The sequence below is a fragment of the Komagataeibacter xylinus NBRC 15237 genome (assembly GCF_001571345.1).
Lineage (GTDB): Bacteria > Pseudomonadota > Alphaproteobacteria > Acetobacterales > Acetobacteraceae > Komagataeibacter > Komagataeibacter xylinus.
In genome coordinates, this window is sequence record NZ_BCTP01000001.1 from 1 (window position 1) to 196,956 (window position 196,956).

Consider the following 196,956-nt stretch of genomic DNA (forward strand, 5'->3'; position numbering starts at 1 on the left):
GGCTGCCGCTTGCCCGACAGCACGCCACAGGCCAGCAGCAGCCCGCCAGCCAGCAGCACGGCACCGGCCTGTTCCTGCCGCGCGCCCCACCCGGCCTGCAGCACGAACAGCCCGCCCTGTGCCATGACCAGCCCCCCCAGCCCCACGCGCAGCGCGGCCCAGTCGCCCTGCCTGCCCAAAACGAGATGCAGGCCCAGCCCCAGCCCGATGAACATGACCAGCAGGTCGCACCGCCCGCATGCCATGGCCAGCGTCGCATTGGCTGACAGGATGAAAGGCTCAGGCCCCGCCATGCGCCCTTCTGCCCGCGCCGTAGCCTCGGGCATGAAAACGCGCACGCACAATGCCAGCGCCGGGCAGAGCAGCATCAGCGCCTGCGCCATGGGGTGAACAGACTGGCAGCCCACGGCGCACAGCCCCAGGAGCAGCACGGCCAGCAGGCCCCGCAAGGGCCTTGGCCCACCGGTGGCCAGCAGGGCCATGACCGCCAGCACCATCCAGCCCACCACCAGGCTGATGAAAAGCGCTGGAGGCATCATGGCGCCGCCCCGCCAGAGCGGCGCGCGCGCAGCAGCATGAGGTTCAGGGCGGCGACCGCAACGAGTGTTTCCGCCATGACCTGCGGGTTATTGGCAAGCCCCGCCAGCAGCATGACGCCATCGAGCCCGCAGGCCAGCCCCGCGCACAGGGCGGCCGCCGCCCGCGCAATGCACGCGCCCCACACGCCACACAGAATGGCGGATAATCCGGCCAGCCCCATAAGTCGTGCCGTCATGCCGCCGGGCATGCCCGGCACGATCACCTGCGCCAGCACCGCAACACAGACAAGCCCACCGGCAAGGCGCAGGCCACTGCGCTCACGCGGGCCTGCCTGCCCGTACAGCATCTGCAGACCCAGCAGCCCGACCAACCCTGCCTGCGCCACCGCCAGCAGGCACGACAGCCCCACACTGCCCTGCGCCCATTGCCACAGCCACACGCATGCCGCAGCGAGGCCCGCATGCCAGGCAAGCCCGATGCCCCGCCCCCCGGAGCCCGAAAGCGACACGATCACCATCATGCCCAGCAACAGCACCAGCATGTTCAATCCGCTCCCCGGCCCGCGAACAGCAGCACCCCGGCCATCAGCGCGCATAACAGGGCCAGCCCCGCCCGCCAGCCCGCATGCTGCCTGCCTGCAGAGACCACGAACACCCGCAGCCCCGCCACACACCCGCATGCCAGCAGCATATGCGCAGCCCAAAGCCCCATCGCCCCCAGCAACGATACGCCCCGCCATGAGCGGGCCACGAGATCGGGTTCCACGATCCCTTCTGGCCAGACCAGATCACGCGCCACCATCATCCACACCACTGCCAGCAGGTCACGCGCATACAGCGCCACCGCGCGGTCGGGGCCTGCAAGATCCTCCAGCATGGTGGCAAACAGGCGTAACGCCGCGCCATCGCTTTCCTCCACCCCCGCCAGCACCAGTGCGGCCGCCACCAGCGCCAGCGGCACGCGCACCACGTTCATATCCGCCACATGCGCCTGCCGCACCAGCCCCGCCAGCGTGCCATCGGGCAGGCACAGCCCCAGCACCACGCACACCAGCAGCAGCACGGGCTGGATCATGATGCCCATGCACGCCGCCTTCAGCCCCGCATGGCCGGGCCGGGCCAGCCCTGCCGCAAGCGCCGTGACCACAAGGGCCAGAAACGCCATCTCCAGCAGTCCGCCCACGATCAGCAGGTCCGACAGGTCGCTGCCGGGCAGGCCGATGCAAAATGACGGCACCAGCCCTGCCCCGGCCAGGCCTGCGGCAAGCCCCAGCCAGGGGGCCACCGCCGTAACCTGCGCCCCCGCCGCCGAACGCACCCCCGCCTGCCGCCAGGCATGGCGCAGCACGCGCCAGTGCGCCAGCGGATCAGGCAGGCGGCGCCCGCCCTGCATGCAGGTCGCCATCCAGCGCAGCAGGGCAATCCAGACCGGCGCCATCAGCGCAACCAGCGCCATGTGCCAGCCCGCCAACAACAGCGCCTGCATGCGTGCCGCAAGGAACGGTGCCACCATCCCTATCCCTGCCATGCAATGAACATGAGCGCCCCCACGCAGGCCGCCACCAGCGCCACCGGCCCCGGCACCCGCCGCCCGTGCCATGCGCCTGCCACCCGGCCCGCGCCAGCCCGCGCGAGCCTGCGTGCCAGCCGCAGGCCAAGGGCATAAGCGCGCATGGCATGCCGCCGCGTTGCTCCCGCCACGGCCATATCGAGCAGCATGCGCGCGGGGTTGCCCGGCCCGACCTGCGTGAGCGGATCACCAAACACCATCCACGGTGGCACCACGGGCGCACCCTGCTGCCACCCCGCTACCTGCCGCGTAGGCGTGCGGCAGGCCAGCCGCCGCACGACCGCCACCACTGCCCCCGCCAGGGCTACAAACAGGCACAGGCGGGCCGGATGCAGGACAGCACTCCCATCGGGCGATGTCAGGGCAACCGCCGCAAGGTCCGGCCATGTGCCAGCCGCCTGCGGGGCAGCACCCTGCATCAACGCCAGCCAGCAACCGGGCCAGATGGAAACCAGCATGACCGGCAGCCCCGCCGCCAGCACACCCCATTGCGCGCGCACGGGCGGGTCAGCCGCCCCCGCGCCACGCGGCGTGCGCGGCCTGCCGCACAGCATGACGGCCACAATGCGCACAAGGGCAAGCAGGCGCACCGCCCAGCCCACGCCCAGCACGGCCAGTGCCCCCAGCAGCGGCACCTCGCCCGCCAGCCCGGCCGCATGCGGCATGGAGGCCAGCAGGCGCAGCAGCATCCAGATAATGGAAAACCCCAGCAGCGGCGGCAGCCCGCTTTCGGCCAGCAGCGCCAGCGCAAACAGCGCGGAGAGGCGCGGCATGAGCACCCCCAGCCCACCCAGCCTGCCCAGCGACAGCGCACCGGCTTCGCGCTCCATTACATCAAGCGCCCGGGCGGCCAGCATGCCAGCGAGCAGCAGCCCCGCCACCAGCAGGTAGGTGCGCTGGGCACAACTGGCCATGCCCGGCAGGTCATCGGCCCGCGCCAGCAGCATGAGGCCCGCGAGCATGATGATGATGGCCCCCGTGCCCCCTGCCAGCCCGGTCAGGACCCGGCGCGCATCAGGCGCGCGCAGCGCCCGCCACGAGGCGGTCATGTAAAACAGGCACCCCGCCACGATCAGCGTGCCGCCCCAGCGCATGTCGGCCACCGCCGTGCCCGCGGGCAGGCGCGCCCACAGGCTCATGGCGGCAATCATCGCGGCGATATCGGCCATGTGGAAAGGCCGCAGGCCACGCGGGGCCACCCGCAGCGAAAGCGAAAGCCCCAGCAGCCCCCCCGTGCCCACCGCGCACAGCCCCGGCAGCAGCCACCCCGCCTGCGTGGGAAAGACGCAGCCCGCCGCCAGCAAAAGCAGGGCGATGTGCTCCGGCCCGTGGCGTGGCGCATCGCCGCGCGCCAGCAGCGCCCAGCCTGCCCCCATGCAGGCCAGAACCGGAGCGCCCGCAACCGCAACCGCTGCCGCCACACAGGCCGCAAGGTCGCGCAGGCTACGGGCAGCCGCGCCCACAAGGCCGAGCGGCAGCAGCAGGGCCAGGTCGGGCCGCGCGGCAAAAACGCCGGGCCATGCCACCATCCCGCCGGGCAGCCTGCCCCCCGCAAGTGCCAAACCCTGCAGCAGGCTTACCCCCAGCCAGCAGGCGACAAGCATGGGCCGCATCCGGGCCGCCTGCCCCGGCACGCAGGCCAGCAGGGCCGTGAGCAATGCTGCCGCAAGCAGGGCCGCAAGCACGATGACAGGAATGATGACAGCCCTCCCGCATGCGCCCGGGCAACCGGGCATGTCATGGCCCGCTCCATTGGGTGTTACGGTGCCGATGGCTTCATCAATCCGCGCCATATCCGCGCACGTCAAGATGGGGCCGCTCGCACTCCGGGCCGCGTGCCACGGTGGGGGCCTGATCCGGCAGCAGCGCATGACGGATAACCGCGCGGCGCGCCCCATATGCCGACCCAGGCCTGCAAGTAAATTACATTAAAACCTGTGCATAAAAATCTGCACATCAAATATTGTCGGCTTTCAGAAATATGTTACATTTAAGTATCAAAAACCATAATGTCTGGTTTGTACGAAAATGACAGCGTCGTAAAATCAGTATCCGATGGTAACAAGTGTAATGTACGCAATCCGCCAAACGGTAAGGAACATGGCGATATCTGCTTTTATATGAGATTTGTAGTCAAGAAACCAAAACATAACCCTGATGAAGAAGCAGTAGACTCATTGAGCGAGTGCCTGACAGACGAGAAGCTTTTTGAAGATCATATAGACAGCATAGAATCTCAGTTAAATCAGGCAGAAGAAAAAAATACACAGGCGCCAGAAATACAAAGTCAAAGCTGTAATTTTATAAGTAAAACATCAGGGCCATAGGGACACGACAGGCCACCCATGCCGCTGCGCCTGCTCGCCCTGTCCGCCCTGTCCGCCTGCGCTGACGACACACTCACACCCGAACAGCTCAAGCAGGATGACGAAAAGAAATGGAAGGTTGTGAAACCGAGAAACTGAACACCCGCATCCCGCCCGCGCGGGCGGGCGGGGTCATAAATGGAAGCTGCCGGGTGCCGCCTTTGATTGAAATCAAGGCGGCATTTTTTATTAAGACAGACCGCAAGGCCCGTCAGATCATGGCCAGCGGTTCCTTGCGGCGCGGCGGGGCGATGGCGGCGTCGATCTCGGCCAGGTCATCGCGCGTCAGGGTAATTTCGGTTGCTGCAAAGTTTTCGTGCTGGTGCTTCGGGCTGCCTGCCTTGGGTATGGCGAGCACGTTCTCCTGCCGCAGCACCCAGGCCAGCGCGATCTGGGCGGGCGAGGCCGGGCCGAGCGTAGTCTTGTGCCGGGCCGCCACCCGCGCGAGCACCGGCGCGCGCAGCAGGTCGCCGCCCTGCCCCAGTGGCGAATAGGCCATGGTCACGATGCCCGCTTCATGGTCACGCGCCAAAAGGTCGAATTCCGCGCCACGGTAGTCGAGGCTGTACAACACCTGATTGGCGGCACACGGCGTGGTGGCGGTGATGCGCTCCACCTCGCGCATGCCGTCAGTATCGAAATTGGACACGCCCCAACTCCGGATCAGGTCTGCTTCAACCAGATCATCAAAGCCTGCAATGGTCTCTTCCAGCGGTTCGCTGCCCTCCCAGTGCAGCAGGTAGAGGTCGAGATATTCGGTGCCGAGCCGTTTGAGCGAGGCCTCGCACGCGCGGCGCACGCCCTTGCGCGATGCGTTTGAGGGCAGCACCTTGCTGACCAGGAACACATCATCACGCCGCCCGCGTATTGCCTCGCCCACCAGTTTTTCCGATCGGCCGGAGCCATACATCTCGGCGGTGTCGACCACGCGGATACCGGCCTCAAGCCCTGCATGGATGCTTTTTATTTCATCCGCGCGGCGACTGTCGCTGTCCCCCATGTTCCAGGTGCCCATGCCAAGGGCCGGGACAATGGTGCCGTTGGGGAAAGTGACCGTTTTCATACGCAACCTGCCTTTCGTCCATGCCGCGCGGGCCTGCCCCGCGCGCTGGTGCCTATTTGCGACGCGCCCAGCCTTTTGGCTGCTGTTGCCAGTAGCTCAGTTCATGCCCGGCCTCGCGCCACGCCACCCAACGGGCGCGGGCGCTTGCCACGGCGGCCTCGTCATGGCCATCGAACAGGTCGAACACCCGCTCGAAGGGGGAAAGATCGGGCATCTCCACCCCATCGAGCAGGAAGGCGAAGGTCGCGCCATTGGGCACGTCCTCGCCCTCCGTCAGCCAGATGGGCTGCCATTGGCCATGCCCCATGGCTTTGGTGCCGTGGGGCAGCCACAGCGGGTCGGCGGAACGCCATAGCCCGTCATCGAGTTCAGTCACCCGCTCGGCCGTGCCACAGCGGATGACCGCGCGTTTGCTGGCCGCAAGCGTGCGGCCAAGCAGCGCGGGCAGTACTTCCACCGCCTTGGAACGCGTCAGGTGATAGAAGCCGATCTGCGCCATGGAGTTCCCTGTCCTGCCCTGTCCTGCCACGCGGGGCAGGCATTACCCCTCGTAATGCGTGCTGACCAGACGGTCGAGCAGGCGCACGCCAAAGCCGGTCGCACCCTTGGGCGCGTGCGACGTGGCGCGGGGGGAAAACACCGTGCCCGCGATGTCGAGATGCGCCCATGGCACCTCATTGACAAAGCATTCAAGGAATTTGGCTCCCGTGATCGACCCGCCGGGGCGGCCGCCAATGTTCTTGAGGTCGGCAATGTCCGAGCGCAGCAGTTCAAGGTAGGCGGCATCGAGCGGCATGCGCCACAGCTTCTCGCCCGTCGCCTCGCCCGTGCCGGACAGGTGGCCCGCCAGTTCATCATTGTTCGAGAACAGGCCCGCGCGTTCCACGCCAAGGCTGACCACGATCGCGCCGGTGAGGGTTGCAAGGTTGACCATGAAGCGCGGCTTGAAGCGGTCCTGCGTGTACCACAGCACATCGGCCAGCACGAGGCGGCCTTCGGCATCGGTGTTGAGCACTTCCACCGTCTGGCCCGCCGCCGTGCGCACCACGTCACCGGGGCGCTGGGCGTTGCCGGACAGCATGTTCTCAACAAGACCCACCACGCCCACGGCGTTGACCCTGGCCTTGCGCCCGGCCAGGGCCGCCATGGTGCCAACCACGGCGGCGGCACCGCCCATGTCGGTTTTCATCTCGTCCATGCCGGCGGCGGGCTTGATCGAGATGCCGCCGGAATCAAACGTGACACCCTTGCCCACGAAGGCCACCGGGGCTTCGCCTTGCGTGCCGCCATTCCAGCGCATGATGACCGTACGCGGGGGCGCATCGCTGCCCTGGGCCACGCCAAGCAGCGCGCCAAAGCCCAGCTTGTGCATGGCGTCGCGGTCGAGCACCTCCACTTCCACGCCAAGGTCGCGCAGGGCGAGGATGCGCTGCTCGAATTCGGGCGGACGCAGCATGTTGGCGGGCTCGGATACGAGGTCACGGCACAGGAACACGCCCCGCGCCACCGCCAGCAGCGGCTGCCATGCCGCCTGCGCCGCCGCCGGGTCGGCTGCCAGCACGCTTACCGTTGCCAGCTTGCCCGCCTCGCCCTTGCGCGGGGTGGTGCGATACGAATCGAAGCGGTAGCTGCCCAGCACGGCGCCAAGTGCTGCATGGGCGGCAAAACCGGGCGTAAGGCTGTCGGCCACGATCGTGCCCTGCTCGCCGCCCTGCGCCACGGCGCGTGCGGCGGCAACGCCCGCGCGTTCGACCTGCGTTGCGCACAGGCTGTCCATCGCACCCAGCCCGACAAGAATCACGCGGTCATAGCCTGCGCCGGGTGCCAGCACCACGCAGGTCTTGGCCAGCTCGAAGCCAAAGCGGGCGGCACGGGCCGCACGGGCCAGCGCCCCGCCGGTGGCCGCATCGACCTGGGCAAACAGGCCAGCGGGTGCCGTGCCAGAGGGCGCAAGGATGGCGATCGTGCCGCCGGCAGGCGCCGTGGCATCGGAAAAGGCAATATCGAGCATGGGGGTCACGGGGCTCCGCTTTGACAAAGGGTGGATGAACGGCGCGAAACCCTGCCCCCACATGCGTGAAAGGACCGGTTTTTCGCCGCCGGGCGCCATCAGGGCCGATAAAGGCATGACGGCGCGGCACGAGTAAGCTAATGCGAACAGCATGAATACGCCATCCATGCCAGCTTATGAGGACAGATTCCTTCTGGATCTGGCCCTGCGCCTTGCCGATGAAGCAGCCGACCTGATCCACGCCATCCGCGCGCGCGGCTTCGCCACTACGGTCAAGACCGACAGTTCCCCCGTAACCGAGGCCGACCACGCGGCGGAGGCGCATATTCTCAAGGGCCTGCGCGCCCATGCGCCCGCCATCCCCGTCGTGGCGGAGGAGGAAATGGCCGCGGGCATCCGCATTGATCCCGGCAGCGAGTTCTGGCTGGTTGACCCGCTTGACGGCACGCGGGAATTTGCCGCGGGCCGCGATGATTTTACCGTCAATATCGGCCTGATCCGCCATAACCGCCCGGTGCTTGGCGCCGTGGCCCTGCCCGCCTACCACCAGCTTTATGGCGCGGGTGCGGGACGCGGGGCCTTCCGCATTGATGCGCAGGGCGAGCAGGCGATCCATGTCCGCAAGCCCCCGGCGGAGGGGCTGACCGTGCTGGCCTCGCGCCATTATGCCGATGATCCGCGGCTCAAGGAATTCCTGGGCGGCCATCCCGTTGCCCATCTGGGCAATATCGGCTCGGCGGCCAAGTTCATCCGCGTGGCGGAAGGGCTGGCCGATCTCTACCCCCGCCTCGGCACCACCATGGAGTGGGACACCGCCGCCCCGCAGGCCGTGGTCGAGGCCGCCGGTGGCGCCATCCTCACGCCCGATGGCAAGCCACTGGCCTATGGCAAGCCGGAGTGGCGCAACCCGCACTTCGTGTGCCGTGGGGCGCGGTAGGCAGGCGCCCCCATGCAAACCCGCCTGCTCCCTGACACCCCCGCCGGGATAGAGACCGCAAGCACGATTTTACGCGCAGGCGGCCTTGTGGCCTTTGGCACCGAGACGGTCTATGGCCTCGGCGCGGATGCGGGCAATGACCGGGCGGTCGCTGCCATTTACACGGCCAAGGGCAGGCCGGGGCGCAACCCGCTCATCAGCCACTTCGCCAGCGCTGAGGCCGCCTTCGCGCAGGTCGCGGCAACGGAGCTGGCCCGCGCGCTGGCCGCGCGGTTCTGGCCTGGCCCGCTGACCATGGTGCTGCCCCAGAGCCCTGGCTGCGGCATTTCATCCATCGCCACGGCGGGGCTAAGCACCGCCGCCGTGCGGGTACCCGCGGGGGCCACCACGCTGGCGTTGCTGCGGGCATGTGGCTTTCCCGTCGTGGCCCCCTCGGCCAATCCCTCGGGCAGGGTCAGCCCTTCGGATGCGCAGCATGTCATGGCGGGGCTTGCGGGCCGGATTGACGCGGTGCTCGATTGCGGCCCCTGCCCCGTGGGCGTGGAAAGCACGATCATCGACCTCACAGGCCCCGTGCCCGTGCTGCTGCGCCCCGGCGGCATCACGCTCGAAGCGCTGGAGGAAGCCTGCGGCATGCCCGTAGCCCTGCCAGACACGGCCAGCAATGACGCCCGCCCTTCCGCCCCCGGCCAGCTTTCATCGCATTACGCGCCCGGCCTGCCCGTGCGGCTTGACGCAACCGGCGTGGGCGCGGATGAGGCGCTGCTGGCCTTTGGCGCGCCGCTTGCGGGCAGCCCGCTTGTGTGGAACCTGAGCGAAAGCGGTGATTTGCACGAAGCGGCAGCGCGCCTCTTCGCGGGGCTGCGGTTTCTTGATATGGAGGGGCAGCGCCGGGGGCTGGCCGGGATTGCCGTGCAGCCCGTGCCCCGGCATGCGCTGGGGCGGGCCATCCGCGACCGGCTGACCCGTGCGGCCTGTCCGCGTTCGTAATGACTTCAACCGCATGATCCGACCCTGGTGCAGCTGACATGAGCGATACACAGACAATCGACCCCAGGGAACTGAGAATCCTTTCGGATATTCTCGCCCTTGTGCTGGATGAAAACGCTGGCCAGTCGGAAACAGCGCTGGCGGCCATCCGCGCGCGCGCGGGCAAGAACCAGGTCACGGGCGGCGCGCTCAAGAACCTGTTCACGGCAATCGCGCCCAACCCGCCGCCCAAGGCAGCCCCCAAGCCCCGCGCCCCGCGCGCCACCAAGGCCAGCGCCGCCGCCAAGAAAGAGATCGAGGAGTCGCACGCCCGCATTGCCGAGATGGCGGAAAGCATCCGCACGCTCGATGCGACGCTGCGCGACACGCGGGTTGAACTGCGCACCTCCCTGGCCCGCAACGATGCCCTGACCGCCGAACTGCGCCAGACCCAGCAGGCCCGTGCCGAGACGCAGGCCGCCCTCTCGGCCGCGCAGAACACCGCCCGCCCGGCCGGCCGCCGCTCATCGGGCCTGATCGTGGCCGCCGCCGTGGGCGCGCTGACCGGCTTCGCGCTGACCGAGGCCTTTCACCTGCTGGCCCAGCCCAGCCCGGCGCAGGCCAGCGCCACCTACCCGCCGGTGCGCCACCATGGGCAGGCATGGCTCGTGCCCTCCTCCTTCCCCTCCCATACAGGACACATGCTGTCATGACCGTATCCCCCTCGCCCGCGCAGGCGGCCCCTGACCTGATCGCGCGCTTTACCGATCTGCTCGGCCCGGTTGGCGTGCTGGTGGATGCGACGGACACCGCCAGTTTCTGCACCGACTGGCGCGACCTGTACCATGGCCGCGCGCTGGCCGTGCTCCGGCCCGCCAATACGGCGGAACTCGCCGCCATCGTGCGCCTGTGCAACGAGCATGACGTGCCCATGGTGCCCCAGGGCGGCAATACCAGCATGGTCGGCGGCGCCACACCCGACGGGAGCGGGCGCGAGGTGGTGATCTGCCTGACGCGCATGAACCGCGTGCGCGCCATCGACCCCGCCGACCTGACCATGGAGGTCGAGGCGGGCGTGACGCTGAAGGCAGCACAGGACGCAGCACGTGAGGCGGGCTTCATGCTGCCGCTTTCCATCTCATCGGAAGGGTCGGCCCAGATGGGCGGCGTGCTGGCCACCAATGCGGGCGGCAACAACACGCTGCGCTATGGCAATGCGCGTGAACTCACGCTGGGCGTCGAGGCGGTCATGCCCGATGGCAGCGTGTTCCATGGCCTGCGCCGCCTGCGCAAGGACAATACCGGCTACGCGCTGCGCCAGTTGCTCATCGGCTCGGAAGGTACGCTGGGCATCATCACCACCGCCATCATCCAGCTTCACCCGCAGCCGCGCGCCATCGAGGCCGCCCTGTGCGCGGTGGACGACGCCGATGCGGCGCTGAAGCTGCTCGGCCTGCTGCGCGCGCGCGACCCGGCGCTGGTGCAGGCGTTCGAGTTCATGTCCGGCACCGGCATGGATCTCGTGACCAGCCTGATCGCAGGCACCACCGTGCCGCTTGGCGAGCGCGCGCCCGCCTATGTGCTGGTTGAACTCGCCACCCCCCGCCCCGATGCCGACCTGCGTGAATACACCGAGGAAGTGCTGGGCGAGGCCCTTGAGGAAGGCATCATCACCGATGCCGTGATTGCCGAGAGCGAAGGCCAGCGCGCGGGCCTGTGGAAGCTGCGCGAGGAACATGCCGAGGCCCAGCGCCGCGCGGGGGCGAGCGTGAAGAACGACGTATCGGTGCCGGTCACGCACGTGCCGGAACTGATCCGCCGCGCAACAGCGGCGTGCGCGGCGCTGATACCGGGCATCCGCCCCGCCCCGTTCGGCCACATGGGCGATGGCAACATCCACTTCAACCTTGTCCAGCCCGAGGGCATGGACCCCGCCGCCTTCCTGGCGCGCAGCCATGACATCATGGATACGGTAGCCGGTATCGTGAAGGATCTTGATGGCTCGTTCTCGGCCGAGCATGGGGTGGGCCAGCTCAAGCCCTACATGATGCCCGCCTGGCGCGGCGGCGCGGAGCTTGCGGCCATGCGCCACATCAAGGCCGCCCTCGACCCCAAAGACCTCATGAACCCCGGCAAGGTCCTGCCGCCCGCCCAGCCGGGCGCGTGAGCCCACGCCCCGCCGTGCTGCGCGTAACAGACTGTTCCAGCCCCTCATCCGGGCGGGGTTCACCCCTTTTGCCCCGGCGGGAACAGGGGTAGACAGGGGCATGCCCGCCCTCCGCCCTGGTCCCGACCGCCTCGCGCCGCGCCTGTCGATTCTGGATCGCTACATGCTGCGCCAGCTCCTGCTGGCGCTGGCAGCGAGCACGGGCGCACTGGCAATCCTGATCTGGTTGACCCAGTCACTGCATTTCGTCTCGCTGGTGGTGGGGCGCGGGCTGTCGCTGCGCGTGTTCCTGGAACTGACCGGCCTGCTCATCCCGTCCTTCGTGGCGGTGATCCTGCCCATCACCACCTTTGTCGTGGTGCAGTTCATCTACCAGCGCTTCGGCACCGACCGCGAACTGACCGTGATGCAGGCCGCTGGCCTTTCGCCCTTCATGATGGCCCGGCCGGGGCTGATGTGCGCGGCCATTGCCACGGGCGCGTGCCTGCTGCTCAATGTGTGGGTGGTGCCGGTCTCGTACCATGCCTTCAGGCAGTACGAATTCCAGATCCGCAACCGCATGGCCGCCTTCCTGATCCAGGATGGCGTGTTTACGCAGGTATCGGACAGCATGACGGTCTATATCCGCACGCGCGACAAGGATGGCACGCTGCATGGCATCATGGTGGAAGATGACCGCACGCCGGGCGCCGAGGCCACCATCCTGGCCGAGGAAGGCAACCTCGTGATTGTGGGCGACCAGCCGCGCGTGGTGCTGTTCAACGGCTCACGGCAGGAAATCGATGCCCATACCGGCCGGCTGAACGTACTGACCTTTGCGCGCAACACCATCGACCTGTCCAGCCCGCACGGCAACCACAGCCGCCAGCCCGATGCCAATGAGCTGCCCATAGCCCAGTTGCTGCACCCGGACATGCACCTCTATTCCCGCCGTGATGAGAGCAAGATGGTCATCGAGGCATGGCGCAGGCTCAGCACGCCGTTCTGCGCCTTCTCGTTCGCCATGATCGGGCTGCTTGGCGCGATGGGCGGCAATTATTCCCGCCAGGCCAGCATCATCCGCCCGGTGCTGGCCATACTTGGCGTGGTGGCCGTGCAGGCGCTCACGCTCGCGGTGCAGAACCTTGCCTCACGCAACCTGCAGCTCATGCCGCTGATGTGGATCTGCACGCTCACCCCCGGCCTGATCTGTGCCGCAATCCTGTTCTGGCCCGAAATCCGCACCGAGCGCGAAAAGCCCGCCCCGGCGGGCAGGCCCCGCCCATGAACATGGCCCTGACGCTCTCGCTCTACATCGCGCGGCAGTTCACCTATGCCACGCTGGCCGTGATCGCCTTCCTGACCGGGCTGATCACGATGTTCGACTTCATCGACCTGCTGCGACGGGTCTCGACGCGCCCAAACGTGCCGACATCGCTGGTCAGCGAGATCGCGTTCCTGCACATTCCCTTCGCCTGCCTCGAGATCCTGCCCTTTGGCGTGCTGCTTGGCGGCATCATCTGCTTCTGGCGGCTTGCCCGCACGTCGGAGCTGGTGGTGGCGCGGGCGGCGGGCATCTCGGCATGGCAGTTCCTGGCAGGCCCGGTCATCTGCGCCGTGCTGGTCGGCACGGTGGCCACGACCGCCATCTCGCCGCTTTCCTCCGTCATGTACCGCCGCGCGGAAGCGCTCGACCGGCAGTACCTGCGCGACAATAACGGCAAGACGCTCAACATGACCGGCGGCACGCTGTGGCTGCGCCAGAGCGATAACGGGCTGGTCAGCCACGGCACGGCCATCATCCATGCCCGCCGGGTCAGGCTCAGTGGCGGCATGCTGCATGTGGGGGGGATCACCGTCTTCCGCATGGGGCCTGATGATGACCTGATCACCCGCATCGAGGCCGAGAACGGCTATCTGGGCAAGGGGCGGTGGATCCTGACCACGGCCCGCCTGCTCCGCCCCGACGAGATGCCCGAGGGAGCGGGCGAGATCACGCTCCCCGCCGACCTGACCCTGGCCGGGGTGGAGGAAAGCTTCGCCTCGCCCGATACGCTGTCGGTCTGGGCGCTGCCGGGCTTTATCCGCCAGCTCAGGCGCTCGGGTTTTTCGACCATCCGCCACCGGCTGCATTTCCAGACCCTGCTCACGCTGCCGGTGCTGTCGGGCACCATGGCGCTGGTCGCCGCCGGTTTTTCCATGCGGCCCGCGCGGCGCGGCGGCGTGGTGCGCATGATCAGCTTTGGCGTGGCCGCCGGTTTCGCGCTGTTCGCCATCTCCAAGATCGCGGCGCAGTTTGGTGAAACGGGAACACTGCCGCCCCTTCTGGCCGCATGGGCGCCCACCGTGGCCGGGCTTTGTCTTGCAGTCACGCTACTTCTTCATCTAGAGGACGGTTAATGTCCCGTCCCGTTCCTTCCCCGCGCGCGCCGTCACCGCTACGGCCCCCCGTCGCCATGCGGCGGTTTTCGCGCGGGCTGCTGCTTGCGGCCACCACGCTGGGCGGACTCATGTTTGGAACGGATGCGCGGGCGGACGCGCCGGTGCGCGCCATGCCCATCCATGCACCCAAGAGCCAGCCCGAGGCCCCGGCCTCGTTTTCCGGCACGGTCTCGAATACCGACCCGATGACCTTCCAGGCCGACCACGTGGCCTATGACAGCAAGAACGGCATCGCCACATGGACCGGCAACGTGCAGCTGTGGCAGAATGACCAGATCATGCGCGCCGACAGGGTCGTATACGACCGCAACACCGGCGTTGCCGCGGCGCGGGGCAACGTGGCCCTTGTCGAGCCTGACGGCACCGTGCTGTTTACCGAATATGCCGAGCTGAGCAACGGCATGCGCGATGGCATCATGACGCGCATGTACGCCCAGATGTATGACAACGCCCGCCTTGCCGCCAACGGCCTGCGGCGCACCAACAGCAAGGTCAATGACCTGACGCGCGTGGTCTATACCGCCTGCGAGATCTGTGCGCGCCACCCCGAGCGCGCGCCGTTCTGGCAGTTCCGCTCCTTTGACGCAACGCATGACCTGCAGCACAAGCGGCTGGAATTCCGCGATGTGTTCTTTGATTTCTTTGGCGTGCCGGTTTTCTACCTGCCCGCCTTCTCCATGACCGACCCGTCCGTGCGGCGGCAGAGCGGGTTCCTCACCCCTGGCTTCACCCCACATGACCGCTACCTCGGCACCTATGTCACCATCCCGTATTACTGGGTAATCGACCGCTTCTCGGACCTGACGGCAACCGGGCTGTTCGCCACGCGCACCGACCCGGAACTCCTGATGAGTTTCCGCAAGTACTTCAATAACGCGCGCCTCTTCGTCAATGGCAACATCGCCTATGACACCCACCATGACAGCACCTACGTCAACACGTTCGGCAATACGGTGGACAGCTCGAACAACCACGGCATCCAGGGCTATATCTCGGCCAAGGGAGTGGTGAACATCAACAAGACCTGGCGCGCGGGCGGCAATATCCAGTGGGCCAGTTCACCCAACTACATGCGTGACTACCGTGTCAGTGGTTATGGCCAGGACACGCTCAATTCCAACCTCTACCTGGAAGGCTTTGCCACCGGCTCGTATTCGCGCATCGATGCCGAGGGCTATCAGGGCATGAACCAGGGCATCATCAACAACAAGGACCTGCCCTGGGTCCTGCCGCGCTACACCTACAGCTATTTTGGCCAGCCCGATGCGCTGGGCGGCCGTTTTGCGCTCGATACGACGGATTTCTATGTCTATCGCCAGAATGGCACATCCGACCAGCGCGGCCAGCTCTCGCTCAACTGGGATCGCCCCTTCCACAATTCGCTGGGGCAGATCTGGAACCTGACGCTGCATGTCGAATCCGCCGTCCATCGCGCGACCGACCTCAACGCCCAGCCCAATTTCGGCCGCACCGCGCGCGCGCAGGTGCAGGGCCAGGTGGAACCCACCGTGGCGCTGAAAATGAACTGGCCCTTCCTGCGCAGCTTCAACCACAATACCGGCACCCAGATCCTCGAGCCGATCGTGCAGTTCATCGCCGCCCCCAACACCGGCAACAGCGCCTCGCGCAACATCCCCAACGAGGACAGCCTGACCTACGAGTTCACCGATTCCACGCTGTTCGCAATCAACCGCTACGCGGGCACCGACCGGCTTGATGGCGGCCTGCGCGCCAATGTGGGGCTGCACAATAACTGGACATGGAACGGCCACCAGATCGACGTGCTGATCGGCGAGAGCTTCCAGGAGCATATCGACCACAACCGCATCCCCTATTCGGGGCTGAACCATCACCTGTCGGATGTGGTGATGGGCACGCACATGGTGCCCAACCAGTATTTCGATTTTGACGGCAAGATGCGGCTTGACCCCTATGCGGGCAAGGTGGACTTTGGCGATGCGCTGGGCAGCGCGGGATTCCGCCATTTTCGCGTAACGGGTGGCTACCTGTTCGAGCCGGTGACGCCGTATTACTATTACGCCCAGCGCTCATACGCCTCGGCCCCACCGGCCATTTACTACAAGCCGGTCAGCGAACTGACGCTTGGCGCCGCCTCCAACTGGGATAACTGGCACATCGCCGCCTATCTGCGCCGCAGCCTGTCGCGCAAGGAAAGCGTGGCGGTGGGTGGCGATGCGGGCTACCAGAATGACTGCTTCGGGCTCGATGTCATGTATCTCAAGCAGTACACCACGATTGGTGGCCAACAGAGCAATTCGACCGTAATGTTCTCCCTTACGTTCAAAACCATCGGCACGTTTGGTATAAATGGCTGACCTGATGCGCGAAAGACCGAGCCGGATGTTCCTCTTCCCTGCCCCCCTTGGCACAGCCTTCCCCCCTGCACCGTGCAGCCGTGGCCCGCGCCGCATGCTGGCTACGGCCCTGCTGGCCTGCGTGGCGCTGGTGGGGCACCAGCCCGTGGCCAATGCCCGCAGCGCCCATGCCATTGCCGAGCAGGCCCAGGCGGCGGAAGACCAGGACTCCATTGTCGCCACCGTCAATGGCGCGGTGCTGACCAAGCGCGACATCGACACGCGGGGGCGGCTTTTTGCGCTCTCCTCGGGGCTGGATGTAAGCGACGACGTGATGCAGCGCCTGCGCCCGCAGATCGTGCGCCAGCTGATCGATGAAAAGCTGCGCATGCAGGAAATGCTTGATCGCCACATCAACGTGCCCATCCAGCAGATCGCGGGGGCCATTTCCGGCATCGAGCAGCGCAATGGCATGCCCGAGAACGCCCTGCGCAACAAGCTGGCGGAAGATGGCGTGTCGCTTACCACGCTGATTGACCAGATCCGCGTGCAGCTTGGCTGGTCGCAGGTGTTGCGGCAGGAAACGGCGGAACACGGGCGCATCACCGCAGCCGAGATCGAGCAGCGCATGGCGGCGCTCAAGCGCGAGGACGGCAAGCCGGAATACATGATCAGCGAGATCTTCATTCCCGTCGAGGATCAGCGCCACCCCGAAGGCGAGCTGAAATTCACCGAAACCATCATTCAGGAACTGCGCGAGGGCGCGCCCTTCCCCATTGTCGCGGCCCAGTTCTCGCAGGGGCAGAGCGCGCTTGACGGCGGCATGATGGGCTGGACGCAGGAAGACGGGCTTGACCCGCAGGTGGTGTCCGTAGCCCGCCAGATGCCCGATGGCGCCATTTCCAACCCCATCCGGGTGGCGGGTGGTTACGTGATCGCCACCATTGCCGAGCGCCGCACGGTGGGCCACCAGATGGTGACCGTGCTGTCCATCCGGCAGACCTTCTTCCCCTTCGATGCGCCACTTGACCCCGAGAACCCGACGGACCAGCAGAAGCAGACGCTCGATGCCGCCAATGCCTTTTCCGCCAGCGCCAAAAACTGCGACCAGATGGAAGCGCAGAACAAGAAAAACGGCGAAAAGCACCCGTCTGACCCCGGCGACCTGATGCTGAACCACCTCAACCCGCAGATGCACGAAGTGCTCGAGCCGCTCCCGCCCGGCAAGCCCAGCCATCCGCTGGTTTCGGTAGATGGCATTCTGGTGCTGATGATCTGCTCGCGTGAAGAACGCAACATCGCCATCCAGACACCCAGCCAGATTGCCGACCACCTGCTGAGCGAGCGCGTGGAACAGACCTCACGCCAGCTCAACCGCGACCTGCAGCGCCGCGCGATCATCGACATGCGCTCCAAGACCTGAGTGCCGTCATGACCATGCCACAACGCTCCCACGGGCTTGAGCCGCTGCGTGACACCATTGCGCGGCATGGGCTGGATGCACGCAAGGCGCTTGGGCAGCACTTCCTGCTTGATCCGGGCATTACGGCACGGATCGCGGCCCTGGCGGGCGACCTTGCGGGGCAGCATGTGGTCGAAGTCGGCCCCGGCCCCGGCGGCCTGACCCGCGCGCTACTCGACACGGAGGCGGCCGGCATCATTGCCGTCGAGGTCGATCCACGCGCGGTGGCGGTCATTACCGAGCTTGCGGCACACGCGCCGGAGCGGTTGCAGATCATCGAGGCGGATGCCATGCGCCGGGATCTTGCAACCCTGTGCCCCGCCCCGCGCCAGATCATTGCCAACCTGCCCTACAATGTGGGTACACCGCTGCTCGTAGGCTGGCTGCGACAGGCCCATGCATGGTCGCGCCTCACGCTCATGTTCCAGCAGGAAGTAGCCGAACGCATCTGCGCTGCCCCCGGCTCCGACCATTATGGCCGGCTGGGCGTGCTGGCGCAGTGGACATGCCGGTGCGGGGTCATGATGCATATTCCCCCCGGCGCCTTCTCGCCGCCGCCCAAGGTCCATTCCGCCGTGGTAGGGCTGGTCCCGCATGCGGAGCAGCCCGATCCCGCCCTGTTCCGCGCCATGGAGCAGGTTACGGCCGCAGCCTTCGGGCAGCGGCGCAAGATGCTGCGCGGGGCACTGAAGTCGATTGGCGGCGAAGCCCTTCTGGCCGAAGCGGGAATTGAGGGCAGCCGCCGGGCGGAAACGCTCGAGATCGCGGATTTCGACCGCCTCGCCCGCCTGCATGCCCGCCGCAGCGCCGCCGTAACCTGAAGAGATAAAAGTTTTTGGTGAAGCTTTTTTCAAAAAGCTTCAAAAGAACGCCGCCTTTTTGAAAAAAGGCGGCACCCAAAAACTTTTATTCTTTATCTATTATTTCCCTGCTTATGCCGCACTTTCCACCCGCTGCCCCCGCGCCATCATGTAATCACGCGCCAGCGGCAGGGCATCGATTTCACGCGAGAGCGTGAGCTGGAAGTTCATGTGCCCCTGCACGCGAAACGCCAGTTCCGACACCACCAGATAGAACTCGAACATGCGGCAGAAACGCTCGTCATACAGCCGGGCGATCTGCGCGCGCCGCGCATTGAAGCGGGTGCGCCAGTGGGCAATGGTGCGGGCGTAATGCAGGCGCCATATCTCGCAATCAGCCAGCCACAGCCCGGCATGCTCAACCGCCCCCACCACCTCGCTCACGGCGGGGGAATAGCCACCGGGAAAGATGTAGCGGTCAATCCACGGGTTGGTCACGCCCGGCCCTTCCCTGCGGCCGATGGCGTGCAGCACCATCACGCCATCAGGCCGGAGCACGCGGCGCATGGTGGCAAAAAAGGCAGGGTAATGCGCCACCCCCACATGCTCGAACATGCCGACTGAAATGATCCGGTCATACTGCCGGGCAACAGCGCGGTAATCGAGCAGCTCGAAGCGCAGCCTGCCCTCCAGCCCGGCTGCATGCGCCCGGCCCCGGGCAATGTGCAACTGCTCGCGCGAGAGCGTGATGCCGGTGACATACGCGCCGTAATCACGCGCCAGCGTCAGCCCCAGGCCACCCCAGCCACAGCCTACATCCAGCACGCTCATGCCGGGGCGGTGCAGGTGCAGCTTGGCGGCGAGATGATGCTTCTTGGCGGCCTGCGCCTCGGCCAGCGTTTCGTGCCCGGTGGGGAAGTAGCCGCAGGAATACTGCATGTCCTCATCAAGGAAATGCCGGTACAGCTTGCTGTCCAGGTCATAATGGTGGGCGACATTGCGCCGGGCGCGGCCCCGGGTGTTATTTTGCAGCCATGACCGCGCCATGAAGCGCAGGGTGGAGAACACGCGCTCTCCCGCCGGGCTGCGCTCCATCACGTTGCGCATGAGCACATGCATCAGCTCATACAGCGTGCAACCCACGGGGTATAACGTGCCCGCCATGTAGGCCTCACCCACCTTCAGCGCGGGGTCGAGCAGCAGGGCACGCGCGGTCGCCGTATCGGCAAGGCGCATGGCAGCCTGCGGGCCGGGCCTGCCTGCGTAGCTGCGCCGGTCTCCATCAGGGTAATAGACCTCGAGCCGGCCTGATGTAATGAAATGGGCGAAAGCCCGGTCCAGCAGTACAGGCGCCATCGGTCTTCTCCCCGCATGCCTTTTGCTGCAACCCGAACGGCAAAAGCCCGGAAGAGTTTCCTCTTCCGGGCTTTCACAACCAGTCCAGTCCCCCGCGAAGCGGGCGACGGATCAGGTCAGTCAGACAGCCGGGGTTTCCTCGATGGCGGTCTCTTCCGAAACTTCGCCCTCGGTTACCACGCCTTCGTCAGCCAGTGTGGGTTCGTCGTCGATATCAACGCCGATTTCCTCGCCACGGGCCTGACGCTCTGCTTCTTCCTCAGAGCGGGCAACGTTCACGGTCACCTGCATGGACACTTCCGGGTGCAGGGCAACGCTGACGTCATACAGGCCAAGCTGCTTGATCGGCTCGGGCAGGATCACCTGGTTGCGGGTGATGGTCAGGCCGGCCTTGGTCGCCGCTTCAGCGATGTCGCGGGTCGTGACCGAACCATACAGGCTGCCGCTGTCGCCTGCCTGACGGATCAGGATGACCGACAGGCCGTGCATGCGCTCGGAAAGGCGCTCGGCCTCCTCGCGGTTCTTGAGGTTCTGGGCCTCAAGCTGCACGCGCTCACGCTCGAAGCGCTCGCGGTTATGCGCGTTGGCGCGGATCGCCTTGCCCTGGGGCAGCAGGAAGTTACGGGCATAGCCCGGCTTCACCGTGACGATCTCGCCCATCTGGCCCAGCTTCTCGACGCGCTGGAGCAGGATGAGTTCTACTGCGGACATGATTCTGCCTCCCTCAGCTTACAATGTAGGGCAGCAAAGCCAGGAAACGCGCACGCTTGATGGCCTGGGCCAGTTCACGCTGCTTCTTGGCGGAGACTGCCGTGATGCGGCTGGGAACGATCTTGCCACGCTCGGACAGGAAGCGGCTCAGCAGGCGCACGTCCTTGTAGTCGATCTTCGGCGCGTTGGGGCCGGAGAACGGGCAGGACTTGCGGCGACGGTAGAACGGACGGCGCGCGCCAACCGCAACGCGGCGGGCGGCGGGGTTGATCTCGGTGGTTTCAGACATCAGCTCTTACTCCGCTTCGGCGCTGGCAGTGGCGTTGGCGCGCTGCTGTTCTTCACGCTCGTTACGGGCGCGGAACTCCTCGCGGTCATCGAAATTGCGGCGCGTGCCACGACCGCTCTCGAAACGGCCGGTGGGCTTGGGCCCACGGAAGCCACGCTCACGCTCGTCACCCTTGCGCGACAGGATGACCGAGGGAGCCTCGTCGATCTCGTCGATGCGCAGGGTCAGGACGCGCAGGATATCTTCGTTCAGGCCGAGCTGGCGCTCGATTTCCTTGACCGCGGCAGAAGGCGCATCAAGGCCGAGGAGCATGTAATGGCCCTTGCGGTTCTTCTTGATACGGTAAGCCAGCGTGCGCAGGCCCCAGTATTCGCGCTTCTTGATGGAGCCGGATTCGGCTTCCAGATAGGTGGCGATGCCATCAGCAATGGCTTCGACCTGCTGCTGCGACACGTCATTACGTGCAATCAGCACGGTTTCATACAACGGCATTGGAACTCCCTTCGGATCGCTTCAACCCCCGCATGGACGGACACGGTCCGCCATGTTGCCCATAGGGCACGGGTATAGCCGGGGGCGATGCCACGCACCCGGCAGGGAAGGAGCGGGTTGAAACACAAACCCGCCCCACACACAAGGAAAAAGTACGGTTTACTTCGGATCTTTCGGCGCCAGCCACATGAAGACCGGCTCGGGCGAGACCAGTTGCGGCTCGTCATGGCGGAACCCCGTAACCGACTTGACCACCGCAAGCGGCACATCAAGCATCGGGCTACTGCCCTGCACCGTGCCCTGATCCATCATGGCGCGGGTGGCGGCAAAGGCCGCCTTGTGCAGCGCGGGCACGGCGGGCGGCGCCTCGCCACGTATCTCGAGCGCAAGCATCTCTCCCCCGCGCCCGTCATGCACCACGCTCCAGCGTTCCTCGCCCGCCTCATAGCCCTGGGCCTGGCTGACGGGGTCGACGCTCCCAACATCGCATGTGACCAGCCTGCCCTCGCGCACCAGGGTCTTGCGGTCATATTCGGCCAGAAGCCCGCTGTCGTTATCGACGCGGATGACAAACCACCCGTTGGGCAGGTCGGCTATGGCATAAGGCGCCTCACCAGCCGGGTCCGGCGTGCCGGTGTCACGCAGGCCAAGCGCATCGATCAGGGCAGCCCGATCAACGCCGTGGAATTTGTAATAGGATACGTCGAACTCCATTTCCCTCTCTCCAATTATGGGACAGGAGGGAAATGGTAACGGTTTCGTGTTATAACAATATCTGAGATACTATTTTTATGCGCATGCCTGCATTCAGGCCAGCCGCAGCCGCGCGGGCGGCACAAGGCCGAGCGCATGCGGGATGGTCCAGACCTCATGCAGGGTGCGCACCTTGCGAAAGCCCGCCCGCAGGTAATTGGGCAGGGCACGCGGATGATCGGCCGAGCAGGTATTGACCCTGAGCACGGCAGGCCGCAGCCCCCAGGCCCGCGCCACCATGTTGTGCAGGAAGGCCTGCCCCACCCCACGCCCGATCCATGCGGGCAGCAGGCCGAAATAGGCGATGTTCACGTCCGGCGCGTAGCGGCTGTCGAGTTCGCAGAAACCGGCAGGCTCGCTGCCATCATAAAGCACATGCACGGCAATGCCGGGGCCACAGAGCAGGCGGGCAAGCTCGGCATCGGGCATGACGCGGCGCAGCCACCAGCAATAATCCTGCCCGACCGCATCATACAGGGCGCGGTACCAGGCCACGCCGGGGCGGAAGGTCTGGTGGATGCTGTAGCCCGGCGGCAGCGCCGGGGGGATTCCCGGTGGCGGACGGTCCATGCACAGGAACGTCACATCCACCCCGATCCGTGTTCCGCCCCCCTCCGGCGCGTTGCGGCCGGGGGCATATGGAACCTCAGTTATCATCAAGGAACGAGCGCAGCTTGCGGCTCCGGCTCGGGTGCTTGAGCTTGCGCAGCGCCTTGGCCTCGATCTGGCGGATACGCTCGCGCGTCACGTTGAACTGCTGGCCCACTTCCTCAAGCGTGTGATCGGTGTTCATGCCGATGCCAAAGCGCATGCGCAGCACGCGCTCCTCACGCGGGGTGAGAGAGGACAGCACCCGCGTCGTCGCCTCGCGCAGGTTGGTCTGGATCGCGGCATCAAGCGGGATGACGGCGGCCTTGTCCTCGATGAAGTCACCAAGATGGCTGTCTTCCTCGTCACCGATCGGGGTTTCGAGCGAGATCGGCTCCTTGGCGATCTTGAGCACCTTGCGCACCTTTTCAAGCGGCATGCCCAGCTTCTCGGCCAGTTCCTCGGGCGCGGGTTCGCGACCGATCTCATGCAGCATCTGGCGCGAGGTGCGCACGAGCTTGTTGATCGTCTCGATCATGTGCACGGGAATACGGATGGTGCGCGCCTGATCGGCGATCGAGCGGGTGATGGCCTGCCGGATCCACCATGTCGCGTAGGTGGAGAACTTGTAGCCACGGCGGTATTCGAATTTGTCCACCGCCTTCATCAGGCCGATATTGCCTTCCTGGATCAGGTCAAGGAACTGCAGGCCGCGATTGGTATATTTCTTGGCAATCGAGATCACGAGACGCAGGTTGGCCTCGATCATTTCCTTCTTGGCGCGCGCCGAATCCCGCTCCCCGCGTGAGACGGTAGCGTAAACGCGGCGGAACTCGCCTACCGGCAGCCCGGTTTCCTGCGTAAGCTCGGCCACCTGGTTGCGCAGGCGGATCACCGTCTCGGCATGCTTGGCGAGGAAGTTCTTCCACGACTTGGCAGGCAGTCCCGCCACCATGTCCATCCAGCCCGGATCGAGTTCGCGGCCACGGTATTTGAGCAGGAAGTCATCACGCGAGACGCGCGTGCTCTCGGCCAGGCGCAGCATGCGGCCCTCAAGGCCGTTGAGGCGCTGGAAGATTTCCTTGAGGTGCTCGACCAGCACCTCGATGCGGGCATTGTGCAGGTGAACCTGCTGCACCTTGCCCACCAGTTCCAGGCGAAGCTGCTCGTAGCGGGCTTCCTCATCGGCGGAGATTTCGCTGCCCGCGGTGAATTTTTCCAGCCGCTCGGCCTGCACCTTGTGCAGCGCCTCGTACAGCGCCTCGACTTCCTGAAACTGCTCCAGGATCTCGGGCTTGAGCTTTTCCTCTAGCGCGGAAAGCGACAGGCCGGCCCCTTCGCCCTCACCCTCGCCTTCGCTCTCGCTTTCCTCGGCCTCTTCGGTCTCGTTGCCTTCGTTCTCGGCAAAGGCGTCGTCGCCCTCGGCGGCCTCGGCGGGGTCGTTGCCGCCCGCCTGCATGGCCTCGAGGTCAACAATGTCACGTAGCAGCATCTCGCCAGCCTTGAGCCGCTCATGCCACGAAATGATGGCGCGGAAGGTCAGCGGGCTTTCGCACAGGCCGCCGATCATCTCGTCGCGGCCCGCCTCGATGCGCTTGGCAATCGCAATCTCGCCCTCACGCGAGAGCAGCTCGACCGAGCCCATCTCGCGCAGGTACATGCGCACCGGGTCATCGGTGCGGCCAAGGCTTTCGGTATCGACGTTACCGGCGGCGGGTTCCTCGCTCTCGGTTTCTTCCTCGGCGGTGTCGTCGCTCTTGGTTTCAGCGGCGGGAGCGGCCTCGGTGTCGTCGTTATCCTCGTTCTCGACCACCTGCATGCCCATCTCGGACAGGGCGGCCATCACATCCTCGATCTGCTCGGAGGACATCTGGTCCTGCGGCAGGACGGCGTTGAGTTCGTCAAACGTGATGTAGCCGCGTTCCTTGCCGCGCGCGATCAGCTTCTTAACGGCGCCGGACCGGGTGTCCAGCAGGGTTGTATCGTTGTCCTGATCCCCTGAAGCCGTGTCCGTACCCGTGGCTGTCTTTGTCGCCATGCCCGATCAATCCCTACCCAGCAAATCCGTTTACAAGCGTGCGCCCAAACCGGCCCGCGCACAGGGGCCGCGCCCTTTGTCCTGCCCCCTTCATGCTCCGGGACAGGATACGGCCAATCATACCGTTTTCATCTGCATTTGTCTGGTGCAGGTGGTCGATAACATGGTCGAAGTCAAGGGCACGCGCCCCCCATTTCATTCAATCGGCCCATTTTCCGCCTCATTCCTCCTCCTCATCGCCGCCGCGGCGCAGGGCGTCGAGGGCCAGCAGGCGGGTGCGCAGGCTGTTCCATTGCGCTTCATCGGGCGTGCCCGCGCACAGGCGCTCGGTGTCGGCGCGCAGTTCGGCGGCGAAGCGCTCCACGTCAAGCAGCCCGTAGAAATGCCACCACTCCTGCACGGGGTCGGTGTCAAACAGGTCGGCATCCGCGGCCTGGCCCCGCCGCCCGCGCGTGGCATCCACGCGCTGGCGCACATCGGCAAGGCCCGCTTCGGCCAGCCGGGACGCGAGTTCATCCGCATCGGGCAGTTCGCCATTGCGGTCATACAGGTCGAGCAGTTCCTCGCGCAGGGCGGCGAGGTCGGGGGGCAGCGCAAGGCTGCAATAGGCGTCCTGCACCGCGTCAAGCACGCTGGGCTGCTCAAGCAGGATGGCGCTGAGAATGCACTGGCGCTGCAGGTCGGCGGCCATGGGGGCGACCGGAGCCGTGGCCACAGGCACCCGTTTCGCGCCGCCGCGCCCATCGCGGCGAAAGGTCTGGAAAAAGCTGTCGAGCAGGGTCGAGCGATATTCGGCGGCCAGCGTCTTGTCAGGGATGAGGGCCGCCACCGCCACGAGCCTGCGCCGCAGGGCCGCGCGCTGCTCGGGGCCGGGGTCGCGCACGCCCTCGCTCATCAGCCCGAACAGGACCTGCCCCATCGGGCGCGCGCCCTCGATCATGGTGGCCATGGCGGCGCTGCCATGGCGGCGCACGAGGCTGTCGGGGTCTTCACCTTCGGGCAGGGTGCAAAAGCGCAGCGTGCGCTCGACATTGAGCAGCGGCAGCGCGGTCTCCGCCGCCTTCACCGCCGCGCGCTGGCCCGCGCCATCGCCATCAAAGCACAGCACGGGGGCGGGCGCGACCAGCCACAGCGCCTCGAGCTGCTCGGTGGTGAGCGCCGTGCCCAGCGGGGCGACCGCGCCATGAAAGCCTGCCTGATGCAGCGCGATCACATCCATGTAGCCTTCAACCACCAGCAGCTCGGCCCCTGCCCCGCTGCCACGCACGCCCTCGCGCGCGCGGTCGAGGCCGAACAGCACCCGGCGCTTGGAGAAGATCGCGGTCTCCGGCCCGTTGAGGTATTTGGGCTGGCCATCGCCCAGAATGCGCCCGCCAAACGAGACCAGCCGCCCGCGCCGGTCACGGATGGGAAAGGTCACGCGGTTGAAGAACAGTTCGCGCTGGGGCGCGCCATTTTCATCGGCGCGCATCACCCCCGCATCACGCAGCATGGCGGGTGTTATGTCGAGCCTGGCCATTTCGGCCACCAGTTCGCCCCGCCCGGCGCCCGACCAGCCCAGGCCGAAGGCGGTTATGGTGTCATCGCTCAGGCCACGGCCCCGCAGGTAGGCCAGCCCCTCGCGCCCTTCGGGTTCATGCAGGCGGCGCTGCCATGACTGCTGCACGGCCTCGAGCACATCGCCAAGGGTGCGGGCCTGCTCGGCACGTTCGCGCTGCACCGGGTCGGGCTTTGGCATGTCCATGCCCGCCGCCGTGGCCAGTTCCTCCACCGCCTCGGGGAAGGAGCGGCCCTCGCTCTGCATGACAAACGTAATGACGTCGCCATGCGCCTGACAGCCAAAGCAGTGGTAGTGGTCGTCATAGACGTAGAACGATGGCGTCTTTTCCCCGTGGAAGGGGCAGCACGCCTTCCAGTGCTTCCCCGAGCGCACCAGCTTGGTGCGCCGCCCGATGACGGGGGCGATGGGCGTGCGGGCACGCAGTTCGTCAAGGAATGCGGGGTCAAGCGCCATCGTTACATGGACTCCGGCGTGATCAGGCCGAAAGCCGCGCGCGCACGACCGCCGATGCGCTGGCCGGGTTCAGTGCTGCGCCAAACTGCTCCTTGAGTGCTGCCATGACCTTGCCCATGTCCTTCATGGAGGTGGCATCGGTGCGCTCGATCGCTTCGCGCACGGCCGCCTCGATAGTGGCGTCATCCAGATCGGGGGGCAGGTAGTCGCGGATGATCGCGATCTCGGCCTCTTCCTTTTCGGCCAGTTCGGGGCGGCCGCCCTTGAGGTACATCGCCGCCGATTCCGTGCGGGACTTGATCATGCCACGCAGCATGGAAATCACTGCCTCATCGCTCACCTGGTCCTCGCCCTTGGCGCGGCCTGCGATATCGACATCCTTCAGCTTTGCCGTAATCATGCGGATGGCGCCGACCTTTTCGCTCTGACCAGCCTTCATGGCGGTTTTCAGGTCATCCATGAAACGTGCGCGCAGGGACATGCTGTCAACTCCTCTGCCCGGCGGGAGGGCACGATGCCCCCTTGCATGCCGGGAATAATTTTCCCAATGTCTCGGTATAAGGGTATGTGGGAATTTTCTTCCCAATTACCAGAGACGCTGTTAGGCAATACTCCCGGAAGGGACATCATCCAATGCCGATGACGATAGAAAACATTATCGAACGCCTTGGCGGGGCCGAACAGGCCGCGAAGCTGGCTGGCGTCAGCACCGAGGCCATTCGCAAATGGCGGCAGGCCCGCGCCATTCCGCCCAAGCACTGGACCACCGTGCTGCGCGCCACCGGCCTGTCACTGTCCGACCTGCAACCCGCTACAGAATCCGACCGACCGGAGCCCCCGATGAGCACGTCAAACCCGATCGCACCGGCCGACAGGCCCAAAGCTGCGACAGCCGCCCTGATCCTGGCCGATGGCACCATCCTGTGGGGGCGCGGATTCGGCGCGTACAGCACAGAGCGCGCGCTGGGCGAGATCTGCTTTTCCACCGGCATGACCGGCTACCAGGAAACGCTGACCGACCCCTCCTTTGCAGGCCAGATCATCACCTTCACCTTCCCCCATATCGGCAATACCGGCACCACGCCGGAGGATGATGAAGCCACCGCCATCAACGCCCGCGCGCTGGTGGTGAAGGAAGACCTGACCGCGCCCGCCAACTGGCGCGCGACCGAATCGCTCGATGCATGGCTCAAGGCGCAGAACGTGCCGGGCATCTGTGGCATCGACACCCGCGCCATCACGCGCCGCATCCGCGAAGGTGGCCCACAGACGGCCATCGTGGCCTACCCCGCCGATGGCCAGTTCGACATCGCGGCCCTGCAGGCGCAAGCCCGTGCGTGGCCGGGGCTGGAGGGCATGGATCTGGCGCGTGAAGTGACCTGCGCCAGGCCTTACGCGTGGAGCGAGGGCGTGTGGCAGTGGCCGCATGGCACCGCCCCCCTGCCCGCCAAGCGCCGCAAGGTGGTGGCCGTTGATTATGGCGCCAAGCGCAACATCCTGCGCTGCCTGGCCTCGGCTGGCTGCGACGTGACCGTGGTGCCCGCCACCGCCACGGCGGAGGAAATCCTCGCCCTCGACCCCGCAGGCGTGTTCCTGTCCAACGGGCCGGGCGACCCGGCGGCGACCGCCAGCTATGCCGTGCCTGCCATCAAAGGCGTGCTCGAGGCGGGCAAGCCGCTCTTTGGCATCTGCCTTGGCCACCAGCTCCTGGCCCTTGCGCTGGGTGCGAAAACCTACAAGCTGACGCGTGGCCACCGGGGTGCGAACCAGCCGGTGAAAGACCTTGAAACCGGCAAGGTGGAGATCACCAGCCAGAACCACGGCTTCGCGGTGGATGACAAGTCGCTGCCCGCTGACGTGCGCGCCACCCATACCAGCCTGTTTGATGGCTCGAACGAGGGCATCGCCACCAGCCGCTACCCGGCGTTCTCGGTGCAGTACCACCCCGAGGCCAGCCCCGGCCCGTCAGACAGCCACTACCTGTTCCGCCGTTTTGTCGACCTGATCGACACCACAACCAAGACCGCGTGAAAGCCGACCCGACATGCCCAAACGGACAGACATCAGCTCCATCCTGATTATTGGCGCCGGCCCGATCGTGATCGGCCAGGCGTGCGAATTCGACTATTCCGGCGCGCAGGCGTGCAAGGCCCTGAAGGAAGAGGGCTACCGCGTCATTCTGGTCAACTCCAACCCCGCCACGATCATGACCGATCCGGGGCTGGCGGATGCGACCTATATCGAGCCGATCACCCCGGAATTCGTCGAGCGCATCATCGAGCGTGAAAAGCCCGACGCGGTCCTGCCCACCATGGGCGGGCAGACGGCGCTCAACACGGCCATGGCGCTCGACAAGTCCGGCTTCCTCAAGAAGCACAATGTCGAACTGATCGGCGCCAATGCCGAGGTGATCGACCGCGCCGAGGACCGCCAGAAATTCCGCGTGGCGATGGACGAGATCGGCATCGAGAGCCCGCGCAGCCTGATCGCCCATACGCTGGATGAGGCCCGCGCGGCCCTTGCCACCGTGGGCCTGCCTTCGGTCATCCGCCCGTCCTTCACCATGGGCGGCTCGGGCGGCGGCATTGCCTATAACAGGGAAGAATTCGACCGCATCGTCACCTCCGGGCTTGACGCCTCCCCCACCACGGAAGTCCTGATCGAGGAATCCGTGCTGGGCTGGAAGGAGTATGAGATGGAGGTCGTGCGCGACACGGCTGACAACTGCATCATCATCTGCTCCATCGAGAACATCGACCCGATGGGCGTGCATACCGGTGATTCCATCACCGTCGCCCCCGCCCTGACCCTGACGGACAAGGAATACCAGCGCCTGCGCGACATGTCGCTGGCCTGCCTGCGCAAGATCGGGGTGGAGACCGGCGGCTCGAACGTGCAGTTCGGCATCAACCCCGTTGATGGCCGGGTCGTGGTGATCGAGATGAACCCGCGCGTGTCGCGCTCCTCCGCGCTGGCATCCAAGGCCACGGGCTTCCCCATTGCCAAGATCGCGGCCAAGCTGGCGGTGGGCTACACGCTCGATGAACTGACCAACGACATTACCGGCAGCACGCCTGCCTCGTTTGAACCCACGATCGACTACGTGGTGGTCAAGATCCCGCGCTTCACGTTCGAAAAGTTCCCGGGCACGCCGGCCCTGCTGTCAACGAGCATGAAATCGGTTGGCGAGGCGATGGCCATTGGCCGCTCCTTCCCCGAGGCGATGCAGAAGGGCCTGCGCTCGATGGAAATCGGGCTGGCGGGTCTGGACCCGGTCGAGGCGCCGGGCGATGGCGGGCCGGATGCCTTCCGCGCCGCCCTGTCGCAGCCGCGCCCCGAGCGCATTCTCATGGCGGCACAGGCCCTGCGCGCGGGGCTGAGCGTGGAAGACATCCACGATGCCTGCCGCTTCGAGCCGTGGTTCCTGCGTGAACTGGCCAAGATCGTGGCCGCCGAGCATGCGGTGGTGCGTGACGGCCTGCCCGAGGATGCCGACAGCCTGCGGGCGCTGAAGGCCATGGGCTTCTCCGACATCCAGCTTGCCCGCCTGTCGGGCACGCAGGCCGAGGAAGTGGCGAGGCTGCGCGAAGGCCGGGGTGTTACCCCGGTGTACAAGCGCATCGACACCTGTGCGGGTGAGTTCGCCTCCCCCACGCCCTACATGTATTCCACCTATGAAGGCGGGTATGGCGTGCCGGAATGCGAAAGCAGGCCGACGGACCGCAGGAAGATCGTCATCCTTGGTGGCGGGCCGAACCGCATCGGCCAGGGCATCGAGTTCGACTATTGCTGCGTCCATGCAGCCTACGCCCTGCGCGAGGCCGGTTTCGAGACCATCATGGTCAACTGCAACCCCGAGACCGTCTCGACCGACTATGACACGTCGGACCGCCTGTATTTCGAGCCGCTGACCGCCGAGGACGTGATCGCCCTGATCCGCCGCGAGCAGGAGAACGGCACGGTTCTGGGCTGCATCGTGCAGTATGGCGGGCAGACCCCGCTCAAGCTGTCGCACGCGCTTGAGGCTGCGGGCATTCCGCTGCTCGGCACGCCGGCCGATGCGATTGACCGGGCCGAGGATCGCGAGCGCTTCCAGACCATGCTGCACAAGCTTGGCCTGCGCCAGCCTGCCAACGGCATTGCCCGCAGCCCGGCGGAAGCCGAGGCCGTGGCCGAGAAGATCGGCTACCCGGTCGTGGTTCGCCCCTCCTACGTGCTGGGCGGGCGGGCGATGGAGATCGTGCATGACCGCGCCAGCCTGCAGCGCTACATGCGCGTGGCACTCCAGCTTGCGGGCGCGGAAGTGGCCAACGGCCCGGTGCTGATCGACCATTACCTGAACGATGCGATCGAAGCCGACGTGGACTGCATTGCCGATGGCGGGGAAGTCTATGTGGCCGGCGTGATGGAACACATCGAGGAGGCGGGCATCCATTCGGGTGACAGCGCCTGCTCGCTGCCGCCCTACACGCTCTCGCCCGCCATCGTGACCGAGCTCAAGGCCCAGACCGAGGCCATGGCGCGTGAACTGGGCATCGTGGGCCTGATGAACGTGCAGTACGCGATCAAGGGGCAGGAGATCTTCGTGCTCGAGGTCAATCCCCGCGCCTCGCGCACCGTGCCCTTCGTGGCCAAGGCGACCGGCGTGCCGGTGGCCAAGATCGGCGCGCGCGTCATGGCCGGTGCCAAGCTGGCCGAGTTCCGGCTTGATGACCGTGCCGTGGCCCCGCATGTGGCGGTGAAGGAGGCGGTATTCCCCTTCAACCGCTTCCCCGACGTGGATACGATCCTCGGCCCCGAAATGCGCTCGACGGGTGAGGTCATGGGGCTTGATGCCTCGTTTGAGCGCGCATTCGCCAAGTCGCAGCTTGCGGCGGGGGTGAAGCTGCCGCTTTCGGGCACGGTGTTCCTGTCGGTGCGTGACAGCGACAAGGCCGCGGTCAAGTCGATTGGCCGCCTGCTTGTCGAGATGGGCTTCAGGGTCGTGGCAACCCGCGGCACCGCCAAATACCTGCGTGAAGCCGGTGTTGCGGTGGACGTGATCAACAAGGTGCTCGAAGGCCGCCCAAACTGTGTCGATGCCATCCGCTCGGGCGAGATCCAGATGGTCATCAACACCGCCCAGGGCGCCCAGGCGGTGAGCGACAGCTTTGACATCCGCCGCTCGGCGCTGACCCACGGCATTCCGCACTACACCACCATTGCGGGCGCGCGGGCCGCGACGCATGCCATTTCGGCCATGCGCGAGGGGGTTCTTGAAGTCGCGCCGCTTCAATCCTATTTTAAGGGATCATTCTGAGCGCATCGCCACGACGCGGGCGGTCTGCTGGTCCCTGGGCTGGCAGGCTGCCCGCGTCGTATTACAGGCAATACGCCCGGACACAGCAACCAACCGTCAGTTGCGGAAACTGACCTTCACCTCGGGGACAAACCTTGCAGAAATTTCCGATGACAGCCCCCGGGCTCGAACGGCTTGAAGACGAACTGCGCAAGCTCAAGAGTGAAGAACGCCCCGCGATCATACGCGCCATTGCCGAAGCGCGGAGCCACGGCGACCTTTCGGAAAACGCGGAATACCATGCAGCCCGCGAGCGCCAGTCCTTTACCGAGGGCCGCATTCAGGAACTTGAGGAAATCGTCTCCTCCGTCGAGGTGATCGACCCGGCCTCGCTCTCGGGCGACCAGGTCAAATTCGGCGCGCGCGTGAAGCTGGTGGATGAGGAAACCGACAGGGAAGCCACCTACCAGATCGTGGGCGTGTACGAGGCCGACATCAAGCAGGGGCTTTTGTCCATCTCTTCCCCGCTGGCCAAGTCGCTGATTGGCAAGAGCGTGGGCGACAGCGTGTCCGTGCCCGCCCCCGGCGGCGACCGGACCTACGAAATCCTGGAAGTTACCTACGGCTAGGCCATAAACCCGTGATCACGCTTGAAGACATCACCGCCGCCGCAAAGCGGATAAAGGGGCGCGTACTCCACACGCCCACCATACCGTGCCAGACCCTCTCGCGCGCGACCGGCGCGGATATCGTGCTCAAGCTCGATAACCTGCAGGCGGTGGGCTCGTTCAAGGAGCGCGGGGCAGCCAACAAGCTCGCCCTGCTCACCCCACGCGAGCGCGAGCGCGGCGTGATTACCGTATCAGCGGGCAACCATGCCCAGGGCGTGGCCCGCCATGCTTCCCTGCTCGGTATTGACGCGGTCATTGTCATGCCGCGCTTCACGCCCGCCGCCAAGGTCACGCGCACGGCGGCGTGGGGGGCAACCGTGGTGCTTGAAGGCGATAACTTCGCCGAGGCCACGGCGCATGCCAACATGCTGTGCCAGCGCGAGGGGCGGGTATTCGTCCACCCTTATGACGACCCCGAGGTCATGGCCGGACAGGGCACGTTCGCACTCGAACTGTTCGAGGATGCTGGCCCGCTTGACACCTTCGTCTGCCCCATTGGCGGTGGCGGCCTGCTCTCGGGCTGTGCCGTGGCCGGGCGCGCACTCCAGCCGGGCATGGACATTATTGGCGTGCAGGTGGAGAACTTCTCCTCGCTCGCGGGCTTCCCCGGTGATGAGGTGATGCCGCCGGGTGGCGCCACCATTGCCGAGGGCATTGCGGTGCTGCAGATCGGTCGCCAGCCGCTCGAGGTCATTCGTGAACTCGTATCAAGCGTGCTGGTCGTGCCCGAAAGTGCGATCGAGACCGCCATCACCATGCTGGCCGAAGGGGCCAAGCAGGTGAGCGAGGGCGCAGGGGCCACGGCCCTTGCCGCCGTGCTGACCTACCCCGAACTGTTCCGGGGCAAGCGCGTGGCGCTGCCCATTACGGGTGGCAATATCGACAGCCGCATCCTGGCCAATACCCTGCTGCGCTCGCTGCTGCGCGACGGGCGGCTTTTGTGCCTGAAAATGGAAATACCCGACCGCCCCGGCGTGCTGGCCGATATTTCGCGCAAGATTGGCGATGAAGGTGGCAACATCATCGAGGTCTCGCACCAGCGCCTGTTCACCACGCCCAGCGTGCAGGCCGCCGAACTTGAGATCATGATCGAGGCCCGCGACCCCGAGCATGCCCGCGCACTCGAGGCCGAGCTGGCCAAGGCCTATATCGTGCGGCGGGCCTGACGCGGGCGCCCAAAAACAGAGGATAAAAGTTTTTGGTGAAGCTTTTTTCAAAAAGCTTCGAAGAACGTCGCCTTTTTGAAAAAAGGCGGCACCCAAAAACTTTTATCAATGGGTTGTTTTAAAACGGTTTCTTAAAATCACAGACCTGCGGGGCAGCATATAGCCGCCCCGTGGTGTTTTATTTCGTGCCGAACAGCCGGTCGCCCGCATCGCCAAGACCGGGGCGGATATAGCCGTGCTCATCAAGCCCGCGATCAATGGCGCAGGTCACGATCCGCACATCGGGGTGTGCGCGGCGCAGGCAGGCCACCCCTTCGGGCGAGGCGAGCAGACACACGAACACCATCCTGTTGCACCCGGCCTGCTTCAGCCGGTCAATGGCCGCCACGGCGCTGTGGCCGGTGGCCAGCATGGGATCAACCACAAGGCAGATACGGTTGCCGACATCATCGGGCAGCTTGAGGTAATACTCGACCGGCTCCAGCGTTTCGGGGTCGCGATACAGCCCCACATGGCCAATACGCGCCGAGGGCACAAGGTCGAGCAGCCCGTCAAGAATGCCATTGCCCGCGCGCAGGATGGAAACGAGGCACAGCTTCTTGCCCGCCAGCCGCCGGGCTTCCATGCGCTCCAGCGGGGTGTCGATTTCCACCGGCTCGAGCGGCAGGTCGCGCATCGCCTCATAGCCAAGCAGCATGCTGAGTTCACGCGCAAGCTGGCGAAACGCGCTGGTCGCGGTCTGGCGTTCGCGCATCAGCGTCAGTTTGTGCTGCACCAGCGGGTGATCGACAACAACAACACCCGCATCATGCGGGGTGGCAGGCTCGGTCATCTTCATTCCTTCTAAGGGTCATGAAAGTTTTCGGGTGCGGCCTTCTTCAAAGCTTCTTGAAAAAAGCTTCACCAAAAACGTTCTCCCGGTGCCCGCTTCAGCCAGCACCATCACGCGGCACGAATGTCAGGGCCAGCCCGTTCATGCAATAGCGCAGGCCGGTGGGTGGCGGCCCATCGGGAAAGACATGGCCCAGATGCCCCTGGCAGTGCGCGCAGTGCACCTCCGTGCGGGTCATGCCGTGGCTGGTATCGGTGGTGGTGCCCACCGCGCCGGGAATGGCATCGAAAAACGACGGCCAGCCGCTGCCGCTTTCATATTTCGTGCCGGAATAGAACAGTGGCGCGCCACAGCCCGCGCAACGATATTCCCCGGCACGCTTTTCGTTATTCAGCGGGCTGGAGCCGGGGCGCTCGGTGCCGTGTTCGCGCAATATGCGCAACTGCTCGGGGCTCAGGCAGCCGCATGCGGCCCCCTTGCTTGCGGGATCAGACATGGCTGCTTCCTTCCTTGGCTACAGAGACATTTGACGCTGAACGCTTTTAGGGCATCATGCCACACAAAATAAAACAGGGAGAAAATAACCCCATGAACGACCATGAATCGATGAACACCCCGCCCCGCCCCGTCATGCTGGTGGTGCTTGATGGATTCGGCTGGCGCGAGGATGAAGCCAACAACGCGGTCAGGGCCGCCCGTACCCCCGCTTTTGATCAGTTATGGGCAACCGGCCCCCGCGCCTTCCTCAAGACGTGTGGCGAGGATGTAGGCCTGCCGCGCGGGCAGATGGGCAATTCCGAGGTGGGTCACCTCAATATCGGCGCGGGCCGCGTGGTCATGCAGGAACTGCCGCGCATCACCACGGGCCTGGCCGATGGCACGGTGGCGAACAGCGACGTGATGCGTGATTTCATCGCCGCGCTGAAAAAAACCGGCGGCACCTGCCACCTCATGGGCCTTGTCTCGCCCGGCGGCGTGCATGCCCACCAGGACCATGCGGTAGCCCTTGCCCGCATCGTGCGCGCGGCAGGCGTGCCGGTAACCATGCACATCTTTACCGATGGCCGCGACACCGCCCCGCAATCCGGGCACGGCTATGTGTGCAAACTGCTCTCGGCCCTGCCCGAGGGCACGCGCATCGGCACGGTGTCGGGCCGCTATTACGCCATGGACCGCGACCGCCGATGGGACCGGGTGGAAAAGACCTACAACGCCATCGTGGCCGGTGAAGGCCCGCATGCGGGCGATGCGCTCGATGTGCTCGACAAGGCGTATGAGGCGGGCACCACCGATGAGTTCATCATTCCCACCGTCATTGGCGAATATGGCGGCATGCGCGATGGCGATGGGGTGCTGAGCTTCAACTTCCGCGCCGACCGCATCCGCCAGTTGCTCGATGCGCTGCTTGAACCCGGCTTCGAGGGCTTTGCGCGCATGAAGCTGGTCAACCTTGCTGCCGTAACCGGCATGACCCGCTACAGCGACCGGCTGGCCGAGCTGATGACCGTGCTCTTCCCGCCCGAGGCGCTGCATGACCTGCTGGGCGATGTGGTGAGTGCGGCAGGGCTGAAGCAGCTGCGCATGGCCGAGACCGAAAAATACCCGCATGTGACCTACTTCCTCAATGGCGGGCGCGAGGCGCAGCTTGCGGGCGAGGACCGGATCATGGTGCCCTCCCCCAAGGTCGCGACCTATGACCTCCAGCCCGAAATGTCGGCCCCCGAACTGACCGACCGCGCTGTCGAGGCGATCGGCAGCGGCAAATATGACCTGATCGTGCTCAACTTCGCCAATGCCGACATGGTGGGCCATACCGGCGTGCTCGCCGCCGCCATCAAGGCGGTCGAGGCGGTCGATACCGGGCTGGGCCGCATTGCCAAAGCCATCGAACACGCAGGCGGCGCATTGCTGGTCACCGCCGATCACGGTAATGCGGAAACCATGTTCGACCCCGAAACCAACGGCCCCCACACCGCGCATACACTCAACGTGGTGCCCGTGGTGCTGGCCGGTGGGCCGCAGGGCATGGGACTGCATGATGGCCGCCTGGCCGATCTGGCGCCCACGCTGCTGCAACTCATGCACCTGCCCCAGCCCGCCGCCATGACCGGGCACTCATTGCTGGACGGGTCCACGCCATCCTGACACCACGCCTGCATGCCACAGCCCGCTGGCCTGGCCGCCTGGCCAGCGGGTTCCTGCTTTTATGCGCAACACACGCACCTGCCGGGGCTGCCGCCACCCATGCGGGGGGTGGCACACCCCACGCCCGCGCGGGCCATGCCACGCACGCAACACCCCATGCCCCCACGGCCAGCGAGCAGCGCATCCGCGAACAGCTTGAGGCCGCGCGCAGCGCGCATGAAAACCTGCTGGCACGCGAGCAGCAGCAGGCCCACGACCTCGAGGCCCGCCGCAAGGAGCAGCAGGCGGCCCGCGAGCAGGCCCGTGCGGATGCTGAAAAAGCGGCCACCCTGTCCGCCGCCACGGTGGACGCCACGGCCCGGCTGCAACAGACCGAGCAGCAGGCCGCCGATATCGATACCCGCATGACCAACCTGCATGCCGAGCAGGCAGCACTGCGCCAGCAGCTTGCGGCCCAGGTCGCCCGCCTTGCTCCCCTGCTGCCACTCGCCGAGCGCCTGTCGCTCTACCCCGCCGATACATTGCTGGCCGTGCCGCTGCCTGCCGACCGCGCCGTAACCGGCCTGCTGGTGGTGCATGGCATGATGACCGACATCGCCCGGCAGGCCCGCGCCATACATGACCGGCGCGCCCGCCTGCTCGCCCTTGATGATGAACTCGGCCGCCAGCAGCAGCAGATGCGTCAGGTCGTAACCCAGCGCGAAAGCCAGCGCGATGCGGTCAACCGCGCGGCCCACGCCGCCCTTGAGGCGCAGCAGCGCTCGAATGCCGCAGCCCTCACCGCCACCCAGGCGGTGGAAGACGCCGCCCGCCGCGCCTCGAGCGTGCAGGATGCCATCGCCCGCATCGAGGAAACCGAGGAACAGGCCGAAAAAAACCTCGAGCAGGCCGCCCGCGCCGCCGAGCGCGCGCATAACATGCAGGCCGCCACCGCGGCCCGGCGCCAGGCGCATGAAATGGCCGATGGCGCAGGCCCCGGCATCAGCACCACCAATGCCAGCGCGGGCGCGCCCGTGGCGGGCACGGTACTGACCGCCTGGGGCCACACGACCGAAAGCGGGCCTGCCACCGGCATCACCTACGCGCCACCTTCACGCGCAAGCGTACGCGCGCCATGCACGGGGCGCATTGATTTTGCCGGGCCGTTCCGTACCTATGGTCAGATGATGATCCTTGACTGTGGCAAGCATTACCGCTTCGTGCTCGCGGGACTTGGCGAGATCGCGGTCGCCGCGGGCCAGCAGGTCAGCCGCGGGGCGGCGGTAGGCCAGATGCCGCAATGGAGCGGCGGCGGCTCAAGGCCGACCCTGTTCGTGCAACTGCGCCACGGGGGGAGCACGGTCAACCCCGCGCCATACCTGTAATGGCGCGCAAGGCGGTTTTATCCCTACGCGGGTTCGGTATATGCTACCGACCCGTGACGGATGGGCAAGACCACGTTACAACGCAACGCGAAGATTACGTGCAGGCCTGCCGGAGCATGGCGGCGGGCACCCAGGAGACAACGACGCATGAAATTCCGTAATGGCCTGCTGATCGGTTGCGCCTTTCTTGCAGGGATCGTGGTGGCCCCGCAGGTTGCCCACTATTCAGCCAGCAGGTGGGGCGGCTTCGCCCCCATGGCCCATGCGGCGGATGCGGTCTCGAAGGATGACAATTCCCCCCAGGAAATCGAACAGCTCATGTTCCTGTTCGGTTACGTGCTGGAGAAAGTGAAGGCCAATTACGTCGAGCCGGTCTCGACGCGCGACCTCATCACCAACGCGCTCAACGGCATGCTGAGCGGGCTCGACCCGCACTCCTCCTACATGACCGAGAAGCAGTTCTCTGACCTGCAGGTCCAGACCAAGGGCTCATTTGGCGGCCTCGGCCTTGAAGTGCAGGGCGAGGACGGGCATGTGCGCGTGGTCTCCCCCATTGATGACACGCCCGCGGCCCGCGCAGGCATCAAGCCCGGTGACTTCATCGTGGCGATCGATGGCAAGAACATTGATGGCCAGCCGCTCGATCAGGTCGTGACCCGCATGCGCGGCAAGCCCGATACGCGCATCACCCTGACCCTGATCCGCGAAAAGACGCCCAAGCCCATCATCGTCACCCTCACGCGCGCCATCATTCCGCTGCAGGTCATCAAGTCCGCGCTGTATGACAATGTCGGTTATATCCGAATCGCGCAGTTCAACGAGGAAACGCAGTCCGGCCTGATGGCGGCCTACAAGAAACTGCAGGCCCAGACCCATAACAGGATGGCGGGCCTGATCATCGACCTGCGCTCCGACCCCGGCGGGCTGCTGACACAGGCGATCGATGTGGGCTCTGACTTCGTCCGCAGTGGCGAGATCGTCTCCACCCGCGCCCGCCACCCGCAGGACAGCCAGCGCTGGGATGCGCATAATACCGACATTACCGGCGGCCTGCCCATTGTCGTGCTGATCAATGGCGGCTCGGCCTCGGCCAGTGAAATCGTGGCCGGTGCGCTACAGGACCACCAGCGCGCCGTGCTGCTGGGCGAGAAGACCTTTGGCAAGGGCTCGGTGCAGACCATCCTGCCCATTCCCGGCGAGGGCGCGATCCGCCTGACCACGGCACGCTACTACACGCCATCGGGCCGTTCCATCCAGGGCCTGGGCATCGTGCCCGACATTCCCGTGCGCGAGGCGCATGATGATAGCGGCTACAGCATTCACGAGGCCGATCTCGCGCATATCATCAAGAACCGGGGCGGCAATACGGCCCAGCCGCCCACGCGCACCGACCTGCCCGCCATAGCCAGGGCCATCCCGGCCCAGCCGCCTGCCAACTGGCCCGAATTCGACCCGACCAAGCCCACGACCGACTTCCAGCTTCAGGAAGGGCTGCGCGTCGTGCGCTCCATGGCCGGGCTGCCGGTACCGCCCGAGCCGCCCGCGCCCCCGGCTGGCAAGGCGCCTGCCACCGCTGCTGCCCCGTCGCCTGCGGCCCCCACCACCACGCCGGATGCAACGCCGCCCGCAACCCCTACCCCTGCGCCCGCACCGGCGGAAAAGCAGGCCCCCCCGGCCCCGGCAACGCCCGCGGTTCCCGCCGCACCGGCTCACCCCTGATCGTGCCGGAAGACCAGCCTTTGACCAGCAAGACCACCCTGCCCTATCGCCCCAATGTGGGCGCGCTCGTGTTCAACCCGCGCGGGCAGGTGCTTGTCGCCCGCCGCACCGACATGCCGGGCGCGGGCGGCCCACCGGATGAAGGCGTGTGGCAGTGTCCGCAGGGCGGCATTGATGAAGGCGAAACCCCGCAGGTTGCCGTATTGCGCGAACTGCATGAGGAAATCGGCACCGACAGGGCCGAGATCCTCGCCGCCTACCCCGAATGGCTCAGCTACGACCTGCCCGCCCACCTGATTGGCAAGGCGCTTGGCGGCCGCTACCGGGGGCAGACGCAGCAATGGTTCGCCCTGCGCTTTACCGGGCAGGACGGGGACATACGGCTGGATACCCACCAGCCCGCCGAATTCGATTTATGGAAGTGGGTGGAACTCGCGCAGTTGCCCCACCTCAATGTCGGCATAAAAAAAGATATTTACACGAAGCTTGCCGCCTATTTCGCGCCTTACGCCACCGCGAGCTGAGGCATGAGGCCCGCGTGGGCCAGGGCAGTCCACGTTTTGCCACTGAGCAGCGGCGCGAGGCACAATCTGGCTGCATCAGCGGCTGTAATCCAGCGCAGTTCCGCAATTTCAGCAGCAATAGCGGGCGTGCCTTCAAGCCGCCCGGTCCAGATGCGGGCCTGCACGGTATAGCCCGGCTCATTGGCGGCAGGCGCTGAAAAATCACCTGCCAGTTCCGCCCCCACCGTGAGGGCGCAGCCCAGTTCCTCATCAATTTCACGCCGTAGCGCCTGCTCCGGGCTTTCACCCGCCTCCGGCTTGCCGCCGGGCAGCATGAAGGCCGTGGTGCCACGCTTGCGCACGACCAGCAGGCGCTCGTGTTCAATTACTGCCGCACAGACAACCCGGATTATGCCTGTCATGATCCCTCTCACGCACAAACTGACAAAAGTTTTTGGGTGCTGCCTCTTTTCAAAGAGGCAGCGTCCTTCGAAGCTTTTTGAAAAAAGCTTCGCCAAAAAACTTTTATATATTACTTGTCCCCACCCTTGAGCGGCGACATGAGGAAGCAGAATGGCACGACCAGCATGCACCCGATACCGAGGATCATGAAGACCTCGTTATAGGCCAGGATCGCAACCTGACGCTGGAACTCCTTGTACAGCCGCCCCATCGCCACGTTATTGAGCGCGCCCTGCGCGTAGCCACGCATCACCGCAACACCCCGGCTCTGGGCCAGGTATTCGTTGAAGGGCTGATGGTAGGGCGTCATCCAGTGCACCATCTGGTTCTGGTGCGCCTGGCGCAGTTCCGTCACCATGGCCGTAGCGCCTGAAATGCTGAGTGATCCCAGCACGTTACGCGCCATGCTGAACAGCGCCGAGCCATCGGCGTTCAGGCTGCGGGGCAAGGTGGCGTAGGTAATGGTCGAGATCGGCACGAACAGGAAGGCCATCGTGCCCGTCTGGCTCATGCGGAACAGCACCAGATGGCGGAAATCAAGGTCAGGCACCAGTTGCGCCGACCAGATCATGGATACGCCCATGAGGAAGAAGCCCAGCGCGATGATATAGCGCAACTGCACATACTTCATCGCAATGCCCACCAGCGGGATCAGCATGATCACCACAATGCCGCCGGGCGAGAGGATCAGCCCCGATAGTGTTGCGGTATAGCCCATGATCTGCTGCGAGAACTGCGGCACGATAATGGCCGAGGAATAGAGCAGCGTCCCCACCGCCCCCATCAGCCCGGTGCCCACGGCAAAGTTGCGGTCCTTGAACACCCGCAGGTCCACCGCCGGGTTCTTGGCCCGCAACAGCCAGATGATGGCGCCGCCTATGCCAAGGAAGGCGAGGATGGCCATGGTGACGATAATGCGCGAGCCGAACCAGTCCTCGTCCTCACCACGGTCAACCGCCACTTCAAGGCAGCCAAAGCCGATGGTGATCAGCCCGATGCCCACGAAGTCAAGCGGTGCGTTCTGCTTGCGCGCCCATGGCGGGTCGTCGATCATGATCGAGACGGCGATGGTGGCCAGGATGCCCACCGGCACGTTGATGAAGAACACCCACCGCCACGAGTAGTTATCCGTAATCCACCCGCCAAGCGACGGGCCGAGCACGGGGGCCACCACGGTGGCGATCGCCGTCAGGCCAAAGGCCGCGGCGCGTTTGGCGGGCGGGAAGGTGTCAAGAATGATGGATTGCTGGTTGGGCTGGAGCCCACCACCAAAAAAGCCCTGCATCAGGCGGAAGATGATCAGTTCGGGCAGGCTCGTCGCGATGCCGCACAGGAACGACGAGAGCGAGAACATGGCAATGCAGATGAGGAAGTAACGCTTGCGCCCGAACAGCTTGCCCAGCCAGCCCGATATGGTGAGCACGATGCCGTTGGCCACCAGATAGGAGGTGAGCGTCCAGGTCGCATCATCATAGGTTGAGGACAGGCTGCCCGCGATATGCGGCAGCGCCACGTTGACGATGGTGGTGTCGAGAATTTCCATGAAGGCGGCCACCGTCACAACCACGGCGATCAGCCATGGGTTGTGCTTCGGTTTCCAGCCCGCGCCATCCGCCGGGGCCGCAGGCGCTGCCTGCGCGCTCATTCCGTATGGACCGTAGGTTCAACCGACAGCCCGATGGAAAGCGGCAGATCGGCGCGCAGCCCCTCGTCGATCAGGATCTTGACCGGCACGCGCTGCACGATCTTCACGTAGTTGCCCGTGGCGTTCTCCGGCGGGAAGGCGCTGAAGGTTGCGCCCGTGCCAAGCTGCAGCGAGTCAATATGGCCCCTGAGCTTGAGGAACGGGTAGGCATCAATGGCGATATCCACCTTCTGGCCGGGGCGCATGTGGGTGAGCTGCGTTTCCTTGTAGTTGGCCACGACCCAGATTTCGGGCTCGACCACGGACACAACCGTCTGGCCTGCGGTGACATACGTGCCACGCTCGATGTTGCGCTGCGAGATCCAGCCATCATGGGGCGCGCGGATGGTGGTCCATTCCACGTTCAGTTCCGCCTCACGCAGCTTCGCCTCGGCCTGGTTCAGGGTAGCCTGCTGCTCGCTCACGCGGGCCTCGGTGCTGGCAATGTTGGGGATGACAGGCAGCGCGGTTTCAAGGTTGCCCTGCGCTTCAAGCACCTGCGCCTTGGCCGCGTTCAGCGCCGCAGTGGCGTAATCGATGTTCTGCTGCGATGTCGCCTCGCGCGTTACGCCATGCTGGCGGCGGTAATCGGTCTCGGCCCTGAACTCCTGCGCCTGCGCCTGCTGCAACTGCCCTTGGGCGACCATGAGGTGACCGGGGAAGTTCTTTTTGGCCACTTCGGACAGCAGGGTATAATTCTGCACCTGCGCGCGCGCGATATCGACGGCAGCCGCCGCCTGGTCACGCTGTGCGCGCCAGTTGCGGTCATCGATACGGGCAATGACATCACCCTGATGGACGAACTGGTTGTCATTCACCAGCAGTTCGGTCACGTAGCCGGACACATGGGGGGCCACCGCCACGGCACGGCCGGCGGTGAAGGCATCATCGGTTTCCACCTCGTTGCGGTGCAGGAACCAGTAAAGTACGCCCAGCACCACGACCGCCACGACAATACCGATCAGGATCAGCTTGCGGCGCGGCGATACTTCCTTTTTCTTTTTATCCTGTCCGTCTTCAGGTGCGTTGCCTTCGTCCGCGGCCATCTGCTTTCCTCATCATCACTTGATTGCAGCCCCTGATCCTGTCATCTCGCGCATTGACCGAACGGGTCGGTCAATCCATTGCACGAAGCTTGCCACACTTCAACCGCCAACCCCGGCTCAAGTGCACATTCGCCCGGCCAGGTCAGAGCGTGAAGGCCTGATTGCGCACCATGCGGGCGTACAGGCCATCATGTTCCATCAGGGCATCATGCGTGCCGCATTCCACCGCCTGCCCCTGCGCAATCACCACCACCAGATCCGCCGAGCGCACGGTGGAAAGCCGATGCGCCACCACAATGGTCGTGCGCCCGTGGCGCAGATGCGTCAGGGCCTGCTGCACGATGGCCTCGCTCTCGCTATCAAGCGCGCTTGTCGCCTCATCAAGCAAAAGCACGCGCGGGTTACGCAGCAGGGCGCGGGCCAGCGCCACGCGCTGCCGCTGCCCGCCAGAAAGGCGCTGCCCGCCGGGGCCAACCACCGTGGCATAGCCCTGTGGCAGCGCCGAGATAAACGTATCGGCGGCGGCGGCGCGAGCGGCTTCGTGCACCTGTTCATCGCTGGCCCTGGGGTTGCCCATGCGGATGTTGTCGATGACCGGCAGGTCGAACAGGAGCGTATCCTGGCTGACATAGGCAATGGCATCGCGCAGGTCGGACAGGATAAGGCGGCGCAGGTCCACGCCATCAAGCGTGATGCGCCCGCCGGTGACATCATGCAGGCGCGGAATAAGGGAAAGCGCCGTGGACTTGCCGGCCCCCGATGGGCCGACAAGGGCCACGGTCAGGCCCGGCTCGGCCACAAAATCCAGTCCGGTCAGCCCCATGCGCCCGTCGGGGTATCGAAAGGCCACCTGCTCGAAGCACAGGTTGCCACCACCTGCGGGCAGGCTGATGGCATCGGGCGCCTGGGCCACGGCCACGGGCTCGTCAATCACGTCAAATACGCGCTGCAGGCCACCAAGCCCTTCCTGCAGGGCGATGTTGAGCGTGCCGAGCGCGCGCAGCGGGCGGGCGGCCAGCAGCAGGGCGGCCACAAAGCCGGAAAAATCGCCCAGCGTGGCGCCGCCCTGCGTGGCCCGCCAGCCCGCAAAGCCCAGCACGGCAGCCACCGCGATGCCACCGAGCACCTCAAGCATCGGGTCCACCCGCGCGCGCCCGTGCGCAATGCGCAGCAGGCGGTCATGCAGGATGTCGAGCACGCGGGCGGCGCGGCTTTCCTCCTCGGCTTCAAGGCGATAGACGCGGATGGTGCGCGACTGGCCAAAACTTTCGGCCAGCATGGCGCTGGTCTCGCCAATCTGTTCATGCACGCCGCCGGATTCCCGCCGCAGCCGCTTGCCCAGGCGGCGCACCGGCAGGGCGGCGATGGGGTAGAGCACGGCAGCGATCAGGCTGAGTTCCCAGTCCATGTACAGCATGGAGGCGATCAACCCCACCACGGTCACGGCATCGCCCAGCGCATTGGTGGCGCGGATCATGGCCTCGCGAATCGAGACGGCATCGGTGGTGAAGCGGGCCGCGATCTGGGCGGGGGCCTCGGTTTCGATGCGCGAGATATCGGCATTGACCAGATGGTGGAACATGCGCCCCTGCAGGCCACGGATCACCAGCAGCACCAGCGACTGCACCGCAATCGACTGCCCGTACTGCGAGATGGCCTTGGCCACCGTAATCACCACCACCAGAATGGGTACCTGGTACAGGATGCGCGGGTCATGATCGGCAAACATGTCGAGCGCGCGCTGGATCACCAGCGGGTAGAGCGCGCTGAATATGGCCATGAGCGCCGTCAGCACCATGACCGCCATGATACGCAGCTTGTGGCGGGCCAGTTCATCGCGCCACAGCCGCCGCATGAGGCGACGTGACGACACCAGTGCATCAGGCGCCGCCGCACGATCCGGCGCGGTCATTTTTATTGCGTTCATCAATCGGCCTATAGCCGCAAGCCAGCGCAAAACAAAGCGCCGCGACATGCGGTTACAAATTATGTGGCGCGCGCAACGCCTTCAGCCAGCACGGCGCGCAGGCGCGTGATGCAGGCGGCATGGTCCGGCGCGCAGCCCTTTTCCAGCCACCACTGCCGCACCTGCCCCAGCACCTGCCCCACCATGGCACCGGGCGGGCAGCCGGCATTCATGACATCGCCGCCATTGAGCGGGAAAACCGGCGGCGGCGTGCGCACAAGCTGGTCGCGCAGGCCCTCCCACCCCGCATCGGGGCGCCCCAGCGCATCAGCCTGCCGCAGCCATGCGCGCCAGATCAGGTCGCGCGGGTCATGGTCAGCCAGCAGGCGCAGGATGTCGGGACCATCAAGGCCGGGGCAGGGCACCGGCTCACCGCGCGTGCGGGCCAGCGCGCCACCCTCCGCGCGTGACAGTTTGAGCCGCCGCGCCACCGCGCGTTCGTCGCCCGCCACCAGGGCTGCCAGACGCAGCACCGGCGCATCCGGCGCACCACAGGCCAGCAGGCGCTCGAGGCGGGGGATGCTGCTGCCTTCGGGCAGGACATGGGCCAGCACGCCGCAATCATGCATCTGCCACAGCGTGCGCGTAACCTCGGGGCCGGTCAGGATGCGCCGCAGCTCCGACCAGATCCGCTCGACCGAGAGACGGTCGATCAGGGCGGCGAGAGCCGTTATGGCGTCGATCGCCTGCGGGTCAGGCCTGCCGCTGCCATACCGGGCCTGAAAGCGGAAAAACCTCAGGATCCGCAGCGCATCCTCGGTAATGCGCAGGCGGGCATCGCCCACAAAACGCACCCTTCCCGCCGCCAGGTCAGCCTGGCCGCCAAAATAATCATGCACCACGCCCGCGCTGTCGCATGACATGGCGTTGATGGTGAAGTCGCGCCGTGCCGCATCCTCGCGCCAGTCCTGCGTCCAGGCCACGGTGGCGTGGCGGCCATCGGTTTCCTCATCGCGCCGCAGGGTCGTGATCTCGAAGGGACGCCGGTCGATGACGGCGGTCACCGTGCCATGCGCAAGGCCCGTGGGCACCACCTTCATGCCCGCGGCCTTCAGCTTCGCCATCACCGCATCGGGGGCCTCGGCGCAGGCCAGGTCGATATCAGCGACCGCCTGCCCGCGCAGCAGGTCGCGCACGGCGCCCCCCACCAGCCTTGCATCGGGGAGGATGGTCCAGATCCGGCCAAGCTGTTCCAGCACGCCGGGCATGCCGTGGGCCAGCGTGGCAAGTGGGCTGGTCACGATGCCGCCTCCATGGCGGAAAGCGGGAAGAACACATTCTGGCTCCACACGCCAAGGCAGGGCACGCCCTGGCAGTGCCCCTCCACCGCAAGGGCGGCGAGTTCGTAATAGACCGGGCGGGCGATGCGGGCCTCGATGGGTAGCGCGCCATCACCGTCGCGCACATGCAGGTAGGGCACCGGGCCGGTGCCGCAGCCTTCGCACGGCACGTTCCAGTCACATCGAATCGGGTGGTCAGGCCCTGCGCAGATCACCTGATCGACATTGGTGCGAAACGAGAGCACCTGCCCCCGCCCGCAGCCATGCCATTCAAGGTGATTGGCCACGAAGGGGGCGTCCTCCACCTCGATCGTGCCCTGCTCCACCGGGGTCTGGAGCCTGAAGCCACCCAGGGCGTCGCGCCGCAGGGTGGAGGCGAACAGGCAGACCATCGGCTTGCGGCGGATGGGGGAGCCACGGTACAGCCACGTTCCGTCGCGCCTGATCACGAACGGCAGCGCGCCGCATGTTCCGCCCTGCCCCGGCGCGCGGGCGGGCGGGTTCTGTCCTGTCTCGAAATCGTCCATCAATTGCGTTAACCCGACACTATGGAAGCTGCTGGACTTGATATAGGGATCAACACTGCCTTGATGAAACCCCCGGACCTGTCAGACTGTTGGAATGATGACCATGGATGATACCTCACCCCTCCATGCGGCGCCGCAGGCGGGCATGACATCCCCCCCCACCCTGACCGGCGAGCAGATCGCGGCCCGGGCCGAGAGCATGGGCGCGCGCCTGCGGGCCGCGCGGGCGGAAATCGGCCGCGTCATACTCGGGCAGGACCGGGTGATCGACCTGGTACTGACCACCATCGTGGCGGGCGGGCACGCGCTTCTGGTCGGCGCGCCGGGCCTGGGCAAGACGCTGCTGGTCACAACGCTGGGTCACGTGATGGGCATGGACGCACGCCGCGTGCAGTTCACGCCCGACCTCATGCCAGCCGATATTCTGGGCAGCGAAATCCTTGATGAGGACGAGGCCGGCCGCCGCAGCTTCCGCTTCGTGGCGGGGCCGGTCTTCTGCCAGTTGCTCCTGGCGGACGAGATCAACCGCGCAAGCCCGCGCACGCAGTCAGCCCTTCTGCAGGCCATGCAGGAGCGCGAGGTGGCCATTGCGGGCACCAACCACCCGCTGCCCCGCCCCTTCCACGTGCTGGCAACCCAGAACCCCATCGAGCAGGAAGGCACCTACCCCCTGCCCGAGGCACAGCTTGACCGCTTCCTGATGCAGGTCACGCTCGACTTCCCCACAGCCGAGGCCGAGCGCGCCATGCTGCTGGCCACCACCGGCACCACCACCGCCACCGCCAGCCCCGTGCTCACGGCGGCTGACGTGATCGAGGCGCAGGCGCTGGTGCGCGCCCTGCCGGTGGGCGAGCAGGTGGTCGATGCGATCGTGCGCCTCGTGCGCGCGGCTCGCCCCGAGACCAGCGATGACCCCACCATCCGCGAGGCCGTGGCCTGGGGGCCTGGGCCCCGCGCGGCACAGGCGCTGATGCTGGCCACCCGTGCCCGCGCCCTGCTTGATGGCAGGCTTTCGCCCACCATCGAGGACGTGGTGGCGCTGGCCCAGCCCATCCTGGCCCACCGCATGGCGCTGTCCTTTACCGCGCGGGCGGAAAACCTGCGCCTGTCCGCGCTGATCGATACGCTGGCCGGACGGATCGGCTGACATTGGCCGTCCTTCCCTCCTTCCTGTCGCGGCTGATCCCCAATGCCGCCCGCGCGCCCGGCGCGTCACGCCCGGCGCCGGAGCCTGCGGGGGCCGGGTTCGCACCGCGCAACGCCATTACCGCCACCGCGCTGGCCGATGACCTGGCCAGCAGGCTGCCCGCCCTGCTCGTTGCCGCCGAGCGCCTTGCCCGCGCCACAGGCCAGGGCCGCCATGCGCGCCGCAGGGCAGGCCAGGGAGACGAGTTCTGGCAATACCGCCCCGCAACGCAGGGCGAGGCGGCCAGCGCCATTGACTGGCGGCAATCGGCGCGGGGCGACCGGGCTTTCGTACGCGAGCGCGAAGCCCAGACTCCCTACACCATCTGCATCTGGTGCGATAATAGCGCCTCCATGCGCTGGCATTCCGCCCCTGGCCTGCCGCCCAAGGCCGAGCGGGCCTTCGTGCTGGCGCTGGCCAGTGCGGCCATGCTGCTTGGGCAGGGCGAGCAGATCCGCCTGCTGGCCACCAACCCCACAACCCCGCCGCTGCGCCTGCACGGCCATCGCGCGCTTGAGCAGATGGCCCATGCCCTGCTTGCCGCCCTGCGCCATGCGCCCGATGCGCCGGACCTGCCGCTGACCACCGCCATCCCCGCCCGCAGCCGCGTGCTGCTGTTTGGCGACGGGCTGTACCCACCCGGACAGCTTGAAACCTTCCTGCACCAGCTTGCCACATGCCAGGCCACCGCCACGCTGGTGGAAACAATAGACCCGGCGGAGACCACCCTGCCCTATACCGGCCCAACCCGTTTCACCGCCGTGGAGGAGGACGCAGGCAGCCTGCTTTATGGCAGCCCCACGCTGCAACAGGATTATGCCGTGATCTGGCAACGCCACCAGGCGCGGCTTCGCACGCTGTGCATGGCGGCGGGCAGCCCGCCCGTTGTGCATATGACCGACCAGCCGCCGCTTGACGCCCTGATGGCATTGCACACCCTGCTCGGGGCGGGAGGGCGGCCATGATTCTGCTCGCCCCGTGGATGCTGCTCGGCCTGCTGGCCCTGCCCGCCGTGTGGTGGCTGCTGCATGCCCGCCCGCCCGCGCCGCGCACGCAGTCCTTCCCGCCCATGCGGCTGCTTGCAACGCTTGCCGCCCCACCCCCTGATGCGACCTCCGCCCCGCTGTGGCGCGTCCTGCTGCGCTGCCTGGCCATGCTGGGGCTGGTTCTGGGGCTGGCGCAGCCGGTCTTTCCACGCGGGCAGGGCGGCCTGCCCGATGCCGACTGCCTGATCGTGCTCGATAACGGCTGGGCTGCGGCGAACACATGGTCGCAGCGCGTCCACGCACTCGATGGCCTGCTCGACCATCTTGCCCGCACGGGCCACACCGCGCGCCTGCTGCTCACCGCCCGCAACGACGCACTCGACCCGATCACGGTCCAGCCCGCCCTGCAGGCCGACCTGCTGCGCAGCCAGATCGACCCGATGCTACCGCGCGCCTGGCCCACCGACCGCCTTGCAGCCACCCATGCGCTCACAACCCTTGCGGGCCAGGGCTGGCGCGGGCCGGTCATCTACATTGCCGACGGACTGGCCACGCAGGGCGACACGGGGTTTGCCGCAGCGCTTGCCGCCATTGGCTCCGTGCATGACATGCAGGTGCCGCAATCCGACATCATGCTGCTCGCCCCGCCCGCCAGCGGGCAGGGCAGCCTGGCCACGCAGCTGCGCACGGTGCCGCGCGACCATCCGCGCACCGGCCAGCTCCGCCTTGAAACCGCAACCGGCGGCACGCTCGGCCTGCTGCCGGTCAACCTGCCCGCGGGCGCCGACCATGCCGATCTCGCCCCCGACATGCCCGCCGAACTGCGCAATAAGGTCGATCACCTCGCCCTTGAGGGCATGACCGGGCCTGCGGGCATCCGCCTGCTTGACGAGCGCGAGCGCCAGCGCCCGGTGGGGCTGATCGCAACCGGCAGTTCCGACACGCCGCTGATGGGCAGCCTGTTCTACCTGCGCCGCGCGCTGCAACCCGCCGCCGAACTGCGCGAGGGCAACCTTGATACGCTGCTCGCCCGCCCGCTTTCGGTCATCATCGCGCCCGATGGTACATTGGGCAGCCCCGAAAGCCGCAAGAAAGTCGCGGCATGGGTGCGCGCAGGCGGCACGCTGATCCGCTTTGCCGGCCCGCTGCTCATTCAGGGAGCAGATACTACGGATGGCGGTGGCGATACGCCCCAGCCGCAGGCCGACCCACTCCTGCCCGTGCCGCTCATGGCGGGCGCGCGCGAACTGGGGGGCGCCATGTCATGGAGCAAGCCGGAACATCTGGCCCCCTTTCCCGCCACATCCCCATTCCATGATCTCGACATCCCCGCCGATGTCACGGTCTCGCGGCAGGTACTGGCCCAGCCTTCCACCGATCTGGACAGCCATAGCTGGGCACGGCTCGATGATGGCACGCCGCTTGTCACCCACGCCGCACTCGGCGCAGGGCAGGTGGTGCTGTTCCATGTAACCAGCACGGCGGAATGGTCGAACCTGCCGCTTTCGGGGCTGTTCGTGGGCATGCTCCAGCACCTGATCGACCAGGCCTCGGGCATTGAAACGCCCGCCGGCACCACCCTGCTGGCCCCCTACATGGCGCTTGATGGCGATGGCACGCTGGTCTCGCCGCCCGCGGGCGCGCAGGCGCTGCGGGCCGATGCGTTTGGCCACACCGCCCCCAGCCCGGAACACCCGCCGGGCCTGTATGGCCCGCGCAACAGCCGCCGCGCGCTCAATGTAGGCGATGACCCGGCAGCCCTTGCGGCCCAGCCCGCCATCGGCACCGTGTCCGACCTGCGCGGGCAGGTGGCCGACCTGTCCATCGGGCCGATGCTGCTCGTGCTGGCCACCGTGCTGCTCCTGGCCGACGGGCTGGTCAGCATCGTGCAACGCGGGCGGCAATGGCGTGGGCACGGGCTTGCGGCGCTGGCACTGTGCTGCGGCATGGGCATGGCGGGCGCCCACGCGCAGGCGGCTGACATACCGCCCGACGTGCCGCGTGCAGCCCTTGAAACCCGGCTGGCCTATATCGTAACCGATCACCCCGAGATCGATGATGTATCGAAAGAGGGGCTTCAGGGCCTGTCAGACTACGTCAATGCCCGCACCTCCGCCATGCTGGGCCACCCCGATGGCGTGACGCCGGAGCGTGATGACCTGTCCTATTACCCGCTCATCTACTGGCCGGTCACACCCGATGCCCCCTCCAGCCCGGCCCGCACGGCAGCACTCAACACCTATATGCGCCATGGCGGCATCCTGCTGATCGACACGCAGGGCCAGGACCCGGCCACGGCACCCGAAAATGCCAGCAGCTACACCGGCACGGCGCCCGGCACGGCCGCAGCGCTGAAGCGCATGACGGCAGGGCTGGACATTCCCCCGCTCACCCGGCTCGACAGCCACCATGTGCTCTCGCACACCTTCTACCTGTTGCATGATTTTCCCGGGCGGTACGATGGCATGCCCGTATGGGTGGCGCAGGAGGGCGACAGCACCAATGACGGGGTGAGCCCGGTCATCATCGGCAGCAATGACTGGGCGCATGCCTGGGCGGTTGATGCAACGGGCAACACGCCCTACGCCCCCGTGCCCGACGGGGCGGAACAGCGCGTCACGGCCTACCGTTTTGGCGTGAATGCCGTGATCTATGCCCTGACCGGCAACTACAAGGCGGACCAGGTGCATGTGCCTGCGCTGCTCAAACGGCTTGGGGAGTAAGCGGCATGCCTGACCTGTCGCGTCACATGATGGCGCTCAGCCCGCTTGTGCCGTCGTGGTGCATCAACCTGCTGCTGGCCGCCTGCGCAGCCCTTGCCCTGTGGGGCCTGGCCCGCCGGGTGCGCGGCAGCGTGTGGCGGCTGCTGGCCGGGCTGGGTGTTGCCCTGTGGCTGTACAACCCCCAGCGCATTACCGAGACATGGCACCCCCTGCCGGAAACGGCACTTGTGGTAGTGGACCAGTCGGCCTCGATGAACGAACGCAACCGGGGCGAGATGGCGCGCAATGCGGCAGCGAGCGTGCAGGCCGCCATGAACCGCGTGCCCGGCCTCGTGCCACGCATCGTGACCGTGCGCGAGGCACAGCATGGCGGCACGCGGCTGTTTGCGGCATTGCAGCAGGCGGCGGCTGACATTCCCCCTTCCCGCCTGGCGGGCGCGGTGCTGATTACCGATGGCGAGGACCATGACGTGCCCGCCGCCGTGCCCGACACGCTCAACCCCGATGATGGCCACGGCCACCGCACCCGCCTGCCGCTGCACGTGCTGCTGACCGGCAGGGGCGAGGAAACCGACCGCCACCTGCGCGTGCTCCAGGCCCCGCCCTTTGCCATCGTGGGCAAGGACGTGACCATTCGCGTGCAGATCGACGACCAGGGCGCGCCCGCCCAGCCGGGATCTGCCACGCAGCTCACGCTCACGCAGGGCAATGGCGCGACCTTTACCCGCCCCGTGAAGATTGGCGAGCCGCAGGACATTACCCTGCCCGTCACCCATCCGGGCGAGATGCTCATTGGCCTGTCAGCGCCCGAACTGCCCGGCGAGGTCTCGACGCGCAACAACCATGATGTCATCCGCATCAACGGCGTGCGCGACCGGCTGCGCGTGCTGCTGGTGTCCGGCACGCCCAACCAGGGCGAGCGCGTGTGGCGGCGACTGCTCAAGGCCGATCCTTCGGTGGACCTCGTGCACTTCACCATCCTGCGGCCACCCGACCGTGATGATGGCACGCCGCTTTCCGACCTGGCGCTGATCGCCTTCCCCGTCAATGAACTGTTCCAGCAGAAGGTGGGGCAGTTCGACCTCATCATTCTCGACGGGTTTGAAAACCGTGGCATCCTGCCCGAGGCCTATCTGCGCAACATCGTCAACCACATCCGTGAAGGCGGCGGGCTGCTGCTGATTGGCGGCCCGGAATTCCTCACCCCCGGTTCGCTGCAGGATACGCCGCTGGCCGATATCCTGCCCGCGCATGTGACCACGGCCGATGGCATGGCCATCCAGCGCTTCAAACCCGACCTGACCGAGACCGGCATGCGCCACCCGGTCACCTCCGGCCTGCCGGGCACGCCTGAGCATGCGGGGAGCAAGCCGGGCTGGGGGCCGTGGTATCGCAGCCTGCGCAGCGATTCCGCCCGGGGTGAGGTGCTGATGACGGGCCCCGACCACCAGCCCCTGCTGGTGCTCGACCATGCGGACAAGGGGCGCGTGGCCTTCCTGATGTCCGACCAGGCCTGGCTGTGGTCGCATGGCGAGGGGGGCGGCGGCCCGCAATCCGAACTGCTGCGCCGCATCTCGCACTGGCTGATGAAGGAGCCGGAGCTGGAGGAAAACCAGCTTGAGGCCAGCATTGCGGCTGGGCAGATGACCATCACCCGTCGCTCGGTCACCACCGGGCCTGCGCCGGTGGTGCATGTCACGGCGCCCGATGGCACCAGCCAGCAGGTCACACTCGACCCCGCGGGCAATACCGGCCTCGCCCGCGCCCGCCTGCCCGCGACACAGGACGGCATATGGACCGTGCGTGATGATGCCGGGCATGAAGCCTTCGCCGCCCCGCGCGCGGAAGACCCGCTGGAGTTTGCCGACCTGCGGGCCACGGCTTCCGTGCTTGGCCCCATGGCGGCCGCGACCGGCGGCGGCGTGCACTGGCTTGGCGCGGATGCGCAGGCTCCATCCCTGCCGGAGATGGCGATGGCGGACGGGAGCCACGCTTCATCGGCCAGCTGCTTCGCCTTCCCTGCCCGCAATGCCCACAGCGTGTCGGGGCAGCAGGCCAGTGCCGTGCTCCCGGCCTGGGCCATGGGGCTGTTCGTGCTGCTGATGGTGTTCATGGCATGGTGGCGGGAAAGCCGCCCCTGAAGGCAGCGCTTTCGGCCAAGAAACTGACAAAAAACAATAAAAGTTTGTGAATGCCGCCTTTTTTCAAAAAAGGCGACATTCTGGCCCAGGCTTCATCCACGACATATTCAGGGTTGCGCAATGGTGAGCAGGCTGGCTTTTGTGGCCGCCGTGGCGGGAAAGTGGATTAATCGTCGCATCAACCATCATTTTGCGGTAATCAGCAGAACCGGCAGGCGGCGTAGGGCTGTTGCGCGGCTGGCTGAACGCTCACTCTCGGGACAGGACATGATTTCCAGATCCGGTATATATCTTCTTGTCGCCGCCCTGTTCGCGGGCCTTCCTGCCGTGTGCATGCCGCTGCATGTGGCCCATGCGCAGGATGCCGAAGACCCTGAAGCCGAGGCCGAAGCCGCTGACGCCGCCAAGAAGGCCGAGGCCCGCCGCGCGGCCAAGGCGGCGGCACCGCCAGCCGCCCTGCCCGGCGCTGAATCGCGCGAGGAAGAGCACGGCCACGCCAATTCCGACATGAACCCGACCAATGCGCTGTTCGATGCCATCAACCGTGGCAGCCTTGGCGCGGCGAAGGAAGCCCTGAACCGCGGCGCTGACATGACGGCCCAGAACCAGCTTGGCCAGACGCCGCTCGACATGGCGATCGACCTGAACCGTAACGACATCACCTTCCTGCTGCTGTCGATGCGCACCTTCTCGGATGCGGACCCGCATTTCGCCTCCAACAACCTTGAAAGCGGCGAGGACGACACCCCGCCGCTCACCATGCCCAGGCATGCCTCGACCACCGCCTCGCCCGACCGGCGCTATGACGCATCAGGCGGCCATGCCGACCCGTCGATCGGGTTCCTCGGCTTTGGCGGCAGCTAGGCCGGTTACGGCGGCCTTTCTGAGAACCTGCCTGAAAACAAATCATTGATAAAAAATGATAAAGGTTTTTGGGCGCTGCCTTTTTTTCAAAAAGGCGGCGTTCTTCGACGCTTTCTGAAAAAAGCTTCACCAAAAACGTCCTTATGATTTCTGGATGTTGTTCAGGTTACCTTTTCAGGCAGTCCCTGAAGCTTCTGGAAATAAAAACGCCACCAGACCCTGCTTTGTTCAGGATACACCGTTCAGACAGGCCTCAAGGGTCGTGATCTCGTGCCAGATCTCATCGGCCGTGCGTTGTGGCGGGCGACGGGTATTGGTCAGCACGACGAATTCCAGCGTCATGGGGCGGGCGGAATAGCGCTGGCGGCTGACGCGGTAGCGCTTGTAGGGGCGGGTAAAGACCTGCACCGCGCCCCGCTCGCAATTGGCCCGCAGCATGTCCTTGAGCGCAATGAAGCCATCGGTGCTGTAGCTCGTGGCGATCCAGCGCGTATCGAGCACCGACAGGAGCTGTCGGTAGGCCGCAAGCGCCTGCCTGCGGTGGTTGTAGGGGCTACGCCGCTCGGTGCGCCAGTCCTGGCGTATGGCCGCCTTGTCGCGCCCGGTAATCTTGGGGGCAAGGGACGGGCTGTCCCACAGGGCAATGGTGTTGAGCACGTGGTAATTGGCGCCGTAGGGGTGCTGGTTGTAGGGCGGATCGATATAGGCGATGGCCGCCTCCCCCACCTCTCCGGCCAGACTGGCGGCCAGAACGTGGGCATCCATGCGCAGCACCCTGTGCGCATGCCCGTTATCAATAAACCGCGCCGGGCGTAGCGCAAGATCGGCGGCAATGCGGTACAGCGCCGTGCCCGTGCGCCCGCCCCAGCCGTGATGAAACCCCTTGAACAGCCCGCTGGTATTGCTGTTGTAGCTGGCGCTGTACAGCAGCGGGGCCAGCAGGCAGGCTTTCTGCCCTTCATCAAGCAGGCCGTCATGCTCCCACCGGGCAATCTGCGTGCGGATGGCATCGATGCGCATGCCGTTCTTGCGCATGTAAAACATCCGGTCGCGCGCGGTGTCATAATGCACGTCATCATCGGGGCACAGGTGGCGGGTGATCCAGCCCTCAAGCGGCGGCAGGGCGTTGAGTTCCGCCATGACCTGCCCGTAATCGCGCCTGCCATGAAAGACCGGCGCGCGCGACTGGGCCACATAGCAGCGGTTGATCTGCTCGCTATAGGGCTCCCAGTCATTGCACAGCACGCGAAAGCCAAGCTGCTTGGCCAGCCTTGAAACCACGCCGGTGCCTGCAAACAGGTCGATGAAATCGGTGTGCTGCGGCGCCTCGCCCGTGGCCGCGATGGCCTGCGCGATCAGGCCGAGCAGCTTGCGCTTGTTGCCGATATAGGGAATGAGCTGGCTGAACAGGTATTCCCCGGTCAGCAGCGCCGCATGGCGGGCCGGGCTCCATTCCATGCCGGTCAGGCCATGCGGTCCGTCAGGATCGGGGTGCCGGTTCATGCCACCCTGCCTTGCCCCGCCATCAGGACGCGACGGCTGCCTGCTCCGCCCGGATCTCGCTGCGCAGCGTATCGAGTTGCACCAGTTCGCCTTCGTGCTCGAAATACCAGAACGTCCAGCCATTGCACGAGGGCGCATTGGTCAGCGTCGCCCCCATCTTGTGGATGGAACCCCGGTGCCGCCCGCTGACCAGCGTGCCATCGGGCGAGACTGTGGCGCGCACGCGCTTCTGGCGGTCCATGAGCACGGTGCCCGCGGGCACCATCCCGCGCTCGACCAGCACGCCAAAGGGCACGCGCGGGCTTTCACGCCGGGCGGGGGTGGTCAGCACGCTGTCGAGCGGCACGGGTTTTTCGCGCCGGGCGCGGCCAATCGCGGCCTCGGCATAATCGGGGTGGCGCTCGATGCCAATAAAGCGGCGGCGCAGCCTGCGCGCCATGGCCGTGGTGGTGCCGGTGCCGGTAAAGGGATCGAGCACCACGTCATCCACATTGGTCGAGGCCACGAGCACGCGATGCAGCAGGCTTTCGGGCTTCTGGGTGGGGTGCAGTTTCAGGCCGTGTTCGTTGCGCAGCCGCTCGCCGCCGGTGCATAGCGGCAGGTACCAGTCCGAGCGCATCTGCACATCATCATTGAGCGCCTTCATGGCCTGGTAGTTGAAGCGGTAGCGGCTGTCCGGCCCGCGCGCCGCCCAGATCAGCGTTTCATGCGCATTGGTGAAGCGCCGCCCACGAAAGTTGGGCATGGGGTTGGACTTGCGCCAGATCACATCGTTCAGGATCCAGAACCCGAGATCCTGCAGGATCGCGCCGATGCGGAAGATGTTGTGATACGAGCCGATGACCCAGATCGTGCCATCCTTGCGCAGCACGCGCCGCGCCTCGGTCAGCCAGGCGCGGGTGAATTCGTCATAGGCCCGCAGGTCGGCGAATTTGTCCCAGTCGTCATCCACGCCATCGACCACGCTGTCATCGGGGCGGCGCAACTCGCCCTTGAGCTGGAGGTTATATGGCGGATCGGCAAACACGCAGTCGATCGAGCCTGCGGGCAGGGTCTGCATCATCTCCACGCAGTCGCCGCGCAGCACCTGGTCAAGGGGCAATTCCATCATTACCGCACCGCTCATGAATTGTTCAGCATGATGGCTGCTCCGCGCTTGAATGTAAGGAAGAAGGACCGGAAGCCTGCATGATGCGGCGCACCGTGCCGAATGCCGCCCGGTGATGGGGGCTGACGCCGTGAGCCATCAGCCCCGCGCGGTGGATGGGGGTGCCATAACCGGCATTGCGCTCCCAGCCATAGGCGGGCCAGCGCTGTGCCAGCCGCTCCATGGCCCGGTCGCGCACGACCTTGGCCACGACCGAAGCCGCGGCAATGGACAGGCTGATCGCATCGCCACCCACGACGCATTGCGCCGGACACCCGAAATCGGGCGCGGCGTTACCATCGACCAGAACGAGTTCAGGCCATTGCGGCAGGCGGCCGACCGCACGCTGCATGGCGATCCATGAGGCGCGCAGGATGTTGTGCTGTTCGATTTCGGCCACGGAGGCCGCCCCCACCCCGATCAGGACATCGGGGGTCTGGTGCAGCGTATCGTAAAGCTGCTGCCGGACCTTTGGCCTGAGCTTTTTTGAGTCATCAAGCGTGTCAGCCAGATGGCCCGGCACGCCCGAGAGGAACATGACCGCCGCCGCCACGACCGGACCGGCCAGCGGGCCGCGACCGACTTCATCGACACCGGCGACCCGTCCCCCATGGGCGTGCTCAAGCGTGTAATCCGGCATCCAGTCCTTCCCGTCATGGTGCGAATCGGGGGTTCAGGCCCGATTCGCATCAGATTCATGTTCTGGAAGGATGGAAACCATTTTTATGCACGGTTGTGCAAGATGCTGTGGACTCATCGAGTCCCTTAAAATGAAAAAAAACGACTCGACCCGTGATCAGCCCTTGCGGCGGGGGATAAAAATCAGTCCCATGATGGTGCCGAGCACCGCCGCGATACCGAGGGAAAACAGCGGGCGTTCGCGCACGAAGGTCACGGCGCGCTCGAGCTTGCCTTCGCCTTCATCATACAGATCGGCAAATTCCTGCCGCGCCATGCCCGAAAGCTGGTCAATCTTGCCCTCGGCCTGCATTCCCACATTGCCCGTAAGGCCACCGGCGGCGTCCTTCAGGCGGCCAACGCCTTCATCAACCATGCCTTCGGCCTTGGTCTCGATGTTTTTTGCCTTGTCTTCCGACATCATTCACACTCCGTAATATCGCTGTTTTGTAGCGTGGACCCATAACGCCACGATGGCGCTTGCAGTTCCGTACCCCTACTATCATGCATGACGATGCCGCCCTTGACGACAGCCCGAACCGAACAGTCCGCGCCCGCCACCCCCATGCCTTCCCTTTCGCCCCGGCGCAAAAGGCTCATGGTGCTGATCGTGTCGAGCCTGATGATGATGGAACAGATCGATGGCACGGCGCTGACCACGGCGCTGCCTGCCATGGCAGCGGACTTCCATGTCGACATTCCCCAGACCAGCATCACGCTTACGGTCTACATGCTGGGGCTTGCGGCCCTGATCCCGGCCTCGGGCCGCATTGCCGAGCGGTTTGGCAACCGCGTCACGCTGCGCTGGGCCATCATCGTGTTCCTTGGCGGCTCGCTGCTTGGCGGGCTTGCGCCCAACCTGCCCGTGCTGGCGCTGGCACGGCTGGTGCAGGGGGTGGGCGGGGCGATGATGGTGCCGGTGGGCCGGCTCGTGATCCTGCAGAACGTGCCCAAGTCGGAGCTGATGTCGGTCATGGGGTGGGTCATGCTCACCGCCACCATCGGCCCCATGGCGGGCCCGGTGCTGGGTGGCGTGCTGACTTCTGCACTGTCATGGCGGTGGATCTTCTACATCAACATCCCGCTCGGGCTGCTGGCCATCGGGCTGATCGGGCGGTTCATTCCGCAGGGGCGCATGCGCCATCCCCCGCCGTTTGACCTCAAAGGCAACGTATGGTGCGCGCTGGCGCTGGCGGGGCTGATCTTCGGGCTGGAACTGCTGACCCATTCCGGCACGACCCGCATCGTGGCCTGTGCCCTGCTTGCCGCGGTGCCGGTGTGCAGCGTGGCGTATATCCGCCATGCCAGCCGGGTTGCCCACCCGCTGCTTGACCTGTCACTGCTGCGGGTGAGCACCTTCCGCATCTCGGTCGTTGCGGGCGCATGCACGCGCATCGCCACCGGGGGCATCATCTTTCTCCTGCCCTCCCTGCTCCAGACCCGCTTTGGCGCGAGCGCCGCGCAGAGCGGCCTGATCACCTTCATCGCCCCGCTGGGCGCGCTGGTCATGCGCTTTGGCGCCCCCGCGCTGTACCGCGCCCGGGGCTACCGTAGCGTCATGTGCGCAAGCAGCCTGGCCCTGCCTTTCGTGTGCCTGCTGCTGGCGCTGTACAACCCCGGCATGGGCATGGCCGTGCTGCTCGCACTGCTGGCCGTGCATGGCATGGGGCAGACTGCGGTCTATACGGGCTACAACACCATCGCCTATGCCGACATGCCGCCTGCGCGCATGGGGGCGGCAACGAGCCTGTATTCAACCGCCCAGCAGGTCATGCTCACGCTGGGCATATGCTTTGCGGCAGGCGTGCTGACCTCCGCGCGGCTGGTGCTCCCGCCATCGCTCCAGATGCACGACTACCGCCTGACCTTTATCCTGTGCGGCCTTGTCGCCACGATCGCGCTGCCCGTGCTGCTGCGGCTTTCGCCCAATGCCGGGGCCGCGGTGAGTGGTCATGACCACACCGCCGCACAAAAGAACCGGTTATGAAACACGGGAAGGTTTTGGCCCTTCCACCCACCGCGCAGGATGTTACATTCCCTAACTTATTCCATTCACGCGCCATGTTAATACTGGGGCACTCCCCGGTTCGACCTTACGCTTTTTTCATAACGGCCCGGTTATTCACACTGGCCCCCATTCGACAGCAAGCAGGCAGAAACCCGACCGCATGGATACAACGCCCCTCCCGCCCCGCGCCAGCGCCACCCCCACGCCCCCGACCGACCGACCGCGCCGTGGGCGGCGCGTGCTCTACCTGGCGGGCGGAGCGCTGGCGGTCGTCCTCGCGGTCGCTTTCCTGCGCCCTCATGCCAGCACCAACAGGAAGCACGCCACAAGCGGCGACCAGCCCGTGGCGGTCACCGCCGTAAGCAGGGGCGACATGCCCGTGGTGCTGACGGAGCTGGGCACGGTGGTGCCCATCACCAACGTCACGGTGCAGTCGCGCATTGATGGCTACCTGATGCAGGTGCTCTTTACCGAAGGGCAGCACGTGCACAAGGGCGACCTGCTGGCCCTGATCGACACCCGCCCCTATGAGGTGCTGCTGGCGCAGTACGAAGGCCAGCTCGCGCAGGACGTGGCCCAGCTCAGGGCCGCCCAGGTGGATAACGCGCGCTACCAGCGCCTGATCCAGCAGAACAGCGTTGCCGCCATGACGGCCAAGGACCAGCAGTACAAGGTCGAGCAGCTCGAGGGCACGGTCAAGGCCGACCAGGCGCTTGTCGATAACGAGAAACTCCAGATCACCTACTGCCATATCATTGCCCCCGTTGACGGGCGCGTGGGCATCCGTGAAGTGGACATGGGCAACTACATCACCGCCGGCCAGACCAATGGCCTCGTGATCCTGACGCAGATGCAGCCGATCTCGGTCATCTTCACCCTGCCCGAAAACGATATCGGCCCCGTGGCCACCCGCCTGCGCGAAGGCACGCCGCTCGAGGTCGATGCCTGGGACAGCGCCAACCTCAACAAGATCGCGACCGGCCAGGCCAGCGTGCTCGACAGCCAGATCGATACCTCGACCGGCACGGTGCGCATGCGCGCGATCTTCCCCAACTCGCAGGAAGAACTGTTCCCCAACCAGTTCGTCAATGCCCGCATGCTGGTCAGCACCGACCATGATGCCCTGCTCGTGCCTACCAATGCCCTGCAAAATGGCCCCAACGGCCAGTTCGTGTACGTCGTCAAGGCAGACAGCACGGTGGAGGTGCGCAACGTCAGGACCGGTCATGCCAACAACACCATGACCGTGGTGACGGACGGCGTGAAGGAAGGCGAACGCGTGGTGACCGATGGCGTGGACCACCTGCGTGATGGCGTGAAGGTCAGCATTCCCCAGGCCACCGACAGCGCCACTGCCCCGCAGAAGGGCAAGGAATAGGGTGCGCGCCCGCCTGCCCGCCTCCTTGCCTGACCTGCCCTGTGCGTTGCCGGAGATTGCCGCGTGAATCCCTCCCGCCTTTTCATACACCGTCCGGTCGCGACCACGCTGCTCATGCTGGCCATCCTGCTGGCGGGGCTGCTGGGCTATCACTTCCTGCCCGTATCGGCCCTGCCGGATGTGGAATACCCCACCATCACGGTGCAGACCTTCTACCCCGGCGCCAGCCCCGATGTGATGGCCACCTCCGTCACCGCCCCGCTTGAAACGCAGCTCGGCGAAATGTCGGGGCTGGAGCAGATGACATCGCGCTCATCGGGTGGCTCATCGGTCATTACCCTGCGCTTTGGCCTGACCATGACCATGGACATTGCCGAGCAGGAAGTGCAGGCCGCGATCAACCAGGCCAATTCCCTGCTGCCCACCGACCTGCCCGCGCCGCCGGTCTATGCCAAGGTCAACCCCGCCGATACGCCGGTCGTGACCCTTGGCATCTCGTCGAAGACCATGCCGCTGACGGAGGTGGAGGATTACGTTGATACCCGCCTGGCCGAGAAGATCAGCCAGATCTCGGGCGTGGGGCTGGTGACGCTCTCGGGCGGCAACCGCAAGGCGCTGCGGGTGCGCGTGAACATCCCCAAGCTGACCTCGTTCGGCATCGATCTCGATACGCTGCGCACCACCATCGGCAACGTGAACATCAACTCCCCCACCGGCACGTTCGATGGCCCCAAGCGCGCGACCACGCTGCGCATCGATGGCCAGATCACCGGGGTGCAGCAACTGCTTGACCAGGTCATCGCCTACCAGAACAACGGCCCCGTGCGCATCCGCGACGTGGCCAGCGTGGTGATCGGCCCCGAGAACACCGAGCTTGCCGCCTGGGCCAACCGCACGCCAGCCCTGGTCATGAACGTGCAGCGCCAGCCGGGTGCGAACGTGATCGCGGTGGTGGACAACATCAAATACGCCCTGCCCCGCCTGCAGGAATCCCTGCCACCAGGCATCACCATCACGCCGCTCACCGACCGGACCACCACCATCCGCGCCTCGGTGGAGGATGTGGAGTTTGAACTGGGCCTGGCGCTGGTGCTGGTCGTGTGCGTGATCTTCGTGTTCCTGCGCAACGTGCCGGCCACGCTGATCCCCAGCCTGTCGGTGCCGCTGTCACTGGTGGGCACGCTGGCGGTGATGTACCTGTTCGGCTTCTCGCTCGACAACCTCTCGCTCATGTCGCTCACCATCGCCACGGGCTTCGTGGTGGATGACGCCATCGTCATGATCGAGAACATCGCCCGCTACATCGAGATGGGCGATACCCGCATGGAAGCTGCGCTGAAGGGCGCGGGCGAGATCGGGTTCACCATCATCTCGCTCACCGTATCGCTGATCGCGGTGCTGATCCCGCTGCTGTTCATGGGTGACGTGGTGGGCCGCCTGTTCCATGAATTCGCCATGACGCTGGCGGTCACGATCATCCTCTCCGCCGTGGTCTCGCTCACGCTGGTGCCCATGATGTGCGCCCGCCTGCTGCATGAGCACGACACCAAACATGCCGAACCGGCATGGTCGGCCGCCATCGAGCGCTGGACGGTCGCCACGATCGAGGGCTATGGCCGCGCGCTCGATGTGGTGCTGCGCCACCGCAGGCTGACACTGGGCGTGTTTGGCGCAACACTGATGCTGACCGGCGTGCTGGCGGTGATCATTCCCAAGGGGTTCTTCCCCGTGCAGGATACGGGCGTGATCCAGGGCATATCGGTCATGGCGCAATCCACCTCGTTCAGCGCCATGAAGCGCCACCAGCAGGAACTTGCCGACCGCATCCTGCACGATGAGGACGTGGCCAGCCTGTCCTCCTTCGTGGGGGTGGACGGGCAGAACGTCACCCTCAACCAGGGGCGCTTCCTCATCAACCTCAAGCCGGTGGGCAAGCGCTCGGCTACCGCGCAGCAGGTGGCGACCCGGCTGCGGGCGGAGACTGCCGACATACCGGGGGCTGAACTATACGTGCAGCCGGTGCAGGATCTCTCGCTCGATACCTCGGTCGCCGCCACGCAGTACCAGTTCCTGCTCGAGAACCCCGACTACAGCCAGTTCACCACCTGGGTGCCGAAGTTCATCGCCCGCCTGCAGCAGGAAAAAGCGCTGTCCGACGTGACATCGGACCTGCAGGCGGCGGGGCTCGTGGCGCATGTCGATCTCGACCGCACCACCGGCGCGCGCTACTCGATCACGCCACAGACCATCGACAACGTGCTGTATGACAGTTTTGGCCAGCGCCAGATCTCGACCATCTTCACCCAGTCCAACCAGTACCGCGTGATCCTTGAGGCCACGCCGAGCTTCCAGCAGGACATGGGCGCGCTGAGCCAGATCTACCTGCCGGGCATCAGCGGCAATGCGGGCGAGAGCACGTCCGGCCCCACCCGCTCGCCCACCTCCGGGCTGGTGCCGCTCGCCTCCGTCACCACGGTTACGCAGGATACCGCGCCGCTGCTGATCACGCATGTGGGGCAGTTCCCGGCCACCACCGTCTCGTTCAACGTCAGGCCCGGCTATGCGCTGGGGGATGCGACGGATGCGATCGAGCGCGCGGCGAAGGACATCCACCTGCCATCAAGCTTCCAGACATCGTTCCAGGGCACGGCGGCGGCCTTCCGCAGTTCGCTGTCAAACGAAGCGTGGCTGGTGCTGGCGGCGCTGGTTGCGGTCTATATCGTGCTGGGCATCCTGTATGAGAGCTTTGTCCATCCCATCACCATTCTCTCCACCCTGCCCTCGGCTGGCATTGGCGCCCTGCTGGCGCTGTGGCTGACGGGATCGGGGCTGGACGTGATGGGCATCATCGGGCTGGTGCTGCTGATCGGCATTGTCAAGAAAAACGCCATCATGATGATCGACTTCGCGCTTGAGGCCGAGCGGGTGGAGGGCATGACGCCGCTGCACTCCATTCGCCACGCCGCGCTGCTGCGCTTTCGTCCCATCCTCATGACCACGCTGGCGGCCATGCTGGGCGCCGTGCCGATGATGCTGGGCACCGGCACCGGCTCGGAACTGCGCCGCCCGCTGGGCATCGCCATCGTGGGCGGGCTTGCGGTGAGCCAGTTGCTCACGCTCTTCACCACCCCGGTCATCTACCTGCTCATGGACGGGATCAGCCAGAAGCTGGCCCGTCGCTTTGGCACAACGGACCAGGCCAGACCTGATGGTGGCCAGCCCGGTCCGCAGGCTTCTGCATGAACCCGCTTGCCATCTTCGTACGCAGGCCGGTCGCTACCGTATTGCTGACGGTAGCGCTGATCCTCGGCGGCATTATCGGCTATACCACCCTTCCGGTGGCCGACATGCCCAATGTGGACTTTCCGGTCATACAGGTGCAGGCGCAGCAGGCCGGCGGCTCGCCGGAGGAAATTGCAAGCTCGGTGGCCGCCCCGCTCGAGCGGCATCTTGGCGCCATTGCCGACCTGACGGAAATGACCTCGCAGTCATCCGCCAATCAGGCGCGCATCACACTACAGTTCTCGCTTGACCGCGACATCAACGGCGCCGCCCGCGATGTGGAGGCCGCCCTTCAGGCCGCCCATGCCGACCTGCCCTCCTCGCTGCGGCAGAACCCGAGCTACTTCAAGGCCAACCCCAACGGCGCGCCGGTCATGATCCTGGCGCTGACCTCGCGCACGCGCACGCCGCCGCAGCTTTACGACCTGGCCTCGAACGTGCTGCAGCAGCACCTCTCGCAGATTCAGGGCGTGGGCCAGGTCGAGATTGGCGGCAGTTCGCTGCCCGCCGTGCGGGTGGAGATGAACCCGCTGGCGTTGTACAAATTCGGCATCGGGTTTGAAGATATTCGCGCAGCCCTCGCCTCGGCCAACGCGCATACGCCCAAGGGCTTCATCGACCAGGGCGACAGCCGCTTCGTGCTGTCCACCAACGACCAGGCGCATAACGCCCAGGCCTATCGCGACCTGATCGTGGCCTACCATGACAGCCGCCCCGTGCGCCTCGAGGACGTGGCGTACGTGCATGACAGCGTGGAAGACGTGCGCAACGCGGGCTATGTGGATGGCAAGTCCGGCGTGCTGGCCATCATCTTCGCGCAGGCCGGGGCCAACATCATCAACACCAACGACCAGATCCGCGCGCAGTTGCCCATGCTGCGGGCGGCATTGCCTGCCGATGTGGACCTTGGCAACTTCATGGACCGCTCCACCACCATCCGCGCGGCCCTGGCCGATACGCAGTTCACGCTGGTGCTGTCGGTCGTGCTGGTGGTGCTGGTGGTGCTTCTGTTCCTGCGCTCGCCGCGCATCACCATCATTCCCGCCATTGTCGTGCCCACCTCCATCATCACCACCTTCGGCGCGATGAAGCTGATGGGCTATTCGATCGACAACCTCTCGCTCATGGCGCTGACCATTTCCACCGGCTTTGTCGTGGATGACGCCATCGTGGTGGTAGAGAACATCAGCCGCCACATGGAGGCGGGCATGGACCGGCTGCAGGCCACCCTGCTCGGCACGCGCGAGGTGGCGTTCACGGTCCTGTCGATCACGGTGTCGCTGATAGCGGTGTTCCTGCCCATCCTGCTGCTCAGCGGGGTGGCGGGGCGCCTGTTCCATGAATTCGCCATGACGATGTCACTCACCATCGTCATTTCCATGGTGCTCTCGCTCTCGCTCACCCCCATGATGACCTCGCGCCTGCTCAGGCAGTATGAAAAGCCCACCTCGGGCGGCGGCGTGTTCGGGCGCGTTGGCCTGTGGCTGGAAAGCGGGCTGAATGCGGCCCAGCAGGGCTATGCCCACTCGCTGGAATGGGCGATCACGCACCGGCGCATCACCATACTGTCGCTGCCCGTCACCATTGCCATCATGGTTGGCCTGTTCATCAAGATGCCCAAGAGCCTGTTCCCTGAATCGGATACCGGCATGCTGATGGGCCACCTGATGGGCGACCAGTCGATTTCGTTCCAGGCCATGCAGTCGCAGGTGCATACCGTGCAGTCCGCCATCATGGCGGATCGGGACGTGTCGCATGTCATGGGCTTCATGGGCGGGCGCGGCAGTTCCAACCAGGCCAACATGTTCGTAACCCTCAAGGACAAGTCGGAGCGTAACGACACCCCCGCCCAGACCATTGCCCGCATCTCGCGCCGGCTGCGCAACATGGTGGGGGCGACATTCTATGCCTCGGCCCCCGGGCAGCTACGCATTGGCGGGCGGCAGAGCAATGCGGCCTACCAGTATTCGCTGCATTCCGATTCCTCGAAGGATCTGTACAAATGGACGCCGCTGCTGGTCTCGGCACTGCAGAAGCATCATGAGCTGTCCGACATTTCATCGGATGTGCTGCAGGGCGGCTCGGCGCTTGACGTGCAGATCGACCGCGATACCGCGAGCCGCCTCAACATCACGCCCCAGCTTGTATCGAACACGCTGTATGATGCGTATGGCCAGCGTTCGGCCTCGGTCATCTATAACGCGCTGAACCAGTACCGCGTGGTGATGGAGGTCGAGCCCCGCTTCTGGGCGGACCCGACCACGCTCAAGCAGGTCTGGGTCAGTGTCGCGGGCGGCACGGCGGGGGGCGGCACGCAGTCCAACACCATCCGCGTCAAGGCCGATACCGGCAATACCGCCTCGCAGCTCAGTGCCGAATCCTTCCGCAACCAGGTGGCCAACACACTTGCGGGCGGCAACAGCGCCTCGACCGGTTCGGCGGTTTCCACCAGTTCGGAATCCATGGTGCCACTCACGCTGGTCTCGACCCTCAAGCCCACCAAGACCGCGCTCAGCATCAATCATGACGGGCAGACGGTCTCGAGCACGGTCTCGTTCAACCTGAGCAATGGCGTCTCGCTCAGCCAGGCGGTGCAGATCATCAATGAGGAAATGGTGCGCCTGCACATGCCCGACAACATACAGGGCGCGTTCGCGGGCAATGCCGCGCAGTTCCAGAAATCGGTCAATAACGAGCCGCTGCTCATCCTTGCCGCCCTGGCTGCGGTGTACATGGTGCTGGGCATCCTGTATGAAAGCTACGTGCACCCGCTGACCATTCTCTCCACCCTTCCCTCCGCCGGGGTGGGCGCGCTGCTGGCGCTACAGGTGTTCGGGGAGGCGTTCTCGCTGATTGCCATGATCGGGGTGATCCTGCTGATCGGCATCGTGAAGAAGAACGCCATCATGCTGGTCGATTTTGCCATCACCGCCGAGCGTGATGAAGGCCATACCGCGCTCGAGGCCATCCGCACCGCCTGCCTGCTGCGCTTCCGCCCGATCATGATGACCACGTTCGCCGCGGCCCTTGGCGCGCTGCCGCTCATCTTCGGGCATGGCTACGGCTCGGAGTTGCGCCGCCCGCTGGGCATCGCCATCGTGGGGGGGCTACTCGTCAGCCAGGCGCTCACGCTTTATACCACGCCGGTTGTCTATCTCTATCTCGACCATATGGGGGTAGCCTGCCGCAACCTTTTCAACCGGCTGTATGGACGGCTGTCCCGACGCCATCGTCTTTCCCACCAGCAGGATTCCTGAACCGGATGACACGTCCCTCGCCATCCCCCATCCGTGCCAGCCATGTGCCGGGCCGCCGCCTGCGTCTTGCCCTGGCCCTTGTGCCGCTCGCAGCCCTGAGCGGGTGCATGATCGGGCCGAAATACCATCGCCCCGCCGCCATCGTCTCGGCCCACTTCAAGGAATTGCGGCCCGAACCCGGTTGGGAAGCCGCCAACCCCAAGCTTGCGGAACTGCCCAAGCATGACTGGTGGACAATCTATAACGAGCCCGTGCTGAACGGCCTGGAGGCGCAGGTTGCGATCTCGAACCAGAACGTGAAGCAGTACGAGGCCAATTACCGTAACGCGCGCGCCATGATCGACAGCGTGCGCGCCCAGCTGTTCCCCACCATCAGCGGCAGCCTTGGCTTCAACCGCGCGGGACATGGGGCGGGGTCGCTTTCATCTTCGGGCAGCAATTACGCCAACGAGGGCTCGACCTATAACACCTATGATATCGGGCCGAGTGCCAGTTGGGATCTCGACATCTGGGGCAAGATCCGCCGGCAGGTGCAGGAGCAGGTGACGGCGGCGCAGGCGAGTGCGGCCGACCTTGCCAATGCCACGCTGTCCTATCAGGCGCAACTGGCCACGGCCTATTTCAACCTGCGCTACCAGGACAGCCTGACCGACCTTCTGCAACGCTATGTCCGCTTCAATGAACAGGCGTTGCAGATTACCCAGAACCAGTTCGAGGCGGGCACGGCAGACCCCACCGCCGTGCTGCAGGCCCGCACCACGCTGGAGCAGAACCGGGCATCGCTGGTGCAGGCGGGCATCAACCGCGCGCAGTATGAGCACGCCATCGCGGTGCTGGTGGGCAAGCCGCCCGCCGATGTCACGATCGCCCCGGCGGAGCTGTCGCGCACCGTGCCGCCCATTCCGGTCAGCGTGCCAGCCGACCTGCTGCAACGCCGCCCCGACATTGCCGCCGCCGAGCGCACGATGGAGGAATACAACGCCATGATCGGCGCGGACATGGCGGCCTTCTTCCCCGACATCACCATCAATGCCAGCTATTCACAAAGTGGCGGCGACCCGGTGACCTCGCTGATGCAGGCCATGAACCGGGTGTGGTCGCTTGGCGCGTCCGCCACCGAAGTGCTGTTTGAAGGTGGCTCGCGCACGGCGGTCGTGCATGAGGCCAACGCCCAGTATGACAGCGCGGTGGCCACCTACCGCCAGACCGTGCTGACCGCCCTGCAGAACACGGAAGATCAGCTCTCGAACCTGCGCATCCTGGCCGAGCAGAGCCGCCAGCAGCAGAAGGCGCTCGACTTTGCCAACCGCACGGTCGAGGTCTCGCTCAACCAGTACCAGGCCGGAACCGCGATCTATACCACCGTCATCACCAACGAGAACTCGGCCCTGAGCGATGCCGAGACGCTGCTTGGCATCCAGCAGCAGCGCATGGTTGATAGCGTAAGCCTGGTGCAGGCGCTTGGCGGCGGGTGGGATGCCTCACGCCTGCCCACCAAGAACTCGCTGCAGAAGGATAATCCCCTCCTGCCCTCCTTCATCCAGAAGGACACGAACAAATAGGCATGAAAAAACCCCCTGGCCGCATGGCGCAGGGGGTTTTTCGATAAAGCCGGGCCGGTTGCTACCGGAATAATGTATTGGCCGAGAACAGCACCAGCAGCACCACGACCACAAAGCAGAGAATGGCGATGAAGAACAGGATCTTCGCCATTCCGGCCGAAACGGCGGAAATGCCGCTGAAGCCGAACACGCCGGCCACCAGCGAGACAATAAGAAAAAACAGCGCCAGTTTCAGCATGGCTTATTCCCTTGCAAATCAGTCATGCCCCGTTCAACGCGGCAGCACGGCATATGTTGCCTCAGCCGCGCCTGCGGCGCAGGAACACGGTCACGATAAAGCCCAGAAAAGAGGCACCGAGCAGTGCCATGAGCGGGCGGTCGGCGGTCACGTCACGCAGGCTGTCGCAGATCTCGCCCATGCCCTGCTGGGCTGCACCGCCTGCGCCCTGCATGCGGGCTGACAGCGGCATGCCGGAATCACCGACAAAACCATCCAGCCCATCCTGAAGGCGGCCAATGCCTTCCTCGAGATGCGCTTCAAGATTGGGGGGATTTGTCATGTTCTGTCTTCCCTGTGCTTGCCGGGAGCGCAGGCCTGACCGCCCTGCCCCCATGCCTTCATGCCCACCTGCGCCAGGCAGGGTGAGTGCCGAGACTTATCATATCTCCGATGCCTGCCAATAGGCCGCATCCGCGCCGGGGTCGGCTTCACCGGCAATGAGCCGCTTCATCCGCTCGGCCATGGCCTGCACGGCAGCCCCCTCATGCGGGCGTGGCCCCACCATGAAGTCGCCCTTCACGCCCGCCGGGTGGCCGTGCAGGATGATGATCCGGTCAGCGAGCAGCAGGGCCTCGTCAAGGTCATGGGTCACGAACAGCACCGTGCCCTGCCTGCGGGCATGAATGTCGAGCAGTTCGCGTTGCAGGCTGGCGCGCGTAATCGCATCAAGCGCGCCAAAGGGTTCATCCATGAGCAGCAGGTCAGGCTCCACCGTCAGGGCACGTGCAACCCCCACGCGCTGGCGCTGCCCGCCCGAAAGCTGGCGTGGCCAGCGCTGCGCCCTGTCGGCCAGTCCCACCAGTTCAAGGGCGGCCGTGGCGCGGGCATGGCGCTCGGCGCGGTTCAGCCCCAGCCCCTCAAGCCCGAGTTCCACATTGCGCCGCACGCTGCGCCACGGCATGAGCTTGGCATCCTGAAACACCATGGCGGCGGGCCGATGCGCCTGCGCGGGGCGCGACTGCAGGGCCACCTGCCCCTCGCTGGGCTGCACAAGCCCCATGATGACGCGCAGCAGCGTGGACTTGCCCACGCCCGAAGGGCCGAGCAGCGCCACGAATTCGCCTGCCCTGATTTCAAGATCGACATGGCGGAGAATGAAACTGTGCGCGTGATCGTGCGACAGGCCGATATTCTCCAGCCTCACCACGACTTCCCCAGCGCTGGCGGAGCCCGTTTCGCGTATTGCCATCGTGTTCATCCCTGCCAGCCCAGCAGCCTGCGCCGCACCAGCATGAACAGCATGTCGGTCACGGCATAGAGCAGCGCCATGGTCAGCATGTAGACCACCACCAGATCGGTTGCGAGCAGGCTTGACGCCTGCATCATCCGCGCGCCAATGCCCGGCACGCCAAACAGTTCCGCCGCCACGACCGACATCCAGGCCTGCCCGATGCCCGTGCGCAGCCCATCGAGCACGCCGGGGCTTGCAGCAGGCAGCACTACCGTGCGCAACCGCGCCCGGAAGCCGCCATGGCCGAAGGCGGCGGCAACCTCATACAGATCCGGGTCGATGGCACGCACCGCGCCGTAGGCGGCGTAAAAATTGATCCAGAAGACCGAGATGGCGATGATGAACGTGGCCCCCGCCGTGTTCAGCCCGAACCACAATATGGCGAACGGGACCCACGCCAGACCCGGAATGGGGCGCAGCACCCGCACGATGCCCGACAGCAGGCCATCAAGCACCGGCAGCGCCCCACACAGCAGCCCCACCAGCGTGCCCGTGACCGAGCCAGCCACGAGGCCCGTCAGGTAATGGGTCAGGCTGTCGCGGATTGCCTGCACCCATGCCCCGCTACGCACCTCATCCAGCCATGCCGGGCCGAGGCTCGAGGGCGCTGGCAGGAAGCCGGACTGTATCCACCCCCCGCGCACCGCCACTTCCCACACGCCAAACAGCACGACCAGCCCCGCCAGCCCGAGAGCCGGGCGCAGAAGGCGACCGCGGGCCTGACTCATTGCCGGGCCTGCCGGTAGGTTTCAAGATCGAACAGATCGCCCACCGGCTCCGCCTTGCGCAGCAGGCCGCTTTCAACCTCGAAATCCTGCAATTTGCTCACGGCCGCCATAATCCGCTCGGGATCGGACACATAGCCGCCTGCCGAGGCCTTCAGCGCCTCGACAACGATCGCCTTGGGCAGCATGCCGCCGCCAAGCGCCTGCTGCACGTAAGGTGCGACCTGCTCGGGGTCGGTTGCCAGAAGCTGCGTGGCCTTGACGAAAGCGCTGACAAACGCCGTCTTCCACGCAGTCCGGTCGGGTGCGTTTGCATTGACGATGGCCAGCACCGATCCCGGCTGGCCGGGCATGAGGTCATGACCCGAGGCCAGCACCCGTGTTGCAGGCAGGCGATGGCGGATGATGGTCAGGGCCGGTTCACGCAGGATGGCACCATCAACAGCACCCGCCAGAAAGGCCTGCTGGGCGGCATCGATATCAATGCCCACAATATCGGCCACCTGCGCCGGGTCGAGCCCATTGCCCACCTTCAGCCAGTAGCGCAGCAGCGTGTCAGGCACCGAACCGAGCGGCTGGGCGGCAATCTTGGGCTTGTGGCCATCCCTGGCCGCAAAGTCAGCCAGGCGCTGGCGCAGCGCCTCGGGCGTGAGCGTTGCAGGCTGCTCGGGCAGGCCCGTTGCCAGATCCCCGCGCGCGACAACTTCAAGTTCCTCCGTCGCCGCACTGGCCACCACCTTGACATCCGCCCCATGCGCACGCGCCTGCAACAGCGGCAACACGCCCGCCACATAGGCATCAATCTTGCCCGATATCAGCGCCTGTATGGCCTGCGGCCCGGACTGGAAGCGCACAAGCTGCAAATCCATGCCCGCATCATGCCCCCAGTTCGTGCCCTGCATGACAAAAAGCGGTGCCGAACCGATGACAGGAATATAGCCCACCCGCACGGAGGCCGCCTGCGCCGCGCCGCACAGCACCATCACGCTGGCCATGGCATAAAGCCCGCACCGTAACAAATGCCTCCAAACCTTTGCTGCCATGTTCTACGCCCCATCCTGCCGCACGGGTGAAACCCGGCTGGTAAGAGATTTTTTAAAAACACCCGATTGATAAAAAGTGCCGCCCGTTTTCAAACTGGACGACGTTCTTCAAGGCTTTTCAAACAGAACCCAAGTGTATTAATCAATAATATACGTCACTCTGCCTGTATATCTATATAACGATGGAAACGATCAATTAAGCCCGGAGCACAAAAAAAACCCGGCATAAAGCCGGGTTTTCTTGAAGGAACAAGGTTCCTCAGGCTGCCAGGTTTTCTTCCGTGGCGGCCTCGGGGCGCGGACCGCTGTCCTGGCCCTTGGCCGACACATCGCGGTCAACCAGTTCGATCACGGCCATATCGGCCGCATCGCCATGGCGCATGCCCGCACGCAGCACGCGGGTGTAACCACCCGAGCGTGCCTTGTAGCGGTCAGCCACGGCAGCAAACAGCTTGGACACGATCTTGTCGTCACGCAGCTGGGCGAAAGCCTGGCGGCGGGCGTGCAGATCGCCGCGCTTGCCAAGGGTGATCAGCTTTTCCACAACCGGGCGGAGTTCCTTCGCCTTGGGCAGCGTGGTGGTGATCTGTTCGTGCTTGATCAGGGCGACAGCCATGTTGCGAAACATGGCCTGTCGATGGGACGAGGTAACGCCGAGCTTACGGCCGGCAACACCGTGACGCATGATGTAATTTCCTGTTTTATCCGGTTCGGAGGATCAGAACGGCTCGTCGAGCCTCTTGGCCAGATCTTCGATATTTTCCGGCGGCCATGCCGGCACATTCATACCCAGTGAAAGCCCCATGGCGGTTAGGACTTCCTTGATTTCGTTGAGCGACTTGCGACCGAAATTCGGGGTACGCAGCATCTCCTGCTCGGTCTTCTGAACCAGATCACCGATATAGACGATGTTGTCGTTCTTCAGGCAGTTGGCGCTACGGACCGACAGCTCAAGCTCATCAACCTTGCGCAGCAGGTTACGGTTGAACGGCAGGTCATCCTGCGGCTCTTCCGTACGCACCGTGCGCGGCTCATCGAAGTTGATGAACAGCTGGAGCTGATCCTGCAGGATACGCGCGGCCAGGGCCACGGCATCTTCCGGGGTCACGGCGCCGTTGGTTTCCACCGTCAGCAGCAGGCGGTCATAATCGGTGACCTGACCCACGCGGGTCTGCTCAACCTTGTACGACACGCGACGGACCGGCGAGTAGATGGCATCAACCGGGATCAGGCCAATCGGCGCATCTTCCGGGCGGTTTGCCGCTGCCGGAACATAGCCCTTGCCCATGTTCACGGTGAATTCCATCCCGAACTTCACCCCTTCATCAAGGGTGCAGATCACGAGATCGGGGTTCATGACTTCAATGTCATGCCCGGTCTGGATCTGGCCGGCACGCACTTCGCCGGGGCCGGTGGCCGTCAGCACCATGCGCTTGGGGCCTTCGCCATGCATCCGCAGCGCGAGCTGCTTGATGTTCAGCACGATGTCGGTCACGTCTTCACGAACGCCCGCCACCGACGAGAATTCATGCAGCACGCCGTCAATCTGGATTGCCGTAACCGCAGCCCCCTGCAGGGACGACAGCAGAACCCGACGGATCGCGTTGCCCAGCGTCATGCCGAAGCCGCGTTCCAGCGGTTCGGCTACGACAGTAGCAATGCGTGAAGGTTCCGCCCCCGGTTCGACTTCCAGTTTTTCCGGCTTGATCAGGGATTGCCAGTTTTTCTGGAGGACCAAGGTAATGGCCTTTCAAGACTGATCTGCCACCCGAAGGTGGCAGATGGTACCCTTTGGCAGGATACCGGAATGACAATCTTCCCCTGCATGCAGGGGAAATACGACTAAGGCAGACGGCGTATCAGACGCGACGGCGCTTGCGGGGACGGCAGCCGTTATGCGGCACCGGCGTCATGTCACGGATGGCCGTGATCGAGAAACCGACAGCCTGCAGCGCGCGCAGGGCGCTCTCACGCCCCGAACCCGGACCGGAAACCTCGATCTCCAGCGTTTCCATGCCGTGCTCGCGGGCCTTGCGGCCTGCATCTTCAGCAGCAACCTGCGCCGCATACGGCGTGGACTTGCGCGAGCCCTTGAAACCCTGGGCACCAGCGGAAGACCAGGCAATCGCATTGCCCTGCGCATCCGAGATGGTGATCATGGTGTTGTTGAAGGTGGACAGCACATGCGCCACACCGGAGATGATGTTTTTCCGCTCTTTCTTACGAATACGCGGAGCCGCAGCTTTCGCCATAATTTTCTCGATCCTGTCAGTTCAAACGGTGCACGGAACCCGCAGGCTCCATGCACTCATACCAGGCAATCCGCTGATTAGCGGGTCGCCTTCTTCTTGCCCGCAATAGCCACGGCCTTACCCTTGCGGGTACGGGCGTTGGTATGAGTCCGCTGACCATGGACAGGCAGGCCACGACGGTGGCGCAGGCCACGGTAGCAGCCGAGGTCCATCAGGCGCTTGATGTTCATCGCCACTTCACGGCGAAGGTCACCTTCAACGCGGTAATCGCTGTCGATCAGTTCACGGATCTTGCCGATCTCGTCGTCAGACAGTTCGTTGACGCGCCGCTCAGCCGGAATTTCCAGCTTGTCGCAGATCGCCTGGGCCTTGGTGGCCCCGATACCATAGATATAACGAAGGCCAATTGTGACCCGCTTGTTGCTAGGGATGTTCACGCCGGCAATACGTGCCACGCCACTTACTCCTCGTCCGCCCCTGATTCAGGGCACTAACTATCAGGCAGGGCTGCGTCACACCACCCGCCCTGTCTGGCGGGAGCATCGTGAACATACCGGTTACGGACCGGCCAACCCCATCATCATACATTCTGGCCCTACGAGCCGCCCCTCATGGACGACTCACACGACGCTCATACCTTGAGGGCGCGCGATATACTGCTGCCCCCCATTGAGTCAATTATTTTGCATCACTTTTTAGTGATACGATCGATAACACCAAAGACCTGTTTGGTCACGTCATCGATATCCGCCATGCCATCCACACGGTAAAGCCGCGTTTCAGCCTCGTAATAAGGCAGGATCGGCGCCGTGAGTTCCCGATAGGTCTTCAGGCGCGCAGCCACGGTCTCCCGCCGGTCATCTTCGCGGCGAATGAACTCATGGCCGCCACACACATCGCATGTGCCTTCCACCTTCGGCCGCTTGGACACGTCGTTATACCCCGCACCGCACTTGGCGCAGGTGTAACGGCCCGCGATCCGGTCGGCCAGGGCATCCTCGTCCACATCAAGCAGCAGCACCGCATCGATGTGCTGCCCGCTGCGGGCCAGCATGGCATCAAGTGCTTCCGCCTGTGCCCGCGTGCGCGGGAAGCCATCAAGGATGAACCCCCTGGCGCAGTCCGGCTGGCGGATACGGTTTTCAATCATGGCAATGATCAGGTCATCGGACACAAGCTGTCCGTTCGCCATGACCGCCTTGACCTTCAGCCCGAGCGGGCTGCCCGTCGCGACTTCAGCCCGCAGCATGTCGCCGGTTGAAATCTGGGCGATTCCGTAGCGTTCTTCCAGCCGCTTTGACTGGGTGCCTTTTCCAGCACCCGGCGGCCCGAGAAAAATAATATTCACCGCATTTTGCCCTTTCGGCCCCGTCCGCGACGCATGAGGCCCTGATACTGATGCGCCACCAGATGCGACTGCACCTGTGTCACGGTATCGATCGTCACGGTCACGATAATGATCAGACTCGTGCCACCAAAATAGAACGGCACGTTGTAATGGCTGATCAGGATCTGCGGCAACAGGCAGACAGCGACAAGATAGAGCGCGCCAATAGTCGTGATGCGCGTCAGGATCCTGTCAAAGAACGCCGCCGTGTTGGCGCCAGGCCGGATGCCGGGCACAAAGCCGCCCTGCTTGCGCAGGTTCTCCGCCGTCTCCTGCGGGTTGAACGTCACCGCCGCATAGAAATACGAGAAGAACACGATCATCGCCGCGTAGAACAGCATGTAGAGCGGCTGCCCCTGCCCCAGCGATTGCCCCAGGAAGGACAACCAGCCAGGCATCGAGCTGTTGTTGACGAATCCCGCAATGGTCACGGGAATCAACAGCACCGATGAGGCGAAGATCGGCGGAATCGAGCCTGCGGTGTTCACCTTGAGCGGCATGTGCGTCGAGTCACCGCCAAACATGCGCTGGCCGACCTGCCGCTTGGGGTACTGGATCACCACGCGCCGCTGCGCGAGTTCCATGAACACGATGAACGCGATGGTCACCGCGGCCAGTACCAGGAAGACCAGCACGAAGAACGGCGAAAGCGCCCCGGTATAGCCAAGCTGGAACAGGCTTGCGAGCGCATTGGGCAGGTTTGCCACAATACCCGCGAAGATAATCAGCGAGATGCCGTTCCCGACCCCCCGCGACGTTATCTGCTCGCCCAGCCACATCAGGAACATGGTGCCGCCCACCAGCGTCAGCACGCACGAGACGATAAAGAACAGCCCCGGCGAGACAACGGCCGAGCCCGCCTCCGTATGCATGTTCTCCAGCCCGATGGCGATGCCGTAGGCCTGGAACAGCGCGATGACCACTGTCAGGTAGCGGGTATATTCATTCAGCTTGCGCCGCCCGCCCTCGCCTTCCTTCTTCAGGGCTTCAAGGGAGGGAATGGCCGCTGACATGAGCTGCACGATGATCGAGGCACTGATATAGGGCATGATGTTGAGTGCGAACACGGTCATGCGCCCCAGCGCACCACCCGTGAACATATCGAACATACCCAGGATACCGCCCTGATGCCGGGCCAGAAGCTGCCCCATCACCGTCGCATCGACGCCAGGGACGGGGATATAGGTGCCAATCCGGTAGACGATCAGCGCACCGAGGGTAAACCAGATACGCTTCTTCAGTTCCGTTGCGTTGGCAAAGGAGCTGAAATTCAGATTGGCAGCCAACTGTTCGGCCGCGGAGGCCATGCGCCCATCCTTTCACAAGAACAGCGCCACCGCCGAAAACGGGACGCTGTCATGATAAAAAAAACCGCAGAAAGTAATAAAGCGATGCGCCCGCCGAGTGCAAGCAGCATCGCTTTTATCATGCTTCGGGTACAGAACGTGCCTGTGCCCCCAGCCGGTCATTCGGCGGCAGGAGCCTGCTGCTTCTGGACCTTGACCTGCACCTTGCCGCCAGCCTTTTCAACTGCGGCAATGGCACCGGCCGAAGCACCGGACACTTCAATGGTCACGGCGTGGTTCAGCGCGCCATCGGCCAGCAGGCGGATGCCATCAAAGCGGCCCGACCCGGCCAGACCGGCAGTGGTCAGAATTTCTCACGTCACCACGGCCTTGGCGTCGATCTTGCCAGCAGCAATCGCCTTGTCGAGCACGCCCAGGTTCACCACCGCATAATCCTTGCGGAAGATGTTCTTGAAGCCGCGCTTGGGCAGACGACGGTAGATGGGCAGCTGACCGCCTTCAAAACCGTTCAGCGACACACCGGAGCGCGCCTTCTGACCCTTAACACCCTTGCCCGACGTCTTGCCCTTGCCAGAGCCGATGCCGCGACCAAGGCGCTTCTTGCGATAGCGTGCGCCCTCGTTGTCACGAAGTTCGTTCAGGTTCATCTCAATCCTCCACCTTGATCAGGTGGGACACCTTGCGGATCATGCCACGAACTGAAGGGGTATCCTCCAGTTCGCGGGTACGACCGATCTTGTTCAGGCCCAGGCCCACCAGCGTAGCCTGCTGGCCCGGCTTCTGGCCATTGCCAGAATGCACCTGGGTAACGCGAATGGTTGCCTTGGTATCAGACATCGGCCGCAGCCTCCGTCGCTACCGCAGCCTCGCGGCGCCCCAGAATGTCCGAAACCTTCTTGCCACGGCGGTTGGCAACCGAACGCGGGCTGGCGCAACGCTCCAGCGCGGCAAACGTCGCCTTGACCATGTTGTGCGGGTTGCGGGTGCCGAGCGACTTGGCCACCACGTCATTGATGCCCAGGCTCTCGAACACAGCGCGCATCGGACCACCGGCAATGATGCCCGTGCCCGCATCAGCGGAGCGCAGGACAACCTTGCCCGCCCCGAAGTGACCGGCCACATCGTGATGCAGCGTACGGCCTTCCTTCATCGGAACGCGGATCATCGTCCGCTTGGCGCGGTCGGTTGCCTTGCGGATCGCCTCGGGAACCTCACGGGCCTTGCCCGCGCCGAACCCTACGCGACCCTTCTGGTCACCAACAACAACCAGTGCCGCGAATGCAAAGCGGCGACCGCCCTTTACAACCTTGGCAACACGATTGATCGTGACCAGCTTGTCGACCAGATCGTCGCCTTCGCGGTCACGATCGCGACCACCCCGGCCGCCTTCTCTCGGTTCACGTGCCATTATGCGTGACCCTTTCGTCAGAACGAGAGACCGCCCTCACGGGCAGCCTCCGCCAGGGCCTTGATACGCCCATGATACAGATACGCGCCGCGGTCGAAAACGACCTTCGACACACCAGCAGCTACCGCGCGCTCGGCAAGAAGCTTGCCGACTGCACCGGCTGCCTTCACGTCCGTACCACCCTTGAGGGTGGAACGCAGATCCTTGTCGAGGGTCGAAGCTGCGGCCAGCGTGCGGCCAGCGGCATCGTCGATCACCTGCGCGTAGATATTCTTGCCCGAACGGAACACCGACAGACGCGGACGGCCACCACTCTTGAGGCGAAGCTGGAAACGGAGACGCTGGCGCCGCCGCTCCCGCAGATCCTTCTGCGTGCTCATTATTTCTTCTTGCCTTCCTTGCGACGGATGGTTTCCGTTTCATAACGGACACCCTTGCCCTTGTAGGGCTCAGGCTTGCGGAAGCTACGGATATCAAGCGCAACCTGACCAACCCGCTGCTTGTCGATCCCCTCGACAGTCACGGCCGTCGGCCGCGGGGTGGTGATCTTGATCCCTTCGGGAATCGCATAGACGATGTCATGCGAATAACCGAGGTTCATGACCAGGTTCTTGCCCTGCACCGCAGCACGGTAACCGGTCCCGGAGATTTCCAGTGTCTTGGAAAACCCTTCCGACACACCCTTGACCATGCTCGCGATCAGGGAACGCGTGGTCCCCCACATCATGCGGGCCTGGGCTTCGGTGCCAACCGGCTTTACCGCAACCTTGCCATCCGCAACATCAACGGCGACATGACCGGACAGCGGCAGCTTGAGCTCGCCAAGCTTGCCCTTCGTGGTCAGCACGCCACCAGCAACGGAAACCTGAACACCCGACGGAACTTCGACGGGATATTTGCCCACTCGCGACATTTATCCCTCCTCAGAACACACGGCAGAGGACTTCACCGCCAACATTGGCAGCGCGGGCCTCCGCATCGGACAGAACACCACGCGGCGTCGACAGGATCGACACACCCAGCCCGGCATAGACACGCGGCAGTTCCTTGATCTTGGAATAGACGCGACGCCCCGGCTTGGACACACGGTGGATTTCTTTGATGACCGGCTCGCCATCGAGATATTTCAGCTCGATGCGCAGCTGGGCCACACCCTTGCGCAGTTCCTCACGCGAGAAACCACGGATATATCCCTCGCGGCGAAGCGCCTCGAGAACACTGGCGCGCAGCTTGGAAGCCGGCGCCACGCAGGCAGCATGCCGTGCACGCTGCGCGTTGCGGATCCGGGTGAGCAGATCACCCAAAGGATCAGAAAGTGACATCGTTCCCTGCCCTTACCAGCTTGACTTGACCATGCCCGGGATCTGACCATTAGAGGCCAGGTCGCGCAGGGCGATACGGCAGAGTTCAAACTTTCTGTAATTGGCGCGAGGACGCCCGGTGAGCTTGCAGCGCAGGCGCACGCGCACGCGCGAGCCATTGCGAGGAAGTTCAGCAAGCTTGAGCGACGCATCGAATCGATCTTCAACCGGCAGAGACCGATCCATGATGATGTTCTTCAATGCAGTCCGCTTAGCCCGGTCCCGGTCTGCCATGCGCTCGCGCTTGACATTCCGGTTTACGGCGGAAATTTTGGCCATGCCTTGTTTTACCCTCCGGAACCTGTCGGGCCAGTCCCAACGGTTTTCCAAACAACGTGTGTATTAGGTCTTCTGGACTTCAGACGGAAGCCCTTTCGCTACATTTTATGCAGCGAAGGGCAGATCAAACGCCTTCAGCAGAGCCTTCGCTTCCGCATCCGTCTTCGCAGTGGTCACGAAGATGATGTCCATGCCGCGGATCTCGTCTACCTTGTCGTATTCGATTTCCGGGAAGACAATCTGTTCCTTCAGCCCCATCGCGAAGTTGCCACGACCGTCGAAACCCTTGTTCGCCGGCAGCCCGCGGAAATCACGCACGCGTGGCAGGGCGATCGTCACGAAACGATCAAGGAATTCGAACATCTGGGCACGGCGCAGAGTCACCTTGCACCCGATGGGCAGACCTTCGCGGATCTTGAAACCGGCGATCGCCTTCTTGGCAACCGTCTTGACCGGCTTCTGACCAGCGATAAGGGTCATTTCCTTGACCGCCGCGTCGAGCTTCTTCTGGTCGCCAGCGGCTTCGCCAACACCCATGTTCAGGACAATCTTCTCGAGACGCGGAACCTGCATCTCGTTCTTGTACCCGAATTCCTCGCGCAGCTTCGCGCGCAGCTCGTCCTGATAACGCTGCTGCATGCGCGGCAGGGCGCGGGCTTCTTTCACTTCAGACATTCCCGCCCCCTCAGCCTTCGATTACTTCGCCGGTCGCCTTGGCGACACGAACCTTGCGACCATCTTCCAGAACACGGAAGCCGACTTTCGTCGGGTCGCCGCTCTTGGGGTCGATCAGCTTCAGGTTGGACAGGTGGACCGGCATTTCCTTCTGGACAATGCCACCCTGCTCACCCATGCGCGAAGGACGGGTATGACGCTTCGCAATGGCAACGCCACGCACCACAGCCTTGTTGGCTGCGGGGAGGACCGTAACAACCTCGCCACGGGTTCCCTTGGAACCACCGGTGGTGACCAGAACCTGGTCACCTTTCTTGATACGAGCAGCCATTACAGCACCTCCGGTGCCAGCGAGATGATCTTCATGAACTTGCGCGCACGCAGCTCACGCACGACCGGGCCAAAGATACGGGTACCGATCGGCTCCTGCTGCTTGTTGATCAGCACGGCCGCGTTGCGGTCAAAACGGATGGCGCTGCCATCAGCCCGGCGCACGGGGTAGGAAGTACGCACGATCACCGCCTGGTGAACGTCGCCCTTCTTGACCTTGCCGCGGGGAATGGCTTCCTTGACGGACACGACAATCACGTCGCCGACCGAGGCAGACTTCCGCTTGGAACCGCCCAGTACCTTGATGCACTGCACCTGACGGGCGCCGGAATTGTCGGCGACGTCAAGGTTGGTCTCGGGATGGATCATGGTCTATGCCTTCTTTACGCCTGGGCGCCAGACGCAGCACCGGCGGCTGCCGCGAGCGGCTGGCCATTCCGGACAACGACCGTCCAGGTCTTGCGGCGGGAAATCGGCTTGCATTCTTCAATGCGCACCGTGTCGCCCACCTTGCATTCGTTCAAGCCGTCATGCGCCGCATACTTCTTCGAGCGACGAATGAACTTCTTATACAGCGGGTGGATAATGCGACGATCGACAAGAACCGTAACGGTCTTGTCCATCTTGTCGCTCGTTACCCGCCCGGTCAGGACGCGCCTTGGCATCGCCCGTCTCCCTTCAGGACTTTGCTGCCGGCGCGTGGCCGGCAGAACTCTTCTTAACAACCTGGGTCGCAATCGTCTTCACACGCGCGATCTCACGACGCACCACGCGCATGCGGGACTGCCCCTCGGTCTGGCCGGTCGCGTGCTGAAACCGAAGATTGAACTGCTCGCGCTTCAGATCGACGAGAAGCGTATCCAGTTCTTCAACAGTCTTGGCACGCAGATCGGCGGGCTTTGTTGCCTTTGCCATCTCACGCCTCTCCGATACGGGTCACGAACTTGGTCTTGATCGGCAGCTTTGCCGCACCGAGAGCCAGCGCTTCACGCGCGACTTCCGGCGACACGCCTTCGATCTCGAACAGGATTCGACCCGGCTTCACACGAGCCACCCAAAATTCGGGCGACCCCTTGCCGGACCCCATACGCACTTCTGCCGGCTTTGTCGAGACCGGAAGATCAGGGAAAATCCGAATCCAGACACGACCCGCACGCTTCATGGCACGGGTAATGGCCCGGCGGGCCGCTTCGATCTGGCGGGCCGTGATCCGTTCAGGCTGGAGAGCCTTCAGGCCAAAAGCCCCGAAATTCAGGGTTGTGCCGCCCTTGGCCAACCCGTGAATGCGCCCTTTGTGGGCCTTGCGGTACTTTGTCCGCTTGGGAGAAAGCATTTTTCAAATCCTCACGCGCCGCCTGGCGCATCTAGGTCCATTGGACCCCGCAGTTAGCGCTGCGGGGCCTGTTCGGCGGCGCGACGGTCCTGCGCCAGCGGATCATGGGCAAGAATCTCGCCCTTGAAGATCCAGACCTTCACACCACAGGTGCCATAGGTCGTCTTGGCGGTCGCCACACCATAGTCGATGTCCGCACGCAGCGTATGCAGCGGCACCCGACCTTCACGATACCACTCGACGCGCGCGATTTCCGCGCCGCCAAGACGGCCCGAGCAGTTGATCCGGATACCCTGCGCGCCAAGGCGCATGGCGGACTGCACGGCGCGCTTCATGGCGCGACGGAAGGCCACGCGGCGCTCGAGCTGCTGGGCGATGTTCTCGGCCACCAGGGTCGCGTCGATTTCCGGCTTGCGGATCTCGACGATGTTCAGCGCGACATCGGTCTTGGCCATCCGGGCCAGGTCCTTGCGCAGCACATCAATGTCCTGGCCCTTCTTGCCGATCACCACGCCGGGGCGTGCAGCGTAGATGGTCACGCGCGGCTTCTTGGCCGGGCGCTCGATCACCACGCGGGACACGCCGGCACCTGCCAGCTTACGGCGCAGGTAGGCGCGCAGCTTCAGGTCGTCATGCAGCAGGCGGGCATAGTCCGCATCGGCGTACCAGCGGCTGTCCCATGTCCGGTTAATACCGAGCCGAAGCCCGATCGGATTAACTTTATGTCCCATGGATCAGGCCGCCTTTTTTTCGGTTTCAGCTTCGGGCTTCTTTTCCGCCACGACGATGGTCAGGTGGCTGAAAAACTTCTCGATGCGGGCCGAACGGCCACGACCACGTGCGTGGAAACGACGCATCACGATCGACTTGCCCACCTCAGCGCGGGCAACAACCAGCTGGTCAACGTCCAGCTGATGGTTGTTCTCGGCGTTGGCGATCGCACTTTCCAGCGTCTTCTTGACCTGCTGGGCAATGCGACGCTTGGAGAATGTGAGGGTGGCGATTGCCTGCGCAGCCGGCTTGTTGCGGATCAGACCCGCAACAAGGTTCAGCTTGCGCGGGCTGATGCGGATGTTCCGCGTCAGCGCCTGCGCCTCGGTTTCCGCGAGCGTGCGCGGATGCTTAGGCTTGCTCATGTTCAGCCCCGCTTCGCTTTCTTGTCCGAAGAATGACCCGTGAAGGTACGGGTCGGTGAGAACTCACCGAACTTGTGGCCCACCATGTTCTCGGAAACCTGCACGGGCAGGAATTTGTGCCCGTTATAGACGCCGAACGTCAGTCCGACGAACTGCGGCAGGATGGTGGATCGACGCGACCAGATCTTGATCACTTCGTTACGGCCCGACGCGCGCGATGCATCGGCTTTGTTCAGCAGATACCCGTCTACGAACGGGCCCTTCCAGACGGAACGTGCCATCTTAAATGCCCCTTACTTGCCGGTCTTCCGGCGACGGATGATCAGACTGTCCGTACGCTTGTTGACCCTGGTCTTGTAACCCTTAGTCGGCTTGCCCCATGGCGTAACCGGATGACGCCCACCCGAAGTGCGTCCTTCACCACCACCATGCGGATGGTCAACCGGGTTCATGACGACACCACGGTTGTGCGGGCGGCGGCCCAGCCAGCGATTGCGGCCGGCCTTGCCCAGGTGCTGGTTCATGTTGTCCGGGTTGGACACGGCACCGATGGTGGCCATGCATTCCGCGCGAACAACACGCAGCTCACCGGACTGCAGCTTGATCTGGGCATAGCCCATGTCCTTGCCGACCAGCTGCGCATACGTGCCAGCCGAACGGGCGATCTTGCCACCAGCACCGGCCTTGAGCTCGATGTTGTGGATGATCGTGCCCACCGGAACGGCAGACAGGGGCATGGCGTTGCCCGGCTTGATATCGGCGCGCGCACCGGCGATGACTTCGTCACCAACCTTCAGGCGCTGCGGCGCGATGATGTAGGCCAGCTCGCCATCGGCATACTTGATGAGCGCGATGAACGCCGTACGGTTGGGATCGTATTCAAGGCGTTCCACCGTGCCGACCACGTCGAACTTGCGACGCTTGAAGTCAACATAACGGTAGGACTGCTTGTGTCCGCCACCGATGAAACGCGAGGTGGTGCGACCGTGATTGTTACGGCCGCCGCTCTTGTTCTTCCCCTCGGTCAGGCCCTTGACGGGCTTGCCTTTCCACAGCTCCTTGCGGTCGATCAGAACCGTTCCGCGCAGGCTGGGGGTAACTGGATTAAAGTGCTTCAATGCCATTTCTTGTCACCCCGCGTCAGACCAGCTTCGCGGTCAGGTCGATGGACTGACCTTCTGCAAGCTGAACAAACGCTTTCTTAACATCCGAACGCTGGCCGGGACGTCCCTTGAAGCGCTTGGCTTTTCCCTTCTGGATGAGCGTGTTCACACCCAGAACCTTCACGCCAAACAGCGTCTCGACCGCAACCTTGATCTCCGGCTTCGTGGCGCTGATCGCAACCTTGAAGCCAACCTGGTTCTTCTCGGAAAGGGCGGTCGCCTTTTCCGTGATCAGGGGGGAGCGGATGATGTCGTACATCGCTTCCCGAGACATGCGTTCCGCCTTCTTGCGGATTGCCAGGATGTTGGTCATGCCAGACGCTCCTTCAGACCCTCAACCCCGGCGCGCGTGATCGCGAGCACATCGTGGTTCAGGATGTCGTAGACATTGGCGCCCACCGTCGGAAGAATGTCGATCTTCGGCAGGTTGCGCGCAGCACGGCCAAAGTTCTCTTCAACCGCGGCATCCACGATCAGCGCGGATGTCCAGCCCAGGACCTTCAGCTTCTTGGCCAGTTCGGCCGACTTGCCCGAGGCGGTCGCTGCATCGAGCACCACCAGCTTGCCTTCCGCCGCCTTCTGCGACAGGGCGGAAATCAGGCCAAGGCGACGCACCTTCTTGGGCAGGTCATAGCCATGGTCACGCACCACGGGACCATGAACGATGCCACCGGTGCGGTACTGCGGCGCGCGCAGCGAACCCTGGCGGGCGCTACCCGTGCCCTTCTGGCGGTACGGCTTCTTGGTCGTGCCGGAGACTTCCCCCATGCCCTTGACCTTGTGCGTACCAGCCCGGCGCTTGGCCAGCTGCCAGTGCACCACACGCGCCAGGATGTCCGTGCGCGGCGTTGCGGCGAAAATCTCGTCGGGAAGGCTGGCGGTACCTGCGCTTCCGTTATCGAGGGTTTTGATCTCGTAATCCATTGCCCTCTATCCTCAGCCCGCAGCCTCAACCAGGGCCGCCGGATACGGCGCCTCGGCATGACGGGCCTTCTTGATCGCATCACGAACGAGAACCGTTTCATTCTTTCCGCCCGGCACGGAGCCGCGGATCATGATCAGGTTCTTTTCGGCGTCAACAGCCGCAACCTCAAGGTTCAGCGTAGTGATACGCTCGGAACCGAGATGGCCGGCCATCTTCTTGTTCTTGAAAACCTTGCCCGGATCCTGGCGGTTACCCGTGGAACCGTGCGAACGGTGACTGATCGAGACACCGTGGGTGGCTTCGAGACCGGCAAAGTTCCAGCGCTTCATCGCGCCGGCAAAACCCTTACCCTTGCTGGTGCCGGTAACGTCCACCTTCTGCCCCACCACGAAATGGGCGGCGGACAGAGAAGCCCCGACTTCCAGGACGGCGTCATCCGATACACGGAATTCCGCCAGCTTCTTCTTGGGCTCGACCTTGGCCTTGGCAAAATGGCCGCGATTCGGCTTGGACACATTTTTGACCTTGGCCTTGCCCGCGCCAAGCTGGACGGCTGTGTAGCCATCACGCTCGGTCGTGCGAACATCAACCACCTGCAGATCATCAAGCTGCAGGACAGTCACCGGCACATGTGTGCCGTCTTCCTTGAACAGCCGGGTCATACCCAGCTTTTTTGCGATCAATCCGGTGCGCATCGTCTGGACCTTAGAGTTTAATCTCGACATCTACGCCAGCGGCGAGGTCGAGTTTCATGAGAGCGTCCACGGTCTGCGGGGTCGGCTCGACAATGTCGAGCAGCCGGCGATGGGTCCGAATTTCGAACTGCTCGCGGCTTTTCTTATCCACGTGGGGGGAGCGGTTTACGGTAAACCGTTCAATATGCGTCGGCAGCGGGATAGGACCCCGAACCCGCGCACCCGTACGCTTCGCCGTATTGACGATCTCCTTCGTGCTGTTGTCTAGCACCCGATGATCGTACGCCTTCAGGCGAATGCGGATGTTCTGGTTGTCCATCTTTCTGTTTCAGTCCAACTTTACCTGATTCGGGGGAACCCGATCCGCAATGGAAACCCGGCCGGATTGCTCCGACCGGGATGCCACAGTTCAGTTACTGTCCAATCACGCCGTGATGGAAGCAACAACACCTGCACCAACGGTGCGACCGCCTTCGCGGATAGCGAAGCGCAGGCCTTCATCCATGGCGATCGGAGCGATCAGCTCGACATCCATGGCGACGTTATCGCCAGGCATGACCATTTCCGTGCCTTCCGGCAGGTGAACGACGCCGGTGACGTCGGTCGTGCGGAAATAGAACTGCGGACGATAGTTGGTGAAGAACGGCGTGTGACGGCCACCCTCTTCCTTCGTCAGGATGTAGGCTTCCGCCTTGAACTTGGTGTGCGGGGTGATCGAGCCCGGCTTTGCCAGCACCTGGCCACGCTCAACGTCTTCACGCTTCGTGCCACGCACCAGTGCGCCGATGTTGTCACCTGCTTCACCACGGTCGAGCAGCTTGCGGAACATTTCAACGCCGGTCACGGTCGTCTTCTGCGTCGGGCGCAGGCCAACGATCTCGATTTCGTCGCCAACGTTTACCACGCCACGCTCGACACGGCCCGTCACCACGGTGCCACGGCCCGAGATGGAGAACACGTCTTCGATCGGCATCAGGAACGGACGGTCGACCGGACGCTCCGGCTGCGGGATGTATTCGTCCACAGCGTTCATCAGGTCCAGAACGCGGTTTTCACCGACTTCCGCGTCGCCGTCTTCCAGCGTCACCAGGGCCGAACCCTTGATGATGGGGATATCATCGCCGGGGAACTGGTAAGCGGAAAGCAGCTCGCGCACTTCCATTTCCACCAGCTCAAGCAGCTCCGGATCATCAACCTGGTCAACCTTGTTCAGGAAGACGACCAGAGCCGGCACGCCAACCTGGCGGGCAAGCAGGATGTGCTCGCGGGTCTGGGGCATCGGGCCATCAGCGGCCGACACGACCAGGATCGCGCCGTCCATCTGCGCGGCACCGGTGATCATGTTCTTCACATAGTCAGCGTGGCCGGGGCAGTCGACGTGTGCGTAGTGACGCTTCGCGGTCTCGTACTCGACGTGGGCGGTCGAGATGGTGATGCCACGGGCGCGCTCTTCCGGCGCGGCGTCGATCATGTCGTACGCCTTGAATTCCGCGCCACCGGACTTCGCCAGCGTCTTGGTGATAGCAGCGGTCAGCGAGGTCTTGCCGTGATCGACGTGACCAATCGTACCGATGTTGCAGTGCGGCTTATTCCGCTCAAATTTAGCCTTTGCCATCGTTTTCTCCGTTAACTCGGCCTCGTGCCGAGAGTCGGGTTGGAAAGTTCCGTTTCGGAAGCCGGGCCGGTGAATAGACCGGCCAGACCGCCTTTACCAGCGGTAATGACTGAATGCCTTGTTGGCTTCTGCCATGCGGTGCGTGTCTTCGCGCTTCTTGACCGCGGCGCCACGATTATTGACGGCGTCAAGAAGTTCGTTCGACAGACGATCCTGCATGGTGTTCTCGCCACGCTTGCGCGAGGCGTCGATCAGCCAGCGGATGGCCAGCGCCTGACGACGCTCGGCCCGGACTTCGACCGGAACCTGGTAGGTGGCGCCACCAACACGGCGGGAACGCACCTCGACAGCCGGCTTGACGTTGTCCAGCGCGCTGTGGAACATGACCACAGGGTCCGCAGCAGCGCCACCACGGCGGCGCAGCACCTCAAGGGCGCCATAGACGATCCCTTCAGCGGTGGACTTCTTGCCGTCGTACATCAGGGCGTTCATGAAACGCGTAATGACGACATCACCAAATTTCGGATCGGGAAGAATCTCGCGCTTGACTGCGCGATGACGGCGACTCATGCCTCGTTATTCCTTTTACTTAGGACGCTTCGCGCCATAGAGCGAGCGACGCTGACGACGCTTGGCGATACCCTGGGTGTCCAGAACGCCGCGCAGGATGTGATAACGCACGCCAGGAAGATCCTTAACGCGACCACCACGGATCAGGACAACGCTATGTTCCTGGAGGTTATGCCCCTCACCCGGAATATAGCTCACAACCTCATAACCGTTGGTCAGGCGTACTTTTGCCACCTTACGCAGAGCCGAGTTCGGCTTCTTCGGTGTGGTTGTGTAAACACGAGTGCAAACGCCACGCTTCTGCGGACAGCCCTGCAGGGCAGGAACCTTATTGCGTTTGGCTGCGGGTTCGCGACCTTTCGCGATCAACTGGTTGATGGTCGGCATACGCCTTTCCCGATCCTTACAAAATTCGGCCGGCCAACCCCATATCTGGTTGCCGACTGTCGTTCACAACAAAACCCCAACGAATGACAACCATTCGTTCGGGCATCATATTTACATCCGGCCTGGGCAGCCCGATTCCCGGACTGCGGCACCGCATGTCTGCATGCTGCATTCGACGGCCAACGACGTCTTTCAGACAGGGCTAGCCGAGGGCGCGTTACCTACGGGCAAACTGACCAAAAGTCAAGCCTTGCGCAGGATTCGCTAGCAGTCTGGCGAAACGACTCTGTTCCGCCGGACTCGGAGCACCGCTCCGTCAGGCTGCTGATACCGCCTGAATCGGATGGTGACAATAGTGCAGCACCGAATCATGCCGGATAGCGGTCCCCCGCCATCCGGCATTTCTCTCGTGTGGTTACTCAGCCGCCTTGGGCGGCACGGCAGCGCGGGCCTTGGCAAGGCGCTGCTTGTCCTCGCCCGCGGCAACCGCGCGGAGCTTGTTCATCACGCTGCCCGTCCCTGCCGGGATCAGGCGGCCGACGATGACGTTCTCCTTGAGGCCGTTAAGCGTATCCTTCTTGCCCGCCGTAGCCGCCTCGGTGAGGACACGGGTGGTCTCCTGGAAGGAGGCCGCCGAGATGAAGGACTGCGTCTGCAGCGAGGCCTTGGTGATGCCCTGCAGCACCGGCATGGCAACGGCAGGGTGCTCGCCAATGTTGAGGCGCTTGGCGTTCTCTTCCTCGTATTCGATACGGTCCACCGTCTCACCGATCAGGTAGGTCGTATCGCCCGGCTCAAGGATTTCCACCTTCTGCAGCATTTGACGAACAATGACTTCGATGTGCTTGTCATTGATCTTCACGCCCTGCAGTCGGTACACGTCCTGGATCTCGTTGACGAGATAGTCCGACAGCGCCTCGACACCCAGAACCTTCAGGATGTCATGCGGCACGCGCGGCCCGTCGACGAGCGGATCGCCCACCTGGACAAAGTCGCCTTCCTGAACGGACACGTGCTTGCCCTTGGGGATGAGGTAATCCGTCTCCTCGCCCGTCTCGTCGTTCTTGACGATGACGCGACGCTTGGACTTGTAGTCCTTGCCGAATTCCACGCGTCCCTCGGTTTCCGAGATGATGGCGTGATCCTTCGGGCGGCGGGCCTCGAACAGTTCCGCCACGCGTGGCAGACCACCGGTAATGTCACGCGTCTTGGAGCCTTCACGCGGGATACGCGCCAGCACGTCACCTGCGTTGACCTGTGCGCCATTCTCGACCGAGAGCAGCGAGTCAGGTGACAGGAAGTAGCGGGCGTCGTTGCCGTTGGCCAGCTTCACCACGTCGCCGTTGGCGTCCTTGAGCTGCAGGCGCGGACGCAGGTCGATCCCCTTGGAAGCCTGCTTGTAATCCACGACCACTTTCGAGGTCAGGCCGGTCACCTCATCCATCCGCTCCACCAGGGTGATGGAGTCGATCAGGTCAAGATATTCCACCTTGCCAGGCTGCTCGGTGATGATGGGCAGGGTGTACGGGTCCCACTCGGCCATCTTCTGGCCACGGGCCACTGCAGCGCCATCCTCGACCAGCAGGCGCGCACCATAGGGCACGCGGTAGCGGGCGCGTTCGGTTCCGCGGTCATCCGTCAGCAGGATCTCGCAGTTACGCGACATGACGATGGGCACGTTCTGACTGTTATGCACCACGTTCTTGTTGCGGATCGTCACCTTGCCATCACGCGAGGCCTCGACCATCGACTGCTCGGCGCCACGCTGCGCTGCGCCACCGATATGGAAGGTACGCATGGTCAGCTGCGTGCCCGGCTCACCGATGGACTGCGCGGCGATAACGCCCACGGCCTCACCGATGTTGACGGGCGTGCCGCGCGCAAGGTCACGGCCATAGCAGTGGCCACACACGCCCACGCGGCTGTCACAGGTCAGCACGGAGCGGATAAGCAGGCTTTCGACGCCTGCCTTCTCGATCTGCTCGGCCTCGGCTTCCTCGATCAGCGTATTGCGCGGGAAGAGCACCTTGCCGGTTGCCGGGTCGAGCACGTCGGCTGCCAGCGTGCGGCCAAGCATCCGCTCGGACAGGGAGGCCACGACTTCGCCACCATCCATGACCGCACGCACGGTCAGGCCGCGCTCGGTGCCGCAGTCTTCCTCGACGATGATGCTGTCCTGCGCCACGTCAACGAGGCGGCGGGTAAGGTAACCCGAGTTCGCCGTCTTGAGCGCGGTATCGGCCAGGCCCTTACGCGCACCATGGCTGGAGGTGAAGTAATCGAGAACCGACAGGCCTTCCTTGAAGTTGGCGATGATCGGCTGTTCGATGATCTCACCCGACGGCTTGGCCATCAGGCCACGCATGCCGGCAAGCTGCTTCATCTGCGCTGGCGACCCACGGGCACCGGAGTGGCTCATCATCCACACCGAGTTGGTAGGCTTGCCGATCTCCTGCTTGGAGATCTCCTTCATCATCGCGGCCTGCACTTCATCGGTGCAGCGCGACCAGGCATCGACCACCTTGTTGTAGCGCTCGCCAGCGGTGATCAGACCGTCCTGATACTGCTGCTCGAACTCCTTCACCTCGCCGGCGGTGCGGTCCACGAGTTCCTTCTTCTCGACGGGAACGATCATGTCGTCCTTGCCGAACGAGATGCCCGAACGCGCGGCGTGGCGGAAGCCAAGCCCCATCAGGCGGTCACAGAAGATCACGCATTCCTTCTGGCCGCAGTGACGGTAAACCGCGTCGATCACGTCCGACACGATCTTCTTGGTCAACTGGCGGTTGATCAGCGCGAACGGCAGCGCCGGGTTGCGCGGCAGGATCTGGGCAACAAGCATGCGGCCCGGCGTGGTCACGACCGTCTCACGCACGGTCTTGCCCTCGGCATCGAAGCTCTCGATGCGCGCACGGATCTTGTCGTGCAGCTTCACCGCGCCCGTGCTCAGCGCGTATTCCACTTCGCCCACGCTGGAGAAGGACGGCGCGCCGGTTACGGTCACGTGCCCCTTGTCATCGTAGCTGTTCTTGTCGGGCGTTGCGCGGAATTCGGGCGTCTCGAGGCTGAGGTAATACAGCCCGAGCACGATATCCTGCGACGGCACGATGATGGGCTTGCCGTTGGCCGGGCTGAGGATGTTGTTGGTCGACATCATCAGCACGCGGGCTTCAAGCTGAGCCTCGAGGCTCAGCGGCACGTGCACGGCCATCTGGTCGCCATCGAAGTCGGCATTGAACGCGGTGCAGACCAGCGGGTGAAGCTGGATGGCCTTGCCCTCGATCAGCACCGGCTCGAACGCCTGGATGCCCAGACGGTGCAGCGTGGGCGCACGGTTGAGCATGACCGGATGCTCGCGGATCACTTCTTCAAGGATATCCCACACTTCGGGACGTTCCTTTTCCACCATCCGCTTGGCGGCCTTGATGGTGGTGGCGTGACCGTATTTTTCCAGCTTGGAGTAGATGAACGGCTTGAACAGCTCGAGCGCCATCTTCTTGGGCAGGCCGCACTGGTGCAGCTTCAGCTCCGGTCCCACCACGATGACCGAACGGCCCGAATAATCGACGCGCTTGCCGAGCAGGTTCTGGCGGAAGCGGCCCTGCTTGCCCTTGAGCATGTCGGACAGCGACTTGAGCGGACGCTTGTTGGCACCCGTAATGGCACGGCCACGACGACCGTTATCGAACAGCGCATCAACCGATTCCTGCAGCATGCGCTTTTCGTTACGCACGATGATGTCGGGCGCGCGCAGTTCGATCAGCCGCTTGAGGCGGTTGTTACGGTTGATGACGCGACGGTACAGGTCGTTCAGGTCGGATGTGGCGAAGCGGCCACCATCAAGCGGCACCAGCGGGCGCAGCTCGGGCGGAATGACCGGCACGAGGTCCAGGATCATCCATTCCGGGCGCGATTCACTGTCGGCAAAAGCCTCGACCAGCTTCAGGCGCTTGACCAGCTTCTTGCGCTTGGCTTCGGATGTGGTTTCCTTCAGCTCGAGACGCAGCTCTTCCTTCTCGACCTTGCAGTCGATGCGCTCGAGGATCTTCTTGATCGCTTCCGCACCAATGCCGACCTCGATGCCCTCGTCGCCATGCTCGTCCATGACATCGAGATACTGGTCTTCCGTCAGCAGGCTGTACTGCTTGAGCGGCGATGTGCCGGGCTCGAGCACCACATAGCTCTCGAAATACAGGATCTTTTCCAGATCCTTCAGCGTCATGTCGACCATCAGGCCGATACGGCTGGGCAGGGATTTCAGGAACCAGATATGTGCAACCGGGCTGGCCAGCTCGATATGGCCCATGCGCTCGCGGCGCACCTTGGCCAGCGTAACTTCAACGCCGCATTTTTCGCAGATGATGCCGCGGAACTTCATCCGCTTGTACTTGCCGCACAGACATTCGTAGTCCTTGATCGGACCAAAAATCCGCGCGCAGAACAGGCCATCACGCTCCGGCTTGAAGGTCCGGTAGTTGATGGTCTCGGGCTTCTTGATCTCGCCATAGGACCACGAACGGATCTGCTCGGCCGAGGCCAGCTGGATCTTGATCTGGTCAAAGGTCATGGCCTGGCCGCCCTGACCAAGGATCTTCATGAGTTCATTCATGCGCCGCAAACCCCCTGAGGGAATGAAGCGGAAGCAGGCGCCGCACCTGCCTCCACTCCTGAAAGAAAAATAGATGGACCGACGTGCAACATGCCGACCGGATCAGTTACCGCTCTGTTCCAGGTCAACATTCAGGCCAAGGGACTTCAGTTCCTTGATCAGCACGTTGAAGCTTTCCGGAATACCGGCCTCGAAATCATCCTGCTCGCGCACGATGGCCTCATAGACCTTGGTACGACCGGACACGTCATCCGATTTGACCGTCAGCATTTCCTGCAGCGTGTAGGCGGCGCCATAGGCTTCGAGCGCCCACACTTCCATCTCACCAAAGCGCTGCCCACCGAACTGCGCCTTACCGCCCAGCGGCTGCTGGGTCACCAGCGAATACGGGCCGATGGAGCGGGCATGGATCTTGTCATCAACAAGATGATGCAGCTTGAGCATGTAGATGTAGCCAACCGTGGTCTTGCGCTCGAACGGCTCGCCCGTGCGCCCGTCGATCAGCTGCGACTGGCCGGACTTGTCCACGCCCGCCCGGGTCAGCATCGCCTCGATGTCGGGGATGGACGCGCCATCGAACACCGGGGTCGCGATCGGCACGCCCTTGCGCAGGTTGCCGCACAGCTCGAGCAGCTGGCTATCGGTCATGTCACCGATCTGCTCGTCATAAACCGCGTCGCCATAGACCGACTTCAGTTCATCAAGCAGTTCCTGCCGCTTCTCGCCCGTGCGCTGGTAGTCATTGGCCAGCTGGCCGATCTGGCGGCCGATATTGGCACACGCCCAGCCCAGATGCGTCTCGAGGATCTGCCCCACGTTCATGCGCGAGGGCACGCCAAGCGGGTTGAGCACGATGTCAACCGACGTGCCATCCTCAAGGAACGGCATGTCTTCCACCGGCACGACGCGCGAGACGACACCCTTGTTGCCGTGGCGGCCAGCCATCTTGTCACCCGGCTGCAGCTTGCGCTTCACCGCGACAAAGACCTTGACCATCTTCATCACGCCCGGCGGCAGTTCGTCACCGCGCTGCAGCTTCTCGACCTTGTTGTCGAAGCGGGCCTGGATCTTGGCCACCGCCGCGTCAAACTCACGGCGCAGGGTTTCGAGCTCGGCCATGACCTCATCGGACACGACCGTGATGTTGCGCCATGCGCCACGCGGATGCTCGGACAGAACCTCGTCCGTGATCTCGGTGCCCGAGCGGATGCCCTTGAAACCGGCGCCCGCGGTCTGGCCGATCAGGTGCTCGCGCAGACGGTTGTAGAAGGAACGCTCCTGAATGGCGCGCTCGTCATCACGGTCCTTGGCGAGGCGTTCGATCTCGGCGCGCTCGATGGCCATCGCGCGCTCGTCCTTGTCCACGCCACGGCGGGAGAAGACGCGCACGTCCACGATCGTGCCGGTCGTGCCGGGCGGCAGCTTGAGCGAGGTGTCACGAACATCGGACGCCTTTTCGCCAAAGATGGCGCGCAGCAGCTTTTCTTCCGGCGTCATCGGGCTTTCGCCCTTTGGCGTGACCTTGCCGATCAGGATATCGCCGGGGTTCACTTCCGCGCCGACATAGACGATGCCCGCCTCGTCGAGGTTGCGCAGGGCTTCCTCGCCGACATTGGGAATGTCGCGCGTGATTTCTTCCTGGCCCAGCTTGGTGTCACGGGCCATGACCTCGAATTCCTCGATATGGATCGAGGTAAACACGTCATCGCGCGCGATCCGCTCGGAAATCAGGATCGAATCTTCGAAGTTGTAACCGTTCCAGGGCATGAACGCGACCAGCACGTTGCGGCCCAGCGCCAGTTCACCCAGTTCGGTGGACGGACCATCGGCGATGATCTCGCCAGCCCGCACCTGGTCACCCACGCGCACCAGGGGGCGCTGGTTGATGCAGGTGGACTGGTTGGAGCGCATGTATTTGCGCAGGCGGTAGATATCCACGCCCTGCGTCGCGCCGCCATCGTCGGTGGCACGCACCACGATACGCGCGCCGTCGATCTGGTCCACCACGCCATGGCGGCGAGCCACGATGGCGGCACCGGAGTCGTGCGCCACGGCCGCTTCCATGCCCGTGCCGACCAGCGGCGCATCCGAGCGCACCAGCGGCACGGCCTGACGCTGCATGTTCGAGCCCATCAGGGCGCGGTTGGCGTCATCGTTCTCGAGGAACGGGATGAGCGCTGCAGCAACCGAGACAAGCTGCTTGGGCGATACGTCGCAGGCGGTCACTTCGGTCGGCGGCACCTGGCGGAAGTCGCCGCCACGGCGCACGGACACCAGATCGTCGGTCAGGTGACCCTGCGCGTCCTGCTTCGCATCGGCCTGGGCGACGATCAGCTTCTCTTCTTCCATGGCGGAAAGATATTTCCAGCCATCCTGAAGCACGCCGTCCTCGACCATGCGGTACGGGGTCTCGATAAAGCCGTACTTGTTCACCTTGGCGTAGGTGGCCAGCGAGTTGATCAGGCCGATGTTCGGGCCTTCCGGCGTCTCGATCGGGCAGATGCGGCCATAATGCGTCGGGTGCACGTCACGGACTTCAAAGCCCGCGCGCTCACGGGTCAGGCCACCCGGGCCAAGCGCCGAGAGGCGGCGCTTATGCGTCACTTCAGACAGCGGGTTGGTCTGGTCCATGAACTGGCTGAGCTGCGAGGAACCGAAGAACTCACGCACGGCAGCGGCGGCAGGCTTGGCGTTGATCAGGTCATGCGGCATGACCGTATCGATATCGACCGAACCCATGCGCTCGCGGATGGCGCGCTCCATACGCAGCAGGCCAACGCGGTACTGGTTTTCCATCAGTTCGCCCACGGAGCGGACACGACGGTTGCCAAGGTTGTCGATATCGTCAATCGCGCCGCGACCGTCCTTCAGCTCGCACATGATCTTGACGGTGCGCAGGATGTCTTCCTTGCGCAGCACGCGCACCGTGTCGGGCACGTCCACGCCAAGGCGCATGTTCATCTTCACGCGGCCCACGGCAGACAGATCATAGCGGTCGGGGTCGAAGAACAGGCCGGAGAACATCGCTTCCGCCGTCTCGGGCGTGGGCGGCTCGCCGGGGCGCATGACGCGGTAGATATCGGTCAGCGCTTCCTCGCGCGAGGCGTTCTTGTCCACTGCCAGCGTATTGCGGATCCACGGGCCATTGGCCGCGTCCACCGCCAGCGTGGTCAGCGTGGTCAGCGTGGTCAGCCCTTCGCCCTCGAGTTCCTCAAGCTTCTGCTCGGTCAGCTCGTCGCCAGCCTCGGCATGGATCTCGCCGGTGTGCTCGTTGACGATATCGCTTGCAATGAAGCGGCCAATCAGCCCTGCGGGGCCAACCAGCACTTCCTTGGTGGTCTCGGCAATCTTGCGGACCATGCGGGCGGTCAGCTTGGCATCGGCCGGAGCCACTTCCTCGCCGGTCTGGGCATCGATCAGCGGCTCGAGCAGCTTCTGGCCACGGAAGGCATCGGCATCGAAACGGCGCGCCCAGCCCTTTTCGGTCTTGGTGAACTCCACCTTGCCGTAGAAGTAGGACAGGATCTCATCAGGGTCCATGCCCTGGATTTCCATCGACTCCACATCCCCGCCTTCGGCGGCCTTGGCGGCACGGGCAGCCTCGGAGGCGGCGCCTTCGAGCGCGTAAAGCAGCGTCGTGACCGGCAGCTTGCGTTTGCGGTCGATGCGGACGTAGATCAGGTCCTTGCTGTCGAACTCGAAATCGAGCCACGAGCCACGATAGGGAATGACACGGGCGGCAAACAGGAACTTGCCCGAGGAATGGGTCTTGCCCTTGTCATGATCAAAGAACACGCCGGGGCTGCGATGCATCTGGCTGACGATGACGCGCTCGGTGCCGTTGATGATGAACGTGCCGTTATCGGTCATGAGCGGCATGTCGCCCATATAGACCGGCTGCTCCTTGATATCGCGGATCGAGCGCGACCCGGTATCCTCATCCACGTCCCATACGATCAGGCGCAGGATCACCTTCAGCGGAGCGGCAAAGGTCAGCCCGCGCTGGATGCATTCCTCAACGTCGTATTTCGGCTCCTCGAGTTCGTAGCTTACGAACTCAAGACGCCCGCGCCCCGCGAAGTCATTGATCGGGAAGACGGAACGGAACACTTCCTGCAGGCCCGTCGGCGTCCGGCTGTCGGGCGCCACATTCATCTGAAGGAACGTTTCGTAGCTTGCCCGCTGCACGTCAATCAGATTGGGCATCGGAGCCACTTCGGGTATGTGCCCGAAGCTCTTGCGGATGCGTTTGCGTCCCGTGAACGATTTCGTAATCGCGTTCATCGCCTATCCAGCCCCCATCCACACAGGCCCGCACGGTCGTGACATGGTCATGTCACGCGGACTGCGCGGCCCTTGAAAATCCTTGGCAGATCGACCGGACCTGCGCCCGACCAATCTTTCACTACCGCCAAAGGCACCCGAAGCCTCGCGGCCAGGGTGCCTGTAACGCCCAAGGGGGCGGAAACCAGACGGTTTCCACCCTCACCTGAACAATCAGCCTGAGTGCGTCATAAACGACGCATCCCGATTGGCCAACTTATTTGATTTCGACCGAAGCGCCGTTGTCTTCAAGGGTCTTCTTGATCTTCTCGGCTTCATCCTTGCTGGCGCCTTCCTTGACGGTCTTGGGCGCGCCCTCGACCAGGTCCTTGGCTTCCTTCAGGCCCAGACCGGTGATCGCACGGATTTCCTTGATCACGTTGATCTTCTTGTCGCCGGCCTTGGTCAGGACAACGTCAAATTCGGTCTTCTCTTCTGCCGGAGCAGCGCCAGCGCCCGGAGCCGCAACGGCAACGGCGGCCGGAGCAGCGGCGGAAACGCCCCACTTCTCTTCGAGCAGCTTGGACAGCTCGGCAGCTTCCAGAACGGTCAGGGCGGACAGGTCTTCAACAATCTTGTTCAGATCGGCCATGGTATTGGTCTTCCTAATTTATACACTGGTTGGCACGACACAATCCCGTTTTTTAGGGAAAATGCCGTTTTGTTGATAGCCCGGCGGGCCGGGCCATGGGGTCTCAGGCGGCTTCGCCCGTCTTGGCATAGGCACCAAAAACCCGTGCAAGCTGTCCGGCCGGCGCCTGCAGCACGCCTGCGATACGCGTAGCGGGGGTGGAGATAAGCCCCACCAGCTGCGCGCGCAGAACGTCAAGCGACGGCAGTTCGGCCAGAGCCTTGATGCTTTCGACGTTAAGCGTCTGTGCACCAAGCGATCCGCCGAGCAGAACAAGCTTGTCATTGGTTTTGGCGAACTCGACGAGCACCTTCGCCACTGCTACCGGTTCATCCGCCCACGACAACGCGGTCGGCCCCTTGAGCAGCGGCTTGATGCCTTCGAACTGGGTCCCTGCCAGGGCGAGAGAGGCCAGCCGGTTCTTCGCGACCTTGTGTGTAGCTCCAGCCGCACGCACGCGACGCCGAAGGTCCGTCACATCAGCCACGGTCAGCCCGTCATTACGGGTGACAATGACCATGGACGTTTCAGCGAACACGGCTGCGAGGGAGGCAACAAACTCCCGCTTCTCCGTACGGTCCAAATCCCGTCTCCATCATCACCTGCCAGCCTGGGCCAGCAGGTAGGGTTTACCCTGGGGATGCGCCGACAAGCCGGTAGCATCCCGGTTCGCCTGTCCTTTTAACGGAACAACCAGTGTGGGCTTTCGCCCCGATCCGGCAATCCCCGTCTCCCGGCTGCGGCCCTTTCGGGGCCATCAAGGCTTGCGCCACATCCGGTCATGGACAGGTTCGGAAACTGGCGGCCAGGCCGCCAGCCCCTGTCCCCTTTCCCTGGCGGGAAAGGGTCATTCCTTGGCTGATCAGCCCGCCGTGAAGGCGGCGACGTCAACCGTAACACCCGGCCCCATGGTGGAGGACAGGGCGATTTTCTTCACGTACGTGCCCTTGGCACCCGTGGGGCGGGCCTTCTGCACGGCATCCACGAATGCGCGGATGTTCTCGGCCAGCTTGGATTCGTCAAACGAAGCCTTGCCAACGCCTGCATGCACGATACCGGCCTTTTCAGCGCGGTATTCAACCTGGCCGGACTTGGCAGCGGAAACCGCGCCCTTCACGTCCATGGTCACGGTGCCCAGCTTGGGGTTGGGCATCAAGCCACGCGGGCCGAGGATCTTGCCCAGACGGCCCACGAGCGCCATCATGTCCGGCGTGGCAATGCAGCGGTCGAAGTTGATCTCGCCAGCCTGCACCTTCTCGGCCAGGTCTTCGGCGCCAACCACGTCGGCACCGGCTGCCTTCGCTTCCTCGGCCTTGGGGCCACGGGCGAACACGCCAACGCGCAGGGTCTTGCCCGTGCCGTTGGGCAGGGACAGCAGGCCACGGACCATCTGGTCGGCATGACGCGGGTCGATGCCGAGGTTCATGGAGATCTCGACCGTCTCGTCGAACTTCGCCTTGGCGTTGTTCTTGATCAGGCTGATCGCCTCATCGAGGCCATACTGCTTGTTGGTATCGACTGCGGCGCGGGCTGCGGTCAGACGCTTGTTCTTTGCCATTGGTATCAGCCCTCCACCACGTCGAGGCCCATGGAGCGGGCAGAACCTGCCAGCATGCGCACGGCGCCGTCGATGTCGTTGGCGTTCATGTCTTTCTGCTTAGTCTCGGCAATCTCGCGCAGCTGCGCAATGGTCACCTTACCAACGGTCGCGGCCTTGCCTACGGTCGAGCTGCCCTTAGAGACCTTGGCAGCCTTCATCAGGAAGTAGGTGTTCGGCGGGGTCTTGGTAATGAAGCTGAACGTACGGTCGGCATAGGCGGTAATCACGACCGGGATCGGCATGCCGGGCTCGAGGCCCTGCGTCTTGGCGTTGAACTCCTTGCAGAACTGCATGATGTTCAGGCCGCGCTGACCGAGTGCCGGACCAACCGGCGGTGACGGATTCGCCTTGCCGGCGGGGATTTGCAGCTTGATGTAGCCAACGATTTTTTTGGCCATATCCGGGGCTCCTGACTGTTTCACCCGGACCGCGGTTCTGGTGGCCACCCGCCTGCCCGCATGGACAGGGCGGGCGACCTCCCGCGTTCCGATAAGAGGCGCGCACCTACCGCTGTTTTGGGGTGGCTGTCAAGTCTTTGTCATGAAATCCGCTGCCGGACAGGTCAAGGGACTCGGGCCCATTATCGACACTGACCCCGCTGACGGCCTTGGGCATGCGCAGATGGCTGTACTGCATCACGTCAAACGGGCGGATCTGCTTGTTGTTGGGCAGTTCGGCCGTGCTCCAGCCGCCACCAAGCGAGCGGATGAGTTCCACCTGCGCCTGCATGTAGCGGGTCTCGACCTGCACCTCGGCAATGCGGGCCTGAAGGGCCGCCACCTGCGCCACCACCACGTCGAGGTAGTTGGTCAGGCCACCGGTGTAGAGCTGCATGGTCATGTTCTGCGTGCGCATGGAGGCCTGCACGGCCTCGGCCTGCTGGCCGGCCTCGATATTGAGGTCATGCGTCATGCTCAGCCCGTCTTCCACGTCCTTGAAGGCATCGAGCACGGTGGCGCGGTACTGGTCCTCCGACTGGCGGTACTGCGACCAGTTGCGTTGCAGTTCCGCGCGCCGCAGGCCCCCCTGGAACAGCGGCAGCACCGCCTGCGCGGCATAATTGTACATGCCGTTGGCGATCTTATCGAGCGTGAAGCCGTTATCCATGAAACCGGCCATCGCGCTGAAGGTCACGTGCGGGTAGAACGCCGCGCGTGAAATGCCGATGGCCCTGTTGGCCGCCGCCATGTGCCGCTCGGCGCTGGCAATGTCGGGCCGCCGCTCCAGCAGCGTCGAGGGAAGCCCCACGGGGGTCTTCACCTTGGGGAAGCTGATCTGTGCGCGCGGCGCGATACGGAAGCTGGAAGGCGCCACGTTGCACAGGATGGCGATGGCATGCTCCATCACCGCGCGATGGGCCTGCAGGTCGGTATCCGCCGCCTGGGTCGAGGCAAGCTGGGTCTGCGCGCGGGCCACGTCGATACCCGCTGCGATCGCGCCCGCCTGCCGCATCTTCGTAATCTGCACGGCGGTCTGGTAGTAGCGGATCGAGTCGAGATAGACAGCGTGCTGCGCGTCCATGCCGCGTAGCTGCATGTAGTCATTGGCCAGCTCGGACTGGATGCTCAGCCGGGCCACGGCAAAATCCGCCGCCGCCGCCTGCGCCAGACGCTGCTGCACCCGCCTGCGGTTACGGATGCCCGACCAGAAATCCGGCTCCCACCGCGCCGTGGCGCTGTACTGCTCGGATGACATGTAGATCGGCCCCGTCGAACCCGCGCCACGCCACAGCCTGTGCGACGACCCCTGATTGTTCGAGGCCTCGCTGCCCCCCGTTATCTGCGGATAGAGGTTGGACTGCGCCTCGGCTGCGATGTCACGCGCCTGGGTGAAGGTTTCCGCATCCGCCTGCAGGTTGGGGTTCATGCGGCTGGCACGGTCCTCGAGGTCATCGAGGGTGGAGTCGTTGAAGACAGTCCACCAGTCTCCGCGCGACGCGCCATCCTGCGGCGTGCCGTACTGCATAAGGCTGTCGCCCTTCCAGTTATCGGGCAGGAGATAATGCTGGTGGCGGTATTTGGGCGCCAGGTCCACGCACCCGGCCAGACTGCCCGCAAGGGCGGCGCATCCGGCCAGGGAAAGCATGCGACGGGACAGGACCTGACGTGACCGGCTACGCGGCGCTGCACTCATTGACGCACTCCCGCGTCACTTGCACTGCTGTCTCCTGCTGGCATGGCCCGCACGTCATCTCCCTTGCCCACGGCGGCCGAGGCCGTGGCGCCCGCATCGTTATAGCCGGGCGTCGACCCGACCAGATAGACCTTCTGGCCTTCGAGCAGCCCCGCGGAAGGGTTGTTCACAATCCTGTCCTGCGGGCCGATGCCTGCAAGAATCTGCACTTTGGTACCCAGGTTCGTCCCCACCGTTACATTGCGCAGGCGGATGCGGTCGTCCTTGTCCACGAGCGCCACCTGCATGCCCTGCGCGCGGAATACGAGCGCGCCTTCAGGCACTATCAGGATATCGGGGTCACCGGGTGCGACAAAGTGTACATTGGCGTAAGAATCCGGCCACAGTTCACGCTTGTCGTTATCAACCACCAGTTCCGTGGTCACGGTGCGGGTGCCCGCGTTGAACGCCTTGGCGGTGGCCAGGAACTTGGCCTTGAACACCCGGCCCGGATACTGCGGCACCGACACGTCACCCTCAAGCTTGGGGCTGATGATATCGGCATAATCCTGCGGCACGGACACGAACACGCGCATGCGGTGCACATCGGCCACGCTGAACAGCTCGGTGGCCGTGCCGCGTGAGGAGACATCACCGCCGCCCGCGTTCACGTAGTCGCCCACATCGGCCAGGCGGGTGGTGACCACGCCATCAAACGGGGCGACAAGCTGCTTGAAGCCGATCAGCGCCGCATAGCGCGAGACCTCGTGGCGGGCGGCCTCCACCTCGGCCTGCCGGGCCTCGGCATCGGCGGCCTGCACGTCCACCTCCTGCTGCGAGACGGCCTGCGTGCCCTGCAGCGCGCGCCAGCGCCTGGCCGTGATCTGGGCCAGGCGGTACCGCGCCATCGCCACGTCAAAATTGGCTTTTGAAGCCGCGTACTGCGCATCAAGGCCCGGCGTGTCGATGGTAGCGAGGATCTCGCCCGCCTTCACTTTGGCGCCGATATCCTTGTACCACATCTGCACGTAACCCGAGACCTGCGCATAGATCGGCGCCTGGTACCATGCCGAGATATTGCCCGGCAGGTCGAGCGTGCGGGTGGTGGGGCCTTTTTCAGCCATGATGACCTGCACGCGCGGGATGGCCGCATCCTGCGCTGCCTCCCTGAGGCTGGAGACATGGATGCGCCGCTCGAGAATGCCCCCGGCAACGATGGCGGCCACAACAACCCCGCCAAGGGTCACGTACAGCCGCCCACGCCTGGACATGCGCGGCGTCTGGTTTTCCCCTGAGGCGGTCATGCGTGCTCTCCTTCGCCTGCGGCGGCTTTCTTGGACTTTCTGGAATGGATCAGCGCAAACACGCACGGCACGAACAAAAGCGTGGCGCAGGTGGCCACCAGCAGGCCGCCCATCACCGCGCGCCCGAGCGGCGCATTCTGTGAATTGCTCAGCGACATGGGCAGCATGCCGATGATCATGGCCGAAGCCGTCATCAGCACCGGACGGATACGCTCGTAGCCCGCCTCGATCGCAGCCTTTACCGCATCGCCATGCAAATCCATCCGCTCACGCGCAAACGAAACGACAAGGATGGAGTTGGCCGTGGCCGTGCCCATGCACATGATCGCCCCCGTCAGCGCCGGAACCGACAGCGCCGTGTGCGTGAGGAACAGCGCCCACGCGATGCCGCCAAGTGCGCCCGGCAGCGCGGTGATGATGATGAACGGATCAAGCCATGACTGGAAGTTGACGACAATGATCAGGTACACCAGCAGGATCGACATCGCGAGGCCGCCGATCAACTGGGTATAGGCGCCGTTCATGGTCGAGGCCTGGCCATAGATTGTCAGGCTCGAGCCCTGCGGCAGTTCCTTGCGGGTTTCATCCACCACGCGCTGGACCTCACGCGAGACCGCGCCAAGGTCCAGCCCCTCGTTCGAGGCATAGATGTTGAACACGGGCATGATGTTGTAGTGCGACACCTCGCCCGGCGTGCCGGTCTGCACGATCTGGCTCAGGCCACCAAGGATCTGGGGCGCCTTGTCGGAAGGGTTGCCATCACCCTTGTCGATGGGAATGGTCTCGAGGTCGTTCATGGTCTGCAGGAACTGCAGCGGCGTCTGGATATCGACCAGATGCGAAACCCCGGTCTTGGGGTCGAGCCAGTAGGTCGGCGCCACCTGCCCGCTGCCCGACAGCACGGCGAGCGCGTTATTGGCCACGTCCGATTCCGTCAGCCCCGTGCCCAGCGCGTAGGTGCGGCGTGCATTGACGCGCAGCGTGGGCGTGTTGAGCGGCTCCTGCACCGACACGTCGGCAATGCCGGTGACGTGGCGCAGCTTCTCGGCCAGCTTCTCGGCAAAATCGAAATTGTCATACAGGTTGCGCCCCGACACCTGCACGTCGAGCGGCGCGGGCAGCCCGAAATTCAGGATCTTGGCGGTCAGGTCGGCAGGCAGGAAGGTAATGTCGGTGCCGGGAAATTTCTCGGCCAGTCCCTTGCGCAGGATGCCACGGAACTTCGCCACCGGCGCTTCCTCGTCCTTCAGCGTCACGGTCAGGTCGCAATCCTGCGCGCCGACGGTGGGCGTGGGAATGAAGGCCTGGTTGAGCGGGCTGAACGGCAGGCCGCAGTTATTGACAATGCCCTCGACCTGGCCGGGCAGCAGGCGCTCGATCTCGCCATTGACCAGCATGGCGATCTTGCCGGCCTCCGCGATCTTGGTGCCCATGGGCGCGCGCATGTGAATGGCCAGCGCGTTGGAATTGATCTCGGGAAAGAAGTCCTGCCCGGCAAACAGCAGCAGCCCCAGCGAGGCGAATGCAGCAATGCCAAAGATCGGCACGAAGCGCCCGCGAATGAGCAGCAGGTGCACGAGCAGCGCCTTGTAGCGGTTGCGGAAGGTGATGAAACGGCGCTCGAAGCCCTGCTGGAAGCGGCCAAAGATGTTGGTCGGCTCGTGGTGGCCGCCCTCCGCCTTGGCCCTGGCGTGGGCTGCGACCTGCGCTGCGAGCATGTATTTGGCCATGGTCGGCACCAGCGTGCGCGACAGGATGAACGACGCGATCATGGCGAAGATGATGGCTTCCGCCATGGGCATGAACAGCCAGCCCGCAACGCCCGTGAGCTGGAACAGCGGCATCCACACGATACAGATGCACAATGTCGAGACGAAGGTGGGAATGACGATCTGGTTGGCGGCGTCGATGATGGCCGTTTCCAGATCCTTCTCCATTTCAAGATGCGCGTCGATGTTCTCGATCATCACCGTCGCATCATCGACCAGAATGCCCACGGCAAGCGCCAGGCCGCCGAGCGTCATGACGTTGATGGTCTGGCCCGCGGCCCCCAGCCCCACGACCGAGCACAGCATGGCCAGCGGGATGGAGGTGGCGATGATCACGGTCGATCGCCACGAGCCGAGGAACAGGAGCACCACAAGGCTGGTCAGCAACGCTGCGGTGCCCATTTCCTGCACCACGTCGCGCACCGCCTCCTTCACGAAGGTCGAGGCATCGCCCAGCACGGTAATATCAACACCGGGCGGCAGCGTGCGCACGATGGAGGGCAGCAGCGCCTTGATCCCGCTCACCACCGACAGCGTCGAGGCATCGCCGCTTTTCATGATCACGATCAGCACCGCCTGGTGGCCCTTGACCAGCACCATGTTGGTCTGGGGCGGGCCGCCTGCGTGCACCCACGCTACATCACGCAGGTAGACGACGGAGTTCCCCTCCTGCTTGATGGGCATGTTGTTGAAGCTGTCGATCTCCTCAGGCGAGGCGTTGGTCTGCACCATCCAGTCAAACGCGCCGATCTGCTGGTCGCCTGCTGGCAGCACGATGTTCTGCTTGCTCAGCGCATTGCCGATATCGGTGGCCGAAAGCCCGTGCGCGAGCAGCTTGTTCTGGTCGAGATCGACCATGATGTTGCCCGGCTGGCCACCATAGGGGTTGGGGATGGCCGCACCTGCCACCGAGACCAGCGCAGGCCGGATCAGGTTGGAGGACATGTCGTAGATCTGCGACGCGGTCATGGAATCCGATGAGACCTGCAACGTCAGCACCGGCACGGACGAGGCATTGTAGGTCAGCACCAACGGCGGCGTCATGCCCGCGGGCATCTGTTTGATGACGGTCTGGGAGACGGCGGTGATCTGCGTCTGCGCCACGGCGGTGTTGGTGCCGGGCTGGAAGAACACCTTGACGATGCCACGCCCGTAATAGGACTGGCTCTCGATATGTTCGATATTGTTGACCGTGGCGGTCAGGGCGCGCTCGTAATAATAGACCACGCGGCCGGACATGTCCTCGGGCATGAGGCCGGTATAGGTCCAGCAGATCGCGACCACGGGAATGTTGATGCTGGGGAAGACATCGGTTGGCGTACGGAGCAGGCCACGGACACCGAACACGACGATGAGAATGGACAGGACAACAAAAGTATACGGCCGCTTGAGCGCGGTAACGACAATACCGTTCATGCGCAGCCTGTTGCCCCCTGCCCTGTCGGCAGGCCCGGCCCCACGGAGCGCGCGCGGGGCGCTCCGGGCCGGGACAGGTGGTGTTCTTGCATCTCTCGTCTCCCCGTCTGTCCATTCGGTGTTAATGGGGGTGCGTCAGGTGGCAAATGAAATTTCAATTTAGTTTCCGGCCTGCACCACACAAAAAGGCGGAAAAATTATGTTCATGGTGACACCGGGCATCCGCTCGTGCACGCGCGTGGGTGTGATGTCGAGCCGCGCATGGTGCAGCGCCACGATGGCCGAGACCAGGCTCAGCCCCAGACCGGATCCGGGAATGTGGCGGCTCTTGTCCGAGCGGTAGAAGCGCCCCGTCACCGCCTTGCGCTCGGCTGCCGGGATGCCGATGCCCGTATCGCTCACCTGCAGCAGGGCGCACTCCCCATCCATGGCGGTATGAATTTCAACCCGGCCGCCACCGGGGGTGAACTTGATGGCGTTGTCCACCAGGTTGGCCAGCACCTCGATCAGGAGGTCGCGGTCGCCCTGCACCTTGATCGGCACCTCACGGGCGGCACAGGCCAGGATGATACCCTTGGTTTCGGCTATGGGTTCATACAGATCGACGATATCGGCCACCAGCGCATCGAGGTCCACCGTGCCGAATCCGGCCCGCCTGCGCCCGTTCTCGATCTCGCCTATGCGCAGCAGCGCGGTGATGATGGCAAAGGACTGGTCAAGGTCATCAATCGTACGGGCGATGACGTTGCGCAGCGCCTCCGCCGAGTGATCGGCATTGAGCGCGCGGTCAAGCCGCGCACGCACACGGGCGAGCGGCGTGCGCAGGTCGTGGGCAATGTCGTTGCCCACGTCGCGTATTTCATCGAGCAGTTGCTCAAGGCGGTCGAGCATGCGGTTGACGCTGCCTGCAAGGCGCTGGAGGTCGTCATTCTGCCTGCCCGCGGGCAGGCGCTCGTGCAGGTCGCCCTCCATGATGCGGTCGATCGCCTCATGCATGACCTTGACGCGCGAGAGCGCGCGGTGGCTGAGGATGATGCCGGTAATGAGCGCGAACAGCACGGTCGGCACGATCGAGACCAGCATGGAATGCCGCATCATCAGCCGCAGTTCGGTGCGCATCTGCCGGCTGCGCCCCAGCACCAGGTAGCGCCCGCCGGGCACGCCCACGGCCACCATGCGCAGCACGGTGGCCGAACTGCCCCCCGTAGCCTCGGGGGCCACGACATGCACGCGCCCGTCGGCCACAAGCCCCGTGGGCCAGCTATGCAGGTCACCCACGATATAATGCTGCCCGGCATCGAACAGGGTGGTGGCGTTCATGATGATGCGCAGGTCATCGGTGGCGCTGTCGCGCACCTGCTGCTCCAGCGCCGCAGGCGTTTCACGCTGCAGGATGCCCGCCTCGCGCAGCAGGAGCAGGTCGGAGCGCTTGGCCTCGAACACGTTGGCCTGGCTGTAGCCAAAAAAGAACTGCAACGCCGCCGAGCCGATCATCGCCGCCACGACCGCCAGCGTGAGGCGGAAGGTGGCGGTGCGGAACAGCTCGTTACGAAACACGCAGCATGAACCCCGCGCCGCGGATGCTCTGGATCAGGGGCGGCCGGCCCGTCTCGTCAATCTTGCGGCGCAGCTTGCCGATATGCACGTCCACGAGGTTGGTCTGGGGAATGAAGCGGTAATCCCACACATCCTCGAGCAGCATGTTGCGCGTAAGCACCTGGTTGGGGCGGCGCATGAGGTATTCAAGCAGCCGGAACTCACGCGGCAGCAGATCGATCAGCATGCCATCGCGCCGCACGGTGCGGGTGATGAGGTCCATCTCCAGCGGGCCCGCGCGCAGCATGGTGTGGCGCGAAGTATCGGGGCGGCGCAGCAGGGCCTCGAGGCGGGCGGCGAGTTCCTCCATGGCGAACGGCTTGGTCAGGTAGTCGTCACCACCCGCCTTGAGCCCGCTCACCCGGTCATCCACCGCCGAAAGGGCGGAGAGCACCAGCACCGGCACATGCACCTGCCGCTCGCGCAGGGTCTCGATCAGCGTCAGGCCATCGAGTTCGGGCAGCATGCGGTCAACGATCATCACATCGAAATGCGCGTTCAGCCCCATCGACAGCCCCGCCGCGCCCGAAAACTCGTGCTGCACCACGAAGTGCCGGCTTTCCAGTTCCTCGATCACTTCCTGCGCAATCTTGCCATCGTCCTCCACCAGCAGCACGCGCGGCGTGGCCTCGGGCCGGGGCACGGTGGGCATGGGGTCGGGCGGCAGGTTTTCAGACGGAACACTCATCACCCCTCCCTTATGCCGCGCGGAGCAAAATACGGCCAATTAAAATCATTTTCAGCGAGAGGCAGCACCCTCATCCCCCCCACTGCGCCGTCATGTCGGCCTGTGCATCAGGGCCAGGGGCATCAGGGCCGGGGGGCGTGGCGGATGAATCGGGGGCGGCCGCATCCTGCGTATCGATATCAAGCTCACGCAACCTGCGGCTGACAAGCCCGGTGCGGCGGCGGGCCTCGTCAATGGAGGAGGACATGGCCGACGCATTGCGGGCCAGTTTTTCCAGCACGCCATCCATGCGCAGCATTTCCTGCCGCGTGGCGCCCAGCAGGCGGGCGATGTCATCGGTGCGGCGTTCAAGCGCAAGCGTGACATAGCCAAGGTGGATGGTACGCAGCATGGCGGGCATCAGCCCCGGCCCCATCACGATCACGCGGTAGGTGCGCCCGATTTCATCAAGCAGGCCCGGAATGCGCGCCACCTCGGCATACAGCCCGTCAGTGGGCAGGTACAGCACCGCGAATTCCACCGTAACGGGCGGGACGATGTATTTGGTGGCAATCTTGCGGGCCTCGATGCGCAGCGTGGTCTCGAGCGCGCGGCGGGCGGCGCGCTCGGCATCGGGGTTGCAGTCCTCCACGGCCTGCAGCAGGCGTTCATACGCCTCGGTGGGAAATTTGGAATCAATGGCCAGCACCGGCGGCACGGTGGCGCGCACCGGCATGCGCACGGCAAACTCAACCACCTCGCGGCTGTCATCGCGCAGGCGGCGGTTGGTGTCGTAGCTGCCCGCGGGCAGCACATCGTCAAGGATGGTGCGCAACTGCGCCTCCCCCCAGCCGCCACGGGTCTTGACGTTGGAGAACAGCCGCTTGAGGTCGCCCACCTGCGCGGTCATGGCCGAGACCTCGCCCATCGCCTTCTGCATCGCGCCGATCTGCTCGAGCACGCGCTGGAAGGAGGTCTGCATCTGCTTTTCCACCGCCTCGTGCAGGCGTTCGTTGACGGCGGCACGCAGTTCATCGCTGTTGCGCCTGCCCTCTTCCGCCATCTCGCGCAGGGATTCCGACTGGGTCACCCGCATCTCGGACAGGTCGCGGCCCATCATGCGGGCAATGCGGTTGAAGGTCTCGGTCAGTTCCTGGTGCCGCTGGTCGAGGCGGTTGGAGAGAGCGCGCTCGATCTCGGCCATGCGGGCGCGCTGGGCCTCATTCTCGGCCATGCGGGCGGCGGTCTCGCGCTCCATCATCACGCATAGCCGCCCGAGCAGTTCCGTGTCCTGCCCGGTTCCCATGAAAGACAGCCTGCGCAGCACGATAAACGACACCAGGCACGATATGACGGCGCACAGCAGGCTGATCCAGATAACGGGCGACGCGGACAGATCAGCCATGATGCACGGACTTCCCATAATAAAGAACAAACCATGACCGTGCCCTGTCATGCGGCTGATGTAAAGTCATCATGTTTTTTTGGAATATCTGGAAACCGATGATATGCACCAACCGAAACGATCGGCATCTCACCTGATTTTCAGGTTCGCGCCGCGCCAAAACCCACTAGCGTGCCCCTGGCATGCCGCCACCCCGCCCGTTTGCGGCACATAAAACCGACCCGACCCCAAGGACCCGCGTCATCATGCCCAAGCCAACGCCGACCTGCCCGCAGGGCCAGCCCGCGCGCGGCAGATCCCTGTTCACCAGCCTGTACGCGCAGGTGATCATCGCGGTGGTGGCAGGCATTGCGCTGGGGCATTTCTGCCCGCATGCGGCGGTCACCCTCAAACCGCTAGGCGATGGCTTCATCCGTCTGGTCAAGATGGTGATCCCGCCGGTGATCTTCCTCACCGTGGTGACGGGGGTTGCCGGCCTGTCCGACCTTGGGCAGGCAGGCAGGCTTGCGGGCAAGGCGATGGTCTATTTCCTTACCTTCTCCTCACTTGCGCTGGTTGTGGGCATGATCGTGGCCAACGTGGTGCAGCCGGGCGCGCATATCCACGCAAACCCCGCAACGCTCGATGCGCACGCGGTGGCGGCCTACACGGCAAGGGCGCAGTCGCATTCGTTCAGCGATTTCCTGCTCAACATCATCCCCGATACGGTGGTCAGCGCCTTTGTGTCGGGCGACATATTGCAGGTGCTGCTCGTTGCCATCCTGTTCAGCATCAGCCTCTCGCGCATGGGCAGCAGGGGCCAGGCCATCCTGGCCCCGCTCAAGCAGTTGACGCAGCTCGTGTTTGGCGTGGTGCGGCTGGTCATGTACGCAGCCCCCATCGGGGCGCTGGGCGCCATGGCCTTCACCATCGGGCGCTTTGGCATTGGCGCGGTGCTGCACCTTTTCTTTCTGGTGGCCACGTTCTATGCCACCTCCGCCCTGTTCGTGCTGGTCATTCTGGGGGCCGTGGCGCGGTGGAACGGGTTTCGCATCCTGCCGCTGCTGCGCTACCTGCGCGAGGAACTGCTGATCGTGCTGGGCACGAGTTCATCTGAATCCGCCCTGCCCACCCTCATGACCCGGCTGGAAAACGCAGGCTGCGCCCCCTCCGTAGTCGGGCTTGTGGTGCCGATGGGCTATTCCTTCAATCTTGATGGCACCAACATCTACATGTCGCTCTCGGCCCTGTTCATTGCCCAGGCGACCGACGTGCACCTGGGGCTGGGCCAGCAGCTCAGCCTGCTGCTCGTGGCCATGATCAGTTCCAAGGGGGCGGCAGGCGTTACGGGCGCCGGGTTCGTCACCCTTGCGGCCACACTTGCGGTGGTGCCGGACGTGCCGGTGGCGGGCATGGGGCTGATCCTGGGCATTGACCGCTTCATGTCCGAATGCCGGTCGCTGACCAACATCATCGGCAACGCGGTGGCCACCATCGTGCTGGCCCGATGGGAGGGCGCGCTCGACACGCAGCGCCTTGCCGCCGCCCTGTCAGGACGGATCAGCGATGCACAGGCCGATACACCCGTCCTTGCCGCCAACGGGCAGCCCCGGCCCACCATTCACTAACACCCTGCTTTTCCTTCCGGCCCTCTATTTGCGTCCATAGGTTTCACACCATGCCTGTTTTCAAGCCCCAGACCGGCGCACTCACCACCGCGCAGAGAATACGAAGCATTGTTGCGGGTTCATCGGGCAATCTGATCGAATATTACGACTGGTACGTCTATGCGGCATTTTCCATGTATTTTGCCCATTCGTTCTTCCCGCCCGGCAACCCGACGAGCGAGCTGCTGCGCAGTGCTGCGGTGTTTGCCATCGGCTTCCTCATGCGCCCGGTGGGCGGGTGGCTGATGGGGCTGATGGCCGACCGGCATGGCAGGCGGGCGGCGCTGAGCGTGTCGATCATCGCCATGTGCGCGGGTTCGCTCGCCATTGCCCTGTGCCCGACCTATGAGCAGATCGGGCTGGCGGCCCCCTCCGTGCTGCTGTTCGCCCGCCTGTTGCAGGGGCTGAGCCTTGGCGGGGAATATGGCGCGAGTGCCACCTATCTTTCCGAAATCGCGCCCCCGGCCCAGCGCGGGTTTTATGCCAGCTTCCAGTATGTGACACTGGTAATGGGGCAGTTGCTCGCACTCGTGGTGCTGCTTGCGCTGCAATTCGTGCTGCTCAGCCCCGCACAGCTTGGCGCATGGGGCTGGCGGGTGCCGTTTGGCATTGGCGCGCTGCTTGCGCTGTCCATCCTGTGGTTTCGCCGCGGCATGGCCGAGAGCGAGCAGTTCAGCGCCGCGACAAAAGACAGGAACACGCATGGCGGCCTGCGCGTGCTGCTCCAGCACCCGCGTGAGGTGCTTGGCGTGTGTGGCCTGACGCTGGGCGGCACGGTGGCGTTCTATACCTTCACCATCTACATGCAGAAATATCTGGTCAACACCGCGGGGCTGGCCAAGGAGCAGTCCACACTGGTCTCGACCGCATCGCTGTTCGTGTTCGCGCTGATCCAGCCCGCCTTTGGCGCGCTGTCCGACCGGGTGGGCCGCAGGCGGCTGCTGCTGTCCTTTGGCGTGATCGGCTGCCTGGGCACCGTGCCGCTCATGCAGGCCATTTCCACCGTGCGCTCGCCGCTCGCAGCCTTCGCCCTGGTCACGGCGGCACTGATCGGCATTTCGGGCTATACGTCAATCAACGCGGTGGTGAAGGCCGAACTCTTTCCCACCCGGGTGCGCGCGCTTGGCGTGGCACTCCCCTATGCGCTGACCGTATCGGTGTTTGGCGGCACGGCGGAATATGTGGCGCTGTGGTTCAAGCAGATCGGGCATGAGGGGCTGTTCTACTGGTATGTGACCGGCTGCATCGCCTGCTCGCTGCTGACCGTGCTGTTCGTGCTGCCCGGCCATGACCGCATCACGCCAGAAGCCTGAAATCAAAGATAAAAGTTTTTGGGTGCCGCCTTTGTTCAAAAAGGCGGCTTTCTTCTGAAGCTTTTTGAAAAAAGCTTCACCAAAAACTTTTCCTTATGTTCTCAATGCACATGCATCAGGTTGCGCAGGAAGCCGGGCAGCAGCATGGCATAGGGGTTCACATGCACCGCCGGGTTGCCCATCGGCCCGGTCACCTGATAGGTGGCCGACACCACGCCGCCATTCTTCTCCGGGCTGAACAGCCAGCCCAGCAGGCCCGGCAGATGGCCGGGGGCGGCATTGACCGCAAAGGCGGGGATGATGGTGCCGTCCAGATTGAGCGTCTTCTTCTCCAGATCCACATCACCTGACACCGTGGCGCCAAGGGAGGCGTTGCTGACCAGCCCGTCGGAAATGTGGATGTCGCCTTCATCCATCTTCACCGGCGCGTTGAGCTGCTCGATCTGCATGCCCGGCGCATGCGGCGCGCGCAGCCAGCCATAGATCGAGGCGTTATTGGCCAGCCTGACAACAGCAGGCACGTTGCGCAGCTTGAACGGCCCCATATGCACCGTACCCGAGAAGGGGGCCGTGGCTACGCTGTCATCGAACTGACCGGTGATGTCGGTCACGCCGCCCTGCATCTCGTCAGTCACCTTCATGTCATGCAGCAGGTCGCCCAGGCTTGCCACATGCACGTCGAGCAGGCGGGCATTGCCCTGCTGGGTCAGGTGCGCCTGGGCGGGCACCGGGCCTTCCACCGTCAATATGCCACGGGTCAGGCGCACGCCATTGGTTTCAAGGTGGCTGTGCACGTTGGTCAGCGTATCGGTGGGGCCGTAATACAGGGTGTGGGCATCCACGTTCAGATCCCACCGGCGGCCCGGCGGGCCATTGACACGCCCGGTCGCCATTTCGGGCATGTGGTAGCCGCCGCTCCCGCCCTGATGGGCGGCCACCTTTTTCGCCGCCGTGTCATCAGGCGCGGTCTGGAACGAGACCAGCGGCGAGAGGTCAAGCACCTTCGCCGCCACGTTCACGCCAATGGGGTCGCTCTCGCGCTGCGGCAGCAGCACCGAGGCATTGCCCATCGAGCGCCCGATGCGGAAGCCGCGCAGCACCAGCCGGCGCGTCACCCCGCCCGCGGTCTCGGCATGGCCATCAATCAGCAGGTCGGGGCCGACGGCGCGCATGTTCTCGATGCCTGCAATCTGCCCGTGGTCGAGGTCCAGTTCAACCGAGGCATTGGCCTCCTGCCCCACCTTCTTGGACCAGATGGGAATGGCCAGCGCCGCGCGATCAAGGTCGAGATCGATATTCACCTGCGCCTTGCCACCCACATACCGGTCGTAATCCACATCAAGCAGGGCGCTGCCCGAGAAATGCTCGCCCATCTCGAATCCGGCCCGCTTCACCCCTTCTGGCGTGACATGGCCCTGCAGGCTCGCACTTTCCACCGCGTGCACCATCGGCCCGCTGCGGAAGTCCATGGTGTAGATCACGCTTGAGGGAATGCCCGCCAGCACGCCCGTGCCCTGCAAAAGCAGGCCCTTGGTGGTGGCGTCGATGCCAAGGCTGCCATTATCGAGCGGGCGCCCCACCACCACGTTGCCCAGATGCACCTGCGCCAGGTCGGTATGGCTGCGCAGGTCGATCTGCTCAAGGCGCACATGCGCATCAAGCGGCAGGGCTATGTGCAGCGACACGTTGGCCCGCCCTGACGGATGCGTGAACGACATGGGGTGGCGCGAGAGCACGTTGAGCCGGGGCTCGGCCAGCAGTGCGAGCACATCGCGCGCATTGCCCAGCAGGGTCACGTTGATGTCGCCTACCTGCACCTTCTCGTTCAGGCCGGTAATGCGCATGGAGCCGGGTCCAACCTCGATCCGTCCGGTGCCCGTGGCATCGACATGCCGCCCCGCGAGATCGACAAGCTGATAGGCATGGCCGAAATGGATCATGATCTGATCCGGGCCATCAAAGGTCAGGTGGGCATCCATGTCGTGCAGCGGCGGGATGGGGCTGAGCCAGTGCAGTTCCATCGCGTCGGCATCGATCGTGCCGCCAAGCGAGGCAAGGTCCAGCCCGCCCCAGCCCTTGTGGCTGGCCAAGCCCATATTGACCTGCAACTGCCGCACATGGCCATGCGGTATGTTTTCGGTCACCCACCGGCGCGCGCCCTTCATGGCGCGCGGCGGCCAGAAATCGGCCAGCGTTTCAAACTCCAGCGCCCGCGCATGCGCGCCTACGTCAAGCTGGACACGGGCCGGGTTGAGCAGCGATACAGCACTGAGTGCCGCCGTGGCGTTCAGCGTAGGGCCGCTGCCATCATCATCGGCATGGCCCGGCGCGCGCAGGTGCAGCTCAAGGTTGCGCAGCGCCACCTTCAGCGGGCCATCAAACGGCGCGTTGGCCGGTCCCGGCCCCAGCGTGCCAGCGAGGTCGGCCGTCCCCTCGCCCACCAGGAACTGCCCGGCCTTGCGCGTGGTGACCTGGCCATTGCCCGCATCAAGATGCAGCGTGAAATCACGCGGCATGAGGAAACCCTGATCCTGCCCCCCATCGCGGAAAGCAACCTGCAACCGGCCGCCCACCGGCAGGTCGAGCGGGGCGACTTCCTTCTGCCCCGGCGCAAAGGCCGCCGGGCTGATGGGGTCGAGCACCAGGCTCCAGTCCACATGGCGGGGACCGGCATGGATGCCCTGCCCGTGCAGCACCAGCCGCTCGCCATTGCCTTCCAGCCCGAGGCGGATATCGCCTTCCACCCCTTTCTGCCCGGTATCGTTCACCACTTTCAGCCGGGCATCCGCCTCGCCCAGCCGCCAGTTGCGCCCGGTCATGCGATCGGTGAACTGCACATGCGTATCCGACACCACGGCCTGGCGCAGCGCGTTCATGTCGAGGGGAGATTTCTCTTCGGGCTTGTGCGAGGGGTAGGGCGTGTCAGGCCCGAGGTCGAGGCCGATCTTGCCCTCACGGCTGCGCGCAAGCTGCAGCCGCCCATGCGAGGCCGAGAGTTCAAGAATGCGCACGATGCCATGCGCCAGCGCCGGGGTATCGAGCGTGATGCGGCCCCGGCGCAGCGTATCGGCCACGTGGCCATCGCGGCGCGCGATGCGCACATCCTCCACCCAGATCACGAACGGCGCGCGCAGCCCCTCATGCATCGCATTCCAGCCCAGCCGCACATGGGCTGCCGACAGGCTGCCAATAATATCCTCATGCCTGAGCCCATGCGCCACGGGCAGCGGCATGAACAGGCGCACCACCGGCGTAACCTCAAGCGGGCCAGCCGAAAGGCGCATGGTCAGCACCAGCAAAAGCACGGCAGGCAGCGTAATGCACAGCAGTACCAGCCACACCACCACGCGGCCCGCGGCCAGCACCGCGCGCCGCACGCGGCTCGGGCGTTGCGGCATGCCACCGGGCGGCGGCGAGGCTTGACCTGCCTGCGTCATGCCGTCCACGCTACGCGCCCGCGCCAATATGCGTGCATTCCCAGTCTCTTGCCGGACATTTCTCCATGGATCAGCCCATTCCGCCCCTGCCCGCGCCACATTCCTCGTGGCAGGAATGCACATGGCCCGAACCCGCCGACCCGCGCGCCGCGCGTATCCTGCGCGAGAACCTGCATGACGCCTGCGCACGCGCTGGGCTGCCCGACCTTACGGCCATACCGGGCATCATGCCCATGCTCGATGCGCTGGGGGGCAACAGCCCCTACCTGTCCGACCTGGCGCTGCGCGATACTGAAGCCTTCGCGGCCCTTGTGCATGAAGGGGCGGATGCCTGCGTGCAGCGCATCCTCGCAACACTCGACGCCCTGCCACCTGATACGGCCCGCGCCGACATCATGGCCGAACTGCGCGAGGCCAAGCGGCAGGCGGCTCTGGCCATAGCGCTGGCTGATATCGGGGGCGCATGGTCGCTCGAGCAGGTAACCCTGGCACTGAGCGAACTGGCCGAGAACGCGCTGAACGCGGCACTCAGGCATCTGCTGCTCCAGGCGCACGAGACCGGACGCCTGCGCCTGCGTTACCCCGAAACCCCGTGCCGGGGCAGCGGCTTCGTGGTTCTGGCAATGGGGAAGCTGGGCGCGCGGGAACTGAACTACTCCTCGGACATAGACCTGATCATTCTGTACGACCCGGACCGTCACCCCGACAATGGGGAACTGCGACATACCTTTGTGCGCATGACTAGCGATCTTGTCACGCTTATGGAAGCGCGTGATGCAAATGGTTACGTTTTCCGCATGGACCTGCGGCTGCGGCCCGACCCGAGCGCAACGCCCGCCGCCGTGTCGTTTCCCGCCGCCATACAGTATTACGAGAGCATGGGCCGCACATGGGAGCGCGCGGCCATGACCAAGGCGCGACCCGTGGCGGGCGACATCACGGCGGGGCGCCGTTTCCTCAAGAGCATTCATCCGTTCATCTGGCGCCGCCACCTGGATTTCGCGGTAATTGATGACCTGCATGACATGAAAGCCCGCATCGACCGCCACCGTAACGCAGGCCACGCCAACCTGGACAGCCTGCGCGCGGAAGATATCCGCAATCCCGACACCGCCATGCGCTGGCTGCTCGGCCAGAATGTCAAACTCGGACAGGGCGGCATTCGCGAGGTGGAATTCGTAGCCCAGGCGCTGCAGCTCGTATGGGGCGGCAGAAGGCCCGAACTGCGCGACCCCACCACGCTTGGCGCGCTGCGCAGGCTGCGCCGGGCGGGGCTGCTGGCGCGTGAGCAATCCGCAATACTGGCCCGCAACTACCGCATGCTGCGCCAGGCCGAGCACCGGCTGCAGATGCGCCTCGACCACCAGACCCACAGCCTGCCCGACGCGGCGGACGGATTCGCGCGCTTCGCCACCTTCATGAACATGGGACCGCCCGATGAACTGGCCAGCAACCTGCTCGCGGTCATGCAGCGCTCGCGGCGCATTTTCGACCAGCAGTTTGCCGAAAGCGGGCCAGAAGACATCACCATCGCCCCCGAGGATGCCGATGCCGCCGACCGCCTGCGCGCGCACGGCTTCCCTGCGCCCGACATCAATGACGCGCTGGCCATTCTCAACCGGTGGGAGGGCAACCGCCTGCGCGCCCTGCGCTCGGACCGCGCGCGCAAGCTGCTGCGCCGCCTCCTGCCCGGGCTGCTGGCCGAGATTGGCCGCCGCCAGCAGCCGCTGGCCGTTCTGCGCCGCTTTGATGCGCTGCTGGAGCGGCAGTGGGCGGGGGTGCAGTTCCTGTCGCTGCTTGAGCGCAACCCCGCCCTGATCCACCGCATCGTGACCGTGCTGGACTGCGCCCCCTTCCTGGCTGACCACCTGGCCGAGACCCCCTCCGCGCTTGATGGCCTGCTCGACATGGATGGCGGCCCCGGCGCCATCAGCACGGTGACAGTGCTGGCGCGGCGGCAGGTGGCGGCGGCGCAGTCGGCCGAGCAGGTGCTGCCGGTGCTGCGCGGGCTGGTCTGTGGCGAGGAGTTCCGCCTGTCGGTCGCCCGCCTTGAACATCGCATGAGCGAGGACCGCGCTGCCCGCGCCCGCACCGCCATGGCCGAGACGGTCATGCGCGGCCTGCTGCGCGTGGTCAGCGCCGAGCACCGCCAGCGCCACGGCACCGTGCCCGGCGGCGCGGTGGCGGTGGTGGCATTCGGCAAGGTGGGCTCGCGCGAGATGATGCCCGGCTCGGACCTTGACCTGATGGTGGTGTTCGACCACCCCGAGGATGTGAGCGAGAGCGTGGTCACCCCCGGCGATGGCCCGCGCGCGCGCGCCCTTTCGGCTGGCACCTATTACGTGCGGCTGGCGCATGCCTTTGTCGCGGCGCTGACGGCACCGGGGCGCGAAGGCCCGCTCTATGAGGTGGACATGCGGCTGCGGCCCTCGGGCTCGAAGGGGCCGGTGGCTGTCTCGCTCTCCGCCTTCCGCCGCTACCATGCCGAATCCGCCTGGACATGGGAGCGCATGGCACTGACCCGCGCGCGCGTGGTGGCAGGCGCGCCCGTGCTCGCGGTCCCGCTGCGGGCCGCCATTGCCACGGCGCTCGACCACGCGCCGCGCACCGCGCAGGCCCGCGCGCAGGTGCTCCATGACGTGCGCCACATGCGCGAACGCCTGGCGCGCGAACGCCCCGCCTCGAGCCCGTGGGACATCAAGCGCCGCCGGGGCGGGCTGATGGATGTGGAATTCGTGGCCCAAGGGCTGCAACTCGTGGCCCCCTCGCCCGCCTGCCGCAGCCAGTCCACCCGCACCGCACTCCTGCGGCTGGCGCAGGCAGGCCAGATCAGCAAAGCCGATGCGCGCCTGCTGCGCCGGGCCGATCTGTTCTGGCGCGCCCTGCAGGGGCTGATCCGCATCATCTGCGGCCATGACGTGCCCGACACCATAGCACCGGCAAGCCTCGAGATCCTGACCGGCGAGGTCGGCGCCGCCGATGCGGCCGGGCTGTTCGCCCGCATGGACCGCATGGCCAATGATGTCACAGCCGTGTTCGACCGGCTGATTGCGCTCACGGATGCGCCCGATGGCGGCGAAGAAGGACATGGCAGAGGTTCCCCCGCCGCCCCAGGCGTTGCATGATTGCCCCCGTTTCAACCCCGCCGGGGCCAGCGCGTGACGTGGCCCCCGCACCCGGAGCAGCAAGGCAGGTCATGAGCAAGGCTTCCATTCCGTTTCCCGAACCCGGCAGCGCCGTCCCCGATTTTGACATGCCCGCAAGCGGTGGCCGCACGGTCAGCCTCAACGGCGAGAAGGGTCATCCCTTCGTGCTGTATTTCTACCCCAAGGCCAATACGTCGGGCTGCACCAAGGAGGCCTGCGAATTCGAGGCCGCCCTGGCTGACCTGCAGAAAGATGGCGTGAGCGTGATCGGCGTCTCGCGCGACGGCATGCCCGCCATCGAGAAATTCGCAGCCGACCATGCCCTTACTTTCCCGCTCGCCTCCGACGCGGATGGCAGCGTGACCGAGGCCTATGGCGTGTGGGTGGAAAAATCGATGTATGGCCGCAAATACATGGGCATCGAACGCGCGACCTTCTTTGTCGATGCCACCGGCCACCTTGTGCAGGCCTGGCGCAAGGTCAAGGTCACGAACCATGTGGCTACCGTGCGCAAGGCCATTACGGCCCTGACGCTACAGGCTGGCGCACGCACTCAGTAATACGGGCGCGGCGGCCCATACGGAGCATAGAACGCACCCGGTGGCGGCGGCGGCGGCGGCGCGTAATAGGCGACCGGCGGGGGTGGCGGCGGCGGGCGGTAATAGACCGGCGGCGGAGGGGGTGGTGGCGGACCATAGGCATCGACCATGGCGCCCCCAACGACACCGCCCACAAGGCCACCCACCAGCCCGCCTACAAACGCATCGCCCGCGCCACGCCCGTGAGCCTGGGCCTGCGGCGCTGCCATCGCCATCCCGGCAATGAGGGTCAGCCCCGCTGCAATACGCCCCATGTTCTTCATGACCTGTATCCTGATCCTGTCCTGTTCTGGCAGGGCACGCGGCCCCGCCTGAACCCCTTAGACAGGGTGGAAATGGCGATTTACGGGCAGGCCATGCCCTTTTCATGCCATAAACCGGACCGGGCCGTTACGGATGGGCGGCGCGCAGTTCCTTCAGCCCGGACGGGATCTGGAACACGCCCGCATCCTGCGTGGCGTGGTTGACCGATGTCGCCTCGACCATGACCTTGCCATCGCGGATGACCTCGAGCATCACGCCATCATCGGTGTAGCAGATCTCGCTGGCGCGCTGGTCGGTATCCTGCGTCTGCCACAGGGCACAGGGCAGGCCCGCCACTTTCGAGACACCCGTGCGCAGCCACGTGCCCTGCGCGCGTTGGCCCATCTGCACATTGGCCGCACCCGGGGCGGGAATGATGGTCTTGATCTTCTGGTCGGCGTTCACCACCGTCAGCGTGCCTGCGCGGTAGTCGGTAATCATGTAGGTGGTGGCATTGGCGGGATCGACGCGCTGCATCATGCGGCTGGCCGACCACCGCATGCGCTGGCTCATGGTCTGGCTCGTGTCGTGCGGGGGGTAGATGGTGTAGGTCACGTCCACATCGCCCTGCGGGGTGACATAGGGCGATGAAGGCTCATCGGCGGCCCGCGCGGCACCGCCCGCGCCCGCAACGATCAGGCAGGCAAGCAGGGCGGCCCGGCCCAGGGCTGGGGTAATCCGTGTCACGTCATGCAATCCTTGAAAAAAACGGGCAGGCCGGTCAGCCGCCCTTGTTGTCCCTGGCGGCAGGCGTGCCGGGTGGCGGGGGCGGCTCGACCTTGCGGTACCCTTCGGGCGGCTGGAACATGCTGTCGGGTATGGGGCCATAGACCACTTTCGTCGCCTCCAGCCGGCCTTTCAGCCCGTCGCCATCCACCCCGATCTCCTGCAGCACCACACCATCATCGGTCACGCAGGCGGTGGCGTTGCCCTGGTCGGTCGTGACATCCCACTGCGTGCAGGCCACGCCCGCCACGCTCGACGCGCCCTTGCGGGCAAACGTCATGGACAGGTCAAGCAGGAAGGGGTTGCGGATGCCGTAGCGGGCATCAAGCTGGCTGTACACCTTCTGCGGGTTGATGATGATGGTGACCTGGCGGCTCATGCGGTTGAGAATCGTCTCGCCCATGCCCTGCGGGCTGTCGATTCGCATCAGCCCGCCATTATAGGCAAACCATGTGCGGATGGGCTTGGGCTCGGGCACGCCATCGGGCTGCACGTTATAGTCCACCTGCACATCACGGGTGGGGGTAAGCGGCGGATGCACGCCCGCACCGTCCTGCGCCCGTGCGGCGCACAGACCCGTGGCGGACAGCGCGGCCGCCACAAGCGCCACCCTGCCCGGCAGCCACATGCGCCTCATCATCGCGCGCCGCGCCGGGCGGGCCGTTGCATGCTTCATCACATATCCCCTTTCATCTGCGCAGACGGAAGCCCGCATGCACCGCCCCTGTCAACCGCCTGCCCCATCGGCCCCGCCACGCAGGGCCAGCAGGGCAGCGTGCAGCCGCGCGCCCTCATCGTTGCCCACCCATGCAGCCTGCCCCGCGACCGCGCGGCCAAGCTGGCGCATGTAGTCATCGGCCGGGATCTCGACACCGCCAAACCCGGCCAGATGCGCCGTGCCAAACTGCGTATCGAGCAACGTGAAGCCACCAAGACGCAGCCGGGCGACCAGATGCACCAGCGCCACCTTCGAGGCATCACGCACGCGGCTGAACATGCTCTCGCCAAAAAATGCCTGCCCGATCACCACGCCATACAGGCCGCCCACCAGGCGACCCTCATGGCGCACCTCAACGCTATGGGCATGGCCCATGGCATGAAGCTGGCAGAACAGGGTGCGGATGCGCGGGTTGATCCATGTATTCTCGCGCCCCGGCGCGGGCTCCGCGCAGCCATCCATCACGGCGGGAAAGTCATGGTCGGTCGTGACCCCGAAACGCTGCGACAGCACGGTGCGCATGAGCCTGCGCGGCGCATGGAAGCCGCCATCAAGCGGCAGGATGCCCCGCATTTCGGGGTAGAACCATTCCAGATCATCGGAACGGGCATCGGGCGCCATGGGGAACAGCCCTGCCCTGTAGGCGCGCAGCATAAGGTCCGGCGTGATGGGAACCGTCTCTTGACCCGTCATGTTCTTAGGATAACCCTTTCGCACGCAATCATGGGCATGATCGCCCCCGCATGCACCCATCTGGCAGGAGAAACCACCCCCATGTCCGACACCCGTCCCCGCCTTCTGCTGACCCAGCGCCAGACCCTTCCCGTAATGCAGCGTATTGAACAGAGTTTTAACATATCCGGCGTGCCGGAGCATAAACTCACAACGCGCGAACTGCTTGAGGGTGCCCGCGCTTTCCAGCCGCAGGCGATCCTGATTTCCACCAGCCTGCCGCTGCGCCATGATGACGTGCTCCAGTTGCCCGACTGCGTGAAAATCGTGGCCACCGTCAGCGTTGGCACCGACCATCTTGACATTGCAGCCCTGCACGCGCGCGGCATCATCGTGACCAACACGCCCGACGTGCTGACCGACTGCAATGCCGACATGGCCATGCTGCTCATGCTTGCCGCAGCCCGCAGGGCGGCGGAATACACCACGCTGATGCGCCAGGGCTGGGGGCGCGGGCTGGCGATGGACGAGATGCTGGGCACGCGCATCAGCGGCAAGCGGCTGGGCATTGTGGGCATGGGGCGCATTGGCCGCGCCGTGGCAAGGCGCGCGCGCGGGTTTGACATGCAGGTGATGTATTCCAACCGCCGCCGCCTGCCCGCCGACCAGGAGGAAGGAGCCACCTATTTCAGCACCGTGACCGACATGCTGCCGCATTGCGACATACTGAGCCTGCACCTGCCTGCATCACCGGAAACGGATGGCATGATCAATGCCGACCTGCTTGGCCGCCTGCCCAAAGGCGCCATTTTCATCAATGCCGCCCGTGGCGCGCTGGTTGATGAGGATGCGCTGATCGCGGCGCTGAAAAGCGGGCAGCTTGCGGCTGCCGGGCTGGATGTGTATCGCAACGAACCCAACCCCGATCCGCGCTTTCTCGAACTGCCCAACGTATTCCTCACCCCGCATGTGGGCAGCGCCACCACCGAGACGCGCAGCGACATGGGCATGCTCGCCCTCGATAACGTGGAGGCCGTGCTGAACGGACGCGGGGCCCTGACCCCGGTCAAGAACTGACCGCCCCCTTTACGGAGACGCAGGCATGGGCATTGCCGGTATTTTTGTCATCTTCACGCTGCTCGCCATCGGGCTGGACCTGCTTGTCCCCCGCTACGGGGGCATACTGGGCACGCTGGTGAAGTTCTATCTGGGCTTCATGCTGGTGGCGACGTGCATTGAACTGCGCAACGCCTTCCGCCCCGCCGGGGCCAAAGAGGGCAACGCCGGCTCGGAGACGGCCTGAAACACGCTTTGAAAACAGACGTTTCTGGTGAAGCTTTTTTCAAAAAGCTTCACCAGAAACATTTATCTCAGGCTTCGCGCGCCTGGCTTGCGGCATGAGCCTTGAGGTCGGCTGCGGTGCGGCGCACTTCCGGCCCGTATTCGCGCTCAAGCCTGCGGATGGTGAAATGCGCCTGCGCCACCGCGCGGTAATGCGACAGGAACGCAGCGTTGAGCGAGGCCCCGCACAGGGCACCGGCCACCGGCATCATCTGCAACGCGAATTTGCGCGACAGGCCCAGCCCGTAATGGGTAGCGACCTCGCTGACCAGCATCACAACCGGGCGGCCACGCAGCATGGCGCGGGCGGAGAAATAGCCCAGCTCGCTTTCCTCTGCCGGGCCTTTTTTTGCACCAAACGGGAAGGCCCGCAGCGCAAAGACTTCAAGGCAGGCCACGCGCGAGGCTTCGGTGGAAAGATCTTCGCCATTCTCACGCGCAATGCGGGCAATCTCGCGCATGATGGCCATGGTGGTGAAGCCTACATCCGCCACCAGCCCCGGCAGGCCGGTAAAGCCGCCCACGGCGCCGGACACGGTCACTGCGGCCTTGAGCGCGGGGTCGCGCCACGTACCACCGGCGCTGGCCTCGGCCGAGACATCATGCGGGCGGTCCATGCCCACCACCGCAAGGTCGAACGCGCGGCGGATGGCCGCCTCCGCCGTGGCCTGCAACTTGGCCTGCAGCGTGGGGGCCAGCCCCAGCGTGCGCATGCCCAGCATGGCCGCCTGCCCCACGGCGCCGCCCATGAGGTCGGCCAGGCGCACGAGCACGCCCCGCCCGGTCTCGACACGTTCCAGCGCCTGCTGGAGTTCAGTGATACACGCGCTGTCCAGCGTCAGCGGTGCCAGTTCGTTTGCGGAACCTGCACTCATTACAATGCCCTTCGCCTGATCTATCGTACCGCGCGCCAGCCTGCGGGCCACGCCATGGCGGCGCGGCCCCACATGGCCAGCCGCAACGCCCATGCGGCAATTGCCACCGTTTCAGCACCATGATGGCATTCTTGCAACGGGCATGAGCATGCCCGCAGCCATGAAACGCGGGCACAGCCTAGCTGTTCCAGCCCCCCATGCGGCACAGATGCGCCCAGTGCGCATCCGATACCGGCACGACGGAAAGGCGCGACTGCCGCACCAGGGCCAGGTCGGCCAGCGCCGGATCGGCCTTGATTCCGGCCAGCGTCACGGGGGTGGGCATGGGGCCGATGGCACGCACGTCCACGCACACCCACCGGCCATCTTCCGCCGTGGGGTCGGGATAGGCCGCGCGCACGACTTCAACCACGCCCACGATCTCGCGGCCCACGTTGGAGTGATAGAAGAACGCCCTGTCACCCACCTGCATGGTGGCGAGGTTCTTCCTTGCCTGATGGTTACGCACGCCGGTCCAGGGTTCAGTGCCGTTTTCCACCTGCTCGGCCCATGAAAACGCATCCGGCTCGGACTTGATCAGCCAGTAGGCCATGACCGTTTTCTACTCCACCCGCAGCCCATCACGAAAAACTGAACGGAACGGACGGATCACCACGCTCTCGAACAGGTCCACCTTCGCATACGGGTCGGCAGCCGCGAATCCTTCCGCCGCCGCGCGGTCGGCCACGTCCACCACCAGCAGGCTGCCGCAGGGGCGGTTTTCCGCGTCCAGCAGCGGGCCGCCCTGCACCAGGTGCTGCCTGTGCTGCTCAAGGTAGGCAAGGTGTTGCTCACGGGTTGCCTTGCGGGTTTCAAGCCCGGTGGGCCTGTCGGTGCAGATGATGGCAAACAGCATGTTTTATCCTCCTGTGGGCCTGCTGTCTCACGATTGGGACAGGACTGGCCGTGTCTTTTTTAACGCGATAGTGTAGAGCAACAAAACGTCAGCCCCTACCCACCCGTGGGGGAAGGCCGGAATTTCTTGACCGTTTTCATCGCAGGGACAGGTGCCCCCGGCACGGATGGATCAACCTTGAACGCAACGCAGAGCCTTACCGCGCGAACCGGTAACCTTTTTCACCGTTATGCCAACCCTGGCCGTTTCCTGCGCATGGGGGCCAAACTCCAGCCCTGGCTGACATGGCCCGCCCTTGTGCTGTCGGTTGCCGGAATCGTGTGGGGACTGTTCTTCTCCCCCGCTGACTGGCAGCAGGGCGACAGCGTGCGCATCATGTACGTGCATGTGCCTACCGCATGGCTGGCATCATCAGGTTATATGGGCCTTGCGGTATGCTCGCTGCTCTCGCTGGTGTGGCGCCACCCGCTGGCCGATCTTGCCGCGGTGGAAATCGGACCGGTGGGCGCTGCCATCACCGCCGTGTGCCTGGCCACCGGCTCGCTGTGGGGCAAGCCGATGTGGGGCACCTGGTGGGTGTGGGATGCGCGGCTGACCTCGGTGCTGGTGCTGTTCTTCCTGTATCTGGGCCATATCGCGCTGATCCGCGCGTTTGACGAGCCGCAGCGCGGCTACCGCGCCGCCGCCATCCTTGGCCTTGCGGGCGCGGTTGACCTGCCCATCATCAAGTTCAGCGTGCAGTGGTGGAACACCCTGCACCAGCCCGACAGCATTACGGTGACCGGCGCGCCCACCATGTCCACCTCCATGCTGTGGCCGCTGGGCCTGACCACGCTGGGCTTTACGCTCGGCTTCGCCGCCATCGTGCTCGCCCGCCTGCGCGCCTCGGTCATGGAAAGCCGGGTGCGCACCATCCTTGCCGCCAACCGGGGCCGCCAGTCAGCCGCCCCCCAGCCCGATCGCGCCACCCCATGACCCACCTGCCCTATATCGTGGCCGCCTATGGCCTGACCCTTGGCGTTGCCGCCATCCTGTCGGTCAATGCCACGCTGCGCCTGCGCCAGGCCCGCAAGCGCCTTGCCGCCATTGAACAGCCCCGGACACGCCAGCCCTCATGACCCGCAAGAGCAGACGCCTGTGGCTGGTGGTGGCATGCATGATCGGGCTGGGCTCGGCAGCAGCCCTTACGCTCAATGCCTTTTCCTCCAATATCGTGTTTTTCATGGCGCCCTCGCAGGTGCACAGCAAGCCACCGCCGGCTGACCGCACCATCCGCCTTGGCGGCATGGTGGTGGCAGGCAGCGTGCGCCAGGAAAAGGTGAAGGACGCCCCTGTCGCCATCTTTGACGTAACCGACGGGCAGGCCGCCGTGACCGTGCGCTACGAGGGCATCCTGCCCGACCTGTTCCGCGAGGGGCAGAGCGTGGTGGCCGTTGGCACCGTCAACCCCGATGGCACGTTCCGCGCCAGCGAAGTGCTGGCCAAGCATGACGAGACCTACATGCCCAAGGAAGTGGCCGAGGAACTGCGCCGCAGCGGCAAGTGGGACCCGCGCTTCGGCAAGGCTCCCGATGCCGCAAGCTGGAACACCATGACCGCCGCAGACAATGCGAAAAAACCGGCCACCCAGACGCCTTAACGGAAACTGACATCCGACAATGAACCCGGAACTTGGAAATTTTGCACTGGCGCTGGCATGCTGCATGGCCGCCGGACAGGCCATCCTGCCCCTGATTGGCGCAAGCCGCCGCGATGCGCGGCTGATGGCGCTGGCCCCCGCGCTGGCGGTGGGGCAGATGATCGCGCTCATCACCTCATTCGCCTGCCTGATCCATGCTGCCATCACCAATGACTTTTCGGTGCAGAACGTGGCGGCCAACAGCGCGGTCAGCAAGCCGCTGCTCTACAAGATCACCGGCGTATGGGGCAATCATGAAGGCTCGGTGCTGCTGTGGGCGATGATCCTGTCCATGTGTGGTGGGGCTGTGGCGCTGTTTGGCCGCAACCTGCCCTCAGCCCTGCAGGCGCGCGTGATTGCGGTGCTTGGCGGTGTTGCGGCAGGGTTTGAACTGTTCTGCCTGACCACATCCAATCCGTTTGCCCGCGTGTGGCCTGCCCCCATGGATGGCCAGGGCATGAACCCCCTGCTGCAGGACCCCGGCCTCGCCTTCCACCCGCCCATTCTCTACACCGGCTATGTCGGCTTTGCCGTGCCCTTCGCCTTTGCCATCGCAGCCCTGATCGAGGGCCGGGTAGATGCCGCATGGGGCCGCTGGGTGCGCCCGTGGGCCGTGGCGGCCTGGTGCTTCCTGACCTGTGGCATCGCCATGGGGTCGTGGTGGTCGTATTACGTGCTGGGCTGGGGCGGCTACTGGTTCTGGGACCCGGTGGAGAACGCATCCCTCATTCCGTGGCTGACGGGCACGGCGCTGGTGCATTCGGCCATTGTGGTGGAAAAGCGCGAGGCGCTGAAGATCTGGACCGTGCTGCTGGCCATCGGCACGTTCTCGTTCTCGCTCTCGGGCACGTTCCTCGTGCGCTCGGGCATTCTCAACTCGGTGCATGCCTTTGCCAATGACCCCGCACGTGGCGTGTTCATCCTTGGCCTGCTCGCCCTTGTCATTGGCGGCTCGCTGCTTCTATTCGCCATCCGCGCCCCGCAACTGACCGCGGGCGGGCTGTTTGCCCCTGTCTCGCGCGAGGGGCTGCTGGTGCTCAACAACATCCTGCTGTGCTCGATCTGCGCGGTGGTGCTGACAGGCACGATGTACCCGCCCTTCATGTCGCTGCTGTTTGGCAAGACCATCTCGGTCGGCAAGCCGTTCTTTGATGCGACCACCATTCCGCTGGCCATTCCGCTCATGGTATTCATGGGCTTCGGCCCCATGATGCCGTGGAAGCGCGCGCAGATGTGGCCGGTGCTGCGCCGCCTGTGGTGGGCCGCCTGCGTAACAGCAGTGGCGCTCGTGGTAGCCACATTCCAGATACGCGAGATCCTGCCGGTGCTGGCCACGGCCACCGCCGTGTGGGTGATCTGCTCCAGCGCGGCTGACATTGCCGAGCGCCTGCGCCTGTTCCGCCAGCCTCTTGGCCAGAGCTGGCAGCGTGCGCGCAGCCTGCCGCGCGCGGTGTTTGGCGCGGCCCTGGCCCATGCGGGCGTGGGCATTGTGGTGCTAGGCATTGCCGGCATGTCGCAGGCGGCGCACCGCATTGTGGAAGTGCATGTGGGCCAGAGCGAGATGCTGGCGGGCGATAGCTGGACCCTGACCGACGTAAAGCCTGCCGAAGGCCCGAACTACACCGCGCTGGTGGCCACGATTGAAGTGCGCCACAACGGCAGGCTGATCACGACGCTGCACCCCTCCAAGCGCACATTTGCCAGCCAGCACCAGACTACGACCGAGGTTGCGATCCATACCAACCTCATGGCCGACATCTACGGCGTGCTGGGCGACAAGCATGGCGATGACGCCAACCCGACCTATGTGCTGCGCCTGCATTACAACCCGCTGGCGCCGTGGATGTGGCTGGGCGGGCTGATCATGGCCTTTGGCGGCGCACTTTCCCTGTCCGACCGGCGCGTGCGCGTGGGCGCGCCACGCCGGGCCAAAACCGTTGATGTGGTGGTGGTGCAATGAGCGAACAGCCTTCTTCCCCCACCCGCCGCCGCCTGCTCATGGCGGCCCCGCTGGTTGTGGCGGGCGGGGTTGGCGTGGGCTTCTGGCGCATGCTCTCGGGCATGACAAAAGGCTCGTTCGACCCGCATGACATCCATGCCCCGGCCCTCAACCGCCCCGTGCCTGACTTCGCGCTGCCCGACCAGGCACCCGGCACCGGCTTTTCAGCCGCCGACCTGCGGGGGCTGAAGGCGCCGGTGCTGGTGAACTATTTCGCCTCGTGGTGCATTCCCTGCGTGGCCGAGATGCCGGTGCTCAACGTGCTGAAGGACAGGCTGCCGATCTGGGGCATTGCCTACAAGGACAAGCCCGAGCATGCGCTGGGCTTCGTGCAGCGCGCGGGCAACCCCTATGCCCGTATCGCCTCTGACCATGACGGGCTGGCCGCGATTGACTGGGGCGTGTCCGGCGTGCCGGAAACCTTTCTGGTCGGGCCGGGCGGGATCATCCGGTGGCACACCGCCTCCCCCATTACCGAGGCCATGATCACCAACACCATCATGCCGCTGGCGGACAGCCTCAAACAATGAAGACACATCCCCTACGCCGTGGCGGCCTGATTGCCCTGCTGGCCTGCCTGCTCTTTGCGCCACTGGTGGCGCTGGCGGTGGATGACCCGTCGGAAATGCTGCCCGACCCGGCGCAGGAGCAGCGCGCCGAGGCCATTGGCGCGCAGTTGCGCTGCCTCGTGTGCCAGAACGAATCGATCGAGGACAGCAGCGCCGATCTGGCCCGCGACCTGCGCCACGTGGTGCGCGAGCACGTGGCCAAGGGCGAGAGCAACCAGCAGATCATGGACTGGATGGTCAACCGCTACGGCAATTTCATCCGGCTCAAGCCGCCCTTCACCATTGGCACGCTGCTTTTGTGGGTCATGCCGCTGCTCGCACTGTGCATTGGCATCGGCATTGCGTGGTGGACCTTCCGCCGCCCGCGCGCGCCCGTGCCGCCGCCACTTTCGGATGAAGAGCGCCGCCGCCTGTCCGACCTGACCGAAACACGCTGAGATTGATATGATCTGGATTGGTATCTGCCTGCTTGGCGTGATTGCGCTTGTGCCAGCACTCCTGTCGTTCCGCCGCGCCACGCTGCTGCGTGACGAGCGTGAAAGCGCGCTAGTGCTGCATCAGGCCCAGTTGGCCGAACTCGAGCGCGACCTGGCCGAAGGCATGATCGCGCCCACCGAGCATGACAGCGCGCGGCTGGAAATCCAGCGCCGCGTGCTCGGCGCGGACATGCTGCCTGCCTTCATTGCCCGCAAGGGCGCCTCAACCGGGGCGATTGCGGCTGCCCTCGTGGGCCTGCCGGTTGCGGCCATTGCGCTGTACATGACCGTGGGCCATCCCGGCCTGCCCGCCCAGCCGCTGGCCCCGCGCCTTGTGGCGCTGCAGAAGGAAGACCACCGCAACGATGCGCTGATCGACCGCCTGCGCGACCAACTCAGGCAGATCCCGCCCGGTGATCCGAGCCTGTTCCAGGGTTACGTGCTGCTTGGCCAGGCCGAGGCCGGGCGCGACCATTACGCCGCCGCCGCCCAGGCCTGGCGCAGCGCCATCGAGCAGCGCTTCGACCCCGAGGTGGCAGCCCGCGCGGCTGAAGCGCAGATGATGGCTGATGATGGCCATATCTCGCCCGAAACCGCCGACCTGTACCGCCGCGCGCTTGATGCCGCCCCGCCGGATGCCCCGTGGCGCATGACGGTGCAGCAGCGCATTGCGCAGTCGGAACATCAGTAACCGGCACATCAATAACGCGCTATTGCGGCCTGCCGGGGGCTTTTACGCTTGCAAGCCTGCCCGTGCCGGGCGGAAAGTGATGGGCATGAGCAAGGATACATCCCCTACCTCCGCCCCTGCTGCCGATAACGCGCAGGACGAAGCGGCCAAGGAAGCCGCATTGCTGAAACAGCCCGCCGAGGCCGATGAAGTGGGTGGGCCAAAGGGGCCGGAACCCACCCGCTACGGCGACTGGACGGTCAAGGGCCGCTGCGTGGATTTCTAATCCTGCTGCCCATTTCCTTAAAAAATAATAGAAGTTTTTGGGTGCCGCCTTTTTTCAAAAAGGCGGCGTCCTTTTGAAGCTTTTTGAAAAAAGCTTCACCAAAAACTTTTGCTCAGAGTTCGTTGGGTAGCGGACCACGGCCGAAGGATGTCTGCCGCGCGCGGTGCCCCGGCGGCGGCACGTTGCATGAGATCAGGTAGATCCCGGCCACGAATACAAGCTGCGAGAGCGAATTGAACCACAGCGCGAGTTCATACACCGCATCCGCCGTTACGGCCTGATAGAGTGCATAGGCTGCAAACGGAATGGAAATAGGCCGCATGCCCGCCAGCATGATGCGAAAGGGGTTCTGGTAGCCTGGCCGCACCATGGCCCGCATGCGATGGATGCCGATGTAGAAAATCACCTCGAAAAACCAGCCCAGCACATTGGTAATGAGGTTGTTGATCGTCATGCCATCAAGCACCAGCAGGGCGGAAATGGAGGCGGCGGAGAGCACGATCGAGCCGACCTGAAAACTCATGCCCACGTCCATCGCCGTCAGGCGCTCGGGCAGCGCATCGGCAACAGGCTGGAAAATCCGGTCCAGCAGCCAAGCGTCGAACTGATTGACGCGTTCACCAAATGACATGACAGTTCCCAGCCTTTTCTCTCATCACGCGCAGGCAGCAGCCACGACCGCATCAGGGTAGCTGCCCGCCATGCCCGCCAGCGCGGTGTTGCTGAGCATGACAATGCTCATGCCCCGCGCCCGGTCCACCACCCATTGATGCCCGTACACACCGCCCCATGTAAAACTCCCCGCGCTGAGCGGCGTGCGCGCGGCAGTGGAGTCGGTTATGACCGCCCCGCCATAACCGAAGCCACGCCCGCGCATGAGCGGCCCCATCTCGATCATGCCCGTGGCATTACGCCCGAACAGCATGGCCGATACGGGCGAGAGCAGCCCTTCGCCACCAAGCCGTATCGCCTCGAGAAACGCCATGAATTCCGGCGCATTCCCCACCATGCCTGCCCCGCCCGAAGGGTAGGAGGCCGGGTCATAAATCCGCTCAGGCGCAAAACGGATGGCCCCCACCCCGCCGCCAGGCAGCAGGCGGGGCAGCACGTATTGCGCGCCCATGCGGATGGGGGCGGGCCTGCCGTCGGCATAGCAGGTGGCGAGCGTGCCGGGCGGTGGCGGGGCAAAACCCGTCTGCTTCCAGCCCAGCGGGCCGCCCACATACTGATGCAACGCCTCGGGCAATGCGCATCCGGCCACGGATTCGATCACGCCGCCCATCACGTCCAGCCCCAGCGAATAGGCCCATCCCTGCCCCGGCGCGAAGATGAGGCGCGTGGTGGCCAGCCGCGCCAGATTATCGGCCAGCGAAAGCCCCGGCTCGGCAATGCCGTCGGACACGCCCGCACGGGTATAGGGATTGTTATCCTGCGGAAAGGAGAAACTGTATGTCAGCCCGCTGGTATGGGTAAGCAACTGGTGCGAGGTGATCTGGCAGGGGCCGCCACCCGGCAGGGCAGGACAGAAATCGGGCAGGTAGCGCGTGATCGGGGCATGAAGGTCGAGCCGTCCCGCCTCCGCCAGGGCCAGCGCCACGGCGGTGATGGCCGGCTTGGTCAGCGAGGCGAGGCGGAAGGGTGTTCCGATCTGCATCGGGCGTCCGGCCTCGCGGTCGGCAAGCCCCACGGCCTCGCGCACCACCACCTCGCTATCAACGGCAACCAGCACCACCGCGCCGACCAGACGGCCTGCGGCCACGGCACTTTCCATGACATCACGCACCCGCCCGGCCATGCGGGCCGTTTCCGGCTGGGTTATGGACATGATCGTGTTCCTTCATGACTGGCAGCGCAACACGCGAACTGGCCCCCGCCCGCAAAGCGGCGTAACCTTGTGGCATGATAGCACGCCTGTTTTCCAAGACATTATGCCTCTCCCTCCTGTTATGCGGTAGCACGCTTGCCACACTTCCGCAGGCAGGGGCCGCAACGCCCGCGCCCCAGCCTGACATGCCGGTGCAGGCCACCCTGCCCAACGGGCTGCGGGTCGTGATCGTGCCTGACCGGCTGGCCCCGGTCGTGAGCACCGAGATCAATTACCTGGCCGGTTCGGCCGCGGCGCTGGCGGGCTTTCCCGGCACGGCGCATGCGCTCGAGCACATGATGTTTCGCGGCAGCGAGGGGCTGGACCGTGACCAGCTTGCCGCCATCGGGGCCAGGCTGGGCGGCAACTACAATGCCGACACGACGGAAAACGTGACGCAGTTCTTCTACACCGCCCCGGCGGAAAACCTCGACGTGCTGCTGCATATCGAAGCCCTGCGCATGAAGGGCCTGACACTGGCCGCCGATGACTGGGCGCATGAGCGCGGCGCGATCGAGCAGGAAGTCTCGCGCGACCTGTCGAGCCCCGGCTATGTGTACCTGGCCCGGCTGCAATCCATCCTGTTTGCAAACACGCCCTACGCGCATGACGCGCTGGGCAGCAGGCCATCGTTTGACAAGACCGACACCGCCCTGCTGCGCCGCTTCTACCGCGACTGGTATGCCCCCAACAACGCCATTCTGGTCATTGCCGGTGATGTTGACCCCGCCCGCACCATGGCGCAGGTGCGCGCGGCCTTTGGCGCCATTCCCGCCCGCACCCTGCCCGCGCGCGCGCAGGTCCATCCCGGCCCGGTCCATGCCCAGACGCTGCATTTCCCCACCGACTACCCGGTGGGGCTGGTGGCCATTGCCAGCCGCATGCCCGGCCAGAACAGCCATGATTATGCCGCTGCCCGCATTCTGGCCGACGTGCTGTGCAGCCAGCGCGGGGCGCTGTACGAACTCGTGCCACAGGGCCGTGCGCTGCTGTCGAGCTTTGATTTTGTGACCAAGGCGGATGCGGGCATCGGCATTGCCATTGCCGCCTTCCCCAAAGGCGGCGAGGCGGCTCCCCTGCAGGCCCGCATGCAGGATATATTGAAAACCCTGCGTGAAAACGGCGTGCCCGCCGATCTGGTCGAGGCCGCGAAACGCAAGGAACTGGCCCAGCTTGGTTTTGCCGCCAACAGCATTGCAGGCCTTGCGGAAAGCTGGTCGGAGGCACAGGCGATCATGGGCCTTCAATCGCCCGATGATGAAGCCACCGCCTTTGCTGCCGTCACACCGGAGGACGTCAACCGCCTGGCCCGGCAGGTGCTTGACCCGCAGCAGGCCATCACCGCCATCCTCACCCCGCGTGATGGTGGCCATCCGGTTGAGGGCAAGGGCTTTGGCGGCTCGGAATCCTTCGCCTCCACCCCCGACCACCCCGTCAGCCTGCCGCAATGGGCCAATGACAGCCTGATGGGCGTGAATGCACCCACGCCCTCCGCCCAGCCTGCCGCCTTCACGCTGCCCAACGGGCTGCGCCTGATCGTGCGCCCGGCCACGGTCAGCCACACGGTCAGCCTGTACGGCACCATCCGCCAGAATGAGGACATGCAGGAGCCGCCGGGCAAGGAAGGCATTGCCGACATAACCGATGAGATGTTCCGCTACGGCAGCACCACGCATGACCGGATCGGGCTGCAAAAGGCGCTGGATGACATCGCCGCCACCGAAAGTGCCGGGTCCGATTTCAGCCTGAGCGTGCTGACACCCGATTTCGAGCGTGGACTTGCCCTGCTGGCGGAAAATGAACTGCACCCCGCCCTGCCCGAGGCCGCCTTCAGGGTGGTGCAGGCCAATGCGGCGGCCTCGCTGTCCGGGCTGCTGCATTCGCCTGACTATCTGTTTGGCCGCGCAATGCAGGCCGCCGTCTCGCCCAAGGGTGATCCGTCGCTGCGGCAGGCCGAGCCCGCGGGCATCATGAAACTCAGCGTGGCAGACTGCCGCGCCTTTTACGCCGCCGCCTACCGGCCTGACCTGACCACAATCGTCATTACCGGCGATATCACGCCCGATGCCGCCTACAAGGCCATTGCCCGCACCTTTGGCGCCTGGCAGGCCACAGGCCCGACCCCCGTGGTTGACCTGCCGCAGCGCCCCGAAAGCCGGGCCAGCGTGACCCGCGTGCCCGACCCGTCCAGCACGCAGGCCACGGTGTCCCTGCCCGAGAGCCTTGGGCTGACGGCGACCAACCCGGAGCATTTCGCGCTCAACCTGGGCAACGAGATTCTGGGTTCGGGCTTTTCATCGCGTCTGTATCGCGACCTGCGGGTGCGCACCGGCTATGTCTATACCGTGCGCAGCCACCTGACATGGAAGCGCCAGCGCGCGGCCTACAGCATCTCGTTCGGCGCTGACCCGCAGAAAGTGGACGCCGCGCGGAATGCTGCGATACAGGACATCATCGCCATGCAGACCCGGCCCGTCAGCGCGGATGAACTGGCCATGGCGCGCGCGGGCATGCTGCGTGGCCTTGCGCTGCAATCGGCCAGCCTCGACACCATTGCAGCAGGCTACCTGCACTTCAGCGATCTTGGCCTGCCGCTCAACCAGAACGATATCGCAGCCCGGGCCTATTACACCCTGAGTGCGGACGCGATCCGCGATGCCTTCCGCAAATGGATCCGCCCCGATGACCTTGCCGAGATCATCAAGGGCCCACCCGCAACACGATAAAAACAGATGAACGTTTTTGGTAAAGCTTTTTTCAAAAAGCTTCGCAAGACGCCGCCTTTTTGAAAAAAGGCGGCACCCAGAAACTTTTATTCTTCTCTCTCAATACAAAAAAAGGGCGGTGCATTCCTGCACCGCCCTTTTTCATGCCCGGCTCCAGCCCACGCCTGCGCGGGCCGGAGCCTGTGGCTCGGATCAGCTCTCGGCGTTACGGCGACGGATCGCGGCACCCAGAATGTCACCCAGCGACGCACCGCTATCGGAAGAACCGTAGTCGGTGATCGCCTGCTTGTCTTCCTCGACCTCACGGCCGCGGATGGTCAGGGCCAGCTTGCGGGCAGCACGGTCAACCGACACGACCTTCGCATCGACACGCTCGCCAACGGCGAAGCGCTCGGGGCGCTGGTCGGCCTTGTCACGGGCCAGTTCCGCACGGCGGATGAAGCCGGTCAGAACGTCGTCAACCTTCACCTCGATGCCGTTCGCCTGCACCGCGGTCACGATGCAGGTTACGACCGCACCCTTCTGCACCTTGCTCAGCGTGTCGGCTGCGGGGTCTTCATGCAGCTGCTTGATGCCCAGCGAGATGCGCTCTTTCTCCACGTCCACGTCCAGAACCTTGGCCTTTACGACCTGGCCCTTCTCGTAGTGGCTCATGGCGACTTCGCCCGCCTCGTCCCACGACAGGTCGGACATGTGAACCATGCCATCGATGTCGGCGGAGAGGCCGATGAACAGGCCGAACTCGGTGATGTTGCGGATCTCGCCTTCCACCACGGAACCAACCTTGTGTTCCTCGGCGAACTGCTCCCACGGGTTGCGCTGCACCTGCTTCAGGCCCAGCGAGATGCGGCGCTTCGCGCTGTCCACATCCAGAACCATCACATCGACTTCCTGCGAAGTGGCGACGATCTTGCCCGGATGGACGTTCTTCTTCGTCCAGGACATCTCGGACACGTGCACCAGGCCTTCGACGCCCGGCTCGAGTTCCACGAATGCACCGTAGTCGGTGATGTTCGTGACGCGACCGGTGTAGCGGGCACCCGGCGGATACTTGATCGCCACGTTCTCCCACGGGTCAGCCTCAAGCTGCTTCATGCCCAGCGAGATGCGCTGCGTGTCGGGGTTGAAGCGGATGACCTGCACGCGGACCGGCTGGCCGATCTGCAGCGCCTCGGACGGGTGGTTGATGCGCTTCCATGCGATATCGGTCACATGCAGCAGGCCATCGACGCCACCAAGGTCAACGAACGCACCGTAATCGGTGATGTTCTTGACCACGCCATCGAGGATCATGCCTTCCTTCAGGCCCTGGATCAGCTCGCTGCGCTGTTCCGCACGGGTCTCTTCGAGCACGGCGCGACGCGAAACGACGATGTTGCCGCGCGCGCGGTCCATCTTCAGGATCTGGAACGGCTGGGGCACGCCCATCAGCGGGGTCACATCGCGCACGGGGCGGATGTCCACCTGGCTGCCCGGCAGGAACGCCATTGCGCCGCCGAGGTCGACCGTGAAGCCACCCTTGACGCGGCCATAGATCGTGCCGTTGACGCGCTGGTTGCCTTCGAACGCCTTTTCAAGGTTCGACCAAGCTTCCTCGCGGCGGGCCTTCTCGCGCGACAGGACAATGGACCCGTCACGATCTTCGTACCGCTCGACGAACAGTTCGATGACATCACCCGGCTTGACATCGGGGGTAACGCCCGGCGGGCCGAATTCCTTGAGGGAAACGCGCCCTTCGCTTTTCAGGCCGACATCGACGATGGCGTATTCATCCGTCAGGCGAACGACGCGACCGGTAACGACGGAACCGTCAAACGCGGAATCGCGACCGAGGGTTTCCTCGAGGAGATCGGCAAAGTTCTCGACGGGCTGTGTTGTGGCTGAAGCCATGAGTTACTCGTAAATCCTGTAACCACATCATGACCGCGCGGCGGCGGATGTGGACAATCCTGCGCCCCCGCCTGCCCGCCTGCGCGGTAACATGGGAACGACTTGCCCGGGCTCCGCGCCACGACACGGTCGCGGCACGCCTGCGGGCCAGATGTGAAAGACCATGCCCCGGCGCAGGCGCGCGGGGCATATACCGTTGAGCACAGACACCCTACGGGCGGCGTATGTCAATAAAAACCGTGCCGGGAGCGCATGGTTCGCGCACAAAAGCGCGCTAGCGTGTCCTGAGCGCCACGATCCGCAGGGCCTCGGCCAGGACGGCGGCGGCATCGAGGTGGTCGGTCTCGATATGCACGGCGTCATCCGCCGGGCGCAGGGGCGCGGTGGCGCGGGCGGAATCGGCGGCGTCACGCGCCGCGATCTCGCGCTCCACCTGTGCAATCCGGGCTGCGCGGTCAGGGGCGTCGGGGTCGGTGGCCATCTGCTCCCACCGCCGCTCGGCGCGCGTGCGGGCCGATGCCGTGATGTAGAGCTTGACCTGAGCATCGGGGAAGATGACCGTACCGATATCGCGCCCGTCAAGCACCGCGCCATGCGTGCCGGCAAAGCGGCGCTGCACATCAACGAGCACCCGGCGCACGGCGGGCTGGGCGGCCACGAGGCTTGCGGCACGGTCCACCTCGGGCACGCGCAGGTCGGTGCGGCGTAGGTCTTCCATGCCGACGGTGGCGGCAAATTCCTCTGCCGGGGCAGTGGCGGGGTCATGGCCCGCGTCGAGCATGCGCCGCCCGGTGGCGCGGTAGAGCAGGCCGGTATCGAGATAGGGCAGGCCCAGCGCCTCGGCCAGGCTGCGGGCCAGCGTGCCCTTGCCCGCCGCGGCCGGGCCGTCCACCGCTATGACCAGGCGCTGCGTCATGCCGCGAGCCCCGCGCCGATGCTGTTCATCAGCCCCACGAATCCGGGGAAGCTCGTGTCGATGAAGGCGGTATCATCCACGCTGACCGGCTTCCGGGCTGCAAGGCCCATCACGATGGCGCTCATGGCCAGGCGGTGGTCCATGCGGGTCTCGACCAGCCCGCCACCGGGAATGGCGCCCCCCGTGCCATGCACGATCATGTCATCGCCCACCACGTCCACCTTGATGCCATTGGCTTCAAGCAGCGCCACGGTGGCGGCAAGGCGGTCGCTTTCCTTCACACGCAGCTCCTCCAGCCCGCGAAAGCGCGACTGGCCCGTAGCATGGGCGGCGGCCACGGCCAGCACCGGATATTCATCAATCATCGACGGTGCGCGCGTGGCGGGCACGTCCACGCCATGCAGTGCGCCCGCGGTGGCGGTCAGGTCGCCCACCGGCTCGCCGCCTTCCACGCGCTCGTTGCTGATGGCAAGGTCGGCCCCCATTTCACGCAGCGAGGTAAACAGCCCGGTGCGCAGCGGGTTCAGCCCCACGCCCCGCACGGTTACCTTCGAGCCCGGCACCAGCAGCGCTGCCACCAGCACAAAGGCCGCAGAAGACGGATCACCGGGCACCACGATGTCACGCGCCACAAGGTCGGGGCGGCCCTGGAGCGTAATCACGCGGCCGCCCGCGCCCATGGGCTCGACCCGCACCTGCGCGCCGAAGTGGCGCAGCATGTTTTCGGTATGGTCGCGGGTGGCCACGGGTTCTTCCACCCGGGTCTCGCCCGCCGCGTTCAGCCCGGCCAGCAGCACGGCGGACTTGACCTGGGCCGAGGCCATCGGCAGCCGGTAGGCCAGCGGCGGCGGGTTGGCGTTGCCCGCGATGGCCAGCGGCAGCCGCCCGCCCTGGCGCGAAAGGAACGTGGCCCCGGTGGCGGCCAGCGGGTCGGTCACGCGCTTCATCGGGCGGCCACGCAGGCTGGCATCGCCCGTCATGACCGAGGTGAAGCCGTGGCTGGCCAGAATGCCCGACAGCAGGCGCGCCGCCGTGCCGGAATTGCCCATGTCCAGCACATCGGCGGGTTCACGCAGCCCATCGAGCCCGCAGCCCTGCACGCACCACTGGCCTGCCCCCTCGCGGGTGATGTCCGCGCCAAGGGCACGCATGGCATCGGCGGTGCGCAGCACGTCCTCGCCTTCCAGCAGGCCGGTGATGTGGGTCGTGCCGCGCGCAAGGGCTGCAAACATCAGCGAACGGTGGCTGATCGACTTGTCACCCGGCACATGGACCGAACCGGACAGGGGCGCGCGCGGGGCATGAACCGTCAGCGCGCGAACGGAAGAAGGGGCATGATCGGTTTTCATAACGCATCCCATTCCGTATTCCGGGTGACAAAGTCAATCACAGATCGGCATGATCGGGTTGCCGGAGTGCGGGGGCAATGTTTGACATCAGCCGCGCAAACTGGCATGGGGCTGCGCCTTTTGCCACTTCCGGATACGGTGGCTCCATTCATCATTAAAAACAGGATCGACAGGTTCAAGATGGCTCAGTCCAACCTCGGCACCAAACGTGTCTGTGTCTCCTGCAGCGCCCGTTTCTACGATCTGAACAAGAATCCGGCCGTCTGCCCCAAATGCGGCGCTGAACAGCCCGTGGAACTGCCGCGCCTGCGCCGCCCGGCGGAAGCTGCCCCCGAATCCAAGCCCAAGGCCAGCGACAACGCGGTCGATAACGACGTGGATGTCGATCTCGACGCCGATGCGGATGAGGATGCAGACACCGTGCTGCCTGACGACGCGGGCCTTGATGACGATGATGACGACGACATCAGCAGTGCTGACATCGACGTGAAAACCGACAAGGACGACCACGACAACTGAGGCCATGCGGCCCGGGGCACGCGCTCCGGGCCGTTTTTGCATCAGGCGGGGTTGCGGCGCTCGATCTCGACGCCAACCGATTCGGCATCATCGAAAATATCAAGCTTTTCGATGCTGACGCGCGTGATGCGCACGCGCTTTTCCGCCAGCACGCCGGCTGCGATTCGCTCGGCCAGCGTTTCCACCAGTGCGACATGCCCCTGCGCCACAAGCTCGCGCACCAGCAGCACCACACGTTCATATGATACCGTGCGGGCCAGATCATCCGCCCCCACCGCCAGCGAGGCGCTGTCAGGCACGCCAAACATCACATTGACGCGAATACGCTGGGTCACGCCCTGCTCGTGCTCGAACACGCCGATATGGGCATCAAGCACCATGTTGCGCACGAACAGGCAGCGCAGGTTTTCAGGCTCATTCCACGGCGGGAATACGGACATGATGGTTCCTGTCAGTCGGGAGGCTTCAGCACACCGGGGCGGCGGGCGACCACTGCATGTGCTGGCCGCCATCAAGGGCAAGCATCTGCCCGGTCACGGAGGGCAGGCAGATCAGCGACAGGGCCGCGCGCGCGATCTCATCGGGCGTTGCAACCCGGCCCAGCGGCACGGAGGCGCACTGGCGGGCAAACTGCTCCGGTGTCTGCCTTGGCGTGGGCAGCACGGGACCGGGACCGATGGCGTTGACGCGAATCTGCCGTGGCGCCAGCGCCAGCGCCATGGTCTGGGTCAGCGTCCATAACGCCGCCTTGGACACGGTATAGCTGACAAAATGGGGCGTGAGCGACCATACGCGCTCATCAAGCATGTTCAGCACCATGCCATCCGCGCCCTTGGGCAGCAGGCGAGCGAATTCCTGCATCAGCACGAAGGGCGCCCGGGTGTTGGGTTCCATATGGGCGTCCCACCCTGCCCGTGTCGCGTCATTCCATTCATCGCGCATGAACACGCTGGCGTTGTTGACCAGCACGCCCACCGGGCCAAGCTGGCGGGTCGCCTCGGCCACGAGCGGCGTGACCATTGCCTCATCCGCCAGATCGGCGGCCAGCAGCACGGCCCTGCGGCCTGATGCACGGATTTCAGCGGCAGTCTGTTCCGCAGCCTGCGCGGACGTGTTGTAATGCAGCGCGATATCGAAGCCCGCCTGCGCCAGTTCCAGCGCGATGGCGCGGCCAAGACGGGCCGCACCGCCGGTAACAAGGGCTGTGCGCGGCATGGCGTCAGGCACGGGCCAGACCCTGCTCATGCAGGTCTGCGCGCCATGATGGCGGCGGCCAGCGTGCCATCATCAAGCACGTCAAGCGCGCCCCCTACCGGCACGCCCTGCCCCACGCGGCTGATCTTTATGGTGTCAAAGCGGGCCAGCCGCTCATGCAGCCAGTGCATGGTGGTGGCCCCCTCCACCGTGGCGCCAAGGGCCAGGATCACTTCGCGCACGCTGCCCCCGGCAATACGGTCAAGCAGTGGCTGCACGTTGAGGTCATCCGGCCCGATGCCCGACAGCGCGGACAACGTGCCGCCCAGCACCTGGTACACGCCACGATGCACGCCCGCGCGCTCGAGCGCCCACAGGTCGCCCACGTTCTCCACCACGCACACCAGCCCCGCATCGCGGGTGGGGTCGGCGCAGATGGCGCAGGGATCGGTCGTGTCGAGATTGCCGCAACTCGAGCAGGTGCGCACGGCACGCGCCGCCTGCTCCATGGCCTGTGCAAGCGGCAGCATACGGGCATGGGGCTGGCGCAGCAGGGCCAGCGCTGCCCGGCGGGCCGAGCGGGGCCCAAGCCCCGGCAGGCGGCCCAGCAGGGTTACCAGCCGGTCGATCTCACCCCGCCCGCTCATGCATGCCCTCCTGTGCCCTGGTTCAGAACGGGAATTTCATCCCGCCCGGCAGGTTCAGGCCGCCGGTGACCTTCTTCATTTCCTCGCTGGCGGTGGCGTCGAGCTTCTTGCGGGCATCGGCGCTGGCGGCAAGGATCAGGTCCTGCAGCATTTCCATCTCGCCGGGGTCGGCAAGCTTGGGGTCGATGGTGATCGACTTCATGTCGCCCTTGCCGTTCATGGTCAGCATGACCATGCCAGCGCCCGCGCTGCCTTCAATGACCATATCTTCAAGCTTGGCCTGCATTTCTTCCATGCGGGCCTGCATCTGGGTGGCCTGTTTCATCAGGCCGGCAAGATTTTTCATGTTCAGTGTCTCTCCTCAGGCAAAATCATCTGCATCCAGATCGTCCTCTTCTACCAGATCGGCATCAAGAGGGGCGAATTCGAGATCCGGCGCCAGAGTTTCCAGCGCAAGCTCTTCTGGCGGCAGGCCGTAATCATCAAGCGCGTGATCGGTCACGGCGCCGAGCCGGGCGGTGGGGAAGACCGCGAGCACCGCCTGCACCAGCGGATGGGCCTCGGCCTGCGCGCGGTGCAGTTCGATGATCTCGGCCCCCTGCTCTGCAATCGTGGCCTCGCCTTCCTCCTCGGACTGGCGGACCTGCCAGGTGGCATCGCCCGTCATCTCGCGCAGGAAGGTTTCCAGCCGCCGGGCCAGGCCAGGCAGGCTGTTGCGCTCCACCCGGATCGTGATCAGCGGCGGCGCAAACGCGACAAGATGCACCGCATGGAACAGGTGCCCGTGCAGCATGGCGTCACGCCCTGACACAAGGGCTACGGTCTCGCGCCATGTGCGTGGCGAGGGCGCAAGTGGCGTTTCCACCACCCGGCCAATGTCAGCCGCGTGCTGTGGCGCGGCATCGACCCGCACGCCGCCATTGGCCACCATGCGGATCGTGCCGCCACCACCATCGGGCCCGGGCGCGACACCGGGCGACAGACCTGCCTGCACCCCGCCACCCGTGAGGGGAGCCGACCCGCCGGAAACCTGCATGGGCATTGCGCTGGCATCCTGCCCCAGCACGCGGCGCACCACATCACCCGGCGGCGGCAGGTCGGCCACGTAGCACAGGCGGATCAGCACCATCTCGGCGGCCTGCCTGCGGTCGGGCGCCTGCTCTACTTCAGCCACGCCCTTGAGCAGCATCTGCCATGTGCGACCCAGCACCGGCACCGGCACGCGCTCGGCCAGGGCGGAACCGCGCCTGCGCTCGGCCTCGGGCATCTCGGGGTTGTCACGCAGGGCGGGAATGGCCTTGAGGCGCGAGACGGTGTGCACCAGTTCCAGCACATCGCCCAGCATCACGCCCAGATCGCCGCCACGCTCATACACATCGCCGGTAATGGCCAGCGCGCGCTCGGGGCGGCCTTCCAGCACGGCATCGAGCAGGTCGAACACCAGCCCACGATCGGCCAGGCCCAGCATGCCCGCCACGAGGTCCAGCCCGATGGGGGCGGCGTCCGTGCCGCCCTCGCCATCAAGCGTGCCCTGGGCTATGGCCTGATCGAGCAGCGACAGCCCATCGCGCACCGAGCCATCGGCAGCCCGCGCGATCAGGGCCAGCGCATCGGGGGTGAAGGTGACGTTTTCGGCCCGGGCCACGCGATCGAAATGGGCGGCAAGCTCCACCTGCGGCACACGGCGCAGCGCGAAGGTCTGGCACCGCGACAGCACCGTGACCGGCACCTTGCGCAGCTCGGTCGTGGCGAAGATGAAGGTGACCTGCGCGGGCGGTTCCTCCAGCGTCTTGAGCAGCGCGTTGAACGCGTTGCGCGAGAGCATGTGGACCTCATCGATGATGAAGACCTTCATGCGCCCCTGCATGGGCCGGAAGCGGGTCGCCTCGATGATTTCGCGCACGTCGTCCACGCCGGTGCGCGAGGCGGCATCCATCTCCAGCACATCGGGGTGGCGGTCGGCGAGAATGGCCACGCAGTTGGGGCACACGCCGCACGGGTCCGCCGTGGGGCCGCCCTTGCCATCAGGCCCGGTGCAGTTGAGCGCGCGGGCGATGATGCGTGCCGTGGTGGTCTTGCCCACGCCGCGCACGCCGGTCAGCATGAAGGCATGCGCCACGCGCCCGAGCGCAAAGGCGTTGCGCAGGATGCGGACGGTGGTTTCCTGACCGATCAGATCATCAAATGTGGTGGGGCGATATTTGCGGGCCAGCACACGGTAGGGTGCGGCGGGTGTTGCATCCGCCACGGCGGGCGGCGCCGGTGGCGGCGGGGCGTCACCAAACAGGCCGGGGCCATCTGCGGGCGGTGCAGGCAGCCCGGCCTCCTCGGAACGATCCTGATCCGACGAAACGGTCATTGATGCATCCGGGCTGGAGAAGTGGCCATGACGTACGCGGCGCGATGGCGACACACAAACTTGTTTCAGATGAGAGACCGGCCATAACCCGGACGAAACTCACTACGGCTGCTTCCTTCCGGACCTGACCAGGTTAGCAAGGTATCCGTCTACAACCGATCTCCCGAGCGGGTTCTAACACATACACCCGTCCCATGCACAAGGGGGCGGACAAAAAAATCACGCTTATTCCCCTACAGCCGCACCGGACTGGTGGCGCAGGTCGGCCGCGCCATAATAACGCGCCTGCCCCACCCTGCCGATGCGCGGGCCGCCGACAAGGATGCTCTCGGCAACACCCCACGGCGCGTGCTCTTCCACCCTGTAGCCTTCATGGGTAAGCGTGCGGATGGCCGCGGGCGACAGCGCCCCGTGTTCCACCTGCACCACGTCGGGCTGCCATTGCTCATGGATGCGCGGCAGGTCGACCGCCTGCTGCACGTCAAGCCCGTAATCGACCATGCCGGTCAGCACCGACAGGACGATGGTGGGAATGCGCGAGCCGCCGGGGCTGCCCAGCACCATGGCAGGCTGGCCATCATGCGAGACGATGGTCGGCGCCATGGACGAGAGCGGCGTCTTGCCGGGTGCTATGGCATTGGCCTTGCTGCCCACGATGCCGAACATGTTCGGCTCGCCTGGCCGGGTGGCGAAGTCATCCATCTCGTCATTCATGACCACGCCGGTGCTGCCCGCCACCACGCCCGCGCCAAACCAGCCATTGAGCGTATAGGTCACCGCTACGGTCATGCCGGACTGGTCAGCGATGGAATAATGGGTGGTTTCCTCCTTCTCGCCATCCGGCGCGCCGGGGCGCAGGCTGGCGGAGGAAACGGCATGGTTGAGCGGCAGGTACTGGCGTATCTGCGCCGCGTAGGCCGGATCGGTCAGGTGACTGATTGGGTTGTTGACGAAGGCGGGGTCGCCAAGGTCCTGCCGGTCGGCATAGGCGTGGCGCATGGCCTCGACCTCACGCTGCACGCCTGCGGCCGTGTGCAGCCCGAGCGCGTGCATGTCATAGCCCGACAGGATGTTGAGCATCTCGCACAACGCCACACCGCCGCCGCTTGGAGGCGGTGCCGTATCGATATGATAGCCGCGGTACTCGCAGGTCAGCGGTGCCATCATGCGGGTGTGATAGCTGGCGAAATCCCTGCGCGACAGGATCCCGCCGCCCTTCTCGCTACTTCTGATGATCTCTTTCGCCACCGGCCCTTCATAAAAGCCGCTGGCCCCCTTGCGCGCGATGCGCTCAAGCGTGCGGGCCAGGTCGGGCTGTACCAGCCGCTCGCCCGCCATGAGCGGCGTGCCATCGGGGTGAAGGAATATCTTGCTGGCATAAGGATCTTTGGCAAAAGCTGCCGTGGAGGTATGCAGCAGGTCCACATCGCTGGGCTTGAGGATGAAGCCGTCACGCGCCAGCGTTATGGCAGGGGCCATCACATCGGCGCGCGGCAGCTTGCCCCACCTGTCATGCACTTCTTCCAGCCCCGCCACGGTGCCGGGAATGGCGACCGCTTTCCACCCCTTGGTGGACGCATCGGCAATGACGTGACCCGCCGCATCCTGATACATGGTAGCCGTGGCCGCCCCGGGCGCATGCTCACGAAAATCGATGAAGGTGGCCTGTCCGTCCGGCAGGCGCAGGGTCATGAAGCCCCCGCCGCCAATATTACCCGCAGCCGGATAGACCACCGCCATGGCGTAACCCACCGCAACGGCGGCATCGACCGCGTTGCCGCCGCGCGCGAGGATATCGGCCCCCACATGCGCAGCAAGGTCCTGTGCCACGACCACCATGCCATTGCGCCCCGGCGTGGGGGCCATGCCGATGGCCTGGCCGCCCGGCGTATTTTCAAATGCCAGCGGGTCCACCACCGCGGCCTGCCCGGCCACCGGCAGGGCCGCGACAAGGCATGAAAGAAGAAGCGCGCGGGTGCGCAGGCCACGGGCGGAAGGCATGGGCGTTTCCTTTTGGGTCTTGTGGGCGTGTCTGTCCCTTACGGGCGATGGATCAGGCCTGCGTGTAAGGCGGGCAGGTATAGCCTGCGGGCGAGAGGGTGAAGACCTCGCACCCGTCTTCCGTCACACCCATCATGTGCTCGAACTGGGCGGAAAGCGAACGGTCGCGCGTCACCGCCGTCCATCTGTCCTCAAGGATCTTTACATCCGGGCGGCCGATATTGAGCATGGGCTCGATGGTGAAGAACATGCCCGGACGCAGCACCAGATCCACGTCGGGGCTGTCGTAATGCAGCACGTTGGGCGGCGCGTGGAAGGTGCGCCCGATTCCATGCCCGCAGAAATCGCGCACCACCGAAAAGCGCCGTGCCTCGGCATAGGTCTGGATGACACGCCCGATATCATTCAGCGTGGCGCCGGGGCGTACGGCATCAATGGCCAGCATGAGGGATTCGTAGGTCGCCTCGATCAGCTTCTGCGCGCGCAGCTTGACCTTGCCCACGGTGTACATCCGGCTCGTATCACCGTACCAGCCATCAAGGATCACGGTCACGTCGATATTGAGGATGTCGCCATCCTTCAGCGTCTTTTCGCCCGGAATGCCGTGGCAGACAACATGATTGATCGAAATGCAGCTTGAGGCCGGGTAGCCGCGATAGCCCAGCGTGGCGGGCAACGCGCCGTTGGCAATCATGTAATCATGGATCAGGCGGTCGAGTTCCGCCGTGGTCACACCCTCGCGCACATGCGGGGTGATCATGTCGAGCGTGCGGGCGGCAAGCTGGCCTGCCGCCCGCATGCCTACGAAGTCTTCCGGCGTGTGAATCTTTACCGCGCCGCCGTGCATATCGCCTTCCATGCCGCTAACCTTTCCTGTCATCTGTGCATGACCACCCGCCCGCAGTCATGAGAGGGACAACAGGAACACGCCTGACCCGCCTGCCAGCCACGCCGGATGGATAATCGTGCCTTCTATACCCTGTGGCGCGTGCTGTCAGCTTCGTGACTTGGCGCGCGCATGCATGGTGTGCGCCGCATGCCCCATGCTGACCAGATGCACATGGGCGTGCACGGGCGCAGTTGCGGGATGTACGTGCACCACCGTGCCATGCCCGCGCCGGATACGGGTGTACGAGGCGGGAATGGCCGGGGCCTCGGCCACTTCATCCGCCGGGTCGGCCCGCAGGCGGGCGGAGGCCAGCGTCACGCCATGATGGCGGCCCAGGGCGGACCTGCCGCCCGCGCGCGCAAGCAGCAGCGGGCGCGTGACAGGGGCAGGACGCGCCACGGGGGCCACGCCCTCGGCATCGAAGCTGGCATCGAGCAGGGCGGCCATGGTGGTGTTGCGCCGCGTATTGGACTTCGCCCCCATCACCACGCCAATCAGGCGCACGTTGTCGCGCACGGCGGAGGTCACGAGGTTATGCCCCGCCTCATCGGTATAACCGGTCTTGAGGCCATCGGCGCCGGGATAGGCGCCAAGCATCGGGTCATGGTTGGGCACGTCATGCCCGTGGAAATAGAAGCCCGGCACCGCGAAGTAATGGTAGTACTCGCCATAATCCACGATCAGGTGGCGCGCCAGGGTGGCGAGGTCACGCGCCGAAGTCATCTGCTCGGCGTTGGGCAGGCCCGATGCGTTGCGGAACACGGTATCATACATGCCAAGCCTGCCGGCCTCGCGCGTCATCATCGCGGCAAAGCGGGTCTCGTCGCCACCGCCAAGGAACTCGCCCAGCGCGCAGGCCGCATCATTGGCGGACTTGGTGACCAGCGCGAGCACCGCCTGCTCCACCGTAAGCTGCGACCCCGCACGCAGGCCCAGCTTTGATGGCTCCATCGAGGCGGCATGGATCGAGACCGGCATTTCCTGATTTAATGCAACCTGCCCCGTGCGCACGGCCTTGAAAGCAAGGTAGAGCGTCATCAGCTTGGTCAGGCTGGCGGGGTAGCGGCGCAGGTCCGAATCCTGCTGCGACAGCACGGCCCCGGTGCGGGCATCCACCACGATGGAGCTGACCTGCCCCACATATTGCGCCCTTGCCGCGTGCATGCCCCCAAGGCCGACACACAGCCCCACGGTAGCGATAACCCCGAGGCAGGAAAAACGGATAGCGGAAAAACGGCTCATGAGATGGCGAAACCTACGCGTGCAATGATCATCATACGGTTTCGGGCGCACGGGCGTTACCCGGCACCCCTCCATCCATTCACGGGTTGCTTGGCTGCAACCATTCTAAAAGAAAGGTTTTCTATTCGTCCAGAGCGTATTTATATCCTTGCCATTCCATAAACGCAGATGCAGGGGGTCTAAGGGCACATGCAAAAAAATCCCTGCGCCCCGGCGCGCGCCCCTTTCAACTGGCGGCAAAGTTCCAATATGGTACCTGTCATGTCTGCTATTGCTCAAGCTTCCCTGCCCCACCCCGCGCACCCACCCGGCGCGGACAGACCGCGCCCGCATGGGCATGGCGGCAATACGCCCCCACGCCGTAACGGCGGGCAGGACTCGCCGCCGGGCAATGACGACGGCATGATCGACGTGGTCATCCGCACCCGGCCACAGACCCGCAAGCCGGCAATGTACAAGGTGCTGATGCTCAATGACGACTACACGCCCATGGAATTCGTGGTGCATGTGCTCGAGCGCTTTTTCCAGAAAAACCGCGAGGAAGCGACCGACATCATGCTGCACGTTCACAAACGTGGCGTGGGCGTGTGCGGGGTCTTTACGTACGAGGTTGCCGAAACCAAGGTAACACAGGTGATGGACCTCGCGCGCCAGAACCAGCACCCGCTGCAATGCACGATTGAAAAGGACTGAGCCCACGCGCAAGCGCATCTTCCCGCCCCCGCCGCGATCCGATCGCGTTCCATGGCATTTTGTGCTGGCATTTCCATCTCAACAGGGCAAGGATTGTCCTGGCTTACCGGTTATGATCTCCGGGGTCCTGGTGGCCCCTCTTGGAAAAGGAGCGTCTCGGCATGTTGTCACGTAATCTTGAACAGACGCTTCACCGTGCGCTGACACTGGCCGGCGACCGCCGGCACGAATACGCAACGCTTGAACACCTCCTCCTCGCGCTGATCGACGACCCGGATGCCGTAACGGTCTTCCGCGCCTGCGGTGTCGATCTGAACAAGCTGCGCACCGACCTGACCGACTTTCTCGACAAGGATCTGGCAGGGCTGGCCGCCGACCGCACGGTTGACCCCAAGCCCACAGCCGCCTTCCAGCGCGTGATCCAGCGCGCGGCCATTCACGTGCAGTCCACCGGGCGTGACGAGGTGACAGGGGCCAACGTGCTCGTGGCCCTGTTTGCCGAGCGCGAGAGCCATGCCGTGTATTTCCTGCAGTTGCAGGACATGACGCGGCTTGATGCGGTCAACTTCATCTCCCACGGCATTGCCAAGGCACCCGACCGCTCGACGCGCCGGCCCGTAGCGGGCAGCCCGCCCGAAGGTGGCGAGAGCGAGGAACGTGGCAAGACCGGGCAGAAGAACCAGGATGCGCTGTCCACCTACTGCACCAACCTCAATGACAAGGCGCAGGAAGGCAAGGTTGACCCGCTGATCGGCCGCGACTCTGAAATCGAGCGCACGATCCAGATCCTGTGCCGCCGCACCAAGAACAACCCGCTCTATGTCGGCGACCCCGGCGTGGGCAAGACCGCCATTGCAGAAGGGCTGGCCAAGCGCATTGTTGAAGGCGACGTGCCTGAAGTGCTGCTCAACGCCACCATCTACTCGCTCGACATGGGCGCGCTGCTTGCCGGCACGCGCTACCGCGGCGACTTCGAGGAGCGGCTGAAGGCGGTCGTGACCGAACTCGACAACAATCCCGGCTCGATCCTGTTCATTGACGAGATCCATACCGTGATTGGCGCAGGTGCGACCTCGGGCGGGGCGATGGATGCCTCCAACCTGCTCAAGCCCGCGCTGGCCGCAGGCACGCTGCGCTGCATGGGCTCGACCACATACAAGGAATACCGCCAGCACTTCGAGAAGGACCGCGCACTCGTGCGCCGGTTCCAGAAGATCGACGTGGCGGAGCCTTCGGTCGAGGATGCGGTCAAGATCCTGCGTGGCCTCAAGGTCAATTACGAGAAGCACCACAAGGTGCGCTACACCGATGATGCGATCCGTGGGGCGGTGGAACTCGCCGCGAAATACATCCATGACCGCAAGCTGCCCGACAAGGCCATCGACGTGATTGACGAGGTCGGCGCCTCGCGCATGCTGGTGCCCGAGAACCGCCGCCGCAAGACCGTGACGCTGAAGGATGTGGAAGACATCGTGGCGAAGATCGCCCGCATCCCGCCCAAGAGCGTCTCGTCGGACGACAAGGAAACCCTGCGTTCGCTCGAGCGTGACCTCAAGGGCATGGTGTACGGGCAGGACAAGGCGATCGAGGCCCTGACGGCGGCGATCAAGCTGTCACGCGCAGGCCTGCGCGACGCGGAAAAGCCGATTGGCAACTACCTCTTCTCCGGCCCCACCGGCGTGGGCAAGACGGAAGTGGCCAAGCAGCTTGCGGCAACGCTGGGCATCGAGCTGGTCCGCTTCGACATGTCGGAATACATGGAGCGGCATTCGATCTCGCGGCTGATCGGCGCACCGCCTGGCTATGTGGGCTTTGACCAGGGTGGCCTGCTGACCGATGCCATCGACCAGCACCCGCATGCGGTCCTGCTGCTTGATGAAATCGAGAAGGCGCATCAGGACCTGTATAACGTGCTGCTGCAGGTGATGGATCATGGCCGCCTGACCGACCATAACGGCAAGACGGTCGATTTCCGCAACGTGGTGCTGATCATGACCACCAATGCGGGCGCTGCCGACCTGAGCAAGGAGGCCATCGGCTTTGGCCGCACCAGTCGCGAAGGCGAGGACGAGGATGCGATCAAGCGCCTGTTCACGCCGGAGTTCCGCAACCGGCTTGATGCGATCATTCCGTTCGCCAACCTGTCGCCGCATGTGGTGGACCGGGTGGTGGAGAAGTTCATCTTCCAGCTTGAGGCCCAGTTGGCCGATCGCAACGTGATGATCGAGATCTCGTCCGCCGCGCGGGAATGGCTGGCCGAACGCGGCTACGACCGCCTGTATGGCGCGCGCCCGCTGGGCCGTGTCATTCAGGAGAACATCAAGAAGCCGCTGGCCGAGGAACTGCTGTTTGGCAAGCTGACCAAGGGCGGGGTTGCCAAGATCACGCTCAAGGATGGCAAGCTCGACTTTGAATACATCTCGCAGGCGGAAAGTGATTCCACCGAGGGTGATGAAGGCGACAGCACCCGCGAAGCCGAAGCCGCTGACTGAAGATTATCCGTCCAGCCTGAGAACAGAACAGGAGCCAGAAATGGCTCCTGTTTTTTTAGGAATGATTTAAGGGTAATAAAAGTTTTCGGGTGCCGCCGTTTTTCAAAAAGACTGCTTCTTTCAAAGCTTTTTGAAAAAATCTTCACCAAAAACTTCTGATTTTTTCCTGTAAGGGTGCCATGCTTACCGCCGCCATCTACATTCCCGCAGCCTTTGCCGAAATTGGTGGCTGTTTCTGTTTCTGGGCCTGGATGCGCCTTGGCCGCTCGCCGCTCGTGCTGGTGCCGGGCTGCCTGTCGCTGGTGCTGTTTGCATGGTTGCTGACCTTCAGCCCCGCCGACAATGCGGGCCGGGCCTATGCCATTTATGGCGGTGTGTACATCGTGGCCAGTCTGGTGTGGTCATGGCTGGTCGAAGGGCTGCCGCCGGATCGGTGGGACATGCTGGGCGCTGCAATCTGCCTTGCGGGTGCGGGGCTGATCCTGCTCGCCCCGCGCGCCCACCACTGAGTAAAAGCTTCGAAAAGAACACCGCCTTTAAAAAAGGCGGCATTCTGAAACCTGTTCAATTACTGATAACGGGTGCCGTTGACGCTCACATAGCCTTCAACAGGCCAGCTCCGCCCGGTGCCGTGATGGGTCCAGTCAATGCCCTGGCTACGGGCGTTGTCATAATAATAACGGCCCAGCACATCGGTCTGGTCGCCCTTGGCCACCCACGGCCATGCGGGTGCGGACATGCGATCGAGATCCGACACGATGCGGATGGACACGCCATGGCCGACATCAACATAAAAATACCCGTGCAGGCCGCTGCGCGTGCGCTTGGATGCCGAAACGGCGATGACCTTCCCGCACACATGCTCGACCCGGTCGGGGTGGGCTTCGCTGCTGCTACCTTCCGCAGCCTGAAGGTCGGCAAGGAATTTGCCATCATCGCACGCCTCGGGCACGGGGCTGGCAATGGGCTGCGGGCGTGAACTGCTGCCCTCATACCCGCCTTGCCCGCTCTGTGTGTCCTGCGTTTCATCACGCGACTCTTCATGCCGGTGGTGGTGGTGACGCGCATGGGCTGGCGTCATGCCCCCCATCTGTAGCGCCACGACCGCCCCGAGCCCCATCATCACGCATCGCTGCCAGCGCATTGCCGCCATCTGAGTGTTCTCCCTTTCCAAAAGATCACAATCTTTTGCGGTGCGCGGGCGGCGGCGTCAATGAACGGGGTTACGCACGGGCTGCGGGGCTTCCGCCTCAAGCTGCCTGCGGGCCTTTTCCATATCCGCCTCCATGGCGGGGTCCATGGCGGGCATTTTCAGGTGCAGCTTCTCCAGCGCGTCGATGATCGCCTCGATCACGACCAGGCGCTCGAACCATTTCTGGTCGGCGGGCACGATAAACCACGGCGCATCAGGGTGGGCCGTATGGCGGATCGCTTCCTCATAGGCGTTCTGGTAGTCATCCCAGTACTGGCGCTCGTGAATATCGGCAGGCGAGAATTTCCAGTTCTTGGCGCGGTGCTTGATACGCTGCAAAAAGCGCAGGCGCTGCTCCTCCTTTGAAAGATGCAGGAAGAATTTCAGCACGATCGTGCCCTGACGGGCCATATAGCGCTCGAAACTGCTGATATCCTCGTAACGGTCCTCCCAGAAGGTGGGCCTGCGGCGCAGGCTCAGCGGCAGGCATTCGTGCTCGAGCAGTTCGGGATGCACGCGGGTGACGAGCACTTCCTCATAATGGCTGCGGTTGAAGATGCCGATACGGCCAGCGGCAGGGGCCACCATGTGCTCGCGCCACAGATAGCCATGCGCCAGCTCGACCGGGCCGGGCTGCTTGAAGGACGAGACACTGACCCCCTGCGGGTTGATGCCCGACATGACATGCTTGATCACGCCATCCTTGCCGCCCGCGTCAAGCGCCTGCAGCACGACCAGCACCGACCATGTGTTATTGGCATATAACAGGGCCTGTAGCTGCGATAGGTAGCGGATGCGCTCCTTGAGCAGTTGCTTGCCGGTTTTCTTGTCAAGCCCGCAGGCTTCTGCGGCGCGGGTGGGGCAGTCGGCAAGGGAGAACCCCTTGCCGTTATGCACGCTGAAACGGCGTGCGAGGGTATTTGTGGTCGTTTTCTTGCGGGCCATACTCAATCCTTCATGCCCCGCGCCACCGCGAGGCCACCAGCCGCCTGACAGGTCGGCATCATCTCCACCTCGTTGATATTGACGTGACGCGGTAGCGCAATGATCCAGGACAGGGTCTCGGCAATATCCTCGGGCAGCAGGGGGTGGGTGCCTTCATACACCGCCGCCGCCCTGGCCGGGTCGCGCAGGCGCACGGTGCTGAACTCGCTGCCACCGCACAGGCCGGGCTCGATATTGGTCACGCGCACATTATGGCCCAGCAGGTCGCAGCGCAGGTTGCGGGTGAACTGGCGCACGAACGCCTTGGTCGCGCCATACACATTGCCGCCCGTATAGGGGTAGATGCCCGCCGTGCTGCCCAGCGTCACCACATGCCCCCGGTCACGCGCCACCATGCCCGGCAGCAGCACGCGCGTCAGTTCGACCATGCCGGTCACGTTGGTGCTGATCATGGTCTGCCAGTTGGCCAGATCCGCCTCCTGCGCCTTTTCCATGCCCAGGGCGAGACCCGCGTTATTGACCAGTACATCCACATCACGCCAGCCCTCGGGCAGGCTGCCCGGCAGGGCGGCGATGGCTGCCGCATCGGTCATGTCCAGCTCAAAGGCCAGCAGGTCCGGCCCGAGTTCAGCCGCCAGCGCATCAAGGCGCTCGCGCCTGCGGCCGGTGGCAATGACGCGGTAGCCATCACGCACGAGCCTGGTGGCGATCGCCTTGCCGAATCCGGCCGTAGCCCCCGTTACCAGTGCAATCTGCTTCATGGTCTTTTCTCCTGCTGTGTCGGTGGTCAGCCTTGCATATCAATCGCCTCCCGTCATGGGGGCTATCAACCATACAACCCTGAGCCGAAATGGTTGCAAAAGAGGGCAAATCCGGTTCTATGGTGGTGTATGGCTTCCTTCGCGACATCTCCAGGCCGTAGCCTGACCGGTCACCTGCTGGTGGCAACCCCTGCCCTGACCGACCCCGCCTTCGCGCGCAGCGTCATCTACCTGTGCGCCCATACGCCCGAGGATGGGGCGATGGGGCTGGTCGTCAACCGCAGGCTGTCGCAACCCGTGCTGGATGATGTGCTGGAACAGCTCGGCATTGCGCCCGTGCCGCCCCGCCGCCGCATCAACCTGTGCGCGGGCGGGCCGATGGATAACGGACGCGGCTTCGTGCTGCATACATCGGACTGGAGCGGCGATGGCAGCCTGCCGGTGGATGGCAGCACGACGCTGACCGCCAGTCTTGACGTGCTGCGTGACATTGCCGATGGCAACGGCCCGGCCCACGCCATGCTGGCCATGGGCCATGCAAGCTGGGAGGCAGGCCAGCTTGAAGAGGAGATGCTGCGCCACAATGCCTGGGTTTCCGCGCCTGCTACCGAGGCCATCGTGTTTGGCCCGGACCACACCGCCAAATGGCGGCAGGCGCTGGCCAGCGTGCGCATTGACCCGGCGTGGTTTACCGGCGCGGTGGGCCACGCCTGAGCGGGACGCAGCGCTTTGCACAGAGGCGGCAGCGCCACCGCTGTGCGCCTACGCCCCCCCGCCCACGATAACGCGCCGGGACGGCATGATAACGCCAGCAGGCCGGAAGCAGTCCCTGCTCCCGGCCCTGTCAGTCATGGTAGAAAAAATTCAGAAACGTGCGTCAATACGGCCATAGTAATAGCCGCCCGTCATGGGTACCTGTGCTGAATTGGCATCATAGATCCGGGCGCCATAATTATTGTTCAGCGGGTTTACCATGCGGGGACGGATATTGAAGACATTGTTCGCCCCGACGGTAACATGCAGGTGCGGCGTGACGCTGTAGCCTATTTCAAGGTCCGTCAGCCAGCGCGGGGTATTGTTGAACTGCGCGAAACAGGTGTTGGAGTAACGCAGCGCAGTGGTCATGCCGTTGGATACGCACTGGGCGCTGGAAGGGGTCCAGTCCTGATAGGCCAGCATGTCCGTAGTCTGGCCATAGCGGGTCTGGCGTATGTTTACATCCCACTTTCCGATCGTCCAGTAAGCATTGAGGATCAGCTTGCTGCGCGGATAGGCAGTGGTGATGTAGCTCGCTGTTGCGGCATTGAGCAGTGGCGTACTCACGCCATTGACCATGGTGGCGGCCACATGGCTCAGGCGGGTACGGTTCAGATCCAGCGAAGCGGAGAGGTTCAGGTTGCCGTAACGGTGCATGTGCAGCAGGTAACTGGCCTTGAGATCAAAGCCCTGCGTGCGCGTGCTGGCCCCATTGGCAAAATAGTAGGTGCTGACCGCATTGGGATCGAGTCCGGCTGGCAGCACGAAGCCAAGCTGCTGCACGGCGTTAATGGCCGTAGGCCCGTTAACGGACCCGCCAGCGATGATGCGGTCGCGGATGTTGATCTGGTAGACATCGGCCTCGACATGGAACCCATTGATCGGCTCCAGCACGATGCCAGCGCTTGCGTTGGTCGAACGTTCAGGCTTGAGGGGAGAGGCACCGAGCGAGCGCGCTGCCCCCGAACTGACAGGCAACAGCCCCGACACGGTCGAGGCGCCGACATTGATGGCGCTGAAATGCTGCTCGGCCAGGGTCGGCGCGCGGAAGCCGTTGCTTATGGTGCCACGCACCGCAATGCGTCGCGTAATATCATAGCGCGTGGATACCTTGCCGTTTTCGGTGTTGCCCACATCGGTATAGTGCTCGAAGCGTCCGGCAAAATCGACATCCCAGTGCTTGAGCGGATGAAAATCGCCGTCAATGTAACCTGCCCAGATATCGCGGCTCCAGCTACCCGCATTATGCGGGCTCAGGCCAACGTAACCGGCCATGCCACCGGCCTCATACGATGGCGGCGTGCCTGCCGTTATCTCATAGGTTTCAAGTCGGTGTTCCGCGCCGAAGGCAATGGTGGTAGGCGTGGCGAAACCGGTTTTGAAATTGCGCCTGAAGTCGGCCGTGTTGGTCCATTGCGCCATGCGGTAGCTTTCGGCCCGCGTGCTGGTGGGCGACCAGCCGCATCCATTAGTTGAAGCATAGGCGCTGGTGCTGGTGGGGTTGCTGCTGCGTGCAATGCACTTGCTGCTCAGCATGCCCGCATTCACGCTGTTCTTGTCACCGATCTTGTCTTCATCCGCGCCATATGTCGTGCTGATGTCCCAGGCGAATTTGAAGAAGTTATCGCCCTTCAGCCCCAGGGTGGCGGCATAGTCATTCTCCTCCATCGTTTCGATGGGCGAGAAACCGGAGGGATAGACAGAAGGCAGCGTGTTGGGCGGACGATAGTTTTCATAGGCTTCGGCATGGCGATGGGCGTAGGTAATCAGCCCGTAACCCTGTATGCCCTCCGCCAGAGTCTTGCCAAAGGCAATGCTCAGGTTTTCACGCGTTTCCTCTGGCGTGCTCATGACCTTGTTGGAGTTCTTGGGAACGGAAACCGATCCGGTATAAAGCGAGGTCGCCGCCCCCGCAGGCGCATAGCCCATCAGGCGATGGTCTTCGGTATAGGGGGCCATATGGTCGGTATGGTACACCTGCCCGCTCAGGTGCAGGTAGCCATCGCCACCAAGCGACAGGCCACCATCGACGCTGGTCTGGTACTGCCAGCCATCGCCATTATAGGCGTTTGCGCCTGTCTGGGCGCTCATGTTCAGGCCATGATTTGTTTTTTTGGTAATGATGTTGACCACGCCCGCGATGGCGTCCGACCCGTACAGCGCGGCGGCCCCGTCTTCCAGCACTTCGATATGGTCGATGGCGGCAGCCGGGATCATGTTCAGGTCAACCGGTGTCGCGCCAAAGTCAGGCCCGGCATCGGCATAGATGTTTGCCGTGGTATGGCGACGTTTTCCGTCCACCAGCACCAGAACCTCGTTGGGGTTGAGGCCACGCATGCGGATGGCGGATGTCAGCGCGCCGGCATCATTGCCCATGGCACTGACATTGATCGAGGCATAGGTGCGTGTCAGTGCATCGGCCAGGTTCAACTGCCCCGAACGCCGCAGGGTCGCGGCGGACAGGACCGTAACGGGCGATGTGCTCTGCTCCGCCTTGCGATTGACAGCATGGGTGCCTGTTACAATCAGGGTTTCACTGCTGCTGGCCGGAGCATTTGTGCCCTCAACCGGCTTCCCGCCAGATTTCGTGCCTTTCACGACAGGGTTTTTTCCACGCCTGTTACTGTCAGGCTTGTGCTCATCCACAAGTGGTGCCGCATAAGAAACGGTTGCATCCACCACCATGCCAAAAGTGATTGCTGTCGAAAATAGAAAGGCTTTTCTGATTGCCATGAGTATTTCCAGGGACAAATTATTGAAACTGAACGTAGTCCCCTTATCGAAAATGTTAGATTCTTTTAAAGTTAAGTTATGATGAAAATTTATTCTTATTTATTTCATATTCTACTTTAATGAGTTCATATAATAAACTATTCAATCTTATGCTCACACGGATAATCATGCTGCATCTGAACCGGCGCTCCATCATCCAGTCTGCCAGCCTGCTCACCTCCGCCTTGTGGGCCGGTGTGGTCCACCCTGCCAGGGCGGAAGAACCCCTGCCGGCACGGGCGCGCCTGAATGTAACGGAAAACCCGTTTGGCCCCTCCCCTGCCGCACGCACCGCCATTGCGGGCTGCGTGCCGCAAGCACCTTATTATGTTGAGGATGAGCATCTTCTGCGCGACCGGATTGGCCAGCAGGAAAATCTTGAACGTGACAAGGTCGCCCTGTCCAATGGCTCGCTTGATGCACTCTCGCTGCTTTCAACCGATATCGGGCGCGCCGGGCATATTCTTGCCCCCCAGCCAACCTATGCCACACACCTGAACTATGCCCAGCGCCGGGGGGTGGCCGTACGGTATGTGCCGCTTACGGCGCATGCGATCGACCTGCAGGCCATGCGCCGCGCCATAACACCCCAGACCGCCCTGGTGTATGTCTGCAATCCCAACAACCCGACCGGGCATATGCTCAGGCATCAGGAACTTCTGGCATTCTGCCGGGATGTTTCAAAAACGGTCCCGGTCATTGTGGATGAGGCTTATTTCGAACTGCTGCCCGATGCAAACGGCATGACCGTTGCCCCCCTTGTCCATTCCGGGCACGATGTGATCGTGGCACGCACGTTCTCCAAGGTATACGGACTGGCGGGATTACGGATCGGCTACATCCTGGCGCAGCCACCCCGCGTCAGGCAGCTTTACAGCCTGACCACGACATCGCGCAATCAGGCAGGCTTTGCCGCAGCAGTCGCCTCACTGGGAGACAGACACTACCTTGACGGCGCGATCGCCTACCTGGAAAACTGCCGCCAGATGATCTATGATATCTGCGAAAAAAATGGCCTGTCCTATCTGAAGAGCCACGGCACGTTCGTGTATGTAAATACCGGACGCCCCGCCAGGCTGATGGAACAGGCGCTGGCGCAACACAATATCGATATCCGTGTTTTTGAAGCACCAGCCTATGAGACATGGATCCGGGTCGGAACCGCCACTCCTGCCGAACTGGCCATGTTCGGGCACGCCCTTCCCCTTGCCCTCAAGGAAGTGCCCAAGACCTGAGACGGCGCAGGCTGCTCACAGACCAAAAACCCCCGCCGCGCGATCGGGCAGCCTGAAGGCCAGCCCGGCGTGGCGTTGGCCATACGGGGCGGCAATTACCAGCGCAGCGACGGCACGCAGGCCACGGGGGCAAGCCCTGCTGCACGCGCTTCAGCCACAGCAAGGTCGTAGTCGGGATTGCGGTTGTGCGCCCAGCTTCCGCCCAGCATTTCCTGATGGATGCCGCCCAGCACCCAGCAGCCGTCAATGCCTGCCGTGGTGGCCCCGCGCATGTCGGTGGCCAGTGCATCGCCCAGTGCCAGCACGCGTTCGCGTGGCACGTCGAGCAGCGATAACGCCAAGGCGTAGACTTCCGGGTAGGGCTTGCCGATCCAGCGCACGGAACGGCCACGGTTTTCATACCAGCTTGCCATCGCACCCGCGCAGATCAGGCGCTGGCTGCCGCGAATGACCTGCTGGTCGGGGTTGGCGCAGATCATGGGCAGGCTGTGGGCCGCGCACTGTTCCAGCAGGGGCAGGTAGGGGTCGATTTCTTCCTCGCCCAGTTCGGCGTCCGGCCCGGTATTGAGCACGAAATCCGCCTGCGCGGGGTCGTTGACGACATCAAGGTCCAGCCCGGCATAGACATCAACATCCTTGTCGGGGCCAAGATGGACCATGCGGCGGCCAAGGCCCGCGAACCACGGGTCGGTGCGGTCGGCCAGCATGCGATGCGTGCACTCGCCACTGGTCATGATGCCGTCATACAGGTCGGCACTCACGCCCATGCGGCGCAGACCCGGCTCCACCGTGGCGGTACGCCGGGGCGCATTTGACAGCAGAACGACCCGCCTGCCCGCCTCGCGCAGGCGTTGCAGGCATTCCAGCACGCCGGGATAGGGGGCGACGCCATTATGCACCACGCCCCACAGGTCAAGGATGTAGCCATCATAATCATGGCTCAGGCCGGACAGGCCATCATGCCATTTCATTTAAGGGCGGCTCCCTTGGCATCGGCCAGCGTCTCGAAGCCTTCGGCACGCAGGGCGCGCAGGGTCTCGGCCTTCAGACGCTTCAGAATCCCCGGCCCTTCATACACGTAAGCCGTATAGATCTGCACAAGATCCGCCCCGGCCTTGACCCTGTCGAGGATGTCCACGCCGGTTTCAATGCCGCCACTGGCCACCAGCGCCACGCGGCCTGCCGCCACCTTTGCCACGCGGGTCAGCATATCCTGTGCCAGCGGGCGCAGCGGGCGGCCTGACAGGCCCCCGGTCTCGGTCGCATAAGGGCTGAGCAGCCCGGCGGGGCGCGAGATGGTGGTGTTGGACACGATCAGCCCCTGCGCGCCACCGGCAATGGCGGCCTCGACCACGGCTTCGACATCATCATGCGCGATATCAGGCGAGATCTTGACCAGAAGCGGCGGGCGCTCGGGGTGGGCTGCATTGATGGCATCAAGAATGCCCTTGAGCCTTGATGCCTCAAGCAGGTCGCGCAGCCCCGGCGTGTTGGGCGAGGACAGGTTGATGACGATATAATCAGCATAGTGCTTAACCCGCCCCACCAGCATGGGGTAATCGCGCTCGGGGTCGGCCCCGGTTTTATTGATGCCAAGGTTGGCGCCCACCGGCACCTGCGCGCCGGGCGTGCGGCGCGGCGAGGACACGCGATGCAGGCGCGCCATGCGCACGGCAAAACGGTCGATGCCCTGGTTGTTGAAGCCCATGCGGTTGATGATGGCGCGGTCTTCGGTCAGGCGGAACAGGCGCGGCTGCGGGTTGCCGGGCTGCGGGCGCGGCGTGACGGTACCGGCCTCGACAAAGCCGAAGCCCGCGCGCGTGAGCGGGCGCACCACCACGGCATTCTTGTCAAACCCCGCCGCCATGCCGATGGGGTTGGGAAAACGCAGCCCCATGGCGCGGACGGACAGCGCCGGGTCATCATTGCCGGGACAGGAGACACCGCCAAGGCCAAGTTGCAGGGCATCAAGAGCGATATGATGGGCGGCCTCGGGCTCCAGGCGCCGCATCAGGGGCAGGATCATGCGCGACATAATATTCATGGCCGCGATTGTTGCCGCAATTCAGCGCCGGGGGAAAGGGGCAACTAGCCGGGTGCCGGCTTTGTGGCGTCCAAGGCGGCGGGCGCATCGGTGGGAAAGCGGATCAGGTAATAGGGTGGCACGCGCAGGTCATGCCCGTTATTGAAGCCTGCAAGGCGGTTCCACTGGCCCAGCGTGCAGTAAACCATGTTGCCCTCAACAAAAATGCCATCGGGCGAGATTACGCGCGGGTCACGCACCATGGTGTCGAACGTGCCATCGGTATTGCGGCGGAAGATGGCGTCATGCTCGAAATTGGTGGTGTAGATCCGGCCCTGCGCATCGGTGGCCAGCCCGTCGGCCACGCCTTTTTCGCCCAGATCACGGATGCCTGCGGCAAGCTGCGCATCGGTTCTGTCAAAATCGGCCAGCAGGGCGGTGGGAATGCTGTACAGCCGCCGGCTGGTCAGCGGGCTGTAATACAGCGTGGCGCTGTCGGGCGAGAGCGTAATGCCATCCACCCCGCCTGATACGAAAGCAGACTTGTGCTCGGGCGGGTCAAACACCAGTGGCCGCCCCTCCACCACCGCCATGAAGGGGTGTTCAGCCTGGATGGACGGGTGGCTTGCCAGCACCCGGCGCTGCCGCCCGCTCGCCACGTCCACCACCACGAGGGCAGGCGAGTGGCCAAACGAGGAATCGGTGATGAACACCGTGCCCTGCGGCCCATGCGTCAGGTCCACGCGCAAATCGTTCATGTGGCTGTCGGGCAGGAGCGTGGGGGCAGTCAGCACGATATTGGCGAAGATGCGGTTGGTGGCCGGGTCAATGCCGATCACCTTGGCCGCGCCCGGTGCAAGGGGCTGGCCTGCCAGCTTGCCATCATCAATGGCCCATAACCGCCCCTTCGCATCGGTGGTCATGCCGTGGATGGACATGAGCCGGGTGGCGGGTGGGTGCTCCGATGGCATGGCGGTAGCGGCATCGGGATAGGGATACAGCCGGCCATTTTTCAGTTCGGCCAGTGTCGCGCCCCTGTGGTTGACCGCATGGCGCGGAAACCCCACGAACACCCGCCCGCCCGTGACCGCAATGCCCGACGGGCCGGGGCCATCAAAGCGCGCCACGATCTCGAACGGGCCATCAGGGGCGGCGCCATGATCGTGGTTGATCGCCTCCTGCGCGGGCTGGGCTGCCCGCGCCAGGGTGCCAGCACCTGCCGCCGCCACGAATGCCGCCCCAAACAGCAGATCACGCCTGTGCATGGTCATGGATATTCTCCCCCCGGTTTGTACGGCCCGCGCCCATTCATGCAAGTCAGGCCGCCAAGGGCAATCGCGCCACGCGCCGCATGGCGTTCACAATCAGTTCATGGGCAGCGAGGCGGGCGGGTGTTCCGGCGACAGGCTGCGCCGGATGCGCGCCACGTCAGCAGCACTCACTGCAGGCGCGTCATTGCCCCATGCCGCGCGAATGAAGCTTACGGTATCGGCCACCGCCGCATCATCCATGCGGGCGGCAAAGCCGGGCATGACAAAGGCGGAGGGCGCCTGCTTCGTTGCCCGCAGCGTATTGCCCTCCAGCACGATGCGAATGAGTGAATCCGGTGTCGGGTCCATGACCACCGGGTTGCCCGCAAGCGGCGGGAAGGTGGTGGGGTAGCCGCGCCCGTCGGTGCGGTGGCAGGCGGCACAGCTATCCACGTAATACCGCGCGCCGCGTGCGCTCACATCACCCGCGCGCAGGGCGTTGGTAGCGGCAGGGTCATATGCCCAGCCCGGCGCTTTGACGGGCGTTGTGGGCGAGAGGGTCTTGAGGTAGCGGGCAATGGCCAGCTGGTCATCGGCCGTCATGTGCTGGGTGCCATGGTTGATGGCATCGGTCATGCCGCCAAAGGCCGCACCCAGCGGCATGCGCCCGGTGGCCAGAAAGCGCACGATGTCCTGCTCGCTCCACCGCCCAAGCCCGGTGCGGTTCTCGCCGCGCAGGCTGACGGGCCGCCAGCCATCAACCGACCCGCCGCCAGACAGGTAGAGCGGGCCGTCCTCTGCCGTCAGGGCCTTTTCCTGCATGGTCACGGCACGTGGCGTGTGGCAGGCGCCACAATGACCCGGCCCCTCGACCAGATACGCCCCGCGCGCCACCACCGGGTCGGGGAAGGTGCGGGCCGTGGCCCCCTGTAGCGTGACCACCGGATCGGGCGCGAACAGCCTGCGCCACACCGTGAGCGGCCAGCGCATGGACAGCGGCCAGTGCATGCCATCCTGCACCACCGGCGTGGAAACCGGCCTGACGCCATGCATGAAATAGGCATAGAGCGCATGCAGGTCGTCATCGGTCATGCGGGCATAGGAGGGATAGGGCATGGCCGGGTACAGCGTGGCCCCGTCGCGGCGGATGCCCTGGCGGATGGCGCGGATGAATTCGGCCTCGGAATACTGGCCGATCCCCGCCTTTACATCCGGCGTGATGTTGGGCGCGTACAGCGTGCCGGTGGGCAGGTGAAAGGCCATGCCCCCCGCAAAGGGCGCACCGCCGGGCACGGTGTGGCAGGCGCCGCAATCGGCAGCCTCCGCCATGTATTCCCCGCGCGTGACCACATCCACCGGTGTCGGCGCATCCTGCGCCCGCGCGGATTGGCCCACCCCCGGAACCGACGCGACCAGCAGGGCCACCGCCACGAGGCGCAGCCCGGATTTCCACACGCCCCTCATCCGGCCAGCGGGCCAGGATGGGCAAGGTAGGTGGTGCGGATATGGTGCGCCGCCCAGTAGGCCAGCGCCGCGACCATGCCGGTGGGGTTGTAGCCCGTGCCCTGCGGGAAGGCATTGGCCCCGATTACGAACACATTATGCACATCCCATGACTGCATGTAGCGGTTGAGCGCGCTCGTCTGCGGGTCCGTGCCCATTACGGCGCCACCGCCCAGATGGGTGGTCTGGTACTGGCGCGTATCGAACGGCTTGCCGAATTCACGCCTTGTCAGGTGCACGTTGCGCGCGCCCATGGCTTTGGCCACATCGCCAATCCTGTCCACCACGTAGCGGTTCATGCGGATGTCGTTGTCCTTCCAGTCAAACGTCATGCGCAGCAGCGGCTGGCCGTAGGCATCCTTCCATGTCGGGTCGAGGTCGAGATAGACATCGCGGTAGGCCATGTTCGCGCCATGCGCGTCGATGCGCAGCGAGTGGCGGTAGGTGTCGATCATGCCCGCCTTCCACGCACTGCCCCAGCGCGGCGTGCCCGGCGGCCCGCCTGAATGCGCCCCCGCAATGGCCTTGACGCCTGCCTGGTTGACCCATACCGGCGAGCCGCCCACGAAGCCGAGCGGCCCGTGGTCAAAATTCTCGCTGTTGAAGTCATCAAACGCAACGCCGCCGCCCCCTGCGCCGATATACTGGTTGGTCTCCACCTTGGGGTCGAGCCACACCACGCTGGTGGTCACGTTCTGATAGACGAAATTACGCCCCACCACGCCTTCGTTTTTGACCGGGTCATAAGGCTTGCCAATGCCCGAAAGCAGCATCAGCCGCACGTTATGGAACTGGAAGGCGGTCAGGATCACCATTTCCGCAGGCTGGGTCACCACCTTGCCCTCGGCATCGGTGTAGGTCACACCCGTGGCGCGGGTGCCCGTGCTGTCGCGTTCCACCTTGAGCACATGGCAGTTGGCACGCAGTTCAAACAGCGGGTGCCGGCGCAGCACCGGCAGGATGTTCACGTTGGGCGATGCCTTGGAATACATGTAACAGGCATAGCCGCTGCAATAACCACAGAAATTGCACGGCCCCATCTGCACGCCATACGGGTTGGTGTATTGCTGCGAGGCATTGGCCGCAGGCAGCGAATACGGATGAAACCCCACTTCCGCCGCCGCCTTGCGGAACAGGTGGGCGGTATAGACATCCTTGAGTGGCGGCAGGGGAAAATGATCGGAGCGCGAGGGGGAGAACACATTGCCCTGCCCCACCACCTGACCATTCACCTTGTAGGCCTCGCCCGAGGTGCCGAATACTTTCTCGGCCTTGTCGAAAAAGGGTTCGAGTTCCTCGTAGGTCACGCCATAATCCTGAAGGTTCATGCCTTCGGGGATGAATTTAGCGCCATATTTCTCGATCACGCGCGAGCGCAGGCGCAGGTCATCAGGGGGCATGCGAAAATGCACGCCCGACCAGTGCAGCCCCGCGCCGCCCACGCCCTCGCCCGGCAAAAAGGCCGCCATGCGCCGGTAGGGCAGCGCCGTCTGGTTGGCGTTGTTGCGGATGGTGACCGTGTTTTTGGAAAGGTCCTGGAACAGTTTGTAGCGGAAATTGCCCTCAAGTTCGTCGATGGAGGCCGGGTATGCGCCCTCCCCCGCCGTGCTGCGGTCCGGCCCGCGTTCGAGCATGACCACCGTGCGCCCGGCCTCGGTCATTTCCTTGGCCATGATGGACCCGGCCCAGCCGCCCCCCACCACCACCACGTCAACCGGCTTCAGCGTGCGTGCGTCATCGCTCATGCCGTCTCTCCGGTTATGGAGACACTGCCAAGCGGGTAATGCGCCCCGTAGCGGTCCACCCAGTCCATGAAATCGGCCCGCGCGCCGGGAAAGCCCAGCATGGCCCAGCCGCCAAGGCCGGTATTGCCGCCATGGATGGGGTCGCTGAACGCGCCTTCCATCACATTGGCCAGAAGCTGGTCGAAAAACGCGGCCGAGGGCACATCGCCAAACACCAGCCTGCCGCCTTCGGCAGCCCTCAGCAGGTCATCCTGCACATCGGGCGCAAGGGCCGCGAAGGGCTTTGCGTGGCGGGTGGTGGCATGGGCATTCATGCCCGCAATGCCGTGGCGGTACAGGTCACGCGGGGGGTAAGGCAACTGGTAGCCCAGATTATCCGGCCCCTGCACGAAAGGGGCGGCCATGTACCACTGGGCACCCTGTGCGTAAGGCGTGGTCATCTGCTGGTCGATGAAGCGGGGCACGTTCAGTGCGAGGGCGCCGGGGCCATTGGCATCAGCCGGGATCAGGCGGTCACAGGCGGCAAGGAGAAAATTCCATTCCGCCGCGTTAAAGAAAACCGGCATGTATGGCTTGGGCGGGGCAGCTGCCCCCGTGCCTGAAACCGTGCCGCAGGCGGCAACACCTGCCAGCCCCTGCATGAACCGCCGCCGCGATGAGATGAACCCTGAACCGTTGATACCCAAAAACTGCCTTCTCCCTGACGCCATGCCATGATCATTTGCCTGCCCTCACGTTATCCGCAAGCCAGGACAGGCTGCCTAGAGCCTTTTGCATGATTTCCCTTAATGCAAGAAAAAATGATCCGGGCGTTAAGGCGCGGCCATGCCACGCGCCGTGGCACATGACGGACGGCCTTGATACAATTCCTGGTAAATCTTTGTATAGAAAACATAAAACCACCCCCCTTCTGAAAAAAAGGTCGTACCTGGGAGATTTTATTTTCAGATTGCCAGATACGGGCAGGCCCAAAGGCGGGAGCGTGGCGTCATTCCTGCCCCTGGTGCCCGACCTGAAACGCCTCATGCATGCCGTATCACGACCCGCACAAGACCGTTCGCGTGCCAGCCCATGCAACAAACGGAACCGTCTGGCCTTCAACCGTCGTTATTTTTTGTACATCCACTCCAGCAGTCGTATATTCCACTGAAATATTATTACCTTCTTTTGTCGGATCATATGACGTGACAATATACCACTGGCCTGCAGGCAGATTAGGCCAGACAAAATGACCAGGAGATGTACAGATATCCGGACCGGCAGCCGGACAGGAAAAATGCGGGATATAAGATAGCACTGACGGATCAACCCAGCGGGGATCATTCAGGTTTTTGTAGCCATGCATCAAACCATAAAAATCCATTTTTTTTGCCAGTACATGCATATAATTATTCTGCGGAAGCAGATCGACTGTAAAGTGAACCCGGGGAACCTGCATGATGGAGCTTGGTATATCTTCAGATTTGTAAATCGTCGCATTACCGCTGGAAAGGGCGTAAGCATGCTGTTTTGTAAATATTGCCCCACTGACGCACCCCCTGATGACCGCATGACCCGGCTTTTGCGCCCATGCCACTTCATTGCTGTTGAATGACATTGCGGGTGGGCGCGGATGAATGCAGCCTCCCAGAAGCGGCAAAACAAGCATCGGAAAAAACCGTTTTTTAATCTTATTATTATGAAGCATTTTCTTTCCCGTAAGTTACAGCGGTATTCATCTTGATATTTGCCCCCGCAGCCAAAGGGTTACGGTATCGACATCGCTTCTATGCGCGGCAGGTCTATCGATGCTTGCGTTCTGGATACGGATTTCCTTTTTCCGCATTATGCTGCCAATAGAATACAGATTATTTTATTGTTGTTGCTTTCATATACCTTAAAATAATTTCATTTTCACATTTATAGATACTATAATTACCTAACATGCAGCAATAGAACCCCATTAGTCCTATATCTGTCATGCGCGGGCCCTGCATTACTGGCCAGAAACATGGCCATGCGTCATGGCTGCAAAACCCGCGCACCGCCTGTTCTCCGCGCCCTTGACCCTGTGCAGGGCGCGCAATATCCATCGGGGCATGCGCCTTTCCCATTACCTGCTTCGTCCTGTCAGCACCGCATGCGTGGCCTCGGTCACCGATGCCATGGCTGGCTACCCGCAGGCGCTTGTCAGCCGGATCGGGCATCCCGTGATCTGGATTGGCCGCCTGATCGATGGGCTGGACCGCCGCCTGAACACCCCCGAACGCCCCCCCACCCGCCGCCGGGCCAACGGCTTTGTGGCCAGTGCCGTGATCGTGGCCGTGCCAACACTGGCCGCTGCAGCCCTTGAACGCGGCATCCGGCACGTCCTGCCACGCAATCTGTCCGTGGCGCTGACCGGCGTGCTGGCCAGCTCACTGGTGGCCCAGCGCTCGCTGCATGACCATGTGCTGGCCGTAGCCCAGCAGGCACAGGTCAGCCTGCCCGCCGCCCGGCGCGCGGTCTCGCACATCGTGGGCCGCGATCCCGAACAGCTTGATGAGGCGGGCGTGCTGCGCGCGGCCATCGAGACGCTGGCCGAGAACTTCTCCGACGGGATCGTTGCCCCCCTGTTCTGGATGGCGGCAGGCGGCCTGCCGGGGGCGGTGTTCTACAAGGCGGCCAATACGGCCGACAGCATGATCGGCCACCGCACGCCCCGCCATGAAGCCTTTGGCTATGCAGCCGCACGGCTTGATGATCTGGTCAACCTGCCCGCCTCACGCCTGTCCGCCCTGTGGATCATTCTTGCCGCCCTGAGCCTGCCCGGCATGGATGCGCGCGCAGCCGTGCGCGTGCTGCGGCGCGATGCCCGCACCCACCGTTCGCCCAATGCGGGCTGGCCGGAGGCAGCCATGGCGGGAGCACTCGGCATCCGCCTGTCTGGCCCGCGCGCCTATAACGGCGTGCGCGTGGCCGAGCCGTGGGTGGGCGATGGCACGCCTGAGCTCAGCCCGGCTGACCTGTATCGCGCCCTGGCGCTATATCGTCGCGCATGCCTGATCCAGACCCTTGCGGGACTGACAGCCACGCTTTTACTGGCCCGAACGGCACGACGGCGCTGAATTGGAAGTCATAAAAGCCTTTTGAAAAAAGTTTTACCAAAAACTTTTTCCTGTTTTCTTCAATCGCGACGGTGGCACACTCCGGCCGCCCGATCACGCGCTGCATGTCAGCGGCATTGGCGTGCCCGGCAAGATGGCGTGAAATGCCGGGTCATGATAAACCGTCCGCCATCACATAGAATGTTTTGGTGAAGCTTTTTTCAAAAAGTTTTGAAAAGAACGCCACTTTTTTTAAAAAGGCAGCGCCCAGAAACTTTCTCTTATCCACGCGGCACCGGGCACGCCATGGCCAGCAGGGCGTCGATATCAAGATGCGCTTCCAGATGGTCGGCCAGCGCGTCCAGGGCTGCATCCACCGTCGCATCATGGTCCCGCGCGTGTGAGCCCGCGCCAAGCCGCGCCAGCAAGGCCGCCCTTGCACGGCCATCGGCCAGCAGGCCATGCACATAGGTGCCCCATATCCGGCCCGAGGGGCTGACTGCGCCATCAGGCCGACCGCCAAGGTCAACCAGCGGTCGCGCGGCATCAGGGCCTTCGGTGCGGCCGATATGCATCTCATACCCATGCAGGGGCACGCCTTCGGGCAGCAATACGCCGGTCACATCCTCCAGCCGCTTGTTGCCCTCCAGCACGGTAGTCACATCCAGCAGGCCCAGCCCCGCTACCGTGGCGGGCGGCCCCTCAATGCCCTCGGGGTCGGCAATGCTCCGGCCCAGCATCTGGTAGCCACCACATATGCCCAGCACATGCCCGCCACGGCGCACATGGGCGTGAATGTCGATATCCCACCCCTCCGCGCGCAGCATGGCCAGATCGGCGATGGTGGCCTTGGCGCCGGGCAGGATGACCAGGTCACAGTCGGGCAGCACCTGCCCGCGCGGCACCATGGTCAGTGATACGCCATCTTCCGCCGCCAGCGGGTCGAGATCATCAAAATTGGCGATCATGGGCAGGCAGGGCACGGCAATGCGTACCCCGCCCCTGCGCGGGCGACCACCTGTGGCAAGATCGGCCGCGTCCTCGGCTGGCAGAGCGCGCACCCGGTCGAGGAACGGCACGAGGCCCATGGGCTGCCAGCCGGTCATGCGGGCAATCGCGTCCATGCCTGCGGCAAATAGCGTGGGGTCGCCACGCATGCGGTTGACGATAAAACCCCTGATGCGCCGTGCGTCATCGGGCGCCACCACCACCTTCGTGCCCACGAGGCTCGCGATCACGCCGCCCCGGTCGATATCGCCGATCAGCACCACGTCAATATCCGCCGCCTGGGCAAAACCCATATTGGCAATATCATCGGCGCGCAGATTGACTTCGGATGCAGAACCCGCCCCTTCCACCAGCACGATATCGGCCTGTTCGGCAAGGATGTGAAAGCTGCCCAGCACCTCGGGCATCAGCCCGCGCTTGAAGGACTGGAAATCACTCGCGCGCACCTGCCCACGCATCTGCCCGCGCACTACAAGCTGCGAGCCGGTCATGCCCTGCGGCTTGAGCAGCACCGGGTTCATATGCACCGAAAGCGGCACCCCGCATGCCCGCGCCTGCAAGGCCTGCGCGCGCCCGATCTCGCCGCCATCAGCGGTTACGGCGGCATTGTTGGACATGTTCTGCGGCTTGAACGGGCGCACGCGCAGCCCCCGGCGGGTCAGGGCGCGGCATAGCCCGGCCACCAGCACGGACTTGCCAACACTCGACCCCGTACCCTGAAACATGAGTGCGCGCGCCATGCTCAGAACTCGATCCCGGCCTGCGCCTTGACGCCTTTCTTGAAGTGATGCGCCACCTGCGTCATCTCGGTCACGAGGTCGGCGGCCTCGATCATGGCCGGGCGGGCGTTGCGGCCCGTCACCACCACATGCTGCATGGGGGGGCGGGCGGCGATATCGGCCAGCACGTCGTCAATGGGCAGGTAGTCGTAGCGCAGGGCAATGTTGAGTTCGTCAAGGATCACCATGCTCACGTCACTGCGCTTCAGCGCGGCGCGGGCCTGATCCCACGCGGCACGGCAGTTGGCGATGTCTTTGCCACGGTCCTGCGTGTTCCAGGTAAAGCCCTCGCCCAGCGCATGCCATTCCACCTGATCGCCAAAGCGTTCCAGCGCCTTGCGCTCGCCGGTGTTCCACGCGCCCTTGATGAACTGGATCACCACGATCCGCCCGCCATGGGCCAGCGTGCGCAACGCCATGCCGAAGGCAGCGGTGGACTTGCCCTTGCCCGCCCCCGTATGCACGGCCAGCAGCCCCTTCTCGATGGATTTGCTCTCCACCTCACGGTCCTGCACGGCCTTGCGCTTGGCCATTTTGTCACGGTGGCGGATTTCTTCGGGGGTCAGGGTCATTTCATCTCCATTGGCAGGCCTGCCACCACAAAGACAACACGAGCAGCCCCGCGCGCAATAGCCTGATGCATGAGCCCTGCCTCATCACGGAAGCGCCGCGCCAGCGCATTGTCGGGCACGATGCCCTGCCCCACCTCGTTCGAGACCAGCACCGTCGGCCCTGCGCGACGTTCAATGGCCGACAGCAGGGCGCGGGTTGCCGCCCTGATGTCGTGCTCGCCCAGCATGAGGTTGGTCAGCCACAGGGTCAGGCAATCGACCAGCACGGGGCTGCTGCCCGCGGCATCGAGCGCGCGGGGCAGGTCGAGCGGTTCCTCGATTGTGCGCCAGTTTTCGCCCCGGCGGGCGCGGTGGCGGCTCACGCGGGCATCCATTTCGCCATCATGGGGCTGGCAGGTGGCAAGGTAGGTCCAGGGCGCGGGCCACGCGGTGAACAGCCCCTCGGCAAAGACGCTTTTGCCCGAGCGCGCGCCACCCAGCACGAAAATGCAGGCCTGCTGGCCTGCTGGCATGGCCTGCGTGCCATCCGCCATCATTTTATCCTTCCCCATCTTGCATCGGCGCGCATAAGACCACACAACGCTGCCCATGCCATCCCGTCTTCCCATACCGCAGGACATGGCCGCGCTGCGCGCGCTGTGCCGCGACCTCCCCACCGCCGACAGCGCCGCTGGCAGCGCCATTGCCGCGCATGACAGCCAGTTGACCAAGCCACCGGGCAGCCTTGGCCGGCTGGAAGAGCTGGCATTGTGGGCCGGACAATGGCAGCGCACCGGGCGCCCACGGGCCGAGCGGGTGGATATCATCGTCTTCGCGGGTAATCACGGCGTGACCGCGCAGGGTGTCACGCCGTGGCCCAGCGATGTCACGCGCCAGATGGTCGAGAATTTTCGCACGGGCGGGGCAGCCATCAACCAGATCGCCCGCGTGGCAGGCGCCCGGCTGCGCGTGGTGGAAGTGGAAGACCTGCGTCCCACGGCAGATTTCACCCACGCCCCCGCCATGGATGAAGCCACTTTCCTGCGCGCCGTGGCGACCGGCATGCGCGCGCTCCAGCCCGGCACCGACCTGTTGTGCGTGGGCGAGATGGGCATTGGCAACACCACCGCCGCCGCCGCCATGTGCGCCGCCCTGTTTGGCGGGGGCGGCGCGCGGTGGGCCGGGCGCGGCACCGGGCTTGATGATGCGGGCGTGCGCCACAAGGCGGCGGTGATCGACCGCGCCTTGGCCCATCACGCCGGGGCAGGCGACCCGCTCGAGATCCTGCGCCATGTGGGCGGCCACGAACTCGCGGCCATATTCGGGGCGGTGCTGGCCGCGCGGTACAGGGATATTCCGGTGCTGGTTGATGGCTTCATCTGCACGGCAGCGGTCGCCCCGCTGGGCGTGATGGCACCGGACGGACTGGCCCATGCGCGACTGGCCCACTGCTCGGCTGAAGGGGGGCACGCCCACCTTGCGGCGGAACTGGGGCTGACGCCACTGCTCGATCTGGGGCTGCGGCTGGGCGAAGGCTCGGGCGCGGGGCTGGCCGTGGGGCTGGTGCGCGCGGCGGTGGCGTGCCTGTGCGGCATGGCCACTTTCGCGCAGGCGCAGGTCAGCGGGCGGGAATGAGCATGACGGCCCGACTGCGCGCCGATCTTGTGTGCGGGCTGGGGCTGCTGACCCGCCTGCCCACGGGCTGGCTGGCACATGACGGGCTGCCCTACAGCATGACACGCTCGATATGGTGCTGGCCCCTGATTGGCGCGGGCATCAACGCGCTTGCGGCCCTGGCCTACGGGGCGGGGCTGCGGCTTGGCCTTGCCCCCCTGCCCGCCGCGGGCTGGTGCGTGGGCGGCCTGCTGCTGCTATGCGGCGGGCTGCATGAAGATGGACTGGCCGACATGGCCGATGGCTGCGGCGGTGGCCGCGACCGGGCACGCAAGCTCGAGATCATGCGCGACAGCCGCGTGGGCAGTTATGGCGTGATGGCGCTGGTCGTGGCCCTGCTGGTGCGGATCACCGCCCTCGCCGCCATGCCGGGGCCGACCGCGCTGCTGGCCCTGCCGGTTGCGGGGGCGCTGGCCCGTGCCGCCATGGCGGGCGTGCTGTGGCGGCTGCCACCCGCCCGGCGTGATGGGCTGGCCAGCACCATGGACCGCCTGCCGCGCGCGGCACTTGTGGCCTGCCTGGGCCTTGCCGTGGCACTGCCCGCGATAGTGCTGCCTGCGCCGGGGGCACTCACCGCCTGCGCCGTGTCCCTGCTGGCCAGCGTGGTTATGTACTGCCTTGCACGCTGGCAACTTGGCGGACAGACTGGTGACGTTCTTGGTGCAACGGCAGTCGTGACGGAATGCGCAGTTCTGACGGCCCTGTGCTGAACGCGGCACTTCCCTGCTCGATCACCCGCACCGACCCCATGGGCGGCGAGGGCGCAAGCAGGTTGCCCGCCGTGCCGTGAACCATGCCGTGCATGAGGCGCAGCGGGCCGCCATGGGTGATGATGGCGCAGGACTGGCCGCGCTGGTGCATCTCGGTCCAGAAATGGCGCACGCGGGCCCGCAGCGCGGTGCCACTTTCACCGCCGGGAGGGGCAAACCCGCTCACATCCGCGGCCCACGCATCGAGCGCCGCGCGCGAGATTCGGCTCCAGGGACGCCCCTCCCACTCCCCGAAGCTGATCTCACGCAGACGTGAATCCACCCTTAAGTCCAGATTCATGAATTGCGCCACCCGCTCCGCCACCATGCGGCACCGCCGCGCGGGAGACGAGAACAGAATCCGGCACCCCACCCCCTGCATGACAGTGCGCAGGCCGTCGGCCATGCGCTCCCAACCCTCGGCCAGGGCAACGTCGTGTTGGCCGTAACACACGCCTTCCGCGCCCGTTACGGCGGGATGGCGCGCCAGAACCACTGCAAAACGGTCAGTCATCCGCTCCTGCTTTCCAACATGTCGCACCGAGCATCCGCGATGTTCGTGAACATCGCCATAAGAGCGGCAAGGGGGCAGATACCCGATAAGGACATGCCACTTTTTTGTGCCACTGTGTTCCGCCAAACCAAGATTCAAACATACAGGACTAAATAAAGCCTGTTTACAAGAACAACCGTATTCTGCATATCGGCATCTGCACGTTAACACATCTTGATTTGCTGATACCCAGGGTCTGCGCCAGCCAGTTCACCAGACCGGAAGGATAAAGAGCATCATGCGCATATGGGCAAGTGCCTGCCTGCTCCTGTGGCTGCCTGCAAGCGCCAGCGCCGCGGGCCTGTTCAGCGCGCCCCATCCCACCCTTGCCTGTGGGGATGATGCCGCCCTGCGTGCCCTGTCCGATGCCGCCCAGGTTGCCCAGCACCCCGCCGCGTGGCGCAAAACGCTGCTCAGGCAGGGCGACTGCCATGCCGTGACCCCTGACATGAAGTGGGAAAAGATCGCCAACCGCAACGGCCTGCCGCTCATGCGCCGCGTGCCGCCGGTGCCGGGGCTGCCGCCGCTGTATTTCATGACCGGTGACATCACGCCCCTCGGCGCGCCTGCGCCCGCGCCGGTTCATGTCACGCCGCCCCCCGCGCCCGCCGTGGTCGAGACCCCCACCCCTGAAGGCCCGCAGCAGCAGGCCATCGATGACGCGCCCCCGCCCGCCCCGCCCGTTATCGTGCAGAACCGCGAAACGCCGCTGCCGACCGACCTGTTTTTCATGACGCGCGGCTTCCAGAAACTCGGCTCGCTCATCCTGACGCTGATGCTCATTACCGGTGCCGGCTGGATCATGATGCGGGTGCTGCGCGCGATCTGGCTCATGGCGCGGCGGCGCAAGGCCATCGGCACCTGCCTGAAGCTGGCCGAGCGCCATCGCCCCATGCTCGCACGCTGGTACCAGCAGGCCGAGGATGGCGCCAACACCGCCACCCTGACCCAAAGCCGCATGCCATGGAACACGCATGTGGAGCGCTTCACGCGCACGACCTTGCTGCCTGCGCTCGCGCGTGACGGGCAGAGCGCGCTCTGGCCTGCCATTCACAAGACGGTATGCGCGCACCTCACCACGCTTGCGGCCAATACCGCCCGCGCGCCCTCCGCCACCGTGCTCACGCCCGGCATATACCACCAGGACATGAACCAGGCGGAATACGCGGCCTTCTGCTCGCAATGGATCGAAAAGGCGGGATGGGAAATCCGCCCCCCCGTGGCCACCGGCCTGGGCTCGGTCATCCATTGTAGCCGCAACGGGCTGAAAATGCTGGTACATTGCTGGATCGACCGGAAGCCCGTGCATGATGACGTGATCTGGCAGGGCATCAAGGAAAAGACCGAAAGCCGCGCCGATATTGGCGCCATCGTCTCCAACGCGCCCTACACGCAGGAAGCCCTGCTGCTGGGCAAGAAACACCGCATCTTCCTGCTGCACCATGAAGACATCTACAAATTCGTCTCGGGCATTGAAGTGCCCGATGTGGCCTGAACGCCGGGACAGGCATGCGGCCATGCGCGCCGCAAGCGCGGTATCCGCGCAAGCCCGTCAGGTCCGGGCCTAATCGCGCGCCTGACGGGCCGCGAGCGCGTTGAAGCATAGCGCCGCGCCATCCGCCTGCGCCGGAGTGGCGTCAAAAAAGGTTGTGTCATCCGCCCGCTTCTGCCCGGTAATGCGGGCGGCGCAATAATCGAACACGGCCCTGCTATCGTGCAGGCGCGCGCAGTTGAGCAGCCCGGCAAAGCTGACATAACCCGCATGCTCGCGCCTGCCCGTAACATAGGACGCGCACTGTTTGAGCACCGGGGGGGCGATCTGGCGCGTCATGATGGCGGCATAGGCTGATTCCTCGCGCGCGGTACAGGCCGCCTGCGTGTCATGCGCATGATGGCGGGTGCAGTACTGCGCTACCGCCCCATGCAGGTAGCCGCTCTCGGCCGGGCTGTGGGCCCAGACCGTATCGGTGGCGCGGGTGTAATGAAAAACGGCAGCGCTTTTTCCCGCGCCAATCGCGCGGAATGGCACCACGCGCGAACTGCAGTACAGCGTCATGTCATAATGCGCGGCATCATCGCCCTGGGCTACAAAATCAAGATAAAGCGGGTTGAGTGGCGCCGCGCACAGCAGGTTGCCCGTCGGCATGACGGGATTCTGCCCATATTCCACCCGGTAAAGCAGATGCCCCGCCCGCCCGCCCGGATCGGGCATGACGTCAAGCCGCTCGCCATTGCTGAAATCAATGCTGCTTTCAGACAGGCGCAGCTCGCCCATCCGCATTGCGGTGGCCGCGTCATCGGGGCGCAGCACGAAATACTGCGGCGCATCGTGTGCCAGTTCGCCACCGTCAAAACGCTGGTTATCGGCATGGGCCGCGACCGGGATGATGATGGCGCCAAGCAGGGCCGCGATCAGGGCAGTGATGCGGACTCTCACGGGGCCAGATTCCGGGTCAGACATGGGGAAACGGCTCCCTTTCATGATTAAATATAATGCATTTTCTGCCAAAGCTTTGAAAATTATGTTCATTTTTTAATCATAATGCTTTTATCAAGGCATCTTTGCTTGTCAGCCGTTAACGTGTCTGACAATGTTCGCGACAGAACAACCATTTGATGCTGCATGATATTTCTTTCTGTTTTTTGCCCACCGCACGGCTTCTGCCCCAAAGGGCCAGATCTGCACGGACCGGACCGAGCCGTTCCCACCATACAGCAAAATTGCATAATTTTTGCACATGGTATTAGGCCTGCCCCGAACAATGCCACGCCAGACAACCGGCTGGCCCCTTCCTTCACCCTCCCATCTGCGATGACCACGGCGGAGACGACAGCATGAGCATACCGGACCACGTGCAGGAAGACAGCACCCCCATTTTGCCAGTGGAAGATGACGAGGGCTATCACAAGGGGCTGGGCAGCCGCCAGATCCAGATGATCGCCATAGGCGGCGCGATCGGCACGGGGCTGTTCCTTGGCGCGGGCTCGCGGCTGCAGGCGGCGGGGCCCTCACTCGCGCTGGTCTATCTGGTGTGCGGCATGTTCTCGTTCCTGATCATGCGCGCACTGGGCGAACTGGTCATGTACCGCCCCACCTGCGGCAGCTTCGTGTCCTACACGCGTGAGTTCCTGGGCGAGAAGGCGGCGTTCGTGGCCGGGTGGCTTTCCTTCATGAACTGGGCCATGACCGGCATTGTCGATATTACGGCGGTGGCGCTGTACATGCATTTCTGGGGCACGTTCGCCTTCGTGCCGCAATGGGTCTTCGCCCTCATGGCGCTATGCGTGGTCACGACACTCAACCTGGTGGGCGTGAAGTGGTTTGGCGAGATCGAGTTCTGGTTCTCGCTCATCAAGATCGTGGCGCTATGCCTGTTCCTCGTGGCGGGCAGCATCATACTGGGCGTGCGCATGCCCGTAGGCGGCCACCAGACCGGCCTGCACCTGATTGCCGATAATGGTGGCATCTTTCCGCATGGGCTGATTGCCAGCCTGCTGCTGGTGCAGGGCGTGGTGTTCGCCTATTCGGGCATAGAACTGATCGGGACCGCAGCGGGCGAGTGCGCGGATGTGCGCACCGTCCTGCCGCGTAGCATCAACAGCGTGATCTGGCGTATTGGCCTGTTTTATGTGCTGTCGGTGGTGCTGCTGGTCAACCTGCTGCCCTGGACCGCCTATCACGGCGGCACCAGCCCGTTTGTTACGTTTTTTGAGACGCTTGGCGTGCCGGGCATTGATACGATCATGAACATCGTGGTGCTTACGGCCGCACTGTCCAGCCTCAACTCGGGGCTGTATTCCACCGGGCGCGTGCTGCGCGCCATGGCGCTTGGCGGCGCCGCTCCTGCGCCGCTGGCCCGCATGAATGCAAGCGCCGTGCCCGCCAACGGCATCCTGCTTACGGTTGCTGTCTACCTTGTGGGCGTGGTGCTCAATTACATCGTGCCCTCGCAGGTGTTCGAGATCGTGCTGAACATGGCGGCGATCGGCATCATCAGCACCTGGGGGTTCATCCTGCTCAGCCAGATCAAGCTGCGCGAGGCAGTACGCAGCGGGCGCATGCCCTCATCGGGTTTTGAAATGCCGGGCGCGCCCTTCACCTCGTGGCTGACACTGGCCTATCTGGCAGGCGTGCTCATGCTGATGCTGTTTGACTACCCCAATGGCACCTACACCATTGCCAGCATGTCGATCGTGGCCGTGCTGCTGGTGCTGGGGTGGAAATACCTCAACCCCGCGCGCCCGGCCCCGCAGGATGGGCAGGAGCCGCCGCGCATGACCGCGCCATAAAAGAAAACGGCGGGAGAACTGCCATTCTCCCGCCGTCTCACTGGTCTGTCAGCCTGAGGAGCACCGTCGTGATGTCCTGATCCCTTCCCTGCGACTGCAGTTTGTATAGCAGGCACCCGAACACTGACCCCACACCCCATAAGACCCGGCATGCACTGCCATGCATGCAGGGACGCCCTGAGCAGGAAATGGCCTCAACCATGATTTCCCTGACACGCGCCCACGCCGCAAGGCTGGGCACCGCATCCGCTCGCCGCGCCATGACAGCACGGGAAAAAGACGCCGGCCGCCCCTGTGGAAGAGCATCATACATTCCGACACCGGAATCAATATTATTCGTTGCGATTCCATTTCTTGTTGCCCTCGCCAGCCTTTCATCCGCGCAGGCGGCAGGCACGGGCAATGGCACGGCGGCAGGCTCGCAGGGCGTGAACGAACATTACACCCAGTGGTACACCGGCTCGCTCGTCTCCCCCTCCGGCGCGCTGACCAAGAAGGGCGTGTTTGCGTGGGAGCCGTATTTTGCCTACAGCCAGCCGGTAGGCAACCTCGATAGCGTGGGCCGGGCAGCCCCCATAAAAGACCGGGCGCACATGGTCTCGAGCTTCACGCTCTACAAATATTCCATTACCAATTCGATCAGCCTGCAGATGACGCCCACCATCAGCTACGGCTGGCGGCATGGTGGCTATGGCGGCACGACAAGCGGCACGAAAATGGGCGACCTGCCGGTAGATGTGATGTGGCGCTACCTTGATGCCGACCCAAAGCGCTACATTCCCGCACTGAGCCTGTTCGTGGGCGTGGCCTTTCCTTCCGGGGATTATACAAAACTGGGCCGCGCGGAAGATGGCGTGGGCACCGGCACCTACACCTTCCGCGTAGCGCTTACCGAGCAGTCCACCTACACCCTGCCCGGCCACCACGAGTTGCGGCTGCGCACATGGGGCACCTTTCGCCGCGCGCTGACGCAGGCGCATATTGCCGATATCAGCAGTTATGGCACCTCGGCGGGGTTTCGCGGGCTGGCGCATCCGGGCATGTATGGCGAGAGCGGCTTCTCCCTGGAATATGGCGTGAACCAGAAATGGGTCATCGCCATGGATCTGGCGCGCGACTGGGCCAATGGCTCGCGGGTGCGGGGCTATAACGCACAGGGCAAATACCAGGACGTGCTGGGGCAGGCCTCGGGTAACTGGGTGATCGCACCTGCGGTGGAATATAACTGGTCGCCACGCTTTGGCATCATTGCCGGTGTGACCGCCATTTTTGCAGGCCATAACACCGGGCAGGTCATCTCGCCGCAATTTGCTTTCAACAGCGTGTTCTGACAGCCGCCGAAAGCATTATTTTTGAAGCTTTTTGAAAAAAGCTTCACCAAAAACTTTTATTCATAAACAGTCCTGGATCAAGGCCGGTCGAACAAAGCCTGGATGGCATCGGCATCCGCGCCGGTCATGAGCGCGAGGGCGAGCAGGATGCGCGCCTGCCGGGGGCGCATGTGGCCTGCCGCGAGCAGGCCGCGCTGGCACAGTTCCTGACGCTGCACCACGCCGCCACAATACCCGCTGCTGGCCTGCACCACCACAACGCCCGCCGCCACGGCCTCATCAAGGGCGGCGTTCTCGGCGGGCGTGCACATGCCGGGCAGCATGCCTGCCGCGATGAGGCCACGCGCACCGGCGCGCACAAAGGCGCGTATGCCCACGCCATCGGCGCCTGCATGGCTGTAGGTTATGTCAACACGCGGGATTTCGCCGCCCGCGCCATAAGCGGGTGGCCAGCCCACATGCCGGCGGTAGGCACTTGCGCGCCCAAAAAACACCCGGTTGGCCTCGATCATGCCAAGCGGACCAAAATCGGGCGAGCGGAAGGTTTCAAGCTGATAGGTGGAAGCCTTGGTCACTTCCTGGGCGGCGTGGATCTCGTTATTGGCCACCACCAGCACGCCGCGACCGGCCGCCTGCGGGGCCGATGCCACCAGCAGGGCGGCATACAGGTTGGCCGGACCATCGGCGCTGATGGCGCTCGCCGGACGCTGCGCGCCCACCACCACCACCGGACAGGGCACATCGAGCACAAGATCGAGAAAACAGGCGCCCTCCTCCAGCGAGGACGTGCCGTGGGTCACGACCACGCCGCTCAGATCGGGCTGGCTTGCAACCGTGTGGCTGATGACGCTGGCCAGCTCAAACCACCGCTCCAGGGTCATCTCCACGCTGTCGCAACTGGAGAAGGGAATGCCCCGCACCGCAAAGCGCGCCCGCACGGCCTCGGGCAGGGCCGCAAGCAGGTCGGCCCCGCCAAGGCTTGTGCCAATCTCGGCATAATCGACCGTATCACGCGGGTCCATCGCCTGGCGGGCAATGGTGCCGCCGGTTGATATAATGGCTATGACGGGTCGCTGCATTCCGCTCCACCTTCTGGTTCAGGCATACTGGGCGCGATCAATCACGCAGGCAGGCCGCCTGTCAAACCCGCCAGCAGAAGTTTCGGGGTGCTGCCTTTTTAAAAAAATACTTTTGTTGGTTTTTTACTGATATGGTCCCGGCTCCGGCACCCAACCCGTCAGCAGGTTGCGCCCGATTTCAGCATTTTTCCAATCCACGGGGTCATGCAGCGACAGGGTGCGGGCATCGCGCCAGTAACGGTCCAGCCCTTGGGCTGCATCCGTGCCCCGCGCGCCTGCCGCTGCCGGTGCCTCACTGGCCGCGCGCAGCGCCGCGCGCGTGGCCACCGAACGCGCGGCACTCGCGGCCATGGCCACCATGGCGCGGGGCACTTCGCCCTGCTCATGCTGGTCAAGCAGGCGGCCCGCCTGCGCCACGCTGCACCAGGCACCGAACAGGTCGGCCCCGATCTCGCCCAGCAGGCGGCGCACATAGGGGTCCTGATCCGCGCTGTCCACGCCTGCGGCCCCCCACGGGCGGGCATGATCGGGCACAAAGGCACAGACCGCCCGCAACGCGCCAATGCCGATACCGGTCAGGATGGCGCTGAAACCGGCCTGAAAACGCAGGGCGACATGCTGCGGCAGGGCGGTATCGGGGGCCAGGGCGTTCCAGAAATCATCGACCACGACATTCTCCAGCGTCACGGTGCCGGAATCGGTCGCGCGCTGGCCCATGCGGTTCCAGTCATGGTGAAAGCGCAGCCCCGCCGCCCCACGCGGCACGAGGTCCATGCGCACGCCCGCGCGCACGCTCCCCCCCGCCTGCTGCGCCCGCACGGGATCGAAGGAGGAGACGGCCACAAGGTCCGCGCCCGAGGCCCCGGTGGCATAGATCTTGCGGCCTGACACGACATGCGTGCCAGCATGACCTGGCCGGGCCAGTGTCTGCATGAAACTGTCCGCCCTGCGCCCGTTCTCGGCCACGGCCATGCCGAGAATGACGTGCTCATGCACGATGCGGCGCGCCAGCACGGGCCTGAGCGCTGCGGGCGCATAGACAAAGATCTCGCGCACCAGATCGTCATGCACCTTGTAGATCTGGGCAATGGCGGGGTCCGCCACGGCAAGGCGCAGCATGAATTCGAGCGAGAGCGCCTGTGTCACCCCAAGCCCACCCCAGGCGCGTGGCACGGCAAGGGCCAGCACGCCGGTGGCCTTCAGCGCCGCCATGGCCTGGTGGGGGTAGCCACCTTCGCGGTCACGCTGCGCTGCCGTGGGGGCGATGACGGTGTCAATCACCGCCTGCGCCCGCAGCAGCACCGCACCCGCTTCACCCTGCACGGGGCGGGCGGGAAACAGGTCACCTAACAGCGGGGGCAGGCACGGGGCCTGTGCCGATGGAATGCTCATGCGGCACGATAGGAAGGATGGCGCGGGGCATCAACCATCCCTCTCTTTTTAAAATAACAGAAGTTTCCGAGTGCCGCCTTTTTTCAAAAAGGCGTCGTTCTTTCAAAGCTTTTTGCAAAAAGCTTCACCAAAAACCCTTACACCGGTCAGCCACCGGCCTGCCTGCGGGCGGCAGCGCGGATATCGCTCAGCGTCAGCAGCCAGATCACGAAGCCGCCCATGGCCAGGCAACTACCCACCCAGCCCACGGATTCCCAGCCCAGCCCGGCACTGATCGCCATGCCGCCCAGCCAGGGGCCAATGGCGTTGGCCATGTTGAAGGCGCTCTGGTTCATGGCCGCCGCCAGCGCCTGCGCATCCACCGCCACACTGAGCAGGCGCGACTGGATGACCGTGCCTAATCCTCCGCCACAGCCAATCAGGAACACGATGGGCATCATGCTCCACACGGAATGCACCGAACCGGGAAAACCCGCGAGCGCTGCCGCATTGACCAGAAGTGTTCCCCCAATGGTGGGCATCATCTTGTGGTCGGCCGCCCACGCGCAGGTCATGGTGCCCACCGTCATGCCCACGCCAAACACCGCCAGCAGCACGGGCGTCATGTAGGCAGGCGCATGCGTGACCTCCTGCAAGATTGAGGCGAGATAGGTATAGACACAGAAGATGCCGCCAAACCCCACCACGCCAATGCCCAGCGTCAGCCACACCTGCCGGTTTTTAAGGGCGCGGACCTCGGTCATGGCGCTGGCATTGGGGCGCGGCGGGTCGGTGGGCACGAAGCGCATGATGAGCAGCATGGTACACAGCGCCAGCCCCGCAATCAGCACGAACGCCCAGCGCCACCCCACCAGCATGCCCAGCCCGTTGGCCATGGGCACGCCGCCAATGGTCGCGATGGTCAGGCCCAGCACCACGCGGGCCACGGCCTGCGTGCGGCGGTTTTCAGGCACGAGGGCGGAGGCGACAATCCCCGCCGTGCCAAAATAGGCCCCATGCGGCAGCCCGCTGATGAAGCGGCACAAAAGCAGGCACAGGTAATTGGGGGCAAGGGCTGTCAGCCCATTACCAATGATATAGAGCACCATCATGCCGATCAGCAGGTATTTGCGGCTGCATCTGGCCCCCAGCATGGCAATGAGCGGCGCGCCCACGCACACGCCCGCGGCATAGGCCTCGATGGCGTGGCCCGCCTGGGGCACGGTTACATGCATGCCTGCCGAGATCATGGGCACGAGGCTCATGGCCGCGAATTCAGCCGTGCCGATGGCAAAGCCGCCAAGGGCGAGAATAAAAAAGATCAGACCGGGGCTGCCAACATGGCGCACGGGCGCGGGAGCCCCTCCACGGTCATGGATCATTGTCTGTGTCATGCATATGCTCTGGATGAATGGAGTAAAGCGTGCGTGCCGCACGCGATCGGTTGCGCGCCGTTACACCCATGCTGACATGCCGACAAGCCCCGCCAGGCGATGTATTTCAGCCCGCGCTGAAACCATGCGTGCAAAAGGGGCGGTAAACGCCTGATGCGGCGTTTCATGACGTTTTTTGACAAATTATGCGTTGTTACCCGGCCGGCGCAGGCAGGGCCTTCATGGCCGGTCAGGCAGAACACCGGGCACAAAAAAAGACGCCGCAGCGCCTGTCATGGTCATTCTTTTTGCCTGCTGGCTGCCGGCCATTCCCACATTAATGCGGGAATTCCGGCGGCAGGGGTATCAGGACAGAAACCCCACAGCTCAGGCAGCGCGATCGGACACGATGGTAGCGATCATCAGGGCAGCGATCATGGGCAGGAAAGCAACCATGGTCAGGGAGGACATGGCGTCAACGGAGTGGGCAATCATGGTGCTGATGTTTTCAATAAACATGTTTTCAGTTCCTTCGGTGTCGTGTTGGTGAGACGGAAGGAACACCAGAACCGAAATACAGGCAATAAAAAATCTGGAACAGTTGGCGATAACCAGCAGACCATTACAGTATCGGCATATTATTATTGTTCAATAAATGCGCATAACCTCACGACCGCCCTGATCCTTTTCCCGATGCCTGGAAAAACTGTGCCGCACAAAGCAGCATAATGGCCTCGCGCCTCATCAGAGGGGCACGAGGCCAGATTAAAATCTGTGCAAGTGCACAATATTTAATCTTGTATTATCACGATTTCGTGAACTATCTGACTCGTTGATGGACCCGATTTCGGGCCACGCTAGCCCGTTTCAGGCCACATCAGACGCAGGCCTGAAAAAACTGTCTTATTTTCAATAGCCTGCGTTGAAGCACCCGTCCAGCATAAAAACAGGTCATTTTTCCCCAAAGGCAAAAAAGTGACCTGCCTGCGCGCAGCAGCCCCGATCAGGTCTGGTCGGGCAGATCGATTCCATAATCATAGCGCCGCACCGCCGCCCCCATTTTAGCCATACCCGCCGGGGCATCCATGGGGGTGAACAGCACCTCGATAAAGTTCACGCCCTTATGGGCCGCTGCCTGGTCCAGCGCGGTTTCGAGTTCATCCATGCTGGCCACCCTGAAGGTACGTGGCGCCCTGTCCGGGTCAAAGACCTGCGGCAGGTCGGCATAACGCCAGTTGGCGATGTCGTTATAGGCCGATTGCGGGCCAAGGATCATGCGCTCGATGGTGTAGCCGCCATTGTTGATGAGAAAGATGGTGATATTGGCCTCATGGCGCAGCAGGGTGGAGAGTTCCTGCACGGTCATCTGAAAGGAGCCATCGCCAATAAACAGCACATGCCGCCGCTCGGGCCGGGCAAGGCATGCGCCAAGGCTTGCGGGCAGCGAATAGCCGATCGCAGCCCACACCGGCTGCACCAGCAGGCTGCACCCTGCCGGCAGGCGCGCATGCAGCATGGCCGTCATGGAGGAACCGTTATCGGCCACCACCACGTCAGCCGGTTGCAGGAAGGATTCGACCCGGCGCCAGAACGGGGCCTGCGCCCAGCCTTCGCCCTGCGGCGCGGGTGCCGTGGGGGCGGCGGGAGGTGCAATCCGTTCGGGCCGCGCCATGCGCACGCTGGCCAGGCGCTGGTGCACGCTGTCCAGCAGGTCGGCGGCCGTAATGCCCTGAATGTTCTCGCCATTGCAGGTCAGGCTGAAGGGCTGCACATCCACCATCGCCCCCGGCGCGATCTGCTGCGAGAAATAGCCTGACGTGGAATCAACAAACCGCACCCCCAGCGCAATCACGCAATCGGCGGCCTGCACGTAATCCGCAACAGCCGGGGCGGAGGCAGCGCCCCCGTACTGCCCCAGCCATTCGGGCCCGGATTCAGGCAACAGCGTGCGCGCGGTGGACAGCGCGGCATAAGGAATGCCGAAGGTGGTGCACAGCGCCTGCACGCGTTCGCGCAGCCCATACTGGCGCACCATGGCATCGATCAGCACCACGGGCTTGCGGGCCTGGCTGATGCGCCGGACCACCTGCTCCGCGGCCCGGGCCAGCAGGCCGGGGTCGGACACCGCAGCCACCGTGGGCGGCGGCGGCACGTCAACCGCCACATAACAGATATCGGACGGGAACTGGATATAGACCGGGCGGCGCAACGCCTGCACCGCCTGCAGCACGCGGTCGGTCTCGGCCACGGCGGTGGCGGGGTTGAGCCGCGCGCAGGCGACCGTGAACTGCCGGTAGCAGTTCAGCACGTTGTCATAATTGCCATCGGCCAGGGTGTGATGCACCAGTGCGCGCGACTGGATGGCATGCCACGGCGGCATGCCCGAAATCACGACCAGCGGCACGCCCTCGGCACTCGCGCCCGCCACGGCGGAAAGGCATGACAGGTCGCCCACCCCATAGGTGACCAGCACCGCCCCGATGCCAGCGAGCCGCGCATCGCCATCAGCCGCGTAGGCCGCATTGAGTTCATTGCAGGTGCCGACGAACTCAATACCTGGCGTCTGCTCGATGAGTTCCAGGAATTCCAGATTGTAATCACCGGGGACGCCATAAATACGCGAAACACCAAGATGCCGGAGCCGGTCCAGCAGCATACTACCGATTGATCCGCGCATGCCGTCTTTCCCCTATCTGTTGCCACCCCCGCCGAAATTGGCGGGGACGAAGTCAATAGATATCAAAATCATTGTTTCCGGTGGATGAAAAGGCCATGCGGCGTTCCGTCATGTTCAGGATCCATGATGACATGTCCGAGCGCGTGCGCGGGAAGGGCAGGCGATGCACCATGGAGCGCATGCTGTAGAATTTGCGGTACATGCCCTGAATGCGCTGCTCCATCTGCCCCGGCGTGCAGTTCTTGGGCCAGATATGGCAGACCTGGCCGGGCCAGCGGTCGATATCCTCGGGGTCGATGATGCGGCCCGCCTTCTTCATCCGCTCGAACAGGGCCGTGCCCTTGGTGGGGGTCAGGATATTGAAATAGGCCGCAGGCACCTTGTGCGCCTCGAGGAAGGAGAGCGTCGCCTCGTACACATCGGGGTGTTCGTTGTCGTAGCCGAAGATGAAGTTGAGCGAGTAGCTGATGTCGCGTTTGCGCAGGTTGTCGAACATCTCGCCATAACGGCTGGCCTTGTTCCAGCCCTTCTTCATGCCCTGCAGCATTTCCTCGTCAATGCTCTCGATGCCGATATTGACATGCATGACCCCGCTGCGCCGGGCAAGGTCGAGGAAGTTCGTATCAAGGCACAGGTTGGACGACCACAGCGTGGACCAGCGGATCCTGAGCGGCACCAGCCCTTCCATCAGTTCCATGGCCCGGCTTTTCTTGCCGCCGAAATTGCTCTCGCCAAAAAAGAAGTGGCTGCCCTTGTCCTTGATGCGCTCAAGCTCGGCCACCATCTGGTCAACCGGCCGCCAGCGGAAGCGCCCGCCAAGATAAAACCGCTCCGAACAGAAATCACACACGAACGGGCACCCGCGCGAGGACTGCACGGCAAAGGTGCGGAAGGGGCCGAATTTCTTCAGGTCCAGCAGGTCGTAGCGCGGGGGCGGCAGGTCATTGAGTTCCTTGAGCGGCGTGGCGCGGTAGATCTTTTGCAGCCGGTCGGCCGCCGCATCCTCGAGCATGGTGCGCCAGATGGGCTCGGCCTCGCCCACGCCCACCGCATCACAATGTTCGGCTGCCTCCTCGGCATAGAAGAACACATGCGGGCCACCCATGATGACCTTGACCCCGCGCCTGCGGAACTCGGCGGCAATATCGTATGCGCGGGGGGAATGCAGCGTCCAGGCGCTGAGTGCCACCACATCGACCGGCACCTCGAAATTGATGTCCTCCAGTTGCTCGTCCAGCAGGGTGACGGTCCATTCACGCGGCGTGAGGGCTGCAAGATAAGGCAGGGCCAGCGGCACCATCTGCCGCCGCCGGGTCTTGAAAATGGTCCGGTCGGTCTTGGAACGATAATGCGATGGCTGGATGATCAGCAGTTTGAGATCTGCCTTGGACATGCTTCAACTCCATGGACCGGGATGTGAAGGAAATATGCTGGACAAATAACTGTCAGGCATATCGTACGGTTTTTGTCCCTCATGTCCACCACGCGCAGTAAACACAATCATATTCAGAATCGATCATATAGAGTATGCATATTTCATATATTAAAAATTTGCATTATTATTTATTGAACAGATTTTTTATTACTTGTTTATTATTTATTATGTTTTACTTACTACCAACCACCTCTCCGCGACTTGAAACAGACCACATATCAGGTTTAAGTCTGCTGCATGCCTGCGACCCTGCATGCAAAAAGGCCCGCGCCTTATGGCACGGGCCTCGTGACCTCACTCAGCATCAGGCTGCGCGTTGATCCATAGATCCCCATCATCTTCGGCAATCAGGAAATGCCAGCCAGGTGCTGGCTTTTTCCGCAAACGTCATGAGGCTGACAGGCTGTTGCCTTACCTGATTTCGCGTACGGCGCCATAAATATGGTACAGCGAACTCGCGGGCATGTAGCCATCAAGCGGCGCGCCATCCGCCCCCAGCCGGTCAAACCAGCCACCGCGCAACCGGGGCGGCACGTAAGCACGTGCAAAACGGGCGCAGGCCGGGGCCAGCAGGTTTTCCGCCACCCCATCGCCCCCTGCCGCGCGGCGGGCAAGCTGGCGGATGAATTCGGTCTGCTGCCAGATGCGCGTCGTGGCTTCGAGCGACGCGCCGTGATCGGTCACCGCATCGCACACGGCCAGCGTATCGGGGCACACGCCATGGCGCATGCCAAACGCATGCAACCGCGCCGATGCGCGCAGGAAGGGCGAGTCCGCCTCCTCACCCGCAAGGCGGCCATATTCCGCCAGCAGCCACGCCCATTCAAACACATGGCCCGGCTCGGTCCGGTTCTGGCCCAAAGACGCGGCCGGTTGCCACAGCGGCGTGAACAGTTCGCCTACCGCGCCACCAGGCAGCATGAAATGCCGCATGCCCAGCACCGCAAGGGCGCGGGCGTGATCGAGATACATCTCCCCGCCGCCGACTTCAGCCAGCGCGAGAAAGGCTTCAAGCAGGTGCATATGCGGGTTCTGGCGGCGAAAGCCATCCTGCCCCGGCACGGTATCAAGATAACCGCCGGGCTGCGGCGTGCCGAACAGGGTGGTTATTTCATCCACCGTCTGCCGCGCCGTCTCCAGCCATGTCCGCTCGCCTGACAGCCGGTATGACCACGCGCAGGCATAAAGAATGAAGGCATGGGCATAAAGATCACGCCGTGTATCCGCCGGGGTGCCATCGGGGCCGAGCGAAAAGACCCAGCCCGGCGCGCCATCCGCCCGCCAGTAGCGCCTGCGTACCTCCGCCATGCAGGCCAGCGCCGTGGCCCCGGCAGTGCTATGGCCATCATCGGCGGCCCGCACATAGGTCGCGATCTGCCGGGCCTGCACCATCAGCCGCAGGGCGGGCGGGTTGCACGGCACCGCGTCAAAGCCCAGCCGCTCATGGAACAGTTGGCGTGCGGGGTCGAAACCCGCCTCGATCCATAACGGCAGGGCGGCCTGCGCCAGCCAGTGCCGCAGCCCCCCGGCGGGTTGCTCACCCATTGGCCTGCCCCGCCCCCGCGCGCCGGACCAGCGATGTGGTCGAGCGGCCATCAATCAGGTCAATCAGGGCCACGCGGCCGCCATAACCGCGCACAAAGGGCGCACCCACCACCTGATCCTCGGTGTAGTCCGCGCCCTTGACCAGCACATCCGGGCACAGGGCCTCGATGGCCTTGATGGGCGTCTCTTCATCAAACAGCACCACAAGGTCCACATCACGCAGGGCGCCGAGCACGGTGGCCCGCGCATGCTCATCCTGAACCGGGCGCGACGGCCCCTTGAGGGCTGCAACCGAGCGATCGGTATTCAGCGCCACCACCAGCCTGTCGCCCTGCCGGGCCGCACCCCGCAGCAGGGCGATATGGCCGGGATGCAACAGGTCAAAACAGCCATTGGTAAACACGATGCGCGCGCCATGCCGCCGCCAGTCCGCCACGATGCGCGTGGCCTCGCCCAGGCTGACAAGGTTGCCGTGGCCCGTGGTTTCGCCGTTCAGGGCGTGTTGCAGTTCGTGGCGCGAGACAGTGGCCGTGCCATGCTTGCTGACCGAGATCGCCGCCGCCGTGGTGGCGATGACCACCGCCGTCTCGAGCGGCAGCCCGGCGGAGAGCATGGTGGCGATGGTCGCCACCACCGTATCGCCCGCGCCGCACACATCAAACACCTCCGAGCGTTGGGCCGAGACATGCCGTACACTGCCCGCGCGCTGCCACAGCGACATGCCCTGCTCGGAGCGCGTAACCAGCACATCGCCGCCAAACTGGCTGCTGGCGGCACGCGCCGCCGCCTCCACCTGCGCATCGGTGTCGGTGGGCAGGAGGGTGGCGCGGCTGATCTCGGCGCGGTTGGGCGTAATCAGCGCGGCCCCTGTGTAAATACCGAATGTCGGGCGCTTGGGGTCCACGATCACGGGCACGCTGGCCGCTGCCGCCCGCGCCATGATGCCCCCTATCACCTCATCGGACAGCACGCCCTTGGCGTAATCCGAGCACACCAGCACGCGCGCGCCCGGCAGGGCCGCGTCAACCGCGGCAAGCAGGCGGGCATTGGTTTCGGCGCGGAAGGGGGCGAGAATTTCCTCATCAATGCGGATGATCTGCTGCTGCCCGCCAAGGATGCGGGTCTTGGTGATGGTGGTCCATGCGGGGTCGATCACCCATCCGCCCGTGTCGATGCCGGGCCACGCGGCCAGTTTTTCACGCAGGGTACGGGCCGCGCCATCAGCACCCGCCACCCCGATCAGGCTGACCGGAGCGCCAAGGGCTGCCGCGTTGGCCGCGACATTGGCAGCGCCCCCCGGCGTTGCGTGCTCGCGCGCATGCAGCAGCACGGGCACCGGGGCCTCGGGCGAGATCCGGTTGACCGAGCCGGTAATGTAACGATCCAGCAGAAGATCACCCACGACAACAATCCGGCCGGGTGTGAGTGTATCAATCATCCATGATCCATCAGGACAGAAAAAAGGCAGGCACACGCGCTACCGCAGCAATAGGATATGGCGGCGTATCTGTCACGTCGCCCGGACTGGATGCTGCCTGCCCCGGGCGGATTTCGAAAAGGATAAAAGTTTCTGGGTGCCGCCTTTTTTCAAAAAGGCGGCTTTTTCTGAAGCTTTTTGCAAACAGCTTCACCAAAAACTTCTATTTCACGCCTTAAACGGCAGGCAGGATGCTGCTGGCGCCGTCATGCTCGAGCATGTCGATGATGGCGGCCGCCGTTTCCTCCACCGAGCGGTGGGTGACGTTTATGACCGGCCATTTATGCCGCGTGCACAGCCGCCGCGCCCAGAGCAGTTCCTCCTGCACGTTGACCGGGTCGATATAGGGCTTGACCGATGTTTCCGACATGCCGGGGGCCGCAATGGAGCGGCCCGGCAGCATCATGCCCACGCGGGAGCGACGGATTTCAAGCAGGGTATGCGCATCGATGGTCAGGCCCACCACAAGGCCGGGAAAATGTTCCAGCCCCGCAGGCAGCGGCGCATGCGGCACCAGCGGAATATTGGCAGCCCTGATGCCCCGGTTGGCCAGATAGAAACAGGTGGGCGTCTTGGATGTGCGCGACACACCCACAAGCACCACCTCCGCGCGGGTGAGGTCGGTTGTCTTCTGCCCGTCATCATGGGCAATGACATACTGCATTGCATCAATGCGGCGGCGGTAGCTGTCATCCATCACGTACTGGCCACCGGGGTGGCGCTCGGCGGGGATGCCGGTCTGCTGTTCAAGGAAATGGATCGTGCCATCAAGGATGTTCTTGACCTGCACCCCAAGGCGCGCGCACCCCACCCGCAGCATGGTCTGCAATTCGGGTGATGTGAGCGAGGACAGGACCGGCCCCGGCTCGTGACTGATCCCGGCCAGCACGCGGCCAACCTGCACGCGCGTGCGCACGAGGTTCCAGTTACGCAGGGCAAACTCGGCATCCTGGAACTGGGCGCCACAGGCGCGCATCACCGCCTCGAGCGCCTGTCCCGTCGCCTCGGATACAAGATGCAGGATGATCGGCTTTTCGCTCATTGTCCTGCCTGACAGGCGCGCCGCAGCCATGAGGCAGGCGACGCGCCATTTTTTCAGTATCTATGCCACCACAAGGCGGCGTCAGGCGGGGTTGCCAACCTTGCTGCGGGTGGCAAGGGCGGCCTGAGCCGCCGCAAGGCGGGCCACCGGCACGCGGAAGGGCGAGCACGATACATAGTCCAGCCCGACTTCCTCAAAGAACGCGATGGAATCCGGGTCGCCACCATGCTCGCCACAGATGCCCAGCTTGAGGTCGGGGCTGGTCTGCCGCCCCCGCTCCACGCCAAGGCGCACGAGCGCGCCCACGCCATCACGGTCGATGGACACGAACGGGTCGCGCGGCAGCAGGCCGTTATCGACATAATAAGGCAGGAACGAACCCGCATCATCACGCGACAGGCCAAAGGTGGTCTGGGTCAGGTCGTTGGTGCCGAACGAGAAGAAATCGGCATATTCCGCAATCCTGTCCGCCTGGATGGCGGCACGCGGCAGTTCGATCATGGTGCCAATATAATAGTTGAGGTTGGTGCCCTCTTCCTTCAGCACGCGGGCGATCTCGTCTTCGGCAGCGCGGCGGGTAGTGGCCAGTTCGGCCTGCGTTGCCACCAGCGGGATCATGATCTCGGGGCGGATGGGCTTGCCGAGTTCCTTCTCCACGATCACGGCGGCCTGGATCAGCGCGCGCACCTGCATGGCATAGATTTCCGGGCTGGTCAGGCCAAGGCGGCAGCCTCGGTGGCCCAGCATCGGGTTGGTCTCGGCCAGCGCCGCGCACCGGGCACGCACCTCTTCCACGCTCTTGCCCAGCGCCTGCGCCACTTCGACCATCTCGGCTTCCGCATGCGGCAGGAATTCGTGCAGCGGCGGGTCGAGCAGGCGCACGGTTACCGGCAGCCCGGCCATGATGCGGAACAGGCTGGCGAAGTCATCACGCTGGAAAGGCAGCAGCCCCGCAATGGCCTTCTGGCGCACCAGTTCGTCATCGGCAATGATCATCTGGCGCACGAGGCCGATGCGATCAGGGCCGAAGAACATGTGCTCCGTGCGGGCAAGGCCAATGCCTTCCGCGCCAAAGCGCCGGGCGGTGGCGGCATCGTCGGGCGTTTCGGCATTGGCGCGCACGCCAAGGCGGCGCACGCTGTCGGCCCAGCCCATGAGCGTGTTGAAATCATCGGACAGGGTGGGGGCTATGGTGGGCACGCGGCCCAGATAGACAGCCCCCGTGCCGCCATCAAGCGTGATCCACTCGCCCTGCGCGATGGTATGCGTGCCGATGGTCATGGTGCCGGCGGCGTAATCGACATGGATGCTGCCAGCGCCTGCCACGCACACGCGGCCCATGCCACGCGCCACCACGGCGGCGTGCGAGGTCATGCCGCCACGGGTGGTGAGCACGCCACGGGCGGCATGCATGCCGTGCACGTCCTCCGGCGAGGTCTCGATACGGACCAGGATCACATCCTCGCCCTTTGCCGCCCGTGCTTCACACTCCTCAGCCGAGAACACGACCGCACCGGCAGCAGCCCCTGGCGAGGCGGGCAGGCCGCGCGTGAGCTGCACGCGCTCGGCCTTGGGGTCGAGCGTGGGGTGCAGAAGCTGGTCAAGCGAGGAGGCGGGCACGCGGCGGATCGCATCCTCCTGCGTGATCAGGCCTTCACGCGCCATGTCGATGGCGATCTTGAGTGCTGCGGCAGCCGTGCGCTTGCCGCTACGGGTCTGGAGAATGTAGAGGACATTGCGCTGGACGGTGAATTCGATGTCCTGCATGTCCTTGTAATGGGTTTCGAGCACCGAGCGCACACGCATCAGCTCGGCGTAAGCCTGCGGCAGGGTGGTTTCCATCGGGTGCTGGCCCGCCTCGGCGCGCGCGCACGCCATGGGCTGCGGCGTGCGGATGCCCGCCACCACATCCTCGCCCTGCGCGTTGATGAGGTATTCGCCGTAGAAGATGTTCTCGCCCGTTGACGGATCACGCGTGAAGCATACGCCGGTGGCGCAGTCCTCGCCCATGTTGCCGAACACCATGGACTGCACGTTGACCGCCGTGCCCCATGAGGCCGGGATCTCGTGCAGCCTGCGGTAGGTGTTGGCGCGCGGGTTCATCCACGAGCCGAACACCGCCCCGATCGCGCCCCAGAGCTGGTCCTGCGGGTCGGTGGGGAATTCGGTGCCGGCATGGGTGCTGATGAGGTGGCGGTAATCGGCCACAATGGTGCGCCACTGCTCTGCCGTGATGGCGGTGTCGTCTTCCACCTTGCTGGCGCGCTTGAACTGCTCGAGCACGTCCTCGAAGTGATGGTGGGGCACGCCCATCACCACCGAGCCGTACATCTGGATGAAGCGGCGGTAGCTGTCCCATGCGAAGCGGGCATCGCCGGAGGAGCGGGCAAGACCTTCCACCGTCTCGTCATTGAGGCCGAGGTTGAGCACGGTATCCATCATGCCCGGCATGGACACGCGCGCGCCCGAGCGCACCGAGACCAGCAGCGGGGCCGCGGCATCGCCAAAGCGCAGGCCCATGGATTTTTCAACCCGCGCCAGCGCATCGGCAACCTGGGCGCGCAGGTCATCGGGATATTTCCGGCCATTTTCATAAAAGGCCGAACAGACTTCCGTTGTAATGGTGAAGCCGGGCGGCACGGGCAGGCCATTGGCCGCCATTTCCGCCAGGTTGGCGCCTTTGCCACCCAGAAGGTTGCGCATCTCCGCGCGCCCTTCGTTCAGGCCATCTCCGAAGCTATAAACCCATTTGGTCATGTCTGTTCGTTCCTACGCACGTCCGTCTGTCAAAGGATGACGCCTGCTCCGGCACAGGGTGAAACAGACGACCGTGCTTTTTAATATTGTTTGTTGTTGGCAGGTCCGGGCAGTGAATTTAACCAGCACGGGCAA

General features: G+C 64.4%; 175 protein-coding genes, 1 other RNA gene and 2 pseudogenes. 56 read left to right on the forward strand and 122 right to left on the reverse strand.

Going from position 1 to position 196,956, the window contains the following annotated elements; genetic code table 11:
* The 4 genes and pseudogenes from GXY01S_RS00005 to GXY01S_RS00020 all read right to left on the reverse strand — a co-directional run.
* Positions 1-539 (reverse strand): annotated as a pseudogene (locus GXY01S_RS00005) (hypothetical protein); the annotation flags it as partial.
* Positions 536-1,081, reverse strand: a complete 546-nt coding sequence (locus GXY01S_RS00010; RefSeq protein WP_061271249.1) for a hypothetical protein — start codon at positions 1,079-1,081, stop codon at positions 536-538. The gene GXY01S_RS00010 and the pseudogene GXY01S_RS00005, both read right to left, overlap by 4 nt.
* Before the next feature lie 2 nt (positions 1,082-1,083).
* Positions 1,084-2,052: a hypothetical protein gene (locus GXY01S_RS00015; protein WP_061271251.1), complete on the reverse strand. Its 969-nt coding sequence runs from the start codon at positions 2,050-2,052 to the stop codon at positions 1,084-1,086.
* 2 nt (positions 2,053-2,054) lie between these two features.
* Positions 2,055-3,902, reverse strand: coding sequence for a hypothetical protein (locus tag GXY01S_RS00020; protein ID WP_242501344.1), 1,848 nt, complete (start codon positions 3,900-3,902; stop codon positions 2,055-2,057).
* A 216-nt stretch (positions 3,903-4,118) separates the two neighbouring features.
* Between GXY01S_RS00020 and GXY01S_RS17845 the strand changes: the two genes are divergently transcribed.
* On the forward strand, positions 4,119-4,436 hold the full coding sequence (locus tag GXY01S_RS17845; protein WP_129551349.1) for a hypothetical protein: 318 nt from the start codon (positions 4,119-4,121) through the stop codon (positions 4,434-4,436).
* 250 nt (positions 4,437-4,686) lie between these two features.
* On the opposite strand, the gene GXY01S_RS00025 is transcribed toward GXY01S_RS17845, so the two are convergent.
* From GXY01S_RS00025 to GXY01S_RS00035, 3 genes are read right to left on the reverse strand one after another with little or no spacing between them, the layout of a single operon-like run.
* Entirely contained in the window at positions 4,687-5,538 is an 852-nt protein-coding gene (locus GXY01S_RS00025) for an aldo/keto reductase (protein ID WP_061271254.1), read from the reverse strand.
* Positions 5,539-5,590: 52 nt separating this feature from the next.
* Positions 5,591-6,037 (reverse strand): DNA polymerase III subunit chi, encoded by a 447-nt coding sequence (locus GXY01S_RS00030; RefSeq protein WP_061271256.1) that lies wholly within the window; start codon positions 6,035-6,037, stop codon positions 5,591-5,593.
* Between the two features lie 42 nt (positions 6,038-6,079).
* Positions 6,080-7,549, reverse strand: coding sequence for a leucyl aminopeptidase (locus tag GXY01S_RS00035; protein ID WP_061271495.1), 1,470 nt, complete (start codon positions 7,547-7,549; stop codon positions 6,080-6,082).
* Between the two features lie 151 nt (positions 7,550-7,700).
* Between GXY01S_RS00035 and cysQ the strand changes: the two genes are divergently transcribed.
* The 9 genes from cysQ (at position 7,701) to rsmA (ending at position 18,641) form a co-directional block, all read left to right on the forward strand.
* A complete protein-coding gene (gene cysQ, locus GXY01S_RS00040; protein WP_061271258.1) occupies positions 7,701-8,486 on the forward strand; it encodes a 3'(2'),5'-bisphosphate nucleotidase CysQ in 786 nt (261 codons plus the stop codon).
* A 12-nt stretch (positions 8,487-8,498) separates the two neighbouring features.
* Positions 8,499-9,476, forward strand: a complete 978-nt coding sequence (locus GXY01S_RS00045) for an L-threonylcarbamoyladenylate synthase (protein ID WP_061271260.1) — start codon at positions 8,499-8,501, stop codon at positions 9,474-9,476.
* 38 nt (positions 9,477-9,514) lie between these two features.
* A complete protein-coding gene (locus tag GXY01S_RS00050) occupies positions 9,515-10,168 on the forward strand; it encodes a hypothetical protein (RefSeq protein ID WP_061271262.1) in 654 nt (217 codons plus the stop codon).
* Positions 10,165-11,622 (forward strand): FAD-binding oxidoreductase, encoded by a 1,458-nt coding sequence (locus tag GXY01S_RS00055; RefSeq protein WP_061271264.1) that lies wholly within the window; start codon positions 10,165-10,167, stop codon positions 11,620-11,622. Before GXY01S_RS00050 ends, GXY01S_RS00055 begins: the two co-directional genes overlap by 4 nt.
* A gap of 100 nt (positions 11,623-11,722) precedes the next feature.
* On the forward strand, positions 11,723-12,889 hold the full coding sequence (gene lptF, locus GXY01S_RS00060) for an LPS export ABC transporter permease LptF (RefSeq protein ID WP_061271266.1): 1,167 nt from the start codon (positions 11,723-11,725) through the stop codon (positions 12,887-12,889).
* Positions 12,886-14,001, forward strand: coding sequence for an LPS export ABC transporter permease LptG (gene lptG, locus GXY01S_RS00065; protein WP_061271268.1), 1,116 nt, complete (start codon positions 12,886-12,888; stop codon positions 13,999-14,001). Before lptF ends, lptG begins: the two co-directional genes overlap by 4 nt.
* The gene (locus GXY01S_RS00070; protein ID WP_061271270.1) at positions 14,001-16,379 is read left to right on the forward strand and encodes an LPS-assembly protein LptD; all 2,379 of its coding nucleotides are present in this window, start codon (positions 14,001-14,003) and stop codon (positions 16,377-16,379) included. Before lptG ends, GXY01S_RS00070 begins: the two co-directional genes overlap by 1 nt.
* A 4-nt stretch (positions 16,380-16,383) precedes the next feature.
* On the forward strand, positions 16,384-17,781 hold the full coding sequence (locus GXY01S_RS00075; RefSeq protein WP_242501345.1) for a peptidylprolyl isomerase: 1,398 nt from the start codon (positions 16,384-16,386) through the stop codon (positions 17,779-17,781).
* Positions 17,782-17,789: 8 nt separating this feature from the next.
* Complete coding sequence (gene rsmA, locus GXY01S_RS00080) at positions 17,790-18,641, forward strand: 16S rRNA (adenine(1518)-N(6)/adenine(1519)-N(6))-dimethyltransferase RsmA (RefSeq protein ID WP_061271275.1); 852 nt, start codon at positions 17,790-17,792, stop codon at positions 18,639-18,641.
* Between the two features lie 111 nt (positions 18,642-18,752).
* On the opposite strand, the gene GXY01S_RS00085 is transcribed toward rsmA, so the two are convergent.
* From GXY01S_RS00085 to GXY01S_RS00130, 9 genes are all read right to left on the reverse strand, one after another.
* On the reverse strand, positions 18,753-19,976 hold the full coding sequence (locus GXY01S_RS00085) for an SAM-dependent methyltransferase (protein ID WP_061271278.1): 1,224 nt from the start codon (positions 19,974-19,976) through the stop codon (positions 18,753-18,755).
* 120 nt (positions 19,977-20,096) lie between these two features.
* Complete coding sequence (gene rplI / locus GXY01S_RS00090) at positions 20,097-20,687, reverse strand: 50S ribosomal protein L9 (protein ID WP_061271280.1); 591 nt, start codon at positions 20,685-20,687, stop codon at positions 20,097-20,099.
* 13 nt (positions 20,688-20,700) lie between these two features.
* Positions 20,701-20,976 (reverse strand): 30S ribosomal protein S18, encoded by a 276-nt coding sequence (gene rpsR / locus GXY01S_RS00095; RefSeq protein ID WP_061271282.1) that lies wholly within the window; start codon positions 20,974-20,976, stop codon positions 20,701-20,703.
* Between the two features lie 6 nt (positions 20,977-20,982).
* Positions 20,983-21,468 carry a 30S ribosomal protein S6 gene (gene rpsF, locus GXY01S_RS00100; protein ID WP_061271284.1) on the reverse strand — a complete coding sequence of 162 codons (486 nt, stop codon included), beginning with the start codon at positions 21,466-21,468 and terminating at the stop codon, positions 20,983-20,985.
* Between the two features lie 159 nt (positions 21,469-21,627).
* Complete coding sequence (locus GXY01S_RS00105) at positions 21,628-22,182, reverse strand: hypothetical protein (RefSeq protein WP_061271286.1); 555 nt, start codon at positions 22,180-22,182, stop codon at positions 21,628-21,630.
* Positions 22,183-22,275: 93 nt separating this feature from the next.
* Positions 22,276-22,878, reverse strand: coding sequence for a GNAT family N-acetyltransferase (locus tag GXY01S_RS00110; RefSeq protein WP_061271287.1), 603 nt, complete (start codon positions 22,876-22,878; stop codon positions 22,276-22,278).
* A complete protein-coding gene (rpoD, locus tag GXY01S_RS00115) occupies positions 22,868-24,847 on the reverse strand; it encodes an RNA polymerase sigma factor RpoD (protein ID WP_061271290.1) in 1,980 nt (659 codons plus the stop codon). The genes GXY01S_RS00110 and rpoD overlap by 11 nt, the downstream gene beginning before the upstream one ends.
* A 220-nt stretch (positions 24,848-25,067) precedes the next feature.
* Positions 25,068-26,861 (reverse strand): DNA primase, encoded by a 1,794-nt coding sequence (gene dnaG / locus GXY01S_RS00125; protein ID WP_061271294.1) that lies wholly within the window; start codon positions 26,859-26,861, stop codon positions 25,068-25,070.
* A 22-nt stretch (positions 26,862-26,883) separates the two neighbouring features.
* The gene (locus GXY01S_RS00130; RefSeq protein ID WP_061271296.1) at positions 26,884-27,342 is read right to left on the reverse strand and encodes a GatB/YqeY domain-containing protein; all 459 of its coding nucleotides are present in this window, start codon (positions 27,340-27,342) and stop codon (positions 26,884-26,886) included.
* 152 nt (positions 27,343-27,494) lie between these two features.
* On the opposite strand from GXY01S_RS00130, the gene carA reads away from it, so the two are divergent.
* The 4 genes from carA to GXY01S_RS00150 all read left to right on the forward strand — a co-directional run bounded on the left by carA (position 27,495) and on the right by GXY01S_RS00150 (position 33,976).
* Complete coding sequence (gene carA / locus GXY01S_RS00135; RefSeq protein ID WP_061271298.1) at positions 27,495-28,892, forward strand: glutamine-hydrolyzing carbamoyl-phosphate synthase small subunit; 1,398 nt, start codon at positions 27,495-27,497, stop codon at positions 28,890-28,892.
* Positions 28,893-28,905: 13 nt separating this feature from the next.
* Positions 28,906-32,160, forward strand: a complete 3,255-nt coding sequence (gene carB, locus GXY01S_RS00140) for a carbamoyl-phosphate synthase large subunit (protein WP_061271300.1) — start codon at positions 28,906-28,908, stop codon at positions 32,158-32,160.
* A 134-nt stretch (positions 32,161-32,294) separates the two neighbouring features.
* Complete coding sequence (gene greA / locus GXY01S_RS00145) at positions 32,295-32,768, forward strand: transcription elongation factor GreA (RefSeq protein ID WP_061271302.1); 474 nt, start codon at positions 32,295-32,297, stop codon at positions 32,766-32,768.
* Positions 32,769-32,779: 11 nt separating this feature from the next.
* Positions 32,780-33,976, forward strand: coding sequence for a threonine ammonia-lyase (locus GXY01S_RS00150; RefSeq protein ID WP_061271305.1), 1,197 nt, complete (start codon positions 32,780-32,782; stop codon positions 33,974-33,976).
* A 178-nt stretch (positions 33,977-34,154) separates the two neighbouring features.
* Here GXY01S_RS00150 and upp read toward each other — a convergent pair whose 3' ends face one another.
* Positions 34,155-34,814, reverse strand: coding sequence for a uracil phosphoribosyltransferase (upp, locus tag GXY01S_RS00155; protein WP_061271308.1), 660 nt, complete (start codon positions 34,812-34,814; stop codon positions 34,155-34,157).
* A 91-nt stretch (positions 34,815-34,905) separates the two neighbouring features.
* Positions 34,906-35,304, reverse strand: a complete 399-nt coding sequence (gene msrB / locus GXY01S_RS00160; RefSeq protein ID WP_061271310.1) for a peptide-methionine (R)-S-oxide reductase MsrB — start codon at positions 35,302-35,304, stop codon at positions 34,906-34,908.
* Positions 35,305-35,396: 92 nt separating this feature from the next.
* Here msrB and gpmI point away from each other — a divergent pair, with 92 nt between their 5' ends.
* The 4 genes from gpmI to GXY01S_RS00180 all read left to right on the forward strand — a co-directional run bounded on the left by gpmI (position 35,397) and on the right by GXY01S_RS00180 (position 40,560).
* The gene (gene gpmI, locus GXY01S_RS00165; RefSeq protein WP_061271312.1) at positions 35,397-36,953 is read left to right on the forward strand and encodes a 2,3-bisphosphoglycerate-independent phosphoglycerate mutase; all 1,557 of its coding nucleotides are present in this window, start codon (positions 35,397-35,399) and stop codon (positions 36,951-36,953) included.
* Between the two features lie 38 nt (positions 36,954-36,991).
* A complete protein-coding gene (locus GXY01S_RS00170) occupies positions 36,992-38,317 on the forward strand; it encodes a murein hydrolase activator EnvC family protein (RefSeq protein WP_456305874.1) in 1,326 nt (441 codons plus the stop codon).
* 147 nt (positions 38,318-38,464) lie between these two features.
* Complete coding sequence (locus tag GXY01S_RS00175) at positions 38,465-40,036, forward strand: S41 family peptidase (RefSeq protein ID WP_061271315.1); 1,572 nt, start codon at positions 38,465-38,467, stop codon at positions 40,034-40,036.
* Between the two features lie 20 nt (positions 40,037-40,056).
* Positions 40,057-40,560, forward strand: a complete 504-nt coding sequence (locus GXY01S_RS00180; RefSeq protein ID WP_061271317.1) for an RNA pyrophosphohydrolase — start codon at positions 40,057-40,059, stop codon at positions 40,558-40,560.
* Here GXY01S_RS00180 and GXY01S_RS00185 read toward each other — a convergent pair.
* The 6 genes from GXY01S_RS00185 to GXY01S_RS00210 form a co-directional block, all read right to left on the reverse strand.
* Entirely contained in the window at positions 40,542-40,961 is a 420-nt protein-coding gene (locus GXY01S_RS00185; RefSeq protein ID WP_061271319.1) for an NUDIX hydrolase, read from the reverse strand. The genes GXY01S_RS00180 and GXY01S_RS00185 overlap by 19 nt on opposite strands.
* Before the next feature lie 110 nt (positions 40,962-41,071).
* Positions 41,072-42,646 (reverse strand): DHA2 family efflux MFS transporter permease subunit, encoded by a 1,575-nt coding sequence (locus GXY01S_RS00190; protein WP_061271321.1) that lies wholly within the window; start codon positions 42,644-42,646, stop codon positions 41,072-41,074.
* Complete coding sequence (locus GXY01S_RS00195; RefSeq protein ID WP_061271323.1) at positions 42,643-43,731, reverse strand: HlyD family secretion protein; 1,089 nt, start codon at positions 43,729-43,731, stop codon at positions 42,643-42,645. Before GXY01S_RS00195 ends, GXY01S_RS00190 begins: the two co-directional genes overlap by 4 nt.
* A 142-nt stretch (positions 43,732-43,873) precedes the next feature.
* A complete protein-coding gene (locus GXY01S_RS00200) occupies positions 43,874-45,643 on the reverse strand; it encodes an ABC transporter ATP-binding protein (protein WP_061271325.1) in 1,770 nt (589 codons plus the stop codon).
* 74 nt (positions 45,644-45,717) lie between these two features.
* Positions 45,718-46,905, reverse strand: coding sequence for a CCA tRNA nucleotidyltransferase (locus tag GXY01S_RS00205; RefSeq protein ID WP_110570324.1), 1,188 nt, complete (start codon positions 46,903-46,905; stop codon positions 45,718-45,720).
* 29 nt (positions 46,906-46,934) lie between these two features.
* Positions 46,935-47,504 (reverse strand): DUF1285 domain-containing protein, encoded by a 570-nt coding sequence (locus tag GXY01S_RS00210; protein ID WP_061271329.1) that lies wholly within the window; start codon positions 47,502-47,504, stop codon positions 46,935-46,937.
* 94 nt (positions 47,505-47,598) lie between these two features.
* On the opposite strand from GXY01S_RS00210, the gene GXY01S_RS00215 reads away from it, so the two are divergent.
* The 5 genes from GXY01S_RS00215 (at position 47,599) to GXY01S_RS00235 (ending at position 55,404) form a co-directional block, all read left to right on the forward strand.
* The gene (locus tag GXY01S_RS00215) at positions 47,599-48,651 is read left to right on the forward strand and encodes an AAA family ATPase (protein ID WP_082770652.1); all 1,053 of its coding nucleotides are present in this window, start codon (positions 47,599-47,601) and stop codon (positions 48,649-48,651) included.
* 2 nt (positions 48,652-48,653) lie between these two features.
* On the forward strand, positions 48,654-49,655 hold the full coding sequence (locus tag GXY01S_RS00220) for a DUF58 domain-containing protein (RefSeq protein ID WP_061271331.1): 1,002 nt from the start codon (positions 48,654-48,656) through the stop codon (positions 49,653-49,655).
* Complete coding sequence (locus GXY01S_RS00225; protein ID WP_061271333.1) at positions 49,652-52,399, forward strand: DUF4159 domain-containing protein; 2,748 nt, start codon at positions 49,652-49,654, stop codon at positions 52,397-52,399. The genes GXY01S_RS00220 and GXY01S_RS00225 overlap by 4 nt, the downstream gene beginning before the upstream one ends.
* 5 nt (positions 52,400-52,404) lie before the next feature.
* Positions 52,405-54,540 (forward strand): hypothetical protein, encoded by a 2,136-nt coding sequence (locus tag GXY01S_RS00230; protein WP_061271335.1) that lies wholly within the window; start codon positions 52,405-52,407, stop codon positions 54,538-54,540.
* Positions 54,541-54,807: 267 nt separating this feature from the next.
* On the forward strand, positions 54,808-55,404 hold the full coding sequence (locus GXY01S_RS00235) for an ankyrin repeat domain-containing protein (RefSeq protein ID WP_061271337.1): 597 nt from the start codon (positions 54,808-54,810) through the stop codon (positions 55,402-55,404).
* 228 nt (positions 55,405-55,632) lie between these two features.
* On the opposite strand, the gene GXY01S_RS00240 is transcribed toward GXY01S_RS00235, so the two are convergent.
* The 4 genes from GXY01S_RS00240 to GXY01S_RS00255 all read right to left on the reverse strand — a co-directional run bounded on the left by GXY01S_RS00240 (position 55,633) and on the right by GXY01S_RS00255 (position 59,153).
* Positions 55,633-56,907 carry a DNA adenine methylase gene (locus GXY01S_RS00240; protein WP_061271339.1) on the reverse strand — a complete coding sequence of 425 codons (1,275 nt, stop codon included), beginning with the start codon at positions 56,905-56,907 and terminating at the stop codon, positions 55,633-55,635.
* A 22-nt stretch (positions 56,908-56,929) separates the two neighbouring features.
* The gene (locus GXY01S_RS00245; protein WP_061271341.1) at positions 56,930-58,033 is read right to left on the reverse strand and encodes a site-specific DNA-methyltransferase; all 1,104 of its coding nucleotides are present in this window, start codon (positions 58,031-58,033) and stop codon (positions 56,930-56,932) included.
* Positions 58,034-58,040: 7 nt separating this feature from the next.
* The gene (locus GXY01S_RS00250) at positions 58,041-58,694 is read right to left on the reverse strand and encodes a ribonuclease HII (protein WP_061271343.1); all 654 of its coding nucleotides are present in this window, start codon (positions 58,692-58,694) and stop codon (positions 58,041-58,043) included.
* 156 nt (positions 58,695-58,850) lie between these two features.
* The gene (locus GXY01S_RS00255; protein WP_061271497.1) at positions 58,851-59,153 is read right to left on the reverse strand and encodes a CsbD family protein; all 303 of its coding nucleotides are present in this window, start codon (positions 59,151-59,153) and stop codon (positions 58,851-58,853) included.
* A 177-nt stretch (positions 59,154-59,330) separates the two neighbouring features.
* Between GXY01S_RS00255 and GXY01S_RS00260 the strand changes: the two genes are divergently transcribed.
* The 5 genes from GXY01S_RS00260 to GXY01S_RS00280 all read left to right on the forward strand — a co-directional run bounded on the left by GXY01S_RS00260 (position 59,331) and on the right by GXY01S_RS00280 (position 70,219).
* Positions 59,331-60,719 carry an MFS transporter gene (locus tag GXY01S_RS00260; RefSeq protein ID WP_061271498.1) on the forward strand — a complete coding sequence of 463 codons (1,389 nt, stop codon included), beginning with the start codon at positions 59,331-59,333 and terminating at the stop codon, positions 60,717-60,719.
* A 181-nt stretch (positions 60,720-60,900) separates the two neighbouring features.
* A complete protein-coding gene (locus GXY01S_RS00265) occupies positions 60,901-62,118 on the forward strand; it encodes an MdtA/MuxA family multidrug efflux RND transporter periplasmic adaptor subunit (protein WP_061271346.1) in 1,218 nt (405 codons plus the stop codon).
* Positions 62,119-62,181: 63 nt separating this feature from the next.
* Positions 62,182-65,361, forward strand: a complete 3,180-nt coding sequence (locus GXY01S_RS00270) for an efflux RND transporter permease subunit (RefSeq protein WP_061271348.1) — start codon at positions 62,182-62,184, stop codon at positions 65,359-65,361.
* Complete coding sequence (locus GXY01S_RS00275; protein WP_061271350.1) at positions 65,358-68,657, forward strand: efflux RND transporter permease subunit; 3,300 nt, start codon at positions 65,358-65,360, stop codon at positions 68,655-68,657. The genes GXY01S_RS00270 and GXY01S_RS00275 overlap by 4 nt, the downstream gene beginning before the upstream one ends.
* 5 nt (positions 68,658-68,662) lie before the next feature.
* Positions 68,663-70,219, forward strand: a complete 1,557-nt coding sequence (locus GXY01S_RS00280) for an efflux transporter outer membrane subunit (protein ID WP_061271352.1) — start codon at positions 68,663-68,665, stop codon at positions 70,217-70,219.
* A gap of 61 nt (positions 70,220-70,280) precedes the next feature.
* On the opposite strand, the gene GXY01S_RS16875 is transcribed toward GXY01S_RS00280, so the two are convergent.
* From GXY01S_RS16875 to GXY01S_RS00510, 47 genes and pseudogenes are all read right to left on the reverse strand, one after another.
* Positions 70,281-70,457 (reverse strand): DUF1328 domain-containing protein, encoded by a 177-nt coding sequence (locus GXY01S_RS16875; protein WP_082770653.1) that lies wholly within the window; start codon positions 70,455-70,457, stop codon positions 70,281-70,283.
* A gap of 61 nt (positions 70,458-70,518) precedes the next feature.
* A complete protein-coding gene (locus GXY01S_RS00285) occupies positions 70,519-70,779 on the reverse strand; it encodes a hypothetical protein (RefSeq protein ID WP_061271353.1) in 261 nt (86 codons plus the stop codon).
* 99 nt (positions 70,780-70,878) lie between these two features.
* The gene (locus tag GXY01S_RS00290) at positions 70,879-71,688 is read right to left on the reverse strand and encodes an ABC transporter ATP-binding protein (RefSeq protein ID WP_061271499.1); all 810 of its coding nucleotides are present in this window, start codon (positions 71,686-71,688) and stop codon (positions 70,879-70,881) included.
* A 5-nt stretch (positions 71,689-71,693) separates the two neighbouring features.
* Entirely contained in the window at positions 71,694-72,458 is a 765-nt protein-coding gene (locus tag GXY01S_RS00295; protein ID WP_061271355.1) for an ABC transporter permease, read from the reverse strand.
* Positions 72,455-73,450, reverse strand: coding sequence for an ABC transporter substrate-binding protein (locus GXY01S_RS00300; protein WP_242501349.1), 996 nt, complete (start codon positions 73,448-73,450; stop codon positions 72,455-72,457). The genes GXY01S_RS00295 and GXY01S_RS00300 overlap by 4 nt, the downstream gene beginning before the upstream one ends.
* Before the next feature lie 307 nt (positions 73,451-73,757).
* Entirely contained in the window at positions 73,758-74,183 is a 426-nt protein-coding gene (gene rplQ / locus GXY01S_RS00305) for a 50S ribosomal protein L17 (RefSeq protein ID WP_061271359.1), read from the reverse strand.
* 33 nt (positions 74,184-74,216) lie between these two features.
* Positions 74,217-75,236, reverse strand: coding sequence for a DNA-directed RNA polymerase subunit alpha (locus GXY01S_RS00310; protein ID WP_007399646.1), 1,020 nt, complete (start codon positions 75,234-75,236; stop codon positions 74,217-74,219).
* Positions 75,237-75,357: 121 nt separating this feature from the next.
* Positions 75,358-75,750: a 30S ribosomal protein S11 gene (gene rpsK / locus GXY01S_RS00315; protein ID WP_003621069.1), complete on the reverse strand. Its 393-nt coding sequence runs from the start codon at positions 75,748-75,750 to the stop codon at positions 75,358-75,360.
* 77 nt (positions 75,751-75,827) lie between these two features.
* Positions 75,828-76,205, reverse strand: a complete 378-nt coding sequence (gene rpsM, locus GXY01S_RS00320) for a 30S ribosomal protein S13 (RefSeq protein ID WP_061271361.1) — start codon at positions 76,203-76,205, stop codon at positions 75,828-75,830.
* 233 nt (positions 76,206-76,438) lie between these two features.
* The gene (locus GXY01S_RS00325) at positions 76,439-77,098 is read right to left on the reverse strand and encodes an adenylate kinase (protein ID WP_061271363.1); all 660 of its coding nucleotides are present in this window, start codon (positions 77,096-77,098) and stop codon (positions 76,439-76,441) included.
* A complete protein-coding gene (gene secY, locus GXY01S_RS00330; RefSeq protein WP_061271365.1) occupies positions 77,095-78,444 on the reverse strand; it encodes a preprotein translocase subunit SecY in 1,350 nt (449 codons plus the stop codon). Before secY ends, GXY01S_RS00325 begins: the two co-directional genes overlap by 4 nt.
* A gap of 158 nt (positions 78,445-78,602) precedes the next feature.
* Positions 78,603-79,091 (reverse strand): annotated as a pseudogene (rplO, locus tag GXY01S_RS00335) (50S ribosomal protein L15).
* Between the two features lies 1 nt (position 79,092).
* On the reverse strand, positions 79,093-79,281 hold the full coding sequence (gene rpmD, locus GXY01S_RS00340; protein ID WP_061271369.1) for a 50S ribosomal protein L30: 189 nt from the start codon (positions 79,279-79,281) through the stop codon (positions 79,093-79,095).
* Positions 79,274-79,852: a 30S ribosomal protein S5 gene (rpsE, locus tag GXY01S_RS00345; protein WP_014105019.1), complete on the reverse strand. Its 579-nt coding sequence runs from the start codon at positions 79,850-79,852 to the stop codon at positions 79,274-79,276. The genes rpmD and rpsE overlap by 8 nt, the downstream gene beginning before the upstream one ends.
* 17 nt (positions 79,853-79,869) lie before the next feature.
* Positions 79,870-80,232, reverse strand: coding sequence for a 50S ribosomal protein L18 (gene rplR / locus GXY01S_RS00350; protein ID WP_061271371.1), 363 nt, complete (start codon positions 80,230-80,232; stop codon positions 79,870-79,872).
* Entirely contained in the window at positions 80,232-80,765 is a 534-nt protein-coding gene (gene rplF / locus GXY01S_RS00355; protein ID WP_061271373.1) for a 50S ribosomal protein L6, read from the reverse strand. The genes rplR and rplF overlap by 1 nt, the downstream gene beginning before the upstream one ends.
* Positions 80,766-80,775: 10 nt before the next feature.
* The gene (rpsH, locus tag GXY01S_RS00360; protein ID WP_010506719.1) at positions 80,776-81,174 is read right to left on the reverse strand and encodes a 30S ribosomal protein S8; all 399 of its coding nucleotides are present in this window, start codon (positions 81,172-81,174) and stop codon (positions 80,776-80,778) included.
* 12 nt (positions 81,175-81,186) lie between these two features.
* The gene (gene rpsN, locus GXY01S_RS00365) at positions 81,187-81,492 is read right to left on the reverse strand and encodes a 30S ribosomal protein S14 (RefSeq protein WP_061271375.1); all 306 of its coding nucleotides are present in this window, start codon (positions 81,490-81,492) and stop codon (positions 81,187-81,189) included.
* Between the two features lie 105 nt (positions 81,493-81,597).
* On the reverse strand, positions 81,598-82,167 hold the full coding sequence (rplE, locus tag GXY01S_RS00370) for a 50S ribosomal protein L5 (RefSeq protein WP_061271377.1): 570 nt from the start codon (positions 82,165-82,167) through the stop codon (positions 81,598-81,600).
* A gap of 10 nt (positions 82,168-82,177) precedes the next feature.
* Positions 82,178-82,498, reverse strand: a complete 321-nt coding sequence (gene rplX / locus GXY01S_RS00375) for a 50S ribosomal protein L24 (RefSeq protein ID WP_010506725.1) — start codon at positions 82,496-82,498, stop codon at positions 82,178-82,180.
* A complete protein-coding gene (gene rplN / locus GXY01S_RS00380) occupies positions 82,498-82,866 on the reverse strand; it encodes a 50S ribosomal protein L14 (protein WP_061271379.1) in 369 nt (122 codons plus the stop codon). Before rplN ends, rplX begins: the two co-directional genes overlap by 1 nt.
* A 14-nt stretch (positions 82,867-82,880) precedes the next feature.
* Positions 82,881-83,162, reverse strand: a complete 282-nt coding sequence (gene rpsQ / locus GXY01S_RS00385) for a 30S ribosomal protein S17 (protein WP_061271381.1) — start codon at positions 83,160-83,162, stop codon at positions 82,881-82,883.
* A 13-nt stretch (positions 83,163-83,175) separates the two neighbouring features.
* Positions 83,176-83,412 carry a 50S ribosomal protein L29 gene (rpmC, locus tag GXY01S_RS00390; protein ID WP_061271383.1) on the reverse strand — a complete coding sequence of 79 codons (237 nt, stop codon included), beginning with the start codon at positions 83,410-83,412 and terminating at the stop codon, positions 83,176-83,178.
* Position 83,413: 1 nt separating this feature from the next.
* Complete coding sequence (gene rplP, locus GXY01S_RS00395; protein ID WP_061271385.1) at positions 83,414-83,830, reverse strand: 50S ribosomal protein L16; 417 nt, start codon at positions 83,828-83,830, stop codon at positions 83,414-83,416.
* 53 nt (positions 83,831-83,883) lie between these two features.
* Positions 83,884-84,561, reverse strand: coding sequence for a 30S ribosomal protein S3 (rpsC, locus tag GXY01S_RS00400; RefSeq protein WP_061271387.1), 678 nt, complete (start codon positions 84,559-84,561; stop codon positions 83,884-83,886).
* Between the two features lie 3 nt (positions 84,562-84,564).
* Complete coding sequence (rplV, locus tag GXY01S_RS00405; RefSeq protein ID WP_007399624.1) at positions 84,565-84,966, reverse strand: 50S ribosomal protein L22; 402 nt, start codon at positions 84,964-84,966, stop codon at positions 84,565-84,567.
* Positions 84,967-84,968: 2 nt separating this feature from the next.
* The gene (rpsS, locus tag GXY01S_RS00410) at positions 84,969-85,247 is read right to left on the reverse strand and encodes a 30S ribosomal protein S19 (RefSeq protein ID WP_007399623.1); all 279 of its coding nucleotides are present in this window, start codon (positions 85,245-85,247) and stop codon (positions 84,969-84,971) included.
* A 12-nt stretch (positions 85,248-85,259) separates the two neighbouring features.
* On the reverse strand, positions 85,260-86,090 hold the full coding sequence (gene rplB, locus GXY01S_RS00415) for a 50S ribosomal protein L2 (RefSeq protein WP_061271389.1): 831 nt from the start codon (positions 86,088-86,090) through the stop codon (positions 85,260-85,262).
* A gap of 16 nt (positions 86,091-86,106) precedes the next feature.
* Positions 86,107-86,403: a 50S ribosomal protein L23 gene (locus tag GXY01S_RS00420; protein ID WP_172157796.1), complete on the reverse strand. Its 297-nt coding sequence runs from the start codon at positions 86,401-86,403 to the stop codon at positions 86,107-86,109.
* 35 nt (positions 86,404-86,438) lie between these two features.
* Positions 86,439-87,053: a 50S ribosomal protein L4 gene (gene rplD / locus GXY01S_RS00425; RefSeq protein ID WP_061271391.1), complete on the reverse strand. Its 615-nt coding sequence runs from the start codon at positions 87,051-87,053 to the stop codon at positions 86,439-86,441.
* A 12-nt stretch (positions 87,054-87,065) separates the two neighbouring features.
* Positions 87,066-87,749, reverse strand: coding sequence for a 50S ribosomal protein L3 (gene rplC, locus GXY01S_RS00430; protein ID WP_061271393.1), 684 nt, complete (start codon positions 87,747-87,749; stop codon positions 87,066-87,068).
* Positions 87,750-87,759: 10 nt separating this feature from the next.
* Positions 87,760-88,068 (reverse strand): 30S ribosomal protein S10, encoded by a 309-nt coding sequence (gene rpsJ / locus GXY01S_RS00435; RefSeq protein WP_007282720.1) that lies wholly within the window; start codon positions 88,066-88,068, stop codon positions 87,760-87,762.
* A gap of 105 nt (positions 88,069-88,173) precedes the next feature.
* Positions 88,174-89,364, reverse strand: coding sequence for an elongation factor Tu (gene tuf / locus GXY01S_RS00440; RefSeq protein WP_061271396.1), 1,191 nt, complete (start codon positions 89,362-89,364; stop codon positions 88,174-88,176).
* A gap of 93 nt (positions 89,365-89,457) precedes the next feature.
* Positions 89,458-89,934, reverse strand: a complete 477-nt coding sequence (rpsG, locus tag GXY01S_RS00445) for a 30S ribosomal protein S7 (protein WP_007399617.1) — start codon at positions 89,932-89,934, stop codon at positions 89,458-89,460.
* 15 nt (positions 89,935-89,949) lie between these two features.
* Positions 89,950-90,321 carry a 30S ribosomal protein S12 gene (rpsL, locus tag GXY01S_RS16880; RefSeq protein ID WP_003621118.1) on the reverse strand — a complete coding sequence of 124 codons (372 nt, stop codon included), beginning with the start codon at positions 90,319-90,321 and terminating at the stop codon, positions 89,950-89,952.
* 415 nt (positions 90,322-90,736) lie between these two features.
* Positions 90,737-94,930 carry a DNA-directed RNA polymerase subunit beta' gene (gene rpoC / locus GXY01S_RS00455; protein ID WP_061271398.1) on the reverse strand — a complete coding sequence of 1,398 codons (4,194 nt, stop codon included), beginning with the start codon at positions 94,928-94,930 and terminating at the stop codon, positions 90,737-90,739.
* 102 nt (positions 94,931-95,032) lie between these two features.
* Positions 95,033-99,214 carry a DNA-directed RNA polymerase subunit beta gene (rpoB, locus tag GXY01S_RS00460; protein ID WP_061271400.1) on the reverse strand — a complete coding sequence of 1,394 codons (4,182 nt, stop codon included), beginning with the start codon at positions 99,212-99,214 and terminating at the stop codon, positions 95,033-95,035.
* Positions 99,215-99,470: 256 nt separating this feature from the next.
* Positions 99,471-99,845, reverse strand: a complete 375-nt coding sequence (rplL, locus tag GXY01S_RS00465) for a 50S ribosomal protein L7/L12 (RefSeq protein ID WP_061271402.1) — start codon at positions 99,843-99,845, stop codon at positions 99,471-99,473.
* Between the two features lie 103 nt (positions 99,846-99,948).
* The gene (gene rplJ / locus GXY01S_RS00470; RefSeq protein ID WP_061271404.1) at positions 99,949-100,467 is read right to left on the reverse strand and encodes a 50S ribosomal protein L10; all 519 of its coding nucleotides are present in this window, start codon (positions 100,465-100,467) and stop codon (positions 99,949-99,951) included.
* A gap of 279 nt (positions 100,468-100,746) precedes the next feature.
* The gene (rplA, locus tag GXY01S_RS00475; RefSeq protein ID WP_061271406.1) at positions 100,747-101,442 is read right to left on the reverse strand and encodes a 50S ribosomal protein L1; all 696 of its coding nucleotides are present in this window, start codon (positions 101,440-101,442) and stop codon (positions 100,747-100,749) included.
* A 5-nt stretch (positions 101,443-101,447) separates the two neighbouring features.
* Positions 101,448-101,882: a 50S ribosomal protein L11 gene (gene rplK, locus GXY01S_RS00480; protein ID WP_061271408.1), complete on the reverse strand. Its 435-nt coding sequence runs from the start codon at positions 101,880-101,882 to the stop codon at positions 101,448-101,450.
* Between the two features lie 106 nt (positions 101,883-101,988).
* Positions 101,989-103,617 (reverse strand): efflux transporter outer membrane subunit, encoded by a 1,629-nt coding sequence (locus GXY01S_RS00485; RefSeq protein ID WP_061271410.1) that lies wholly within the window; start codon positions 103,615-103,617, stop codon positions 101,989-101,991.
* A complete protein-coding gene (locus GXY01S_RS00490; RefSeq protein ID WP_061271412.1) occupies positions 103,614-104,900 on the reverse strand; it encodes an efflux RND transporter periplasmic adaptor subunit in 1,287 nt (428 codons plus the stop codon). Before GXY01S_RS00490 ends, GXY01S_RS00485 begins: the two co-directional genes overlap by 4 nt.
* Positions 104,897-108,085, reverse strand: a complete 3,189-nt coding sequence (locus GXY01S_RS00495; RefSeq protein ID WP_061271414.1) for an efflux RND transporter permease subunit — start codon at positions 108,083-108,085, stop codon at positions 104,897-104,899. Before GXY01S_RS00495 ends, GXY01S_RS00490 begins: the two co-directional genes overlap by 4 nt.
* 159 nt (positions 108,086-108,244) lie before the next feature.
* Entirely contained in the window at positions 108,245-109,642 is a 1,398-nt protein-coding gene (locus tag GXY01S_RS00500) for a sensor histidine kinase (protein WP_061271416.1), read from the reverse strand.
* The gene (locus GXY01S_RS00505) at positions 109,632-110,369 is read right to left on the reverse strand and encodes a response regulator transcription factor (protein WP_061271418.1); all 738 of its coding nucleotides are present in this window, start codon (positions 110,367-110,369) and stop codon (positions 109,632-109,634) included. Before GXY01S_RS00505 ends, GXY01S_RS00500 begins: the two co-directional genes overlap by 11 nt.
* A 70-nt stretch (positions 110,370-110,439) precedes the next feature.
* A complete protein-coding gene (locus GXY01S_RS00510; RefSeq protein ID WP_061271500.1) occupies positions 110,440-111,753 on the reverse strand; it encodes a DNA recombination protein RmuC in 1,314 nt (437 codons plus the stop codon).
* 245 nt (positions 111,754-111,998) lie between these two features.
* Here GXY01S_RS00510 and dctA point away from each other — a divergent pair, with 245 nt between their 5' ends.
* Positions 111,999-113,360, forward strand: a complete 1,362-nt coding sequence (dctA, locus tag GXY01S_RS00515) for a C4-dicarboxylate transporter DctA (protein ID WP_061271420.1) — start codon at positions 111,999-112,001, stop codon at positions 113,358-113,360.
* 50 nt (positions 113,361-113,410) lie between these two features.
* Positions 113,411-114,712 carry an MFS transporter gene (locus GXY01S_RS00520; protein ID WP_061271423.1) on the forward strand — a complete coding sequence of 434 codons (1,302 nt, stop codon included), beginning with the start codon at positions 113,411-113,413 and terminating at the stop codon, positions 114,710-114,712.
* A gap of 101 nt (positions 114,713-114,813) precedes the next feature.
* On the opposite strand, the gene GXY01S_RS00525 is transcribed toward GXY01S_RS00520, so the two are convergent.
* Complete coding sequence (locus GXY01S_RS00525; protein WP_061271425.1) at positions 114,814-118,149, reverse strand: AsmA-like C-terminal region-containing protein; 3,336 nt, start codon at positions 118,147-118,149, stop codon at positions 114,814-114,816.
* Positions 118,150-118,214: 65 nt separating this feature from the next.
* On the opposite strand from GXY01S_RS00525, the gene GXY01S_RS00530 reads away from it, so the two are divergent.
* Positions 118,215-121,274, forward strand: a complete 3,060-nt coding sequence (locus GXY01S_RS00530) for a bifunctional [glutamine synthetase] adenylyltransferase/[glutamine synthetase]-adenylyl-L-tyrosine phosphorylase (RefSeq protein ID WP_061271427.1) — start codon at positions 118,215-118,217, stop codon at positions 121,272-121,274.
* Positions 121,275-121,345: 71 nt separating this feature from the next.
* Complete coding sequence (locus tag GXY01S_RS00535; RefSeq protein ID WP_061271429.1) at positions 121,346-121,855, forward strand: peroxiredoxin; 510 nt, start codon at positions 121,346-121,348, stop codon at positions 121,853-121,855.
* Here the strand turns inward: GXY01S_RS00535 and GXY01S_RS00540 are convergent.
* The 4 genes from GXY01S_RS00540 to aat all read right to left on the reverse strand — a co-directional run bounded on the left by GXY01S_RS00540 (position 121,849) and on the right by aat (position 124,334).
* Complete coding sequence (locus GXY01S_RS00540; protein WP_061271431.1) at positions 121,849-122,157, reverse strand: hypothetical protein; 309 nt, start codon at positions 122,155-122,157, stop codon at positions 121,849-121,851. The genes GXY01S_RS00535 and GXY01S_RS00540 overlap by 7 nt on opposite strands.
* A gap of 127 nt (positions 122,158-122,284) precedes the next feature.
* On the reverse strand, positions 122,285-122,884 hold the full coding sequence (locus GXY01S_RS00545) for a DUF4412 domain-containing protein (protein ID WP_061271433.1): 600 nt from the start codon (positions 122,882-122,884) through the stop codon (positions 122,285-122,287).
* Positions 122,885-122,918: 34 nt separating this feature from the next.
* Positions 122,919-123,551, reverse strand: a complete 633-nt coding sequence (locus GXY01S_RS00550; RefSeq protein WP_242501388.1) for a DUF4412 domain-containing protein — start codon at positions 123,549-123,551, stop codon at positions 122,919-122,921.
* A gap of 99 nt (positions 123,552-123,650) precedes the next feature.
* Positions 123,651-124,334, reverse strand: a complete 684-nt coding sequence (aat, locus tag GXY01S_RS00555; RefSeq protein ID WP_061271437.1) for a leucyl/phenylalanyl-tRNA--protein transferase — start codon at positions 124,332-124,334, stop codon at positions 123,651-123,653.
* Between the two features lie 81 nt (positions 124,335-124,415).
* On the opposite strand from aat, the gene GXY01S_RS00560 reads away from it, so the two are divergent.
* On the forward strand, positions 124,416-125,390 hold the full coding sequence (locus GXY01S_RS00560; protein ID WP_061271501.1) for a 2-hydroxyacid dehydrogenase: 975 nt from the start codon (positions 124,416-124,418) through the stop codon (positions 125,388-125,390).
* A gap of 25 nt (positions 125,391-125,415) precedes the next feature.
* Positions 125,416-125,616 (forward strand): hypothetical protein, encoded by a 201-nt coding sequence (locus GXY01S_RS00565; protein WP_061271439.1) that lies wholly within the window; start codon positions 125,416-125,418, stop codon positions 125,614-125,616.
* A 67-nt stretch (positions 125,617-125,683) separates the two neighbouring features.
* On the opposite strand, the gene GXY01S_RS00570 is transcribed toward GXY01S_RS00565, so the two are convergent.
* The 3 genes from GXY01S_RS00570 to GXY01S_RS00580 all read right to left on the reverse strand — a co-directional run bounded on the left by GXY01S_RS00570 (position 125,684) and on the right by GXY01S_RS00580 (position 127,424).
* Complete coding sequence (locus GXY01S_RS00570) at positions 125,684-126,529, reverse strand: EcsC family protein (protein ID WP_061271502.1); 846 nt, start codon at positions 126,527-126,529, stop codon at positions 125,684-125,686.
* 178 nt (positions 126,530-126,707) lie between these two features.
* A complete protein-coding gene (locus tag GXY01S_RS00575; RefSeq protein ID WP_061271440.1) occupies positions 126,708-127,121 on the reverse strand; it encodes an EVE domain-containing protein in 414 nt (137 codons plus the stop codon).
* Positions 127,122-127,130: 9 nt separating this feature from the next.
* Complete coding sequence (locus tag GXY01S_RS00580) at positions 127,131-127,424, reverse strand: YciI family protein (protein ID WP_061271443.1); 294 nt, start codon at positions 127,422-127,424, stop codon at positions 127,131-127,133.
* Between the two features lie 177 nt (positions 127,425-127,601).
* On the opposite strand from GXY01S_RS00580, the gene GXY01S_RS00585 reads away from it, so the two are divergent.
* The 8 genes from GXY01S_RS00585 to GXY01S_RS00615 all read left to right on the forward strand — a co-directional run bounded on the left by GXY01S_RS00585 (position 127,602) and on the right by GXY01S_RS00615 (position 133,102).
* Positions 127,602-128,399 carry a heme ABC transporter permease gene (locus GXY01S_RS00585; protein ID WP_061271503.1) on the forward strand — a complete coding sequence of 266 codons (798 nt, stop codon included), beginning with the start codon at positions 127,602-127,604 and terminating at the stop codon, positions 128,397-128,399.
* Positions 128,396-128,542, forward strand: a complete 147-nt coding sequence (locus GXY01S_RS16885; RefSeq protein WP_082770655.1) for a heme exporter protein CcmD — start codon at positions 128,396-128,398, stop codon at positions 128,540-128,542. The genes GXY01S_RS00585 and GXY01S_RS16885 overlap by 4 nt, the downstream gene beginning before the upstream one ends.
* Positions 128,539-129,063 carry a cytochrome c maturation protein CcmE gene (ccmE, locus tag GXY01S_RS00590; protein ID WP_061271445.1) on the forward strand — a complete coding sequence of 175 codons (525 nt, stop codon included), beginning with the start codon at positions 128,539-128,541 and terminating at the stop codon, positions 129,061-129,063. Before GXY01S_RS16885 ends, ccmE begins: the two co-directional genes overlap by 4 nt.
* Before the next feature lie 19 nt (positions 129,064-129,082).
* Positions 129,083-131,062: a heme lyase CcmF/NrfE family subunit gene (locus tag GXY01S_RS00595; RefSeq protein ID WP_061271446.1), complete on the forward strand. Its 1,980-nt coding sequence runs from the start codon at positions 129,083-129,085 to the stop codon at positions 131,060-131,062.
* On the forward strand, positions 131,059-131,631 hold the full coding sequence (locus GXY01S_RS00600) for a DsbE family thiol:disulfide interchange protein (protein WP_061271447.1): 573 nt from the start codon (positions 131,059-131,061) through the stop codon (positions 131,629-131,631). Before GXY01S_RS00595 ends, GXY01S_RS00600 begins: the two co-directional genes overlap by 4 nt.
* Complete coding sequence (locus GXY01S_RS00605) at positions 131,628-132,107, forward strand: cytochrome c-type biogenesis protein (RefSeq protein WP_061271448.1); 480 nt, start codon at positions 131,628-131,630, stop codon at positions 132,105-132,107. The genes GXY01S_RS00600 and GXY01S_RS00605 overlap by 4 nt, the downstream gene beginning before the upstream one ends.
* 7 nt (positions 132,108-132,114) lie before the next feature.
* Complete coding sequence (gene ccmI / locus GXY01S_RS00610) at positions 132,115-132,837, forward strand: c-type cytochrome biogenesis protein CcmI (RefSeq protein WP_061271449.1); 723 nt, start codon at positions 132,115-132,117, stop codon at positions 132,835-132,837.
* A gap of 85 nt (positions 132,838-132,922) precedes the next feature.
* Positions 132,923-133,102, forward strand: coding sequence for a DUF1674 domain-containing protein (locus tag GXY01S_RS00615; RefSeq protein WP_061271504.1), 180 nt, complete (start codon positions 132,923-132,925; stop codon positions 133,100-133,102).
* Positions 133,103-133,214: 112 nt separating this feature from the next.
* Here GXY01S_RS00615 and GXY01S_RS00620 read toward each other — a convergent pair whose 3' ends face one another.
* Both GXY01S_RS00620 and GXY01S_RS00625 read right to left on the reverse strand, forming a co-directional pair.
* Positions 133,215-133,733: a hypothetical protein gene (locus tag GXY01S_RS00620; RefSeq protein WP_061271450.1), complete on the reverse strand. Its 519-nt coding sequence runs from the start codon at positions 133,731-133,733 to the stop codon at positions 133,215-133,217.
* Between the two features lie 24 nt (positions 133,734-133,757).
* The gene (locus tag GXY01S_RS00625; protein WP_061271451.1) at positions 133,758-134,927 is read right to left on the reverse strand and encodes a serine hydrolase domain-containing protein; all 1,170 of its coding nucleotides are present in this window, start codon (positions 134,925-134,927) and stop codon (positions 133,758-133,760) included.
* Between the two features lie 74 nt (positions 134,928-135,001).
* Here GXY01S_RS00625 and GXY01S_RS00630 point away from each other — a divergent pair, with 74 nt between their 5' ends.
* Positions 135,002-137,692, forward strand: a complete 2,691-nt coding sequence (locus GXY01S_RS00630; protein ID WP_174520882.1) for a M16 family metallopeptidase — start codon at positions 135,002-135,004, stop codon at positions 137,690-137,692.
* A gap of 192 nt (positions 137,693-137,884) precedes the next feature.
* Here GXY01S_RS00630 and rpsA read toward each other — a convergent pair whose 3' ends face one another.
* The 3 genes from rpsA to aroA form a co-directional block, all read right to left on the reverse strand.
* The gene (gene rpsA, locus GXY01S_RS00635; protein ID WP_061271452.1) at positions 137,885-139,582 is read right to left on the reverse strand and encodes a 30S ribosomal protein S1; all 1,698 of its coding nucleotides are present in this window, start codon (positions 139,580-139,582) and stop codon (positions 137,885-137,887) included.
* A 274-nt stretch (positions 139,583-139,856) separates the two neighbouring features.
* On the reverse strand, positions 139,857-140,498 hold the full coding sequence (gene cmk, locus GXY01S_RS00640) for a (d)CMP kinase (RefSeq protein WP_061271453.1): 642 nt from the start codon (positions 140,496-140,498) through the stop codon (positions 139,857-139,859).
* On the reverse strand, positions 140,495-141,847 hold the full coding sequence (gene aroA, locus GXY01S_RS00645; RefSeq protein WP_061271454.1) for a 3-phosphoshikimate 1-carboxyvinyltransferase: 1,353 nt from the start codon (positions 141,845-141,847) through the stop codon (positions 140,495-140,497). Before aroA ends, cmk begins: the two co-directional genes overlap by 4 nt.
* 180 nt (positions 141,848-142,027) lie before the next feature.
* Here aroA and GXY01S_RS00650 point away from each other — a divergent pair, with 180 nt between their 5' ends.
* Positions 142,028-142,366, forward strand: a complete 339-nt coding sequence (locus GXY01S_RS00650; protein ID WP_061271506.1) for a TIGR02300 family protein — start codon at positions 142,028-142,030, stop codon at positions 142,364-142,366.
* Between the two features lie 41 nt (positions 142,367-142,407).
* Here the strand turns inward: GXY01S_RS00650 and folB are convergent, their stop codons facing one another.
* The 9 genes from folB to GXY01S_RS00695 all read right to left on the reverse strand — a co-directional run bounded on the left by folB (position 142,408) and on the right by GXY01S_RS00695 (position 150,698).
* Positions 142,408-142,806: a dihydroneopterin aldolase gene (folB, locus tag GXY01S_RS00655; protein ID WP_061271455.1), complete on the reverse strand. Its 399-nt coding sequence runs from the start codon at positions 142,804-142,806 to the stop codon at positions 142,408-142,410.
* A 25-nt stretch (positions 142,807-142,831) separates the two neighbouring features.
* Positions 142,832-143,611, reverse strand: a complete 780-nt coding sequence (locus GXY01S_RS00660) for an SDR family oxidoreductase (RefSeq protein ID WP_061271456.1) — start codon at positions 143,609-143,611, stop codon at positions 142,832-142,834.
* On the reverse strand, positions 143,608-144,207 hold the full coding sequence (recR, locus tag GXY01S_RS00665) for a recombination mediator RecR (RefSeq protein WP_061271457.1): 600 nt from the start codon (positions 144,205-144,207) through the stop codon (positions 143,608-143,610). Before recR ends, GXY01S_RS00660 begins: the two co-directional genes overlap by 4 nt.
* A gap of 22 nt (positions 144,208-144,229) precedes the next feature.
* Positions 144,230-144,553: a YbaB/EbfC family nucleoid-associated protein gene (locus tag GXY01S_RS00670; RefSeq protein WP_061271458.1), complete on the reverse strand. Its 324-nt coding sequence runs from the start codon at positions 144,551-144,553 to the stop codon at positions 144,230-144,232.
* 15 nt (positions 144,554-144,568) lie between these two features.
* Positions 144,569-146,566 carry a DNA polymerase III subunit gamma/tau gene (locus GXY01S_RS00675; protein WP_061271459.1) on the reverse strand — a complete coding sequence of 666 codons (1,998 nt, stop codon included), beginning with the start codon at positions 146,564-146,566 and terminating at the stop codon, positions 144,569-144,571.
* A 69-nt stretch (positions 146,567-146,635) separates the two neighbouring features.
* Positions 146,636-146,730, reverse strand: an RNA gene (ffs, locus tag GXY01S_RS00680) — signal recognition particle sRNA small type.
* A gap of 61 nt (positions 146,731-146,791) precedes the next feature.
* Positions 146,792-148,567: a gamma-glutamyltransferase gene (ggt, locus tag GXY01S_RS00685; protein WP_061271460.1), complete on the reverse strand. Its 1,776-nt coding sequence runs from the start codon at positions 148,565-148,567 to the stop codon at positions 146,792-146,794.
* 52 nt (positions 148,568-148,619) lie between these two features.
* Positions 148,620-149,426, reverse strand: a complete 807-nt coding sequence (map, locus tag GXY01S_RS00690; RefSeq protein WP_061271461.1) for a type I methionyl aminopeptidase — start codon at positions 149,424-149,426, stop codon at positions 148,620-148,622.
* A 135-nt stretch (positions 149,427-149,561) separates the two neighbouring features.
* Positions 149,562-150,698, reverse strand: a complete 1,137-nt coding sequence (locus GXY01S_RS00695) for a D-alanyl-D-alanine carboxypeptidase family protein (protein WP_061271462.1) — start codon at positions 150,696-150,698, stop codon at positions 149,562-149,564.
* A 261-nt stretch (positions 150,699-150,959) separates the two neighbouring features.
* Between GXY01S_RS00695 and clpS the strand changes: the two genes are divergently transcribed.
* The 3 genes from clpS to GXY01S_RS00710 all read left to right on the forward strand — a co-directional run bounded on the left by clpS (position 150,960) and on the right by GXY01S_RS00710 (position 154,392).
* Positions 150,960-151,391: an ATP-dependent Clp protease adapter ClpS gene (clpS, locus tag GXY01S_RS00700; RefSeq protein ID WP_242501350.1), complete on the forward strand. Its 432-nt coding sequence runs from the start codon at positions 150,960-150,962 to the stop codon at positions 151,389-151,391.
* A 161-nt stretch (positions 151,392-151,552) separates the two neighbouring features.
* The gene (clpA, locus tag GXY01S_RS00705; RefSeq protein WP_061271463.1) at positions 151,553-153,883 is read left to right on the forward strand and encodes an ATP-dependent Clp protease ATP-binding subunit ClpA; all 2,331 of its coding nucleotides are present in this window, start codon (positions 151,553-151,555) and stop codon (positions 153,881-153,883) included.
* A gap of 179 nt (positions 153,884-154,062) precedes the next feature.
* A complete protein-coding gene (locus GXY01S_RS00710; protein WP_061271464.1) occupies positions 154,063-154,392 on the forward strand; it encodes a YnfA family protein in 330 nt (109 codons plus the stop codon).
* A gap of 59 nt (positions 154,393-154,451) precedes the next feature.
* Here GXY01S_RS00710 and GXY01S_RS00715 read toward each other — a convergent pair whose 3' ends face one another.
* From GXY01S_RS00715 to GXY01S_RS00725, 3 genes are read right to left on the reverse strand one after another with little or no spacing between them, the layout of a single operon-like run.
* Entirely contained in the window at positions 154,452-155,036 is a 585-nt protein-coding gene (locus tag GXY01S_RS00715) for a DUF3465 domain-containing protein (RefSeq protein ID WP_061271465.1), read from the reverse strand.
* Between the two features lie 57 nt (positions 155,037-155,093).
* Positions 155,094-156,020, reverse strand: a complete 927-nt coding sequence (locus GXY01S_RS00720; protein WP_061271466.1) for a PPK2 family polyphosphate kinase — start codon at positions 156,018-156,020, stop codon at positions 155,094-155,096.
* A 2-nt stretch (positions 156,021-156,022) separates the two neighbouring features.
* Positions 156,023-156,781, reverse strand: coding sequence for an SDR family NAD(P)-dependent oxidoreductase (locus GXY01S_RS00725; RefSeq protein ID WP_061271467.1), 759 nt, complete (start codon positions 156,779-156,781; stop codon positions 156,023-156,025).
* Positions 156,782-156,910: 129 nt separating this feature from the next.
* Here GXY01S_RS00725 and GXY01S_RS00730 point away from each other — a divergent pair, with 129 nt between their 5' ends.
* Entirely contained in the window at positions 156,911-157,495 is a 585-nt protein-coding gene (locus tag GXY01S_RS00730; protein ID WP_061271468.1) for a YqgE/AlgH family protein, read from the forward strand.
* Positions 157,496-157,645: 150 nt separating this feature from the next.
* On the opposite strand, the gene GXY01S_RS00735 is transcribed toward GXY01S_RS00730, so the two are convergent.
* On the reverse strand, positions 157,646-160,270 hold the full coding sequence (locus tag GXY01S_RS00735; RefSeq protein WP_061271469.1) for a TonB-dependent receptor plug domain-containing protein: 2,625 nt from the start codon (positions 160,268-160,270) through the stop codon (positions 157,646-157,648).
* Positions 160,271-160,437: 167 nt separating this feature from the next.
* On the opposite strand from GXY01S_RS00735, the gene GXY01S_RS00740 reads away from it, so the two are divergent.
* Positions 160,438-161,544 carry a pyridoxal phosphate-dependent aminotransferase gene (locus GXY01S_RS00740; RefSeq protein WP_082770659.1) on the forward strand — a complete coding sequence of 369 codons (1,107 nt, stop codon included), beginning with the start codon at positions 160,438-160,440 and terminating at the stop codon, positions 161,542-161,544.
* A gap of 95 nt (positions 161,545-161,639) precedes the next feature.
* Here GXY01S_RS00740 and GXY01S_RS00745 read toward each other — a convergent pair whose 3' ends face one another.
* The 7 genes from GXY01S_RS00745 to GXY01S_RS17850 form a co-directional block, all read right to left on the reverse strand.
* Positions 161,640-162,515, reverse strand: a complete 876-nt coding sequence (locus GXY01S_RS00745; protein ID WP_061271471.1) for a TIGR01459 family HAD-type hydrolase — start codon at positions 162,513-162,515, stop codon at positions 161,640-161,642.
* Positions 162,512-163,588, reverse strand: coding sequence for a quinone-dependent dihydroorotate dehydrogenase (locus GXY01S_RS00750; RefSeq protein WP_061271472.1), 1,077 nt, complete (start codon positions 163,586-163,588; stop codon positions 162,512-162,514). The genes GXY01S_RS00745 and GXY01S_RS00750 overlap by 4 nt, the downstream gene beginning before the upstream one ends.
* 44 nt (positions 163,589-163,632) lie before the next feature.
* The gene (locus GXY01S_RS00755; protein WP_061271508.1) at positions 163,633-164,832 is read right to left on the reverse strand and encodes an L-dopachrome tautomerase-related protein; all 1,200 of its coding nucleotides are present in this window, start codon (positions 164,830-164,832) and stop codon (positions 163,633-163,635) included.
* A gap of 99 nt (positions 164,833-164,931) precedes the next feature.
* Entirely contained in the window at positions 164,932-166,281 is a 1,350-nt protein-coding gene (locus tag GXY01S_RS00760) for a cytochrome c (RefSeq protein WP_082770656.1), read from the reverse strand.
* A complete protein-coding gene (locus GXY01S_RS00765; RefSeq protein WP_061271473.1) occupies positions 166,278-168,065 on the reverse strand; it encodes a GMC family oxidoreductase in 1,788 nt (595 codons plus the stop codon). Before GXY01S_RS00765 ends, GXY01S_RS00760 begins: the two co-directional genes overlap by 4 nt.
* Positions 168,062-168,751, reverse strand: a complete 690-nt coding sequence (locus GXY01S_RS00770) for a gluconate 2-dehydrogenase subunit 3 family protein (protein ID WP_082770657.1) — start codon at positions 168,749-168,751, stop codon at positions 168,062-168,064. The genes GXY01S_RS00765 and GXY01S_RS00770 overlap by 4 nt, the downstream gene beginning before the upstream one ends.
* Before the next feature lie 350 nt (positions 168,752-169,101).
* Positions 169,102-169,752, reverse strand: a complete 651-nt coding sequence (locus tag GXY01S_RS17850) for a hypothetical protein (protein ID WP_129551367.1) — start codon at positions 169,750-169,752, stop codon at positions 169,102-169,104.
* 391 nt (positions 169,753-170,143) lie between these two features.
* On the opposite strand from GXY01S_RS17850, the gene cbiB reads away from it, so the two are divergent.
* The gene (cbiB, locus tag GXY01S_RS00780; protein ID WP_174520885.1) at positions 170,144-171,151 is read left to right on the forward strand and encodes an adenosylcobinamide-phosphate synthase CbiB; all 1,008 of its coding nucleotides are present in this window, start codon (positions 170,144-170,146) and stop codon (positions 171,149-171,151) included.
* 260 nt (positions 171,152-171,411) lie between these two features.
* Here the strand turns inward: cbiB and GXY01S_RS00785 are convergent, their stop codons facing one another.
* The 3 genes from GXY01S_RS00785 to cobU are packed head-to-tail and all read right to left on the reverse strand — an operon-like array spanning position 171,412 to position 174,079.
* On the reverse strand, positions 171,412-172,878 hold the full coding sequence (locus GXY01S_RS00785; protein ID WP_061271475.1) for a cobyric acid synthase: 1,467 nt from the start codon (positions 172,876-172,878) through the stop codon (positions 171,412-171,414).
* A 2-nt stretch (positions 172,879-172,880) separates the two neighbouring features.
* Positions 172,881-173,489 carry a cob(I)yrinic acid a,c-diamide adenosyltransferase gene (cobO, locus tag GXY01S_RS00790; RefSeq protein ID WP_061271476.1) on the reverse strand — a complete coding sequence of 203 codons (609 nt, stop codon included), beginning with the start codon at positions 173,487-173,489 and terminating at the stop codon, positions 172,881-172,883.
* Positions 173,486-174,079, reverse strand: a complete 594-nt coding sequence (gene cobU, locus GXY01S_RS00795; RefSeq protein WP_061271477.1) for a bifunctional adenosylcobinamide kinase/adenosylcobinamide-phosphate guanylyltransferase — start codon at positions 174,077-174,079, stop codon at positions 173,486-173,488. The genes cobO and cobU overlap by 4 nt, the downstream gene beginning before the upstream one ends.
* Between cobU and cobT the strand changes: the two genes are divergently transcribed.
* Both cobT and cobS read left to right on the forward strand, forming a co-directional pair.
* Positions 174,078-175,103, forward strand: coding sequence for a nicotinate-nucleotide--dimethylbenzimidazole phosphoribosyltransferase (gene cobT / locus GXY01S_RS00800; protein WP_061271478.1), 1,026 nt, complete (start codon positions 174,078-174,080; stop codon positions 175,101-175,103). The two genes, cobU and cobT, sit on opposite strands and share 2 nt — an antisense overlap.
* A gap of 2 nt (positions 175,104-175,105) precedes the next feature.
* Positions 175,106-175,852 (forward strand): adenosylcobinamide-GDP ribazoletransferase, encoded by a 747-nt coding sequence (gene cobS / locus GXY01S_RS00805; RefSeq protein ID WP_242501352.1) that lies wholly within the window; start codon positions 175,106-175,108, stop codon positions 175,850-175,852.
* Here the strand turns inward: cobS and GXY01S_RS16890 are convergent.
* Complete coding sequence (locus GXY01S_RS16890; RefSeq protein WP_082770658.1) at positions 175,749-176,405, reverse strand: histidine phosphatase family protein; 657 nt, start codon at positions 176,403-176,405, stop codon at positions 175,749-175,751. The two genes, cobS and GXY01S_RS16890, sit on opposite strands and share 104 nt — an antisense overlap.
* Before the next feature lie 277 nt (positions 176,406-176,682).
* Here GXY01S_RS16890 and GXY01S_RS00820 point away from each other — a divergent pair, with 277 nt between their 5' ends.
* Positions 176,683-177,939, forward strand: a complete 1,257-nt coding sequence (locus GXY01S_RS00820; protein WP_061271482.1) for a hypothetical protein — start codon at positions 176,683-176,685, stop codon at positions 177,937-177,939.
* A gap of 69 nt (positions 177,940-178,008) precedes the next feature.
* On the opposite strand, the gene GXY01S_RS00825 is transcribed toward GXY01S_RS00820, so the two are convergent.
* On the reverse strand, positions 178,009-178,881 hold the full coding sequence (locus GXY01S_RS00825) for a hypothetical protein (protein WP_242501353.1): 873 nt from the start codon (positions 178,879-178,881) through the stop codon (positions 178,009-178,011).
* Positions 178,882-179,279: 398 nt separating this feature from the next.
* Here GXY01S_RS00825 and GXY01S_RS00830 point away from each other — a divergent pair, with 398 nt between their 5' ends.
* Together GXY01S_RS00830 and GXY01S_RS00835 are read left to right on the forward strand one after the other, a co-directional pair.
* Complete coding sequence (locus tag GXY01S_RS00830; protein WP_061271484.1) at positions 179,280-180,734, forward strand: amino acid permease; 1,455 nt, start codon at positions 179,280-179,282, stop codon at positions 180,732-180,734.
* 188 nt (positions 180,735-180,922) lie between these two features.
* Positions 180,923-182,065 carry a hypothetical protein gene (locus GXY01S_RS00835; protein ID WP_061271512.1) on the forward strand — a complete coding sequence of 381 codons (1,143 nt, stop codon included), beginning with the start codon at positions 180,923-180,925 and terminating at the stop codon, positions 182,063-182,065.
* Between the two features lie 77 nt (positions 182,066-182,142).
* Here GXY01S_RS00835 and GXY01S_RS00840 read toward each other — a convergent pair whose 3' ends face one another.
* The 3 genes from GXY01S_RS00840 to GXY01S_RS00850 all read right to left on the reverse strand — a co-directional run bounded on the left by GXY01S_RS00840 (position 182,143) and on the right by GXY01S_RS00850 (position 185,909).
* Positions 182,143-183,144 (reverse strand): asparaginase, encoded by a 1,002-nt coding sequence (locus GXY01S_RS00840; RefSeq protein WP_061271485.1) that lies wholly within the window; start codon positions 183,142-183,144, stop codon positions 182,143-182,145.
* 123 nt (positions 183,145-183,267) lie between these two features.
* Positions 183,268-184,536, reverse strand: coding sequence for an acyl-CoA dehydrogenase family protein (locus GXY01S_RS00845; protein ID WP_061271486.1), 1,269 nt, complete (start codon positions 184,534-184,536; stop codon positions 183,268-183,270).
* Positions 184,537-184,682: 146 nt separating this feature from the next.
* Positions 184,683-185,909, reverse strand: a complete 1,227-nt coding sequence (locus GXY01S_RS00850) for an MFS transporter (RefSeq protein WP_061271487.1) — start codon at positions 185,907-185,909, stop codon at positions 184,683-184,685.
* A 165-nt stretch (positions 185,910-186,074) separates the two neighbouring features.
* On the opposite strand from GXY01S_RS00850, the gene GXY01S_RS18460 reads away from it, so the two are divergent.
* Positions 186,075-186,617 carry a hypothetical protein gene (locus GXY01S_RS18460; RefSeq protein WP_165165576.1) on the forward strand — a complete coding sequence of 181 codons (543 nt, stop codon included), beginning with the start codon at positions 186,075-186,077 and terminating at the stop codon, positions 186,615-186,617.
* A gap of 274 nt (positions 186,618-186,891) precedes the next feature.
* On the opposite strand, the gene GXY01S_RS00855 is transcribed toward GXY01S_RS18460, so the two are convergent.
* From GXY01S_RS00855 to ppdK, 6 genes are all read right to left on the reverse strand, one after another.
* Positions 186,892-188,565, reverse strand: a complete 1,674-nt coding sequence (locus tag GXY01S_RS00855; protein WP_061271488.1) for an alpha-keto acid decarboxylase family protein — start codon at positions 188,563-188,565, stop codon at positions 186,892-186,894.
* Between the two features lie 52 nt (positions 188,566-188,617).
* On the reverse strand, positions 188,618-189,958 hold the full coding sequence (locus tag GXY01S_RS00860; protein WP_061271489.1) for a B12-binding domain-containing radical SAM protein: 1,341 nt from the start codon (positions 189,956-189,958) through the stop codon (positions 188,618-188,620).
* A gap of 453 nt (positions 189,959-190,411) precedes the next feature.
* Entirely contained in the window at positions 190,412-191,545 is a 1,134-nt protein-coding gene (locus GXY01S_RS00865; RefSeq protein ID WP_061271490.1) for an AGE family epimerase/isomerase, read from the reverse strand.
* A complete protein-coding gene (gene rfaE2 / locus GXY01S_RS00870) occupies positions 191,538-192,983 on the reverse strand; it encodes a D-glycero-beta-D-manno-heptose 1-phosphate adenylyltransferase (protein ID WP_061271491.1) in 1,446 nt (481 codons plus the stop codon). Before rfaE2 ends, GXY01S_RS00865 begins: the two co-directional genes overlap by 8 nt.
* A 214-nt stretch (positions 192,984-193,197) precedes the next feature.
* Positions 193,198-194,064 (reverse strand): pyruvate, water dikinase regulatory protein, encoded by an 867-nt coding sequence (locus GXY01S_RS00875; RefSeq protein ID WP_061271492.1) that lies wholly within the window; start codon positions 194,062-194,064, stop codon positions 193,198-193,200.
* An 81-nt stretch (positions 194,065-194,145) separates the two neighbouring features.
* Entirely contained in the window at positions 194,146-196,821 is a 2,676-nt protein-coding gene (ppdK, locus tag GXY01S_RS00880) for a pyruvate, phosphate dikinase (RefSeq protein WP_061271493.1), read from the reverse strand.
* Positions 196,822-196,956: the final 135 nt, after the last annotated feature.

Bases quoted from the DNA above. Each gene is read 5' to 3' on its own strand.
- rpsE (WP_014105019.1), bottom strand. From the start codon at position 79,852: ATGGCACGTGAACCGAGAGAAGGCGGCCGGGGTGGTCGCGATCGTGAC.
- GXY01S_RS00490 (WP_061271412.1), bottom strand. From the start codon at position 104,900: ATGACCGCCTCAGGGGAAAACCAGACGCCGCGCATGTCCAGGCGTGGG.
- rfaE2 (WP_061271491.1), bottom strand. From the start codon at position 192,983: ATGATTGATACACTCACACCCGGCCGGATTGTTGTCGTGGGTGATCTT.
- GXY01S_RS00735 (WP_061271469.1), bottom strand. From the start codon at position 160,270: ATGGCAATCAGAAAAGCCTTTCTATTTTCGACAGCAATCACTTTTGGC.
- GXY01S_RS00215 (WP_082770652.1), top strand. From the start codon at position 47,599: ATGATGACCATGGATGATACCTCACCCCTCCATGCGGCGCCGCAGGCG.
- cobO (WP_061271476.1), bottom strand. From the start codon at position 173,489: ATGACCCTGACCCCCGAAGAAATCCGCCACCGTGACAAAATGGCCAAG.
- GXY01S_RS00560 (WP_061271501.1), top strand. From the start codon at position 124,416: ATGTCCGACACCCGTCCCCGCCTTCTGCTGACCCAGCGCCAGACCCTT.
- ggt (WP_061271460.1), bottom strand. From the start codon at position 148,567: ATGCCTTCCGCCCGTGGCCTGCGCACCCGCGCGCTTCTTCTTTCATGC.
- GXY01S_RS00830 (WP_061271484.1), top strand. From the start codon at position 179,280: ATGAGCATACCGGACCACGTGCAGGAAGACAGCACCCCCATTTTGCCA.
- GXY01S_RS00290 (WP_061271499.1), bottom strand. From the start codon at position 71,688: ATGGCAATACGCGAAACGGGCTCCGCCAGCGCTGGGGAAGTCGTGGTG.
- rplV (WP_007399624.1), bottom strand. From the start codon at position 84,966: ATGAGCAAGCCTAAGCATCCGCGCACGCTCGCGGAAACCGAGGCGCAG.
- GXY01S_RS00225 (WP_061271333.1), top strand. From the start codon at position 49,652: ATGATTCTGCTCGCCCCGTGGATGCTGCTCGGCCTGCTGGCCCTGCCC.
- GXY01S_RS00015 (WP_061271251.1), bottom strand. From the start codon at position 2,052: ATGGTGGCACCGTTCCTTGCGGCACGCATGCAGGCGCTGTTGTTGGCG.
- GXY01S_RS00485 (WP_061271410.1), bottom strand. From the start codon at position 103,617: ATGAGTGCAGCGCCGCGTAGCCGGTCACGTCAGGTCCTGTCCCGTCGC.
- GXY01S_RS17845 (WP_129551349.1), top strand. From the start codon at position 4,119: ATGTCTGGTTTGTACGAAAATGACAGCGTCGTAAAATCAGTATCCGAT.
- dctA (WP_061271420.1), top strand. From the start codon at position 111,999: ATGCCCAAGCCAACGCCGACCTGCCCGCAGGGCCAGCCCGCGCGCGGC.
- GXY01S_RS00020 (WP_242501344.1), bottom strand. From the start codon at position 3,902: ATGGCGCGGATTGATGAAGCCATCGGCACCGTAACACCCAATGGAGCG.
- GXY01S_RS00850 (WP_061271487.1), bottom strand. From the start codon at position 185,909: ATGACACAGACAATGATCCATGACCGTGGAGGGGCTCCCGCGCCCGTG.
- rpsR (WP_061271282.1), bottom strand. From the start codon at position 20,976: ATGTCTGAAACCACCGAGATCAACCCCGCCGCCCGCCGCGTTGCGGTT.
- GXY01S_RS00600 (WP_061271447.1), top strand. From the start codon at position 131,059: ATGAGCGAACAGCCTTCTTCCCCCACCCGCCGCCGCCTGCTCATGGCG.
- cobU (WP_061271477.1), bottom strand. From the start codon at position 174,079: ATGGGCAGCGTTGTGTGGTCTTATGCGCGCCGATGCAAGATGGGGAAG.
- ccmI (WP_061271449.1), top strand. From the start codon at position 132,115: ATGATCTGGATTGGTATCTGCCTGCTTGGCGTGATTGCGCTTGTGCCA.
- cysQ (WP_061271258.1), top strand. From the start codon at position 7,701: ATGAATACGCCATCCATGCCAGCTTATGAGGACAGATTCCTTCTGGAT.
- GXY01S_RS00820 (WP_061271482.1), top strand. From the start codon at position 176,683: ATGCGCATATGGGCAAGTGCCTGCCTGCTCCTGTGGCTGCCTGCAAGC.
- secY (WP_061271365.1), bottom strand. From the start codon at position 78,444: ATGGCCTCCGCGGCCGAACAGTTGGCTGCCAATCTGAATTTCAGCTCC.
- GXY01S_RS00240 (WP_061271339.1), bottom strand. From the start codon at position 56,907: ATGAACCGGCACCCCGATCCTGACGGACCGCATGGCCTGACCGGCATG.
- GXY01S_RS00045 (WP_061271260.1), top strand. From the start codon at position 8,499: ATGCAAACCCGCCTGCTCCCTGACACCCCCGCCGGGATAGAGACCGCA.
- GXY01S_RS00725 (WP_061271467.1), bottom strand. From the start codon at position 156,781: ATGAAGCAGATTGCACTGGTAACGGGGGCTACGGCCGGATTCGGCAAG.
- folB (WP_061271455.1), bottom strand. From the start codon at position 142,806: ATGTCCGTATTCCCGCCGTGGAATGAGCCTGAAAACCTGCGCTGCCTG.
- rplK (WP_061271408.1), bottom strand. From the start codon at position 101,882: ATGGCCAAAAAAATCGTTGGCTACATCAAGCTGCAAATCCCCGCCGGC.
- rpsG (WP_007399617.1), bottom strand. From the start codon at position 89,934: ATGAGTCGCCGTCATCGCGCAGTCAAGCGCGAGATTCTTCCCGATCCG.
- rpsL (WP_003621118.1), bottom strand. From the start codon at position 90,321: ATGCCGACCATCAACCAGTTGATCGCGAAAGGTCGCGAACCCGCAGCC.
- rpsS (WP_007399623.1), bottom strand. From the start codon at position 85,247: ATGGCACGTTCCGTCTGGAAGGGCCCGTTCGTAGACGGGTATCTGCTG.
- rplB (WP_061271389.1), bottom strand. From the start codon at position 86,090: ATGGCATTGAAGCACTTTAATCCAGTTACCCCCAGCCTGCGCGGAACG.
- GXY01S_RS00295 (WP_061271355.1), bottom strand. From the start codon at position 72,458: ATGAGTCAGGCCCGCGGTCGCCTTCTGCGCCCGGCTCTCGGGCTGGCG.
- rpsJ (WP_007282720.1), bottom strand. From the start codon at position 88,068: ATGGACAACCAGAACATCCGCATTCGCCTGAAGGCGTACGATCATCGG.
- GXY01S_RS00075 (WP_242501345.1), top strand. From the start codon at position 16,384: ATGCGCGAAAGACCGAGCCGGATGTTCCTCTTCCCTGCCCCCCTTGGC.
- GXY01S_RS00535 (WP_061271429.1), top strand. From the start codon at position 121,346: ATGAGCAAGGCTTCCATTCCGTTTCCCGAACCCGGCAGCGCCGTCCCC.
- GXY01S_RS18460 (WP_165165576.1), top strand. From the start codon at position 186,075: ATGACGTTTTTTGACAAATTATGCGTTGTTACCCGGCCGGCGCAGGCA.
- GXY01S_RS00245 (WP_061271341.1), bottom strand. From the start codon at position 58,033: ATGAGCGGTGCGGTAATGATGGAATTGCCCCTTGACCAGGTGCTGCGC.
- aat (WP_061271437.1), bottom strand. From the start codon at position 124,334: ATGACGGGTCAAGAGACGGTTCCCATCACGCCGGACCTTATGCTGCGC.
- GXY01S_RS16875 (WP_082770653.1), bottom strand. From the start codon at position 70,457: ATGCTGAAACTGGCGCTGTTTTTTCTTATTGTCTCGCTGGTGGCCGGC.
- clpA (WP_061271463.1), top strand. From the start codon at position 151,553: ATGTTGTCACGTAATCTTGAACAGACGCTTCACCGTGCGCTGACACTG.
- GXY01S_RS00175 (WP_061271315.1), top strand. From the start codon at position 38,465: ATGAAATTCCGTAATGGCCTGCTGATCGGTTGCGCCTTTCTTGCAGGG.
- cmk (WP_061271453.1), bottom strand. From the start codon at position 140,498: ATGACGCAGCGCCTGGTCATAGCGGTGGACGGCCCGGCCGCGGCGGGC.
- GXY01S_RS00495 (WP_061271414.1), bottom strand. From the start codon at position 108,085: ATGAACGGTATTGTCGTTACCGCGCTCAAGCGGCCGTATACTTTTGTT.
- GXY01S_RS00275 (WP_061271350.1), top strand. From the start codon at position 65,358: ATGAACCCGCTTGCCATCTTCGTACGCAGGCCGGTCGCTACCGTATTG.
- rpoD (WP_061271290.1), bottom strand. From the start codon at position 24,847: ATGGCGACAAAGACAGCCACGGGTACGGACACGGCTTCAGGGGATCAG.
- GXY01S_RS00195 (WP_061271323.1), bottom strand. From the start codon at position 43,731: ATGGCCGCGGACGAAGGCAACGCACCTGAAGACGGACAGGATAAAAAG.
- rplD (WP_061271391.1), bottom strand. From the start codon at position 87,053: ATGGATTACGAGATCAAAACCCTCGATAACGGAAGCGCAGGTACCGCC.
- GXY01S_RS00280 (WP_061271352.1), top strand. From the start codon at position 68,663: ATGACACGTCCCTCGCCATCCCCCATCCGTGCCAGCCATGTGCCGGGC.
- GXY01S_RS00660 (WP_061271456.1), bottom strand. From the start codon at position 143,611: ATGAGCAGGGTCTGGCCCGTGCCTGACGCCATGCCGCGCACAGCCCTT.
- GXY01S_RS16885 (WP_082770655.1), top strand. From the start codon at position 128,396: ATGACCCACCTGCCCTATATCGTGGCCGCCTATGGCCTGACCCTTGGC.
- rplP (WP_061271385.1), bottom strand. From the start codon at position 83,830: ATGCTTTCTCCCAAGCGGACAAAGTACCGCAAGGCCCACAAAGGGCGC.
- GXY01S_RS00130 (WP_061271296.1), bottom strand. From the start codon at position 27,342: ATGTCCCTGCGCGCACGTTTCATGGATGACCTGAAAACCGCCATGAAG.
- rpoB (WP_061271400.1), bottom strand. From the start codon at position 99,214: ATGAACGCGATTACGAAATCGTTCACGGGACGCAAACGCATCCGCAAG.
- lptF (WP_061271266.1), top strand. From the start codon at position 11,723: ATGCCCGCCCTCCGCCCTGGTCCCGACCGCCTCGCGCCGCGCCTGTCG.
- lptG (WP_061271268.1), top strand. From the start codon at position 12,886: ATGAACATGGCCCTGACGCTCTCGCTCTACATCGCGCGGCAGTTCACC.
- GXY01S_RS00575 (WP_061271440.1), bottom strand. From the start codon at position 127,121: ATGGCCTACTGGCTGATCAAGTCCGAGCCGGATGCGTTTTCATGGGCC.
- GXY01S_RS00840 (WP_061271485.1), bottom strand. From the start codon at position 183,144: ATGCAGCGACCCGTCATAGCCATTATATCAACCGGCGGCACCATTGCC.
- GXY01S_RS00755 (WP_061271508.1), bottom strand. From the start codon at position 164,832: ATGCACAGGCGTGATCTGCTGTTTGGGGCGGCATTCGTGGCGGCGGCA.
- GXY01S_RS00760 (WP_082770656.1), bottom strand. From the start codon at position 166,281: ATGAGGGGCGTGTGGAAATCCGGGCTGCGCCTCGTGGCGGTGGCCCTG.
- GXY01S_RS00505 (WP_061271418.1), bottom strand. From the start codon at position 110,369: ATGAGTGTTCCGTCTGAAAACCTGCCGCCCGACCCCATGCCCACCGTG.
- rplA (WP_061271406.1), bottom strand. From the start codon at position 101,442: ATGGCAAAGAACAAGCGTCTGACCGCAGCCCGCGCCGCAGTCGATACC.
- GXY01S_RS00025 (WP_061271254.1), bottom strand. From the start codon at position 5,538: ATGAAAACGGTCACTTTCCCCAACGGCACCATTGTCCCGGCCCTTGGC.
- GXY01S_RS00615 (WP_061271504.1), top strand. From the start codon at position 132,923: ATGAGCAAGGATACATCCCCTACCTCCGCCCCTGCTGCCGATAACGCG.
- clpS (WP_242501350.1), top strand. From the start codon at position 150,960: ATGTCTGCTATTGCTCAAGCTTCCCTGCCCCACCCCGCGCACCCACCC.
- GXY01S_RS00650 (WP_061271506.1), top strand. From the start codon at position 142,028: ATGGCTCAGTCCAACCTCGGCACCAAACGTGTCTGTGTCTCCTGCAGC.
- GXY01S_RS00765 (WP_061271473.1), bottom strand. From the start codon at position 168,065: ATGAGCGATGACGCACGCACGCTGAAGCCGGTTGACGTGGTGGTGGTG.
- GXY01S_RS00620 (WP_061271450.1), bottom strand. From the start codon at position 133,733: ATGTCATTTGGTGAACGCGTCAATCAGTTCGACGCTTGGCTGCTGGAC.
- rplI (WP_061271280.1), bottom strand. From the start codon at position 20,687: ATGTCCGCAGTAGAACTCATCCTGCTCCAGCGCGTCGAGAAGCTGGGC.
- GXY01S_RS00730 (WP_061271468.1), top strand. From the start codon at position 156,911: ATGGCTTCCTTCGCGACATCTCCAGGCCGTAGCCTGACCGGTCACCTG.
- GXY01S_RS00720 (WP_061271466.1), bottom strand. From the start codon at position 156,020: ATGGCCCGCAAGAAAACGACCACAAATACCCTCGCACGCCGTTTCAGC.
- gpmI (WP_061271312.1), top strand. From the start codon at position 35,397: ATGAACGACCATGAATCGATGAACACCCCGCCCCGCCCCGTCATGCTG.
- ppdK (WP_061271493.1), bottom strand. From the start codon at position 196,821: ATGACCAAATGGGTTTATAGCTTCGGAGATGGCCTGAACGAAGGGCGC.
- rplC (WP_061271393.1), bottom strand. From the start codon at position 87,749: ATGCGCACCGGATTGATCGCAAAAAAGCTGGGTATGACCCGGCTGTTC.
- GXY01S_RS00110 (WP_061271287.1), bottom strand. From the start codon at position 22,878: ATGATAACTGAGGTTCCATATGCCCCCGGCCGCAACGCGCCGGAGGGG.
- GXY01S_RS00250 (WP_061271343.1), bottom strand. From the start codon at position 58,694: ATGCCGGATTACACGCTTGAGCACGCCCATGGGGGACGGGTCGCCGGT.
- GXY01S_RS00695 (WP_061271462.1), bottom strand. From the start codon at position 150,698: ATGAGCCGTTTTTCCGCTATCCGTTTTTCCTGCCTCGGGGTTATCGCT.
- GXY01S_RS00625 (WP_061271451.1), bottom strand. From the start codon at position 134,927: ATGTCCATAACCCAGCCGGAAACGGCCCGCATGGCCGGGCGGGTGCGT.
- rplF (WP_061271373.1), bottom strand. From the start codon at position 80,765: ATGTCGCGAGTGGGCAAATATCCCGTCGAAGTTCCGTCGGGTGTTCAG.
- GXY01S_RS00530 (WP_061271427.1), top strand. From the start codon at position 118,215: ATGGATCAGCCCATTCCGCCCCTGCCCGCGCCACATTCCTCGTGGCAG.
- rpsK (WP_003621069.1), bottom strand. From the start codon at position 75,750: ATGGCGAAAGCTGCGGCTCCGCGTATTCGTAAGAAAGAGCGGAAAAAC.
- rpsC (WP_061271387.1), bottom strand. From the start codon at position 84,561: ATGGGACATAAAGTTAATCCGATCGGGCTTCGGCTCGGTATTAACCGG.
- GXY01S_RS00540 (WP_061271431.1), bottom strand. From the start codon at position 122,157: ATGAAGAACATGGGGCGTATTGCAGCGGGGCTGACCCTCATTGCCGGG.
- aroA (WP_061271454.1), bottom strand. From the start codon at position 141,847: ATGAAAACCGATCATGCCCCTTCTTCCGTTCGCGCGCTGACGGTTCAT.
- GXY01S_RS00580 (WP_061271443.1), bottom strand. From the start codon at position 127,424: ATGCTGTTTGCCATCATCTGCACCGACAGGCCCACCGGGCTTGAAACC.
- GXY01S_RS00785 (WP_061271475.1), bottom strand. From the start codon at position 172,878: ATGGCGCGCGCACTCATGTTTCAGGGTACGGGGTCGAGTGTTGGCAAG.
- GXY01S_RS00055 (WP_061271264.1), top strand. From the start codon at position 10,165: ATGACCGTATCCCCCTCGCCCGCGCAGGCGGCCCCTGACCTGATCGCG.
- GXY01S_RS00670 (WP_061271458.1), bottom strand. From the start codon at position 144,553: ATGAAAAATCTTGCCGGCCTGATGAAACAGGCCACCCAGATGCAGGCC.
- ccmE (WP_061271445.1), top strand. From the start codon at position 128,539: ATGACCCGCAAGAGCAGACGCCTGTGGCTGGTGGTGGCATGCATGATC.
- GXY01S_RS00605 (WP_061271448.1), top strand. From the start codon at position 131,628: ATGAAGACACATCCCCTACGCCGTGGCGGCCTGATTGCCCTGCTGGCC.
- carB (WP_061271300.1), top strand. From the start codon at position 28,906: ATGCCCAAACGGACAGACATCAGCTCCATCCTGATTATTGGCGCCGGC.
- rpsH (WP_010506719.1), bottom strand. From the start codon at position 81,174: ATGTCACTTTCTGATCCTTTGGGTGATCTGCTCACCCGGATCCGCAAC.
- rplN (WP_061271379.1), bottom strand. From the start codon at position 82,866: ATGATCCATCCCGAGACCAACCTTGACGTCGCCGACAATTCCGGCGCC.
- rpsF (WP_061271284.1), bottom strand. From the start codon at position 21,468: ATGCCGTTGTATGAAACCGTGCTGATTGCACGTAATGACGTGTCGCAG.
- GXY01S_RS00265 (WP_061271346.1), top strand. From the start codon at position 60,901: ATGGATACAACGCCCCTCCCGCCCCGCGCCAGCGCCACCCCCACGCCC.
- rpsQ (WP_061271381.1), bottom strand. From the start codon at position 83,162: ATGCCAAGGCGCGTCCTGACCGGGCGGGTAACGAGCGACAAGATGGAC.
- GXY01S_RS00200 (WP_061271325.1), bottom strand. From the start codon at position 45,643: ATGACCGCGCCGGATCGTGCGGCGGCGCCTGATGCACTGGTGTCGTCA.
- rsmA (WP_061271275.1), top strand. From the start codon at position 17,790: ATGACCATGCCACAACGCTCCCACGGGCTTGAGCCGCTGCGTGACACC.
- GXY01S_RS16890 (WP_082770658.1), bottom strand. From the start codon at position 176,405: ATGACTGACCGTTTTGCAGTGGTTCTGGCGCGCCATCCCGCCGTAACG.
- GXY01S_RS00210 (WP_061271329.1), bottom strand. From the start codon at position 47,504: ATGGACGATTTCGAGACAGGACAGAACCCGCCCGCCCGCGCGCCGGGG.
- rplL (WP_061271402.1), bottom strand. From the start codon at position 99,845: ATGGCCGATCTGAACAAGATTGTTGAAGACCTGTCCGCCCTGACCGTT.
- GXY01S_RS00520 (WP_061271423.1), top strand. From the start codon at position 113,411: ATGCCTGTTTTCAAGCCCCAGACCGGCGCACTCACCACCGCGCAGAGA.
- rplQ (WP_061271359.1), bottom strand. From the start codon at position 74,183: ATGCGTCACGGTGTTGCCGGCCGTAAGCTCGGCGTTACCTCGTCCCAT.
- GXY01S_RS00855 (WP_061271488.1), bottom strand. From the start codon at position 188,565: ATGCGCGGATCAATCGGTAGTATGCTGCTGGACCGGCTCCGGCATCTT.
- cbiB (WP_174520885.1), top strand. From the start codon at position 170,144: ATGCGCCTTTCCCATTACCTGCTTCGTCCTGTCAGCACCGCATGCGTG.
- GXY01S_RS00630 (WP_174520882.1), top strand. From the start codon at position 135,002: ATGATAGCACGCCTGTTTTCCAAGACATTATGCCTCTCCCTCCTGTTA.
- GXY01S_RS00205 (WP_110570324.1), bottom strand. From the start codon at position 46,905: ATGCCCGGCGTGCTGGAACAGCTTGGCCGGATCTGGACCATCCTCCCC.
- rpsN (WP_061271375.1), bottom strand. From the start codon at position 81,492: ATGGCCAAAATTTCCGCCGTAAACCGGAATGTCAAGCGCGAGCGCATG.
- GXY01S_RS00865 (WP_061271490.1), bottom strand. From the start codon at position 191,545: ATGGGTGAGCAACCCGCCGGGGGGCTGCGGCACTGGCTGGCGCAGGCC.
- GXY01S_RS00010 (WP_061271249.1), bottom strand. From the start codon at position 1,081: ATGCTGGTGCTGTTGCTGGGCATGATGGTGATCGTGTCGCTTTCGGGC.
- GXY01S_RS00420 (WP_172157796.1), bottom strand. From the start codon at position 86,403: ATGTCTCGGGAAGCGATGTACGACATCATCCGCTCCCCCCTGATCACG.
- GXY01S_RS00255 (WP_061271497.1), bottom strand. From the start codon at position 59,153: ATGTCGGAAGACAAGGCAAAAAACATCGAGACCAAGGCCGAAGGCATG.
- GXY01S_RS00070 (WP_061271270.1), top strand. From the start codon at position 14,001: ATGTCCCGTCCCGTTCCTTCCCCGCGCGCGCCGTCACCGCTACGGCCC.
- rplX (WP_010506725.1), bottom strand. From the start codon at position 82,498: ATGGCTGCTCGTATCAAGAAAGGTGACCAGGTTCTGGTCACCACCGGT.
- cobS (WP_242501352.1), top strand. From the start codon at position 175,106: ATGACGGCCCGACTGCGCGCCGATCTTGTGTGCGGGCTGGGGCTGCTG.
- recR (WP_061271457.1), bottom strand. From the start codon at position 144,207: ATGAGCGGGCGGGGTGAGATCGACCGGCTGGTAACCCTGCTGGGCCGC.
- rplE (WP_061271377.1), bottom strand. From the start codon at position 82,167: ATGTCTGAAGTGAAAGAAGCCCGCGCCCTGCCGCGCATGCAGCAGCGT.
- GXY01S_RS00550 (WP_242501388.1), bottom strand. From the start codon at position 123,551: ATGTGGCTGCCGGGCAGGGTGGCGCTTGTGGCGGCCGCGCTGTCCGCC.
- GXY01S_RS00675 (WP_061271459.1), bottom strand. From the start codon at position 146,566: ATGACCGTTTCGTCGGATCAGGATCGTTCCGAGGAGGCCGGGCTGCCT.
- rpoC (WP_061271398.1), bottom strand. From the start codon at position 94,930: ATGAATGAACTCATGAAGATCCTTGGTCAGGGCGGCCAGGCCATGACC.
- GXY01S_RS00235 (WP_061271337.1), top strand. From the start codon at position 54,808: ATGATTTCCAGATCCGGTATATATCTTCTTGTCGCCGCCCTGTTCGCG.
- GXY01S_RS00570 (WP_061271502.1), bottom strand. From the start codon at position 126,529: ATGAGTGCAGGTTCCGCAAACGAACTGGCACCGCTGACGCTGGACAGC.
- GXY01S_RS00525 (WP_061271425.1), bottom strand. From the start codon at position 118,149: ATGACGCAGGCAGGTCAAGCCTCGCCGCCGCCCGGTGGCATGCCGCAA.
- rpmD (WP_061271369.1), bottom strand. From the start codon at position 79,281: ATGTCTGATACCAAGGCAACCATTCGCGTTACCCAGGTGCATTCTGGC.
- GXY01S_RS00190 (WP_061271321.1), bottom strand. From the start codon at position 42,646: ATGAGCGCGCAGGCAGCGCCTGCGGCCCCGGCGGATGGCGCGGGCTGG.
- GXY01S_RS00230 (WP_061271335.1), top strand. From the start codon at position 52,405: ATGCCTGACCTGTCGCGTCACATGATGGCGCTCAGCCCGCTTGTGCCG.
- GXY01S_RS00035 (WP_061271495.1), bottom strand. From the start codon at position 7,549: ATGCTCGATATTGCCTTTTCCGATGCCACGGCGCCTGCCGGCGGCACG.
- GXY01S_RS00185 (WP_061271319.1), bottom strand. From the start codon at position 40,961: ATGACAGGCATAATCCGGGTTGTCTGTGCGGCAGTAATTGAACACGAG.
- rpsA (WP_061271452.1), bottom strand. From the start codon at position 139,582: ATGGCTTCAGCCACAACACAGCCCGTCGAGAACTTTGCCGATCTCCTC.
- GXY01S_RS00595 (WP_061271446.1), top strand. From the start codon at position 129,083: ATGAACCCGGAACTTGGAAATTTTGCACTGGCGCTGGCATGCTGCATG.
- rplR (WP_061271371.1), bottom strand. From the start codon at position 80,232: ATGAGCACGCAGAAGGATCTGCGGGAGCGGCGGCGCCAGCGTCTCCGT.
- GXY01S_RS00285 (WP_061271353.1), bottom strand. From the start codon at position 70,779: ATGACAAATCCCCCCAATCTTGAAGCGCATCTCGAGGAAGGCATTGGC.
- GXY01S_RS00740 (WP_082770659.1), top strand. From the start codon at position 160,438: ATGCTGCATCTGAACCGGCGCTCCATCATCCAGTCTGCCAGCCTGCTC.
- cobT (WP_061271478.1), top strand. From the start codon at position 174,078: ATGCCATCCCGTCTTCCCATACCGCAGGACATGGCCGCGCTGCGCGCG.
- GXY01S_RS00835 (WP_061271512.1), top strand. From the start codon at position 180,923: ATGGCCTCAACCATGATTTCCCTGACACGCGCCCACGCCGCAAGGCTG.
- GXY01S_RS00565 (WP_061271439.1), top strand. From the start codon at position 125,416: ATGGGCATTGCCGGTATTTTTGTCATCTTCACGCTGCTCGCCATCGGG.
- GXY01S_RS00715 (WP_061271465.1), bottom strand. From the start codon at position 155,036: ATGGCGGCAATGCGCTGGCAGCGATGCGTGATGATGGGGCTCGGGGCG.
- msrB (WP_061271310.1), bottom strand. From the start codon at position 35,304: ATGTCTGATCCCGCAAGCAAGGGGGCCGCATGCGGCTGCCTGAGCCCC.
- GXY01S_RS00300 (WP_242501349.1), bottom strand. From the start codon at position 73,450: ATGGCCAGCGTGATGGTGCTGTGCGGCGCGGCGCAGGCGGCCTCCGTG.
- GXY01S_RS00510 (WP_061271500.1), bottom strand. From the start codon at position 111,753: ATGGCTGATCTGTCCGCGTCGCCCGTTATCTGGATCAGCCTGCTGTGC.
- GXY01S_RS00030 (WP_061271256.1), bottom strand. From the start codon at position 6,037: ATGGCGCAGATCGGCTTCTATCACCTGACGCGTTCCAAGGCGGTGGAA.
- upp (WP_061271308.1), bottom strand. From the start codon at position 34,814: ATGAAGATGACCGAGCCTGCCACCCCGCATGATGCGGGTGTTGTTGTT.
- carA (WP_061271298.1), top strand. From the start codon at position 27,495: ATGCCGATGACGATAGAAAACATTATCGAACGCCTTGGCGGGGCCGAA.
- GXY01S_RS00875 (WP_061271492.1), bottom strand. From the start codon at position 194,064: ATGAGCGAAAAGCCGATCATCCTGCATCTTGTATCCGAGGCGACGGGA.
- GXY01S_RS00050 (WP_061271262.1), top strand. From the start codon at position 9,515: ATGAGCGATACACAGACAATCGACCCCAGGGAACTGAGAATCCTTTCG.
- GXY01S_RS00750 (WP_061271472.1), bottom strand. From the start codon at position 163,588: ATGAATATTATGTCGCGCATGATCCTGCCCCTGATGCGGCGCCTGGAG.
- GXY01S_RS00745 (WP_061271471.1), bottom strand. From the start codon at position 162,515: ATGAAATGGCATGATGGCCTGTCCGGCCTGAGCCATGATTATGATGGC.
- rpmC (WP_061271383.1), bottom strand. From the start codon at position 83,412: ATGGCAAAGGCAACAAAGCCCGCCGATCTGCGTGCCAAGACTGTTGAA.
- GXY01S_RS17850 (WP_129551367.1), bottom strand. From the start codon at position 169,752: ATGCTTCATAATAATAAGATTAAAAAACGGTTTTTTCCGATGCTTGTT.
- dnaG (WP_061271294.1), bottom strand. From the start codon at position 26,861: ATGGCGCTTGACCCCGCATTCCTTGACGAACTGCGTGCCCGCACGCCC.
- GXY01S_RS00860 (WP_061271489.1), bottom strand. From the start codon at position 189,958: ATGTCCAAGGCAGATCTCAAACTGCTGATCATCCAGCCATCGCATTAT.
- GXY01S_RS00710 (WP_061271464.1), top strand. From the start codon at position 154,063: ATGCTTACCGCCGCCATCTACATTCCCGCAGCCTTTGCCGAAATTGGT.
- map (WP_061271461.1), bottom strand. From the start codon at position 149,426: ATGGAAGGCGATATGCACGGCGGCGCGGTAAAGATTCACACGCCGGAA.
- tuf (WP_061271396.1), bottom strand. From the start codon at position 89,364: ATGGCAAAGGCTAAATTTGAGCGGAATAAGCCGCACTGCAACATCGGT.
- GXY01S_RS00845 (WP_061271486.1), bottom strand. From the start codon at position 184,536: ATGAGCATTCCATCGGCACAGGCCCCGTGCCTGCCCCCGCTGTTAGGT.
- GXY01S_RS00260 (WP_061271498.1), top strand. From the start codon at position 59,331: ATGGTGCTGATCGTGTCGAGCCTGATGATGATGGAACAGATCGATGGC.
- GXY01S_RS00105 (WP_061271286.1), bottom strand. From the start codon at position 22,182: ATGGAGTTCGACGTATCCTATTACAAATTCCACGGCGTTGATCGGGCT.
- GXY01S_RS00085 (WP_061271278.1), bottom strand. From the start codon at position 19,976: ATGGCGCCTGTACTGCTGGACCGGGCTTTCGCCCATTTCATTACATCA.